Source organism: Caulobacter sp. KR2-114 (assembly GCF_049446115.1).
Taxonomy (GTDB): Bacteria; Pseudomonadota; Alphaproteobacteria; order Caulobacterales; family Caulobacteraceae; genus Acaudatibacter.
The window spans coordinates 493304-713754 of the sequence record NZ_JBMSEC010000002.1; the positions used below are offsets into that span (position 1 = coordinate 493304).

At 70.1% G+C, this 220451-nt stretch carries 201 protein-coding genes, 4 tRNA genes and 1 pseudogene (2 of these 206 running past the window's edge); 77 read left to right on the forward strand and 129 right to left on the reverse strand.

The annotated features are described in order from the left end of the window. A protein-coding gene (locus ACO2Q3_RS08515; protein WP_423306133.1) for a glycosyltransferase crosses the window boundary here: on the forward strand, window positions 1-1135 show its 3' portion. It extends 128 nt beyond the left edge of the window; only the last 1135 of its 1263 coding nucleotides appear in the window; its start codon lies off the left edge, out of view; the stop codon is at window positions 1133-1135. Here the strand turns inward: ACO2Q3_RS08515 and ACO2Q3_RS08520 are convergent. Further along, on the reverse strand, window positions 1125-1859 hold the full coding sequence (locus tag ACO2Q3_RS08520) for an SDR family NAD(P)-dependent oxidoreductase (protein ID WP_423306134.1): 735 nt from the start codon (window positions 1857-1859) through the stop codon (window positions 1125-1127). The two genes, ACO2Q3_RS08515 and ACO2Q3_RS08520, sit on opposite strands and share 11 nt — an antisense overlap. Before the next feature lie 135 nt (window positions 1860-1994). Between ACO2Q3_RS08520 and ACO2Q3_RS08525 the strand changes: the two genes are divergently transcribed. Both ACO2Q3_RS08525 and ACO2Q3_RS08530 read left to right on the forward strand, forming a co-directional pair. Continuing rightward, on the forward strand, window positions 1995-2360 hold the full coding sequence (locus ACO2Q3_RS08525; RefSeq protein ID WP_423306135.1) for an EthD domain-containing protein: 366 nt from the start codon (window positions 1995-1997) through the stop codon (window positions 2358-2360). After that, window positions 2360-3808: an alpha-L-fucosidase gene (locus tag ACO2Q3_RS08530; protein ID WP_423306136.1), complete on the forward strand. Its 1449-nt coding sequence runs from the start codon at window positions 2360-2362 to the stop codon at window positions 3806-3808. Before ACO2Q3_RS08525 ends, ACO2Q3_RS08530 begins: the two co-directional genes overlap by 1 nt. Before the next feature lie 122 nt (window positions 3809-3930). Here the strand turns inward: ACO2Q3_RS08530 and ACO2Q3_RS08535 are convergent, their stop codons facing one another. After that, window positions 3931-5190, reverse strand: a complete 1260-nt coding sequence (locus tag ACO2Q3_RS08535) for a polyhydroxyalkanoate depolymerase (RefSeq protein ID WP_423306137.1) — start codon at window positions 5188-5190, stop codon at window positions 3931-3933. Window positions 5191-5410: 220 nt separating this feature from the next. On the opposite strand from ACO2Q3_RS08535, the gene ACO2Q3_RS08540 reads away from it, so the two are divergent. Next, on the forward strand, window positions 5411-6064 hold the full coding sequence (locus tag ACO2Q3_RS08540; RefSeq protein WP_423306138.1) for a glutathione S-transferase: 654 nt from the start codon (window positions 5411-5413) through the stop codon (window positions 6062-6064). 6 nt (window positions 6065-6070) lie between these two features. On the opposite strand, the gene ACO2Q3_RS08545 is transcribed toward ACO2Q3_RS08540, so the two are convergent. From ACO2Q3_RS08545 to clpX, 11 genes are all read right to left on the reverse strand, one after another. Beyond that, entirely contained in the window at window positions 6071-6586 is a 516-nt protein-coding gene (locus ACO2Q3_RS08545; RefSeq protein WP_423306139.1) for a GFA family protein, read from the reverse strand. An 88-nt stretch (window positions 6587-6674) separates the two neighbouring features. After that, window positions 6675-6836, reverse strand: coding sequence for a hypothetical protein (locus tag ACO2Q3_RS08550; protein ID WP_423306140.1), 162 nt, complete (start codon window positions 6834-6836; stop codon window positions 6675-6677). A gap of 17 nt (window positions 6837-6853) precedes the next feature. Further along, on the reverse strand, window positions 6854-8770 hold the full coding sequence (feoB, locus tag ACO2Q3_RS08555; protein ID WP_423306141.1) for a ferrous iron transport protein B: 1917 nt from the start codon (window positions 8768-8770) through the stop codon (window positions 6854-6856). Continuing rightward, window positions 8767-9093 (reverse strand): FeoA family protein, encoded by a 327-nt coding sequence (locus ACO2Q3_RS08560; RefSeq protein WP_423306142.1) that lies wholly within the window; start codon window positions 9091-9093, stop codon window positions 8767-8769. The genes feoB and ACO2Q3_RS08560 overlap by 4 nt, the downstream gene beginning before the upstream one ends. 78 nt (window positions 9094-9171) lie before the next feature. After that, window positions 9172-9849, reverse strand: a complete 678-nt coding sequence (locus tag ACO2Q3_RS08565) for a Fe2+-dependent dioxygenase (RefSeq protein ID WP_423306143.1) — start codon at window positions 9847-9849, stop codon at window positions 9172-9174. A gap of 9 nt (window positions 9850-9858) precedes the next feature. Beyond that, window positions 9859-12351 carry a TonB-dependent receptor gene (locus ACO2Q3_RS08570; protein ID WP_423306144.1) on the reverse strand — a complete coding sequence of 831 codons (2493 nt, stop codon included), beginning with the start codon at window positions 12349-12351 and terminating at the stop codon, window positions 9859-9861. A gap of 140 nt (window positions 12352-12491) precedes the next feature. Beyond that, a complete protein-coding gene (locus ACO2Q3_RS08575; protein ID WP_423306145.1) occupies window positions 12492-14732 on the reverse strand; it encodes an ATP-binding protein in 2241 nt (746 codons plus the stop codon). A gap of 175 nt (window positions 14733-14907) precedes the next feature. Then, a tRNA-Val gene (locus tag ACO2Q3_RS08580) sits at window positions 14908-14984 on the reverse strand. Window positions 14985-15080: 96 nt separating this feature from the next. Beyond that, window positions 15081-15353, reverse strand: a complete 273-nt coding sequence (locus ACO2Q3_RS08585) for an HU family DNA-binding protein (protein ID WP_423306146.1) — start codon at window positions 15351-15353, stop codon at window positions 15081-15083. 163 nt (window positions 15354-15516) lie between these two features. After that, window positions 15517-17916, reverse strand: a complete 2400-nt coding sequence (lon, locus tag ACO2Q3_RS08590; protein WP_423306147.1) for an endopeptidase La — start codon at window positions 17914-17916, stop codon at window positions 15517-15519. Between the two features lie 395 nt (window positions 17917-18311). After that, on the reverse strand, window positions 18312-19574 hold the full coding sequence (clpX, locus tag ACO2Q3_RS08595) for an ATP-dependent Clp protease ATP-binding subunit ClpX (RefSeq protein WP_423306148.1): 1263 nt from the start codon (window positions 19572-19574) through the stop codon (window positions 18312-18314). A 219-nt stretch (window positions 19575-19793) separates the two neighbouring features. Between clpX and ACO2Q3_RS08600 the strand changes: the two genes are divergently transcribed. The 4 genes from ACO2Q3_RS08600 to ACO2Q3_RS08615 all read left to right on the forward strand — a co-directional run bounded on the left by ACO2Q3_RS08600 (window position 19794) and on the right by ACO2Q3_RS08615 (window position 22179). Then, window positions 19794-20450 (forward strand): HAD-IB family hydrolase, encoded by a 657-nt coding sequence (locus tag ACO2Q3_RS08600; protein ID WP_423306149.1) that lies wholly within the window; start codon window positions 19794-19796, stop codon window positions 20448-20450. 19 nt (window positions 20451-20469) lie between these two features. Next, entirely contained in the window at window positions 20470-20874 is a 405-nt protein-coding gene (locus ACO2Q3_RS08605; protein WP_423306150.1) for a nucleoside triphosphate pyrophosphohydrolase, read from the forward strand. Beyond that, entirely contained in the window at window positions 20871-21122 is a 252-nt protein-coding gene (locus ACO2Q3_RS08610) for a hypothetical protein (RefSeq protein WP_423306151.1), read from the forward strand. Before ACO2Q3_RS08605 ends, ACO2Q3_RS08610 begins: the two co-directional genes overlap by 4 nt. An 83-nt stretch (window positions 21123-21205) precedes the next feature. Beyond that, window positions 21206-22179, forward strand: a protein-coding gene (locus ACO2Q3_RS08615; RefSeq protein ID WP_423306152.1) for an IS630 family transposase whose coding sequence is annotated in 2 segments (ribosomal slippage) — window positions 21206-21541 and window positions 21544-22179 — 972 coding nt in all. Because the reading frame shifts where the segments join, the coding sequence is not laid out codon by codon here. Between the two features lie 246 nt (window positions 22180-22425). Here ACO2Q3_RS08615 and ACO2Q3_RS08620 read toward each other — a convergent pair. Continuing rightward, window positions 22426-23058 carry an ATP-dependent Clp protease proteolytic subunit gene (locus ACO2Q3_RS08620; protein WP_423306153.1) on the reverse strand — a complete coding sequence of 211 codons (633 nt, stop codon included), beginning with the start codon at window positions 23056-23058 and terminating at the stop codon, window positions 22426-22428. 200 nt (window positions 23059-23258) lie between these two features. Further along, a complete protein-coding gene (gene tig / locus ACO2Q3_RS08625) occupies window positions 23259-24866 on the reverse strand; it encodes a trigger factor (RefSeq protein WP_423306154.1) in 1608 nt (535 codons plus the stop codon). 225 nt (window positions 24867-25091) lie between these two features. Here tig and ACO2Q3_RS08630 point away from each other — a divergent pair. Next, window positions 25092-25176, forward strand: a tRNA-Leu gene (locus ACO2Q3_RS08630). A gap of 56 nt (window positions 25177-25232) precedes the next feature. Continuing rightward, window positions 25233-26660: an amino acid permease gene (locus tag ACO2Q3_RS08635; RefSeq protein WP_423306155.1), complete on the forward strand. Its 1428-nt coding sequence runs from the start codon at window positions 25233-25235 to the stop codon at window positions 26658-26660. A gap of 78 nt (window positions 26661-26738) precedes the next feature. Here ACO2Q3_RS08635 and ACO2Q3_RS08640 read toward each other — a convergent pair whose 3' ends face one another. The 3 genes from ACO2Q3_RS08640 to ACO2Q3_RS08650 are packed head-to-tail and all read right to left on the reverse strand — an operon-like array spanning window position 26739 to window position 29239. Continuing rightward, window positions 26739-27143 (reverse strand): hypothetical protein, encoded by a 405-nt coding sequence (locus ACO2Q3_RS08640; protein WP_423306156.1) that lies wholly within the window; start codon window positions 27141-27143, stop codon window positions 26739-26741. A 47-nt stretch (window positions 27144-27190) separates the two neighbouring features. Beyond that, window positions 27191-28645: an NAD(P)H-hydrate dehydratase gene (locus tag ACO2Q3_RS08645; RefSeq protein ID WP_423306157.1), complete on the reverse strand. Its 1455-nt coding sequence runs from the start codon at window positions 28643-28645 to the stop codon at window positions 27191-27193. A 27-nt stretch (window positions 28646-28672) separates the two neighbouring features. Then, window positions 28673-29239 carry a histidine phosphatase family protein gene (locus ACO2Q3_RS08650; RefSeq protein WP_423306158.1) on the reverse strand — a complete coding sequence of 189 codons (567 nt, stop codon included), beginning with the start codon at window positions 29237-29239 and terminating at the stop codon, window positions 28673-28675. A 456-nt stretch (window positions 29240-29695) separates the two neighbouring features. Here ACO2Q3_RS08650 and ACO2Q3_RS08655 point away from each other — a divergent pair, with 456 nt between their 5' ends. Further along, entirely contained in the window at window positions 29696-30028 is a 333-nt protein-coding gene (locus ACO2Q3_RS08655; protein WP_423306159.1) for a P-II family nitrogen regulator, read from the forward strand. Between the two features lie 39 nt (window positions 30029-30067). Further along, window positions 30068-31477 carry a type I glutamate--ammonia ligase gene (gene glnA / locus ACO2Q3_RS08660; protein ID WP_423306160.1) on the forward strand — a complete coding sequence of 470 codons (1410 nt, stop codon included), beginning with the start codon at window positions 30068-30070 and terminating at the stop codon, window positions 31475-31477. 222 nt (window positions 31478-31699) lie between these two features. Here glnA and ACO2Q3_RS08665 read toward each other — a convergent pair whose 3' ends face one another. The 3 genes from ACO2Q3_RS08665 to ACO2Q3_RS08675 all read right to left on the reverse strand — a co-directional run bounded on the left by ACO2Q3_RS08665 (window position 31700) and on the right by ACO2Q3_RS08675 (window position 33814). Then, entirely contained in the window at window positions 31700-32545 is an 846-nt protein-coding gene (locus ACO2Q3_RS08665; protein WP_423306161.1) for a DUF4097 family beta strand repeat-containing protein, read from the reverse strand. Window positions 32546-32571: 26 nt separating this feature from the next. Next, the gene (locus ACO2Q3_RS08670) at window positions 32572-33099 is read right to left on the reverse strand and encodes a toxin-antitoxin system HicB family antitoxin (RefSeq protein ID WP_423306162.1); all 528 of its coding nucleotides are present in this window, start codon (window positions 33097-33099) and stop codon (window positions 32572-32574) included. A 67-nt stretch (window positions 33100-33166) separates the two neighbouring features. Then, the gene (locus ACO2Q3_RS08675) at window positions 33167-33814 is read right to left on the reverse strand and encodes a class I SAM-dependent methyltransferase (protein ID WP_423306163.1); all 648 of its coding nucleotides are present in this window, start codon (window positions 33812-33814) and stop codon (window positions 33167-33169) included. 108 nt (window positions 33815-33922) lie between these two features. Here ACO2Q3_RS08675 and ACO2Q3_RS08680 point away from each other — a divergent pair, with 108 nt between their 5' ends. Beyond that, window positions 33923-34570, forward strand: a complete 648-nt coding sequence (locus tag ACO2Q3_RS08680) for a hypothetical protein (RefSeq protein ID WP_423306164.1) — start codon at window positions 33923-33925, stop codon at window positions 34568-34570. 53 nt (window positions 34571-34623) lie between these two features. Then, window positions 34624-36717: a DNA topoisomerase IV subunit B gene (gene parE, locus ACO2Q3_RS08685; RefSeq protein ID WP_423306165.1), complete on the forward strand. Its 2094-nt coding sequence runs from the start codon at window positions 34624-34626 to the stop codon at window positions 36715-36717. Window positions 36718-36894: 177 nt separating this feature from the next. Here parE and flaF read toward each other — a convergent pair whose 3' ends face one another. Next, window positions 36895-37263, reverse strand: a complete 369-nt coding sequence (gene flaF / locus ACO2Q3_RS08690) for a flagellar biosynthesis regulator FlaF (protein ID WP_423306166.1) — start codon at window positions 37261-37263, stop codon at window positions 36895-36897. After that, entirely contained in the window at window positions 37223-37648 is a 426-nt protein-coding gene (gene flbT, locus ACO2Q3_RS08695; protein WP_423306167.1) for a flagellar biosynthesis repressor FlbT, read from the reverse strand. The genes flaF and flbT overlap by 41 nt, the downstream gene beginning before the upstream one ends. A 278-nt stretch (window positions 37649-37926) precedes the next feature. On the opposite strand from flbT, the gene ACO2Q3_RS08700 reads away from it, so the two are divergent. Then, window positions 37927-39729, forward strand: a complete 1803-nt coding sequence (locus ACO2Q3_RS08700) for a tetratricopeptide repeat protein (RefSeq protein WP_423306168.1) — start codon at window positions 37927-37929, stop codon at window positions 39727-39729. A gap of 173 nt (window positions 39730-39902) precedes the next feature. On the opposite strand, the gene ACO2Q3_RS08705 is transcribed toward ACO2Q3_RS08700, so the two are convergent. The 4 genes from ACO2Q3_RS08705 to ACO2Q3_RS08720 form a co-directional block, all read right to left on the reverse strand. Beyond that, window positions 39903-41168, reverse strand: coding sequence for a D-arabinono-1,4-lactone oxidase (locus ACO2Q3_RS08705; protein ID WP_423306169.1), 1266 nt, complete (start codon window positions 41166-41168; stop codon window positions 39903-39905). 103 nt (window positions 41169-41271) lie between these two features. After that, window positions 41272-41913: a TetR/AcrR family transcriptional regulator gene (locus ACO2Q3_RS08710; RefSeq protein ID WP_423306170.1), complete on the reverse strand. Its 642-nt coding sequence runs from the start codon at window positions 41911-41913 to the stop codon at window positions 41272-41274. A gap of 57 nt (window positions 41914-41970) precedes the next feature. Further along, complete coding sequence (locus tag ACO2Q3_RS08715) at window positions 41971-43170, reverse strand: MFS transporter (RefSeq protein ID WP_423306171.1); 1200 nt, start codon at window positions 43168-43170, stop codon at window positions 41971-41973. Further along, window positions 43167-45437, reverse strand: a complete 2271-nt coding sequence (locus ACO2Q3_RS08720; protein WP_423306172.1) for a TonB-dependent receptor — start codon at window positions 45435-45437, stop codon at window positions 43167-43169. The genes ACO2Q3_RS08715 and ACO2Q3_RS08720 overlap by 4 nt, the downstream gene beginning before the upstream one ends. A 186-nt stretch (window positions 45438-45623) precedes the next feature. Between ACO2Q3_RS08720 and ACO2Q3_RS08725 the strand changes: the two genes are divergently transcribed. The 3 genes from ACO2Q3_RS08725 (at window position 45624) to ACO2Q3_RS08735 (ending at window position 47837) form a co-directional block, all read left to right on the forward strand. Then, window positions 45624-45944 (forward strand): cupin domain-containing protein, encoded by a 321-nt coding sequence (locus ACO2Q3_RS08725; protein ID WP_423306173.1) that lies wholly within the window; start codon window positions 45624-45626, stop codon window positions 45942-45944. Window positions 45945-46115: 171 nt separating this feature from the next. Then, window positions 46116-46988, forward strand: a complete 873-nt coding sequence (locus ACO2Q3_RS08730) for an AAA family ATPase (RefSeq protein ID WP_423306174.1) — start codon at window positions 46116-46118, stop codon at window positions 46986-46988. Between the two features lie 150 nt (window positions 46989-47138). After that, entirely contained in the window at window positions 47139-47837 is a 699-nt protein-coding gene (locus tag ACO2Q3_RS08735; protein WP_423306175.1) for a hypothetical protein, read from the forward strand. A gap of 30 nt (window positions 47838-47867) precedes the next feature. Here the strand turns inward: ACO2Q3_RS08735 and ACO2Q3_RS08740 are convergent, their stop codons facing one another. Further along, entirely contained in the window at window positions 47868-48680 is an 813-nt protein-coding gene (locus tag ACO2Q3_RS08740; RefSeq protein WP_423306176.1) for a universal stress protein, read from the reverse strand. A gap of 110 nt (window positions 48681-48790) precedes the next feature. Between ACO2Q3_RS08740 and ACO2Q3_RS08745 the strand changes: the two genes are divergently transcribed. The 4 genes from ACO2Q3_RS08745 (at window position 48791) to ACO2Q3_RS08760 (ending at window position 52141) form a co-directional block, all read left to right on the forward strand. After that, the gene (locus ACO2Q3_RS08745) at window positions 48791-49444 is read left to right on the forward strand and encodes an HD domain-containing protein (RefSeq protein ID WP_423306177.1); all 654 of its coding nucleotides are present in this window, start codon (window positions 48791-48793) and stop codon (window positions 49442-49444) included. Further along, a complete protein-coding gene (locus ACO2Q3_RS08750; protein WP_423306178.1) occupies window positions 49441-49956 on the forward strand; it encodes a tyrosine phosphatase family protein in 516 nt (171 codons plus the stop codon). Before ACO2Q3_RS08745 ends, ACO2Q3_RS08750 begins: the two co-directional genes overlap by 4 nt. A 41-nt stretch (window positions 49957-49997) precedes the next feature. After that, window positions 49998-50933: an NUDIX hydrolase gene (locus ACO2Q3_RS08755; RefSeq protein ID WP_423306930.1), complete on the forward strand. Its 936-nt coding sequence runs from the start codon at window positions 49998-50000 to the stop codon at window positions 50931-50933. 92 nt (window positions 50934-51025) lie between these two features. Further along, on the forward strand, window positions 51026-52141 hold the full coding sequence (locus ACO2Q3_RS08760; protein ID WP_423306179.1) for a beta-ketoacyl-ACP synthase III: 1116 nt from the start codon (window positions 51026-51028) through the stop codon (window positions 52139-52141). Here the strand turns inward: ACO2Q3_RS08760 and ACO2Q3_RS08765 are convergent. The 8 genes from ACO2Q3_RS08765 to ACO2Q3_RS08800 all read right to left on the reverse strand — a co-directional run bounded on the left by ACO2Q3_RS08765 (window position 52128) and on the right by ACO2Q3_RS08800 (window position 61599). Then, on the reverse strand, window positions 52128-53405 hold the full coding sequence (locus tag ACO2Q3_RS08765) for a TCR/Tet family MFS transporter (RefSeq protein WP_423306180.1): 1278 nt from the start codon (window positions 53403-53405) through the stop codon (window positions 52128-52130). The genes ACO2Q3_RS08760 and ACO2Q3_RS08765 overlap by 14 nt on opposite strands. A gap of 263 nt (window positions 53406-53668) precedes the next feature. Continuing rightward, complete coding sequence (locus ACO2Q3_RS08770) at window positions 53669-53851, reverse strand: DUF3606 domain-containing protein (protein WP_423306181.1); 183 nt, start codon at window positions 53849-53851, stop codon at window positions 53669-53671. Window positions 53852-53898: 47 nt separating this feature from the next. After that, complete coding sequence (locus ACO2Q3_RS08775; RefSeq protein ID WP_423306182.1) at window positions 53899-54468, reverse strand: DUF4337 family protein; 570 nt, start codon at window positions 54466-54468, stop codon at window positions 53899-53901. A 7-nt stretch (window positions 54469-54475) separates the two neighbouring features. Next, window positions 54476-57163 (reverse strand): pyruvate, phosphate dikinase, encoded by a 2688-nt coding sequence (gene ppdK, locus ACO2Q3_RS08780; protein WP_423306183.1) that lies wholly within the window; start codon window positions 57161-57163, stop codon window positions 54476-54478. Between the two features lie 9 nt (window positions 57164-57172). Then, window positions 57173-59449: a glycine--tRNA ligase subunit beta gene (gene glyS, locus ACO2Q3_RS08785; protein ID WP_423306184.1), complete on the reverse strand. Its 2277-nt coding sequence runs from the start codon at window positions 59447-59449 to the stop codon at window positions 57173-57175. 1 nt (window position 59450) lies between these two features. Next, window positions 59451-60368, reverse strand: coding sequence for a glycine--tRNA ligase subunit alpha (locus ACO2Q3_RS08790; RefSeq protein ID WP_423306185.1), 918 nt, complete (start codon window positions 60366-60368; stop codon window positions 59451-59453). A gap of 126 nt (window positions 60369-60494) precedes the next feature. Next, the gene (locus ACO2Q3_RS08795) at window positions 60495-61163 is read right to left on the reverse strand and encodes a fasciclin domain-containing protein (RefSeq protein WP_423306186.1); all 669 of its coding nucleotides are present in this window, start codon (window positions 61161-61163) and stop codon (window positions 60495-60497) included. 70 nt (window positions 61164-61233) lie between these two features. Continuing rightward, window positions 61234-61599 carry a hypothetical protein gene (locus tag ACO2Q3_RS08800; protein WP_423306187.1) on the reverse strand — a complete coding sequence of 122 codons (366 nt, stop codon included), beginning with the start codon at window positions 61597-61599 and terminating at the stop codon, window positions 61234-61236. Between the two features lie 399 nt (window positions 61600-61998). Between ACO2Q3_RS08800 and ACO2Q3_RS08805 the strand changes: the two genes are divergently transcribed. After that, window positions 61999-62337 (forward strand): P-II family nitrogen regulator, encoded by a 339-nt coding sequence (locus tag ACO2Q3_RS08805; protein ID WP_423306188.1) that lies wholly within the window; start codon window positions 61999-62001, stop codon window positions 62335-62337. A 25-nt stretch (window positions 62338-62362) separates the two neighbouring features. Further along, entirely contained in the window at window positions 62363-63799 is a 1437-nt protein-coding gene (locus ACO2Q3_RS08810; protein ID WP_423306189.1) for an ammonium transporter, read from the forward strand. 63 nt (window positions 63800-63862) lie between these two features. Here ACO2Q3_RS08810 and ACO2Q3_RS08815 read toward each other — a convergent pair whose 3' ends face one another. From ACO2Q3_RS08815 to ACO2Q3_RS08825, 3 genes are all read right to left on the reverse strand, one after another. Further along, on the reverse strand, window positions 63863-64759 hold the full coding sequence (locus ACO2Q3_RS08815; RefSeq protein WP_423306190.1) for a 4-(cytidine 5'-diphospho)-2-C-methyl-D-erythritol kinase: 897 nt from the start codon (window positions 64757-64759) through the stop codon (window positions 63863-63865). Between the two features lie 7 nt (window positions 64760-64766). Then, a complete protein-coding gene (locus ACO2Q3_RS08820; RefSeq protein ID WP_423306191.1) occupies window positions 64767-66554 on the reverse strand; it encodes a tetratricopeptide repeat protein in 1788 nt (595 codons plus the stop codon). A gap of 108 nt (window positions 66555-66662) precedes the next feature. After that, window positions 66663-68336 carry an electron transfer flavoprotein-ubiquinone oxidoreductase gene (locus ACO2Q3_RS08825; RefSeq protein WP_423306192.1) on the reverse strand — a complete coding sequence of 558 codons (1674 nt, stop codon included), beginning with the start codon at window positions 68334-68336 and terminating at the stop codon, window positions 66663-66665. Window positions 68337-68471: 135 nt separating this feature from the next. On the opposite strand from ACO2Q3_RS08825, the gene ACO2Q3_RS08830 reads away from it, so the two are divergent. Both ACO2Q3_RS08830 and ACO2Q3_RS08835 read left to right on the forward strand, forming a co-directional pair. Next, complete coding sequence (locus tag ACO2Q3_RS08830; protein ID WP_423306193.1) at window positions 68472-69329, forward strand: uracil-DNA glycosylase; 858 nt, start codon at window positions 68472-68474, stop codon at window positions 69327-69329. A gap of 81 nt (window positions 69330-69410) precedes the next feature. Then, window positions 69411-70997 (forward strand): lytic transglycosylase domain-containing protein, encoded by a 1587-nt coding sequence (locus ACO2Q3_RS08835; RefSeq protein WP_423306194.1) that lies wholly within the window; start codon window positions 69411-69413, stop codon window positions 70995-70997. 173 nt (window positions 70998-71170) lie between these two features. Here the strand turns inward: ACO2Q3_RS08835 and ACO2Q3_RS08840 are convergent, their stop codons facing one another. Further along, on the reverse strand, window positions 71171-71671 hold the full coding sequence (locus ACO2Q3_RS08840; protein WP_423306195.1) for a glycosyltransferase: 501 nt from the start codon (window positions 71669-71671) through the stop codon (window positions 71171-71173). Between the two features lie 83 nt (window positions 71672-71754). On the opposite strand from ACO2Q3_RS08840, the gene ACO2Q3_RS08845 reads away from it, so the two are divergent. After that, window positions 71755-72840, forward strand: a complete 1086-nt coding sequence (locus ACO2Q3_RS08845; protein WP_423306196.1) for a PA0069 family radical SAM protein — start codon at window positions 71755-71757, stop codon at window positions 72838-72840. Between the two features lie 174 nt (window positions 72841-73014). Here ACO2Q3_RS08845 and ACO2Q3_RS08850 read toward each other — a convergent pair whose 3' ends face one another. Then, window positions 73015-74070 (reverse strand): class I SAM-dependent methyltransferase, encoded by a 1056-nt coding sequence (locus ACO2Q3_RS08850; protein WP_423306197.1) that lies wholly within the window; start codon window positions 74068-74070, stop codon window positions 73015-73017. Window positions 74071-74074: 4 nt separating this feature from the next. Then, window positions 74075-75301, reverse strand: a complete 1227-nt coding sequence (locus ACO2Q3_RS08855; RefSeq protein ID WP_423306931.1) for a class I SAM-dependent RNA methyltransferase — start codon at window positions 75299-75301, stop codon at window positions 74075-74077. Window positions 75302-75509: 208 nt separating this feature from the next. Between ACO2Q3_RS08855 and ACO2Q3_RS08860 the strand changes: the two genes are divergently transcribed. After that, window positions 75510-75941 (forward strand): hypothetical protein, encoded by a 432-nt coding sequence (locus ACO2Q3_RS08860; RefSeq protein WP_423306198.1) that lies wholly within the window; start codon window positions 75510-75512, stop codon window positions 75939-75941. Between the two features lie 33 nt (window positions 75942-75974). Beyond that, a complete protein-coding gene (locus tag ACO2Q3_RS08865) occupies window positions 75975-76529 on the forward strand; it encodes a glycine zipper 2TM domain-containing protein (protein WP_423306200.1) in 555 nt (184 codons plus the stop codon). Window positions 76530-76653: 124 nt separating this feature from the next. Here ACO2Q3_RS08865 and ACO2Q3_RS08870 read toward each other — a convergent pair whose 3' ends face one another. Next, window positions 76654-77388, reverse strand: a complete 735-nt coding sequence (locus ACO2Q3_RS08870) for a TlyA family RNA methyltransferase (RefSeq protein WP_423306202.1) — start codon at window positions 77386-77388, stop codon at window positions 76654-76656. A 5-nt stretch (window positions 77389-77393) separates the two neighbouring features. Continuing rightward, complete coding sequence (locus ACO2Q3_RS08875) at window positions 77394-79139, reverse strand: class I adenylate-forming enzyme family protein (RefSeq protein WP_423306932.1); 1746 nt, start codon at window positions 79137-79139, stop codon at window positions 77394-77396. Between the two features lie 183 nt (window positions 79140-79322). On the opposite strand from ACO2Q3_RS08875, the gene ACO2Q3_RS08880 reads away from it, so the two are divergent. Next, window positions 79323-79970 (forward strand): trimeric intracellular cation channel family protein, encoded by a 648-nt coding sequence (locus ACO2Q3_RS08880; RefSeq protein ID WP_423306203.1) that lies wholly within the window; start codon window positions 79323-79325, stop codon window positions 79968-79970. A 207-nt stretch (window positions 79971-80177) separates the two neighbouring features. Here ACO2Q3_RS08880 and ACO2Q3_RS08885 read toward each other — a convergent pair whose 3' ends face one another. From ACO2Q3_RS08885 to ACO2Q3_RS08900, 4 genes are all read right to left on the reverse strand, one after another. Then, complete coding sequence (locus tag ACO2Q3_RS08885; RefSeq protein WP_423306204.1) at window positions 80178-82859, reverse strand: valine--tRNA ligase; 2682 nt, start codon at window positions 82857-82859, stop codon at window positions 80178-80180. Window positions 82860-82994: 135 nt separating this feature from the next. Further along, window positions 82995-83570 (reverse strand): DUF2497 domain-containing protein, encoded by a 576-nt coding sequence (locus tag ACO2Q3_RS08890; protein ID WP_423306205.1) that lies wholly within the window; start codon window positions 83568-83570, stop codon window positions 82995-82997. Between the two features lie 141 nt (window positions 83571-83711). Next, the gene (locus ACO2Q3_RS08895) at window positions 83712-85202 is read right to left on the reverse strand and encodes a TolC family outer membrane protein (protein WP_423306206.1); all 1491 of its coding nucleotides are present in this window, start codon (window positions 85200-85202) and stop codon (window positions 83712-83714) included. A 197-nt stretch (window positions 85203-85399) separates the two neighbouring features. After that, window positions 85400-85969 carry a protein-L-isoaspartate O-methyltransferase family protein gene (locus ACO2Q3_RS08900; RefSeq protein ID WP_423306207.1) on the reverse strand — a complete coding sequence of 190 codons (570 nt, stop codon included), beginning with the start codon at window positions 85967-85969 and terminating at the stop codon, window positions 85400-85402. 132 nt (window positions 85970-86101) lie between these two features. Here ACO2Q3_RS08900 and ACO2Q3_RS08905 point away from each other — a divergent pair. Further along, window positions 86102-86175 (forward strand) — tRNA-Cys (locus tag ACO2Q3_RS08905). 89 nt (window positions 86176-86264) lie between these two features. Here ACO2Q3_RS08905 and ACO2Q3_RS08910 read toward each other — a convergent pair. From ACO2Q3_RS08910 to ACO2Q3_RS08925, 4 genes and pseudogenes are all read right to left on the reverse strand, one after another. Beyond that, entirely contained in the window at window positions 86265-87002 is a 738-nt protein-coding gene (locus tag ACO2Q3_RS08910) for a DUF2971 domain-containing protein (protein WP_423306208.1), read from the reverse strand. Between the two features lie 160 nt (window positions 87003-87162). Further along, the gene (locus ACO2Q3_RS08915) at window positions 87163-88071 is read right to left on the reverse strand and encodes a hypothetical protein (protein WP_423306946.1); all 909 of its coding nucleotides are present in this window, start codon (window positions 88069-88071) and stop codon (window positions 87163-87165) included. Window positions 88072-88203: 132 nt separating this feature from the next. Then, window positions 88204-88371, reverse strand: a pseudogene (locus tag ACO2Q3_RS08920) (SEC-C metal-binding domain-containing protein); the annotation flags it as partial. Between the two features lie 567 nt (window positions 88372-88938). Further along, complete coding sequence (locus tag ACO2Q3_RS08925) at window positions 88939-89394, reverse strand: DUF6130 family protein (RefSeq protein WP_423306209.1); 456 nt, start codon at window positions 89392-89394, stop codon at window positions 88939-88941. A 339-nt stretch (window positions 89395-89733) separates the two neighbouring features. Between ACO2Q3_RS08925 and ACO2Q3_RS08930 the strand changes: the two genes are divergently transcribed. Both ACO2Q3_RS08930 and ACO2Q3_RS08935 read left to right on the forward strand, forming a co-directional pair. Next, window positions 89734-90813 (forward strand): NAD(P)H-dependent flavin oxidoreductase, encoded by a 1080-nt coding sequence (locus tag ACO2Q3_RS08930; protein WP_423306210.1) that lies wholly within the window; start codon window positions 89734-89736, stop codon window positions 90811-90813. A 33-nt stretch (window positions 90814-90846) separates the two neighbouring features. Then, window positions 90847-91797, forward strand: a complete 951-nt coding sequence (locus ACO2Q3_RS08935; RefSeq protein WP_423306211.1) for a LysR family transcriptional regulator — start codon at window positions 90847-90849, stop codon at window positions 91795-91797. 4 nt (window positions 91798-91801) lie between these two features. Here ACO2Q3_RS08935 and ACO2Q3_RS08940 read toward each other — a convergent pair whose 3' ends face one another. Together ACO2Q3_RS08940 and ACO2Q3_RS08945 are read right to left on the reverse strand one after the other, a co-directional pair. Next, window positions 91802-92074 carry a tautomerase family protein gene (locus tag ACO2Q3_RS08940; protein WP_423306212.1) on the reverse strand — a complete coding sequence of 91 codons (273 nt, stop codon included), beginning with the start codon at window positions 92072-92074 and terminating at the stop codon, window positions 91802-91804. Window positions 92075-92094: 20 nt separating this feature from the next. Next, on the reverse strand, window positions 92095-92808 hold the full coding sequence (locus tag ACO2Q3_RS08945) for an SDR family NAD(P)-dependent oxidoreductase (protein ID WP_423306213.1): 714 nt from the start codon (window positions 92806-92808) through the stop codon (window positions 92095-92097). Between the two features lie 257 nt (window positions 92809-93065). Between ACO2Q3_RS08945 and ACO2Q3_RS08950 the strand changes: the two genes are divergently transcribed. Then, complete coding sequence (locus ACO2Q3_RS08950; protein ID WP_423306214.1) at window positions 93066-93824, forward strand: hypothetical protein; 759 nt, start codon at window positions 93066-93068, stop codon at window positions 93822-93824. A gap of 29 nt (window positions 93825-93853) precedes the next feature. On the opposite strand, the gene ACO2Q3_RS08955 is transcribed toward ACO2Q3_RS08950, so the two are convergent. The 5 genes from ACO2Q3_RS08955 to ACO2Q3_RS08975 all read right to left on the reverse strand — a co-directional run bounded on the left by ACO2Q3_RS08955 (window position 93854) and on the right by ACO2Q3_RS08975 (window position 101260). Further along, a complete protein-coding gene (locus ACO2Q3_RS08955; protein ID WP_423306215.1) occupies window positions 93854-94378 on the reverse strand; it encodes a GNAT family N-acetyltransferase in 525 nt (174 codons plus the stop codon). A gap of 74 nt (window positions 94379-94452) precedes the next feature. After that, on the reverse strand, window positions 94453-96519 hold the full coding sequence (locus ACO2Q3_RS08960; protein ID WP_423306216.1) for a M13 family metallopeptidase: 2067 nt from the start codon (window positions 96517-96519) through the stop codon (window positions 94453-94455). Window positions 96520-96663: 144 nt separating this feature from the next. Next, the gene (locus ACO2Q3_RS08965; protein WP_423306217.1) at window positions 96664-99264 is read right to left on the reverse strand and encodes a TonB-dependent receptor domain-containing protein; all 2601 of its coding nucleotides are present in this window, start codon (window positions 99262-99264) and stop codon (window positions 96664-96666) included. Between the two features lie 137 nt (window positions 99265-99401). After that, the gene (locus ACO2Q3_RS08970) at window positions 99402-100358 is read right to left on the reverse strand and encodes a hypothetical protein (protein WP_423306218.1); all 957 of its coding nucleotides are present in this window, start codon (window positions 100356-100358) and stop codon (window positions 99402-99404) included. Next, the gene (locus tag ACO2Q3_RS08975) at window positions 100325-101260 is read right to left on the reverse strand and encodes a tetratricopeptide repeat protein (RefSeq protein ID WP_423306219.1); all 936 of its coding nucleotides are present in this window, start codon (window positions 101258-101260) and stop codon (window positions 100325-100327) included. The genes ACO2Q3_RS08970 and ACO2Q3_RS08975 overlap by 34 nt, the downstream gene beginning before the upstream one ends. 272 nt (window positions 101261-101532) lie before the next feature. On the opposite strand from ACO2Q3_RS08975, the gene ACO2Q3_RS08980 reads away from it, so the two are divergent. Further along, a tRNA-Asn gene (locus ACO2Q3_RS08980) sits at window positions 101533-101608 on the forward strand. A 321-nt stretch (window positions 101609-101929) separates the two neighbouring features. Then, window positions 101930-104002, forward strand: a complete 2073-nt coding sequence (locus ACO2Q3_RS08985; RefSeq protein WP_423306220.1) for a glycoside hydrolase family 65 protein — start codon at window positions 101930-101932, stop codon at window positions 104000-104002. Window positions 104003-104011: 9 nt separating this feature from the next. Here the strand turns inward: ACO2Q3_RS08985 and ACO2Q3_RS08990 are convergent, their stop codons facing one another. Then, window positions 104012-104185: a hypothetical protein gene (locus tag ACO2Q3_RS08990; RefSeq protein ID WP_423306221.1), complete on the reverse strand. Its 174-nt coding sequence runs from the start codon at window positions 104183-104185 to the stop codon at window positions 104012-104014. 194 nt (window positions 104186-104379) lie between these two features. Here ACO2Q3_RS08990 and ACO2Q3_RS08995 point away from each other — a divergent pair, with 194 nt between their 5' ends. From ACO2Q3_RS08995 to ACO2Q3_RS09005, 3 genes are all read left to right on the forward strand, one after another. Continuing rightward, the gene (locus ACO2Q3_RS08995) at window positions 104380-104598 is read left to right on the forward strand and encodes a hypothetical protein (RefSeq protein WP_423306222.1); all 219 of its coding nucleotides are present in this window, start codon (window positions 104380-104382) and stop codon (window positions 104596-104598) included. Window positions 104599-104705: 107 nt separating this feature from the next. After that, window positions 104706-105686 (forward strand): ATP-dependent DNA ligase, encoded by a 981-nt coding sequence (locus ACO2Q3_RS09000; protein ID WP_423306223.1) that lies wholly within the window; start codon window positions 104706-104708, stop codon window positions 105684-105686. Window positions 105687-105743: 57 nt separating this feature from the next. Then, complete coding sequence (locus ACO2Q3_RS09005) at window positions 105744-106241, forward strand: DUF421 domain-containing protein (RefSeq protein ID WP_423306224.1); 498 nt, start codon at window positions 105744-105746, stop codon at window positions 106239-106241. A 16-nt stretch (window positions 106242-106257) separates the two neighbouring features. On the opposite strand, the gene ACO2Q3_RS09010 is transcribed toward ACO2Q3_RS09005, so the two are convergent. After that, window positions 106258-106794 carry a hypothetical protein gene (locus ACO2Q3_RS09010; RefSeq protein ID WP_423306225.1) on the reverse strand — a complete coding sequence of 179 codons (537 nt, stop codon included), beginning with the start codon at window positions 106792-106794 and terminating at the stop codon, window positions 106258-106260. Window positions 106795-106913: 119 nt separating this feature from the next. Here ACO2Q3_RS09010 and ACO2Q3_RS09015 point away from each other — a divergent pair, with 119 nt between their 5' ends. Beyond that, on the forward strand, window positions 106914-107435 hold the full coding sequence (locus ACO2Q3_RS09015; protein ID WP_423306226.1) for a CinA family protein: 522 nt from the start codon (window positions 106914-106916) through the stop codon (window positions 107433-107435). 17 nt (window positions 107436-107452) lie between these two features. Here the strand turns inward: ACO2Q3_RS09015 and ACO2Q3_RS09020 are convergent, their stop codons facing one another. From ACO2Q3_RS09020 to ACO2Q3_RS09035, 4 genes are all read right to left on the reverse strand, one after another. After that, window positions 107453-109237, reverse strand: coding sequence for an ATP-binding protein (locus tag ACO2Q3_RS09020; protein WP_423306227.1), 1785 nt, complete (start codon window positions 109235-109237; stop codon window positions 107453-107455). Next, window positions 109234-109809 carry a YfiR family protein gene (locus ACO2Q3_RS09025; RefSeq protein WP_423306228.1) on the reverse strand — a complete coding sequence of 192 codons (576 nt, stop codon included), beginning with the start codon at window positions 109807-109809 and terminating at the stop codon, window positions 109234-109236. The genes ACO2Q3_RS09020 and ACO2Q3_RS09025 overlap by 4 nt, the downstream gene beginning before the upstream one ends. Beyond that, window positions 109797-111674 carry a TonB-dependent receptor plug domain-containing protein gene (locus tag ACO2Q3_RS09030; RefSeq protein WP_423306229.1) on the reverse strand — a complete coding sequence of 626 codons (1878 nt, stop codon included), beginning with the start codon at window positions 111672-111674 and terminating at the stop codon, window positions 109797-109799. The genes ACO2Q3_RS09025 and ACO2Q3_RS09030 overlap by 13 nt, the downstream gene beginning before the upstream one ends. A 137-nt stretch (window positions 111675-111811) precedes the next feature. Beyond that, window positions 111812-112825 (reverse strand): SDR family oxidoreductase, encoded by a 1014-nt coding sequence (locus ACO2Q3_RS09035; RefSeq protein ID WP_423306230.1) that lies wholly within the window; start codon window positions 112823-112825, stop codon window positions 111812-111814. 366 nt (window positions 112826-113191) lie between these two features. Here ACO2Q3_RS09035 and ACO2Q3_RS09040 point away from each other — a divergent pair, with 366 nt between their 5' ends. The 8 genes from ACO2Q3_RS09040 to ACO2Q3_RS09075 all read left to right on the forward strand — a co-directional run bounded on the left by ACO2Q3_RS09040 (window position 113192) and on the right by ACO2Q3_RS09075 (window position 120987). After that, the gene (locus tag ACO2Q3_RS09040; protein WP_423306231.1) at window positions 113192-113620 is read left to right on the forward strand and encodes a MarR family winged helix-turn-helix transcriptional regulator; all 429 of its coding nucleotides are present in this window, start codon (window positions 113192-113194) and stop codon (window positions 113618-113620) included. A 152-nt stretch (window positions 113621-113772) separates the two neighbouring features. Beyond that, window positions 113773-114609, forward strand: coding sequence for a cytochrome c oxidase assembly protein (locus ACO2Q3_RS09045; protein ID WP_423306232.1), 837 nt, complete (start codon window positions 113773-113775; stop codon window positions 114607-114609). A 10-nt stretch (window positions 114610-114619) separates the two neighbouring features. Next, window positions 114620-116479, forward strand: coding sequence for a PQQ-dependent dehydrogenase, methanol/ethanol family (locus ACO2Q3_RS09050; RefSeq protein ID WP_423306233.1), 1860 nt, complete (start codon window positions 114620-114622; stop codon window positions 116477-116479). Window positions 116480-116520: 41 nt separating this feature from the next. Then, window positions 116521-117057, forward strand: coding sequence for a c-type cytochrome (locus ACO2Q3_RS09055; RefSeq protein ID WP_423306235.1), 537 nt, complete (start codon window positions 116521-116523; stop codon window positions 117055-117057). Then, window positions 117054-118016, forward strand: a complete 963-nt coding sequence (gene coxB, locus ACO2Q3_RS09060) for a cytochrome c oxidase subunit II (RefSeq protein WP_423306236.1) — start codon at window positions 117054-117056, stop codon at window positions 118014-118016. The genes ACO2Q3_RS09055 and coxB overlap by 4 nt, the downstream gene beginning before the upstream one ends. Window positions 118017-118028: 12 nt before the next feature. Further along, window positions 118029-119957, forward strand: a complete 1929-nt coding sequence (gene ctaD / locus ACO2Q3_RS09065) for a cytochrome c oxidase subunit I (RefSeq protein ID WP_423306237.1) — start codon at window positions 118029-118031, stop codon at window positions 119955-119957. After that, entirely contained in the window at window positions 119950-120549 is a 600-nt protein-coding gene (locus ACO2Q3_RS09070) for a cytochrome c oxidase subunit 3 (RefSeq protein ID WP_423306238.1), read from the forward strand. The genes ctaD and ACO2Q3_RS09070 overlap by 8 nt, the downstream gene beginning before the upstream one ends. A gap of 3 nt (window positions 120550-120552) precedes the next feature. Beyond that, window positions 120553-120987 carry a hypothetical protein gene (locus ACO2Q3_RS09075; protein WP_423306239.1) on the forward strand — a complete coding sequence of 145 codons (435 nt, stop codon included), beginning with the start codon at window positions 120553-120555 and terminating at the stop codon, window positions 120985-120987. Window positions 120988-121108: 121 nt separating this feature from the next. Here the strand turns inward: ACO2Q3_RS09075 and ACO2Q3_RS09080 are convergent, their stop codons facing one another. The 3 genes from ACO2Q3_RS09080 to ACO2Q3_RS09090 form a co-directional block, all read right to left on the reverse strand. Further along, on the reverse strand, window positions 121109-121399 hold the full coding sequence (locus ACO2Q3_RS09080; protein ID WP_423306240.1) for a hypothetical protein: 291 nt from the start codon (window positions 121397-121399) through the stop codon (window positions 121109-121111). 78 nt (window positions 121400-121477) lie between these two features. Beyond that, window positions 121478-121651, reverse strand: a complete 174-nt coding sequence (locus ACO2Q3_RS09085; RefSeq protein ID WP_423306241.1) for a DUF1328 domain-containing protein — start codon at window positions 121649-121651, stop codon at window positions 121478-121480. 127 nt (window positions 121652-121778) lie between these two features. Continuing rightward, complete coding sequence (locus ACO2Q3_RS09090; RefSeq protein WP_423306242.1) at window positions 121779-122198, reverse strand: low affinity iron permease family protein; 420 nt, start codon at window positions 122196-122198, stop codon at window positions 121779-121781. 193 nt (window positions 122199-122391) lie between these two features. Here ACO2Q3_RS09090 and ACO2Q3_RS09095 point away from each other — a divergent pair, with 193 nt between their 5' ends. Further along, complete coding sequence (locus ACO2Q3_RS09095) at window positions 122392-122898, forward strand: DUF1003 domain-containing protein (protein ID WP_423306243.1); 507 nt, start codon at window positions 122392-122394, stop codon at window positions 122896-122898. A 40-nt stretch (window positions 122899-122938) separates the two neighbouring features. Here ACO2Q3_RS09095 and ACO2Q3_RS09100 read toward each other — a convergent pair whose 3' ends face one another. Next, window positions 122939-123934, reverse strand: coding sequence for an NAD(P)H-dependent flavin oxidoreductase (locus ACO2Q3_RS09100; protein ID WP_423306244.1), 996 nt, complete (start codon window positions 123932-123934; stop codon window positions 122939-122941). Window positions 123935-124108: 174 nt separating this feature from the next. On the opposite strand from ACO2Q3_RS09100, the gene ACO2Q3_RS09105 reads away from it, so the two are divergent. Next, window positions 124109-124504, forward strand: a complete 396-nt coding sequence (locus ACO2Q3_RS09105; protein WP_423306245.1) for a Spy/CpxP family protein refolding chaperone — start codon at window positions 124109-124111, stop codon at window positions 124502-124504. 55 nt (window positions 124505-124559) lie between these two features. On the opposite strand, the gene ACO2Q3_RS09110 is transcribed toward ACO2Q3_RS09105, so the two are convergent. Continuing rightward, window positions 124560-125135 (reverse strand): hypothetical protein, encoded by a 576-nt coding sequence (locus ACO2Q3_RS09110; RefSeq protein ID WP_423306246.1) that lies wholly within the window; start codon window positions 125133-125135, stop codon window positions 124560-124562. A 279-nt stretch (window positions 125136-125414) separates the two neighbouring features. On the opposite strand from ACO2Q3_RS09110, the gene ACO2Q3_RS09115 reads away from it, so the two are divergent. The 3 genes from ACO2Q3_RS09115 (at window position 125415) to ACO2Q3_RS09125 (ending at window position 129516) form a co-directional block, all read left to right on the forward strand. Next, a complete protein-coding gene (locus ACO2Q3_RS09115) occupies window positions 125415-126158 on the forward strand; it encodes an ABC transporter ATP-binding protein (protein ID WP_423306247.1) in 744 nt (247 codons plus the stop codon). Next, on the forward strand, window positions 126155-127705 hold the full coding sequence (locus ACO2Q3_RS09120; protein WP_423306248.1) for a hypothetical protein: 1551 nt from the start codon (window positions 126155-126157) through the stop codon (window positions 127703-127705). The genes ACO2Q3_RS09115 and ACO2Q3_RS09120 overlap by 4 nt, the downstream gene beginning before the upstream one ends. A 176-nt stretch (window positions 127706-127881) precedes the next feature. Then, entirely contained in the window at window positions 127882-129516 is a 1635-nt protein-coding gene (locus ACO2Q3_RS09125; protein ID WP_423306249.1) for a hypothetical protein, read from the forward strand. 27 nt (window positions 129517-129543) lie between these two features. On the opposite strand, the gene gloA is transcribed toward ACO2Q3_RS09125, so the two are convergent. Beyond that, window positions 129544-129981 (reverse strand): lactoylglutathione lyase, encoded by a 438-nt coding sequence (gene gloA, locus ACO2Q3_RS09130; RefSeq protein ID WP_423306250.1) that lies wholly within the window; start codon window positions 129979-129981, stop codon window positions 129544-129546. A gap of 237 nt (window positions 129982-130218) precedes the next feature. Here gloA and ACO2Q3_RS09135 point away from each other — a divergent pair, with 237 nt between their 5' ends. Next, the gene (locus ACO2Q3_RS09135; RefSeq protein ID WP_423306252.1) at window positions 130219-131289 is read left to right on the forward strand and encodes an efflux RND transporter periplasmic adaptor subunit; all 1071 of its coding nucleotides are present in this window, start codon (window positions 130219-130221) and stop codon (window positions 131287-131289) included. Window positions 131290-131334: 45 nt separating this feature from the next. After that, the gene (locus tag ACO2Q3_RS09140) at window positions 131335-134562 is read left to right on the forward strand and encodes an efflux RND transporter permease subunit (RefSeq protein ID WP_423306253.1); all 3228 of its coding nucleotides are present in this window, start codon (window positions 131335-131337) and stop codon (window positions 134560-134562) included. On the opposite strand, the gene ACO2Q3_RS09145 is transcribed toward ACO2Q3_RS09140, so the two are convergent. Both ACO2Q3_RS09145 and ACO2Q3_RS09150 read right to left on the reverse strand, forming a co-directional pair. Continuing rightward, window positions 134525-136381, reverse strand: a complete 1857-nt coding sequence (locus tag ACO2Q3_RS09145; protein WP_423306933.1) for an ABCB family ABC transporter ATP-binding protein/permease — start codon at window positions 136379-136381, stop codon at window positions 134525-134527. The genes ACO2Q3_RS09140 and ACO2Q3_RS09145 overlap by 38 nt on opposite strands. 17 nt (window positions 136382-136398) lie before the next feature. Next, complete coding sequence (locus tag ACO2Q3_RS09150; protein ID WP_423306254.1) at window positions 136399-137223, reverse strand: hypothetical protein; 825 nt, start codon at window positions 137221-137223, stop codon at window positions 136399-136401. 73 nt (window positions 137224-137296) lie between these two features. Between ACO2Q3_RS09150 and ACO2Q3_RS09155 the strand changes: the two genes are divergently transcribed. After that, window positions 137297-137899, forward strand: coding sequence for a TIGR00730 family Rossman fold protein (locus ACO2Q3_RS09155; protein WP_423306255.1), 603 nt, complete (start codon window positions 137297-137299; stop codon window positions 137897-137899). Between the two features lie 330 nt (window positions 137900-138229). On the opposite strand, the gene dksA is transcribed toward ACO2Q3_RS09155, so the two are convergent. Both dksA and ACO2Q3_RS09165 read right to left on the reverse strand, forming a co-directional pair. After that, window positions 138230-138658, reverse strand: a complete 429-nt coding sequence (dksA, locus tag ACO2Q3_RS09160; protein WP_423306256.1) for an RNA polymerase-binding protein DksA — start codon at window positions 138656-138658, stop codon at window positions 138230-138232. A 213-nt stretch (window positions 138659-138871) separates the two neighbouring features. Further along, the gene (locus ACO2Q3_RS09165; protein ID WP_423306257.1) at window positions 138872-139309 is read right to left on the reverse strand and encodes a flagellar assembly protein FliX; all 438 of its coding nucleotides are present in this window, start codon (window positions 139307-139309) and stop codon (window positions 138872-138874) included. Between the two features lie 194 nt (window positions 139310-139503). Between ACO2Q3_RS09165 and ACO2Q3_RS09170 the strand changes: the two genes are divergently transcribed. From ACO2Q3_RS09170 to ACO2Q3_RS09185, 4 genes are all read left to right on the forward strand, one after another. After that, the gene (locus ACO2Q3_RS09170; RefSeq protein WP_423306258.1) at window positions 139504-140619 is read left to right on the forward strand and encodes a flagellar basal body P-ring protein FlgI; all 1116 of its coding nucleotides are present in this window, start codon (window positions 139504-139506) and stop codon (window positions 140617-140619) included. Further along, complete coding sequence (locus ACO2Q3_RS09175; RefSeq protein ID WP_423306259.1) at window positions 140619-140933, forward strand: rod-binding protein; 315 nt, start codon at window positions 140619-140621, stop codon at window positions 140931-140933. The genes ACO2Q3_RS09170 and ACO2Q3_RS09175 overlap by 1 nt, the downstream gene beginning before the upstream one ends. 1 nt (window position 140934) lies before the next feature. Beyond that, on the forward strand, window positions 140935-141375 hold the full coding sequence (locus tag ACO2Q3_RS09180; RefSeq protein WP_423306260.1) for a flagellar basal body protein: 441 nt from the start codon (window positions 140935-140937) through the stop codon (window positions 141373-141375). A gap of 90 nt (window positions 141376-141465) precedes the next feature. Further along, the gene (locus ACO2Q3_RS09185; RefSeq protein WP_423306261.1) at window positions 141466-141921 is read left to right on the forward strand and encodes a PaaI family thioesterase; all 456 of its coding nucleotides are present in this window, start codon (window positions 141466-141468) and stop codon (window positions 141919-141921) included. A 31-nt stretch (window positions 141922-141952) separates the two neighbouring features. On the opposite strand, the gene ACO2Q3_RS09190 is transcribed toward ACO2Q3_RS09185, so the two are convergent. Both ACO2Q3_RS09190 and ACO2Q3_RS09195 read right to left on the reverse strand, forming a co-directional pair. Beyond that, window positions 141953-143587, reverse strand: coding sequence for an ABC-F family ATP-binding cassette domain-containing protein (locus tag ACO2Q3_RS09190; protein WP_423306262.1), 1635 nt, complete (start codon window positions 143585-143587; stop codon window positions 141953-141955). Window positions 143588-143731: 144 nt separating this feature from the next. Further along, the gene (locus ACO2Q3_RS09195; RefSeq protein WP_423306263.1) at window positions 143732-144664 is read right to left on the reverse strand and encodes a glutathione S-transferase family protein; all 933 of its coding nucleotides are present in this window, start codon (window positions 144662-144664) and stop codon (window positions 143732-143734) included. Window positions 144665-144838: 174 nt separating this feature from the next. On the opposite strand from ACO2Q3_RS09195, the gene ACO2Q3_RS09200 reads away from it, so the two are divergent. The 4 genes from ACO2Q3_RS09200 to ACO2Q3_RS09215 all read left to right on the forward strand — a co-directional run bounded on the left by ACO2Q3_RS09200 (window position 144839) and on the right by ACO2Q3_RS09215 (window position 152716). Next, complete coding sequence (locus tag ACO2Q3_RS09200; RefSeq protein WP_423306264.1) at window positions 144839-145438, forward strand: YdeI/OmpD-associated family protein; 600 nt, start codon at window positions 144839-144841, stop codon at window positions 145436-145438. A gap of 266 nt (window positions 145439-145704) precedes the next feature. Then, entirely contained in the window at window positions 145705-150576 is a 4872-nt protein-coding gene (locus ACO2Q3_RS09205) for a hypothetical protein (protein ID WP_423306265.1), read from the forward strand. After that, a complete protein-coding gene (locus ACO2Q3_RS09210) occupies window positions 150573-151979 on the forward strand; it encodes a hypothetical protein (protein ID WP_423306266.1) in 1407 nt (468 codons plus the stop codon). The genes ACO2Q3_RS09205 and ACO2Q3_RS09210 overlap by 4 nt, the downstream gene beginning before the upstream one ends. A 254-nt stretch (window positions 151980-152233) precedes the next feature. Continuing rightward, on the forward strand, window positions 152234-152716 hold the full coding sequence (locus tag ACO2Q3_RS09215; RefSeq protein ID WP_423306267.1) for a DUF1203 domain-containing protein: 483 nt from the start codon (window positions 152234-152236) through the stop codon (window positions 152714-152716). Between the two features lie 72 nt (window positions 152717-152788). On the opposite strand, the gene ACO2Q3_RS09220 is transcribed toward ACO2Q3_RS09215, so the two are convergent. The 3 genes from ACO2Q3_RS09220 to ACO2Q3_RS09230 all read right to left on the reverse strand — a co-directional run bounded on the left by ACO2Q3_RS09220 (window position 152789) and on the right by ACO2Q3_RS09230 (window position 158193). After that, window positions 152789-154909, reverse strand: a complete 2121-nt coding sequence (locus tag ACO2Q3_RS09220; protein ID WP_423306268.1) for a prolyl oligopeptidase family serine peptidase — start codon at window positions 154907-154909, stop codon at window positions 152789-152791. Window positions 154910-155008: 99 nt separating this feature from the next. Beyond that, entirely contained in the window at window positions 155009-156820 is a 1812-nt protein-coding gene (locus ACO2Q3_RS09225) for an ATP-binding protein (protein ID WP_423306269.1), read from the reverse strand. 104 nt (window positions 156821-156924) lie between these two features. Beyond that, window positions 156925-158193 (reverse strand): MFS transporter, encoded by a 1269-nt coding sequence (locus ACO2Q3_RS09230; protein WP_423306270.1) that lies wholly within the window; start codon window positions 158191-158193, stop codon window positions 156925-156927. Between the two features lie 257 nt (window positions 158194-158450). Here ACO2Q3_RS09230 and uvrA point away from each other — a divergent pair, with 257 nt between their 5' ends. The 3 genes from uvrA to ACO2Q3_RS09245 all read left to right on the forward strand — a co-directional run bounded on the left by uvrA (window position 158451) and on the right by ACO2Q3_RS09245 (window position 163077). Continuing rightward, complete coding sequence (uvrA, locus tag ACO2Q3_RS09235) at window positions 158451-161366, forward strand: excinuclease ABC subunit UvrA (RefSeq protein WP_423306271.1); 2916 nt, start codon at window positions 158451-158453, stop codon at window positions 161364-161366. 211 nt (window positions 161367-161577) lie between these two features. After that, window positions 161578-162390, forward strand: a complete 813-nt coding sequence (locus tag ACO2Q3_RS09240) for a nucleotidyltransferase domain-containing protein (RefSeq protein ID WP_423306272.1) — start codon at window positions 161578-161580, stop codon at window positions 162388-162390. A gap of 72 nt (window positions 162391-162462) precedes the next feature. Next, window positions 162463-163077 carry a glutathione S-transferase family protein gene (locus tag ACO2Q3_RS09245; RefSeq protein WP_423306273.1) on the forward strand — a complete coding sequence of 205 codons (615 nt, stop codon included), beginning with the start codon at window positions 162463-162465 and terminating at the stop codon, window positions 163075-163077. Between the two features lie 7 nt (window positions 163078-163084). Here the strand turns inward: ACO2Q3_RS09245 and ACO2Q3_RS09250 are convergent, their stop codons facing one another. The 4 genes from ACO2Q3_RS09250 to ACO2Q3_RS09265 all read right to left on the reverse strand — a co-directional run bounded on the left by ACO2Q3_RS09250 (window position 163085) and on the right by ACO2Q3_RS09265 (window position 166708). After that, window positions 163085-163924, reverse strand: a complete 840-nt coding sequence (locus tag ACO2Q3_RS09250) for a hypothetical protein (RefSeq protein ID WP_423306274.1) — start codon at window positions 163922-163924, stop codon at window positions 163085-163087. Between the two features lie 81 nt (window positions 163925-164005). Further along, window positions 164006-164764 carry a hypothetical protein gene (locus tag ACO2Q3_RS09255; protein WP_423306275.1) on the reverse strand — a complete coding sequence of 253 codons (759 nt, stop codon included), beginning with the start codon at window positions 164762-164764 and terminating at the stop codon, window positions 164006-164008. A gap of 26 nt (window positions 164765-164790) precedes the next feature. Beyond that, window positions 164791-165723 carry a hypothetical protein gene (locus tag ACO2Q3_RS09260; protein WP_423306276.1) on the reverse strand — a complete coding sequence of 311 codons (933 nt, stop codon included), beginning with the start codon at window positions 165721-165723 and terminating at the stop codon, window positions 164791-164793. Window positions 165724-165742: 19 nt separating this feature from the next. Continuing rightward, complete coding sequence (locus ACO2Q3_RS09265; RefSeq protein ID WP_423306277.1) at window positions 165743-166708, reverse strand: hypothetical protein; 966 nt, start codon at window positions 166706-166708, stop codon at window positions 165743-165745. 121 nt (window positions 166709-166829) lie between these two features. Here ACO2Q3_RS09265 and trmFO point away from each other — a divergent pair, with 121 nt between their 5' ends. After that, a complete protein-coding gene (trmFO, locus tag ACO2Q3_RS09270; protein ID WP_423306278.1) occupies window positions 166830-168263 on the forward strand; it encodes a methylenetetrahydrofolate--tRNA-(uracil(54)-C(5))-methyltransferase (FADH(2)-oxidizing) TrmFO in 1434 nt (477 codons plus the stop codon). On the opposite strand, the gene ACO2Q3_RS09275 is transcribed toward trmFO, so the two are convergent. The 7 genes from ACO2Q3_RS09275 to yajC form a co-directional block, all read right to left on the reverse strand. Next, window positions 168260-169798, reverse strand: coding sequence for a hypothetical protein (locus ACO2Q3_RS09275; protein ID WP_423306279.1), 1539 nt, complete (start codon window positions 169796-169798; stop codon window positions 168260-168262). The genes trmFO and ACO2Q3_RS09275 overlap by 4 nt on opposite strands. Before the next feature lie 129 nt (window positions 169799-169927). Continuing rightward, the gene (locus ACO2Q3_RS09280; protein WP_423306280.1) at window positions 169928-170665 is read right to left on the reverse strand and encodes a squalene/phytoene synthase family protein; all 738 of its coding nucleotides are present in this window, start codon (window positions 170663-170665) and stop codon (window positions 169928-169930) included. Between the two features lie 78 nt (window positions 170666-170743). Then, entirely contained in the window at window positions 170744-171361 is a 618-nt protein-coding gene (locus ACO2Q3_RS09285; protein WP_423306281.1) for a hypothetical protein, read from the reverse strand. 82 nt (window positions 171362-171443) lie between these two features. After that, on the reverse strand, window positions 171444-171800 hold the full coding sequence (locus tag ACO2Q3_RS09290) for an Mth938-like domain-containing protein (RefSeq protein ID WP_423306282.1): 357 nt from the start codon (window positions 171798-171800) through the stop codon (window positions 171444-171446). A 4-nt stretch (window positions 171801-171804) separates the two neighbouring features. Beyond that, the gene (gene secF / locus ACO2Q3_RS09295; RefSeq protein ID WP_423306283.1) at window positions 171805-172752 is read right to left on the reverse strand and encodes a protein translocase subunit SecF; all 948 of its coding nucleotides are present in this window, start codon (window positions 172750-172752) and stop codon (window positions 171805-171807) included. 13 nt (window positions 172753-172765) lie between these two features. Beyond that, window positions 172766-174364, reverse strand: a complete 1599-nt coding sequence (gene secD / locus ACO2Q3_RS09300) for a protein translocase subunit SecD (protein WP_423306284.1) — start codon at window positions 174362-174364, stop codon at window positions 172766-172768. Between the two features lie 21 nt (window positions 174365-174385). Further along, on the reverse strand, window positions 174386-174748 hold the full coding sequence (yajC, locus tag ACO2Q3_RS09305) for a preprotein translocase subunit YajC (protein ID WP_423306285.1): 363 nt from the start codon (window positions 174746-174748) through the stop codon (window positions 174386-174388). A 117-nt stretch (window positions 174749-174865) separates the two neighbouring features. On the opposite strand from yajC, the gene ACO2Q3_RS09310 reads away from it, so the two are divergent. Next, the gene (locus ACO2Q3_RS09310) at window positions 174866-175717 is read left to right on the forward strand and encodes an ATP-binding protein (RefSeq protein WP_423306286.1); all 852 of its coding nucleotides are present in this window, start codon (window positions 174866-174868) and stop codon (window positions 175715-175717) included. A 246-nt stretch (window positions 175718-175963) separates the two neighbouring features. Here ACO2Q3_RS09310 and ACO2Q3_RS09315 read toward each other — a convergent pair whose 3' ends face one another. Continuing rightward, window positions 175964-177928: a methyl-accepting chemotaxis protein gene (locus ACO2Q3_RS09315; protein WP_423306287.1), complete on the reverse strand. Its 1965-nt coding sequence runs from the start codon at window positions 177926-177928 to the stop codon at window positions 175964-175966. 249 nt (window positions 177929-178177) lie between these two features. Between ACO2Q3_RS09315 and ACO2Q3_RS09320 the strand changes: the two genes are divergently transcribed. Next, window positions 178178-178489, forward strand: coding sequence for a hypothetical protein (locus ACO2Q3_RS09320; RefSeq protein WP_423306288.1), 312 nt, complete (start codon window positions 178178-178180; stop codon window positions 178487-178489). Between the two features lie 162 nt (window positions 178490-178651). Here ACO2Q3_RS09320 and ACO2Q3_RS09325 read toward each other — a convergent pair whose 3' ends face one another. From ACO2Q3_RS09325 to ACO2Q3_RS09355, 7 genes are all read right to left on the reverse strand, one after another. After that, entirely contained in the window at window positions 178652-179539 is an 888-nt protein-coding gene (locus ACO2Q3_RS09325) for a hypothetical protein (protein WP_423306289.1), read from the reverse strand. Between the two features lie 143 nt (window positions 179540-179682). Then, window positions 179683-180051, reverse strand: a complete 369-nt coding sequence (locus ACO2Q3_RS09330) for a proteinase inhibitor i78 (protein ID WP_423306290.1) — start codon at window positions 180049-180051, stop codon at window positions 179683-179685. Next, window positions 180033-180494 (reverse strand): DNA polymerase III subunit chi, encoded by a 462-nt coding sequence (locus tag ACO2Q3_RS09335; protein ID WP_423306291.1) that lies wholly within the window; start codon window positions 180492-180494, stop codon window positions 180033-180035. Before ACO2Q3_RS09335 ends, ACO2Q3_RS09330 begins: the two co-directional genes overlap by 19 nt. Next, on the reverse strand, window positions 180491-181177 hold the full coding sequence (locus tag ACO2Q3_RS09340) for an alpha/beta hydrolase (RefSeq protein WP_423306292.1): 687 nt from the start codon (window positions 181175-181177) through the stop codon (window positions 180491-180493). The genes ACO2Q3_RS09335 and ACO2Q3_RS09340 overlap by 4 nt, the downstream gene beginning before the upstream one ends. Before the next feature lie 5 nt (window positions 181178-181182). After that, window positions 181183-182667: a leucyl aminopeptidase gene (locus ACO2Q3_RS09345; protein WP_423306293.1), complete on the reverse strand. Its 1485-nt coding sequence runs from the start codon at window positions 182665-182667 to the stop codon at window positions 181183-181185. A gap of 204 nt (window positions 182668-182871) precedes the next feature. Then, a complete protein-coding gene (locus ACO2Q3_RS09350) occupies window positions 182872-183279 on the reverse strand; it encodes a DUF805 domain-containing protein (protein ID WP_423306294.1) in 408 nt (135 codons plus the stop codon). A gap of 127 nt (window positions 183280-183406) precedes the next feature. After that, window positions 183407-185407 carry an acetyl-CoA carboxylase biotin carboxylase subunit gene (locus ACO2Q3_RS09355; RefSeq protein ID WP_423306295.1) on the reverse strand — a complete coding sequence of 667 codons (2001 nt, stop codon included), beginning with the start codon at window positions 185405-185407 and terminating at the stop codon, window positions 183407-183409. Window positions 185408-185591: 184 nt separating this feature from the next. Here ACO2Q3_RS09355 and msrB point away from each other — a divergent pair, with 184 nt between their 5' ends. Further along, the gene (gene msrB / locus ACO2Q3_RS09360; protein WP_423306296.1) at window positions 185592-186080 is read left to right on the forward strand and encodes a peptide-methionine (R)-S-oxide reductase MsrB; all 489 of its coding nucleotides are present in this window, start codon (window positions 185592-185594) and stop codon (window positions 186078-186080) included. A gap of 281 nt (window positions 186081-186361) precedes the next feature. Here the strand turns inward: msrB and ACO2Q3_RS09365 are convergent, their stop codons facing one another. The 3 genes from ACO2Q3_RS09365 to ACO2Q3_RS09375 all read right to left on the reverse strand — a co-directional run bounded on the left by ACO2Q3_RS09365 (window position 186362) and on the right by ACO2Q3_RS09375 (window position 189043). Beyond that, a complete protein-coding gene (locus ACO2Q3_RS09365; RefSeq protein ID WP_423306297.1) occupies window positions 186362-186529 on the reverse strand; it encodes a hypothetical protein in 168 nt (55 codons plus the stop codon). A gap of 137 nt (window positions 186530-186666) precedes the next feature. Further along, on the reverse strand, window positions 186667-188199 hold the full coding sequence (locus ACO2Q3_RS09370; protein WP_423306298.1) for an acyl-CoA carboxylase subunit beta: 1533 nt from the start codon (window positions 188197-188199) through the stop codon (window positions 186667-186669). A 115-nt stretch (window positions 188200-188314) separates the two neighbouring features. Next, window positions 188315-189043 (reverse strand): ATP12 family chaperone protein, encoded by a 729-nt coding sequence (locus ACO2Q3_RS09375; protein ID WP_423306299.1) that lies wholly within the window; start codon window positions 189041-189043, stop codon window positions 188315-188317. Window positions 189044-189175: 132 nt separating this feature from the next. Here ACO2Q3_RS09375 and ACO2Q3_RS09380 point away from each other — a divergent pair, with 132 nt between their 5' ends. Both ACO2Q3_RS09380 and ACO2Q3_RS09385 read left to right on the forward strand, forming a co-directional pair. Further along, window positions 189176-190567 carry a DUF1800 domain-containing protein gene (locus ACO2Q3_RS09380; protein WP_423306300.1) on the forward strand — a complete coding sequence of 464 codons (1392 nt, stop codon included), beginning with the start codon at window positions 189176-189178 and terminating at the stop codon, window positions 190565-190567. After that, the gene (locus ACO2Q3_RS09385) at window positions 190564-191907 is read left to right on the forward strand and encodes a DUF1501 domain-containing protein (RefSeq protein ID WP_423306301.1); all 1344 of its coding nucleotides are present in this window, start codon (window positions 190564-190566) and stop codon (window positions 191905-191907) included. Before ACO2Q3_RS09380 ends, ACO2Q3_RS09385 begins: the two co-directional genes overlap by 4 nt. Before the next feature lie 118 nt (window positions 191908-192025). Here the strand turns inward: ACO2Q3_RS09385 and ACO2Q3_RS09390 are convergent, their stop codons facing one another. Further along, window positions 192026-192829 carry an APH(3') family aminoglycoside O-phosphotransferase gene (locus tag ACO2Q3_RS09390; RefSeq protein ID WP_423306302.1) on the reverse strand — a complete coding sequence of 268 codons (804 nt, stop codon included), beginning with the start codon at window positions 192827-192829 and terminating at the stop codon, window positions 192026-192028. Then, window positions 192826-193818, reverse strand: coding sequence for an RluA family pseudouridine synthase (locus ACO2Q3_RS09395; protein WP_423306303.1), 993 nt, complete (start codon window positions 193816-193818; stop codon window positions 192826-192828). Before ACO2Q3_RS09395 ends, ACO2Q3_RS09390 begins: the two co-directional genes overlap by 4 nt. 152 nt (window positions 193819-193970) lie before the next feature. On the opposite strand from ACO2Q3_RS09395, the gene ACO2Q3_RS09400 reads away from it, so the two are divergent. Further along, window positions 193971-194696, forward strand: a complete 726-nt coding sequence (locus tag ACO2Q3_RS09400) for a hypothetical protein (RefSeq protein WP_423306304.1) — start codon at window positions 193971-193973, stop codon at window positions 194694-194696. Here the strand turns inward: ACO2Q3_RS09400 and ACO2Q3_RS09405 are convergent. The 4 genes from ACO2Q3_RS09405 to ACO2Q3_RS09420 form a co-directional block, all read right to left on the reverse strand. After that, window positions 194659-195420: an RluA family pseudouridine synthase gene (locus tag ACO2Q3_RS09405; protein WP_423306305.1), complete on the reverse strand. Its 762-nt coding sequence runs from the start codon at window positions 195418-195420 to the stop codon at window positions 194659-194661. The two genes, ACO2Q3_RS09400 and ACO2Q3_RS09405, sit on opposite strands and share 38 nt — an antisense overlap. Next, window positions 195413-196741 (reverse strand): replication-associated recombination protein A, encoded by a 1329-nt coding sequence (locus tag ACO2Q3_RS09410; protein ID WP_423306306.1) that lies wholly within the window; start codon window positions 196739-196741, stop codon window positions 195413-195415. Before ACO2Q3_RS09410 ends, ACO2Q3_RS09405 begins: the two co-directional genes overlap by 8 nt. Before the next feature lie 85 nt (window positions 196742-196826). Continuing rightward, window positions 196827-198242 carry a Do family serine endopeptidase gene (locus ACO2Q3_RS09415; RefSeq protein ID WP_423306307.1) on the reverse strand — a complete coding sequence of 472 codons (1416 nt, stop codon included), beginning with the start codon at window positions 198240-198242 and terminating at the stop codon, window positions 196827-196829. A 178-nt stretch (window positions 198243-198420) separates the two neighbouring features. Next, on the reverse strand, window positions 198421-200220 hold the full coding sequence (locus ACO2Q3_RS09420) for a tetratricopeptide repeat protein (protein ID WP_423306308.1): 1800 nt from the start codon (window positions 200218-200220) through the stop codon (window positions 198421-198423). 148 nt (window positions 200221-200368) lie between these two features. Between ACO2Q3_RS09420 and ACO2Q3_RS09425 the strand changes: the two genes are divergently transcribed. Then, entirely contained in the window at window positions 200369-200734 is a 366-nt protein-coding gene (locus ACO2Q3_RS09425) for a DMT family protein (protein WP_423306309.1), read from the forward strand. Here the strand turns inward: ACO2Q3_RS09425 and ACO2Q3_RS09430 are convergent. Next, complete coding sequence (locus ACO2Q3_RS09430; protein ID WP_423306310.1) at window positions 200731-203637, reverse strand: pyridoxal phosphate-dependent decarboxylase family protein; 2907 nt, start codon at window positions 203635-203637, stop codon at window positions 200731-200733. The genes ACO2Q3_RS09425 and ACO2Q3_RS09430 overlap by 4 nt on opposite strands. A 207-nt stretch (window positions 203638-203844) precedes the next feature. Between ACO2Q3_RS09430 and ACO2Q3_RS09435 the strand changes: the two genes are divergently transcribed. Further along, window positions 203845-204408 carry a helix-turn-helix domain-containing protein gene (locus ACO2Q3_RS09435; protein WP_423306311.1) on the forward strand — a complete coding sequence of 188 codons (564 nt, stop codon included), beginning with the start codon at window positions 203845-203847 and terminating at the stop codon, window positions 204406-204408. 2 nt (window positions 204409-204410) lie between these two features. Here the strand turns inward: ACO2Q3_RS09435 and ACO2Q3_RS09440 are convergent, their stop codons facing one another. The 8 genes from ACO2Q3_RS09440 to ACO2Q3_RS09475 form a co-directional block, all read right to left on the reverse strand. Beyond that, on the reverse strand, window positions 204411-205667 hold the full coding sequence (locus ACO2Q3_RS09440; protein ID WP_423306312.1) for an MFS transporter: 1257 nt from the start codon (window positions 205665-205667) through the stop codon (window positions 204411-204413). Between the two features lie 84 nt (window positions 205668-205751). Further along, entirely contained in the window at window positions 205752-205982 is a 231-nt protein-coding gene (locus ACO2Q3_RS09445) for a hypothetical protein (RefSeq protein WP_423306313.1), read from the reverse strand. A 101-nt stretch (window positions 205983-206083) separates the two neighbouring features. Continuing rightward, the gene (locus ACO2Q3_RS09450) at window positions 206084-207433 is read right to left on the reverse strand and encodes a TCR/Tet family MFS transporter (RefSeq protein WP_423306314.1); all 1350 of its coding nucleotides are present in this window, start codon (window positions 207431-207433) and stop codon (window positions 206084-206086) included. A gap of 5 nt (window positions 207434-207438) precedes the next feature. Further along, complete coding sequence (locus ACO2Q3_RS09455) at window positions 207439-207909, reverse strand: SRPBCC family protein (RefSeq protein WP_423306315.1); 471 nt, start codon at window positions 207907-207909, stop codon at window positions 207439-207441. Then, entirely contained in the window at window positions 207906-208304 is a 399-nt protein-coding gene (locus ACO2Q3_RS09460) for an ArsR/SmtB family transcription factor (RefSeq protein WP_423306316.1), read from the reverse strand. The genes ACO2Q3_RS09455 and ACO2Q3_RS09460 overlap by 4 nt, the downstream gene beginning before the upstream one ends. After that, window positions 208295-208753, reverse strand: a complete 459-nt coding sequence (locus ACO2Q3_RS09465; protein ID WP_423306317.1) for a VOC family protein — start codon at window positions 208751-208753, stop codon at window positions 208295-208297. The genes ACO2Q3_RS09460 and ACO2Q3_RS09465 overlap by 10 nt, the downstream gene beginning before the upstream one ends. A gap of 53 nt (window positions 208754-208806) precedes the next feature. Beyond that, window positions 208807-209226: a VOC family protein gene (locus ACO2Q3_RS09470; RefSeq protein ID WP_423306318.1), complete on the reverse strand. Its 420-nt coding sequence runs from the start codon at window positions 209224-209226 to the stop codon at window positions 208807-208809. Continuing rightward, the gene (locus ACO2Q3_RS09475; protein WP_423306319.1) at window positions 209223-209693 is read right to left on the reverse strand and encodes a VOC family protein; all 471 of its coding nucleotides are present in this window, start codon (window positions 209691-209693) and stop codon (window positions 209223-209225) included. Before ACO2Q3_RS09475 ends, ACO2Q3_RS09470 begins: the two co-directional genes overlap by 4 nt. A 153-nt stretch (window positions 209694-209846) precedes the next feature. On the opposite strand from ACO2Q3_RS09475, the gene ACO2Q3_RS09480 reads away from it, so the two are divergent. Further along, complete coding sequence (locus ACO2Q3_RS09480; protein WP_423306320.1) at window positions 209847-211682, forward strand: putative bifunctional diguanylate cyclase/phosphodiesterase; 1836 nt, start codon at window positions 209847-209849, stop codon at window positions 211680-211682. Window positions 211683-211696: 14 nt separating this feature from the next. Here ACO2Q3_RS09480 and ACO2Q3_RS09485 read toward each other — a convergent pair whose 3' ends face one another. The 12 genes from ACO2Q3_RS09485 to rplR form a co-directional block, all read right to left on the reverse strand. After that, a complete protein-coding gene (locus ACO2Q3_RS09485; RefSeq protein ID WP_423306321.1) occupies window positions 211697-213019 on the reverse strand; it encodes an MFS transporter in 1323 nt (440 codons plus the stop codon). A gap of 56 nt (window positions 213020-213075) precedes the next feature. Further along, window positions 213076-213873 (reverse strand): nucleotidyltransferase domain-containing protein, encoded by a 798-nt coding sequence (locus tag ACO2Q3_RS09490; protein WP_423306322.1) that lies wholly within the window; start codon window positions 213871-213873, stop codon window positions 213076-213078. A gap of 71 nt (window positions 213874-213944) precedes the next feature. Beyond that, window positions 213945-214355: a 50S ribosomal protein L17 gene (gene rplQ / locus ACO2Q3_RS09495; protein WP_423306324.1), complete on the reverse strand. Its 411-nt coding sequence runs from the start codon at window positions 214353-214355 to the stop codon at window positions 213945-213947. Between the two features lie 52 nt (window positions 214356-214407). Further along, the gene (locus tag ACO2Q3_RS09500; protein WP_423306325.1) at window positions 214408-215424 is read right to left on the reverse strand and encodes a DNA-directed RNA polymerase subunit alpha; all 1017 of its coding nucleotides are present in this window, start codon (window positions 215422-215424) and stop codon (window positions 214408-214410) included. 78 nt (window positions 215425-215502) lie between these two features. Beyond that, a complete protein-coding gene (gene rpsK / locus ACO2Q3_RS09505; RefSeq protein ID WP_423306326.1) occupies window positions 215503-215892 on the reverse strand; it encodes a 30S ribosomal protein S11 in 390 nt (129 codons plus the stop codon). Between the two features lie 12 nt (window positions 215893-215904). After that, complete coding sequence (gene rpsM, locus ACO2Q3_RS09510) at window positions 215905-216273, reverse strand: 30S ribosomal protein S13 (protein WP_423306327.1); 369 nt, start codon at window positions 216271-216273, stop codon at window positions 215905-215907. A gap of 251 nt (window positions 216274-216524) precedes the next feature. Next, window positions 216525-217097: an adenylate kinase gene (locus ACO2Q3_RS09515; protein ID WP_423306328.1), complete on the reverse strand. Its 573-nt coding sequence runs from the start codon at window positions 217095-217097 to the stop codon at window positions 216525-216527. A 52-nt stretch (window positions 217098-217149) separates the two neighbouring features. Further along, complete coding sequence (secY, locus tag ACO2Q3_RS09520; RefSeq protein ID WP_423306329.1) at window positions 217150-218505, reverse strand: preprotein translocase subunit SecY; 1356 nt, start codon at window positions 218503-218505, stop codon at window positions 217150-217152. Between the two features lie 121 nt (window positions 218506-218626). Further along, window positions 218627-219115, reverse strand: coding sequence for a 50S ribosomal protein L15 (rplO, locus tag ACO2Q3_RS09525; protein ID WP_423306330.1), 489 nt, complete (start codon window positions 219113-219115; stop codon window positions 218627-218629). Window positions 219116-219327: 212 nt separating this feature from the next. Then, window positions 219328-219504: a 50S ribosomal protein L30 gene (gene rpmD, locus ACO2Q3_RS09530; protein ID WP_423306331.1), complete on the reverse strand. Its 177-nt coding sequence runs from the start codon at window positions 219502-219504 to the stop codon at window positions 219328-219330. A gap of 11 nt (window positions 219505-219515) precedes the next feature. Next, window positions 219516-220106: a 30S ribosomal protein S5 gene (gene rpsE, locus ACO2Q3_RS09535; protein ID WP_423306332.1), complete on the reverse strand. Its 591-nt coding sequence runs from the start codon at window positions 220104-220106 to the stop codon at window positions 219516-219518. Window positions 220107-220116: 10 nt separating this feature from the next. Continuing rightward, window positions 220117-220451, reverse strand: the 3' portion of a protein-coding gene (rplR, locus tag ACO2Q3_RS09540; RefSeq protein WP_423306333.1) for a 50S ribosomal protein L18. 19 nt of this gene lie beyond the right edge of the window; only the last 335 of its 354 coding nucleotides appear in the window; the start codon falls outside the window, past its right edge; its stop codon occupies window positions 220117-220119.

Consider the following 220451-nt stretch of genomic DNA (forward strand, 5'->3'; position numbering starts at 1 on the left):
CGCCGCCGGCGTCGGCGTTCCCTTCCGCCCCTGGCGGACGGCCCCCTCCCGTCCCGACAAGTCGCCGGCCACCGATCCGTTGCGCGACTGGGAGCACAAGAGCCCGATGGAGGTGATCAACGGGCTGAACGAGGCCTTGATCGCCACGCCGGCCGCCGCCTACGCCCGCGACACCCTGGAGGCGATCGACGATTTCAAACCCGACGTGGTGGTCTCGCAGGAACTGCTGATGGGCGTGATGATGGCGGCGGAGTCGCGGGGGCTGCCGCTGGCGCTGCTGACGGCCAACATCTGGCCCTTCCCCACCATGCCCGGCGCCCCGCCGTTCGGCGGCGGCCTGCCGCTGGCGGCGGACGAGGGCGTGGCCGAGCTCTACGTCCGCATCGCCGAGGCCACCCGCGGCGCCTACCAGTCCGGCCTGCCGGCGGTGAACGCCGCGCGCGAGGGGCTTGGCCTGCCGCCCCTGGCCGACATGCTGCACCAGCTCGACGTCGCCCGGCGGATCCTGCTGGCGACCAGCGCCCACTTCGACGCCGTCAGCGACCCGCCCGCCCCGTTCATCCACGTGGGCCCCTATCTGGCCGACCCCACCTGGGCCGAACCCTGGACGGCGCCGTGGACGCCGGATCGCACCGATCCCCTGGTGCTGGTCACCTTTTCCAGCATGTACCAGGGCCAGGACGGCGCGGTGCGCAACGTCATCGCCGCGCTGGGCGGGCTGCCGGTGCGGGGGCTGGTGACCCTGGGGCCGGTGCTGGACGTCGGCGACTTCCCGGCGCCGCCGAACGTGGCGGTGGTCAGGAGCGCACCGCACTCGCAGATCCTGCCGCACTGCGCCGTGGTGGTCAGCCACTGCGGCCACGCCTCCACCCTGCGCCCGCTGATGGCCGGGGTCCCGATCCTGGCCATCCCGATGGGCCGCGACCAGGACGACAACGCTGCGCGCGCCGTGGCCGCCGGGGCGGCCGTCCGCCTGCCCCGCGATGCGACGCCCGAGGCGATCGCCGCCGCCCTGACCAGCCTGATCCAGGAACCGGGCTGGCGCGAGGCGGCGGGGCGGCTGGGCGCCGCGATCCGCGGCGACGTCGAGGCCCGCTCGGCCGAGGCCGAGCTGGAGGCGCTGGTCAGATCCTGAGGGTCATGCCGCCGTCGGCGGCGATCGCCTGGCCGGTGACGAAGCCGGCGTCGTCCGAGGCCAGGAACAGCGCCACCCGCGCCACGTCCACCGGCTCGCCCAGCCGGCGCAGCACCGACTTGCGGGCCCAGATCTCGGCCACCTTGGGGTCTTCGAAGCTGCGTGCGGTCATGCCGGTGCGGATCGCTCCCGGCAGCACCGCATTGGCCGTCACGCCGTGCTTGCCCAGCTCCAGCGCCAGCGACCGGGTCAGGCCCAGCACCCCGGCCTTGGAGGCGCAATAGGCGACCAGACCGTAGTCCGTGCCGTTGGCCATCACGCTGGCCGTGGAGATGATCCGGCCCGCCGGCGAGCCGATCAGGTGCGGGATGGCCTCGCGGCAGGTGCGGAACACCGCCTTGAGGTTCACGTCGTTGACCCGGTCCCATTCCTCGTCGGTCATGCTGGCGGCCAGGGCGTTGATCCCGACGCCGGCGTTGTTGAACAGGATGTCCAGCTGGCCGAACGCCGCCAGGGCTGCGCCCACCACCTGGGCCGGGGCGTCCCGGGTCGCCAGGTCGACGGCCAGCACCTCGATCGCCTCGGCCTCGAACTCCAGGTTCGCCCCCGGACGGTCCACCGCCAGCACCCGGGCGCCCTCCGCCGCGAACAGCTCCGCGCTGGCCCGTCCGATGCCTGACGCCGCCCCGGTGACGATCGCCGCCCTGCCCGCCAGTCGCGCCATGGCCTGTCTCCCTGATGTTTGCCTGGTGTTTGGGCTTAGACTGCTTGCCTGACGCTAGGTGCGTCCAACGCAAACTGCGCCCGGCGAGCGGCCCGAAGCGGCCGCCGTCCTGGGGACGACGGGGAGGACCGAGACATGATCAAGCTGACCTTCTGCCTGGTGCGCCGGCCGGAGTTCACCCGCGAGGCCTTCCAGGCCTACTGGCACGACCACCACGCGCCGCTGGTGGCCAGCGTCCGCGAGCCCCTGCGCATCCGCCGCTACGTGCAGCTGCACAGCCTGCCGGCCGAGGCCTCGGCCGCCCTGCGCGTCGCGCGGCAGGGACCCGAAGGCTTCGACGGGGTCGCGCAGCTGTGGTGGGACAGCTTGCAGGACGTGCTCGGCAACAGCCACCCCGACGCCCAGGAGGCCGGCCGCAAGCTGCTGGAGGACGAGCGCAAGTTCATCGACCTCGAGCGCTCGCCGCTGTGGTGGGGCGAAGAGAAGGTGATCTTCGGCTGATGGCGTCCCCCGAACAGGTCCTGGCCGACCTCAACGCCCGCCCCCTGCCCGCCTGGTACGACGACGCCAAGTTCGGCATCTTCATCCACTGGGGCGCCTGGGCGATCCCCGCCTTCGCCCCGCGCCTGGGCTCGATCGGCGAGGCCTTCGCCAAGGACTACGACCGGGCAGTGGCGATGACGCCCTATACCGAGTGGTACTGGAACGCGATCCGCGTGCCGGGCACGCCCTCCGCGGCCTTCCACAAGGCGCACTACGGCCATGCGCCGTATACGGACTTCAAGGCGGCGTTCGAGCAGGGCCTGCGCGCCTGGGACCCGGCGGCCTGGGCCGAGGCCTTCCGCGACGCCGGCGCGCGCTATGTGGTGCTGGTCACCAAGCACCACGACGGCCTGTGCCTGTGGCCCAGCGACGTCGCCAACCCGCACCAGGCCGACTGGACCACCCGGCGCGACATCGTCGGCGAGCTGGCCGCGGCGGTCCGCGCCGCCGGCCTGCGCTTCGGGGTCTACTATTCCGGGGGCATCGACTGGACCTTCAACAGGCGCCCCCTGCGCACCCTGGCGGACTTCTCCGGCTCCATGCCGGGCGGGCCCTACCGCGCCTACGCCATGCGCCAGGTCCGTGAACTGATCGATCGCTATCAGCCCTCGGTGCTGTGGAACGACATCGCCTGGCCCACCTCGCCGATGCGCCTGCACGAGCTGTTCGCCGACTACTACGCCGCCGTGCCCGAGGGGGTGGTCAACGACCGCTGGGTCACCTCCAACTATCCGAAGAACCGGCTGGCCTCGGCCGCCGCCCGGCGCAAGCTCGACGAGCGGATGAAGGCCTATTACGCGACCGCGCCCGAGGCCTCGCACGGCGTCATCCCGCGGCCGATCCCGCACAGCGACTTCCGCACCCCCGAATACACCGGCTTCTCCACCATCCAGGCCAAGAAGTGGGAGGCCACCCGCGGGATGAGCTTCTCGTTCGGCTTCAACCGCCACGACACCGAGGCCGACTACGCCACGCCGGAGGCCCTGGCCGGCGACTTCATCGATGCGGTATCGCGCAACGGCAACCTGCTGCTCAACGTCGGCCCGCGCGCGGATGCGGTGATCCCTGACGAGCAGCTGTCGCGGCTGCGGCGCTTCGGCGCCTGGCTGCGCGCCAACGGCGAGGCGATCTACGGCTCGCGCCCCTGGACCCGCTCGGACGGCGAGACCGACACCGGCCAGACTGTCCGGTTCACGCGCACCGACGGGCGGCTGAACCTGATCTTCAAGGGGCCGGTCCCGGCAGGACCGGTGGTGGTGCGCGACCTCCGCGTGAGCGGCGCGGCCCGGCGCCTCGCCGATGGCGCGCCGGTGGCGACGGAGCCCCGTGGCGACGACACGGTCCTCACGTTCCCCAACGCATCGACGGATACAATCGGCTCGGCGGTGAGTGTGTCGACACCCTGACGCTCGCTTGGGTCCAAAGGTCGAGCCCCCTCCCCGCCGTCCCCGCCCGGCCGGCCCCGGGTCTGCGCTGCGCGCCGCCCGGGGTGACGAGGGGTGGGATCCCTGAACCGTCCCGGGAAGGGCTAGCTGAGGGCCATGATCATGTTGCGCACCAGCGGGTAGATCTGGTTCGACCATTTGCGCCCGCTGAACACCCCGTAGTGGCCGACGCCGGGCTGCAGGTGGTGGCGCTTGCGATTGGCGAAGATGTTGCTGCACAGGTCGTGCGCCGCCACCGTCTGGCCCACCGAACAGATGTCGTCGCGCTCACCCTCGACGGTGAACAGCGCCGTGCGCCGGATCGCCGCCGGATTGACCTTGCGGTTGCGCCAAACCAGTTCGCCCTTGGGCAGCAGGTGCTCCTGGAACACCCGCCCGACGGTCTCCAGATAGAACTCGGCGGTCAGGTCCAGCACCGCGAAGTACTCGTCGTAGAAGGTCTTGCCGGTGGTCGCCTCGGCGGTGCGTCCGGCGGCGAGGTGCGCATACATGTCGATGTGGCTGTCGACGTGGCGGCCGAGGTTCATCAGCATGAACGCGGTCAGCTGCATGAAGCCGGGATAGACCCGCCGCCCGGCGCCGGGATGGCGCGCCGGCACGGTGGCGATCAGTTCGCTCTCGAACCAGTCGAGCGGATGGTTCTTGGCCAGCTGGTTGACCTGGGTCGGGTTGATCCGGGTGTCCACCGGCCCGGCCATCAGGGTCATGCTCACCGGGGTGGCCGGATTGTCGTCCTCGGCCATCAGCGACACCGCCGCCAGGGCGTGGGCGCAGGGTTGGCAGACGCCGATCAGGTGACCGCCCGGCCCGATCGTCTCCATGAAGGCGATCACGTGCTCGACGTATTCGTCGAAGCCGAACGGGCCGGCGCTGACCGGCGCCTCGCGCGCGTTCTTCCAGTCGGTGATGTAGACGTCGTTGTCGGGCAGCAGGGTCTCGACGGTGCCGCGCAGCAGGGTGGCGAAGTGGCCCGACAGCGGGGCCACCAGCAGGATGCGCGGCTGCTCGGGATCGCCTTCCTTGCGGAAGCGCACGAGGTCGCCGAACGGGGTGGAGGCGACCACCTGTTCGGTCACCGGCCGCGCCTCGCCGGCCACCCTGACGCTGCGAAAGCCGTAGTCCGGCCGCTGGTGGGTCAGGCCGGCGCGGCTCAGCATCTCCCAGCCGGCGGCGACCTGCGCCAGGGGCGGAACCTGGCGCACCCAGGGCGGGCCGAAGCCGAGGCTGGCCTGGGCGGCGCCGGCGGTCAGCCGCAACGGCGCCAACAGGTCGGCCTGGGCCTGGAAGGCCAGGTAGCGCATCCGCGCGCGCATGTCCGCAAGGCTTTCGGGCGCCAGTTCCATGGCCGCGATCACTGCCGCGCCCGACCTGCGGCGCCACCTTGGCTCAGCCCGACGGCGGTCCGGCGGCGACGGATGCGTCGGCCAGGGCGCCGCAGCCCTCGCGGCGCCCAAGTTTGCATCAAACCTGCGAGGAGCCAGCGCCGCCACGCGCCGGCTTGGACGCCTCAGCCCGCCCGGCGCTACGCCTTGGGCCAGACCCTGTTCCGGGCCGGAGACGCCGATGGCCAAGGCCACCCTGACCATCTCGAGCCGCAACTATTCCTCATGGTCGCTGCGCGGCTGGCTGCTGTGCAGGTTCGCCGGCCTGGACTTCGAGACGGTGATGACGCCGATCGATGATGCCGCCGCCCGCGCCGAGCTGCTGCTGCTGTCGCCCTCGTTCCTCACGCCGTGCCTGACCCTGGACGGCGTCAAGGTGTGGGACACCCTCTCGATCGCCGAGTTCCTCAACGAGGAAATGCCGGAGGCTGGCCTGCTGCCGCACGACCGGGCCGAGCGGGCGCTGTGCCGTTCGATCAGCGGGGAGATGCACTCCGGCTTCGCCAACCTGCGCGCCGCCCTGCCGATGAACCTGAAAGCCAGGCACCCCGGCTTCAAGGTCTGGGCCGGGGCCCAGTCCGACGTCGACCGCATCTGCGCCATCTGGCGCGAGGCCCTGGCCGCCTCCGCCGGCCCGTTCCTGTTCGGCGAGCTGACCATGGCCGACGCCATGTACGCCCCGGTCTGCACCCGCTTCGCCACCTATGACGTCAAGTTGGACGACGCCTGCGCCGCCTATCGCGACCGGATCCTGGCCCTGCCGTACATGACCGAGTGGACGGCCGAGGCGCTCAAGGAGCCCGACGAGGTCGAGGAACTCGACGTCGAGTTCTAGAGGCGCTCAGGCCAGGTCCGGCGCCAGCGCCCGCTTCGACCGCCGCGGTCGCTGCCACATCACCCCCGGATAGCCCTTCAGCGGCCCCAGCGCCTCGCCACGCCAGGTCCAGTCGGCCGCCTGCTCCAGGTGCATGTGGTAGCGCGGTTCGCGGCCCGTGCGGGTCTCGAACAGCGGGCGGGGGATGTTGATCATCTTCGGCGAGCGCGCCCGCTCGTAGAACAGCGGCGTTCCGCAACGGGCGCAGAAGCTGCGCGTCGTCCCGGCCTCGACGTCCTCGTAGCGGCCGATGCACGCCTCCCCCTCGAGCAGGCGGAAACGGCTCTTCCAGCTGCCGACGTAGGTGGCGTAGGCGCAGCCCTGGGCGTGGCGGCTGGCCGGCGAGTGGTCATGCCAGGCCCACACCGCGGGCACGTCGATCTCGAAGCGCACCGCGCCGCAGACGCAGCCGCCGCGGGCCTGGGTGTTCGATCGCGGCGCCCTGGGCTGGGCGTCGGATTTCGGCGAGGCGGGCTTGCGCATGCGGGACTCGGGGGCGGCTGTCGTCGGAAGCCGCCAGCCTAGCGCAGGAATGCCCTGGGCATGTCAGTGTGCGCGCGACGCCCTGCCGTCAGTCACCGCAGGCGCAGTCGTCCCCGCAGTTGAGGTCGCGCGCCGCCACCCCCGCCCGCGCAGCCCTCGCCCGCCGGACCATGCCCTTGAGCACCAGGTTCCAGGCCGTCCAGCCGGCGGCGGCGGCGACGATCAGATAGACGACGATCCACTGCGCCATGGGCTCTGGTCTCCGCCTCAGCCGGCCCCGAGGGCGACGGCCACGTGATAGGTGATGAAGGCGGCGACGTAGGCCAGGGTGATCATGTAGCCGAACATGATCGCCGGCCAGCGCCAGCTGTTGGTCTCGCGCCGGACCACGCCCAGGGTCGAGGCGCACTGCGGGGCGAACACGTACCAGGCCAGGAACGCCAGGGCCGAGGCCAGCGACCACTGGTGCGCCAGGTGCGAGCCCAGAACGCCGGCCGCCCCCTCGCCGCCCTGCACCGCATAGACGGTGCCCAGGGCGCCCACGGCCACCTCGCGGGCGGCCATGCCCGGGATCAGGGCCACGGCCATCTGCCAGGAGAAGCCGATCGGGGCCAGCAGCGGCTCGATGGCGTGGCCGATCATGCCGGCGAAGCTGTAGTCGATGGCCGGTCCCTTGGCCCCCGACGGCGGCGACGGAACGGTGGACAGGAACCAGATCAGCACCATCATCGACAGGATGATCGTGCCGGCCCGCTGCAGGAAGATCTGCGCCCGCTGCAGCACGTTGCGCAGCACGTTCAGCGGATCGGGCAGCTTGTAGGCGGGCAGCTCCATCAGGAACGGCTCGGACGCCCCCCGCCAGAAGACCTTGCGCACCACCCAGGCCACCGCCAGGGCGCTGACCATGCCCAGGGCGTAGAGGCCGAAAAACACCAGGCCCTGCAGGCTGAGGCCGTAGACCGTCCGGTGCGGCACGAAGGCGGAGATGATCAGGGTATAGACCGGGATGCGCGCCGAGCAGGTCATCAGCGGCGCCACCAGGATGGTGGTCAGCCGGTCGCGCTTCTGGTCGATCACCCGGGTGGCCATGATCCCGGGGATGGCGCAGGCGAAGCTGGACAGCAGGGGGATGAAGGCGCGCCCGTGCAGCCCCGCCCCGCCCATGATCTTGTCCAGCAGGAAGGCCGCGCGGGCCATGTAGCCGAAGTCTTCGAGGAAGATGATGAAGGCGAACAGGATGACGATCTGGGGCAGGAACACCACGACGCTGCCCACGCCGGCGATGATCCCGTCGCACAGCAGGCTTTTCAGCACGCCGTCCGGCAGCACCGCGCCGACCAGCACGCTCAGGTGATCGAAGCCGGACTGGATCAGGTCCATGATCGGCTGCGCCCAGGTGAACACCGCCTGAAACATCAGGAACAGGATGCCCAGCAGGATCGCCACCCCGGCCACGGGGTGCAGCAGCACGCTGTCCAGCCGCCCGGTCCAGGTGTCCGGACGCTTGGGCGGGGTCACGCAGGCCTTCAGGATCCGCTCGGCGTCCCTGTGCAGGGCGCGGATCTCCGCGGCCGAGGGTTCATGCCAGGTCACGGCCTGGTCGCCGGCCGGCCTTGCCGCAGCCGCGCGCGTTGCGACGGTGCGCACCAGATCGTCGATGCCGCGCTTGCGGGTGGCCACCGTGGTCACCACCGGCATGCCGGTCTCGGCCGCCAGGCGCTCGAGGTCGATCTCCAGGCCCTGGCGCTGGGCGATGTCGAACATGTTCAGCGCCAGCACCGCCGGACGGCCCACCGCCCGCAGCTCCAGGATCAGCCGCAGCACCAGGCGCAGATTGGTGGCGTCGGCCACGCAGACCACCACGTCCGGCGGCGTCTCCCCGGCCAGCCGGCCGAGCACGGCGTCGCGGGTGACCACCTCGTCGGGGCTGCGCGCCCGCAGCGAATAGGTGCCGGGCAGGTCCAGCACCGTGACCTTGCGGCCGTCGGCGGTGGTCAGCTGGCCTTCCTTGCGCTCGACGGTCACGCCGGCATAGTTCGCCACCTTCTGACGCGACCCGGTCAGGGCGTTGAACAGGGCGGTCTTGCCGGAATTGGGGTTGCCCACCAGGGCCACGCGCAGCGGCCCGGCGGCGACGGCCGCCCCCTGGACGGCGGGGGCGATGACCTCGGCGGCGGCGCTCATCCGGCCAGCGGCGGGACGACCCGCACGAACACGCCCCGCGCGTCGCGGCGGCGCAGCGCCACGCGCATGTCGTCCAGCTTCACCGCGATCGGGTCGCCGCCGAACGGCCCCTCGTGCAACACCTCGATGCGAGCGCCTTCGACGAAGCCCATCTCCAGCAGCCGCCGCTCCATCTCCTCGGGGGCCAGGTCGCCGCTTTGCGGCGCCTCGACGCGCGCCACCTGCCCGGCGACGCCCTTGGCCAGCCCGCTCAGGCAGGTCATGGCCTCGCCGCCCTGGGCGTCGGGGTGAGACGGCGGATCGAACTCGGGAAGTCTACGCACGGCGCACTCGGATTTTCCTGTCGAGAACGATTATCAATATCAGACTAACGGACTCTTGCGCAATCGCCTTGATCCAGCTCAAGCCTCGCCAAAACGACGCACGAGATTGTGGTAGATCCCCGCCAGGGCGACGACCTGCGCATCCCCCTGCCCCACCCTGGCCGACAGGTCGCGGATCGCCTGGTCCAGGTCGTGCAGCGTCTGGCGGTCCGGCTCGCTCTTGACCATCGACTGGGCCCAGAAGAACGACGCCCAGCGCGACCCGCGGGACACCGCCTCGACCCGATGCCGGCTGGTGGCGGGATAGAGGATCATGTCGCCGGCCGGCAGCTTCACCGCGTGCTCGCCGTAGGTGTCCTCGATCACCAACTCGCCGCCGTCGTAGTCCTCCGGCTCGGTCAGGAACAGGGTGCAGGAGACGTCGGTGCGATAGCGCACGGGCCCGGCGAAGCGCACCGCGTTGTCGATGTGCGTGCCGAAGGCCATGCCCTCGTCGTAGCGATTGAACAGCGGCGGGAAGACCCGCAGCGGCAGCGCCGCCGAGACGAAGCTCTCGTTGCGGCCCAGCGCCGTCAGGATGCGCTCGCCCAGCGCCCGCGCCTCCGGCGCATCCTCGGGGATCTGCAGGTTGCGCTTGGCCAGCGCCGACTGGGCGCCGGCGGTCACGCGCCCGTCGACCCAGGCCAGCCGTTCCAGCACCGCGCGGAACTCGGCTACCTCGGCCTTCGACAGTATGCCTTCGACGTGGACCAGCATGTCTGTTTCCTAGAAGCTAGCGCCCAGCGAGACGACGAAGGTCCGGCCGGCGGCGGGAACCGCCCGGTTTGCGAACACCTGGGTGTAGTTCAGCCGGTCGGCCAGGTTGTAGACGTTCAGCGCCACCCGATAGCGGCTGAAGCGCCAGGCGACGAAGGCGTCCAGCGTGACGCTCTCGGGTATCTCGGCGATCTTGCTGGCGACCAGGGTGGAGCGGCTCGCATACGAGGCGCTGACCGCGGTGTACGCCGCATAGAGCCGGCTCTGGTAGACGACGTCGCCGCCCACCTCGAGACCCGCCAGCGGCCCCTTGAAGTCGTAGCTGGTGAAGATCGAGGCGGCGTTGCGCGGAACCAGCAGCACCTGGCGGCCCTCGGCGACGGTGTTCTCCACCGGCAGCGCCGCCGTGGCCCCCACAGGGCAGACGACGGTGGTCGGCGTCCCCGCCGTGCTGGTCGGGACCACGCAGTTGACGAACGACTGCCGGACCCGCGCGTCGAGGTAGGTGTAGTTGGCCGACACCGTCCAGCCCGGCGCGAGCTTGCCGGTCAGGCCCAGCTCGACGCCCCTGACCTCCTGTTTCTCGCCGGACTGGGCCAGCAGGAAGCCGGTGGAGGGATCCGTCTGGGTGGCGTTGTTCTTGCGCACGTCGAACAGCGAGCCGGTCAGTGACAGGCGTCCGCCCCAGACGCCGATCTTGGCCCCCACCTCGGTGGCGTTGGCGACCTCGGGCTGCAGGTCCTTGGCGGTGAGCGCCACGGCGGTGGCCGCCCCGACGATGGAAGCCCCCTGCGGCGTCGCCGAGCGCCCCCACGACACATAGACGGTCGACGTGGACGACGGCTCGTAGATCAGGCTGACCCGGGGATCGAACAGGGTCGACTTCACGCTGATCGGCGTCAGCACATTGCCCGGCGCCACGCTGTTGAAGTTCGCCCAGTAGCCGTCCACGCGCACGGAGCCCATCAGCGACAGCTGGCGCGTGAACCAGAAGCGGTCGGTGAGGAAGCCGCCGACGTCCGTGGCGTCCCCCCAGGTGTTGGTCACGGTGCTGGAGGTGGCGCTGGTGCAGACCGCGACCCCGGTCGGGCAGGTCAGGTTGGCCGCGGTCGGCAGGATCGGCGCATAGCCGGGCGGCGGCGTGTTGTTGGGGTTCAGCAGGTTGACCGGGATCTTGGTCCTGGCGACCGCCGAGCCGAGATAGCCCCCGGGGATGGTCGCCGGCAGGCTGTAGACCCAGAACCGCTTCTTGTTCTCCTGGTAGGAGACGTCCACGCCGCCGATCAGCTCGTTGCGGAAGCCGCCGACCGGCGCCTCGATGCGCACCGTCGAGATGTTCTGCGCGCCCCAGGCGTTCATCTGGTACGGGCCCGAGCCGCCGATGGTGCCGATCGGCACGGTGGCCGGATTGTTGTCCAGCAGGGCGTCGGCGCAGGTCTGGTGGGTGACCGGGTCGGTGTAGCAGCCGTCCACGGTGGTGTACTGGAAGTACCGGGAATAGACCCCCACGCGGGTGTCGCTGGTCACCGTCAGCCAGGGACGGACCTGGCTCTTGAACCGGGCGGTCACGATATCCGCCGTGGTGCGGTCGATGTCGGTGTCATAGCCGTCGAAGGTGGAGGCGCGCAGCCCGTATTCGGTCAGCGGCAGGGCGACCAGGCTGCCCGTCGGCTGGCCGATGACGATGCCGTAGTCCGGCAGGCGGGTGTCCTGCTGGTGCACGTAGTTGATCGTGAAGCTGGTCCGCGTCCCCAGGCCGAAGCCGGCCGCCGCCGCCAGCCCCCAGCGGTGGGAATAGACGTCGTCGCGCCCCACCACCCCGGCCCGCGTCCCCATCAGGTTCAGCCGCACGGCGGTGGTGTCGTTGATCACGTGGCTGATGTCGGCCAGCCCGCGGTAGTAGGACCCGCCGCCCACATAGCCGTCGACGTCCGCGAAATCCTTCAGCACCGGCCCCTTGGAGACGGTATTGATCACGCCGCCGGTGGTTCCGCGGCCGAACATGGCGCCCGAGGGGCCCTTGAGCACCTCCACCGCCTCGGCGTCGAAGCTGTCGCGGGTGTAGACCCCGAAGTCGCGCAGCCCGTCCACATAGACGTCGTCCTTGGCGTCGAAGCCGCGGATCTTGAACTGGTCGCCGTTCAGCGTGCCGCCTTCACCGATGGCGATGGTGATGCCGGGGACGTTGCGCAGGGCCTGTTCCAGGCTGGCGACGCCCTGGGCCTTGAGCTGGTCGGCGCCGATCACCTGGATGGCCTGGGGCGTATCCTGCACCGTCGTCGGCAGGGTGGCGATGCCGGTGTCGCCCTGCAACGGGGCGTGGGCGCCGTGCACATCGACGGCGGAGACCTCGTTGGCGACGTCGGCCTCGACCGTCGCGGTCGCGGCGATGGCCGCGCCGGGCGCCAGCGCCACCGCCCCGGCCATCACGGCGCCGCCCATGGGCCTGCGGCGCGCATAGCCGACGATCCCCACCTTCCCGACCCGCGGACCCACACTCATGACCATCCCCTCGAAGCACTTGCGATTGCGTTTGCGAAGCGTTCTTAGGATGGGACTCGGGCCCTGGCAATGCGAATTATTCGCAACTAGCCTTACTTCCCTGGACGGGGTCGCCGGACGGCCGGCGCTTCACGCCGCCCTCAGGCGGCTGCGCGCTCCTCGCACACCGCCACCGACGCCAGGGCCTGGAACAGGGCCTGGGCCGAGAGCGGCTTCGACAGGTGAAGATCCGCGCCGGCCGCCCGCCCGGCCGCCACATGTTCAGGCATCGCATTCGCCGAGACCATGAATACCGGCGTGCGCCCGCCCTGGCGCGAACCTTCCAGGCTGCGGATCTGACAGGTGGCCTCAAGGCCGTCCATCCCCGGCATCTGCATGTCCATCAGCACCACGTCGAAGGGCTCCCGGCGCCAGGCCTCGACGGCCTGGGCCCCATCCTCGACCAGCACGCATTCCGCGCCCAGGTGCGCCAGCAGCAGCTCCAGCAGGCGGCGGTTGTTCGGGTTGTCGTCCGCCACGAGCACCTTCAGCGGGCGTTCCACCCCGGACCATTCGGGCTCGGCGTCGGCCCCCGTCGGCGCCGTCTCGGCCAGCGGCAGGCGGACGAGAAAGCGCGAGCCCTCCCCCACCCGGCTGGACGCCTCGACCTGCCCGCCCATCAGCTCGGCAAGCTCGCGACAGATGGCCAGTCCCAGCCCGCTGCCCCCGTAGCGATGCTGGATCGACCCGTCCGCCTGCTGGAAGCGCTCGAACAGACGGCCGAGCGCCTCGGCGTCCATTCCGCGACCGGTGTCCCTGACCTCGACCTCGAAGGCCCCATCCGGCCCCCGCCGGGCCTGGATGGTCACACTGCCGGCTTCGGTGAACTTAACGGCATTGGCGGCCAGGTTTGTGACGATCTGCTTGACCCGGGTCACGTCGCCGTCGGCCCAGACGTCAGCGGCCGCATCGACGGTGACCTCGAAGTCGAGGCCGGCGTCGGCCGCCCGTTGCGCGCAGAGCACGGCTGCGGCGCGCACCGCCTCGCCGAACAGGAAGGGTTCGGCGGTCAGTTCCAGGGCCCCCGATTCAACCCGCGCCAGGTCGAGGATGTCGCACAGCAGGCGATTGAGGGTGCCGCCGGATGAGCGGATGATCTCGACCAGCTCTGCCTGGGTCGTGCTGAGCGCGGTCAGCGCCAGGGCGTCGGCGACCCCGAGCACGCCGTTCAGCGGCGTGCGGATCTCGTGGCTCATGTTGGCCAGGAAGGCGCTCTTGGCCCGGTTCGCAGCCTCCGCCTCGTCACGGGCGCGCGCCAGATCCTCTGCAGCCTGCTTGAGGGCGGTGATGTCCACCACACTGGTGACGCGCCCGCCATCGGCGGTCGGCGCCTCGATGACCCGGAACCAGCGCCCGTCGGGCGAGCGCTCCTCCCGCGTCGACGAGCCCTGGCGTTCCGCCCGCTTGCGCGCCAGCCAGCCCGGATCGGCCGCGCTGCTGAAGGCGCCCGTCTCCATCGCCGGACGCAGCACGCAGGCTTCGTAGGTTCGGCCGCGCACGGGCGTCAGGCCGAACGGCTGCAGGGACTCCGCATAGCGCCGGTTCCAGACCTGATAGCGATCCTCGGCATCGAAATAGGCCAGGCCGTCGGGCATGGCCTCGAGGATTCCGGCCATGCGGCGGCGCGACCGGCGCTGGCCGCGCGCCTCGAGCGCCACGGTGGCCACGGCGGCCAGCATGATCAGGCCCGCCAGGCATCCCACCGCCAGGGCCATCACCGCGTTCGGCAGCAGGCTGGAGGGGATCTCGGCCTGCCCATCCGGCGTGATGCTGACCGCGGCCATGCCGATGAAGTGCAGGCAGACGATGGCCACCACGAACAGGGCCGCCGCCTCGACGTCACGTCCGAGGCTGCGCCGCGAGGACAGGGCGGCGCGCAGCGCCAGCATTGAGAAGACCACGCCCAGCAGCAGGGCGACGCCCAGGTAGTCCGGCCGCCAGGCCAGGTGGCCCGCGGTGCGGAACGCCGACATGCCGGTGGCGTGCATCGCCGCGATCGACAGCCCCAGCATGGCCCCGCCGCCGACGGCCGCCAGGTTGCGGCGGGCGCGCGCCGCGAACACCAGGGCTGCCGCGACCCCCGCCATGGCGATGACCAACGACAGGGCGGTGCCCGCAGGGGCATAGCCGGTGGGCAGGCCGGGATCGAAGGCGAGCATGCTGATGAAGTGCGTCGCCCAGACCCCTGCGCCGCCTGAGACGCCCGCCGCGATCAGCCAGCCGCGCCCACGGCGGCCGGCCTCGACCCGGGCATGGCCGAACATCCGCATGGTCGTGAACGCCGCGGCCAGGCAGACGAACACCGCCAGCCCGAGCATCCACGGATGGTGCTCACGCACCATGCAATCAAGAGTCCTGAACACCCGGCCGCGATCCTTGGAGACAGGAAGGACGAAGCCTCGTTCCTCGCAGAATAGGACTGACGAAAGCTTTCAGGCCCCGACGACAGAAGGTCGCGGGGCGCCGGGTGGGGGCGCGACGCCCGGCCGGGGACGGGACGGCTCCGGGCCGTGGCCATGGTGGGCGGCGAGGGGTTCGAACCCCCGACCTCCTGGGTGTAAACCAGGCGCTCTAACCAGCTGAGCTAGCCGCCCGCGCGGGCTGCGCTCTTACGGTATGCGGCCGCGAACGAAAAGAGGCGGCCGCCGATGGCGACCGCCTCTGTTCATGTCCGACCTCGGCGGCGCGGCCTAGTTGAGCGCGCCCTTCAGTCCCTCGCCGACGCGGAAACGCGCCGTCTTGGACGCCGGGCGCTTCACCGTCTCGCCGGTGCGCGGATTGCGGGCCTGGCCGGCCGCGCGGTTGACCGGCACGAAGCTGCCGAAGCCGACCAGGCGAACCTCTTGTCCCGCCTTCAGCGAGGCCGTGACGGAGTCGATGAACGCTTCCAGCGCGTCCTTCGCCTGGGTCTTGTTGAGCCCCGCCTTCTCGGCGATCGCATTCACCAGTTCAGCTTTGGTCATGAAGGTCTCCCAACCCTTAAGCGGCGACGCTCTCTCGCTGACGCCGCTTCGCTTGGCAGGGATTATGACGCCTCAGAAACGGCCGTCAAACAAACGCGGCGTGGGAATCCCCACGCCGCGCAAGTTATCGGCATTAAGTTGAGCCTGCGGCCCCGCTTGATGGTTAGTGGGTGATGACCGGGTCGGCCTCCACCTCGTCCGGCGACGGCGGAACGTCGGGCGTGCCGTCCTCGTCGTGCCACTCGATCGGGATCAGCGGTCCGGTGAGGGCGCGCGCCAGGGCCTCGTCCGCGGTGGCGATCGGGATGATCTCCAGCTTGGACTTCACGTTGTCGGGCACCTCGGCCAGGTCCTTCTCGTTCTCCGAGGGGATCAGCACCGTCTTGATGCCCGAGCGCAGCGCCGCCAGCAGCTTCTCCTTCAGGCCGCCGATCGGCAGCACCCGGCCGCGCAGGGTGATCTCGCCGGTCATGGCGAGGTCCTTGCGGATCGGGATGCCGGTGAGCACCGAGGTGATCGCCACCGCCATGGCCACGCCCGCCGACGGACCGTCCTTCGGGATAGCCCCTTCCGGCACGTGCAGGTGCACGTCGGTCTTGTCGAACAGCGTCGGCTTGATGCCGAACTTGGTGGCCCGCGAGCGCACGAAGCTGTTCGCCGCCGAGATCGACTCCTTCATCACGTCCTTGAGGTTGCCGGTGATGGACATGCGTCCCTTGCCCGGCATCCGCACGGCCTCGATAGTCAGGATGTCGCCGCCGAAGTCGGTGTAGGCCAGGCCGGTGACGATGCCGACCTGATCCTCCTCGTCCGTCTCGCCGTAGCGATAGCGCTTCACGCCGGCGTACTTCTCCAGCAGCGCCGCGTCGACGGTGACCTGGACCAGCTTTTCCTTGGCCATGTCCCGCACCGCCTTGCGCGCCAGGTTGCCCAGCTCCCGTTCCAGCGAGCGGACGCCGGCCTCACGCGTGTAGTAGCGGATCAGGTCGCGGATGGTCTCGTCCGGCACCACCCACTCGCCTTCCTTCAGGCCGTGGTCCTTGGCCAGCTTGGGCAGCAGGTGCCGCTTGGCGATCTCCACCTTCTCTTCCTCGGTGTAGCCGGGGATGCGGATGATCTCCATGCGGTCCAGCAGCGGCTGGGGCATGTTCAGGCTGTTGGCCGTGGTCACGAACATCACGTTCGACAGGTCGTAGTCGACCTCCAGATAGTGGTCCGCGAAGGTGGAGTTCTGCGACGGGTCCAGCACCTCCAGCAGCGCCGACGAGGGGTCGCCGCGCCAGTCGGCGCCCATCTTCTCGATCTCGTCCAGCAGGAAGAAGGCGTTGGTGGTCTTGGCCTTCTTCATCGACTGGATGATCTTGCCGGGCATCGAGCCGATGTAGGTCCGGCGGTGGCCGCGGATCTCGGCCTCGTCACGCACCCCGCCCAGCGACAGGCGCACGAACTCGCGGCCGGTGGCCTTGGCGATCGAGCGGCCCAGCGAGGTCTTGCCGACGCCGGGCGGTCCGACCAGGCACAGGATCGGCCCCTTCAGCGAGCCGGTGCGCGCCTGCACCGCCAGGTACTCCAGGATGCGTTCCTTGACCTTGTCCAGGCCGTAGTGGTCCTCGTTGAGGATGTCCTCGGCCTTGACCACGTCGATGGGCTTCTGCTTGGCCTTGCCCCACGGGATCGACAGCAGCCAGTCCAGGTAGTTGCGCACCACGGTGCTTTCCGCGGACATCGGGCTCATGTTGCGCAGCTTCTTCATCTCGGCCTCGGCCTTGGCCCGGGCTTCCTTGGAGAGCTTGGTCTTCTTGATCCGCTTCTCGAGCTCGAGCAGCTCGTCGCGCGCGTCGTCCTGTTCGCCCAGCTCGCGCTGGATCGCCTTCATCTGTTCGTTCAGGTAGTACTCGCGCTGGGTCTTCTCCATCTGGCGCTTCACGCGCGAGCGGATCTTCTTCTCGACCTGCAGCACCGAGATCTCGCCCTCCATCAGGGCGAACACCTTTTCCAGGCGCTTGACGACATTGAAGATCTCCAGCAGCTGCTGGCGATCGCCGATCTTCACCGCCAGGTGGGCGGCGATGTTGTCGGCCAGCTTGCCCGGCTCGGTGATCTGCGGGATCGCGGCCAGGGCTTCCGGCGGGACCTTCTTGTTCAGTTTGACGTAGTTCTCGAACTGCTCGATCACCGCGCGCGACAGCGCCTCGGCCTCGTGCACCTCGCCGCCGTCTTCCTCGATCGCCGAGATAGAGGCTTCGTAGAACTCCTCGCGGGCGGTGAACTTCAGCACGGCCGCGCGGCTCTTGCCTTCCACCAGCACCTTCACGGTGCCGTCCGGCAGCTTCAGCAGCTGCAGCACGGTGGCCAGCACGCCGACGTCGAAGATGTCCTCCGGCGCGGGATCGTCCTCGTCGCGGTCCTTCTGGGTGACCAGCAGGATCTGCTTGTCGGTCTTCATCACCTCTTCGAGGGCCTTCACCGATTTCTCGCGGCCGACGAACAGGGGCACCACCATGTGCGGGAACACCACGATATCCCGCAACGGCAGCACAGGCAGGGTCTTTATCTCGGACATGATGCTTACTCTCCTGGCCGGCGCGGGCAGAGCGTCTGCGCGCCTGGCTTATGTCGGGCCGCGGTCACATCGACGATGCGTCGAGTCGGACGGCCCGGCCGCCTCCACTCCGGGCGGTTTCGGAAGGATTATGTGGATGCTTTCCTGTCACATTCAAGCGACACCGGGAAGCGGCGGCAAGGGGTCGCGCCAGACCGGTCAAGCTCGAAAGCGATTGTCGATCACCCGACGATGGACGCAATCCTCAGCCCCACTCAGCGCAGAGCGAGGCATTTTTCTCCGGCGGGGCGCTGTGGCCGCGCCACCACATGGCGCCCGGGAACAGCATTGCACACAGGAAAACGGGCGCCGGAAGGTCCGGCGCCCGCCACAATTGATCCGTCTGGCGGAACGGGTCAGGCGGAGGCCTGACCGCCCTTCTTCTCGGCGTAGATCAGCAGCGGCTGGCCGCGGCCTTCCACCACTTCCGGATTGACCACCACTTCCTCGACGCCCTGCATGGTGGGCAGGTCGAACATGGTCTCCAGCAGGATGCCTTCCAGGATCGAGCGCAGGCCGCGCGCGCCGGTCTTGCGGGCGATGGCCCGACGGGCCACGGCCTTCAGCGCGTCGTCGGTGAAGGTCAGGCCGACGTTCTCCATGTCGAACAGGCGCTGGTACTGCTTGACCAGGGCGTTCTTCGGCTCGGTCAGGATCTTCACCAGGGCGTCCTCGTCGAGGTCGTCCAGGGTGGCGATCACCGGCAGGCGGCCGATGAATTCCGGAATCAGGCCGAAGCGCTGCAGATCGTCCGGCTCCACCTGGCGCAGGATCTCGCCCGTGCGGCGCTCGTCCGGGTCCGACACCTTGGCCGAGAAGCCGATCGAGGTGCCCTTGCCGCGGCCGGAGATGATCTTCTCCAGGCCGGCGAAGGCGCCGCCGCAGATGAACAGCATGTTGGTGGTGTCGACCTGCAGGAACTCCTGCTGAGGATGCTTGCGCCCGCCCTGCGGCGGCACGGAGGCGACGGTGCCCTCCATGATCTTCAGCAGCGCCTGCTGCACGCCCTCGCCCGAGACGTCGCGGGTGATCGAGGGGTTGTCGGACTTGCGGCTGATCTTGTCGACCTCGTCGATGTAGACGATGCCGCGCTGCGCACGCTCGACGTTGTAGTCGGCCGCCTGCAGCAGCTTGAGGATGATGTTCTCGACGTCCTCGCCGACATAGCCGGCTTCAGTCAGGGTCGTGGCGTCGGCCATCGTGAACGGCACGTCGATGATTCGGGCCAGCGTCTGGGCCAGCAGCGTCTTGCCGACCCCCGTCGGCCCGACCAGCAGGATGTTCGACTTGGCCAGTTCGACGTCGTTGTTCTTCTGGGCGTGGTTCAGGCGCTTGTAGTGGTTGTGCACCGCCACGCTCAGCACCTTCTTCGCGTGGTCCTGCCCGATCACGTAATCGTCCAGGACTTCGCGGATTTCGCGCGGCGTCGGCACGCCGTCCTTGGACTTCACGAACGCGATCTTGTGCTCTTCGCGAATGATATCCATGCACAGTTCCACGCATTCATCACAGATGAACACGGTGGGGCCGGCTATGAGCTTACGCACCTCATGCTGGCTCTTTCCGCAGAAAGAGCAGTACAGGGTGCTCTTGCTGTCGCCGCTGGCGGCTTTGGTCATAGTCGCTTCTCACTCTCCGACGTGGCCCGCGGGAGGCAGCCCTACGTCATTACCCCGGCTACCTGGAACTCGAACCATGCACGATAGGCGCCGCGGGTTGTCTAATTCTTGACATTCCCCGATCCGATTGCGGATCACAAGCCTGTCAGGGGGAATCGAGCGCTTTCGCCGCTGGGGTGTCGCATTTCAGGCGCCCCAAAAAACTGGGGCTGTTCTAAAATGGGAGACGCAGGCCAGGATCGCCAGACGTCGCAGACGCCGCAGGGGGTTTTCCGGCCTATCGTGGCCTTCGACTTCGATGGAACCCTGACCTGGAAGGACAGCTTCATGGCCTTCCTGCGCTGGCGCGTGGGCGCGCGGCGCTATGCCGCTGGCATGGCGCGGCTGGCCCCGGCCGCCTTCGCCTACCTCGGCCACCGCGACCGCGAGCGGCTCAAGGCGCGCGCCGTGCGCCAGTTCCTGCGGGGCGTTTCCCGCGCCGATCTGGAGGCGGACGCCCAGCGGTTCGCCGCCGAGCGGGCCCGCCGGCTGCTGCGTCCGGACGCCACCGAGGTGTGGAAGCGCTGGCAGCGCCAGGGGGCGCGGCTGGTGATCGTCACCGCCAGCCCGGAGAGCATCGTCGCCCCGTTCGCCCGCGGCCTGGGGGCCGAGCGGCTGATCGGCACGCGCCTGGCGTTCGACGACCACGACCGGGTCACCGGCGGCTTCCTCAGCCCCAACTGCCGCGGCCCTGAGAAGGTCGCGCGCCTGAAGCAGGCCTTCGGCGAGGATATGATGCTGGAGGCCGCCTATGGTGACACCGACGGCGACCGCGAGATGCTAGCCATGGCCGACACGCCGGGGATGAGGGTGTTCGCTGGCCGGCCGAAGACCTGACGAGGGAGCTCGCCCGCCCATGCCCCGGACCTTGCGCTTTCGCGTCGGCAAGCTGATCCGGGACCGGCTGCCGGCGATCATGCAGGCCGACGGCCTGACCACCTTCGAACGCGCCCTGCCCCTCCGCGACTTCCAGGCGGCGCTGGCGGCCAAGCTGGTCGAGGAAGCGCGCGAGGCCGCGGCGTCCGGAACCCGTGCAGAGCTGGTGGAGGAACTGGCGGACGTCGCCGAGGTGATCCTGGCGCTGACGGCCGCCCACGGCATCGACGCCGCGGAGATCGAGGCCGCGCGGATCGCCAAGCGCGCGGCGCGCGGCGGCTTCGACGGCCGGGTCTGGAACGACGCCGTGGCGGCGCCGGAAGGCTGCCCCGCGCTCGACTACTACCTTGCCCGCCGCCACGCCTATCCGCAGGAGGGCGAATGAAACACGCCGGTCCCGCCGCCCTCGACGCCCTGGAGCCGCTGCTGGCGCGCATCCGCGCCACAGGGGCGCTGAAGGAGAAGAGCCGCGGCGTCTTCTACCTGAAATCGAAGGCCTTCCTGCACTTCCACGAAGACCCCGCCGGCCTGTTCGCCGACGTCCGCAACCCCGCCGGCACCGACTTCGACCGCTTCAAGGTGGATGAGGACGCGGGGGCGCAGGCGATGATGGAGAGGCTGGCGGACCTCTAGAGCGGGTTCCTTTCTGGCGGAATCGGGGTTCCCAAATCAGCGGAGAGCTGATTCACCCTGGCTGCTGGGGGAGGCCAGCTGGGATGACGGCTCCTTACTCGATGGATCTTCGGGCGCGGGCGATGGCGCGCCGGGCTGCGGGCGAGACGCATCGCGAGATTGCGGCGGCGCTGCAGGTGGCGCCCTCGTGCATATCGAAGTGGGCGCGCCGTGAGCGTGAGACGGGATCGCTGAAGCCGGATGCGATCGGGGGCCGCAAGCCGCGGACGCTGAGCGGCGATCTGGCGAGGTGGCTGGAGGAGCGGATCGCGTCGGGGCCGTTCACGCTACGGGGGCTGACAGCGGAGCTGGCGGAGCGCGGGATCAAGACGACGCCGCGGGCGGTGTGGATCTTCGTGCGCGAGCAGGAGCTGACTTTTAAAAAAAGAGCGCCTTCGCCGAAGAACAGCTCCGACCCGACGTAGCCCGTCGCCGGGCCCGCTGGAGAACGCACCAGAAGAGCGTTGATCCCTCTCGTCTGGTCTTCATCGACGAAACCTGGATCAAGACCAACATGGCTCCCCTGCGGGGCTGGAGCCTGCGGGGCAAGCGCCTGAAGGGCTACGCTCTGCGGGGCAAGCGCCTGAAGGGCTACGCTCCACACGGCAAGTGGAAGACCCTGACCTTCGTCGCGGCTCTGCGCAGCGACCGGATCGACGCGCCCTTCGTGATCGACGGCCCGATCAACGGCGAGCTCTTCCTGCTCTACATCCGCGAGGTTCTCGTTCCGGCGCTCTCGCCCGGCGACGTCGTGGTGATGGACAACCTCGGCAGTCACAAAAGCCGAAAAGCCCGCGCCGCGATCCGCGCCGTCGGCGCTCACCTCATCTTCCTGCCGCCCTACAGCCCCGACCTGAACCCCATCGAGCAGGTCTTCTCCAAGCTCAAACACCTCATGCGAAAGGCGCAGCCCCGCACCGTCGAGGAGACCTGGCGAAGCGCTGGCGCGCTCCTCGACCGCTTCACCGCCAAAGAGTGCAGCAACTACCTCGTTAACGCCGGATACGCTTCCGTGTGAACGAGTCCCGCTCTAGCCCACAATCTCACCCACCGACTCTCTTCCCCCTTTGGGGGAAGTACCGCCGAAGGCGGGGATGGGGGCTGCCGCGCGGAGCCCCCTACCCCCGCTTCGCGGGTACTTCCCCCCAAGGGGGAAGAGAGCAAGAGAGTCCCCAGCTTGGCGCCGACGTTGCGCGGCCAGCCTGGGCCCCGGCCTTCGCCGGGGTGAGCGGGTTAGGGGGGAGCCCGAAGGCTCCCCGATATCCTACTTCTTTTCCGCTTCTTCCGAGGCTTCGCGGCTGGAGTAGATGTGGTCGACGATGCCCCATTCCTTGGCTTCTTCCGCGCTCATGAAATAGTCGCGGTCCAGGGTGCGCTCGACCTCTTCGTAGGTGCGGCCGCAGTGCTTGGCGTAGAGTTCGTTCAGCCGGCGCTTGGTCTTGATGATGTCCTCGGCGTGGCGCTCGATGTCCGAGACCTTGCCGGAGAAGCCGCCGGACGGCTGGTGCACCATGATGCGGGCGTTCGGCAGGGCCACGCGCAGGCCCGGCTCGCCGGCCATCAGCAGGAACGAGCCCATCGAGGCGGCCATGCCCATGCAGGTCGTGGCCACCGGGCTGCGGATGTATTGCATGGTGTCGTAGATCGCCAGGCCGGAGGTGACGATGCCGCCGGGCGAGTTGATGTACATGTCGATCTGCTTCTTGGGGTTCTCGGACTCCAGGTACAGCAGCTGGGCGCAGATCAGCGCCGACATGCCGTCGTCGACAGGACCGTTCAGGAACACCACACGCTCGCGCAGCAGGCGCGAGAAGATGTCGAACGCCCGCTCGCCCCGGCTGGACTGCTCCACGACCATGGGCACGAGGTTCAAGGATGTGGTGAACGTATCGCTCATAAGAAACCCTTCTCGAAGCGGCCGCACGCCCTGCGCCGGCCTTCAGTCCGATATCGCGTGCGGGACGGCCAGTTGCAAGGCGGGATGCGGCCGCAGCGGCCGGCGTTGAGCGCGTCCCGACGGCAGAACGCCGCCCCCGGCCGGCTGGCCAGGGACGGCGCTCGCTGAGATCGGTGCGCGGCCGCCCAGGCGGCCGGGCGCTATTCCTTGGCCTTGGCGGCCTTCTTCGCCGGCTTGGCCTTGGCCTCTTCAGCCGCGGGCTCGGCCTTCTCGGCCTTGGCCTTGGCGGCCTTGGCCGGCTTGGCTTCGGCTTCGGTCTTCTCGGCCTTCGCCTTGGCGGCCTTGGCCGGCTTCTCGGCGGCGGCCTCCTCGGCCGGCGCGGCGTCGGCCTCGGCCTTCTTCGCCGGCGACTTCTTGGCGGCGGCCTTCTTGGCCGGCTTGTCGGCCTTCGCCTCGCCGTAGCCTTCCGGCAGCTCGTCGTCGGCCAGCAGCTCGTCCTTGCTGACTTCGTTGTCCGTAACCTGCGCGCGGCCCAGGATCAGGTCGACCACCTTCTCCTCGTAGATCGGCGCGCGCATCTGGTTGCGGGCGTTGGCGTTGCCGCGCAGCATGTCATAGATCTGCTGCGCCTGGGCCCCGTACCGCATGGCCTCCTGACGCATGGCGTCGTTCAGCTCCTGCTCGGAGACCTGGATGTTGTTGCGCTGGCCGATCTCCGCGAGGATCAGGCCCAGACGCACCCGGCGCTCGGCGATCTTGCGGTATTCGGCCTTCAGCTCGTCTTCCGACTTGCCCTCGTCCTCCGGCGCCACGCCGCCCTGGGCGCGGTCCTGCTCGACCTGCTGCCAGATCACGTCGAACTCGGCGTCCACCATGCGCGGCGGCAGCGGGAAGTCGTGGGCGGCGTCCAGCTTGTCCAGCAGGGCGCGCTTGAGCTTGAAGCGCGAGGTCTCGCCGTACTGCTGCTCCAGGTTCGACTGCAGGGCCGCCTTCAGGGCGTCCAGGTCGCCGAGGCCCAGGCGCTGGGCCAGGGCGTCGTCCGCCTGGCCTTCCTTGGGCTCGCTGACTTCCTTGACCGTGACTTCGAACTCGGCCGGCTTACCGGCCAGGCGCTCGACCTGGTAGGTCTCGGGGAAGCTGACCTTGACGATCCGGGTGTCGCCCGGGGCGGCGCCGACCAGCTGTTCCTCGAAGCCCGGGATGAACTGGCCGGAGCCCAGCACCAGGTTGGCGTCGTTGGCCGTGCCGCCGTCGAACGCCTCGCCGTCGATACGGCCGACGAAATCGATCAGCAGCTGGTCGCCGTCCTTGGCCTTGGGCGACTTGCCGCCGCGCGGCTCATAGGTGCGGTTCTGCTTGGCCAGCTCCTCGACCGCCTCCGTCACCTCGGCGTCGCTCGGCTTGTACACCGGGCGGGTCAGGGCCAGCGTGGTCACGTCGATCGGCTCGAAGTCCGGCATGACCTCGACGTTGAGGTCGTAGTTCAGGTCTTCCTTGCCGGAAAACACCTGCTCCAGGTCGCCCTGCGGCTCCAGGTCCGGCTGGGCGGCGACGCGCAGCTTGTTGTCGTCCAGCACCTTCTGCGAGGTCTCGTTGAGGGTTTCGCCCACGACCTCCCGCATCAGGTCCTTGCCATAGATGCGCTTCACGTGGGCGATCGGCACCTTGCCGGGCCGGAAGCCCTTCAGGTTCATGCGCGGAGCCAGCTCCGCGATCTTGGCGTCGAGCTTGGCGCCCAGCTCCGTGGCCGGCACCGTCACGCCGTAGACGCGGCTCAGACCGCCACCAGACTTTTCAACGACTTGCATGGACATTCCAGGTGTTCTCGCGACGGGCGCCTGCCCGCTCTCCAATGAAGACGCCGCCGCCGGGGTGAAGCATCCCGACCGGCGGCGCGAAACGAACGGGCCATATGCCACGCCGTCCCCCTCGCCTCAAGCGCCCTGCGGCCGCAGCCCGGCGCCGAGGACCCCGGCCGATCGCGAGGGCGCCCCTTGCCGACCTCCCCCACCCCGGTCATAAGCCGCATCCAGGCGGATGTGGCGGAACTGGTAGACGCACTGGATTTAGGTTCCAGCGCCGCAAGGCGTGGAGGTTCGAGTCCTCTCATCCGCACCACTTCCCTCGGAAGGAAATCCGGCGGAGGCTCCCCCCTTGAGTCATCGGGGGCCCGAATGAGCTTCATCACCCGCCGCAAGTCGCTGGACGCCGCGCCCCTTGCGCAGGACCTGACCACCCACAAGCTGCGCCGCACCCTGTCGTGGCCGCACCTGATCGCCCTGGGCGTCGGCGCCATCGTCGGCACCGGCATCTACACCCTGATCGGTATCGGCGCGGGCATGGCCGGCCCGGGCGTGATGCTGTCGTTCGTCATCGCCGGCGCCGTCTGCGCCTTCGCCGCCCTGTGCTACGCCGAGATGGCGACGATGCTGCCGCAGGCGGGCAGCGCCTACACCTATGCCTACCATGGCGTCGGCGAAGGCTTCGCCTGGATGGTCGGCTGGAGCCTGATCCTGGAATACACGGTGGTCGCCGCGGCGGTCAGCGCCGGCTGGTCGGGGCAGGTATCCAGCCTGATCACCCAGTGGGGCTGGCCCATCCCGCACGCCCTGCTGGCGCCCCCCGGCGCCGGCGGCATCGTCAACCTGCCCAGCATCCTGATCGCGGCCGGCGTGACGGCCGTGCTGCTGGCCGGCACGCGGGAGAGCGCGACGGTGAATTTCATCCTGGTGCTTGTGAAGCTGGCCGCCCTGGCCGGGTTCATCGCCCTGACCCTGCCGGTCTTCGACGGCGCCCACTTCCATCCCTTCATGCCGTTCGGCTTCGGCGCGACCGAAGGGGCCGACGGCGCCAAGCACGGGGTGATGGCGGCCGCCGCGCTGATGTTCTTCGCCTTCTACGGCTTCGATGCGATCTCCACCGCCGCCGAGGAGACCCGCAATCCGTCGCGCGACCTGACCATCGGCATCGTCGGCTCGATGCTGCTGTGCACGGCGATCTACATGCTGGTGGCCGCCGCGGCCCTGGGCGCCTCGCCCTACGACGTGTTTTCCAGGGACGGCGCCCCGCTGGCCTTCATCCTGAAGACGCTGAACCATCCGCTCGCCGCCGCCCTGATCGCCGGCGCGGCGGTGGTGGCCCTGCCGACGGTGATCATGGTGTTCATGTTCGGCCAGACGCGGATCTTCTTCGCCATGGCCCGCGACGGCCTGATCCCGCGCGCGCTGGCCGCCGTGGGTCCGCGTGGCGTGCCGACGCTGGTGACCCTGCTGACCGGCGCCTTCGCGGCCCTGATCGCCGGTTTCGTGCCGCTGAAGCAGATCGCCGAGGTGGCCAACGCCGGAACCCTGCTGGCGTTCGTCGCCACGGCCCTGTGCATGCTGATCCTGCGGCGCGTCGCGCCCGCCCGGCCACGCGCCTTCCGCTGTCCGGCGCCCTGGCTCGTGGGTCCGCTGGCGATCCTCGGCTGCCTCTACCTGTTCGCCAGCCTGTCGCGCTTCACCATGATCTTCTTCGTCGGCTGGAACCTGGCGGGGTTCGCCGTCTACCTGGCCTATGGCCGGACGGCGAGCCGTCTCGCCCGCGACGGCGGGGCCGCCTGAACGGGCCGCCCGAACGACAGAGGGCGCAGCCGATGGCCGCGCCCTCCAATCCCCAGAATGCTTCCAGGCTGCGCCGCTCTAGCAGCGCTTCACCCAGTGGTGATGTGTCAGCACCATCCGGCAGCCGCCGCCGCCCGCGACCGCGTGGCCGGCGCCGTGATGACGGCCGTGGTGACGCCCGGTCGTCGCCGCCGCATGGTGGTGGCGGCCGTGATGGCGCGTGGCGTGGGCCGCAGCCGCCTGATGGTGGTGACGATGGTGGCGGCCATGCGCCGCCGCCGCCGGCTTGCCGGCGTGATGACCGCGATGATGGTGGTGACGGCGGCCGTGGTGCGCCGCCGGCTTGGCGGCCGGCTTGGCCGCGCTGGCGGCGGCCGCGTGGTGATGATGATGGTGCGTGCGCGCTTCGGCCGGCGCAGCGGCGAGCGACAGGCTCGCGAGCGCGAACGCCGCGGCGACGGCCGCCTTGATGGTCTTGATCATGAATGTCTCCTGCGCGGCCCCGGCGTGTCCCCCGGCGGACTCGGCGTTCAAACGCCCCGTTCCCATAAGTCCTTCAATACCTCAGGCACCTTGCCCGGCAAGTCCTCACTGATCAGCCCAGGACCAACGGCCGCACCCGCCTGGGCGTGGATCCAGGCGCCGGCGCACGCCGCCTCGAAGCTTTCCATGCCCTGGGCGATCAGCCCGCCGATCAGCCCCGCCAGCACGTCGCCGGAGCCGGCCGTGGCCAGCCAGGGCGTGCCGTTGAGGTTCACCGCCGCCCGGCCGTCCGGCGAGGCCACCACGGTGTCGGGACCTTTCAGCAGCACCGTCGCCTGCGCCCGCCGCGCCGCGCTGCGGGCGGCGCTGATCCGCTCGGGCGCGGCCTTCAGCATCCCCGGGAAGATGCGCTCGAACTCGCCCACGTGCGGGGTCAGCACGTCGTCGCGGTCCAGGGCCGAGAACAGCTCGCCCGGATCGTTGCGGAACACGGTCAGGGCGTCGGCGTCCAGCACCAGGGCGGCGCCGGTGCGGGCGAGCCCCAGCACGTTGCCCAGCGTGGCCTCGTTCACCCCTGCCGCCGGCCCGATCACCACCGCCTCGGCGTCGGACGCCGCCGCCTCCAGCTCCAGCTCGGTCTCGAACGGCTTCAGCATCACCGCCTCCAGGTGGGCGGCGTTGACCCGCAGCGCCTCCGGCGGCGACAGCAGGGTCACCAGGCCCGCCCCGACCCGCAGCCCCGAGCGCGCCGCCAGCCGCGCCGCGCCGGTGCTCCAGGGCTCGCCCGAGACCACGATCATGCGCCCACGGGCGTGCTTGTGCGCGTTCACCGCCGGCCAGGGAAAGCGCGCCAGCCAGAGGTCCGGGGTGTTTTCCCACAGCTGCGCGGGCGTCTCGCCCAGGCCGATGTCGGCGACCGCCACCTCACCGCAATAGCTGAGCCCCGGCTGCAGCACGTGCCCCGGCTTGCGCCGGTGGAAGGTCACCGTCAGGGCGGCGTGGAAGCACTCCTCGCCGACCTTGCGGCCGGTGTCGCCCGACAGGCCGCTGGGCGTGTCGACGGCGACGACCTTGTGCGCCCAGCGCTCCGAGGCCCGGGCCAGGCGCTGGATCTCCGCCGTCAGCGGCCGGTCGAGGCCGGCGCCGAAGATCGCGTCCACCACCAGCTCGGCATTCGCTGCTGCGGCGTTCAGCAGCCCGACCGGGCCGGTCCAGCGCGCCGCGGCGGCGATGGCGTCTGCTGACTTCGGCGGCGCCGCGACCTGCACCGAGACGTCCCAGCCATGCTCGGCCAGCATCCGGGCCACCACATAGCCGTCCCCGCCGTTGTTGCCCGGCCCGCACAGCACCACGGTGCGCCGCGGGCTGAACCGCTCGAGGATCGCCTGCGTGACCGCGCGCCCGGCCCGCTCCATCAGCTGGGTCCCCGGCGTCCCCGCCGCGATCGCCGCCTTGTCCCCGGCGGTCATCTCCGCGACGGTGAGAATTTCTCGCGCAGCCAATGTCGTCCGTGCTCCGACCAAACCCTGCTACAGAACGCCAGTCTGGGCCTCGGGGCCACGCTCCACCAGCCTCAGACCGTCGTCGCCGAGCGCCAGGGTGGTCATCGAGGTGTGGTCCGGGCGGAACACGATCACCCGGTCGTCGCCGGCCAGATGCGAGACCACCGCGTTGATCGCCACGAAGTGGCTGAACACCGCCGTGGACGGCAGCCGCGCCACCGCCGCCGAAACCTCGCGGCGCCAGGCGTCGTAATCCAGGTCGCCCTCGATCGCCGACCAGGTCCCCCCCATCGCCTGGCGCAGCCAGGCCGGCCGCTCGTTGAGGCCCAGCGCCCTGGGCGTGGGGATCTCGCCCACCGACGGCACGATCTCCACCTCGACCCCCAGGGCGTCGGCGAACGGCTGCGCCGTCTCGCGGCAGCGCTTCAGCGGCGAGCTGACCACCCGGGTCGGGCGGCGGTCTTCGGGCAGGGCGAGCAGCACCTCGGCGGCGGCCCTGGCCTGGGCGCGGCCGGTCTCGTCCAGACCCGGATCATCGTCATCACCCCAGCCGGCAGCCGGTTTTCCATGCCTGATCAAATAGATGTTCGTCATAAGTCATCCACTCAATGAAAGGTCGCGGGGCCACCCTAGCCCCGCCATTTGGCGCCTTCACGACAGGCTGGCGACCACACCTCAGCCGCCTCCGGCGCCCGCCATTTCGCCACAAATTCAATCACTCACGCTCCCGCCGCGATCGCGCCGTCGGCCCCTGCGCCGGGGTCAACCGCCCGGTTCGGCGCGCCGGACCGCGTTTCAACCCTGTTACAGCCCCCTTCCGGGCCCCACTCACCGCGATCCTTAGGCCGCCGCGGCGCGTTCTCAAGCGCTTTGCGGCCATGCCCTCATTTCGGGCAACGTCCGCCGCAAAAATAGGCGCCATTGCGGGCCGCCTCCGATTGACGCCTCGCCCCAACGCGTGGCTCTTGTGCCCGCGAACCGCGGCATGCTGGGTCGCGGCGAAGTCAAGACGGCGCCCGAACGGGCCCGAACGGGGTGTCTGGTCAGTCCATGAAGAAGATCGAAGCGGTCATCAAACCCTTCAAGCTGGACGAGGTGAAGGAGGCCCTGCAGGAGCTGGGCGTCCAGGGCATGACCGTTCTCGAAGCCAAGGGCTACGGCCGCCAGAAGGGCCACACCGAGCTCTACCGCGGCGCCGAGTACGTCGTGGACTTCCTGCCCAAGATCGAGGTCATCCTGGCGGACGACCAGCTGGGCCCGGCGCTGGAAGCGATCCAGAGCGCCGCCCGCACCGGCCGCATCGGCGACGGCAAGATCTTCGTCTCCGAAATCACCGACGTCGTGCGTATCCGCACGGGGGAATCCGGCGCCACGGCCATCTGAGGCGGGCGCTCGAAGCGAACTCTAGAAGGGGATCACCACATGCCTACTCCCAAGGACATTCTGAACGAGATCAAGGAGAAGGAGGTCAAGTACGTTGACGTCCGCTTCACCGACATCCGCGGCAAGCTGCAGCACGTCACGTTCGACATCTCCCTGGTCGACGACGACTTCCTGTCCGACGGCACCATGTTCGACGGCTCGTCGATCGCCGGCTGGAAGGCGATCAACGAAAGCGACATGAAGCTGCGGCCGGACCTCAACACGGCCTACATCGACCCCTTCTACCAGCAGACGACGCTCTGCCTGACCTGCGACGTGCTGAACCCGGACACCAACGAGCCGTACAACCGCGACCCGCGGTCGATGGCCAAGAAGGCGCTGGCCTACACCGCCTCCTCCGGCGTGGGCGACACCGTGTTCTTCGGCCCGGAAGCCGAGTTCTTCGTGTTCGACGACGTCAAGTGGTCCACCGCCCCGCACAACACCGGCTACAGCTACGACAGCGTCGAGCTGCCGGTGAACACCAACAAGGACTACCCGGAAGGCAACATGGGCCACCGCCCGGGGCCGAAGGGCGGCTACTTCCCGGTGAACCCGATCGACTCCGGCCAGGACCTGCGCGGCGAAATGCTGGCGGTGATGGCCGAGATGGGCCTGGAAGTGGAAAAGCACCACCACGAAGTGGCGCCGGCCCAGCACGAACTCGGCCTGAAGTTCTCCGACCTGATCACCATGGCCGACCGCCTGCAGCTCTATAAGTACGTGGTGCACAACGTCGCCGCGGCCTACGGCAAGACGGCCACCTTCATGGCCAAGCCGATGTTCGCCGACAACGGCTCGGGCATGCACGTGCACCAGTCGATCTGGAACAAGGGCAAGCCGCTGTTCGCCGGCGACAAGTACGCCGGCCTCTCGCAGATGTGCCTGTGGTACATCGGCGGCATCATCAAGCACGCCAAGGCGATCAACGCCTTCACCAACTCCACCACCAACAGCTACAAGCGCCTGGTGCCGGGCTACGAAGCGCCGGTGAAGCTGGCCTATTCGGCCCGCAACCGCTCCGCCTCGATCCGCATCCCGCACGTGGACAGCCCCAAGGGCAAGCGCATCGAAGTCCGCTTCCCGGACCCGATGGGCAACCCCTACCTCGGCTTCACCGCCATGCTGATGGCCGGCCTCGACGGCATCGAGAACCAGATCGATCCGGGCGGCCCCGCCGACAAGAACCTCTACGACCTGCCGCCCCGCGAGCAGAAGAAGGTTCCGGAAGTCTGCGGCTCGCTGAAGGAAGCCCTCGACAGCCTCGACAAGGACCGCGCCTTCCTGAAGAAGGGCGGCGTGATGGATGACGACTTCATCGACGGCTACATCGAGCTGAAGATGGAAGAGGTCATGCGCCTGCAGCTCCACCCGCACCCGGTGGAATTCGACATGTACTTCAAGTGCTAGTCGCCGACAGCTGATGTCGAACGCGAAGGGCCGGAGAGCGATCTCCGGCCCTTTTGCTTTTCAGCCTGCCCCCTCGACTGTCATCCCGGACGGCGCGAAGCGCCGATCCGGGACCGCCGGAAGCGCTGATGGACGGCTTAGCGGCTGCGCTGGCGCTTGCCGCGGTCCCGGATATCCGCTGCGCGGATTCCGGGATGACAGACGGGTGGGGGTGATCGCCCCCTACGCCCGCTGCACCTCGATGTTGCCGCTGACCGTTTCCAGCCGCAGCTCGACGCTCTTCTCGCCCGGGCCGGGCTCCCCGGCGCTCTCCAGGTCCGAGCGGACCTTGCCGCTGAGGGTGGTCAGGTCCAGCCAGGCGGTGGTGCCGCTGGCGACGCCGACGCTGACGTGGCCGGAGACGGTGCGGGCGCGGACCTTGCCGTGGTCGGCGCGGCGCACGCGCACATGGCCCGAGGCGGCGAAGGCCTCCAGCCGGTCGCCGGCGTCGCCGACCTCGATGTTGCCCGAGCCGGTGGTCACCCTCACCTCCCCGACCGCCGACGCCACCTCGGCATGGCCGGAGCCGGTCGCCACGCGCACGTCGCGGCCCGCCTGGCCGATGACGATGCGCCCGGACCCGGTCTTCACGTCCGCCGTCCCCGTGGCGGCGTCGACGACGATGTCGCCCGAGCCCGAGCGCACGTGAACGTCCGCGCCCGCGGCGATGTGGATGTGCCCCGAGCCGGTTCCGGCGCGCACGTCGCCCAGGGGCCCCTCGGTCTCGATCCGGCCGGACCCGGTGCCGATCGCCGCCGCGCTGCCGGCCGGCGCGAAGATGGTCGCCTCGATGGCGCCGCCCAGGCCGAAGAAGGCCAGGCCGTGCTTGCGCACCAGCACCACCACCTCGTCGCCGCGCTGGGCCACCTCGGCCTCGTCGATCCAGGCCTGGGCCACCGGATCGCCCTTCATGGCGACCAGCTCGACCACGGTCTGCACGGCGGCCGGCGCGGCGATCACCCGCACCCGTCCCTTGGGGATCTCCACCCGCAGGCGGACCGGACTGGCGGTTTCGAAGACTTTGCGCATGGCGTTCTCCTTGAAATCCTTCGGGCTCAGCGCGCCCAGCCCTGGACGCGGCGACCGGGGCCGCGCTGGCGATAGCCGGACGGATCACCGCCGCCCGACGGGCCTGCCGGCCCATCCTGCAGGGCGGCGGCGGTGCGCGCGGCGGCCACCAGCCAGGTGTTCAGCGACTGGCCGCGGCGCGTCGCCAGGGCTTCGGCCCTGACCTTCAGCGCCTCGGGAATGCGCAGGGTGATGCGGGCCAGGTCGCCGGCGTCCTCGCCGGGCTCGGGCTCCAGCTGAGCCGGCGCGGCCGGGACCTCCGGCTCCGCCGTCGGCGGCGCGACCACGGCGAACACCGGTTCACGACCCTCCAGCCGCACGCTGATCGAGACCCCCGGCAGCTCGGCGGCGATCTCGCCGGCGGCCTGCGAGAGCACGTCCAGCAGCGCCAGGCGAAGCGCCGGGTCCAGCGCCAGCAGCAGGCGCTCGGCAGCCTCCTGCACCGCCTCGCCGCCGACATGGGCGGCGCGGGCGAGATCCTGACTGAGGGTGTTGATGGCGGGCGTGATGTCCATGGCGCCCATATGACACCATTTTGGTGTCACCGCAACACCATCGACCGAATCGACGTCGTGCGCCTCGTCAGGCGCGCCCCGTCACCACGATCATCGGGTCGCTGTTCCATCCCCCGGGCCGCAGCCGTTCCGCTGTGATCTCGCCGAATCCGGCCTCGTCGAGATAGAGGCCCACCAGGCGGGCGTGGTCGTCGTCGTCGAGCGACAGCCACAGCTGCACCGCCTTGGTGGGGAAACAGCGGTTGGAGAAGCTGATGGCGACGAGGCCACCGGGCCTGATCACCCGCCTCAGGTCCGCCAGCACCGCCACCGGCGACTGCAGGTACTGGATGCCGACGCAGATCACCGCCGCATCGACGCTGGCGTCGGCCAGCGGCAGCACGGGCTCGCGGTTGAGATCCTGCAGGAACCAGCGGCTGAGCTGGCGGTTGGCGGCCAGCTCCTCGGCGTTCATGCCGTGGCCGATCACCTCGCCATAGGCGACGTCCGGCGGCAGGTGGCTGATCCAGCTGGACATCAGGTCCAGCACCACCCCGCCGGGCGGCAGCGCGCGGCGATAGAAGGCGGTCAGGGCCGCGATCGCCTCGTCGTCGATGTGGGTCTCGAATCGCGGCGCGGCATAGAACGTCGCATCGTCCTCGGGGTCTTCCTTGGCGAAGGCGTTGGGCGGCAGTCCGTCGAGCTGGGGCATGTGGCCAGGGGACAACGGTCGCATCGCAAGCGCAACCCAAACTGAACGGTGTTATGATCATGGCCGGCGGCGCCGCATAGTGGCCTCGCCCGTCCGCCAAGAGACCCATACGCGTAGACCGAGGAACCGACCATGCACCGCCGCCTCTTCCTGGCCGCCCTCTCAGGGGCCGCCGCCGCGCCGAATCTTCTGTGGGCCGCGACCAAGGAGCCGGTGAGCCTCGGCAAGGTCTTCCCCTACTATGACCTCTACCTCAAGCTGCCGCCGACCGAGCGCAACCGGTTCGCCATGGCCTATTATGTGATGCGCGACGGCAAGCCGGCCGCGGGCCTGAAGGCCTGGATCATCGAGGGCGCGACGCGCACGCCGATCGTCTATGGCGCCGACGGCCACGCGCCGATGCTGCCCACCCTGGCTCAGCTGCAGAGCGCCATGATCCAGTTCGACGTTCCGCAGGACGTCAAGCTCAAGCCGACGCCCGAACTGCGCGCAACCCTGGCCTCCTCGACTCAGCTCGATGCGGCCGCCATCGGCGCGGCGATCGTCCAGGCGGACACGGCCGCGCACAAGATGGCGGGCGGCATGGCCTTCATCGTGCCCAAGATCGCCGCCGCCCAGTTCCCGGGCGCCGGGTCCGGCCAGGCCGTCGCGCCCGGCAGGGCGATGCCCCTGGCGGCCGGCAAGTACGGCCCCGTCTACAACCCGGCGAAGGAGCCGGGCGCGAGGACGATCGCCCTGGCCAAGGCGCCCAACCACATCATGCTGACGCCCGCGACCTGATCCGCGCCGCCACGCCCCATCCCGCCGGTCCGAATCCCTGCTAAAACCGGGGCATGTCCGAGGCTCCCGACCAACCCAACTTCTTCGACGACGCTCTCAACCCCGCGCCGGCCGCGCCGCTGGCCCAGTCGCACGAGCCACGCGCGACGCTGGACAAGCCCGCGCCGAAGACGCCTGCGCCCAAGACGCCCCCCGCCGGTACGGCGGCGGGGGCCGACGGCTATTCCGCCAAGGACATCGAGGTCCTGGAGGGCCTGGAGCCGGTGCGCATGCGCCCGGGGATGTACATCGGCGGCACCGACGAGCGGGCGCTGCACCACCTGTTCGCCGAGGTGCTGGACAATTCCATGGACGAGGCCGTCGCCGGCCACGCCAAGCTGATCGAGGTGAGCCTGTCGGCCGACGGCGCCCTGACGGTGAAGGACGACGGCCGCGGCATGCCCGTCGACCCCCACCCGAAGTTCCCCGAGAAGTCGGCGCTGGAGGTGATCATGACCGTCCTGCACTCGGGCGGGAAGTTCTCCGGCAAGGCCTACGAGACCTCCGGCGGCCTGCACGGGGTCGGCGTCTCGGTGGTCAACGCCCTGTCCGAGCGCGTCGAGATCAACGTGCTGAAGGACGGGGCCGAGTGGCGCCAGACCTTCTCCCGCGGCAAGCCGACCTCGCGCCTGGAACAGATCGGCGCCAGCCGCAAGCACGGCACGGCGGTGACCTTCACGCCCGACCCGGTGATCTTCGGCGAGGGCGTGCACTTCAAGCCGGCGCGGCTCTATCGCATGACCCGGTCGAAGGCCTACCTGTTCCGGGGCGTGGAGATCCGTTGGCGCTGCGATCCCAGCCGCATCACCGACGGCACGCCGGCCGAGGCCACCTTCCACTTTCCCAACGGCCTGGCCGACTTCCTGGCCGAGACCACCAAGGGGCTGGAGACGGTCACGCCGGAACCCTTCGCCGGCCGCATCGAGCGCAAGGGCGAGGCCGGCGCGGTGGAATGGGCCGTGGCCTGGACGCCGGCCGGCTTCGGCGAGGCCGACGGCTTCATGCGCTCGTACTGCAACACAGTGCCGACGCCGGAGGGCGGCACGCACGAGGCCGGCCTGCGGGCGGTGCTGACCAAGGGGCTGAAGCAGTACGCCGAACTGACCGGCGACAAGCGCGCCGGCATCATCACCGCCGACGACGTGGTCGCCCAGGCCGGCGCCATGATCAGCGTGTTCATCCGCAATCCCGAGTTCCAGGGCCAGACCAAGGAGCGCCTGTCGTCGTCCGACGCCCAGCGCCTGGTCGAGGCGGCGCTGCGCGACCCGTTCGACCACTGGCTGACCGCCCAGCCGAAGAGCGCCACCGCCCTGCTCTCCTTCGTCGCCGACCGCGCCGAGGAACGGCTGAAGCGGCGCAAGGACAAGGAGGTCGCCCGCGCCTCAGCCACGCGCAAGCTGCGCCTGCCGGGCAAGCTGGCGGACTGCTCCAACCAGTCGGCCGACAATTCCGAGCTGTTCATCGTCGAGGGCGATTCGGCCGGCGGCTCGGCCAAGCAAGGCCGCGACCGCAAGACCCAGGCGATCCTGCCGCTGCGCGGCAAGATCCTGAACGTCGCCTCGGCCAGCCTCGACCAGCTGCGCGGCAACAAGGAGCTCGCCGACCTGACCCTGGCGCTGGGCGTGCAGATGGGGGCGAAGTTCCGCGACGAGGACCTGCGCTACGAGCGGGTGATCATCATGACCGACGCCGACGTCGACGGCGCCCACATCGCCTCGCTGCTGATCACCTATTTCTACCGGACGATGCCGGACCTGATCCGCGACGGGAAGCTCTACCTCGCCCTGCCGCCGCTCTATCGCCTCAGCCACGGCGGCAAGACCGAATACGCCCGCGACGACGCGCACAAGGAGGAGCTGCTGGGCGGAATGTTCAAGGGCAAGAAGCCGGAGATCAGCCGCTTCAAGGGCCTGGGCGAGATGATGCCGGCCCAGCTGAAGGAGACCACCATGGACCCCAAGACCCGCACCCTGGCGCGGGTCAGCCTGCCCCGCGACGAGGGTCAGGTGTCGGACCTGGTGGAGACCCTGATGGGCCGCAAGCCCGAACTGCGCTTCCGCTTCATCCAGGAAAACGCCGAGTTCGCGACCGAGGACCTGGATCTGTAGGGCGCGCGACTCTCCTCCCCCCTTGGGGCAGGGGGACCCCCGAAGGGGGTGGAGGGGGCTCCAGCAGAGAGCCGCCTCAGCAACCTCGAGTGAGCGAATTCGGGGGCCGGCGCCAAGCTGGAGCCCCCATCCCCCGCTGCGCGGGGACTTCCCCCAGTGGGGGAAGAGAAAGTCAGCTCAGGCCGCGGCGGCCTCGGCGCGGCCGGACAGGCCCTGCATGATCATGCGGTTGACGTCGATCAGGGCGTCGAAGGTTTCCTGCTTGCGCATCACCAGGCTGGAATGGCGGTTGACCCACAGCGACAGGGAGATGATCTGCGCCCGCAGCGACGGGTCCAGGGCGTTGTGCTCGTCCGAGCAGTCGGTGGCGAGCGCCGACCACAGGCGCCGGTTCCAGTCCAGCGCCTCGATTCGCGTCTTGAAGTCGTTCTCAGGCGCCGCGGCCGCTTCGACGAGCGCCCGGGTGACCTGGCCGAACAGGCGAAGTTCCGCGTCTCGCGGAGACTCAGACCTCTGAGCCGCCTGCTGGTAAGCCCTTAGCGACATGCCCCAACCTCTCGTCTTCGTACTCGATCAGCTTCCGGCACAGCATCAGGGCCTTGTAGTATTCCCGGGCCATGGCGTGCCGTGAGATGTTCACGCATTCCGCCAGGATCTCAGGGTTGCGAACCGCTCCCATGAATTCCGAAAGCCGCCGGACGAATTCGTCGTAGTACCGTTGGGCGCCCGCCTCATCGAGATACATCATCATCACGGGGAAATAGATCCGTCGCGATGGCGAATTCACCTCGTCTTCCTGCATGATGTCCTTCTCGCGAAGGACAGAAGCCTTGTTCTGCAGGATCAGCGTCCCCCGGCGATCCCCGTTCTGCACCACCGCGCCGTTGAGCACGAACTTCTCGCCGGGTTTCAGCGACAGTTTCAGCGGCATGGAACGGGACTCCGAATAAGGTCCGTCTGGAAAACTACGTCAGCCCTTCCCCTCCGCTGTGCGTGTCCACGACTAGGCTGGGAAGCTTTCCGGACGCTAAAGCCGCATGGTTAACGAGGCCTTGCAAGCTTGGGTGTGCGCGTATGCCGCACCCGGCCGCTGGACGCAAAGCCTTGCAGGCGTTGAGGCTTCCCGGCCGCGGACCGGCGGCTTCACCCCCGATTAACCATACGCGCGCGAAGGAAGGGGCAGCATCCTTCGCATCAGAAAGGCGACTCATGTCGCTGCGCCGCACCGCCCAGAATTCCGCCTCTCCGATCGCCATGGGCTTCGACGAGGCCGGCCCCGAGGCCAGCCGGGCGCGGCCCCAGGCGGGCCTGGCGGGCGACGCGGCCTCCCCCGCCGCCCTGCAGCGCCTCGAGGCGGCGGTGAGCGAGGTCAGGGCCCTGGCGGTGGCGCCGCTGCTGCAGCGCGCGGTGGCCGCCATCGGCGCCGACGACGGCGAGACCGCCACCAAGCTGGCGATCAACGCCCTGGAGATCGACGAGAAAAGCGGCATGGGCTGGTACGTGCTGGCCATCGCCCGCGAGAAGGTCGGCGACTTCGCCTCGTCGCTGAAGGCCTATCAGGCAGCGCTGGAGCTGCTGCCCGAACAGGCGGAGGTGGCCAACGACCTGGGCCGGCTGGCCTACAAGCTGGGCATGATCGACGAGGCGGTGCAGCTGTTCCGGGCCTATCTGGCCCGCTATCCGAAGTCGTACGAGGGGGCCAACAACCTCGCCTGCGCCATCCGCGACCAGCGCCGCTACAGCGAAGCCATCGACATCCTGAAGCCGGCGATCGAAGCCAATCCCGAAAAGCCGATGCTGTGGAACACCCTGGGCACGGTGCTGGCCGAACAGGGCGACCTGGAGACGGCGATCACCTTCTTCTCCGAAGCGCTGCGGCTGGACCCCGGCTTCGCCAAGGCCCGCTACAACCGCGGCAACGCGCGCATGGCCCTGGGCGAGCTCGACACCGCCCTGCAGGACTGCCAGCTGGCCCTGGCCGGAACCACCGCTCCCGACGAGCGGCTGATGATGACCCTGGCCCGCTCGACGCTGAACATCGCCCGCGGCGACATCGGCGCCGGCTGGGACGACTACGAGGCGCGCATCGACCCGATGTTCGCAGACGTCACCCACTTCATGACCGACCGGCCGATGTGGACCCCGGAGGCCGACCTGAACGGCAAGACCCTGATGTTGTTCGGCGAGCAGGGCCTGGGCGACGAAGTGCTGTTCGCCAACATCCTGCCGGACATCGAGCAGGCCCTCGGGCCCGACGGCAAGCTGATCCTGGCCGTGGAAAAGCGCCTCATCCCGCTGTTCAAGCGCTCCTATCCGAACGCCGAGATCGGCCCGCACGCCACCTTCAAGGTCGACGGCAAGACGGTGCGGGGCGCGCCGTTCATCGGCGACTGGTCGCACATCGACCTGTGGGCGCCCCTGGCCTCGCCGCTGCGCCGCTTCCGCCGCTCGGTGGAGGCCTTCCCGGCCCGCGAGCGGTTCCTGACCGCCGATCCGGCGCGGGTGGCTCACTGGAAGGCGGTGCTCGACGAGCAGGCGCCCAAGGGTCCCAAGATCGGCCTGCTGTGGAAGTCGATGAAGACCGACGGCGCCCGCGCCCGTTACTTCTCGCCGTTCGCCCAGTGGGAAGCGGTGATGAGGACGCCGGGCGTCAGCCTGGTGAACATGCAGTATGGCGACTGCGCGGAGGAGCTGGCGCGCGCCCGCGACGACTTCGGCGTGGAGATCTGGAACCCGCCGGGCATCGACCTGAAGGACGACCTGGACGATGTGGCCGCCCTCGCCTGCGCCCTCGACCTGACGCTGGGCTTCGCCAACGCCACCAGCAACATCGCCGCCGCCTGCGGCGCGCCCACCTGGATCATCTCGGTGCCCGGCGCCTGGACCCGGCTCGGCACTGACCGCATGCCCTGGTACCCCCAGGCCCGCATCTTCACCCCCAACGGCTTCGGCCAGTGGGACGTGATCATGGGCGAGGTGGCGCAGGCGTTGGGCGAGGCGTTCCCGGGCTAAGCCAGCCGCGACCTCTCTGCCCTCTGTCATCCCGGAATGGGCGTCAGCCCATATCCGGGACCGCCGGAAACGCTGGAGGTCGCAGGCCGTAGCGGGCGCTGGCGTTTCCGGCGGTCCCGGATATTCGCTTCGCGAATTCCGGGATGACAGAAAGAGGGAGAGCGGGTTTCCCCCTACACCCCGAACAGGCTCGCCAGCGGTCCGTTGATGAACTTGCCATCCGGATCGGTCTGCGCCCGCACCCGCAGATAGTCCTCGGTCTTCGGGTAGAGCCGGCGCACGTCGTCGGGGCCCAGGGTGTGGCGCTTGGCCCAGTGCGGGCGGCCGGCGCCGGCCTGGAACACCGCCTCGATCTCCTTGAAGGCGCCCTGCCAGGGCATCTTCGAATACTGGTGGAACGAGATCGAGGCGCCGGGCCCCTGGTTGAACGGGCTCATCCAGATGTCGTCGCCGGCAGCCAGCCGGAACTCGAACGGGAAGGCGATCGGCAGCCGCTTGCGGCGGATGTAGGCCATCGCCTCCTTCAGGGTCTCGAGGCCGTTGGCCCGGGGGAACTCGTATTCCATCTCCTCGAAGCGGATGGTCCGATCCGACGGGAAGATCCGGTAGGCCGGCCCAACCCGGCGGGTGGCCTTGCCCTGCACCAGCATCATCATCTTCTGCAGGCTGGGGATCAGCACGGGCGCCGACTTGCCGAGGTCGAGGAAGAAGCGGAAGGCCGATTCGTCGATGTCGTTGCCGTCGACGAAGCCCGGCTCCGGCTCGGCCGGATGCAGGGTCTTGAAGATCACGTCGTCGCTGTAGGGGAAGACGAAGAACTCCATGTGCCGGGTGGCGGCGGCCAGTTCGTCGATCCGCTCGGCGACCTCGGCCAGGGGCCGGCGCTCGATGCGCTCTTCCAGGTGGTAGGCCGGCAGGACGTGGATGCGGATCGCCACGGCGACGCCGAACAGGCCCAGCGACAGGCGCTGCGCCTCGTAGAGCTCGGGGAGCAGGTCCGCGCCGCACTCGACGATCTGGCCGTCGGCCATGGCCAGGCGGAAGCCGCAGGCCTGGGTGGCGAGGCTGCCGAGCTCAGCCCCGGTGCCGTGCGTACCGGTGGCCGTGGCCCCCGCCAGCGACTGCGGATTGATGTCCCCCTGGTTGATCAGCGACAGACCCTCGGCCCACAGCGCGGCCGTCAGCCGGTTCAGGCCCCAGCCGGCCGGCGCCCAGACGGTGCGGCGATCCGGAGCGATCTCGACCTGGCCTTCCAGGTCGGCCAGGTGCAGCAGGGTCCCGTCGGTCTCGCACAGCGGCATGAACGAGTGCCCGGCGCCGACCACCCGCACCTTGCGCGCGGCGGCGATCGCCTGGCCGAGCTCGGCCTCCGTCTTCGGCCGCAGGATCTGGTCGGGCCTGGCGTTCACGCTGCCGGACCAGTTGCTCCACTCGCTCATGCGTTCTCCCGCCCCCGATGTCGGGCGGTATGATAGCTTTTGCTACCGTTCTCGCAAGCCGCCCGACGTCAGGCATGGTGCGCCCAGCGCCCCGGGCGTCAAACTATTCGAAGGTTTCGAAATACCGCGCGAACAGCAGGCAGACCTCGCGGTTGATCATGTCCGCGTCGCGGTCCGGCTCCTCCACCACCATCTCGATGGCGCTGTAGGTCAGCTCCACCATCATCCGCATGGCCACGCGCAGGCGGGCCTCGGGCGCGTTCGGGTAGTGGTCGCGCACCGCGGCGTAGAACCGGTCGGCCACCATGTCGCGCGAGTCGAAGCGCAGCCGCTGCAGGGTCGGCACCGCCCGCAGCGCCCGGCCGATCGCCGAGCCGCCGGGAAAGGCGCGGGTGACGGCGACGATCTTCTCGTGGATCGCCAGGCTGGAGGCGAAGCGCTCGTCCACCGTACGGCCGCCGAGCCCGCCGCCGTCCAGCCAGGCGATGACCAGCTGGTCCTGCGCCGCCATCAGCCGGTCGCCCAGTTCCTTGAGGATGGCGTACTTGTTGGGGAAATAGCGGTAGAGCGCCGGCGGCGTCAGGCCGGCGCGCTCGCAGATGGCGTTGGTGGTCAGCTGTTCGAAGCCGGTGTCGCGCAGCATCTCGCCGGCCGTGGCCAGCACCATCTCGAAGGTGTCCTGGCCCCGCGCCTGGGTCGGCTGGAGCTTGGTCTCCAGCGGGATTCCGCGCGGCCCTCCGTCCACGGCCGCGCCGGCGTCCCCTCGCCGCTGTCCTGGTGTCGCCCCTGCCATGCCCCTGGCTTAGCCCGAAACCGCCGGCCTGTGTCGCGACAAATGCAGCCCGCCGATGATCGCCATCGCCACGGCGGCCAGGCCGGCGCCCAGCGCCAGGGCGCCGCGCACATCGGTGTCGCTGACCACCAGCGAGGCCAGGAACGGGCCGGCGCTGCAGCCCAGCAGGGCGGCGCCCGACCCCAGCACCGCCGCGCGGCGCGTCGGGTCGGCCTCGATGGCCAGCGGCGTCAGGAACGGGGCGGCGAACAGCCAGACGAAGCCGAACGCCGCCGAAGCGGCCAGGAACACCGGCGCGGTCGGAAGGGCGGCGAACACCGCCAGCAGGCCCGTCGCCAGCGCGATCGACCCCATCAGCGCCTTGAACCAGGACACGCGCCCCGCCAGCGCCGTCGCCGCCCCGCCGCCCAGCACCTGGGCGCCCAGCGACAGCGAGATCGCCAGGCCCGCGGTCCCTTCCGGATGATGCGACTGGCGCGACAGGGGCTCGACATAGATCCAGGCCGCCAGGATGAAGGCCTGGAAGCAGAACGCCGCGGCCAGGGCCAGCCATCCCCGCCCGCTCGGCAGGCCGCCGGGCCCCTCCCCGCCCTCGGCCAGCGGCGCGAACATCGGCGGGACGAACAGGCCGGCGACCGCGGTGGCCAAGCCCAGGGCGGCCAGGCATATGAAGCCGCCGTCGACGCCGAAGCGGGCCAGCACGAAGGCGCTGACGCCGGCCACGACGCCCAGCTGCGCCAGGGTCTGCAGCGTCAGATAGACGCCCGACCAGCGCTCGGGACGCGGCGCGCGCACGATCATGGCCGTGGTCAGCCAGATCAGCACGCCGCTGGGCAGGCCGTTGACGGCCCGCACCAGGGTCAGCGCGTCCCCCGAGACCCGGGTGGTGGCGTAGTTCAGGCCGGCCATCAGCAGGCCGCAGACAAAGGCGATCAGGCGCAGGCGGCGCACGCCGAACAGCGGCCCGGCCCCGGCGGCCGCGATGCCCATCGCCAGCAGCTCCACCGTGCCGGCCTGGCCGAGCTGGGCGGCGCTGAGCCGGCCGGCAGCCTGCAGCCCGCCCAGCAACAGCGGTCCCACGCCCGCGAACATCACCCCGGCGATGCCGGCGAACAGCACCGCCGCGCGCTGGACGGCGCTGGGCGCGACTCCGATCCAGCCGCGGGGCGCAAGCTCGGCGTCCGTCACCGCCGCTGGGGCGAGGCTCAATACTTGGCCCTCAGATAGAAGCCGTAGGTGCGCGGCTCGCCGATGCTCATGACATCGAACCCGAGGCTGGCGATCGGGGTGATGTCGACGATGTTGGTCTCGCTGAACAGGTTGCGCGCCCACAGGCCCATCTCGTAGCGCCCCTCGCCGAAGCGCAGCCCGAGCTGGGCGTTGACGAAGATCCGCGCCGGGTCGCTCAGCCGCTCGGTGTTGGCGGTGTCGAAATAGACCTTGCTGCGGTAGTTGAAGTCCACCTGGGTGATCACGTCGCCGAACGAGACCGGGTAGGTGTAGCGGGCCGTGCCGTTCAGGCTGGCCTTGGGCGCCGACGGCAGGGTGTTGCCGGAATAGTTCTGCCCCTCGGAATGGAAGTCCTTGTACTCGGCGCTGAGCAGAGAGCCGCTGAGCGAGAGGTCCAGGCCCTGCATCGGCCGCGCCTCCAGCTCGGCCTCGGCGCCGTAGATGCGCGCGCCGGACGCGTTGGTGAACAGCTGCACGGTGATCAGGCCGCGCTGCACCGTCGTGTACACCTGCAGATCCTGGTAGTCGTAGTAGAAGGCGGAGAAGTTGGCCCGCAGGCGGTGGTCGAACCACTCGGTCTTGGCCCCGATCTCGAAGGCGTCGACCTTCTCGTCCTTGTAGGGGCCCAGGTCGGCGGGGTCGGTGGTCTGGCCGCTGAAGAAGCCGCCGCTCTTGGTCCCGCGGTTGTAGGTGAAATAGAGGTTGGCGTCGTCGGCCAGCTTGTACTGAAGCCCGACCCTTCCGGAGACCGAGGAGAAGGTCTTGCGGCCGTCGAACACGAAGATCGGGATCGCCCCGTTCTCCGCCTCGCTGTCGTAGTGGAACACCTTGCGGTCAGCCGAATAGCGCAGGCCGCCAGTCAGGGTCAGGCGCTCGGTCAGGTCGTAGTCCACCTGGCCGAAGACCGCGTAGCTGTCGGTCACCTGCGTCAGCGGCCAGCCGAACAGGCCGATGCTGTTGGCCACATCGGCGCCCGACGGGTTCTCCGGGGTCGGGTCGCGCAGGGCGCGCAGGATGTCGTAGGTCGAGTTGTTGCTCAGGTCGTCGTGCGCGTAATAGACGCCGCCGACGTAGCGCAGCCGGGTCTTGCCGTTGGACTGCACGCGAAATTCCTGGCTGACCGTGGTCTGCTTGGCGATGTAGCTGGCGGTGATGATCGGGATGGGGTTGGCGTCGGTCTCTTCCTGGTCGTTGCGCGCGGCCCGCTGATAGCCGGTGACCGAGACCAGGGTGACGGGTCCGAGGTCATAGTTGATGGTGTTCGCCAGGCCCCACAGCTTGACGATGTCCTTGCCGTCGAACTGGTAGTCGCCGGCATAGAGGTCCTTGCTGGTGTTGGCGTAGCCCAGGATGTTGGTGCAGGCGGCGGTGCCGTAGAAGGACGGCTTGCATGGGGCGTAGCCGACACTGCTGTCGAACGGCAGGGCCGCGTCCGCCGTCTGCGCCACCAGCGGCCGGTTGTAGGCCAGGATCGAGCCGCCGCGGGACTGGTTGTAGCTGACCGTCAGGTCGTCGGTGAGACGCTCGATGGGCTTGAAGCGCAGCATGGCGCGCAGGCCGAAGCGGTCCTGGTTGTTGCCGTACTTCCCGCTGGTGCGATCCAGGGTGTAGCCGTCGTCGCGCACATAGGTGCCGGCGAGGCGGAACAGCAGCTTGTCCGCAACCAGCGGTCCGCCCACCCCGCCCTGCATGTTCAGGCGGTTGAGGTTGCCGTACTCGACATTGAGATCGCCCTCGTAGGTGTTGGTCGGCTTCTTGGTGGTGACGTTGATCGCCCCGCCGGTGGTGTTCCGCCCGTACAGGGTGCCCTGCGGCCCGCGCAGCACCTCCACCTGCTGCAGGTCATAGAACGAGGCCAGCTGCGCCAGGGGCGAGGCGATGTAGACCCCGTCCACATAGATGCCGACGGCGCTGGCCGTGGACGGGTTGAAGTCGTTCACGCCCACGCCGCGGATGAAGATGCGCGGGTTGGCGGCGTTGTCGTCGGTCTTGATCTGCAGCGCCGGGGCCAGGCCGGACAGGCTGAGCAGGTTGGTGACGTGCTTGTCCTCGAGCGCCTGGGCGGTGAGCGCCGTCACCGAGATCGGCACCTGCTGCAGGTTCTCGGCGCGCTTCTGGGCGGTGATCACCACCTCCTGCACCGCCTGGACATCCGATGTCGCCGGCTTGGGCGGCGCGTCGGCCGCCTGGGCCGCGCCGGCCAGCATCACCACGGCGAGCGCCGTGCCCGTCAGAAGCTTGTTCATCGCGCATCCCCTGCCTTGCGACTCCGAGACGATAGCTCGGACTATCGTTGACGATAGCTATCACTATCATTCGCGCAAGTGACACGTTCGGCGGACCGCTGCGGCCGGCGTGCGCGGCATTCGCCCATCCACCGGGCGCCCTTTGCCGGCGGCGCCATCGTGCTAGGCTGCGGCGGAGGTCACGCCATGCCGATCATCGACACCAACGCCATGCCCGCGGTGGAGAAGCGCCCCGGCTGGACCGGACGGATCTTCGCCTCGCCCAGCATGACCTTCGCCCACTGGGCGTTCGCGGCGGGCGCGACCATCCATGAGCACCACCATGTGCAGGAAGAGGTCTGGCACATCCTCGAAGGCGAACTGGAGGTGGCGATCGGCGACGAGCCGCCGGTCCGCGCCGGCCCGGGCGTGGTGGCGGTGATCCCGGCGCAGACGCCGCACCGGGTGCTGGCGCTGACGGACGGGCGGGCCATCGTCGTCGACCATCCGCTCAGAGAGGGCTTCTAGCGGGCCTGCGGCGATCGTCCTGCCCTTGCGGCATGCGCGAATTGGCGCGGCCTTCCGACGATCAATCGCCCTCAATCAGCTTGAACATCGCGCAACGCCCTTTAGGGTGGGCTCGATTTGAACAGATGTTCGAGGGCCGCAAGGCGCGGTTCTCCGGGGAGCCCAAAGGCAATGAGCAAGCGTTTTGAAGGCACGGAAGATTACGTCGCCACAGATGATTTGAAGATTGCGGTCAATGCGTCGATCGCCCTGGAACGCCCCCTGCTGATCAAGGGCGAGCCCGGCACCGGCAAGACGGTGCTGGCCTACGAGATCGCCAAGGCGCTGGATGCGCCGCTGATCACCTGGCACATCAAGTCCACCACCAAGGCCCAGCAGGGCCTCTACGAATACGAGGCGGTGACCCGCCTGCGCGACAGCCAGCTGGGCGACGAGCGCGTCAAGGACGTGAAGAACTACATCAAGCGCGGCAAGCTGTGGGAAGCCTTCGACGCCGAAGCGCGCCCGGTGCTGCTGATCGACGAGATCGACAAGGCCGACATCGAGTTCCCGAACGACCTGCTGCAGGAACTCGACCGGATGGAGTTCTACGTCTACGAGACCGACGAGACCATCAAGGCCAAGATCCGCCCGGTGGTGATCATCACCTCGAACAACGAGAAGGAACTGCCGGACGCCTTCCTGCGCCGGTGCTTCTTCCACTACATCCGCTTCCCGGATGAAGACACGATGCGCGCGATCATCGAGGTGCACTACCCGGGGATCAAGCAGAAGCTGGTGCAGGAAGCGCTGCGCATCTTCTACGACATGCGCAAGGTGCCGGGCCTGAAGAAGAAGCCGTCCACCTCGGAGCTGCTCGACTGGCTGAAGCTGCTGATGGTCGAGGATATCGACGACGCGGCCCTGCGCGAGAAGGATCCCACCAAGCTGATCCCGCCGCTGCACGGCGCCCTGCTGAAGAACGAGCAGGACGTGCACCTGTTCGAGCGCCTCGCGTTCCTGGCCCGCCGCGAGGGCTCCGGCGCCCGCCCCGGCCAGCAGTAGCCGTCTCGGCCTGACCGCTGAACGAGCCCCCGGCGCACCCGCTCCGGGGGTTTTTTCGTGGTCCCTTCGTCGCGCAGGCTTACAGCGAATTCACTGGACCGCCCGGCGCCCTCCCACGACCCTGCGCGCAGGGATTGAGGAGATGGGACAATGTTGCGTTATGCGCTTGGCGTGGCCCTGGCGGGCGTGTCCAGCCTGGCCCTGGCCGCCTGCGGCCAGTCGGGGGCCCACATCAGCGGCGACAGCCATGGCCCGATGAAGGCCGTCTCGCGCCTGGATTGCCCGGACGCCCAGGGCAGCCTCAGCCGCAAGGCGGCCGCCGCCGACGGCCGCTCGTGCGACTACGCCGGCCCTGACGGCGCCGTGGTGGCCCTGACGCTGGCCGACATGACCGGCAAGGACGCCGATGCGGTGCTGGATCCGCTGGGCCGCGACCTGCGCGCCGAGCTGCCGAAGGCCCCGCCCACGCCGGCGACGCCGGACCGGCCCAAGGACAAGGAAAACGAGAAGGTCGATATCGACCTGCCGGGCGTGCACATCCACGCCAATGGCGACCACGCCACCGTCGACGCCGGCCCGGCCGACGGCGGCAAGAACGGCGTGCGGGTCAACGCCAACGACAACGGCGCCGAGGTGCATGTCGACGACCGCTCCGGCTCGGGCGTGCGCAAGCTGATGGTCCTGACCGCGGACAAGCCGGGGCCGCATGGCTACAGCGTGGCCGCCTACGACGCCCGCGGTCCGGCCAGCGGCCCGCTGGTGGTGGCTGCGGTGCGCGCCAAGGATCACGACCACGACGCCCTGATGCATGACGTCGGCGAGCTGGTGCGGCGCAACGTCGGCGGCTGACCTGTCCGGCCGCGCCGCCGGGCGGCCCGGTCAGTGCGACAGGAACAGCGACGGCCCCTGCGCCTGCAGGAAGGTCTTGGTTGTGCCGCCGAAGATGAACTCCTGCAGCCGCGGGTGGCCGAAGGCCCCGGCCACCAGCAGGTTGGCGCCGGCGTCCTGCGCCGCCTTCAGCAGCAGCGGTCCGGCGTCGCCGCCCTCCTTGATGCAGGTGACGGTGCTCTCCACCTGGCGCGCTCCCAGGAAGCGCTGCAGGGCCGCCGGGTCGAACTTGCGAGCCGACGAGGCGGGGGCCGACAGGATCACCACGCTGGACGCCTTTTGCAGCAGCGGCAGGGCCGTGCGCATCGCGCGGCTGGCTTCCTTGCCGCCGTCCCACGCCACCGCGACCACGCCGTCGGCCTTGAGGCCGGGGCGCGCCACCAGGGTGGGACGCTGTTCGTCGGCGACGATCTGCTGGAAAGCCTCGGCCAGAGGGCCCTTGCCGCGCGCGGCGCTGTCGTCGAACACCACCAGGTCGGCCAGGCGGCCTTCCATGGCCAGCGCGGCCCAGACCGGCGACGTCAGGGAGACGAAGCTGGTGCGCGCATAGCCGCAGCCCTGCAGCGCCGCGCGGGCGTACTTCTCGCCCTCCGCCGCCGCCTGGCGGATGGAATCGATCGCGGTGGCCTGCACCCCGCCCATGAAGCCGTCGCCCATCCACGGGATCAGGTCGGCCACGTCGGCCGGGGCGTGCGCCGCCGCCAGTTCGGCGTCGAAGGCGCCGGCGATGATCGCCGCCGCGGCCAGCGTGCGTTTGTCGGCCTCTCCGCCCGAAAGCGGCGCCAGGATCTTAGCCCAGTCCATTATCACCTCCCTGCCGGCCCTACCCGGAGGCGGGGAACTCTCGCCCCACTCATTGATCTTTCGCAATCTATGGGCCACTTGGCCATACTTGACCTTGGAGGAACGGTTCTGTGGCGAAAGGGCTGCAATCCCGAGGCGGCAGGAAGGCCGAGCCCCGGGCCTGGCAACGGATGCTGTCCGGCCGTCGCCTGGACCTGCTCGACCCCTCCCCCATGGATATCGAGATCGAGGACATCGCCCACGGCCTGGCGCGGGTCGCGCGCTGGAACGGCCAGACGATCGGCGACCACTCGTTCTCTGTGGCCCAGCACTCCGTCGTCGTCGAGGAGATCGCCGCGCACATCCAGCCGGGGCTGGAGCCGAAATGGCGGCTGGCGGCCCTGCTACACGACGCCGCCGAGTACGTGATCGGCGACATGATCTCGCCGTTCAAGGCGGCCTTGGGCATCGACTACCGCACCTTCGAGGACCGGCTGGAGACGGCGATCCATGTGCGCTTCGGCCTGCCGGCGCACACCCCGGCGCCGATCAAGAAGCTGATCAAGCAGGCCGACCGCGCCTGCGCCTTCTTCGAGGCCACCCAGCTGGCCGGCTTTACCCACGCCGAGGCGCTGGGATTCTTCGGTGCGCCGCCGGCCGGCTATTCCCTGACCATCGACCCGCTGCCGCCCACCGACGCCCAGGGCCGCTACGTGCAGCGCTTCCACGTCCTGTCGGAGGCGGCCGGGTTTTCCACCGGCGCGGTGGCGTTCGAGACCGAATGATGCCGCTGATCGTCTGCCCGCTCAGCCATGTGCAGGCCCAGGTCGCCGCCCGGGCGCCGTCGCACATCATCACCCTGCTCTCCCCGCCCGAGACCCTGGCGACACCCGCCGGGATCGGTCCGGGGCGGCACCTGCGGCTCAGCGTGCACGACATCGACGCGCCGATGGCCGACATGGTCGCGCCCAACGCCGCCCTGGTGCAGCGCATCCTGGCGTTCGGCGAGAGCTGGGACGAACAGGCGCCGATGCTGATCCACTGCTGGGCCGGGATCAGCCGCTCGACGGCGACCGCCTTCACCCTCGCCTGCGCCCGCAATCCTGACGCCGACGAGATGGCCATCGCCATGCGCCTGCGCGCCGCCTCGCCCACCGCCTATCCCAACCGCCGCATCATCGCCCTGGCCGACGACATCCTGGGCCGGCAGGGCCGCATGCTGGAGGCGGTGGAAGCCATGGGCGGCAACAACTTCGCCGCCGAGGGCGCCCCGTTCGAACTGGCGGCGCGACATTGAGCACGGCGGTCGTCATCGGCCTGTCCGCGGTGATCGTCGCCATGCGCGACGGCGAGGCCTCGGTGCTGACCGTTCGGCCGCACGACAGCCTGACCGACCGCGCCTCGACGCTGGAGGGCCTGCCGTTCGGCCCGTTCGATCCGGACGGGCACCGCACCTTCGAACTGGCGCTGCGCGAGTTCGTGCAGCGCCAGGCGCGCTTCGACCTGGGGTTCGTCGAGCAGCTGTACACCTTCGGCGACAAGGGCCGCGACGCGCCCCTGGCCGACGTGGGCGCCGGCGGGGCGCGGGTGATCTCGGTCGGCTACCTGGCGCTGGCGCCGGCCGCCACCGACACCGACGCCCCGGACGCCGCCTGGTCCTCGTGGTCCCGGTTCTTCCCCTGGGAGGATTGGCGCAGGGGCCGTCCGCCCGCCGTCGACGAGGTGATCGCCCCGGCCCTCGCCCGCTGGGCCGGCGCATCGGACGAGCGCCGCAACCGCGTGCGGCTGCTGTTCGCCCTGGACGGCGCGCCCTGGGCCGAGGAGCGGGTGCTGGAGCGCTATGAGCTGCTGTACGAGGCCGGCCTGGCCCCGGAGGCAGCGCGCGACCGGGCCCGGGCGCAGGGCGGCCGTCCTGCCGAGCCCGCGGCGTTCAGCGTCGCGCTTGGCGAGCCGATGATCTCCGACCACCGCCGGATCCTGGCCACGGGCCTCGGCCGCCTGCGCGGCAAGCTGAAGTATCGGCCGGTGGTGTTCGAGCTGATGGGCGACGCCTTCACCCTCTCGGCGCTGCAGAAGACCGTCGAGGCCATCGCCGGGGTGGCGCTGCACAAGCAGAACTTCCGCCGCGTGGTCGAGCGCACGGATCTGGTCGAGGGGCTTGGCCGGATGGACGTCGAGACCGGTGGCCGGCCGGCCGAGCTGTTCCGCTTCCGCCGCGAGGTGCTGGGCGCCCGGCCCGCCGGGGGCCTGTCCCTGCCGCTGCTGCGCGACTGATCGGCGCCATGACAATGCCGTGACGCCGAGGCGTGGCATGGCCGCGGTTCGTGCTATCAACCGCCCAAGGAAACGCTTCGGAGCATCGGACTTTGCGTCAGGCCGTCATCGCCGCCACGGGCCTCTATGTGCCGCCCAACAGCATCTCGAACGCCGAGCTGGTCGAGGCTTTCAACACCTATGTCGCCAACTTCAACGCGGAACACGCTGCGGCGATCGCCGACGGCAGCGTGACCGCCCTGGCGCCGTCGTCGGTGGAGTTCGTCGAGAAGGCCTCGGGCATCAAGGCGCGCTATGTGGTCGACAAGGCTGGGGTGATCGACCCCAAGGTGATGCGCCCGGCGATCCCCGAGCGCTCCAATGACGAGATCTCGGTGATGGCCGAGATGGCCGTCGCCGCGGCGCGCGAGGCGATCGCCGCCTGGGGCAAGCCGGTGAGCGAGATCGGCGCGGTGATCTGCGCCGCCTCCAACATGCAGCGCGCCTATCCAGCCATGGCCATCGAGGTGCAGCAGGCGCTGGGCATCGAGGGCTTCGCCTTCGACATGAACGTGGCCTGCTCGTCGGCCACCTTCGGCATCAAGACCGCCGCCGACTTCATCGCCTCGGGCTCGGCCGGGGCGGTGCTGATGGTCAACCCCGAGATCTGCTCCGGACACCTGAACTTCCGCGACCGCGACAGCCACTTCATCTTCGGCGACGTGGCGACGGCGGTGATCCTGGAGGACGAGCGCACCGCGACCGGCGGCTGGGAGATTCTCGGGACCCGGCTGAAGACCCAGTTCTCCAACAACATCCGCAACAACTTCGGCTTCCTCAACCGCTGCGATCCGCAGGGCGTCGGCGCGCGCGACAAGCTGTTCGTGCAGGAGGGCCGCAAGGTGTTCCGCGAGGTGGTGCCGATGGTCTCGGAGATGATCGTCGAGCACGCCGCCGAGCTCGGCCTCGATCCCACCAGCCTCAAGCGCCTGTGGCTGCACCAGGCCAACATCAACATGAACGACATGATCGGCCGCAAGGTGCTGGGGCGCGACCCCACGCCGGAAGAGAACGTGATCATCCTCGACGAGTTCGCCAATACCTCGTCGGCCGGCTCGATCATCGCCTTCCACCGGGCCAATGCCGACTTCGCGCCGGGCGAGACCGGGCTGATCTGTTCGTTCGGCGCCGGCTATTCCGCCGGCACGGTGTTCGTCAGGAAGCGGTAGCCGCCCCGTCTGGCGCGGGCGCCGCCCGGCGCGCGGCGACGATGGCGACCACCGCGCAGGTCGCGCAGATCGCCGCGCCCTCCAGCATGCCGATCCCCGGCACGCCAAAGCGCGGGTGCTCGATCGCCCACGAGAACGGCAGCCCGAACAGGCTGGGGCCGATCATCGACGCCAGCCCCGCGAGGCTCTGGTTCGCCCCCTGCAGCTGACCCTGCTCCGAGGGCGACACGCGCTGGGTCATCAGCCCTTGCAGACCGGGGATCATCAGCCCGCCGAAGCAGCTGATCGGGATCCCCAGCAGGTAGATCCACCCCGTCGGCGCCAGGCCATACCAGATGAAGGCCAGGGTCGCGGCCGAGGCGCCGGCCAGCACCGCGCCGCGCTCGCCGAACCGGCGTATCACTGGGCCGACCACGAAGCTCTGCACCCCGACGCCCAGCACGCTGCCGGCCATCATCGCAAAGCCGATGAACCGCGGCGTCCAGCCGTAGCGATAGCCGACGTACAGCACATAGATGCTGGGCCAGATCATCTGGGCGATCTGGTTGAGGAAATAGATGCCGGCCAGCGCCAGCAGCTCGTGATGCGAGCTCAGCAGCCGCAAGGCGCCCACCGGGTTGGCCTTGCGCCAGGCCATGCTGATCGTGCGCCGTTCGGGCGGATGCGATTCCGGCAGCACGAAGAAGCCGTAGAGCGCGTTCAGCAGGGTCAGCGCCGCGCCGGCCATGAACGGCAGGCGCAGGTTGATGTCGCCCAGCAGGCCGCCCAGCGCCGGGCCGACCAGAAAGCCGACGCTGAACGCCGCCCCCATCCAGCCGAACGCCCGCGCTCGTCGCTCCGGCGGCGTCACGTCCGCCACATAGGCGTTGGCCGTCGAGAACACCGCCGAGGTCGCGCCGCTGATCAGCCGGCCGACGAACAGCCAGCCGAGGCTGGGCGCGAAGGCCATGAACAGGAAATCGAGGCCGAGCCCGGACAGCGACACCAGCAGCACCGGCCGACGGCCATAGCGGTCCGACAGCAACCCCAGCACCGGCCCCGCCAGGAAGCTCATCGCCCCGCCGCAGGTGGCGAAGACCACGTTCACCTGCGCCGCCGAGGCGGTGTCGCCGCCGGAGAACTGCTTCAGCAGGTTGGGCAGGATCGGCACCATGATGCCGATCGACAGGGCGCTGGCCACCGCACTGGCAAAGATGAAGCCGAAGGCCGCCTGGCGCGCGCCGGGCGTGGACGAATCGGTGGCGGTGGAAGGGGCGTCGGCCATGGCTCTGTCCTGCAGGGCCGGCGCTTATAGCAGCGGATTTGCGCGAAGGCGTCAGTTTCCGTGAGGCTTTGCGCACCCTTCCCCTCGTCACCTGGGACAAGGGCGCGCGAGCGCCCGCCGATCCGGGGCCGGCGGCGCCGCAACCGAGACGACCTCCAACCAATACTGACCGGCCGGCGGCCATTCCCAATCTTCTCTAGGGCGGCACGGCCGGCCCCGGGTCTACGCTGCGCTGCGCCCGGGGTGACGAGAGAGGGCGTGCATCAGCGCCGCTTGCCGAGCTCGGCGGCGATGTCCTTGACCGCGTGACCAACCTTGCGGGCGGCGGCCACGATCTGGTCCGTCGTCACGCCCCAGCGCTTGGCCCAGAAGGCCAGTTCGTGCCGCTCGCGGATGTCGATGCGGACGTTGTCGCGGAAGTCGCGCTTGCCCTTGGGTTCAGCCATGGTGGGGTTCAGCCATGGTGGGGTTCAGCCATGGGAGCGCTCATCCATCAGAGGAACGCCCAGGCGGCCAGGCCCGAACCGGCGACGGCCAGGGCAAGCGCGGTCCACCACGGCCAGCGGCGGTGCAGGATGATCGCCAGGGTGGCGATGGCGATGGCCATGTGCAGCAGGGTCGAGGCGATGGTCAGGTGGCCATGGCGCAGTTCGTGGCCCTCGGCGGCCTCGGTGGCGGCCTTGCGCTGTTCCTCGAACTTCAGCGCCCTGGGCTTGGCCGCGTCGGCCTTGGCCCCCTCGTCCGCCGCCTTCCTGGCGTAGGACGCCGCCTTGGCCCCGCCGCCGTCGGCGGCCACCAGGTAGAGGTTCTTCTTGATCGAGTCGGACTGGTACTCGCTCCAGGCGTCGGTCGCCTGGTTCTGCGCCAGCACGGCGTCGTTCTTGGCCGAGATCGCCTTGTCGCTCTCGGTGGTCTCCAGGCTGGCGGCCACGGCCGCCACCACCGCCAGCACGGCGATGGTGAAGGTGACCTGCGAGATCAGCGGGTCGTTGGCATGCGCCGCATGCTCGGCGTGCTCGGCGTGCTCATGGTGTTCCAGCTCCTCGAGCGGGGAGTCGGACATGGGCTGCCTAGCCTTTCCGGTTCAGCGCCGCCTGAGCGGCGGCCAGGCGGGCGATCGGCACGCGGTACGGCGAACAGCTGACATAGTCCAGCCCGACGTCCTCGCAGAAGGCGATCGAGGCGGGATCGCCGCCGTGTTCGCCGCAGATGCCCAGCTTGATGTCGGGGCGCACCGCCCTGCCCCGCTCGGTGGCGATGCGGATCAGGTCGCCCACCCCCTCGGTGTCCAGGGAGACGAACGGGTCCTTCTCGAAGATGCCCTTGTCGATATAGGCGTTCAGGAAGCGGCCGGAGTCGTCGCGGCTGATGCCGAAGGTCGTCTGGGTCAGATCATTGGTGCCGAACGAGAAGAACTCGGCGCTCTTGGCCAGGTCGGCGGCGCGCAGGGCCGCGCGGGGCAGCTCCACCATGGCGCCGACGCTGTACTCGATGGTCGCGCCGCGCTCCTCGCAGACCTGCTTGACCGTGCGATCCGTGAGGGCCTTGAGGTAGTTCATCTCCTCGCCCTTGGCGACCAGCGGGTGCATGATCTCAGGGGTCGGCGCCGGACGGCCGGAGGCGGCGACGTCCAGGGCCGCCTCGATGATCGCGCGCACCTGCATCTCGTAGATCTCCGGATAGGAGACCCCCAGGCGGCAACCGCGGTGCCCCAGCATCGGGTTGGTCTCGCGCAGCTCCTTGGCGCGGCGCAGCAGCTTGGCGGCGTCCAGGCCGGTGGCCTCGGCGACGGCGGTGAGGTCCTCCTCGGTGTGCGGCAGGAATTCGTGCAGCGGCGGGTCCAGCAGCCGGATGGTCACCGGCAGGCCTTCCATGATCTCGAACAGCGAGACGAAGTCGCCCTTCTGCATCGGCAGGATCTTGGCCAGGGCCGCGCGGCGGCCAGCCTCGTCGTCGGCCAGGATCATCTCCCGCACCGCGGCGATGCGGGCATCGTCGAAGAACATGTGCTCGGTGCGGCAAAGACCGATGCCCTCGGCGCCGAACTGGCGGGCGGTGCGCGCGTCGGTGGCGGTCTCGGCGTTGGCCCGCACCTTCAGCCGCCGCGCGGCGTCGGCCCAGGCCATCAGGGTGGCGAAGTCGCCGGACAGCTCCGGTTCGACCATCTTCACCGCGCCCGACAGCACGTCGCCCTTGGACCCGTCGATGGTGATGATGTCCCCGGCCTTCAGCGTGCGGCCGCGCGCGCGCATCTCGCCGGCCTTCTCGTCGATCTGCAGGTCGCCGGCGCCGGAGACGCACGGCCGCCCCATGCCGCGGGCGACCACCGCCGCGTGGCTGGTCATGCCGCCGCGGGCGGTGACGATGCCGCGGGCGGCGTCCATGCCGCGGATATCCTCGGGGCTGGTTTCCTCGCGCACCAGGATCACGTCCTCGCCCGCCGCACCCAGGCGCTCGGCTTCCTCGGCGGAAAACACGATCTTGCCGGTGGCCGCGCCGGGCGAGGCCGGCAGGCCGGTGGCCACCACGTCGCGCTCGGCGTCCGGGGCGATGGTGGGGTGCAGCAGCTGGTCCAGCGACGCCGGCTCGACCCGGCGCACAGCCTCGTCCTGGGTTATCAGGCCATCGGCGGCCATCTCCACGGCCACCTTCAGCGCCGCCTTGGCGGTGCGCTTGCCGTTGCGGGTCTGCAGCATGTACAGCCGCCCGCGCTCGACGGTGAACTCGATGTCCTGCATGTCGCGGTAGTGCCGCTCGAGGCGCTCCACGACCGCCTTGAACTGGGTGAACACCTCCGGCATGGCCTCTTCCATGGAGGGGTTCTTGTCGCCCATCTCCTCGCGCGCGGCCTTGGTGATCGGCTGCGGCGTGCGGATGCCGGCCACCACGTCCTCGCCCTGGGCGTTGATCAGGAACTCGCCATACAGCTTGTTCTCGCCCGTCGACGGGTTGCGGGTGAAGGCCACGCCGGTGGCCGAGGTGTCGCCCATGTTGCCGAACACCATCGACTGCACGTTCACGGCCGTGCCCCAGCTCTCGGGGATGTCGTGCATGCGGCGATAGAACTTGGCCCGGTCGTTCATCCAGCTGGCAAACACCGCGCCGATGGCGCCCCACAGCTGCTGCGCAGGGTCCTGCGGGAACGGGTGGCCGAGCTCGGCCTGCACGGCCGCCTTGTAGTCGGCCACCACCGCCTGCCAGTCGTCGGCCGAGAGGCCGGTGTCGACGTAGACGTTCAGGGCGTCCTTCTTGTCGTCCAGGATCTCCTCGAACATGTGGTGGTCCAGGCCCAGGACCACGTTCGAGTACATCTGGATGAAGCGGCGGTAGCTGTCGAAGGCGAAACGGCGATCGCCGGCCAGCCTGGCCAGGCCCTCGACGGTCTCGTCGTTCAGGCCCAGGTTCAGCACCGTGTCCATCATGCCCGGCATCGAGGCGCGGGCGCCCGAGCGCACCGACACCAGCAGCGGATTGGCCGGGTCGCCGAAGCGCTTGCCGGTGGCCGCCTCGACCGCCGCCAGGGCCGTCTGCACCTGGGCCTCCAGCTCGGTCGGATAGGCCTTGCCGTTGGCGTAGTAGTGGTTGCAGGCCGCGGTGGTGATGGTGAAGCCCGGCGGCACCGGCAGCCCCAGCGACGACATCTCCGCCAGGTTGGCGCCCTTGCCGCCCAGCAGATCCTTCATGGAGGCGTCGCCCTCGGCCGATCCGCCGCCGAAGGCATAGACCCACTGCGTCTTGGCGAGCGTGGAAGTGGTCATGGCCGTCCCCTAACCTGTGACTTGGGAGAAGTCCGCGACATGGCCCATGGCGTCGCGCACCTGGATCAGAAGACGCAGGCGGTTGGCCCGTTCCTCCGGGTTGTCCGAATTCACCAGCACCTTGTCGAAGAAGGCGTCGACGGGCGCGCGCAGGCCGGCCAGCGCGCTCATCGCCTGGGCGAAGTCCTCGCCGGCAAGGGCGGCGTCCACCCGCCCGGACACCCCGGCGACAGCCCGCACCAGCGCCAGTTCCTCGGCCGGCGCGCCGGCCCGCTCGCGCGCCTCGCCGGAGGGCAGCGCGCCCTTCTTGGCTTCGGCGTTGAGAATGTTGCTGGCGCGCTTGAAGCCGGCCAGCAGGTTGGCGCCGTCCTCGGTGGCCAGGAAGCTCGACAGCGCCTCGACCCGCGCCACGATGCGCACCAGGTCGTCGTCGCCCAGGGCGAACACCGCATCCACCAGGTCGTGACGGCGGCCCTGGTCGCGCAGCAGCACCTTCAGCCGGTCGGCCAGGAAGCCGCTCACCTCTTCCACCACCGCGTCGTAGCCGCGGAATTCCAGCAGCACCGGCTGTTCCGGGCGCTGGGCCCCGGCGGACGCGCGGTCGAACTCGATGTCGACGTCGCTGTCCATGGCCACCACATAGACCGGCTCGGCCTTCAGCGCCTCGCGGAACTCGCGGAGGTAGGGCTCGAACACCTCCGGCGCGGTGATGCGCTCGGCGCCCAGCCAGGCGGTGACCCGGCCGGCGGAGACATACACGGCGCGGCCCGGCGCGGCGTAGGTGGTCAGGGTGTCGTACCACTGGCCCACCAGCTCGCGCACCGGCGCGCGGATCTCCGACTTCAGCAGGATGCGGATCAGCCCCAGCGCCGCGCGGCGCAGGGCGTAGGGATCGCGCGAGCCCGTGGGCTTCTCGCCGATGGCGAAGAAGCCGGCCAGGGTGTCGACCTTGTCGGCCAGGGCGACGGCCATCGCCACCGGCCGGTCGGGGACCTCGTCGGTCGGCCCGACCGGCTTGTAGTGATCCTCGATGGCCTCGGCGATCAGGGGGCTCATGCCGTCGGCGCGGGCGTAGTAGCCGCCCATCAGCCCCTGCAGCTCGGGGAACTCGCCGACCATGTAGCTGGCCAGGTCCGCCTTCGCCAGGCGCGCGGCCTCGCGGGCGCGGCCAGGATCGGCGCCGACCATCTTCGCCAGCCCCGCGGCCAGCAGTTCCAGGCGCATGACCCGCTCGGCCATGGTGCCCAGGCGGGCGTGGAAGGTGACGCCCTTCAGCTTCTCCAGCCAGACGTTGAAGCCGGCGCGGCGATCCTCGTCCCAGAAGAAGCGGGCGTCGTTCAGGCGCGCGGACAGCACCCGGGCGTTGCCGGCGGCGACCAGCTTGCCGCCGTCGGCGGCCTCGATGTTGGCGACCACCAGGAAGTGCGGCGCCAGCTTGCCGTCGGCCCGGGACTTCACCGCGAAATACTTCTGGTGCGTGCGCATGGAGGTGCGGATCACCTCCGGCGGAAGATCCAGGAAGGCGGGGTCCATGTCGCCCAGGATCGGGGTCGGCCATTCGGCGAGGCCCGACACCTCCGCCAGCAGCCCCTCGTCCTCGACCAGCTCCAGGTCGTGGCGGCGGCAAAGCTCCCGCGCGCGCCTGATGATCGCGTCGGCGCGGTCCTCGGCGGCCAGGATCACATAGTGTTCGGACAGGGCCTTGGCGTAGTGCTCGAAGTCCCGCACCGCGAAGGCGCGGTCGGCGCCCATGAAGCGGTGGCCGTGGGTGACGTTCCCCGCCACGACGCCGTCGATCTCCAGCGGCACGACCTGGCCGTCGAACAGGCAGACGATGCCGCGCAGCGGGCGCACCCAGCGCAGGGTTCCGCGGCCCCAGGTCATCGACTTCGGCCAGGGGAAGTTGCGCACGATCTCGTCGAGCATGCCCGCGACGATCTCGGCGGTAGGCCGGCCGGTGCGCGACAGGGTGGCGAAATAGACGCCGTCGCGCTCGACCAGCGCCTCGCGGGCGATGCCGGCGGAGCGCAGGAAGCCGTCGATGGCGGCATCCGGCGCGCCGACTCGCGGCCCCTTGCGTTCCTCGACCCGGTCGGCCTGGGCGGCGGGCAGGCCCTCGACCACCAGGGTCAGGCGGCGCGGGCCGGCGTAGGCGGCGATGCCTTCGAAGGCGAGGCCGGCGGCGCCCAGCCGCTCGCGCGCCATGCGCTCGAAGTCGCGCGCCGCGGCGCCCTGCATGCGCGCCGGGATTTCCTCGGAGAACAGTTCGACGAGAAGCTGGGGCATCTTAGTGGGCCGCCTCTTCCTGCTCGACCCAGGCCTGGGCGCAGGCTTTGCACAGCTCGCGGATGCGGCCGATGTAGCTCTGGCGCTCGGCGACGGCGATCGCGCCGCGGGCGTCCATGATGTTGAACAGGTGGCTGGCCTTCAGCACGTGGTCGTAGGCCGCCAGCACCAGCTGCTGGCCCTGCCGGCCCCGTTGGCCGAGGATCCGCGGCGCCTCGCGCTCCATGTCCTCGAACTGGCGCTTGAGCACGGCCACGTCGGCGACGTCGTGCTCGAAGGCCGAGAACTGGCGCTCGTTCTCCAGGAACACGTCGCCATAGGTCTGCGGCGCCGGGCCGTCGGGATCGTTGAACGCCAGGTCGTAGACGCTCTCCACCCCCTGGATGTAGAGGGACAGCCGCTCCAGCCCATAGGTCAGCTCGCCCGCCACCGGGAACACGTCCAGGCCGCCGACCTGCTGGAAATAGGTGTACTGGGTCACCTCCATCCCGTCGCACCAGACTTCCCAGCCCAGGCCCCAGGCGCCCACGGTGGGGTTCTCCCAGTCGTCCTCGACGAAGCGGATGTCGTGCAGCGCCGGATCGATGCCCACCGCCTTCAGCGAGCCGAGGTACAGCTCCTGCATGTTGTCCGGATTGGGCTTCAGGATCACCTGGTACTGGTGGTGCTGGTGCAGGCGATTGGGATTGTCGCCGAATCGGCCGTCGGCCGGGCGACGCGACGGCTGCACATAGGCCACGCGCCAGGGCTTGGGCCCCAGGGCCCGCAGCACGGTCGCCGGATGCAGCGTCCCGGCCCCCACCTCCACGTCGTACGGCTGCAGGATCACGCAGCCCTGCTGGCTCCAGTACTCGTGCAGCTTCAGGATCAGGCCCTGGAAGCTGAGTGGCCGGGACGAGGAGACTGGGTTTGCGGTCATGCGCGAAGGAATCTCAGCCGCGCGCAAGGCGCAAAAAAGTCGGCGGACCTATAGGGCCCGCCGACTTCTGCATCAAGCCGAGGCGAGGTCCGACGACGGATCGTCGGGCCCGCGGGGGCGCCTGGATCAGCCGCCCGTGACCGTGGCGGGGGCGACGGAGGCCGCCGCGGCCGGCAGGGTGATGTCCGCGGGGATCAGCACCTTGTCGAGCACGAAGATGGTCACACCGTTAGCCACCTTGACGTCCGGCTGGATGACGTCGGCGTTGTTGACCATCAGCACGTCGCCACCGCCGTCGATGGTGACCTGCTGCGGCGCGTCGACCGTGCCGACGGTGGTCTTGGTGCCCTTCACCTTGGCGGAATCGAGCGGCAGGTTGACCACGTGATAGATCAGCACCTTCTGCAGCTTGGTCGCGTTGGCGGGCGCCAGCAGGAACTGCAGCTGCGCCGGCGGCAGGGCGGCGAACGCCTCGTCGGTGGGCGCGAACACCGTCAGGTTCGGATAGGCCTTCAGCTGATTGGTCAGCTGGGTGGCGTCCAGCGCCTTGATCAGGGTGTTGAAGTGGCCGGACGCCCGGAGGGTCGAGACCCAGTCGCCGTTCGGCTGCACGTTGGGTGACGGCGGAAGCGCCGGCGTCGGTGCGGCCGGCGCGGCGGCGGCCGGGGGAGCCGCAGGCGCGGCAGGCGCGGCCGGGGCCGCGGTCTGCGCCTGGGCCGAGGCGGTGGCGGCGAACGTGGCGCAGGCCACGAGGGCCGCCACCGAGGCGGTGGAGAGCGGGCGAATGAAGCGCATGAATGTCCTCAATTAGGGGAGCCCCCCGGGCGTCCCTTCGCCCTCCCTAAATACGCAGGTCGGGCGTTCGTCAATTGCCCGCGGGCGCGGTCTTTCGCCCCGTCATCGAAAGCGGGCGCCCATAGCGCGCGCGGTTGGCCCTGGTGTCGGGAACGGGGGCATTGGAGACCACGGTGGGGTCACCGGCCTTCAGCGCATAGGCCTGGTCGGCAGGCGTCGGCGAGGACTGGTAGACGATGGCGCCGGTGTTGACGCCGGCCGAGGTCGCGGCGGGGGCTGCGGGAGCCATCGACGGGTCTGAAGTCATCGAGCCCTGGTCGGCGGGGGCGGCCTGGCTCGGGCCGGCCTGATCGCCCGGGGTGGCGGACTGGGCAAAGGCCGGGGCGGCCAGCAACGTCAGGGCGGCCGTGGCGGCCGCAGTGCTGAAGCGGATCATGACATCCTCCTTCGGGGGGACAGAGGCGGTGGACTGGCGACCGGGCGCACCGCCCGATCGTCTCTATTACGCGGAACGCCGCCTCCCGGTTCCGCTTGGGCCGCACGTTGCCCGGAAGATGCCTGCGCCTGAGGCGCCCTTCCGCGCGCTGAAGAGGGCGCTGGCGGGCATAGGCGCCGAAAAATCAGGCGCCGGCGGCGCGGGCTTGCCCACCGATTGGGCGAGCCGCCTTCTTTCTTGACCATTGCTTACCGCGCGCGGGGGTCCGGAGGCCCCTCGCCGATAGCGTCCGGTCGGTCGGCGCGTGGGGCCCTTTTCGAGTACCGCCCGCCGCTTGGGGATAACCATCAAGGAGGCGCGCGTCGGGCGGGATCGGCCGAAAGCGCGGGAGCGAGGCGGATGAAACTCATCATAGCGGTCGTGAAGCCCTTCAAGCTCGACGAAGTCCGCGAGGCCCTTGTGGCCGCGGGGATCGAGGGCCTGACGGTTTCGGAAGTCAAAGGCTACGGCCGGCAGAAGGGCCAGACGGAAATCTACCGGGGGGCGGAGTACCAGGTGAACTTCGTGCCCAAGGTGAAGCTCGAGGCGGTGGTCAACGACGCCGCCGCCGCTGGTGCGGTCGAGGCCATCAAGGCCGCCGCCGCCACCGGCAAGATCGGCGACGGGAAGATCTTCGTCCTGAACGTCGAAGACGCCGTGCGCATCCGGACCGGCGAGACCGGCTCGGCCGCGATCTGATCATCAGGACCAGGGGATAGTGACCATGAAACCACTTGGATTGAACCGGCTGGCGGGGCTTGCCCTTGCCGCCATGATCGTCGGGGCGCCTGTGGCCGCCCTGGCGCAGGCCGCGTCCAGCGCGGCGCCGGCTGCGGCCGCCAGCACCGCCGCGCCGGCCAGCACCGCGGCCACCACCGCCGCCCCCGCCGCCTCAGCGGCGCCCGCCGCGGCCCCGGCCGCCGCTCCGGCTCCGAAGATCGACACCGGCGACACCGCCTGGATGCTGACCTCCTCGGTGCTGGTCCTGATGATGACCATCCCGGGCCTGGCCCTGTTTTACGGCGGCATGGTGCGCAAGAAGAACATCCTGGCCACCCTGGCCCAGAGCTTCGGCGCCACCGCCCTGATCACCGTGCTGTGGATGGTGATCGGTTATTCGATCGCCTTCACCCCGGGCAGCAACAACGCCTTCTTGGGCGGGTTCAAGTATGCCTTCCTGGCGCCGATGGGCTTGAACGCGACCAGCGCGCTGGCGCCGACGATCCCAGAGTCGGTCTACATGTTCTTCCAGATGACCTTCGCGATCATCACCCCGGCGCTGATCGCCGGCGCGCTGGCCGACCGGATGAAGTACTCGGCCTTCCTGCTGTTCATGGGCGCCTGGCTGCTGCTGGTCTACTGCCCGGTGGCGCACTGGGTGTGGGGCGGCGGCTGGCTGGGAACCAAGGGCGCGCTGGACTTCGCCGGCGGCACCGTGGTGCACCTGAACGCCGGTACGGCCGGCCTGGTGGCAGCCCTGATGCTCGGCAAGCGCAAGGGCCTCGGCACCGAGAACTTCGCGCCGCATAACCTGGCCTACAGCGTCATCGGCGCCTCGCTGCTGTGGGTCGGCTGGTTCGGCTTCAACGCCGGTTCGGCCGTGACCTCGAATGTGCAGGCCGGCATGGCTGCCGCCGCGACCCAGATCGCCACCGCCGCCGCCACCCTCGCCTGGATGGCCGCGGAATGGATCATCGCCAAGAAGCCCTCGGTCCTGGGCATGGTCTCCGGCGCCGTCGCCGGCCTGGTGGCCATCACCCCGGCCTCGGGCTACGTCGACGCCATGGGCGCCCTGATCATCGGCCTGCTGGCCGGCGTGGTCTGCTACACCTCGGCCGTGCACGTGAAGAAGATCTTCGGCTACGACGACGCCCTGGACTGCTGGGGCGTGCACGGTGTGGGCGGCGCCCTGGGCGCCATCCTGACGGGCGTCTTCGCCAAGAACTCGATCAACAGTGCTTCCAAGGGCTGGCTGGCCGACGGTAACGTCGCCCAGATGGGCCTGCAGTTCCTGGATGTCGCCGCGACCTTCATCTACTGCGGCGTGGTGACCTTCATCATCCTGGCGGTGCTGAAGTACACGATCGGCATCCGCGTCAGCGAGGAAGTCGAAGTCGAAGGCCTGGACATCAACCTGCACGGCGAAGTCGTGCACGGCTGATCCCAGCCTCATCCATCGATACCGGGAACGGGGGTCCTTCGGGGCCCCCGTTTTCGTTTGAGGCTACCCCAGCGAGCCCTTCAGCCGCGCCGCGCGGACCCACCAGTGCGGATGGGTGGTGGTCAGGCCGCGGGCCATCCGCTCGGCGTCGGCGGCGCTCTCGACGATGGCGAAGCAGGTCGCCCCCGACCCGGACATGCGCACGAACAGGCTTTCCGGCTGGGCGCGGAGGATGTCCAGGCAGTCGCCGATCGCCGGCGTCAGGCCGATGGCCGGCGCCTCCAGGTCGTTGCGGGTGGTCTGCAGGAAGGCAGTCACGGTCGCGGGCGTGGTCAGGTCTCCGGCCCAGGTCGGCGGCTCGGCCCCGCCGGGGGCGCCAAGGTCGTCGTAGGCGCGGTAGACCGCCCCCGTCGGCGACGGAACGCGGGGGTTGGCCAGGACGATGTCCAGGTCGACGAAGCGCGGCGGCTCGCCCAGGTCGTCGCCCCGGCCGGTGGCGAACGTCGGCTGGCCGGCCAGGCACGCCGGCACATCGGACCCCAGGGCGCGGGCGATGGCGTCGAACCTCGCCCCTACCCCGCCCCCCAGGTCCAGCCCCAGGGCGTCGTCCAGCAGGCGCAGGGCCGCGGCCGCGTCGGCCGAGCCGCCGCCGATCCCCGCCGCGATCGGCAGGCGCTTGTCGAGCACGAGCCGGAACGGACGGTGTTCGCCAGGAAAGGCCGCCAGCGCCATGTCTCGCGCCCGGGTGACCAGGTTGTCGGCCTCGGCCGACAGCGCCGCGCCGAACGGGCCGGTGATGGCGAAGCTCATCGCCTCGGCGGGCTCGAGGCGCACGACGTCCCCGACGTCGGCGAACGCCATCAGGCTGGACAGCGGATGATAGCCGTCGGCCGCCAGGGCCCCGACGTGCAGGAACAGGTTCACCTTCGCCGGCGCGAGGCGCTCGAGGACCGCGGACATCGGGGCGCTACTGGCTGGCGACCGCCGCCGGCCCGACGCCGTCGAGGCCCGACTTCAGCTTGGTCTCGACCTCGGCCTTCAACTTGGCCGAGGGCTGCAGGATCAGCACCCGGCGCCACTGATAGTCCGCCTCGGTCTTGCGCCCGACGCGCCAGTAGGCGTCGCCCAGGTGGTTGTTCACGTCCGGGTCGGCCGGCTCCAGCACCACGGCGTCTTCCAGCTTGGCGACGGCGGTCTTGAAGTCGCCCAGGCGGAAATAGGCCCACCCCAGGGAGTCCAGCATGGCGCCCGACTGCGGGTTGGCGTCGACCGCCTTCTGCACCATGCCCAGCGCCTCCTGCAGCCGCTCGCCGCGGTCGATCCAGGAATAGGCCAGGAAGTTCAGCAGCTCCGGCTCGTCGGGGCGCTGCTTGAGCGCCGTCTGCAGGTCGCGCTCGGCGTCCTGCCAGTGGCCGGCTTCCTCCAGCGAGGCGGCCCGGGCGTAGAGCAGGCGCCAGTCGACGTGATCGCCCTGGGCGGCGATCACCTTGTCGAGGATCTTCGCCGAGTCCTCGTACTGTTCGTTGGCGCGCAGCAGGTCGGCCAGGTTCACCGCCGCCTCCTGGTTTTCCGGCGAGGCGGAGAGCGTCTCGCGCGCCAGCTTCAGGGCGCCGGCGTGGTCGTCGCCGTTCTGGTAGGTCCACGCCATCTTGTTGCGCGCGGTGATGTAACGGTCGCTGCCAGGCTTCAGCCGGGCATAGGCCTCGCGCGCGCCGTCGCTGTCGCCCATCGCGTTCAGGCAGTCGCCCGCCAGCATCCAGGCCTCGTCCTGGCCGGGGTTCAGCCGCAGGGCCAGGTGCAGATAGGCCAGGGCGTATTCGCTCTGGTGCTGCACCATCAGCGCGGCGGCCGGCGCGATCAGCGCCTCGGACGCGCCCTCCTTGATCGACAGCATCGGCGGCGGCGATTTGTGCGCCTTGGCGCGGGCCAGGGCGTCCTGCAGGTCGGCGCTGTCGGGGAAGCGGTTGAGGGCCGCCTGGTAGACGGCCACGGCGTCGGCCGCGCGCTTGCGCCGCTCGAGCATGGCCCCGTAGCTCTGGCTGGCCATGGCGCCCGGATCGCCGGCGGCGATCAGCGCCTTGTAGTGGGTTTCCGCCTCGTCATAGCGCTTGGCCCGCTCGAACAGCCGGGCCTGGCTGAGGTTGGCGTAGAACTGGTCGATGGGATCGCCCGGCAGCACCGTGTGGATCACCGAGCCGTCGACGTCGCCGGCCGCCGCCGCCGCCCAGGGGATCACCAGGCTGGCCGCCGCCTTGTGCGGATAGCCCACCTCGGGCCCCTTGAGGATGGCCAGGGCCTGCTTGCCGTTGTCCTCGGCCAGGGCCTCGACCCCGCGCACCAGGGCGCCCAGGCGGGCCTTCTCAGGATCGGCGTTGGCATCGCCGGCGGCCGGCGCCAGGGTGGCCGCCTTGCGCACGTCGCCGGCCATCAGCGCGGCGAAGAACGCCCGCTCGCTGATCAGGCCAGCCCCGCCATCGCCCGGGCCGCCGCCGCCGCTCTGGGCCGCGGCGCCGAAATAGGCCGCGGCGTCGCCTGCCGCGCCCTGGGCCATCGCCTCGCGGCCGGCCAGGAACAGGCCATAGGTGGTCGCCTCGTCCGGGGCCACCGAGGGGCGGCTGGGGGCCGGGGCGGCCGACGCCGTCGGGGTTGGCCTGGTCGTCGGAGAGGTTCCGTCGGTGGCGCAGGCGGCGAGCGCGGCCATGGGCAGCAGCGCGGCAAGCACGCGCAGGGACGGCAGGGATCGTGCGATGGGCATGGTCGACACCCTTGGCCTTCAAATGTGGCGCGGGCAAGGGCGCGCCTTGTCACGCCAGACTAGCCGGCCAGACCTTGCCGAGGTCTGACCAGCCGCCGCCCAGGACGCCTACATATTGGGATAGTTGGGGCCGCCGCCGCCTTCGGGCGTGGTCCAGTTGATGTTCTGCGACGGATCCTTGATGTCGCAGGTTTTGCAGTGGACGCAGTTCTGGGCGTTGATCTGGAACTTCGGGTTCTGTCCGGCATCGTCGTACAGCACCTCGTACACCCCCGCCGGGCAGTAGAGTCGCGCCGGCTCGCCGTACTTCGGCAGGTTCACCGAGATCGGCACCGACGGGTCCTTCAGCTTCAGGTGCGCCGGCTGGTCTTCCTCGTGGTTGGTGGCCGACAGGAAGACGCTGGACAGCTTGTCGAAGCTGAACACCCCGTCCGGCTTGGGATAGACGATCGGCTTATGCTGGCTGGCCGGCTCCAGGTAGGCGTAGTCCGGCTTGCCGTGCTTCAGGGTGCCCAGGAACGAGAAGCCGCCGGTCAGGCTGGCGATGTGCATCTCGACCATGCCGACCACCCCGCCCCAGAAGGTGCCGAGCCTGGACAGCAGCGGCTTGGCGTTGCGGACGATCTTCAGTTCCCTGGCCACCCAGGACTGTTCGAAGGCGGCCGGGTACTCCACCAGTTCGTCCGCCTCACGCCCCGACTGGATCGCGGCGAAGGCGGCCTCGGCGGCCAGCATGCCGGTCTTCATGGCGTTGTGGCTGCCCTTGATGCGCGGCACGTTCACGAAGCCCGCGGAACAGCCGATCAGCACGCCGCCCGGGAAGGTCAGCTTGGGGATCGACTGCCAGCCGCCCTCGGTGATGGCCCGTGCGCCATAGGCGATGCGCTTGCCGCCCTCCAGGTGGGAGCGCACCGACGGGTGCTGCTTGAAGCGCTGGAATTCGTCGAACGGCGACAGCCAGGGGTTCTTGTAGTTCAGGTGCACCACATAGCCGACGGCCACGTAGTTCTCGTCGAAATGGTACATGAACGAGCCGCCGCCCGTCTTGTCGTCCAGCGGCCAGCCGAAGCTGTGCTCCACCAGCCCCTTGTGGAAGTTGGCGTCGGGGACCTGCCAGATCTCCTTGATGCCGATGCCGAACTTCTGCGGCTCCTTGCCCTCGGACAGGTTGAACTTGTTGATCAGCACCTTGGCCAGCGAGCCGCGCACGCCCTCGGCGATGAACACGTACTTGCCGTGCAGCTCCATGCCCGGCTGGTAATCCGGCTTCTGCTCGCCGTCCTTGCCGATGCCGACCACGCCGACGATGACGCCCTTCACCGAGCCGTCCTCGCGCCAGACCAGGTCCGAGGCGGCGAAGCCCGGATAGATCTCCACGCCCAGGGCCTCGGCCTCGGTGGCCAGCCAGCGGCACACGTTGGCCAGCGAGGCGATGTAGTTGCCGTTGTTGTGCATCAGCGCCGGCATGGCGAAGGCCGGCAGCTCCAGCTCGCCCGACGGGCCGAGCATCAGGTACTTGTCCTTTGTCACCTTGGTGGTGATCGGCGCGCCCTTGGCCTGCCAGTCCGGAATCAGCTCGCTGATGGCGATCGGGTCGATCACCGCGCCGGAGAGGATGTGCGCGCCGACTTCCGAGCCCTTTTCCAGCACGGCCACGGAAATCTCGGCGCCGGCCGCCTCGGCCAGCTGCTTCAGCCGGATCGCCGCGGACAGCCCGGCAGGTCCGCCGCCGACGATGACGACGTCGTACTCCATCGCTTCGCGTTCGACGTCTTCGCTCATTGCAGCTGTCCTTGTGCTCCCAGGCCCGATTGCGGTCTTAATCGAAGGCGCCGCCCAGACGGTCAAGGATATTCAGAGTCCGGCCCGTCCGCCCCTACCCTCCCACGTCGCCGTCGGCGGTGCTAGGAAGAGCCCATGAGCCTGGACCTCCGCGCCGTGGAAAGCCTGATGGCCTTTTGGGCCGATGCGGGGGTGGAGGTCGCCTACGCGCCCGAGCCGCAGGACCGCACCGCCCACGCGGCGGCGATTCTGAAGGGCAAGACCGAGCCGGCGAAGACCGCCACGCCCAGCCGCCCCGAACGGATGGCCGCCGCGCCCCTGGCGCCGCCCAGACCGCGGTTCGACTTCACCGCCACCGTCGCCGCCGCCCCGCCCCCCGCCGCCGAGGACGCCCGCCGCCTGGCCGCGGCCGCACCCGACCTGGAGGCGCTGGCCGACGCGATCGCGGCGTTCGACGGCTGCGGCCTGAAGTTCGAGGGCGCGAAACAGGCGGTGTTCAGCCGCGGCGCGCCGGATGCCCCGGTGATGATCATCGGCGAGGGTCCCGGCGCCGACGAGGATCGCCAGGGCCAGCCGTTCGTCGGCCGCGCCGGCCAGCTGCTGGACCGGATGATCGCCGCCGCGGGCCTGGAGGGCCGGGTGTTCATCACCAACACCGTGTTCTGGCGCCCGCCCGGCAACCGCACCCCCTCCCCCGACGAACAGCTGGCCTGCGCCCCGTTCCTGGAGCGGGCCATCGCCCTGGTGAAGCCGAAGGTGCTGCTACTGGCCGGCGGGGCCTCGGCAAAGTCGGTGCTGAAGCAGTCGGCAGGCATCCTGTCGCTGCGGGGGCGCTGGTTCGAATGGCGCTCCGAGGACGGCGCGCTGGAGATTCCGGCCCTGCCGACGCTGCACCCGGCCTTCCTGCTGCGCCAGCCCGGGGCCAAGAAGAAGGCGTGGGAGGACCTATTGACGCTGGCGGAAAGGGTTGATCGCCCCCACCGGCCTGCCTAAGACTAGGCGAATCGAGAACAGGGCCGCGCGGCGGGCCCACCCCCACCAAGTCAAGGGGTCTGGCCGCGCACGAAAAACGGCATGACCAAGATCCGGGCGCTGCTGGCGGTTGGCTTTGCGACTCTCTCACTGGTCGCCTCATCCTCTTCCGCCAGGGCGGCGACCCTGGAAGCCCTGTCGGACTCCGACGCGCGCCTCTACAGCAGCGCCTTCCAGGCGGCCGAGCGCGGCGACTTCGCCACCGCCGACGATAGTCTGGCCCACGTCAGCGACCCCTGCCTGGTCGGCCGGGTGCAGTACCTGAAGCTGACCCACCCGGCGGTGACCAAGAACGTCTCCTACGACCAGCTGGTCGGCTGGCTGAAGTCGTTCAAGGACATGCCGGGCGCCGACAAGATCTACGCCCTGGCCCTGCGCCTGCGGCCGGCCGGCGAGGAGCCGCCGCCGCCAGAGACGGCCCTGGCCTCCGACATAGGCGGCGACCGCCTGCGCACCGCGCCGCAGTACCGCCCCGCGCGCGAGGCCTATTTCAACGGCGACGTCAGCCGCGCCCTGACCCTGGCCAAGCGCTCGGGCGACGCCTGGATCGCCGGCCTCGCCTCCTACCGCCTGGAGGACTTCCAGGGCGCCATGGGCTTCTTCGAGAGCCTGGCCCGCAACGCCAGCGAGAACGACTGGGTGCGCGCCGGCGGCGCCTACTGGGCCGCTCGGTCGGCCGACGCCCTCAGCCAGGGCGACCGCTCGCAGGCTTATCTGCGCATCGCCGCGGGCCTGCCCGACACCTTCTACGGCATGATCGCCAACCGGCGCCTGCAGCTGACCGCCGACCCGATGGGCGGGCTGATCCAGAACGCCCTGGCCAACACCGGCCCCAACGTGCCGATGGCGCCGATCAAGATCAACGCCTCCGGCCTCGACGCCCCCGGAGTGATGCGCCTGGTGCAGACCGACCCGCGCGCGCGGCGCGCCATCGCCCTGATGCAGATCGGCCGCGCGGTGGACGCCGGGCTGGAGCTGCGCAACGGCATGGCGCAGGCCTCCAGCGAGGACGAGCGCTCGGCCTGGGCGACCCTGACCTACGCCCTCAATCCCAACCATCCCGCGGGCGTGGCGGTGCAGGCCATGGCCCCGTCGATCCAGGGCGTGGTCTATCCGACCCCCGCCATCGCCCCCGAGGGCGGCTTCCTGGTCAACAAGGGCCTGGTCTATGCGGTGATCTGGCAGGAGAGCCGGTTCAACCCGATGGCCGTGTCGCCGGTCGGCGCCATGGGCATGATGCAGGTGATGCCCGCCGCGGCGGCCAGCGTCACCGGCGACGACAGCTACAAGCACGACCTGATGCCGCTGTTCGACGGCGCCACCAATGTCCGCATCGGCCAGCAGTACCTGGCCTACCTGACCGCCCACGCCACCGGCGGCGACATCCTGCGCGCAGTGGCCTCGTACAACGGCGGCCCCGGCATGGTGGCCCGCACCGAGACCCTGCTCGGCCCCAACGTGGACAGCCTGCTGTTCATGGAAAGCATGCCCTACTACGAGACCCGGGCCTACGTTCAGAAGGTGATGGCCGCGTACTGGGCCTACCAGCGCCAGTTCGGCGGCAAGACCGTCACCCTCGACGCCGCCGCCTCGAACATGCAGTTCATCGACGCGAAGCTCGACCGGTAGGCGCGCGGGCGGGCCCTTCTACTACTGTCATCCCGGAATCCGCGCAGCGGATATCCGGGACCGCGGGAAGCGCCAGCGCTTGCTACCGCCGGCTCCCAGCGCCGCTTCCGGCGGTCCCGGATAGACCGCTGACGCGGCCTTCCGGGATGACAGAGAGGGTGTATGTCGTTCCCCTACCCGTTCAGCAGGATCGGCAGCCGGCGGGTCGGCTTGCCGGCGCGGCGCAGCAGTTCGGTGACGCCCTTGTCGGTCACCTGGAAGCCGCTGGCGCGGTCGTGGCGCAGGCGGCCGATCAGCAGGGCGTCGATCTTCGGCGCCGGCAGCAGGCCGCGGCGTTCCGGCGCCGGCAGGCCGATGGCGTCGGCGTGGCGCTCGACGTGCAGCGCCACCTGCCGCTCCCAGCCGGGGAACAGCACCGGCCGCGGCGGCAGCACCATCAGCCACTGCCCCTTTGACGCGCCGACCGCCGCCGCCAGCCGCGCGCCCAGCAGACCGCCGGCGCTGACCCGCCGCGCCCCGGCGTCCTCCAGGATGTCCAGGGTCGCGTCGCTGGAGCCGCCGTCCACCGCCACCACCTCGCGCACCAGGCCGTCCACGGCCGCGCGCACGAGGTCGGCCAGGGCGTCGCCCAGGGTCGCCTCGGAGTTGAAGGTGGGCAGGATCACGGAAATCATGCGCCCCATAGACCGGCCGCCCGCGACCGGGTCAAGGCGGCATTTGTTCTTGTTATGTTCTTCTCCGTCGCCGATACTGGCGCATGGCTTCCCCCTCCCCCACGACGGACGCCGCCCGCGGCCGCGGCGCCAGGTCCAACCGCGCCGGCCGCTACGAGTCGCAGGGACGCGAGGACTTCAGCGACGGCTGGACCGACCTCGACGAGGCCCCCGCCGCCCTGCGCACCGAGCTGATCGCCGAGAAGGCCAAGGCGATCATCGCCCGCAACGACAGCCCCGATGTCGGCTTCGACCAGTCGATCAACCCGTACCGAGGCTGCGAGCACGGCTGCATCTACTGCTTCGCCCGCCCCACCCACGCCTACATGGGCCTCTCGCCCGGCCTGGACTTCGAGAGCCGGCTGTTCTTCAAGCCCGAGGCCGCGCGGCTGCTGGAGCGGGAGCTGTCCAAGCCCAGCTATCGCTGCGAGCTGATCCACATGGGGGCCAACACCGACCCCTACCAGCCTCAGGAGCGAAAGCTGCGGCTGACCCGGCAGATCCTTGAGGTGCTGCAGCGGTTCAACCACCCGGTGTCGGTGCTGACCAAGTCGGCGCTGGTGGCGCGCGACATCGACATCCTGGCGCCGATGGCGGCGCAGCGGCTGGCCCGGGCGGCGGTGTCGGTGACCACCCTCGACCGGGCGCTGGCGCGGGCCATGGAGCCGCGCGCGGCCACGCCGGAGCGGCGGCTATGGGCGATCCGCCAGCTGACGGCGGCCGGCATCCCGACCACGGTGATGTTCGCCCCGGTGATCCCCGGGCTCAACGACCACGAGATGGAGGCGGTGCTGCAGCGCGCGGCCGAGGCCGGCGCCACCACCGCCGGCTATGTGATGTTGCGCCTGCCACTGGAAATCAAGGACCTGTTCCGCGAGTGGCTGGAGAGCGCCCGCCCCGACCGCGCGGCGCGGGTGATGTCGCTGGTGCGGCAGATGCGGGGCGGCAAGGACTACGACGCCCAGTGGGGCCAGCGCATGCGCGGCCGGGGCCCGATCGCCGACCTGACCCGCCAGCGCTTCGAGATCGCCAAGCGCCGGTTCGGCTACAACATCGACCGTTTCGAGCTGGAAACCACCCTGTTCAAGGTCCCGCCCAAGGCCGGCGACCAGATGGACCTGTTCGGGTAGGACGCACACGCCACGCCCCCAACACTGTCATCCCGGAATCCGCGCAGCGGATATCCGGGACCGCGGCAAGCGCCAGCGCCCGCTACGACCTGCGAGCTCCAGCGTTTCCGGCGGTCCCGGATATTCGCTCCGCGAATTCCGGGATGACAGAGGGAGGGAGGGACCTGGGCGCGCCTACGCCACCTTCTCGAACAGCATCGCCTTGGTCAGGAAGGCGGTGTCCTGGCCGACCGGCTGCAGGCCGGCGGCGGCGAACAGGGCCGTCAGGTCCTCGTCGCAGTAGGTGCCGTAGAACGGCTCGTGGAAATAGGCCGGGAACGCCTCCAGCAGCCGGCCCAGGCGCGGCTCGTCGACCGGCTGGATGCTGTCGGCGAAGGCGAACAGCCCCCCGGGCCTGAGCACCCGGGCGATCTCGGCGGCGACCACCGGGCGGACCCTCGGCGGCAACTCGTGGAACAGGTAGACGCAGGTCACCGCATCCTGGCTGGCGTCGGCGAACGGCAGGCGTTCGGCGTTGGCCTGGGCCAGGGCCGCGGTCGGGGCGTTGCGCGCGGCCTCGACGAGGTAGGCGGGCGACAGGTCGACCCCCGCCAGGCGCGCCCGCGGGAAGGCCGCCGACAGGTCCTTGAGGAAGGCGCCGGCCCCGCAGGCCAGGTCCAGGATCGCCACACCGCGATGGTCGCGCGCCCGCCAGGCCTGCGCCAGCAGCGCCAGGGCCCGACGCCGCATGGCGCCTGCCGTGCCGGCGAACAGCGCCTCGACCTGGGTCTCGTAGCGCCGCGCGCTGTCTTCGGTGAACCAGCCGCCGGTCTGGAAATGGAAGTTCTGCCGGTAATAGGTCGGATAGACGCCGGCCGGGGCCTCATCGCGGGCCTCGACACCGCCACGACGGCGACGGCGCGCCTCCACCTCGCGGGCGTCGCGCAAGAAGTCGATGGCGCGGCGGACGGCGCGCAGCGGGTCGGCCGGTCCGTCGTCCGGCGGCGGATAGAGGCCGAGGGCCACGTCCCCCGCCTCCTTCTCGAAGGCCTGCATCCAGGCGCGGCGCACCAGGCCGTCAGGGATCGGCTCGGCGGTAGGCTGGAAGTCGGCCGGGGCCTCGCGGGTCGGCCGGGTGATCGCCCGGGCCGCCAGGCCGGCCGCGCCCCACCACACCGCCTTGACCGTGGCGCGCGCCGCCTGGGTCACGCGGTCGGAGGCAAAGGCGGCGGGAGAGGATCTGTCTGACAAGCGGCTACCGGGAAAAGACGCCCACAAGCTCAATATGGGGCGACCACAGGAACTGGTCCACCGGCAGCACGCGCTGGAGAACAAATCCCGCATCCACCAGCGTCCGCGCATCGCGGGCGAAGGTGGCGGGATTGCACGAGACGCCGATCACCCGCGCCACGCCGGAGCGGGCCAGCTGCGCGGTCTGCTCCGCGGCCCCGGCGCGCGGTGGGTCGAACAGCGCCACGTCGACCTTCTTCAGCTCCTCGGCCAGCACCGGCCGGCGATCCAGGTCGCGGGTCTCGGCGGTGATCGGCTTCAGGCCCGGCGCGCCGGCGACGGCGCTGCTCAAGGCCCTGACCGCCGGTCCGGCGGCGTCCGCGGCCAGCACCGGGGCGATCGCCGCCAGGCGGAAGGTGAAGGTGCCGGCGCCGCAATAGAGGTCGGCGATGCCGCGGGCGCCGGCCGCCGCCTCGACCGCGAATCCGGCCATCGCCGCCTCGGCCTCCCGCGTGGCCTGCAGGAAGGCCCCGGCCGGCAGGGCGACGGCCGCCGGCCCCAGGCGGACCACCGGCTGGCGCGCCTGGTAGACGATCTCGCCGGCCAGGGTGACCCGGGCGAAGTCCGCCGCGGCGGCGACCTCGGCGGCGATCATGCGCGCGTCGGCCGACAGCCCGCCGCTGCGCCGCTCCACGCCGGTGATGTCGATGTCGAGGCCGGTATCGGTCAGGGTGACGTGCAGCGTCGGGGCCGACTTCGGGTGCTCCAGGAACGGCGCGGCCAGCCGCGCCAGCGCCGGGAACGCCGCCACCAGGCGGGGATCGGCGACGGTGCAGCTGTCGATCGCCGCCAGCCGCCACGAACGGCGGGCCTTGAAGCCGATCTGCGCCCCCTGCCCGGCCTTGCGCGCATGCAGCGCCAGCCGGCGGCGCGAGCCTGGCGGGGTGGCGAAGGCCGGCAGGATGTCGCTCTCCAGGCCCTCGCGCCCCAGCGCGCGGCGGATCTCCTCGGCCTTCCAGACGAGATAGGGCGCGGTGTCCCAGTGCTGCAGCGCGCAGCCGCCACAGTCGCCGAAATGCGGACAGGGCGGGCTGACGCGCTGCGGGCTCGCGCGCAGCACCGCCGTCAGCTCGCCGCGGTCGCCGCGGACCTCCGCGCCGACCCGCTCGCCGGCCAGCGTCAGGGGCACGAACACCGGCCCTGGCGCCACTCCGTCGCCCTGGGCGCCGACGGCGCCGATCTCCAGCTCCATCGGCCGCGGCGGCGGGCCCTCGCCCCGGGCCGGCCCGGGTCCGCGCGGGCGCGCGGCGTTTCGCCTCATCGTTGCCTTGGCCACCGGATTGCCACGCTCCACGAGCATCAAGAAAGCTGAACGGCGCGCTCAACTCCCGTTCAGGTTCGAGCGTTTAGGGAAATCCGCCAAGCTTGGCGAGGATCGCCGTCCAAAGGGGCTTACCAGTATGAAGACCGTCATCACCCTGCTTGCGGCCGCCTCGATCCTCGCGCCCGCCCTGGCGACGCCGCAGTTCGCCGCCGCCCAGCCGGCCGGCGACTACGGGCGCGACTATGGCCGCGGCGACGTCTGCGGCCGCGAGAAGGCCGAATCGGGCACCCGCGGCGCCTTCCTGGGCGGCATCATCGGCGGCATCTTCGGCAGCGCCGTGGCCGGCCGCGGCAACCGCGCCGCCGGCGCGATCATCGGCGGCACCGCCGGCGCGGCCCTGGGCAACGCCGCCGGCCGCCATTCGGTGGAGTGCGTGCCCTACCCGTCGCGCTACAGCTACCACGACCGCAACTGCCGCTGGGTCCGCGAGGACTACGACAGCGGCCCGCACGACTTCGAAATCTGCCGCGGCCCCGACGGGGTGTGGCGCCCCAGTGGCCGGGCCTGAGCCCAGCGCCGTTTCCTTCGGAGAGTCCAGTACATGCACGCGTTTTCTCACCACGCCCGCGGCCTCGCCGTAGCGGCCCTGATCGGTCTGACGGGCGCGCCCGCCCTGGCGCAGGCGCAATCCGACCCCAATGGCCCGCCGCCGGACAGCCGCTATTCCGACGGCCGCTATGACGCGACCCAGGAGGCCTACCAGGCCCATCAGGCCTGCGAGTCGCAGAAGACCAACCACGCGGTGGCCGGCGCCCTGATCGGCGGGGTGCTGGGCGCGGTGGTCGGCTCGCAGGTGTCGGGCCACGGCGCGCGCACCGAGGGTTCGGTGCTGGGCGGCGGCGGCGGCGCCCTGGCCGGCGCGGCGATCGGCTCCAGCTCCACCCATTGCGACGGCCCGCCGGCCGACGCCGCCTACGCGCCGCCCCCGCCTCCGCCGGCCTACTATGCCCCGCCCCCGCCGCCGGTCTACTACGCGCCGCCGCCGCCGGTCTGCGAATGGGCCCGCGACGTGCTGTACATGCCCGACGGCTCGCAACGGCATCGCCAGGTGCACGTCTGCCAGGACGACCGCGGCCGCTGGCAGGTGGCGCCGTAGGGCGCGTTCGCCCCTGCCGCCGGGGTGCGGCAATCCCGGATTCTACCACCGCGAACCTTCTCCCCTTGCGGGAGAAGGATGCCCCCTGTGCAAGCCGGATGCGCTTTGCAAGCCGGGTCTAGCGCTAGCGCCGCTTCTCCGCCCGCAGCAGCACCTCCTGATTGCCGTCGCCGCCGAGGATCGGACTGTCGGCGACAGCCAGGACATTCCAGCCTTCCGTCTCCAGGAAGGTCTTCACGGCTTCCACGGCCTGGGTCCGCGCGGCCGCGTCGCGCACCACCCCGCCCTTGCCGACCCTGGCCGGGCCGACCTCGAACTGTGGCTTGACCAGCGCCACCAGCGCCGCCCCCGGGCGGGCCAGGGCGAGGGCCGCCGGCAGCGCCTTGGCCAGGCCGATGAAGCTGACGTCGCAGACCACCACGTCCACCGCCTCGGGGATCAGCTCGCGGGTCAGGGTGCGCGCGTCGGTCGCCTCCAGCGACACCACCCGCGGATCGCCCGCCAGGCTCGCGTGCAGCTGGCCGCGGCCGACATCGACCGCCCAGACCCGCGCCGCGCCGGCCGCCAGGCAGACCTCGGTGAAGCCGCCGGTGGAGGCGCCGACGTCGAGCACCGTCGCCCCCTGCATCGCGATGGGCCAGAGCTCCAGCGCCCGCGCCAGCTTCAGCGCCCCGCGGCCGACATAGGGGTGCGCCGGCCGCGCGACGATGGCGGCGTCCTCCGTCACCGGCTCGGACGGGCGGGTGACCACGGCGCCGTCCACCGCCACCTGCCCGGCCTCGATGGCGGCGCGGGCCTTGGCGCGGCTGTCGAACAGGCCGCGCCGGGCCAGCTCCAGGTCCAGCCGGCGCCGGCCCATGATCGTCAGGCGGTCTCTTCGACGAACAGCTTCTTCAGCTCGTTCTTCAGGATCTTGCCGTTGGCGTTGCGCGGCAGGGTCTCGTGCCAGAACAGCACCTTCACCGGCACCTTGAACGCCGCCAGGCGCTCGGCGACGAAGGCGCGCAGCTCCTGTTCGGTGGCCTCGGCGCCCTGTTTCAGGGTGACGACCGCCGCCGGCTCCTCGCCCAGGGTCTTGTGCGGGATGCCGACCAGGGCCGCATCCATCACCGCCGGATGGTCGTAGAGAACGTTCTCGACCTCGATGCAGTAGATGTTCTCGCCGCCGCGGATCAGCATGTCCTTGGCCCGGTCGATGATGTAGCAGAAGCCCTCCTCGTCCAGCCGCGCCAGGTCGCCGGTCTTGACCCAGCCGTCGACGAAGGTCTGGGCCGTGGCCTCGGGCTTGTTCCAGTAGCCCTTCACCACCTGCGGCCCCTTGGCCCACAGTTCGCCCACTTCCCCGATCGGCAGTTCGCGGTCGCCCTCCACCGTCATGATCTTCAGGTCGGAGACCGGCACGGCCGGGCCGCAGCTGTCGGGACGGTTCTCATAGTCCTCGGCGCTGTTGCCGGTGACGCTGGCGGAGGTTTCGGTCATGCCCCAGCCGTTGCCGGGCGCGGACTTGGGGAACACCTCCTTGATCTTGCGCACCAGCTCCGGCGCCGACGGGGCGCCGCCGTAGCCGATGCTCTCCAGCGACGACAGGTCGTAGTTGGCCCGCGCCGGGTGCTCCAGCAGCTGCCAGGCGATGGTCGGCACGCCGCCGGCGGAGGAGATCTTCTCGCGCTCGATCAGCTCGAAGGCGCGGATCGGATCCCACTTGCGCATCATCACCAGCTTGGCCCCGCCGAACAGGCTGGGGTTGAGGATCGCGAAACAGCCGGTGGCGTGGAAGAACGGCACCGAGATCAGGCTGGAGCGCTGCGGCGCGTCCGGATCGGGCGCCGGCGGCCGCTCGCCGCGGCGCAGGAAGCTGCGCGCCCCGCCGATGCCGCCGGCCATGATGTTGGAGTTGATGTTGCGCTGGGTGGCCAGGGCGCCCTTCGGCTTGCCGGTGGTGCCGGAGGTATAGAAGATCGTCGCATCGTCGTCGGGCTGGATGTCGGCCTCCGGCAGCGGCTGGTTCGCCAGCCCCTCCCAGTCGTCCGGCGTCCCCAGCACGGTCTCCAGCTTGGTGACCTTGGGGTGGGCGACTTCCTCGATCTCGCGGCTGACGTAGATCCGTTCCAGGTCGGGGCAGTTGGGCAGGTGCTCGGCCAGCCGCGCCAGGCGCTCGCTGTCGACGATGGCCACCTTGGAGCCGGAATCGGTAAGGCCGTACTCCAGCTCCGGACCGGTCCACCAGGCGTTCAGCGGGGTGACGATCGCGCCGAGGGCGGCGGCGGCGTAGAAGGCCACCGGCCACTCCGGCAGGTTGCGCATGATCACGGCGACGCGGTCGCCCTTCTTCACCCCGTCGGCCTGCAGCTGGCGGGCGAAGGCGGACACGGCGCGGTAGAAGGCCTCGTAGCTGACCCGCTCGTCCTCGTGCACCAGGAAGATCTTGCCGCCGTGGGCGCGGCCGGCCTCGACCACCGAGCGGAGCGACGGCGGCGCGTTCTTCCAGGTCCGGAAGGTGACCCCGCGGATCACCTTCTCCTCCATCTCGAAGGGCATGCCGGGCGCGGTCAGCAGGGCGTGCGCCTGGGCGATGGACATGGCGGGCCAGGGTTTGGCGGCGTCGGACATGGGGGCGTCGGACATGGGGCGTTCCTCGATACTGCGGCGGCGCGCCCCTCCCGAGGGATTCCCGGGGGCGCGTCTTCGTAGGTGAACAAGCATAAGGAACGCGAGGATGCAAACACGCCGCAGACTCGCGCCGGGCCCTGGCCCAGATTGCCGGCAACGTCGTCCCCGCGAGTCCCCAAGGCCATGGCCCAGATCAGCCTACTCACCCTGCCCAATGTGTTCAGCTACGCCGGCGTCGCCCTGTTCGCCGCCACCGGCGCGATGGCCGCGGCGCGGCGCAAGCACGACGTGGTGACCTTCATCTTCTTCGCGGTGATCACCGGCCTGGGCGGCGGCGCCCTGCGCGACCTGCTGCTGGGGCAACCGGTGTTCTGGGTGCGCGACCCGGTCCAATTGGCCGTCGCCGCCTGCACGGGGGCGGTGGTCTGGCTGGTGGGCTTCCGTGAAAAAGACCAGCGCCTGCTCAACTGGCCGGACGCCGTCGGCCTCTCGGCCTTCGCCGTACTGGGCGCGGACAAGGCCCTGGCGCTGCACGTCAGCCCCCTCGTGGCCATTCTCATGGGGGTGCTCACCGCCACCGCCGGCGGCATCATCCGCGACATCACCGCGGGCGAGCCGTCGGTGCTGCTGAACCGCGAGATCTACATCACCGCCGCCCTGGTGAGCGCGGCCGGCTACGTGATCGGCCAGCCCCTGATCGGCGCCGACGCCGCGAGCCTGGTCGGCTTCGCGGCGGGCGCGGGCCTGAGGGTCGCCGCCATGCTGTTCGGCTGGACCCTGCCGTCATACGCGGGAGGCGTGCTGGCCAGTCGGGACCGGTCAGCGCGGTAAGCGGGGAGGTAGAGGGGAAGTCCCCCTCCCCCACCTCATCCCGACGAAAGTCGGGACCCAGGAACAAGTCGCCGCTGGCAGGACCTTGCCGCGCCTAGCTGGGCCATTCCTGGAGGCTGAGACCTTTGCCTGGGTCCCGACTTTCGTCGGGATGAGCTGGGAGGATGAGCGGGGGGGATGAGGGGAATGGGGGGGGCTCTGGAGCCCCTACCCCACCGCCTCCAGCCGCTTCAGCGCCGCTTCCAGACGGGCCTTGGCGTTCTCCGCCTCGGCCAGGCGTTCGCGGTTCTCCTGCACCACCTCTTCCGGCGCCCGCGAGATGAAGTCGGCGTTGCCCAGCTTCTTGGCCGTGCGGTCGATGTCGCTGGCGTGGCCGGCGATCTCCTTGGCCAGGCGCGCGCGCTCGGCGGCCAAGTCGACGAACTCGGCGATCGCCAGGGCGCCGGTGGCCTCGCCGATCACGAACGGCACCGCGCCGGCCGGGGCGGCCTCGGCCTCGGCGACGCTGCCCAGGCGGCCCAGGGTCAGGATCAGTTCCCGGTGGCGGGCTAGCCGCTGTTTCGCCGCCGGCGCCGCGCCGGAGACGGTCAGCGGCGCGCGGGCCGAGGGCGGCACGTTCATCTCGGCGCGAACCTGGCGGATCTCGGTGATCAGCTCGATCAGCCAGCCGATCTCGGCCTCGGCCTCGGCGTCGACCCAGGTGGGCGGCAGGGCCGGCCACCTGGCGGTCATCAGCATGCCGTCGCGGCCATGGCCGAACTGGGCGGTCTTCTCCCACAGCTCCTCGGTGATGAACGGCATCACCGGGTGCAGCAGCTGCAGGATCTGGTCCAGCACCCAGGCCGTGGTGGCGCGGGTCTCGGCCTTGGCGTCCTCGTCGTCGCCGTTGAGGATCGGCTTGGCCAGCTCCAGATGCCAGTCGCAGAACACGTTCCAGATGAAGCGATAGAGCGCGCTGGCGGCGTCGTCGAAGGCGCAGGCGTCCAGCGCCTCGGTGACCGCGGCGGCGGCCTTGACCGTCTCGCCGCGGATCCAGCGGTTCAGGGTCTGGCGCACGGCGGCAGGGTCGAAGTCCGGCTGCGAGACGCACTCGTTCATCTGGCAGAAGCGCGCGGCGTTCCACAGCTTGGTGCCGAAATTGCGATAGCCTTCAACACGTTGCCGCGCCAACCTGACGTCCCGCGCCTGGCCGGACATGGCGGTCATGGTGAAGCGCACCGCATCGCAGCCATAGGCGTCGATCAGCTCAAGCGGGTCGATCACGTTGCCCTTGGTCTTCGACATCTTCTGGCCCTTCTCGTCGCGGATCAGGGCGTTGATGACCACGCGCTTGAAGGGGACCTGGCCCTTGAAGTGGATGCCCATCATCATCATCCGGGCGACCCAGAAGAAGATGATGTCGAAGCCGGTGATCAGGGTGTCGGTCGGGTAGAACCGCGCCAGGTCCTCGGTCTCGCGCGGCCAGCCCAGGGTCGAGAACGGCCACAGCGCCGACGAGAACCAGGTGTCCAGCACGTCCTCGTCCTGGACCAGCGCCGCCTCGTGGCCATAGTGCGCCCGCGCGGCGGTGGCGGCGGCCTCGGCCGTCTCCTCGACGAAGATCTTGCCGTCGGGACCGTACCAGGCCGGGATGCGATGGCCCCACCAGAGCTGGCGGCTGATGCACCAGGGCTCGATGTTGCGCAGCCACTCGAAGTAGGTCTTCTCCCAGTTCTTGGGGACGAAGACCGTCTCGCCCTGCTCGACCGCTTCCATCGCCGGCTTGGCCAGCACCGCGGCGTCGACGTACCACTGGTCGGTCAGGTAGGGCTCGATCACCACCAGCTTCGACTTTTCGTCGAAGGGGATCATCAGGCGGTGGTTGTCGATGCCGTCCAGCAGTCCCTGCGCGTCCAGGTCGGCGACGATGCGCTTGCGCGCCTCGAAGCGGTCGAGCCCGCGATAGGCCTCGGGCGCCACCTCGTTCAGCTTCGCATCGGGGGTGAAGACGTTGATCGCCTCCAGCCCGTGGCGCTTGCCGATCTGGAAGTCGTTGAAGTCGTGCGCCGGCGTGATCTTCACCGCGCCGGTGCCCTTTTCCGGATCGGCGTAGCTGTCGGCGATGATCGGAATCAGCCGGCCGGTGAGCGGCAGGCGGACCTGCTGGCCGATCAGGTCCTGGTAGCGCTCGTCATCGGGGTGCACGGCGACGGCCGTGTCGCCGATCATCGTCTCGGGCCGGGTGGTGGCGACGACGATGTAGCGATCTGACCCCGAAGCGTCCTTCAGCCCCTCGATGGGATAGCGGAAGCGCCACATGTGGCCGTTGACCTCGATGTTCTCGACCTCCAGGTCCGAGATCGCGGTCTGCAGCTCGGGGTGCCAGTTCACCAGCCGCTTGTCGCGGTAGATCAGGCCCTCCTTGTGCAGCTGCACGAACACCTTGCGCACGGCGTCCGACAGCCCCTCATCCAGGGTGAAGCGCTCGCGGCTCCAGTCGCATGAGGCGCCCAGGCGGCGCAGCTGGTTGACGATCGTGCCGCCCGACTGCGCCTTCCACGCCCAGATCTTCTCGACGAAGGCCTCGCGGCCCATGTCGCGGCGGCCGATGTTGCCCTCCGCCGCCAGCTGGCGCTCCACCACCATCTGGGTCGCGATGCCGGCGTGGTCGGTGCCCGGCAGCCACAGCGCCGCACGGCCGCGCATCCGCTGGAAGCGGATCAGCACGTCCTGCAGGGTGTTGTTCAGCGCATGGCCGATGTGCAGCGAGCCGGTGACGTTCGGCGGCGGGATCACCATCGAGAACGGCCGGGCGGCCGGATCGCTGGTCGGCGCAAAGGCCCCGGACGCCTCCCACATCTGGTAGAGGCGCGGCTCGACGGCTTTGGGATCGAAGGTCTTTTCAAGCATGAGCGTTCATTTCGGGGGGTGATCTACAACCCCGCGACGGCCCGGGAAAGCAGGCCTTTACGGAACGCCGGCTTCAGACGGAGGAATTCGCGGGGAACGCCGCCAGATGGCTGGCGGCGTGCGGAATTTCAACCGTCAGCGTACTCGACTGCGCGCGATACGCTCGACTTCCTGGTTGACCGTCGCCTGGACGATGGCCGGCAGGTTGTCGTCCAGCCAGGCCTTCAGCAGCGGCCGCAGCAGTTCGCGGACCACGTCTTCCAGCGTGCGGCCGTCGGCCGGCATGGCGATGTTGGCCGACAGGCGACCAAAGGCCATGGCCGCCGCCTCTGCGGCCGGATCGCCGACCAGATGCTCGTCCGCGCCGACCGACGGCAGCGGGGCCGGCTCCGGCGCGCGGGGCGCGGGGGCGGCGATCACCGGCGGCGGGGCCGGTTCGGGCTCGGGTTCCGGCAACGGCGCGATTTCCAGGTCGCCCAGGGTCTCGGGCTCGCCGCCGCCGACGCGGTCGGTCAGCTCCAGCACGTCGTCCTCGGGCGCCGCGGCATGCGCCGCCGGAGGCGTGGCCGTGGCCAGCGGCTCCAGCTCAGGCAGCTCGGGCGCGGGGGCGGCTTCCTCTTCACCGCCCGGCGCATCGTCTTCAGAGATGATGCGGCGAATGGAGGCGAGGATCTCCTCCATGGTCGGTTCCGGGGCGGACTGGTCAGACATGGTTGGCCCGTAGCTGTTCGGACGAGAGAATCCGTTTCGCCGAACAGGCTACGCGGGATGCGGCGATCCTGCAATTTCCCCATACGGGCGAATTAGCGCAGGCGAAGATCTGCCCAGTGGCCTGGCGGCGCCTGAGCCGGCCTAGGGTTTGGCCGGGGCCCCGAGCGCGGGAACCACCTGGCCCTCCGGCGACGGCGCGGGCCGTTCGATCACCCGCGGCGCGGCGACGTGGTCCAGCGCCTCGACGGCCGGCTCCCACGGGGTCCAGCCGAAGCTGTGGCGCACCTTGTCGAAGTTGGCCTTGGGATCGTAGGTCGCCGCATCGGGGGCGAACACCTTGACGTCCAGCGCCCCCATCGCCGCCAGCACCGCCGCGCCGGAGACGTATTCGTCGTGCCGGGCGGTGACCAGGGCCAGCTCGGCGTTGCGCAGCTCCTGTTCCTGGTTCAGCACGTCCAGCGTCGTGCGCAGGCCGACCGATTCCTCCTGCTTGATGCCCTCGTAGGCCACCCCGGCCGCCCGCACCTGCTCCTCGTTGGACAGCACGTTGGCGCGCGAGCCGAGCAGCTGGTTCCAGGCCTGGGACACGTCCAGCAGCACCTGCCGGCGCGCCGCCTCGATGTTGATCCGGTCGGCGTTGTTGCGCTCGGCCGCCTGGCGGATCTGCGACTGGGTCTGACCGCCGGTGAACAGCGGCATGGTCACCACCGCCGAGCCCTGGATGTTGTGCGAATAGTCGGCGAACGGACTGGCCGTGCCGAAGCCCAGGCCGCCGTAGCCGAAGGTGCCGCGCAGGTCGACGCTGGGCCGGGTCTGCGCCTTGGCCTCGGCCACCCGCGCGGCGCTGCTCTGTTCGGTATAGTCCTGCTGGCGCATCAGCGGGTTGTTGTGCTCGGCGGCGTCGAACGCCTGGTCGACGGTCGGCGGGATCAGGCGCGCGATCGGCGGCTCGGCCGCCAGGTCTCCCGGGTTCTGCCCCACCACCGAGGCATAGCCGGACCGGCTGATCGCCAGCTGCGCCTGCGACGAGGCCAGCGAGGCCTGGGCGGCCGCCAGGCGCGCCTCGGTCTGGGCCACGTCGGTGCGGGTCACCTCGCCGGCGTCGAAGCGGGCCTTGGATTCTTCCAGCTGGCGCACCAGCACGGCGACGTTCTCCTGGCTGATGGCCAACCGCTGCTGGTCGCGGCGCACGTCCAGGTAGGCGCCGACCACGCTCTGCAGCACCTGGATCTCGGCGCGTCGCAGATTCTCGCGCCCGGCCAGCACGTCGGCCTCGGCGGCGCTGACCTGGCTGGACACCCGCCCGCCCGTGTACAGCGGCTGGTCGATGCTCAGGGAGACCCCGGCGGTGCTGTTGTCGAACGAGCCGAATTGGTTGGTCAGCTGGCGGCTGATGGTGGCCTGCACGTTGGCCGTGGGCCGAAAGCCGGTGCGGGCCTGCACATAGGTCTCGTCCAGCGCCCGCTGGGTGGCCCGCTGCGCCTGCAGGGTCGGATTGGTCTGGTAGGCCAGGGCGATGGCGTCGCCCAGGGTCTCCGCCGCCGCCGCCCCGCCGAGCGCCGCCAGCACCAGCGCGCCGACCGCAACGCCTGCAATCCTTGTCAGGCGTCCCTGGCGAGACCTTGCGACCATGATGTCCCCCGACGATCCCCGCGTGCCGTTCCGCTACCGCGTGTCGTCCGCTATAGGGCGCCGCGCCGCCGCCCGGCTAGCCTCGGGGGATTAAGCTTTCGTCACGTCTTCCGCGATGCGCGGCGCCGGCACAGCCTGCGGACGAGCCCGTCATCGGCCCGCGTCCTGCCGGCGAGAATCCCCGCGCGTGCGGGCGCTTAGAAGCTGAAGCCTTCCAGCGCCTCGAAACCGGCCAGCAGCGGCGGCGTGGAATCGAACAGCGCGCGCGAGCCGACGCCTTCGTCCGAACGCAGATAGAGCATCGCCCGGCCGACCGGCCCGCGACGCTCCACCACGCCCAGCCGCCCGCCCATGGCCAGGGCCGCGGTCCAGCTCGCCGGCGCCTGGTCGACCGCGCCCTCGCAGACGATCAGGTCGAACGGGCCGGCGACGGCCTTCAGGTCGCCCTCGTCCAGGCGCGTAACCGTCAGGCCCATCGCCTCCAGCACCGCGGCGGCATAGGGCGCGGCGATCGCCAGGGCGGTCTCGCCGGCGCGCGGGCGCAGCGCCTGCAGCAGCTTGGCCACGTCGCGCGGCTTCAGCATCCAGCGGCCCGGCGCGTACTCAACCTCGCTGTCGGCATAGGCCAGCCAGGCCTTGCCCGGCGGGCACAGCGCCTCGCGCGCCACGTGGCGCATGGCGTCCTGGATCGCCAGATCGGTGACATCCTGGGTGCGGACCTGGCTTTCCACCATGTTGGTCCGCGCGGCCGCGAAATCGGCGCTCATCACTATCCCCGCAAGCCGAAAGAGTCTGGCCGCTTATAGGTCCCGGCTTAACCTCAACGCAATCCGCGCCTGTCATTGATCCGGCCATTGCCCGGACGGCGCGCTTCTGTTAGCCATCGCGCCCTCCAAAGCGGCCTGGTGGCGGAGTGGTGACGCAGCGGACTGCAAATCCGCGCACCCGAGTTCGATTCTCGGCCAGGCCTCCAAACTTTTCAGACAGTTAGAAGAGATTAGCGAAGAGCGACTACGGGTCGTCAGCGTTTCGTCAGTTGCCGCGCAGAATCGAACGGCCGGATCACGCTCGGTAAGGAACCTGCGAGCTTCTCGTTGATGAGCACGCAGCCTGCCGCGAGAGGAACATCGCCATCGAGCGCACCGAGAGATTCATCGTAGGGGTGGGGCCGACGCACAGCTGGGCCATCTCAACTCGGCCGTCTTGGTGCTTCGGCAACCCAAACTCCAGGTAGGGTACGAGCATCGAAGCGCCGGCCCGATACTGGATTGGCGGCAAGACGTAGTTGCTTAGCGGCGGCGAAACGATCCGCCACTCCTGCTCTTCCGAGAAGGCCGGGTTCTTCATCAAGGCTGCGACAGTGAGGATCGCAGGCAAGAACTCCTCGAAGCTGTCGTAGTATGACTGCTTGGCATGCCTTTTGGGCGATGGGCCGGCTTCCCTGGCTGCCGCAATCACTGCATTGGCGGTTTCGTAGGCGATCTCCAGCTGCTCACGGACCGCATAGATGCACCGGCCGAGCAGAAACGACTGTGCCGAGGTGGCCTGAAGGATGCGGCTGGGGTTGAAGCCCAGGCTGACGCCCTGTCCGGGCGGACAATAGCCCCGCCACTGGCTGAGCAAGTCGCCGTTCTCCGTGAAAGAGGCAGCGAATATCAAGTGCCCGTCTTGAAAACGCTGGCTGAGCCAGTTTTCGAGCTGTTTCTCAATCTGCCCTAGTACATCGTCCTTTGATAGTCGGAGACGCACGACGTCGTTGAGAAGTCGGGCGAAATGCATCAACTCAGCAACGTCGTTCATATGGCGCGCCTCGCTCACCCAAAGCACGCCGCTGTTGACGATCCCGAGAAGACCCTGGAGCGAGGTGCAGTGAAACAGCGTGCAGGTAGGCTGTTGCCCGTAGAGCTTCTGAATAAGCGGGTCGAGCGTTGCCAGCGTTGGCCCCTTTCTAAAGTGTCAGCTAGAGCCAATTGGCTGATCGGACACCGGCTTCAATGCGGAACGGTGAGGTTCCAACAGACAGATTACCGGGAGCCGGGTCGGTCTCGAAGCCCCCCATCGCCAGAAGATCACAGATACCGGACTGCGCCTGCGGATCGAAGGCTTCCCACCACCTCGGCTTGAGGTGCGTGTTCTCGATGTAGGCGAACGCGAGAACCGCCGCGGCCGTCGCCTTGTCGGCGTCGGGCAGACCAGCGAAAGATTTCACGAAGGCCTCCGCGTTGCCATCGCCGTCGTCATGCCAGGCGAGGATGGCAAAGCTCTGCTCGCCACTGTAGATCAGCGCGAACGCCACGAAGTCGAGATCAGTTTCGAGAAGATTTTGAAGCGGCCGCCCATCAAATGTGTGGGTTGGGAAGAATGCCCCTGTTGCAACCAGCGGCAATCCACAGTCGAACTCCACGACATACATTCGAACCCCGGAATAGTCGCCACTGAGATAGGCCTTGTCGAGCTTCGCCTTCCATCTTTGGGCGTCTGCCAAGCCCATCTGCAGCCCCGTAAGCCGCGCGCTCACCAGTTGCTGGATCGCTGCCTGTTCTTCGAACGGCCGGCCAGCATCTGCGCCGGCAAGGGCTAGCTGCATCGATGAAATAGCCGCCATCTTGGTGTAGGTTTCATATGAGATTGCCCGGATCGAAAGGAGCAGAGCGGAAGTGGCGTTCAGCGGAACTGTGCCCTGCTCGATCGGCCGGAACAGGCTTCCGTCGTGCGCGTCGCAGAAGCCATTGAAGGTTGAGGCCTTCCGTATCCCCGTCAGTGCGGGAACGAGACGACCGCCCGTCGCGGCGAGGTGGTGAATTCCCTCCCTGCATGAGTACACATGGCCAGCTTCGGCAATTCTCGACAGGACGCCGAGGCGCTGCAATGTGTGGGCGCCGATGACCTTTCCGCATCCTTTCGGCGCCGCTGGGTGAAGGCAGACCTTCTCAGAGAAGGACTTCCTCAAATGGGCAGTGGCCTGGAAATAGTTCAGCCTGGTGTCGTCCTGGCGGCCACGGTGGCAATGCTTCCATTTCCGGCCGGAGCCGCACCAGCAGGGCTCATTCGGTCGCATTTTTTGCTGCGGTCGGAGCGGTGGAGGAAAGTTGACTGCGCGCGCCATATTTCGGCATGTGGTGCGTGGTGCGCGTGCCGTCCAGACCGTTGCCCCGCGCGCATGCTGCATTATCGGCAATTTCTTGAAGTGTTCGCCAAGTCTTTGGAAGGTGAGTTGATCGCCCAGGCCGCCCGTCGGCGCGATGACTGACTAGGCGGCCTCCTGCGAGGCCGGCTAAGGCCCCAGCGGCACACCATTACTTGCTGGCGACAACCGTTGCAGCAGCGTGCACAGCTCCATCAAATCGCTGTCGCTCAGATTGATCACTTTTCAGCCCGCCGCCCTGGCCCGGCGCGTCACCTCGATAAGAGACCTCATTCGTGGGTCCGCCTTGGCGTCCGCTAGGCGCGCGGAGAACCAAGCGTCTAGGTCATCGTCCACCGGGTGTCTGGCCCGCTCCAGGACCTCAATCCTATGTCGGGGGGTCATACAGGTTCCTCGCCTTCTCTAGGGCCGCCAACCGAGCCTCAGACGACCAGCAGCGCCGCGACGAACCGGAGAAGCTGAAGCGATCGGAGCCGGGACATAGCGGCACACCGCTACGCTAGTTTCCCGCATTCTCGCTACAGCGTTGTGCGGTTGATCGCCAATATCCTGAAAGCGCCAAGTCGGCGCCGCATCAGCGCGCCAAGTACCTCAATGCGCGTGAGGCGCGGCCGCGGGCACCACGAAGGTCACGGCCTGTCCCGCGACGACGTGGTGAAGGGGGTCGGCCAACTCGATCAGGATCTTGTGCTGGCCGGGCGGCAGCCCGACCACGATGATCGTATGGCTGTCGCCTGCGTCGGCCCAGTGCCAGGGCAGATCGTCGACGGTGACGTGCAGATGCCCGGCTCGCGGCGTCACGTTCACGGCCGCCGTCCCGAGAACCGGCAGGATGCGGAAGTTTTCCGTGCGGTACTGGATGACGGCGGCGCCCCGGGACAACGGCTCCGCCAGCGGCGGGTCAACAATCAGCCTGGCTGGGGGTTCGTTTTCGACCGGCTCCCATGGCGTGGCCCCGACGACATCCTTGGCGCTCTGGGCTGAGGCCTGGGTAACGAACAGGGCTCCAGCCGCCACGGCGACAAGCATCCGGGTGAGCAGGGTCATGACCGCGTCTCCATTCGGTGAATTCAATTGGCTCTGAACGCCCTGTGGGCGGCGCTCGTCTTGGACGATGCGGTCATGATTACTTTGGAGCGGCTCTTCGCATTTCAGCCACGGCCCCGTTGACGGCGGACAACAGGCGCGCGCCACGGCGGGACTGGCTGAACGAGCGGTGCGGATCGCGCCTGGCCTCAACCGCGACGCCGCCCGACTCTCCAGATGTTCAATCCGCCCGCCGCGTTCGGCCTATGCTGGCCGGTGCGCCGCGGTGTGGCGTGGGAAGGTCTGGAGATTCGCCGCCATGTTCGCGTCCGCCTGCGCCGCCGCCCGTGAGGCTGCACGATGAGCGCCCTGCTGGAGCGGCTGGGGATGTCGCTGCCGATCATCCAGGCGCCCATGGCGGGCACCTCGACGCCGCAGATGGCGGCGGCGGTGACCAACGCCGGGGGGCTGGGCTCGATCGGGGTCGGCGCGGTGAACGCCGCCGGCGCGCGCTCGATGATCGAGGCCACCCGGCAGGCCGCCGCCGGCGCGTTCAACGTCAACGTCTTCTGCCACCGGCCGGCCACCGCCGACGCGGCCCGCGAGGCCGCCTGGCTCGCGGCCCTGGCCCCGGTGTTCCGGCAGTTCGGCGCCGAGCCGCCGGCCGCGCTGCGGGAGATCTACACCAGCTTCCTCGCTGACCCGGACATGCTGGCGGTGTTCGAGGAAGAACGTCCGGCCGTGGTCAGCTTCCACTTCGGCCTGCCGCCGGCCGAGACCATCGCGCGGCTGAAGCGGGCGGGCATCGTGCTGTTCTCCAGCGCCACCAGCCTGGCCGAGGCGCAGGCGGCGCAGGCCGCCGGCATCGACGCCGTCGTCGCCCAGGGCTACGAGGCCGGCGGCCACCGCGGGGTGTTCGATCCCGAGGCGCCGGACGCCCAGCTGGGCGTGCTGGCGCTGACCCGGCTGCTGGTCGCCCGACTGGACCTGCCGGTGATCGCCGCGGGCGGGATCATGGACGGCGCAGGCATCGCCGCGGCGCTGGACCTGGGCGCCATGGCCGCACAGCTGGGCACCGCCTTCATCGCCTGCCCGGAATCCTCGGCCGATAAATATCATCGCGAGGCGCTGATGGGACCGGCGGCGACGGCCACCGAGATGACCGCGCTGATCTCCGGCCGCGCGGCGCGCTGCCTGCCCAACGCCTTCACCCGGCTGAAGGACGAAGCCCTGAAGGGCGTTCCCCTGCCCGACTATCCGATCGTCTACGACGCCGGCAAGGCGCTGGCGACCGCGGCCAAGGCCAAGGGCGACGGCGGCTACGGCGCGCAGTGGGCCGGCCAGGGCGCGCCCCTGGCCCGCAGCCTGCCGGCCGCCGAACTGGTCGCCGTGCTGGCGCGAGAGCTGGCCGCCGCCCGCGCCGGCGGCTCGGCCGACTGAGTCGGCGGCGCATCCGGGCGCGCCGAGGGGCAAATGGACCGCATCGAGGCCATGAAGGTGTTCGTCGCCGCCGTCGACCAGGGCAGCCTGGCCGGCGCCGGCCGCGCCCTGAAACGCTCGCCCGCGGCCGTCAGCCGGGCGATCGCCTTCCTGGAAGGTCACGTCGGCGCGCCGCTGCTGGCGCGCACCACCCGCGCCATGCGCCTGACCGACGCCGGCGAGCGCTACGCCGAGGCCAGCCGGCGCATCCTGGCCGAGCTGGAGGCCGCCGACAGCCTCGCCGCCGGCGCCCAGGCCGCGCCGCAGGGGATCCTCACCCTCAGCGCTCCGCCGGTGGCGGGCGAGACCGTGCTGCAGCCGATCGTCGAGGCGTTCCTGCACGCCTATCCGCAGGTGTCGCTGCGGCTGCTGCTGCTAGACCGGCACGTGGCCCTGGTGGACGAGGGGGTGGACGTCGCCCTGCGCATCGCCGAGCTGCCGGATTCGTCGCTGGTGGCGGTGAAGGTCGGGGCCGAGCTGCGCCGGGTGGTGGTGGCCTCGCCGGCCTATCTTGAGGCCCATCCGCCGATCGCGCGGCCGGCGGACCTGGCCGGGCATCGGATCATCGCCATGGCCAACTTCGGCATCGACCGCTGGGTGTTTCCGCCCGAGCCCGGCTCGACCGCCGCGCGGACCGTGAGCTTCTCGCCCCGGCTGGCGGTGAACACGGTCAGCGCCGCGGCGGCCGCGGCGGCGGCGGGGCTGGGTGTGACCCGGCTCTATTCCTTCCACGTGGCGGACAAGGTCCGCGACGGGGCGCTGCGCATCGTCCTGGCCGGCGACGAGCCGCCGCCGCAGCCGGCGCATCTGGTGGCCCAGCCCGCCAGCCTGACCACCGCCCGCACCCGGGCCTTCATGGACTTCGCCGCCCCCCGGCTGAGGGCGGCGTTCGCCCGGCTGGCGGACGAGGCGCTGCGGCTGCCCGCGCCCGGCCCCGCCGCCTGAGGCGTCAATCCGCGGGCGGCGGACCCGCCTCCCCGGCCGCCTTCGCCGCCGCCTCGGCCCGCTGTCGGCGGAACTCCAGCGCGGGCAGCCCGCCCCAGCCCCAGTTGTCGGGGTCGACCTCCTGGATGGTGACGAAGGTGGCGTCCAGCGGCTTGCCCAGCACCTCCAGCAGCAGCTCGCTGACGCCCTTGATCAACCGGGCCTTCTCCTCGGCGGTGACCGAGGTGCGGCCGGGGCCGGAGCCCTCGCGGGTAGTGATGATGTTGACGATCGGCATGGGGGGATCCTTGCTGCGGGCTACCAGTGGCCGGCCGACTGGCCGCCGTCGACGTGCAGGATCTCGCCGGTCACGAACGGCGCGTTCTCCAGGTAGAGCACCCCGCGCACCACGTCCTCGATCTCGCCCATGCGCCCGACGGGGTGCAGCGGCGCCAGGCTGGCGTGGGTCTCCGCCGGATGCATCGGCGTCTTGATCACCCCCAGCGCCACCGCGTTCACCCGCAGGCCCCGCGCGGCGTACTCGATGGCCAGCGACTTCGTGGCCGCGTTCAGGCCGCCCTTGGTCAGCGAGGCCAGCACCGAGGGCACGCCATTGATCGGCTGGTCGACCAGGCTGGTGCTGATCTGCACCACGTGGCCGGAGCCCTGCGCCTCCATCCGGCGAATCGCCGCCTGGGTGACGTTGAAGAAGCCGGCCAGGTTGACGCCGATGTTGGCCGCCCAGTCCTCGGCGGTGAAGGCGGTGAACGGCTTGGCGGTGAAGATGCCGGCGTTGTTGACCAGGGTGTCGATGCGGCCGAACCGCGCCACGCCCTCGGCGATCACCCGCTCGGCCACCGCCGGATCGGCGACGTCGCCGGCCACCGCCAGCACGTCGGGATCCTCCGACGGCCGGATCGACCGGGAGTTGGCGACCACCCGCCAGCCGGCGGCGCGATAGGCGCTGACCAGCGCCGCGCCGATGCCCTGGGAGGCGCCGGTGATCACGGCGACCTTGATGGGAGTGCTCATCGATTTCCTCGTTTCATCTGTGGCCCGGCGGCCCCGATGGCGCGTCGTGTCGAGGCGGAAGGTGGGGCGCGGCCGCGCCCCCGCGTAGCGCCGTCGCCCGGGCGACAGCCTCTCGCGGATCGCAACAATGGCGAGGCTGAGCCGGCGCCGATTGCACCGGGAAGGCCGATTTTCGCCGGGACCCACCGCAATCGCTTGCCTCGCCGCGGGCTCTCGCCGAATGCTGTTACCTGAAACAGTGCGGGAAAGGTGCGGACATGGCGGAGATCACGGCGGCGGGACGTGGGGCGACCATCGGACGCTGGCGCAACGGGGGCCTGCTGGCCGCCGCAGCCGCGCTGGCGCTGGGCGGCTGCAACTTCCTGCACCGGCCGACGGTGGAGGAACAGGCCGACAAGATCGCCACCATCAAGGTGCTGCACCAGTACTATCCGGAACAGTACCAGCAGGTGATCGCCATGCTGAAGGCGACCCCCGCCCCCAGCGGCGCCACGGCCCAGGCCAGCGTCGAGGATCGCGTGCGGCCGGTGATCACCAGCCTGATGGCGCGCCAGGCCCCCAAGATGAACGACGAGAACACCCTGGCCCTGTTCCAGCTGACCGTGGACGAGGCCCAGACCATGCGCCAGAAGTCGCCGGAACAGTGCGGCAAGAACCTCACCGGCGGCGGCCAGTTCGGCGTCACCGCCGAGAGCGTGATGACCAAGGACGAGATCGAGCGCGACGCCGCCCTCTCGGCCAAGATCCTGGAGCAGACCGCCACCGCCCCCGCGCCGCCGCCCCCGCCGATGGACCAGGCGGCAAGCACGGCGCTGGTGCGCCAGAGCATCTCGCGCCTGCCGCAGGCGACGCAGGACAACCTGATCCCGATGCTGCGCGCCGGCGGCCACCCCTCCGGCGCCCTGCAGGAGGCGGCAATGTGCGACTACACCATCTCGCTGATCCAGCTGATGCTGGCCCAGCCCAAGGATAAGGCCGCACCGATGCTGCGCAACATGGCCGCGATGGGCGGCTAGCGGCGAAGCTCGAGCCTCGGCCGCCCAGGCTAGAGGGTCTTCTCCAGCACCACGAACGCCAGGTCGTCGCGCCGCGGCGCGCCGAAGCGGTGGTCCTCGTACGGGAATGGCCGCGTCTCTCCGGTCAGGGCGTAGCCGCGCCGCTGATACCAGGCGATCAGGGTGTCGCGCACCTGCACCACGGTCATGCGGATGCGCCGGGCCCCCTGCCCCGCGGCGTAGGCCTCAGCGGCCTCCAGCAGTTCGCGGCCCAGGCGGCGGTCCTGCAGGTCCGGGCGGACGGTGAGCATGCCGAGGTACCAGACGCCGGCCTCCGCCGGCTCCAGCCAGACGCAGGCCAGCAGCGGCCCGTCCGCCACCTCGCGATGGATCAGCAGCATGGCCTCGGGATTCGCCGCCAGGTCGGCGCGCAGCGTGGCGGCGTCGGTGCGCTGGCCGGCGATGTAGTCGGCCTCGTGCGTCCAGCCGGCCTTGGCGCCGTCGCCGCGATAGGCGCTGTTGACCAGGGCGGCGACGTCGTCGAGGTCGGACTCGAGGGCGGGAGTCAGGATCATCCCCGCCCTAAAGACACCTCCCCGCTCGCGGGAAAAGCCCTTTTTGCGGGCTCCGCCCCTGCAAGATCAGGGTCCTACCAGATCAGGGCCCGGTCGCCCGGCGCCAGGTACAGCCTCTGGCCCGGCTTGACGTCGAAGGCGGCGTACCAGGCGTCGAGGTTGCGCACCGTCTCGGCCCGGAAGTTGGCCGGGGCGTGGCCGTCGGTCAGCACCTGGCGGCGCAGGGCCGGCTCGCGCGCCTTGTAGCGCCACACCTGGGCGAAGGCGAGGAACAGCCGCTGGTCGCCGGTCAGCCCCTGGATCACCGGCGCCGGCTTGCCGCCCAGCGACACCTGGTAGCCGTCGTAGGTGGCGCACAGCCCGGCCACGTCGGCGATGTTCTCGCTGAGCGTCTGATGGCCGTTGACGTGCAGGCCGGGCAGCGCCTCGTAGCCGTCGAACTCCGCGGCCAGCCGGTCGCCCGACGCCTTGAAGTGGGCGAAGTCGGCCGGCGTCCACCAGTTGGCCAGCCGACCGGTCTCGTCGAACTGGCTGCCCTGGTCGTCGAACGAGTGGCTGATCTCGTGGCCGATGGTCGAGCCGATGCCGCCGTAGTTCAGCGCCGGGTCCGCGGACGCGTCGAAGAACGGCGGCTGCAGGATCGCGGCGGGGAAGTTCAGGGCGTTCTGCAGCGGCAGGTTCACGGCGTTGACGGTCTGCGGCGTCATCCACCACTCGGACTTGTCCACCGGCCGGCCGATCTTGCCGACGGCATAGTGGTAGGTGGCCAGTTCGGCCCGCTCGCGGTTGCCCAGGGCGTCGCCCTTGACCACGTTGAGGTCGCCGTAGCCGCGCCAGTGCTCCGGATAGCCGACGCCGATGTACAGGGTCTTCAGCTTGGCCTGCGCCTTGGCCTTGGTCTGCGGCGACATCCAGGCCAGCCGGTCGATGCGCTTGGAGAAGGCGGCGACGATGTTGGACACCATCGCCTGGGCGTCCGCCTTGGCCTTGGCGGGGAACCACTTGGCCACATAGAGCTTGCCCACCGCGTCGCCGAGGGCGCCGTTGGTGGCGTCCACCGCCTGCTTCCAGCGCGGCCGCGGCTGCGGCGAGCCGTTCAGGGCCTTGCCGTAGAAGGCAAAGCCCTCGTCGCGGAAGGCCTTGGGCAGCACGCTCCAGTTCTCGTCGAGGGCCTGGTAGGTCAGGTAGGCCTTCCAGGCGTCCAGAGGCTGGCTGGCGACCAGGGCCGCCTCGCCCTTCACCGCTCCGGGCTGCCAGCTGACCAGGCTTCCGGCGCCGGAGAGCCCCGCGGCCTGGAAGAACGCCGGCCAGTCGAGTCCCGGCGCGCGGCTGGCGAACTGGCCCACCGGCCAGGGGCCGGCGACCTTGTGCACGTCCTCGGAGTCGCCGCGGCTGGCGTGCGCCCGGGCGATCCGGGTCTCCAGGTCATAGACCTGCGCGGCCTTGGCGTCGGCGTCCGGCACGGCGGCCAGGGTCAGCACCTTGGCGATGTGCGCCCGATAGGCCTGCTGGTAGGCGACCATCTTCGGGTCGGTCGACAGGTAGTATTCGCGGTCCGGCATGCCCAGGCCGCCCTGCATCAGGTAGGCGGCGTTGGTTCCGGCGTCGGCGAAGCCCGGCGAGACCCACAGGCCGAACAGGTTCTCGGTGTGGAAGTTGGTGGCGTTCAGGGCGTCGGTGTCGGCGCGCACCGTGGCGCCCAGGGCCCTGGCCAGGGCCGTGCGGTCGTTGATCGCGGCGATGGCGTCGAGGCGGGGCTTGATCGGCGCCAGGCCCCTGGCGTCGATCGCCGCCTCGTCCAGGTAGCTGTCGTAGTAGTCGCCGATCTTGCGCGACTCCGAGCCCGCCGCCGCGTCCGAGGCGGCCGCCGCCTTGATAATGTCGGCGGTGCGCTGGTCGGTCAGCTCGGCCAGGCTGGCGAACACGCCATAGGTGGAGCGGTCGGGCGGGATCTCGGTGGTCTTCACCCAGGCGCCGTTGGCGTAGGCGAAGAAGTCGTCGCCGGGGGAGACGCTCTTGTCCATGCCGGCCAGGTCCAGGCCATGCGCCTGCGCCTGAGAAGGCTGAGCCTGGTCGTGGCGGCTGCAGCCCGCCAACAGCGCGACGGCGGCGGCGGCCACCGTGATCGTCCTGAACGCCATGCGATTTTCCTCCACTTTGCGCATGGTCGTAGCCGCATTTCCTCCACCTCAGCAACAAGCATGCGGCAGACCGGGCCTGAATGGCAAAAACCCGGCGGAGCGCGAGCTCCGCCGGGTCTGTGGGGCCAAGGCCGCCCCGTTCGGCTAGTAGCGAACCTTCAGCCCCACGAAGCCGAAGCGGCCGATTTCGTCGTACACGCTCGGGCTGACGGTCGGATACGGCGGCGCCGAGTCGGTGATGTTGTTGATCCCGGCGCGGGCCTGGATCCTGGGGGTGATGTCGTACGAGACGTTGAAGTCGTGGGTGTAGTAGTTGCCCACGCTAAGCGGGTAGCGGTTCTCGATGGTGAAGGTGCGGTTGTACAGCGACGACGACAGGTAGTGCATGGTCCACGAACCGTGGAACTTGCCGACCGCGTAGCGTACGTCGAGCTCGTCGTTCCAGCGCGGAATGCCCACCGTGCCCTCGGTGTCCGCCAGGTCCGCCCCGGCGCCCAGCACCGACTCTGCAGGCGGCGGGTCTGGAACATGCGCAGTGTGGCCCCGATGTGGCCCGGCATTCTCCAGCTGCTTGAACAGCGGCACCTGGTTCACGTCGGTTTCATAGTTGATGACCACCGAAACCCCGGCAAACCTGGTGTAGCCCGCGTTGACGAAGCCGGACTGGAACGCTGTGATCTGGCCCTGATTGTCGCGCGTGAAGCGGCTGCAGGCCGGACCACCGGCGGGGCCGTCGTAGCAGGTCTGCAGAATCTGGCTGAGCGTGAAGCTGGAGATCGCCCCGGTCAGATCGATGTGCACATAGTCAGCCGACACGGTCAGGTTCGGGATGAACCGTGGGCTGAGCACGATGCCATAGGTCCAGGAATGGCCGATCTCGTTGCGCAGTTGCGGATTGCCGCCGGTGGTGCCCTGCACCGTCGCCACCTGCACGTTCGACGTCAGCTGGTAGTTCGCCGGCAGGCCAAGCGCCTGGAAGGCGGCCTGACAGTTGGCCGTCCGCGTCGACGGGCTGGGGCCGGAGCTGATGTTGGACTTGTCGCACGGGTCGGTGGCCGTGGAGAACAGGCTGGACGTCGGAAGGAACAATTCGGTGATCGCCGGCGCCCTGAACGTCTGGCTGCGGCTAGCCCGCAGGCTGACACCCTTGTACACCTCGAGGCTGCCGCCGTACGTCCAGGCGACGTCCTTGCCGGTCAGCGAATTGTCCACCCAGCGATAGGACGCGTTCAGCTCGCCGGACCGGAAGCCGTAGGGCAGGCTGAAGCTGCCGCCGAAGACGGGGATGCGGGTCTCCAGATAGACTTCCTTGGTGTCGTACTTGCCGATCACCTTGGCGATCGCAACGGAGCGGCCGACGCCGTTCAGAGCGTTGTCGTTCGGCAGGAACTTGGACTGCTCCCAGCGGTATTCCGCGCCCGCGTTGAACGACCACGGCCCCGCCGGCAGTTTCCACACATCGCCGCCAAAGTTGGCCTCGACGTCGCGCTGCAGCAACACGAGATCGTCGCGGAAATCGGCGAAGATGTAGTCCTTGGCCGCCTGGCTCGAGGCGTTGTAGCCGAACAGATTCAGTGGCTTGCAGCCCTGGGCCAGGGGGTCCGTGGAGTTGGTCAGGGAGACCGCGCAGACGATGTTGCCCGACCCATCCTTCACCGCATTGAACGCGTAGGCGAACTTGGTCTGGTTGATGCTCGGCTGATCGAAGAAGCCCCAGGTGCGGCCCTGGCTGACGGCCACGTTCCAGCGGAAGTTCCGATCCCAGGTGCGGAAGTCGCCCTCCAGGTTCAGCGCCAGATCATAGCTCTTGGTCTGCGAGACCACCGCGTTGCGGCCGACGAGGTCCGTGGAGCCACGCGCGAGGTAGAACGTCTGCTGGCCCGGCGCGGCAGCCTGCAGGGCGGCCACGGTCGCGCTCGGCAGGAACGGGTTGTTGATGTTGAACGCCAGATTGCCCGAGACGCCGCCGAACAGGCCGGAATTGTAGATCGGCTGGTTGGTGGGCTCGGTGGAATCGTAGCCGGTAAAGAAGGCCTGGCCGTGCAGGCGCACGTGCGGCGAGATCTCCCAGCGGCCGATCAGGGTCACCAGCTTGCGATCAAGCGGCGTTTCGAGCGAGGTCAGCGGCGCCAGGCTCAGCCCTTGCCCGCCGGCAGCGACGGACGCCTGATAGAAGGTGCCGGGATCATACGGCGCCAGCAGGCTGCCGGACGTCAGCTGGGCCTTCACCGTCTGTCCGGGATGCGCCGGGTCGGGGATGGTGACCAGCTGGGACAGGCTGATGGAGTTGGACTTATAGATCAGGCCGCCCTGCGTCAGTTCCGGAATGGTGCGCGGGGTGATGACGATCTGGGATGGGATGCCGTCGCTCGAGCTGGTGTTGAGCGGGTTGGCGGCGAAGGTGTACTGAGCGGCCGACCACGGCCGCTGGGTGTAGTCCAGCGCAGCCGTCTTGTTCCACTCGAAGTTCATGGCCAGATTCAGCCGGCCGTCGAAGAAATCGTGGCCGACGGAGAGACGCACCCGGTAGTCCGGATAGTCGTGGCGGCTGGAGTTGCCGTACTGGGCGTCGGCTTCGACGCCCTCGTACTTGTCCTTCAGAATGATGTTGATCACGCCCGAGATGGCGTCCGAGCCATACACGGAGGCGCCGGTCGCCTGCACCACGTCGATCCGGTCGATGAAGGCCGTGGGGATGGCGTTCAGGTCGACCTGCCCGCCCGGCGGTTGCACCAAAACCGTCACGCCTTCACACCCATGATGGGTTTGCGGCAAGTTTGATGCGCGCCCGCCGAGTCGCGAAACGCGCCTTCGTGTCAGCGATTGTTACAGAGCCCCTTGCCGGGGCGACGCGATCCCGGCGGCGTGCGGCGGTCGCGCGGCTACCGAGCCGCCGCGCCCGGCCACGCGCTCGGAGTGTAAAGCGAGCGGGGTTCGTCCGCCCTCAACGCGGCCTGCAACGCCAGGCTGTCCACCAGCCACGCCAGCAATAGTGACCTCGCGTGCGCGGATTCGCCGGACCGAATCCGGTCGTCGGCCAGCTGCAGGTCACGGGCCGAACCGGCGATAGCGCCAGCATCCCCCGCCAGGGCCGCGCCCGGATACCGCTCCGCAATCAGGCCCAGCTGGGCGCGGGCTGCGACGGTCATGACCCGAGCCGTCGCCGGATCATTGCGGCCGAGAGCGGCCAGCGCAGCCCGCACGGCGCGTCGCGCCCCGTCGACGCCGGCCGACGACGTCACCGGCTCCGGCCCCTTCGAGGCGCAGACCGCAGGGTCCATCGCCCGCACATAGTCGGCCAACCCCTGGAGCACCGCCGGCGGCGGCTCCGCCCCGTCGAATTCCTCGGTCACCAGGCCGTGGATGAAGCCCTCCAGCGCCCCGGGCGCGCTCTGGCTGACCTTCAGCGCGGCCTTCGGGCCGCCCAGGTCGGGAATCGGCTTCGGGTTGTCGATGCCATCGCCACGATGCGAGCTGAACAGCGAATCGGTGACGTCGGCCGTCCCCGGCGCCCCGGAAACCCCAGGGAAGTCGAAGTCCGGGTTGGTGCGCCCGTTGCGGTGGCAGGTCTCGCACGCCACCCCGGCCCGCGCCGCCTGGCCGCCCAGCAACAGGGGCGAGCGGAACGCCGCGCGCCCGAGCTCGACGCTGTAGGCCGTGTCCGCGTCGGCCGGCGCCCGCAGGCACTCGGGCGGCTGCCGGGTGAGGATGCGCGCGGCGTCCGCCCCGGGCGCCAGCCAGCGCATGGCGCGCAGCGGCGGCGCCGCAGGCCCGGCGGCGACCAGCAGCAGCCCGGCGGCGCCGATCAGGACGCCGGGTCGCCGCCGTGGTCGATCCACCGCCGCAGGTCCTCCGCCTCGGCGCAGCCGAAGCTGCAGGCCTGATCCAGGGTCGCCAGCATGCGCCGCGCGCCGGCCATGTCGCCCCGCACCACCTTCAGCTCTCCATAGTATTCGGTGGCCCCGCGGTGGCCGGGGGCGATCGCCAGCGCCTCCTGGTAATAGGCCTCCGCCTGGTCCAGCCGCCCGAGCTTGCGCGAGACATAGCCCTTGTAGGTGAGGATGTCGGGGTGCGGACCGAACGCCTTCTGCGCCTCGTCGAGCGAGGCCAGGGCGTCGGCGAACCGGTGCTCGTTGATCAGGCTGACCGCCCGCACATAGGCCGCATCGCCCTGGTCGGTGGTGGCGAAGATAAGGCCGCCCGAAGGCGTCGCCATCGCCGCCGGCGCGCCGCCCGCCAGGGCCGCCTGCACGGCGTCGATGGCGGCCTTCAGGTCGGCCGCCTCCGGACAGGCGTTGTTGCAGGTCGTCGCGCGCGCCTTCAGGGCGTCAAGCTCGGCGCCGGCCTTGGCGCTGTCCTTCAGGCGGGCGTAGGTCAGCGCCAGTTCCTTGTGCGGCGCGACCGGCGCGGGATCCAGCTTGACCGCGCGCTGGTAGGCCTTGCCGGCGCCCTTCACATCGTTCGCGCCCGCCCTGGCCAGGCCCAGCATGTACCAGGCGTTGGCGTCGCGCGGCTGGGCGTCGGTGACGTGCTCGAAAGCGTTGGCGGCGTCACGGTACTTGCCCGCCTGCAGCGCCGCGGTCCCGGTCTGGTATTCCTGCACCGGATCGTACTCCGGGGCCGAGGCGCTGGGCATGCCGCCGCCCCCGCCCCCACCGCCGCCCATCGCGCCGGCCGGCGCGGCCTGCAGCAGCGCCAAGGCGGCCGTCGCGCACGCCGCCATCAACAGCTTCCTGGACATGACCATTGCTCCCTTCACGCCCCTCGCCGGCAGTATGGCCGAGCTGCGCTTGCGTGTCATTCCCTTGCACGCAAGTGATTGGTCGGGCCCGCAATCCGCGCGCCGTTAACCTTCGGCTAACCATACCGCCGCAGCATGATCATCGTCTTCCTTGAAGACACCCCACCATCACCGACTTCTCAAGCCCGGCCTCGCGCCGGGCTTTTTTTCCGAGGCGCTTGCGCTCCCCGCGAAGCCAGCTTACAAGCCGCTTCCTTCCGCGAGCGGCCTGATCCTCGGTAGCTCAGTTGGTAGAGCAGCCGGCTGTTAACCGGCTGGTCGCAGGTTCGAGTCCTGCCCGAGGAGCCACTTTAGGTGGTTAAGGCGTTGAAATTGCTGAAGAAATACACAAATTCCCAAAGACGCCCCTGCATTTACCCTAACAGTTTGGCGCGACGTCGGCAGATATTTTAACACGGCAACGGATCAACTTCCGGGGCGCAGGCCGACGCGATATGCCCCTGACGGCGGGTGATCGTTTCGGTAGCGACGTGCGTGAAGGCATGTCGTCGTCTGCTTGCGACCATCCCAGACAATCAACGGCGTTTTGCCGATTCGGCGACGGAACACCGAATGGCCGGCCGGGTTGCAGGACGAGGGCCGCCTCCGGCCCCGCGCCGAGGATGGTCCATGAGCGGCCCCGTAAGTCCACCTGTTGTCACCGGCGAAGGCGAGCGGGAGCTGCCGGCCTATGTCAGTAACGGCCTGATCGGGCTGCGCGTGCGGTCCGTTCCGCTGACGCCCGGCATGGCCCTGGTCAGCGGCTACGCCGGCGAGCATCCGGAACGCAGAATCGAGGCCGCGGCCATCGCCCCCTATCCGCTTGCCGGAGACATCGCCCTCAATGGCGTCTGGCTCTCCGACGTCCTTCAATCCGTACGCGACCTCCAACAGGGCTACGACTTCGCCTGCGGAGAGTTGACTAGCCGCTTCACCATGCGGGCGGAAGACCGGGAAGCGACATGCGAAGTCCTGACCTTCGCCAGCCGCGAGGACCCGACCCTGGTGTGCCAGGAGGTGTCGCTTCAGGTAAACGGCGCCTGCGACGTCCAGATACGCGCCGGCGTTGACGTGGCCGGCGTCGGCGGCCGCGCATTGCGGCGCATGCGCGAGACGCCCGGCGAACCCGAGCCGGCTTGCGATGGCGCCCTGCTGTGGGAGAGCCCCGGCGGCCTAGGAACCGTCGGCTGCGCCTATGTGACGGAGGTCCTCGGCGGCCGCGCACCGGGCTCCAATCCGGTCCGCCCGGCCCTCGCGGGTGATCGCCTGATCACCACCTACGCCTTTCGCGCCGCCAAGGGGGTGCGATATCGCCTCCGACAGATCACCAGCCTCGTCCCCAGCGCCATGCACAATCAGCCGGACCATCAGGCGGCGCGGATGGCGGCCAAGGCCCGGTTCGACGGCTTCGATGCGATCCGCCAGGAAAGCCGGGCGGCCTGGGCCGAACTCTGGAAGGGTCGCATCCGCCTGGTCGGGGCGGGCCAGCGGTGGCAGGCCCTCGCGGACGCGGCGTTCTTCTATCTGAATGCCTCGGTCCACCCGTCGTCCCCCGCCTCGACCTCGATCTTCGGCTTGGCGACCTGGCACGACTATCACTACTATTATGGCCACGTGATGTGGGACATCGAGGCCTTCGTCACGCCGGTGCTTTCGCTGGTGCAGCCCAAGGCCGCCGAGGCGATCCTCGACTACCGCTTTCGATGCCTGCCCGCCGCCCGGCGGAACGCCCAGTTGATGGGACGGCGCGGCGTACAGTTTCCCTGGGAAAGCGCCCCTTCGAGCGGCGACGAGGTCGCGCCTCTGCCGGCGACGGCGGCCTGGCACGAGGATCATGCCTCGCTGGATGTCGCCCACGCCTTTGCGCTCCACGCCGCCGTGACCGACGACCGCGAGTTCCTGCGCCTGCGCGCCTGGCCGGTGCTGGCCGGGGTCGCCGAATGGATGACGGTGCGGGCGCGCAGGACCGCTGACGGCTACGCCATCGAAGCGTCGATGGGCATCGCCGAGCGCGAGCAACCGGTGGACAACGCCGCCTACACCAACATGGCGGCGGTCGTGGTGCTGGCGGAAGCCGCCCGGACAGGCGACCGTCTGGGCTACGCCGTCGACCCGCTCTGGCGGGAGATCGCCGCGACCATGGCCCTGCCCCGCCGCGGCAAGGTCGTGGTGTCGCACGACGGCTTCCGCATCGACGAGGAGAAGGGCGCGACCCCGGACCCTCTGATGGGGCTTTGGCCGGTCGGCTATCGCCTGGCGCCGGCCGAGGAACAGGCCACGCTCGACTTCTATCTCGCCCATGCCGAGAGCTACATCGGCAGCCCGATGCTGTCGGCGCTATATGGGGTCTGGGCCGCCCGGGCCGGCGACCGGGCCAAAGCCCTGAAGCTGATGGAAGAAGGCTATGCCGCCTTCGCCCACGACCGCTTCACCCAGATCCTGGAATACCGGCGCGACCGGTTTCCCGAACAGCCCGTGGCCGGGCCCTTCTTCGCCAACATGGGCGGCTTCCTGAGCGGCCTGCTGACCGGCTTCGCGCGTCTGCGCATCGACGACGGCGACCCACAGGCGTGGGCCGGGCACGACGTCGTTCTGCCGGAGGGCTGGTCGGCGATCGAGGTCGATCGCGTCTTCGTCCACGGCCGGCCGATGCGCCTGACCGCGCGCCACGGAGAACGCGCGACGCTGACGCCCATCGACTGAGGGCTGGCGTCAGCGGTCGCCGCGATCGCCCTGTCCGGGCTTCGACCGGGTCTTGGCGGCGTGCTTCTGGTCGGCGGCGGACGATTTGCCGACGTCGACGCCGGACTTGAACCGTCCGTGCTCGTCCCGTCGCATGTAGAGCTTGTTGTCGCCGGTATCGATGAGTTCGCGCTTGGCTGTCATGGGGGTCTCCTGCCCCTAGAATCCTCCGAAGCGCCGCCCGGTTCCCGCCCGGTTCTCAACCCTCGTTCGGTCTCCCCGCCGCCGTGAAATCCGCTCCCGACACGCGCCAGCGTCGGCCTCCCGACACCTGGAACAGCTTGTCTTTCCTGGCGTTGCGAGCAGACCGCACCCCCGCGGCGAAGAGGAAAGCAACCATGGGCAACGACGCCAACAACGACCAGAACCGCCAGCCTCCGCAGCAGCCGGACAACACTCAGCGCCAGCAGCCCGGCCAGCAGAACCAGCAGGGCGGCCAGCAGCCGAAAGAAGGCGGCCAGGCGGACCAGCAGGGCCAGCGGATCGACACCGACAACGACGGCCGCACCCGCGACCCCAACGACAAGAGCCCCACCGACAACGGCGGTCGAGGCTGACCCCCCGATCGACGATCCGTCGTCGAACAGCAGAGGCCGGGAGCGATCCCGGCCTTTCGCCGTTGCGCCGCGGCGCATCGGAAAGCGGGTCGGGGCGTTTGCCCGGCATGCTCGGTGCGACGCCCATGGAAGCCAAGTCCCAGCCGGCCCTGCCCGACGGCGAGGGCTGGTGGTTCGAACCCAAGTGGGACGGCTTTCGCTGCCTGGCCTTTCGCCAGGGCGACGAGGTCGTGCTGCAGGCCAAGTCGGGCAAGCCCCTGACGCGCTACTTCCCCGAGGTCGTGGCGCGGCTCCGGACTGTCGACGCGCGCCGCTTCGCCCTGGACGGGGAATTGCTGGTGCGGTCGGGCGAGACCTGGTCCTTCGAGGCGCTCCAGATGCGCCTGCACCCGGCGGAGAGCCGGATACGCCGCCTCGCCGCCGAAACGCCCGCCGTGCTGGCCCTGTTCGACATGCTGCAGTCGCCGCGCGGCGAAGACCTGCGCGCCGCGCCATGGACGCGCCGACACAAGGCGCTGGACGCCTTTTGCGCCAGGCACGGGGACGCGGCGCTGACCCTGACTCCGGGGACCGACGATCGCGCCCTCGCCCAGGCGTGGCTCGACGAAGGCCGTCTCGAGGGCGTGGTGGCCAAGCGCATGGACGGCCCCTACCAGGAGGGCGAGCGGGCGATGATCAAGGTCAAGCTCGCCCGCACAGCCGACTGCGTGGTCGGGGGATTCCGATACGGAACGGGGAGCGACCTGGTCGGGTCGCTGCTGCTCGGTCTCTACGACGACGCCGGGCGCCTCAATCACATCGGCTTCACGGCCGGCATCCCTGCGGCCGACCGACCGGCCCTCACCCAGCGGCTCGAGGCGCTGAAGGGCGGCCCGGGATTCACCGGCGACGCGCCGGGCGGCCCCAGCCGCTGGTCCACCGAGCGCTCCGCGGCCTGGGTTCCGCTTAAGCCGGAGCTGGTGGCGGAGGTGGCCTTCGACCACGTGTCAGGCGGGCGGCTGCGTCATGGCGCCCGGTTCGTCCGCTGGCGGCCGGACAAGGCGCCGGCCCAGTGCCGCCTCGACCAGATCGCCTCATCCCTCGCCTGACGCCGCCGCGGGCTCGGACCGGCCGAACCCGGAGGTCTTCCCCGGCGTTGCGGTCGCATGGAGATGTTCCGCCAGCTGATCGGCCCGGACGATGGCGGCGCCTCGGCGCTGCAGCTGAGCGCCCGGGCCGTCATTCTGCTCATCTACGGCTTGGTCTGCATCCGGGTGGCCGGCCGCAAGACCTTCTCCCAGGCCTCGCCCCTCGACATTGTCGTGGCCGTCGTCGTGGGTTCGAACATCAGCCGCGCCATGACCGGCAAGGCGCCGTTCCTGGCCACCCTCGCCGCCACCCTGGTGTTGGTCTGCCTTCACCGTCTGCTGGCGATGCTGACCCTGCGGTGGACTCCGCTCGCCAGCTTGGCCAAGGCCCGCCCGACCCGGCTGATCGTAGAGGGTGTTCCCGACGAGGCGGCCATGGCGCGCCATGGGGTCAGCCGTGAGGATCTCCTGGAGGCCCTGCGGATGGAGCAGGTCGAACGCCTTGAGGACGTCAGGCTGGCCGTTCTCGAGGGTGGCGGCAAGATCAGCGTGCTTCCGCGAAAGCCTGCCTCGTGACGGACCTGAGTCGCCGTCACGCCTCGCCGCCGGCCTTGCGGTAGCGTCGCTTGGCGTCGGCGACGGCGCGTTCGGCTTTCCGGCGACGTCCGTCATGAGCCTTCGTGGCTGCGTGGATCGTCTCGTCGAGACGCCGGCGCTGGTCCTCAAGGCTTGCCTGCTCGGTCCGCCAGGCCTCTTCGATCGCCTGAAACGCACGCTCCGCGTCGTCGAGTTCGGTGCGGTCCGGCGGCGGGGGCGGCGGGGAAAGGTCGGCGGGGGGCGACTTGGCGCCGCCGGCCGCGCGGCGCGGCGGCGCGGCCGGGACCCGGGGCAAGGCGGTCGGCTCGGCTTCGAAGGGGACCTTGGCGCCGGCCGGCCGGCGCAGCACGACGCCGGGCCGGGCCAGAGCGGCCTCCACTGCCGCCGGATCGAGACTCTCGTGCGCCAACCCCTCGGCGAAGACATCCTGATGCACGCCCCAGGCCTCACGCGCGACGACGCGGCTCGGCGCGGCCACCACCGTCTCATGGAAGCCCAGGCGGGCCTCGAAGACCTTCAGCTTGCGCGCCATGATCCTGTCGACACTTGGATGGGCGGCGGAGCGGGGCGCCCGCGCCAGCCGTGCTTCGCCCTGTCTCGAAACGGCGGCCCCGCCCGCGCGTTCCTCGAATCCCCACCGCGGACGTCGCCATGACCGAGACCCTCTCCCCCGCCCTGCCCCCGGACATCGAAGCCGCCATCCCGCGCGTCCTGCGACGGGCTTTCGACCTGGGCCTCAGTCTCGTCACCGCCGAGAGCTGTACGGGCGGCCTGCTGGCGTCCGTGCTCACCGACGTCGACGGCCTTGGCCGGGTCTTCGAGCGGGGCTTCGTGGTCTATTCGCCCGAGGCCAAGCGCGACATCCTGGGCGTGCCGCAGGCGTTGCTCGACAGCGTCGGCCCGGTCTCCGAGCCTGTGGCCCGGGCCATGGCCGAAGGCGCCCTGGCGCGCAGCGAGGGCCACCTGGCGATCGCAGTGACCGGCTTCGCGGGACCCGCTGGGCCTGACGAGCCGCAGGGCCTGGTGCACTTCGCCCTGGCCACGCGGGGCGGGCCGACCGCCCATCGCCGCGCCCATTTCGGCAAGGTCGACCGCGGCGCCGGCCGCATCGCCTGCCTACGCACCGCGCTCGACTTGATCGAGCAGGTTCTGGCCACGCCGGCTGACCTCTGACGGGCCCCGTCGCGGCGTCAGCCCGGCCCGGACGGGGCCGGGGACTCCTCCGCCAGGGTCGCCTCCAGTTCGGCGGCCAGCTGGGAGACTGTGAACGGCTTGGAGACCAGGTGCGCGCCGACGTCCAGCACGCCGTTGTGAACGATGGCGTTGCGGGTATAGCCGGTCATGAAAACTACCTTGAGGTCGGGACGCCGCTTGAGCGCCGCGTCCGCCAGCTGCCGGCCGTTGACCTCCGGCATGACCACGTCAGAGAGCAGCAGGGCGATATGCGGATTCTGGTCCAGCAGCTCCAGCGCCGCCTGGGCGCGGTCCGCCGACAGGACGTCGTAGCCCAGGGCCGACAGGGCCTCGACCGCGAAGTCGCGCACCCCCGCCTCGTCCTCGACCACCAGCACGGTGACATCGCGCCGCTGGGACGGATCCGAAGGCACAGGGGTCGGGCGCGCCCGCTCGGGCTCGGTGGTGGAGCGCGGCAGATAGAGGCGGATCGTCGTGCCCACCCCCACCTCGGAATAGATGCGGATATGACCGCCCGACTGTTTGATGAAGCCGTGCACCTGGCTGAGGCCCAGGCCCGTTCCGAGGCCCGGCGGCTTGGTGGTGAAGAACGGCTCGAACACCTGCGCCATGATCTCCGGGCTCATCCCCGTTCCGGTGTCGGTGATCGCCAGCATCACATATTGGCCGGGCGTGACCTCGTTCTCGGCGTCGGCATAGGCGCGGTCCAGATAGGCGTTGCCGGTCTCGATGGTCAGTCGCCCGCCGCCGGGCATGGCGTCGCGGGCGTTGATCGCCAGGTTCAGGATCGCCGTCTCCAGCTGCGGCAGGTCGATCTGGGCGCGCCACAGACCGCCGGCCTGGATGGTCTCCACGGCCACCGTCTCGCCCAGGGTCCGGCGCAGCATTTCCCCCATGTCGCTGACCACCTTGGCGATATCGGCCGAGGTCGGCTTGAGGGGCTGAAGCCGCGAGAAGGCCAGCAGCCGCTGCGTCAGGGCCGCGGCCCGCTGGGTGGCGTCTATGGCCTGCTGCACCAGGCGCGCGGTCCGTTCGTCGAGCTGCTGCTTGCGGTTCTGCAGCAGGTCGAGACTGCCCAGGACGATGGCCAGCATGTTGTTGAAGTCGTGTGCGATGCCGCCCGTCAGCCGGCCGATGGCCTCCATCTTCTGCGCCTGGCGCAGCGCCGCCTCGGCCTTTTCGCGCTCGGCGATGTGGGTCTTCAGGTCGGCGTTGGTGCGGCGCAGGGCGCGCGCGTCCAGGGCCATGACCATCAGCATGGCCAGGGCCAGAAGCACCAGCAGCCCCGGCGCCACATAGCGGCTGGCGCGCTGCAGGGTCGGCTCGGCCCGGTCGCGCAGGTAGACCGTCCCCAGCCGCACGCCGCCCTGGACCACCGGGGCGAAGACGATCACCTGGTCCTTCGTCTGATCGGCGGTGCGCACCTGGTCCAGGCGGTCGGCGAGACGCGAGCGGGTGAAGCTGGCCACCAGCCGGCCGTGTTCGTCGAAGACGCCGACGGCGTCCACCTGGCTGTTGGCCCTTAGGGCCCCGACGTACTCCTGAAGCGCCGTCCGGTCGCCGAAGGCCAGGGCGGCGGTGGAAGTGTCGGCCAGGATCCGCGCCTGGACGCGGGTCTCCTGGCTGAGCTGGGCGCGGTACTGGCCCTCGCTGTAGAGGGCGGCCGCCAGGCTGGCGAGGATGAAGGCGATGATGCCCGGCAGCACCCACAGACGGCTCAGCCATTCGCGGCGCGGCGCGACGGCGGGCGTGACCGGGACCGGCGTCGGCGATTCCGTCATGGGTTGGCTCCCGCGCCGCGGGGGCGCACCGACAGCGCCAGGCTGAGCAGTTTCGAACTGATCACCAGGCCGCCCTCCGCCGCCGCCTGGTCATCGATGCGCAGGCGCACCCGCCCGTCCACCACCGCGAAGTCCACGACGCCAGCGGCGCCCGGCCCGTCGGTGACGGTCAGCACCGGCAGGCCCTTGAGCGCCCGCAACGCGTCCTTCACCGGCTGCGCGCGTGACCCGCCCAGGTACATCATCGGACAGGCGGCGGCCGGATCGGCCCGCCCCAGCCGCCGCACCACGATGGGATGCGAGCCCACGGCCTGGCCGGCGACCGCCCGGTCCAGCACGGCGCCGAACGGATCGCTGCCCACCACGCAGATGGCGAAAGGCGCCCCCTCCGCCAGCGCGCCCGACGGCCAGGTCACGAACGGCGCCAGCTTGTAGAGGTAGGTCGCCTTGACGGCGGTCTCCAGCGCGCTCGGCTGGCCGAGGGCGGGCGATCCGAAAGTCGCGGCAAGGCCCAGGGCCAAGGCGGCGGCGCCCCCGCGCTTCCAACCTGTCAGCGCCTTCAGAACCGCCATTGCAGTCCCGCGACGAAACTTCGGGGGATGGCGTCGCCGCCCGGGCGTTCCAGATGTCGCTCGTGCAGCAGGTTGAAGCCCGAGAGGTAGAGCTGCAGGTGATCGGCGACGTCCCATCCCAGGCGGCTGTTCAGCTCCACATAGCCGGGCAGGGCCGGGGCGGGCAGCGGGCCGACATAGCGCAGGGTGGCGTCCAGGCTGACGCGTCCCAGCCGCCAGGACGAACGCACCTGGGCCTGCGCCTCGGGATCGTCACCCAGCTGGGCGACACCCAGTATCCCGCTGGCGCCGGGGGCGAAGCGGAAGCGTTCCTCCAGGATGTTGAAGCCCGCCGTCAGCCGCCACCAGGACGCCACGCGGTAGGCGCCCCAGGCCTCCAGTCCGTAGGAATGACCGCCGAGACGGTTGCCCCAGCGCAGCGGCAGGAAGCTGACCTGGCCTGGCTCGATCGAGCGCAGGTCGTCATAGCGGTTGTAGAAGGCCGAGACGGAGAACGACAGCCTGGGCGAGGGTTGGAAGCGGCCGCCGACCTCATAGGCCGTCACGGTTTCAGGCCTGAAGGCCGCGTCGCCCGTGAGCAGAACCGCGCCGCCCACCTTCTCCACCACGTCAGTGTCGAACGGCGTCGGCGACCGGATCGCCCGCGAGACCGCGCCCCAGATCAGCACCTTGCCGCTCGGGGTCCAGCCCAGGCGCACGCTGGGCAAGGCGACGGCGCCGGAATACGGATCGTCCTCGAGCTTGATCCCAGTGGTCAGGGTGAGGTTGGGCGATATCGCCAGGCTGTCCTGGATGAACACGTCGCCCAGGGTCAGGGTCCGGCTCGGCGGCGTGAAATAGAACGAAGGCGTGCCGTTGATCGTGTAGCGGCTGGCGCGCATGCCGCCACCCCAGACGACCTGGTTGCGGGCGCCGAGCTGGAAGCTGTCCTGGACATCCAGGTCGTATGTGTCGAGGCCGAAGTCCCCACCGCCCTGCTCGGTGGCGCGCCCGGTGTGATCCCAGAACGCCCGCATCTGGAAGGTCTGTCCGCCGGTCCCGGCGTGGGTCCAGTTGAGCAGCAGGCTGTGGCCGTCGATGTCCTCGTCGGCGCCGCCGTCGTGGCTCTCGGTTCCTTGATAGGCGTCGCCTTCGAGGGTGACGTCGTCGCGCGGCGAGGCCGTCCAATCCAGTCGAAAGCCCCCGTGCGGGTTGCTCCACCGGTCGTGGGCCCGCGCCCCCCCGGCGGTGACGCTGTCATAGTCCTTGAAGGCCCCCGCATAGACGCGGAACGCCAGGGCCTGGCCAATGTGGCCGCCGTAGCGAAGGTCCAGGCCCCGGGTCTGGTCGCCGGCGTGGGCGTCCAGGTAGAGGCCCTGGGTGTCCGCCGCCTTGCGGGTGATGATGTTGATCACCCCATTCACGGCGTTGGCGCCCCACAGGGTCGCGCCGGGCCCGCTGATGACTTCGATGCGTTCGACGTCCTCCAGCAGCGTGCTCTGCATGTCCCAGTAGACGCCGGAAAACAGCGGCGAATAGGCCGTCCGCCCGTCCACCATCACCAGCAGCTTGTTGGAGAAGTTCTGGGCGTTGTCGGCGCCGGTCAGTCCTCGGGCGGTGATCACGTAGCGGCTGGCGCTGGCCTGCTCCACCTGCAGGTTGGGCGCCAGGCGCAGCGCCTCGGCGAGGCTCAGGGCCCCGGACCGGACGATGTCGTCGTGGGTGATGACATAGATCGCTGCCGGCGCGCCGCTCAGCGCCTCGGGCGTCTTGCGCACCGACGAGACGTCGATGTCGGCAAGCTGGTCGACGCTGAGGTTGCGCAGATCCTCGACCGCGCTGGTCGGTCCTGGCGCGGTCTGTGCATGCGCGTGCGCGGCGCCCAAGGCCGCCGTCATCGCCCCCAAGCAGAGGCCCGCCCCTCGAAACACTGCCTGACCCCGCGCCGAATCCCCAGGTTGCCGCTAACGCGCAAGCTGTACCTGGGGTTCCAGGCGCCGCCGGCGCGCCGTCCCGTCCGCCCCTAGCCTCCCGCATAGCCGCCGATGATCGGCAGGATCTCACCCGTGATGTAGCTGGAGCACTGTGGCGAGGCGAGGAACACGTAGGCGGGCGCGATCTCCTCGGGCTGCGCGGGCCGGCGCATGGGCGTGTCCGAGCCGAACTTCGCGGCCGCCTCCGCCGGCTTGTCGGCGGGATTGAGCGGCGTCCAGACCGGGCCGGGGGCCACGGCGTTCACGCGAATGCCCTTGTCGATCAGGTGGGTCGCCAGCGAGCGGGTGAAGGCGTGGATGCCGCCCTTGGTCATCGAATAGTCCAGCAGGTCCTTGTTGCCGAGGATGCCCGTCACGGACCCCGTCATGACGATGGCCGAACCCTCCGCCATGTGCGGCACCGCCGCCTTGGCCAGGTGGAAATAGCCGTAGAGATTGGTGCGCAGGGTGCGGTCGAAGTGGTCTTCGGTCAGGTCCTCGAACGCCTGTACATGCTCCTGGAAGGCGGCGTTGTTGACCAGCACGTCCAGCCTGCCGAAGGCCTCCAGCGTGCTGGCGACGGCGTGCTGGGCGAACTTCGGGTCGGCGACGTCGCCGGCCAGCACGATGCAGCGGCGGCCCTCGCCCTCGACGGCGCGGCGCGTCTCCTCGGCGTCCTGCGCCTCATCCAGGTGGGCGATGGCGACATCAGCCCCCTCGCGGGCGAACAGAACGGCCACGGCGCGGCCGATGCCGCTGTCGGCGCCGGTGATCAGGGCCGCCTTGCCTTCCAGCTTGCCCGAACCCTTGTAGAAGGGGGCGTCGTACATCGGCTGCGGGCGCAGCGCCGCCTCCACGCCGGGCTTGTCCTGGTGCTGCTGTGGAAACGGGGGTTCCGGATAGCGTCGGGCGCCGGCCTGCATGGCCCCGCCGCCCTTTTCAGCCTCTCCCTTCTCGGCGAACGAGCGGCTCTCGGCGGCGCGCACCTGCGCCTGGATCCGGCGTTCGGCCTCGGCGACCCGCTTGCCCGCCTCGGCGAAACCTTCGCGTTCGGTCTGGCTCATCTTCGTCTCCCTGGGTTCCAGAGCCAGGAACGGCGGTTGCGCCGAGGTGTTCCGGACTGGACCACAAACGCCGTCCGCCCGGCCAGGAGACCCTCATGCCCATCACCCAGCCCTCCGATCCGCAGCCGGCGCCCCCCGGCCAGGATCCGGCCGTCCCGCCACCGCCGCAGGAACGGCCTGCCGATCCGACGCCTCAGGAGTTCCCGTCCGCCCCGCCGCCCGTCGAGATCCCTGACCGACCCGCCGGCCCGCACCACCGCGTTGGGCCGTTGTCCTGATCGGAGGCTGCGATCAAGATCGATGGAGGCTCGGCGTCGACGAGGCGACCAATCCTGGCCGCCGGTTCACCCGGCGCAGGAGTAGGGCATGGCGAGAGCGATCAAGCTGGGCCCGAGCGAATACCAGCGCCTCGCCGCCTTCCGCCTGGCTTTGCGGGAATTCCTCGCCCGGACGGAGGCGAACGCCCGCAGCGTCGGGCTGACGCCGCAACAGCATCAGGCGCTGCTGTCGATCAAGGGCGGCTATCCGGGCCGCGAAACAATCTCGATCAGCGAGCTGGCGCAACATCTGCTGATCAAGAACCACAGCGCCGTGGAACTGGTGGCCCGCCTCGTGAACGCCGGCCTGGTCGTTCGAGAACCGTCCCGCGAAGACCGGCGCACCGTCTGCGTCAGCATCACGGCCAAGGGCGAAGAGATTCTCGGCGAGTTGTCCAAAGCCGGCTTCGAGGAATTGGCGACTTCGGCTGAAGCCCTTCGAGGCCTTGTGGCCGAGCTGGAACAATTTCGAGACTGACGTCCAGGCGTCTCCAGAAGCGTTGCGAACCCGCCGCCCGCCCTTGCGGCGCACGTTCGCCGCCCAGTGGTGGAACAGACCGAAAGATTGGGAGTTTGAAGAATACCTCGTGACACGAGGTATCACCTGTCTTGGGCGGGAAGGAGCGGGAAATGCTGAGGTTCGCGTCCGCGGCCACGGCCACGGCCTATTGCGGCGCTCCGCCCGCGCCAGGAGCGCTGATGGCGCGATGGAACCTCGATCCCATCCTGATCGCCGCCCTTCTGGCGACCCTCGCGGTCTATATTGTCGGGGCTACGCGGCGCCAGGCGGTGGGTTCAATTCCCAGCTGGCGACGCGCCGCCTTCGCCGGTGGGTGGACGATCGGCGCGGCGGCGCTGGTTTCGCCGCTGTGCGCCCTCTCCGTATCGCTGTTCAGCGCCCGCGTCGGACAGCACATGATCCTGGCCCTGATCGCGGCGCCGTTGGTGATCCTCGGCAGGCCGGGCGCGGCCCTTGCCGCCCTCGGGCCATGGACCTTGGACCGCCTCCCGGGCGGCCGGCCGCTTCAAGCCGCCTGCGGCCCCGCCAGTTCGGCGGCGGCCTTCGCCGTAGCGCTGTGGATTTGGCATGCGCCGGGTCCCTATGACGCCACCTTCGCCAGCCCCGCCGTCTACTGGCTGATGCATCTGACGGTGTTCGCGGCCGCCCTGATGGTCTGGAACATCATGCTCAGGACGGCCCCTGAGAGCGCCACGTCGGCTCTGGCGGTGGGCGCTGCCTCGACCCTTCAGATGACCTTCCTGGGGGCGATCATCACCCTCACGCCCCGCCTGCTCTACGCGCCCCATGCGCTGACCCCCTACGCCTGGGGCCTCACCCAGGCTTCGGATCAACAGCTCGGCGGGCTCATCATGTGGGTCCCGGGGTGCAGCATCTTCCTCGCCGTCACGCTTGCCACCCTCGCCAGGGCCATGAGCGAGCGAGCCCGCCCCAACGCCCTGGCCTGACGGAGCTTCGATGTTGCTCGCATCCCCGCTACATCGGCGCGTCGTGCATGGCATCGCCCTGGTCGCCTTGGCGGCCATGGCCGGCTGCCACAAGCCCCAGGATCCCAACAAGGGCCTCTCCGCGCCTGTGGAACATCTCGCCGGATGGACGGGAGCGACCGCGAACCTGGCGCCCAATCCGCCCCCCGGCGAGTGGCCGAGCGAAGGGCGCGACGACGCCAACACCCGCTACAGTCCCCTCACCCAGGTCAACGCCGCCAACGTCGCTCAGCTCAGGGTCGCCTGGACCTTCTCGGACGGAACGCAGTACGGCCACGAGGGCGCGCCGCTGGTCGTCGACAACACCATGTACGTCGTGACGCCGTTTCCGAACATCGCCTACGCCCTGGACCTCACGAAACCCGGCGCGCCGATCAAGTGGAGCTTCGCGCCCAACCCGTCGCCGATGGCGATCGGCAAGGCCTGCTGCGACGCCGTCCTGCGCGGCTGGGCGCTGGCCGACGGCAAGCTGATCTACAACCTGCTCGACGCCCATACCGTCGCCGTCGACGCCAAGACCGGGAAGGAGGTCTGGCGCACCAAGATGGACAATGTCGAGAACGGGGCGACCATGACGATGGCGGCCACCGTTTATGGCGACAAGGTCTACGTCGGCAACTCGGGCGGCGAAATGGGCGTCCACGGCTGGCTCGCCGCCCTGGACGTCAAGACCGGCAAGGAGCTTTGGCGCGCCTACAACACCGGCCCGGACGACCAGACCAAGGTTGGCGCCGACTACAAGCCCTTCTACCCGTGGCTCAAGGGCAAGGACCTGGGCGAAACGACCTGGCCCAAGGGCATGGCGGTGCATGGAGGCTCAGCCTCCTGGGGCTGGGTCAGCTACGATCCGGAACTCAAGCTCATCTACTATGGCACGGCCAATCCGAGCCCTCGGGTGCCGGCGCAACGCCCGGGGCTGAACCTTTTCAGCGCCACGGTCTGGGCCCGCGATGCCGATACGGGCATGGCCAGATGGGCCTTCCAGTTCACGCCGCATGACCAGTGGGACTATGACGGCGTCAACGAGAACGTGCTGATCGACATCCCCTGGAAGGGCCAGACCCGCAAGGCGATGGTCCAGTTCAATCGCAACGGCTTCGCCTACACCATCGACCGCCAGACGGGCGAAGTGCTGGTCGCCCAGCCGTTCGGCAACCTGAACTGGGCGACCGGCATCGACATGACAACGGGCCAGCCGATCGTCAATCCGGCGATGCAGCCCAAGCCCAACGTCAAGCTCGCCAACGCCTGCCCGACCGACATCGGGGTGAAGGACTGGCAGCCCTCGGCGTTCTCGCCGCGCACCGGCTTGCTCTACACCGGCATGTTCAACGTCTGCATGGACGTGACCGACCATCCGCAGTCCTACATCGCCGGCACGCCCTACGACGGCATGGAGATGACCCGGCACGCCGGCCCCGGCGGCAACTGGGGCGCCTTCATCGCCTGGGATCCGGTCCACGGGAAGAAGGTGTGGGAGATCCCGGAGAATTTCATGGTCATGAGCGGCGCGCTCGCCACCGCCTCGGACCTGGTGTTCTACGGCACGGTCGACGGCTGGTTCCGCGCCGCCGACGCGCGAACCGGCAAGGTTCTGTGGTCCCAAAAGCTGGGCTCGGGGATCATCTCCCAGCCGATGACCTACACCGGGCCTGACGGGCAGCAATACGTCGCGGTCTACACCGGCGTTGGCGGGGCGGCGATGGTGGAGAGCAAGCAGCCCGGCTTTCCGGCCCGCGGCAACACCCTCTACGTCTTCAGCCTGGGCGGCCAGCAAGGTGTCCCCGCCGTGGCCACCGCGTCTCCGGCCGCGAAGCCAGGCCAGCCATGACACACGTCGCCGCCACGCGATGCCTTCTGGCTGTCGCAGCCTTGACCCTCTTCGCCTGCGGTCCGAACGGCGGCCGCCCCGATCAGCCGAAGGCGCCGTACTCCGGCAGCCCGGAAGGTCTCCCTGGCGGCGACCTCGCCGGGGGCGCTCGGTCGACCCTCGGCGCCTCGATCCACAATCCCCTGGAGGGTCAACCCCAGGCGATCGCAGCGGGCAAGCAGCTGTTCGTGCAGATGAATTGCGCTGGGTGCCACGGCTATGACCTGGGCGGCTCCATGGGCCCCAACCTCACGGACAGCTACTGGCGCTACGGCGGCTCGCCCGGCGCGATCTACCGCAGCATCGCCGACGGCCACCCGCAGGGCATGCCCGCCTGGCGGCGCGCGCTTCCCCCGAACCAGATCTGGCAGCTGGTCGCCTACATCCAGTCCTTCGGCGGCGCGACGCCGCCCGACGACTACCAGGGCGCCCTGCAAGGCGACCATGCGGCGAGGGCCACCGGCAAGGGCGCCGGCACAGGCGCCCAGAGCGGAAGCAAGGGCGCGTCGGCGCCGGCTGCGCAATCGCCCAACCCATGACCGGCAGTCCGCTCTCCTACCTGAGTTCGGCCGGGCCGGCGGCGAAGCCGCTGACCCAGCTGGCCTGGGGCCTGGGCGGCATCTCCATCGCGGTGACCGTCATCGTGACCCTCGCCCTGGTCGCGGGCATCTGGCGCCGGCGGCCGCCCGCCCCGGCCGGAGCCTTCGCGCTGGAGCCGGGCGCGAGCCCCAACGCTGGCCTCGCCTGGATCTACGTCGGCCTGGGCCTCTCCGTGCCGGTCCTGGCGGCCTGCACGGTGTGGACCCTGTTTGTCCTCGGCCAGGTGATGCATCCGGCCAGCAAGCCGCAGCTGACGCTGGAGGTCACGGCGCATCAGTGGTGGTGGGAGGTCCGCTACATGGACCCCGTCGCTGGCCGCGTGTTCACCACCGCCAACGAGATCCACATTCCAACCGGGCAACCGGTGCGGGTCGTTCTTTCCTCGCCCGACGTCATCCATTCGTTCTGGGTGCCGAAGCTGGCGGGCAAGATGGACGTCATTCCGGGGGTCACGAACGTGACCTGGATCCAGGCCAGCGCGCCGGGGCGCTACAGGGGACAGTGCGCCGAGTTCTGCGGCCTGCAGCACGCGCGAATGGCCTTCTTCGTCACCGCCGAAAGTCCGGCCGAGTTCAACGCCTGGCGCGACCGGCAACTGGCCCCGCCGGCGGCGCCGACCGACGCGACGGTCGCGCAGGGCTCAGAGCTCTTCGCGGCGCACTGCGCAAGCTGCCACACCGTGAGCGGCACGCCCGCGGGGGCGATCGTCGGTCCTGACCTCAGCCACATCGCCGGCCGCGCGACGCTTGCCGCAGGAACGATCCCCAACGACGCCGCCCACCTCAGCGCCTGGATCTCCGATCCGGACGCGATCAAGCCGGGCGTCCTCATGCCCAAGGCGCCGCTTTCCGCCGCCGACCGCGCCAAGGTGGTGGCCTATCTGCAGTCGCTGACTTGAAGGGCGGGAGACATGGCTGACACCACATTCGATCGTTTTCCGCCGCCCGAGGACACAGGCCTTGCGGCCACCTGGGAGACGCGACCCGGATTCATCGGCTGGCTGTCGAGCGTCGATCATAAGGAGATCGGCAAGCGCTACCTGATCACTGCCTTCGCCTTTCTGGCGATCGGCGGGGTGGAAGCCCTGATCATGCGCGCGCAACTCGCCCGGCCGGACCAGACGCTGCTTACGCCGGTGGAGTACAATCAGCTCTTCACCATGCACGGCGTGACGATGGTGTTCCTCTATGCGCTGCCGATGCTCTCGGGATTCTCCAACTATCTGTGGCCGCTTCTGCTGGGATCGCGGGACATGGCGTTCCCGCGGCTCAACGCCTTTTCCTACTGGGTCTTCCTGGCGTCGGGCGTGTTCATCTATTCGACGTTCCTGATTGGCCAGGCGCCCAACGCCGGCTGGTTCAACTACGTGCCGCTAGCAGGCAAGGAGTACGACCCGGGCCTGAACATCGACGTCTATGCGCTGGGCCTGATCTTCCTGGGCGTCTCGACCACCGTCGGCGCGATAAACTTCATCGTTTCCCTGATGCGGACCCGCGCGCCCGGCATGTCGATCAACCGCATGCCGATCCTGGTCTGGGGGACCTTGACCGCCTCCGTGGCCAACCTCTTCGCGGTGCCCGCCCTCAGCGCGGCCTGCCTGTTGTTGTGGCTCGACCGCACCTTCGGCATGCACTTCTACGATCCTCAGGCCGGCGGCCAGCCGCTGTTGTGGCAGCACCTCTTCTGGGTCTTCGGGCACCCGTGGGTCTACGCCCTGGTTCTGCCGGCCATGGGGATCGTCTCGGACGCCCTGCCGACCTTCTGCCGCCGGCCGCTGGTCGGCTACACAGCCGTCGCCCTGGCCACGGTGACGACGATGGTCGTCGGCTTCGGCGTGTGGGTCCACCACATGTTCGCCACCGGACTGCCCGCCCTGGCGCTGTCCTTCTTCGGCGCCGCCAGCATGATCATCGCCATCCCCAGCGCCGTGTCGGTCTTCGCCTGGCTCGGCACGATCTGGGTCGGCCGGCCTGTGTTCAAGACGCCGTTCCTGTACTTCGCCGGCTTCATCATGCTGTTCGTGATCGGCGGGGTGTCGGGGTTCATGACCGCCGCCGTTCCCCTCGACTGGCAACTGACCGACACCTATTTCGTCGTCGCGCACCTGCACTACGTCCTGCTGGGCATCAACGTCTTCCCGGTGATCGGCGGTCTCTACTACTGGTTCCCCAAGATGACCGGCCGCATGACCAGCGAGCGGCTGGGTCAATGGAGCTTCTGGGTATCCTTCATCGGCTTCAACCTGGCCTTCTTCCCCATGCATCTAAGCGGACTGATGGGGATGCCGCGGCGGATCTACACCTATCCGTCCCACATGGGCTGGGACACCGCCAACCTGGTGACCTCGATCGGGTCAGGTGTCTTCGCAGCCGGCGTGCTCATCACCCTCTACAATCTCGCCATCAGCCGCGCTCGCGGCGCGCCGGCCGGCCCCAATCCCTGGGACGCCGCGACGCTCGAGTGGTCCGTTTCCTCTCCGCCGCCGGCCTACAACTTCCGGCGCATCCCCATCGTCGCCAGCCGCCACCCGCTTTGGGAAGGACGCCTGGAGCACGGCACGGGCCGCTCGGTGCTGGAGACCGACATCGCGCTGGAGCATGGTCGCGAAACCCTGGCGACCACTGTGCTCGATGCGGAAGCCGACGCCATCCTTCGCATGCCCGAGGACAGCCTCGCCCCCCTCCTGCTGGCGGCCGCGCTCTCCGTGGGATTCGCCGGCCTGTTGGTCCATCTCTGGTGGCTCGCCTGCCTCGGCGGCGCCCTGAGCGCCCTGGTCGGCGCGGCATGGCTGGCGCCCAGTCCTCCGCCGATTCCGGAGACGGAGACCGCCCGTGTCTGATGCCCTTGTACCCCCGACGGCGCTGCCGGTGGCCCCGCAGGGCGTGCGCGCCTCCGGCTGGTACGGCCTCGTCTTCCTGATCGCCACGGAGGCGGCGCTCTTCGTCTACCTGCTGTTCAGCTATTTCCTGCTGGCCTCACAGGCGCCGGGCCCCTGGCCACCCTCGGGCGCGCCACCGATCCTGTCGGCCGCGATCAACACCGCCATCCTCCTCGCCTCCAGCCTGACGGCCTGGTGGGGACAGCGGGGGATCGAAAGAGGATCCTCGCCGCGGTTGGTCGCCGGGCTCGTGCTCTCGCTCATCCTCGGGACGGCCTTCGTGGCTGTTCAGGTCCACGACTGGATGCACAAGCCGTTCAGCCCGCGGACGGACGCCTATGGCTCGTTGTTCTACACCATCACCGGTGTCCACATCGCCCACGTGGCCGTGGGCCTGTTCATGCTGGCTTGCCTGACCCTGTGGGCGGCCCTCGGGCGTTTCAGCGCCAAGCGGCATCTCCATGTCACCGTGGGCGTTCTCTATTGGCACTTCGTCGACGCGGTCTGGCTGGTCGTCTTCACGACCTTCTTCCTGACCCCAAGGCTTGGCTGAGACATGACCGCGTTCGACCTCGAAAAGCCCGTCCATCCTTCCCCGCATCGCTCGAAGACCGGTCTGGCCGCCCTTCTTTTTGGGTTGTGCGCGGGGCCGGTGGCGTGGGGCGTGGGAGAAGTGGTCAACGTCACGCTGGCGCAGGAAGCCTGCTTGCCGGGGACCGAACCCCTGGGCCTTCCGACGATCGCGAACGTGCACGGGTTTCAGCTCGGCGTGATGGCCCTCTCGCTCCTGATCAGCGCGAGCGCCGCGATGATCGCCCTTCAGGCCTGGCGAGCGACCAGGGGCGAACATGAAGGCGGGACGCACACGCTCCTGGCGATCGGCGAGGGCCGTTCCCGCTTCATGGCGCTGGCGGGCGTGCTGACCAGCATCGGCTTCGCGGTCGCAACCCTGTTTTCCTTGCCCGCGATCCAGTTCGTCAGCGCCTGTTGAGCCGTCAGGTCTCGAAACCTGTCCAAGCCGTCCGCGTTCGCAGACTTCCCTATCGTCTTCCCAACCTGGCGCGACGTCGGCGGATATTCTGAAACGGCAGCGGATCTCCTTCCCGGACGAACTACGCGGCGCCCGCCTGGCGGTGGGTGAGCGTATCCAGCGCTGCAAGCGCACCGTCCGAAAACCGGTAGACCCCGACCATCCGATACTTCGTCGCCGGCGTCTCGAGCCGTTCGATGATGCCACGCGCCGCCAGCCCGCTGGTCAGACGCCGCACCCGCATCTTCCAGTCGCCCTTCTTTTTGAGGCCCCAGGCGTTCAAGACGGCGTTGCCGATCCAGTTGGGCTTACGCCAAGAAACGTGAGCGGCCAGCCAGAGCTGCCTGCCCGTCACTTTCGACAGCCGGGCCACGCGCCCCAGACAAAGATTCGACGGCGCGGGTGGCGCCAGCAATCACCGTGTACGGCGTCGGGCGCGTCCGCCGCGTCGCTAGACCACCGGTCGGCCACGGATCAGGCGCATGACCAGGGACACCACGAACAGCACCAGGAAGATCAGGAACACCAGCTTGGCGATGGCGATCGAGGCGCCGGCGATCGAGGTGAAGCCGAGGACGCCCGCGATCAGGGCGATGACCAGGAAGACGAGAGCCCATCCGAGCATTTTGCGCACTCCGGCCGCTGCGGCGAGCGGCGTGGCGGGCGGCCCGATGCCGCCCTCCCCCGCCCAACGGCGCTCCGGATGCCGCGTTCCGCCGGCGGCTCGGGGTGAGCGCACGGCCGACGCCGCCCTAGCTGGCCGTCACCGCCGCCACGGACCGGCTGCCCGTAACGCCGGCGCTGGACGGCTCGAGCTCGCCTTCACCGGCCTCCGCCTCGCAGGCCTCCCGCATCTCCAGGATCTCCTGCTCGGGCCGCTTTTCCAAGGCGATGAAGCGGTTCTGCGCCTGGTCGAGGGCCCGGATCAGCTCGTCCAGCTTGGCCTGCAGCGCCTCGCCCTCGCGGTTCTGGCTGTTCTGGATCAGGAACACCATGAGGAAGGTGATGATGGTGGTGCCGGTGTTGATCACCAGCTGCCAAGTGTCCGAGAAGTGGAACATCGGGCCGCTCAGCGCCCAGGCCAGGATCAGCAGCACGCACAGCACGAAGGTCATCGGCCGACCCATGGCGCGGGACGTGCGGTTGGCGAAGGTCTCGAAGAAATTGTTCATCTTGCAGGCGCTCCAGGCGCGAGCCCAACGCCCCGGAGCCTGCCCGCGTTCCGCCCCTGGCCCGCCCCGGCGAACTGAGCGCCGAGCGGGACGTTGGGCACGGATGAACCCGCCGTCCACCGCCCCAGCCGGCCAGGCGACTTCCGCGGCGGCCCCTGAGGCAGCCGACGTCGGCCTCCACCTCGAGGCCTCCGTGGCGGACCTGACCTCTTTCCACGCCGAGCATCACCGGGCGTCCTCCGCCCTGGAGCGCCGCGCCGAGCGGCTGGTGGACGCCCTGGGCCGCCCGGCGGTGGCGCTCGGGTTGACGGTGGCGGTGGTCCTCTGGATCGGCCTGGCGGTGCTTCTGACCGGGCCGGACGCGGTCGCGCGGCCGCCCTTTGCGTGGCTGGAGCTGATCGCCACGGTGACGGCGCTGCTGATCTCCATGCTGATCCTGGCGGCGCAACGCCGGGCCGGCCAGCTGGCGGAGCGCCGCGACAAGCTGACCCTGGAACTGGCGCTGCTGTCCGACCGGCGCAGCGCCAAGATCATCGAGCTGCTGGAGGATCTGCGCCGCGATCTGCCGTCCGTCGGCGAGCGGCACGACCCGGAGGCTGCGGGCATGCGCCGCCCCTCGGATCCCAAGGCGGTGCTGGACGCCATCGATCGCCACGCCCAGGCGGACGAGCCGACGGGGAGCGAGCTGGACGTCGACTAGGACCCGGGCGCCGCAGCCTGCGCCGCACCGTGCGCCATCGTCACGCCACCGCGCCCTGCGCCTCCAGGGCCTGGTCGATCAGGCTGGGCGTGCGGCAGGCGGCGACGTATTCGGCGCGCAGCCGGGCGACCAGGGCGCTGACGCTGGGAATGTCGTCGATCAGGTCGATCCCCTGCCCCGCGCTCCACAGGTTGCGCCAGGGTGTGACGCCCGGCGGCAGGTGGTCGTGGCGCATGCCGCGGCCGAGCGGCGTCGGCAGATTGTCCGGATCGAGACCCACCCGGCGAATGCTCTCGACCATCCAGTTGGCCGGCACGCCGGCGATGTCGCCGGTATAGGCGAGGTCGGTGGAGGTCTGGCTCACCAGCAGTTGCTTGTACTCGTCCGGCGCATCGGCCTCCTGGGTGGCGATGAACCGGGTGCCCAGGTAGGCGAGATCGGCGCCCAGCACCTCGGCGGCGCGGATCACCGCCCCGGTGGAGACCGCGCCGGCCATCACAAGGGTCCCGTCATAGATGGCCCGCAGGCGCGGGATCAGGGCCAGGTGGCTGATCGTGCCCGAGTGGCCGCCGCCGCCCGCGCCGATGCAGTTCAGCCCGTCCGCCCCGGCGGCGATCGCCTTCTCGGCGAAGCGCAGGCTGGTCACGTCGTGGAACACCTTGCCGCCGAAATCGTGCACGCGCTGGATCAGCTCGGTGGGGTCGCCGCCGACGCTGATGATGATCTCGACGCCGTAGCGGGCGCACAGCGCCATGTTGGCGGCCAGCTCGTCGGGCGGCATGCGGGTCGGATAGTTGACCGCGATCGGCGCGATCCGCGCGGCCGGATGCGCCTGCCGGTGCGCGTCCAGCGCCTGGGTGATCTCGGCCAGCCAGGCCTCGAATTCCTCCAGGCTGCGGGCGTTCTGGCGCGGCAGGCCGCCGATCACCCCGGCCTTGCACGCCTCGCGCACCAGGGCCGGCCCCGTGACCAGGAACATCGGCGCGCAGATCGCCGGCAGGGTCAGGCTGGCGCGGATCTTGGGGTCGAGGCTCACGGGTCGGGTCCTTCCAGGCTATCGGCCCGGCAGTTGGCGACGGCTGCCGCGAGGACACGCAATTGGGCGCATCGGGGAACGCGATCCGTGCAAGACATCTTCCGCCAGATGCCGGCCAGGAGGGCCGCCACGTGCGCGCCGCGATGGCGCCCCGGATCGAGAGAGGTTCCCCCCGTGCGTATTGCGATTTCCAGTGTGATCCTTGGCCTGGCGCTCAGCCTCGGCGCCCTGTCCGTCGCCGCCGCCCAGTCGGCCGCGCCGCCGCGCCTGGGCCAGTTGCACGACGCCCTTCGCCTGACCCCGGCCCAGGAGGACGCCTGGCGGGCCTACGAGGCCGCCCTGCGGCCCACGCCGGGCGGGGCCGCTCGCCACCAGCAGACGGAGGCGATGATGCCGCGGCTCACCACGCCGCGACGCATCGCGCTGCTGGACGCCACCATGCAGCAGGACCTCGCCGACCTGCGCCGCCAGGGCCAGGCCGTGATCGCCTTCTACAATGCGCTGACCCCCGGGCAGCAGGCGGTGTTCGACCGCCAGACGCTGCAGAAGGACGACGACCGGGGCCAATAGCCCCGGTCAGGTCAGAGCCGGTGCTTCGGCCGGCCTGCCACGCCCCGCCGGCGCCTCAGCAGCCGACCCAGTTGTACTTGTTCGCGCCGGCGTCCCACACCCATTGGCCACAGGCCTGAGAGCTCTGCCCCTGGGCGTTCGGGGGAGCCGCGTTGACCGGGGGCGGCGCGGCGCGCGATGGCGGCGGGGCTCCGCCCTCGTCGTCGTAGCTGTCGTAACTGTAGTCGCCGTCGGCCGGCTCCACGGTCTCGTAGCTGTATCCGTAGTAGGGCGGATAGCCGTAGTAGGCGGGGTAGTCGTAGTACCAGGGCGAGCCGGCCCAGTAGCCCAGCCCAAGGCCGCCCCAGAAATAGGGATAGCCGCCGCCATAGTAGCCGTGGCCCCAGCCGCCGCCGTGGTCCCAGCCACCGCCATGACCCCAGCCGCCACCGCCATGCCAGTCACCGCCGCCGCCGTGCCAGCCGCCGCCGCCGCCGTGCCAACCGCCGCTGCCGCCACCGCCACCACCGTGCCAGCCACCACCACCGCCGCCCCCGCCACCGTGATGTTGAGCCGCGGCCGGAGTCGGCAGGCTGGCCAGAGGAGCGGCCAGCAGGGTCGCGCTCGCCAGCGCCGCGAAAATCGTCTTCATCAGGACCTCCTTCAGAGGCCGCGGGTCAATCTGGCCGACGGTCACTGCCGCGGCGACGCGCGCCGCATCGCCAACAACATAGGCGCCGGCGCGCCCGGCGAAAGGGCGTCGGCCCCCTCGCCTTACGTCGCGCGGGTTTCGGCCGCATTTCGCGGCGGTTTCCGACAAGGACACGATTGAGGCCGGGCGCCCAGGCGGCCTGCGGTTGAGGCGGGGCGCGGGCTGCCGCATAGTCGCGCCGGTGGCCGCGCCGTCGCGCGGACCGGAGAAAGCTTTCGCGTGACCGACGCCCTGGTTCTGAGGGACCTCACCAAGCTCTACGGCGCCCAGCGCGCGGTCGACGGCCTGGACCTCACCGTGCGGGCCGGCGAACTCTACGCCCTGCTCGGTCCCAATGGCGCGGGCAAGACCACCACCCTGCGCATGGTGGCGGGGCTGCTGAAGCCCGACGGCGGCGCGATCTCGGTGTTCGGCATCGACGCCCTGTCCCAGCCGGCGGCGGCCAAGCAGGTCATCGCCTGGGCGCCGGACGAGCCGATGCTGTACGACCGGCTGACGCCGCTGGAATATCTCGAGTTCGTGGCCGGCCTGTGGGGCGTGGACGGCGCGACCGCCCGGACCCGGGCCGAGGAACTGCTCACCTGGCTGGGGCTGTGGGAGAACCGCAGCCAGCGCTGCGAGGGCTTCTCGCGCGGGATGAAGCAGAAGGCGGCGCTGGCCGGCGCCCTGATCCACGACCCCCGGCTGCTGATCCTCGACGAGCCGCTCACCGGCCTCGACGCCGCCGTGGCGCGCCAGGTGAAGGACCTGCTGCAGGCGCGCGTGGCCGGCGGCGCCACGGTGATCCTGACCACCCACATCCTGGAGGTGGCCGAGCGGATCGCCGACCGCATCGGCATCATCAAGGGCGGCCAACTGCTGGCCGAGGGCACGCTGGAGGAGTTGCGCACCCGCGCCGGCGAGCGCGACGGCACGCTCGAGGACGTGTTCCTGGACCTGATCGGCGAGGCTGAGCCGGCGTGATCGGCCGTCCCGGGTCCACGCTCTGGCTGCTCGCCGCCGAGATGCGGCTGGGCCTGCGCGACAGCCTCGGCCGGATCGGCCGCACCCGCGCCATCGTGCTGACGGTCGCGGCGCTGGTCCTGGTGTTCGCGCTGGGGCTGCCGGCGGGCGTCGCTCTCCGGCGCACCGGCATTCCCGTGGTCCCCCTGTCGATCGTGGTCGGCGACATCATCTGCGCCGTGGTGTTCACCCTGATGCTGTCGCAGACCCTGTCGGCGGCGACGCTGGCGCTCTACGGCCGTGGCGACCTGGACCTGCTGTTTTCGTCGCCGATCGCGCCGCGCAAGGTGCTGGCGGTGCGCTTCGCCGCCATCGCCGCCAACGTCTTCGCCGCCTTCGCGATGCTCGCGGTCCCTCTCATGCTGCCGATCGCCCTGCTGGGTCACTGGCGCTGGCTCGGGGCGCTGCTGGTCCTGGCCGATCTGGCCCTGGCGGCCAGCGCCTGCGGCCTGCTGCTGGCCACGGCCCTGTTCGGCCTGCTGGGCCCGCGGCGCACGCGCACCGTGGCCCAGGTGCTGGCGGCGCTGGTTGGCGCGGCCTTCTTCCTGGCCAGCCAGGCGCACTCCCTGCTGGGCGGGGCGCGGAGCTCGAGCCTGTGGCTGTCCATCGCCCGCGCGGTGGGCGACGGCCGCCTGATCCTGCCTCCGGGCGCATCCTGGCCGCTGCGCGCCATGCTCGGCGAGCCCGGCCCCCTTGCCGGCATGACGGCCGGCGGCGCGGCGCTGTTCCTCGGCGCCAGCCAGTGGCTGGGCGGACGCTTCGCCCGCAACGCCGCGGCGGCGAGCGGCATCGACCTGGCCGGCAAGACGCGCCGCAGCCGTGATCGCGGCCGGCCGTTCGCCCAGGGCGCCCTGGCCGCCACCTTCCGCAAGGAGCTCCGGCTGCTGTGGCGGGACGCGGCCCTGCTGTCGCAGGTGTTTCTGCGGGTGCTCTACCTGCTGCCGCTGGCGTTCCTGCTGCTGCGCCAGGCGCATGGCCAGATGACCTACGCCCTGCCGGCCGGGGCGGCGGCGCTGGCGATGATGACCGGCCAGGTCAGCGGCAGCCTGGCCTGGGTGACGGTGTCGGCCGAGGATGCTCCGGAACTGCTCGCCGCCTCGCCGACCCCGGTCGGCCTGCTGCTGCGGGCCAAGCTCGCCGCCGCGCTGACGCCGGTGGCGGTGATGCTGGCCGCACCGCTGGTGGTCCTGATCGCGCTGTCGCCACAGACCGGCGTGGTCGCCGCGGCAGGATGCGCAGGATGCGCCGTGGCCAGCGCCCTGATCAACGCGTGGTACAACAAGCCCGCCCGTCGCACCGACTTTCGCCGCCGCCGCAGCGGCTCGCTGGTCGCCGGCATCGCCCAGTTGCTCGTTACGGGCATGATCGCCGTGGCCACGGCCATCGCCGCTGCGCCCAGCATCTGGGGCCTGTCGGCGATCGTTCCGGCGCTGGTCGCCCTGGGCGCCCTTTTCGCGCTGCGCCGAACCGACAGCCAGATGGCCGAAGCGCTGCGCTCGCCGGCCTGAAGCGGCGCCAGGGGCAAGGCCGCCGTTTCGGCGGGTGACGGGGCCGTCACCGGACGGCGAAGCCTTGCAATAATTTCGACAACCTTGGCATGGAAGGGGCGTTCCCCGCCGCGGCGCGGCGCGCATCACGCCGCGGCCGTCCCGGGGCGTGTCCGAACTGTGCGAATGGTCCGCCGATGCCCGAGAGCGCCAGAGCGCCCGTCCGCGCCCCCGATGTCGCCCTCCCCGGGGCTTACGACCCGGCGCGGGCCCCGGCCGCCGGCCTGCTGGCCTTCTGGACCCTGGCGGTGCTGACCGTGGCGGCGGCGGGCATGGCGGCGATGGCCTTCACCCTGCCGGTCGACCATGACGAGAGCCAGTATGTGGCCGCGGCCCTCGCCGCGGCCCGTGGCCTTCGGCCCTATGCCGACTTCGTCTACCTGCAGACCCCGCTGCAGCCGGCGCTCACCGCCCCCCTGGCCCGGCTGGCCGGCGCGGACACCCTGCTGGCCATCCGCCTGGCCAACGCCCTGGCCGGCGCCCTTCTGCTGACCCTGGTGTTTCGCCTGCAGGTCCGGCTCGGGGTCGAACGGGCCCGGGCCGCCACCGTCACCGCCCTGCTCGGGGCCTGCTACATCTTCGAGTTCTCGTGCGGCGTGGCGCGCAACGACGCCCTTCCCGCCCTGGCCGCCGGCCTGGGCCTGTGGGCCGCCCTCGCGGCGCTGGATCTCGGCGCGGCGCGCGAAGGCCGCGCCGCCGCGCTCTGGGGTCTGGCCGGCGTGGGGTTCGGGGCCGCCGTCAGCTTCAAGGTGTTCTATCTGCTGCCGCTGGCCGCGGCGGGCCTGTTCCTCGTGGCGGCCGCCTGGCGACGGCAGGTCGGCGTGGGGGGCCTGGCGGCCTTCTGCCTGGGCGCCGTGGGGGGGCTCGCCCCCTGCCTGGCCGCGCTGGCCGCGGCCCCAGGCCCGTACGTCTACGATACACTTCTCTATCACCAGACGGCGCCGGCGGCCTGGTACGCCGCCACCGGACAGGCGCAGCGCCTGAGCGCCCTGGCCAAGCTGCCCGACAGCCTTCTGGCCCTGGCCGTAGGCCCGGCCCTGGAAGTCCTGGCCGGGGTGGGACTGATCAGCGTCGCGCGCTGGCGGGCCGGCGTGCGCGCCTCGCCGCAACGCCGGCTGGTGGAGGTCCTGGCGCTGGCGGGACTGCTGGCCGCCCTGGTCCCCACACCCACCCAGCGCCAGTACTTCCTGCCGCTGCTGCCGGCGCTGTTCGTGCTCTGGGGGATCGGCGAAGAGGGCCTGCCGCGCGCCCTGCCCTGGCGCCGCGCGGTCACCGCCGCCGTGCTGGCCGGGGCGCTGATCGGCGCGGGGCGAGTGATCTACCTGATCGGCGACGCGGTCGTCCGCCTGGCGCGCGGCGACCTGCCGCCGGTGCTGGCGCTGCAGGACGAGGGCCGCTGGGTCGGCGCGCGCCTGCGCGCGGCCGGAGTCGCCGGCGACATCGCCACCGCCGCGCCGCAACTGGCCGCCGCCAGCGGCTACGACCTGGACGCCCGCCTCGCCGCCGGCCCGTTCTTCTACCGCACCGGCGACCAGCTGGGCGACGCCCGGCAGGCCGGGCTGCACGCGGTCAGCCCGCGCACCCTGGCGGCGGCCTTCGACGCCGCGCCGCCGGCCGCCCTGGTGGTGGGCCTGGAGCCGCGCAAGGGGCTGAACGGCCGTTCGGCCGACGACGACTTCCGCGCCTATGCGCAGGCCCGCGGCTGGCGGCGCGAGGTCAGCCCCGACGGGGTGGTCGAGCTCTACATCCGCCCGGGCGCCGGCCGCTCCTGACGACGCGCGCCCGGCGCGGCCCGGCGCCTACCAGGCCCCGACGTTGGGCATCGACACCCAGGGCTCCGCCGGCTCCAGCCGCCCGTTCTGCAGCAATTCGATGGAGATGCCGTCCGGCGAGCGCACGAAGGCCATGTGCCCGTCGCGCGGCGGCCGGTTGATGGTCACGCCCTTGTCGAGCAGCCGCTGGCACAGGGCGTAGATGTCGTCGACCTGATAGGCCAGGTGGCCGAAGTTGCGCCCGCCCTGATAGTCCTCGGTGTCCCAGTTGTAGGTCAGCTCGACCATCGGCGCCCGGTTGGCCTTGGCGGCCTCGGCGTCTTCCGGCGCGCTGAGGAACACCAGGGTGAAGCGGCCGTGCGGGTTCTCGGCCCGGCTGACCTCCACCAGGCCCAGCTTGTCGCAGTAGAAGTCCAGCGCCTGATCGAGGTCCTTCACGCGGACCATGGTGTGCAGATAGCGCATCGCCTTCTCCTCCTGCTGCGGCCTTGGAAATCGGCTCTCCCTTTAGCCAAGGAACGGCGCGCCGTCAGGCCCAGAATTGCCGCCGCATAGGTTGCAGATGGGAAACCTGTCTTCCTTTTCATTTGCGACTTGAAATAGGCGGCCGCAAAACCGCGGTCGTCGAATTCCTCCCGGGGGCGGGTGGGGGCGCGCTTCACCGGCGCGAACCGCAGGCTCTCGCGCCACCAAGAGCCACTCATGCGTATCAAGTCGTCCTATGCCGTGGCCGGAGGGATCGTCCTCGTGGTGGCGGTCTACATCATCGCCAAGCCGCTGCTGTCGCATGACGCCAAGGGCGGCCAGGCCGCGGCGGCGCCGGTGGCCGCCAGCAACGCCCCGCCGCTGGTGAAGATCGCCGACACCCCGGAGGCGGCGCACCCCTATTCCGTCGCCCTGCGCGGCCGCACCGAGGCCACCCGCACCGTCAGCGTCCGCGCCGAGACCTCCGGCGTCGTCGCCCAGACCCCGATCATGCAGGGAACCTTCGTGCGCGGCGGGACGGTGTTGTGCCGGCTGGCGGTGGACGCGCGGCAGGCGTCGCTGGACATGGCCAGGGCCAACCTGAAATCCAAGCAGCTGCAGATGCAGGCCTCGGCCAGCCTGGCGGCCAAGGGCTTCCGCTCGCCGACCCAGGTGCTCGCCGACCAGGCCAACCTCGATTCGGCCTCGGCCTCGGTGCGCCAGGCCGAGGTGGCGCTGAACCAGGTCAACATCCGCGCCCCGTTCGCCGGGGTGTTCGACCACCGCGACGCCGAGGTGGGCGCCTACCTCGGCCCCGGCCAGTCCTGCGGCTCGGTGATCGAGCTCGACCCGCTGCTGGTGGTGGGCGACCTGCCCGAGACCGAGGCCTCGCGCGTGCAGGTGGGCGCCGCGGCGACGGCGAAGCTGGTCTCAGGCGAGGTGATCACGGGCCGGGTGCGCTTCGTCGCCCGCGACGCCGACCCAACCACCCGCACCTATCGGGTCGAGATCGCCGTGCCGAACCCGGGCTCCCGGGTGCGCTCGGGCCTGTCGGCCGACATCCAGATCGCCGCCGGCGTGGGCCCCGCGCACCAGACCATCACCTCGGCCCTGGTGCTGGACAGCGCGGGCCGCCAGGGCGTGCGCACCGTTCTGGCCGACAACACCGTGGCCTTCACCCCGGTCAGCGTGCTGGAGGAGACGCCGCAGGGCATCTGGATCTCCGGCCTGCACGGCCAGGCGCGGATCATCGTCTCCGGACAATCCTATGTGTCCGAAGGCCAGAGGGTCAGGGTCTCGGCGCGCTAGCGCCGGGTCCCGGACGAGCGTGCGCCCCATGATCAGCGTGACTCAATGATCGACGGCCTCATCGACGGCGCGCTGAAGCGGCGCAAGGTGGTCCTGGCGGTGACGCTGGTGATGACCTTCTTCGGCCTGCTGGCCTATTTCCAGGTGCCGCGCGAAGCCCAGCCCGACATCACCATCCCGTTCGTCACCGTCGTGGTCCCCTACCCCGGGGTCAGCCCGGAGGACGCCGAACGGCTGCTGGTGCGGCCGATGGAGCACGAACTGCAGTCGCTGCAGGGCCTCAAGGAGATGAACGCCGAGGCGCGCGAGGGCGTGGCCGTGGTGAGCATGGAATTCGAGGTCAACTTCAACAAGGACAAGGTGCTGGAGGACGTCCGCGCCAAGGTCGACCTGGCCCGCTCCAAGTTCCCGCCTGACGCCCTGCCGCCCGACATCGAGGAATCCAACATCAGCGACGAGCCGGTGCTGGGGGTGGTGCTGTCGGGTCCGGCGCCGGAGCGCACCCTCTACGCCACCGCCCGCTCGCTGCAGGACCGCCTGCTGGGCCTGCCCGGCGTGCTCAGCGCCGACATCGCCGGCGGCCGCGAGGAGGTGCTGGAGGCCACCATCGATCCGGCGCGGATGGAGGCCTACAACGTCACCACCACCGACCTGGCCAACGTGATCGGGCGCAACAACCAGCTGGTCCCGGCCGGCGACGTGCAGACCCGCCAGGGGTCGTTCGCGGTGAAGCTGCCCGGCGTGGTGCAGTCGCCGAAGGACATCCTGCTGCTGCCGATCAAGAAGAACGGCGACAAGATCGTCACCGTCGGCGACATCGGCGAGGTGCACCGCACCTTCAAGGAGCCGACCTCGATCGCGCGCTACAACGGCCAGCGCGCCTTCACCCTGTACGTGGTCAAGCGGCCCGGCTCGAACCTGCTCGACACCATCCAGGCCGTGCGCGACACGGTGAACACCGAGCAGAAGCACTGGCCGCCGACGATCCGCTCGGACTATTCCTTCGACCAGAGCGAGTTCATCGCCCACACCCTGACCATGCTGGAGTCGGGGCTGATCACCGCGACCCTGCTGGTGATGCTGATCGTCATCGCCGCCCTGGGCGTGCGCCAGGGGATCATGGTCGGCGCGGCCATTCCGACCTGCTTCATGATCACCTTCCTGTGCCTGCAGGCGATGCACATCACCCTCAACCAGATGGTGATGTTCGGCCTGGTGCTGGCGGTGGGCATCCTGGTGGACGGCGGCATCGTGGTGGTGGAGTACGCCGACCGGAAGATGGCCGAGGGCCTGGCGCGGGGCGAGGCCTTCGCCGCCGCCGGCAAGCGCATGTTCTGGCCGGTGGTCAACGGCACCCTGACGACGCTGTGCGCCTTCCTGCCGTTCCTGTTCTGGAACTCGATCCCGGGCAAGTTCATGAGCTTCCTGCCCCTGACCCTGTTCTTCGCCCTCAGCGCGTCGATCTTCGTGGCCCTGATCTTCACGCCGGCGCTGGGCTCGCTGGTGGGCCGCAAACAGGGCGTGGACCTGCGGCACCTGGCCGAGATCGAGAAGTCCGAGCACGGCGACCCGAGCCAGATGACCGGCTTCATGGGCTGGTACGCCCGCACCCTCACCGCCGCGGGCCGGCATCCGTTCATCGTCACCGCCGGCGCCCTGGCGGTGATGGCGGCGATCATCGTGCCCTTCGCCATGAACAAGCACGCGGTCGAGTTCTTCCTCAAGCAGGACCCCGACCACGCGACCGTGTTCGTGATGGCGCGCGGCAACCTGTCGGTGGAGGCCGCCAACGACCTGGTGCGGCAGGTCGAGACCCGGCTGATCGGGGTCAAGGGCGTGCGCGCCATCGACGTGCGCGCCGGCAAGCTCGGCGGCGGCGGCCCCAACGCGCCGCCCAACGACACCATCGGCCGCCTGCAGCTGGAATTCGTCGACTTCGACGGCGAGAAGAAGCTGGGCCTGCGCGGCGTCGACATCGTCGACGACATCCGCAAGCGCCTGGGCGAGACGCCGGGGGTGCTGACCGAACTGCGGCTGCCGCAGAGCGGCCCGCCGCAGGGCAAGGACGTGCAGATCCAGCTGCAGAGCCAGGACACCGTGGCGCTGAACAAGGCGGCCGACCTGGTGCGCGCCCACCTGGCCGCCGATCCGCAGATCGTCTCGCTGGAGGACACCCGCACCTCGCCCGGCATCGAGTGGAACTTCGCCGTCGACCGGGTGGCGGCCGGCCGCTACGGCGTGGACGTGCTGTCCGTCGGCCAGGCGATCCAGTTCGTCACCGACGGCATCCTGGTGGGCAAGTTCCGGCCGGACGACGCCGCCGACGAGCTGGACATCCGCGTGCGCTTCCCGCCGGACGCCCGCAACCTCAGCGCCTTCGACAAGCTGAAGATCTCCACCCCGTCAGGCCCGGTGCCGGCCAGCTATTTCGTCAAGATGGCCCCGGCGCAGCAGGTCACGCGGATCGCCCGCCGCGACGCCCAGCGGCTGGTGGTGGTGCAGGCCAACGTCCAGGGCATGGCCCCCAACCAGAAGATCGACCAGCTGCGTCCCTGGCTGAAGGCCGCGGCCATCGACCCCAGCGTGCGCTGGAAGTTCCGCGGCGCCGACGAGGAGGGTCAGAAGGCCGGCGTGTTCTTCGTCACGGCCATGGGCGTGACCCTGTTCCTGATGTTCATGATCCTGCTGTGGCAGTTCAACAGCTTCTACGGCGTGGTGGTGACCCTCTCGGCGGTGGTGCTGACCATCATGGGGGTGCTGCTGGGCGTGGACCTGAACCTGTTCCACACCTTCGACTACATCTCGGTGATCATGATGGGCACCGGCATCGTCGCCCTCGCCGGGGTGGTGGTGGGGCACAACATCGTGCTGGTGGACACCTTCTACCAGCTGCGCCGGGCCGGCTACGAGGCTGACGACGCGGCGGTGCGCGCGGCGACCCAGCGCTTCCGGCCGGTGATGCTGACCACGGTGGTGACGGTGATCGGCCTGTTGCCGATGATGTTCCAGATGCACCCGGACTTCCGCAACGGCGGCTTCGACTACAAGGCCCCCGGCTCGGAATGGTGGGTGCAGCTGTCGGCCACGGTGGTGTGGGGCCTGTCGTTCGCCACCCTGCTGACCCTGTTCCTGACCCCGGCGGCGCTGGCCGCGCCCAAGGCGCTCAGCCGCAGCCTCGGCCTGGCGACGCGGCCGTTCCGCGGCGCCTTCCCGGCGCGCGGCCGGCGGCCCGGGCTTACTCCGCCCCCGCCATTTCCGGAGGCGGCCGAGTAGCCTCGCTGCGGGTCTGCCGCCGCCAGAGGGCGGCGTACTCGCCGCCGTTGGCCAGCAGCGTGGCGTGATCGCCGCGCTCGACCACCCGCCCGCGACGGATCACCAGGATCTGGTCGGCATCGGCGATGGTCGACAGGCGGTGGGCCACCACCAGGGTGGTGCGGCCGGTGCGGACCTTGCGCAGCGTCGCCTGGATCGCCGCCTCGGTGCGCCCGTCGAGCGCGCTGGTGGCCTCGTCGAGGATCAGCAGCCGCGGATCGGCCAGCAGCGCCCGGGCCAGGCCGACGCGCTGGCGCTCGCCGCCGGACAGCTTCAGTCCGCGCTCGCCGACCTTGGTGTCCATCTGCTGGGGCAGGTCGCGGATGAAGGTCGTCAGCTCCGCCGCCTCGGCCGCGGCCCAGACGCGCTCCGGCGACGCCGAGGGGTCGGCGAAGGCAATGTTGGCGTAGAGGGTGTCGTTGAACAGGGCGACGTCCTGGGGCACCAGGGCCACCGCCTTGCGCAGGCTGTCCTGGCGCGCCTGGCGCAGGTCGACGCCGTCGATCAGCACCTGGCCCGACTGCGGGTCCAGCAGCCGCAGCGCCAGCCGCGCGATGGTGGTCTTGCCAGAGCCCGACGGCCCCACCAGGGCGGTGGTGGTCCCCGGCGGGGCCTCGAATGAGACGTCGGTCAGGCCCACCGAGCGGGCGGTATGCTGGAAGGCGACGTTGCGGAACACCAGGTCGGCGCCCTGCCCCGAGGCCGGCGGCAGCGGCCGGGCGTCGGGGGCGTCGACGATCTCCGGCTCGACGGCGCGCAGGTCGAGCATCTGCTCCATGTCGACGAACGCCTGGCGGATCTCGCGATACTGCATGCCCAGGATGTTCAACGGCCCGTAGACCGTCTGCAGGATCAGGATGCAGGCGGTGATGCTGCCGGGCGTCATCTGGTGGTGCAGCACGCTCAGCGCGGCGATCACCACCACCAGGAAGCGGCCGACGCTCAGCACCACCGACTGCACGGTGTTGAGCAGCTGCAGCGAGGTGTTGGCCTTCACCGCGGCCGTGGCGTAGTCGCCCATCGCCTTGGCGTAGCTGGCCACCACACGGCCTTCCGAGCCGAAGGTCTTGATGGTCTCGAAGTTCATCAGCGAGTCCACCACCAGGCCGGCGGCGTCGCTGTCGGTCTGGTTCAGGTCGCGCCGGTGCTTGATGCGCCAGTTCGAGATCGAGAAGGTGAACACCACGTAGATCACGATCACGGCGTTGGCGACGATGGCCAGGCGCCAGTCGTAGCGGGTCGAGAGCACCCACGAGGCCATGATCAGCTCGATCGCCGTCGGCCCCAGGTTCAGCACCACGCTGCGCAACAGGAAGTCGGTGGAGCGCGCGCCGCGGTCGATGATCCGCGACAGCCCCCCGGTCTGCTTGCCCTGGTGGAAGTTCAGCGACAGCGACAGCGAATGGCCGAAGGTCTCCACCGCCGAGCGCGCCAGGGCCGCCTGGGACACCGGCGTGAACACCGAATCGCGGATGAACGGGATCGCCTGCGACAGCAGGTTCAGCAGCACCCAGGCGCCGGCGAAGCCGACGAAGGCGATCAGGATCGCCTCCACCTCGCCCCGCCCATGCCCCAGGTAGTCGATGCCCTTGCCGATCCACAGCGGCGCCACGACGCCGGCCAGCTTGCCGATCAGCACCAGCGCCAGGGCCAGGGCCAGCCGGCGCTTCAGCCCGGTGGCCTGCGAGCGCGCCACCAGACGTCCAAGGTCGGCCATGGAGCTGAAGAAGCTGAACCGGCTCCCCTTGGCCGCGGGGGCGCCGCCGCCGTGGCCGCCCATCGTGTCGTGCGCCAGGCTCAAGCCCCTCCCCCCGGTCGGTCCATGATGATGGTGCTCTGCATGCCGCCTCCGGGCGTAAGCCAGTCGATCCGCCAGCCCAGCGACACCCGCTCGGCGCGATAGGGCCCTCCGCTCAAGGTGGGGGCCGGCGAGACGGGCGCAACCGTGCGGGCCTGATGCTCGCCGTCGGACGCCTCGATCTGGTGCTCGCCGCGCGCCAGGGGTTCGCTCAGGGACACCTCGAAGCGGCCCTCCGCGTCGGTGGTGTTCTGGCCGCGCTGCACGCCATCGACCCGCACGCCGATGGTGGCCCCGGGCGCGGCGACGCCGGCGACCACGGCGCCGCCCTGCCGGTCGTAGTCCAGCGCCAGGATGCGCACGCCGCCGAGCGCCGCGCCGAATACCTGGGCGCCCGCGCCCGCCCGCAGCTGCGCGGCCTGTCCCCCCGGCAGGATCGCCAGATAGCCCTGGGCCTGCACGGTGCGCTTGCCGGCGCGGTCCGACATCGACAGGCCGAACAGCCGCGGCTCGCCCGCCTCGGCGACGTCGATGCGCCACTGGCCGCGTTCGTCGGCAAGCGAGGACTGGGCCTGGCCGGTGGGGCTCGCCAGCCGCACGGTGAGGCCCGGGGTGGCGTCTCCGGTCAGGCTGAGCCGGCTGCCCGGCGACAGGGTGACCCCGCTCAGCGCCGGGGGCGGCAGATAGTCCCCGTCCGCGCCGACGGCGCTGTGCGCCAGCGCGCCGGCGTCGTCGCGCCGTCCGCACCCCGCCAGCAACGCCGCCATGGTCAGCACCAGAGCAAGTCTCGACCGCGCCACGACTTGAATCGTCAGACCTTTCACCCGATTATCCCGTCAGATCGTTGCATAACGAAGCGCGCTGCGGCGCGCTGTTTTTTTCTGGAGACCCCGAACAATGTCCATCCAGTCCAGGCGCCTGGACTCCGTGTGCGTCTATTGCGGTTCGTCGAACGCGGCGCGCCCCGAATATCTTGCCGCCGCCGCCACCCTGGGCCAGCGCATCGCCGAGGACGGCCTGCGCCTCGTCTACGGCGGGGGCGGCGTCGGCCTGATGGGCGCCGCCGCTCGCTCGGCGCACGACGCCGGCGGACGGGTGCTGGGGATCATCCCCGAGTTCCTGACCTCGCACGAGCGGCCGCTGGCCAACGTCGAGACCATCATCGTGCAGTCGATGCACCAGCGGAAGATGATGATGTTCGAGGAGTCCGACGCCTTCGCCATCCTGCCCGGCGGCATCGGCACGCTGGAAGAGGTGATCGAGCTGTTGTCGTGGCGGCGCCTGGCGCTGCACGCCAAGCCGATCGTGTTCTACAACCCGGACAACTTCTATGACGGTCTGTTCGACTTCTTCCAGAAGTTCATCGACGAGCGGCTGATCCCGCCGGAGTTCGCCGAGACCTGGCGCGCCGTCACCGAGATCGAGGAGCTGCTGCCGGCCATCCGCAGCATGCCGACCAACGCCTTCGCCACGCCGCCCGGCATGGAACACGTGACCTGAGCTGGTGGCGCGGTTTCATTGAAACCACGAACCCACACGAACCACACGAACGGCTTCCAGTTGCCCACGTCCGGCTCATCCCGGCGACGACCGGGAACTGAGTCAAGCCAAGCGCTAGGTCAAGACCTGCCGGAGGCGACTTATGCCTGGGTCCCGGCCTTCGCCGGAATGAGTGGAATTGGGGGGAGCCGTTCGTGTGGGTTCGTGGTTCCAGACAGGAGCCGTCGCCGCACCGGCCGTGCATGGCGGGCCGCGGAAAGCCTCTGAATTTCCGGCAGAAAAAGACTGCGCCGCCCGGACCTTGGAGGCCGGACGGCGCCGTTCAGAATTTCAGTCGTCGCGATGGACGCGTTCGCGCCGCTCGTGCCGCTCCTGGGCTTCGAGGCTCAGGGTGGCGATCGGCCGGGCTTCCAGGCGGGCGATGCCGATGGGCTCGCCCGTCTCTTCGCAGTAGCCGTAGTTGCCTTCATCGATTCGGCGCAGGGCCTCATCGATCTTGGAGATCAGCTTGCGTTGCCGATCTCTCGTGCGCAACTCAAGAGCGCGATCGGTTTCGGATGACGCACGGTCAGCCAGATCAGGATGATTTTCCGTCTCTGCCTGTAGATGCGTCACCGTCTCCCGCGACTCTTTCAGGATGTCTTCTTTCCAGTCGAGCAGCTTCTGCTTGAAGTACTCGACCTGGCGCTCATTCATGAAGGGTTCGTCCTCACTTGGACGATACTCGGAGTCTTTCAACAACACGGAAGTTGCGTGCATAAACGCCTCACACCCCCTTAAATCCCCGTCTTGAGTACGGGAGCCGCGCTTATAGCAAAAACGCCGTTACGAGCAACGCGCCGCCGCTTCACGACCCCGCGTTCCAAGCTTCGCTGCGCGCCTTTGCCGCCGATTGCATCAGGAATAGTCAAGTTCGTCCGTCGGTTGGCCGACACAGTTCGTCCGCCGAAGGACGTGCGATTTCGCTGCGGGTCAGGCCGCCAGGCCATTGACCTCGAGCTTGGCCAGCTCGACCTCCGCCCGCATCTCGATCTCGCCGAGGATGGCGTCGAGACCCGGATCATCCGTCATGGCCCGCTGCTCGCGCGCCTCGCGCGCCAGTCGCTCCACGGCGCCCTTGGGCAGGGCGCCGTCCAGCAGGCCGATCTTCAGGTCTTCCAGGGCGTCCAGCAGGCGTCCGCCACGCGCCGTCGCGCGCCGGCGACGTTCCAGCGGCCCGCCGATATCCTGCAGGGCCATCAGCGCCTCGAGCGAGGCCACCGCGCCAACTCCGGCCGCGGCCGAGGTGCGCGCCACGTCCGACGCGCCGCCCCCGCTGACGATCGGCGCAAATCCGCCCGCCGCCGCAGCGGGCTTGGCGCCCCGCGGACCGCTGGCCGAACTGGCGCCGGATGGACCGGAAACCTTCATATCCGAACTCCCATGCCCCCAAAGTGAGCTGAGCCGATTGCGGTATGGTTAATGCCGGGCAAATTCTGCCGACAGCGCCAAGTCGCCGAACCGCGAGGCGACAATTGCCTGTTTTCATTGACGTTTCGTGACCATCCAGGTTGGCGCCGTTCTCGCATGGCCGCGCCCGAACCTGGGGGCGACGGTAAGGTCTCATGCGCAGTAGGATTTTCGGATTGGTTCTGGCGGCGATGGTGGCCTTCGGCCTCGGGGCCGGGCCCGCGTCGGCCGCCTCGCGGATCAAGGACATCGTCGAGTTCGAGGGCGTGCGCGACAACATGCTGGTGGGATACGGCCTGGTGGTCGGCCTCAACGGCACCGGGGACTCCCTGCGCAACGCCGCCTTCACCCAGCAGAGCCTGGTGGCGATGATGGAGCGCCTGGGCGTCAACACCCGCGACGTCTCCGCCACGCTGAACACCAAGAACATCGCCGCGGTGATGGTCACGGCCCGCCTGCCCGCCTTCGCCGCCAACGGCTCGCAGATCGACGCCACCGTCTCGGCCATGGGCGACGCCAAGAGCCTGCTGGGCGGCACCCTGCTGGTCTCCACCCTGCTGGGCGCCGACGGCCAGGCCTATGCGGTGGCCCAGGGCACGGTGCAGACCGGCGCCGTCTCCGCCGGCGGCGCCTCGGGCTCCTCGGTGACCAAGGGCGTGCCCACGGCCGGCCGCATCGCCGCCGGGGCGATCGTGGAGAAGGAAACCGGCTTCCAGCTGGCGAGCATGAGCTCGCTTCGCCTGACGCTGCGCAATCCCGACTTCACGACCTCGCATCGCATCGCCGACGCGATCAACGCCGCCTACCCGGGCACGGCCGTGGAGACCAACCCCACGATCGTCACCATCCGCCCGCCCGAGGGCCAGGACATGGTCAGCTTCGTCACCGCGGTGGAGAACCTGACCGTCACTCCCGATGCGCCGGCCAAGGTGGTGATCGACGAGGTCTCCGGCGTGGTGGTGATGGGCGATGCGGTGCGGGTCTCCACGGTGGCCATCGCCCAGGGCAACCTGACCATCTCGGTGCAGGAGACGCCCAAGGTCAGCCAGCCCGCGCCGTTCAGCCAGGGCCAGACCACGGTCACCCCGCAGTCGGCGATCAAGGTGGACGAGGAGAAGGGCAAGAAGCTGATCACTCTGCGCGACGGCGCCTCGCTGGCCAGCCTGGTGTCGGGGCTGAACGCCCTCGGCGTCACCCCGCGCGACATGATCTCCATCCTGCAGGCCATCAAGGCCGCGGGCGCCCTGCAAGCCGACATCGAGGTGATGTGATGGACGCCGCCGTCTCCGTTCCCGTCGACCTGACCAGCGGCGCCGCCACCGCAGCCAGCGCCGCCGACCTGGCCAAGCGCGGCAAGATCGACAAGACCGCCAAGGACTTCGAGTCCTCGTTCCTGAACATCATGTTCCAGCAGATGTTCAAGGATGTGGGCGCCGACAATCCCTACGGCGGCGGCCAGGGCGAGGAGATGTGGAAGTCGTTCCTGACCGACGCCATGGCCAAGCAGACCGTCAAGCGCGGCGGCATCGGCCTGGCGCAGACGGTCGAGAAGGAAATGTTGAAACTCCAGGGGCTGAGTGCGTGACATGAGCCAGGACAGCAACCCCGCCAACGCCCGGGTCGAGGCGCTGATCGTCCTCACCGACCAGCTCACCTCCGCCCTGGCCCAGCAGTGCAAGGCGTTCGAGGCGCATCGCCCGCAGGACGCCGCCGCCTCGATGGAGGGCGTCGGCAGGATGGCCAACGTCTACCGCCGCGAGTCGGCCGAGGTGCGGCTGCAGCCGGCCCTGGTGTCGTCGGCCTCGCCGGCCCTGCGCCAGCAGCTGGTGCGCTCGACCGAGGCGTTCGAGGCGGTGCTGGCCCGGCACGGGCGCGCGGTGCTGGCTTCCAAGACCGTGACCGAGGGCCTGGTGAAGGCGGTTGCGCACGAGGTGGCCGCCACCCGCCTGACCGGGACCGGCTATGGCCCGGGCGCCAAGGCCTCGCAGGCGCAAGGCACCGCCATCGCCCTCGACCGCCAGGCCTGATCCCTTCATACAATTGTTTCAAACGCACGTTTGACTCTCGCCGATCGCGGACGCTTACTGGCCGCGTCCGCCATCCGCGAGGGACCTGACATGGCCGATCCAGCGCCGCCACCCGGCTTTGAGCCCCACTTCCGCCGCAGCCCCGTCACCGACGCCTGGGCGCCGCTCTACAGCCGGCGCGCCGAGGGCGCCGTAGCGCTCGGCCTGTGGATCGACCGGCCGCATACCAACGGCCGGGGCTTCGCCCACGGCGGGCTGATCAGCGCTCTCGCCGACAACGCCATGGGCCTGACCTGCGCCGAGCAGCTGGCGGACGACGCCAGCCTGGTGACCGTCTCGCTGGCGGTGGACTTCCTCGACTCCGGCCGCATGGGCGAGTGGCTTGAGGTGTCGCCCCGCCTGGTGCGGGCCGGGTCCACCCTGTGCTTCACCGACGCCACGGTCACCGCCGACGGCCGCCCCTGCGCGCGGGCGCACGCCACCTTCCGGGTCGTGGGCCGACGCCTCCCCAGCGAGGCGCCCCCGCTCGCGCCCGCACTCCCCTGACGCCGGCCCGTCCTGCGCGGGTCGCGACTCCCTACCCCTGAGCGCCCGAGGCGCCCTGATCCGGGTCTGGGCCCAGCCACAGCATCTGATCCACGCCGATGGCGTCCAGGAAGTCGGGATCGTGGCTGACCACCAGCAGGGCGCCGTCATAGGCGTCCAGCGCCGCCTCGACCGCCGCCACGGCGTCCAGGTCCAGGTGGTTGGTGGGCTCGTCGAGGATCACCAGCCTTGGCGGCGTCTCACCCATCAGGGCGCAGGCCAGGGCGGCGCGCAGCCGTTCGCCGCCACTCAGGCTCCCCACCCGCTTCTGCGCCGCCGTGTTGCGGAACAGGAACCGCGCCAGCGCCGCGTGGGCGCTGTTCGCCGTTGCCCCCGGATTGAGCCGCAGGAAGGCGTCCAGCACAGTTTCGTCGGGCCGCAGGGCCGCGGCCTGCTGGTCCAGCAGCGCCGCGGGAACGCCGCGCACGATCCGCCCGGCCGTCGGCTCCAGCGCGCCCGTCGCCAGCCGCAGCAGGGTGGACTTGCCGGCGCCGTTGGGGCCGCCGACGGCGATCCGCCGCGGGCCGGTGAGCCGGAACGAGACCCCCTCCAGCACCGCCGCGCCGTCCGGCCAGCGCAAGCCGACGTCCTCGAAGGCCAGCACCAGCTTGCCCTCGGCCAGCCCCGACGGCGGCAGGGTGAAGCCCAGGGCGCGCAGACGCTCGACCCTCGCCTGGGCCGCTTCCAGCACCTCGGCGGCGTCGCTGCGCTGGCGCTCGGCGAGCCGCGCCTGGCGCCCGCCGGTGCGTTCGGCGCGCTCGGCCCGGAAATCCAGCAGCATCTTCGGCGCGTCGGACCGGGCGCGGGCGCGCTGGCCGGCGGCGTCGCGCCGCGCCTGCCGCTCGCGGGCCTGCTGCGCCTCGCGGCCGACCCGGGCGACCGCCCGCTCCGCCTCGTCGAGATCGCGCGCGGCGGCGGCCAGTTCCTCGGCCTTGCGGTCGGCGTAGAGGTCGTAGCCGCCGCCGTAGACCCGCGCGCCCAGGCTCGACAGCTCGACGATCCGGTCCATGCCGCGCAGCAACGCCCGATCGTGGCTGACCACCAGCGCCCCGCCCCGCCAGCCGGCCAGCAGCGCCGCCACCGCCGCCCGCCCCTCGGCGTCGAGATTGTTGGTCGGCTCGTCCATGATCAACAAGTCCGGCTCGGCGATCAGCAGCGCCGCCAGGGCCGCGCGTGTCGCCTGCCCGCCGCTGAGGGCGCTCGCCGGCCGGTCCAGGGGAACGTCCGCCAGTCCCAGACTGTCCAGCGCCTCGGCCAGGCGTGCGGGCAGCAGCCAGTCGGCGGCCTCGAGGTCGTCCTCCCGCGGGTCGCCGCGCTCGATCCGCGCGAGCCGCGCCAGGCCGTCGCCGACCCCGAGCAGGTCTTCCAGCCGCGCACCCGGCGGCGGGGCCAGGGCCTGGCGCAGCACGGCGAGCCGGCCGCTGACCGTCACCGCCCCGGCGGCGGGCTCCAGTTCGCCGAGGATCAGCCGCACCAGGGTGGTCTTGCCCACGCCGTTGCGGCCGACCAGCCCGGTGCGCTCCGCGCCCAGGCTGAGGGTCAGGTTGTCGAAGAGGGCGCGGCCGTCAGGGCTGCGGGCGCAGACGCCGTCCAGGGTGACGAAGGCGCCGGAGAGGGGACTGGGCATGGAGGGCCTTGGCGAAGGAAACGGGCTGGGCGAAGCGGGTTTCGTTCGCGCGTTCCATCGAGGCCTCCCTTGGCGTTGGCCTTGAACCTAGGCGCCGCCGGCGCGGCGCGCAAGCCGGTTCACGGCCCCCAAGCATGCCGCGCCTCAGGGCGTACTGGAGGGGATCACCACATAGCCGGCCCGCGGGAAGTGGGCGTGCAGCCGGCCCAGGCCCGGCTCGTCGCGCGCCAGGGTCAGCCGTTCGTGGCTGGAGGCCACCAGCACGCCGCTGATCGGGTCGCGGGCGTAGTCGTCGGCCATCACCGTCACCGCCGCGCCGGGGGCCAGGCTCAGGGGGTCGCCCTCGTCATGCGCCAGGGCGACGTTGGGCTCGGCGGTGCGGGCGATCTCCAGGGCCTCCTCCGGCGTCATCTCCGTGCGCTGGCCGTGGCCGATGGCCGCCATGCGCGCGCGCCAGGCCTTCACCCGGTCCAGGCCCGCCAGCAGTTGTTCGGCGACCTGCGGCGCGGCCGCGCTCAGCCACCAGACGTTCATGTAGGCCGAGACGTCGGCCACGTTCGGCCCGTCGCCGCCGAGGAAACCGCCGCTGGCCTCCAGCGCCCGCTCGATCCACCCCGCCTGGGCGCGCCACTGGCCGCGCATGGTCTGGGCGGCGGCGCGCATGGCCTTCACGTCGAACGGCCGGCCCGACAGCTTCTCGCGATCCTCGATGAAGGCCTTGGGCACGTTGTCGCCGATCTCGGCGAAGATGATCGGCACGGTCACGCCGAAGAACAGCCGGTCGGCCCACAGGTTGACCGCATAGTCCGGCCCGTGGCCCGACGCCTTCGCTCCCGGCGCGCGCCGTTCCAGCTCGGCCAGGATCACCTGGCTGTCGCAGAAGATGTCGGCGCCGATCTGCAGCACCGGCGCGCGGCGATAGCCGCCGGTCAGCGGCGTCAGCTGCGGCTTGGGCATGATCGTCGGCTGGATCACCGAACGCCAGGCCAGGCCCTTGATCCCCAGCATGATCCGCACCTTCTCGGAAAAAGGTGAGGTGTCGTAGTGGTGCAGGATGATCTCGTCGGCGCCGGCCATTTGGGTCCCCTTCCCTTCCGCTGGCCCCGATTGTGGCGCCCCCGGCGCGGCGGCGATATGGCGCCGTGGGGTCAGGGAGGCTGCGATCCGCCGGCCCCCTTGGCGCCGGTCCGCAAAGAGGGTCAATCAGGGCGTCGGTCCTTCCACCCGCCCAACAGCCCCAGGGAGAGACGGATGCCCAAGGCGGAGCTCCCGCTTCTGACGTTTGCCGATGTCGAGTCGCTGGAGCGGTGGCTGGAGACGCAGGGCGAGGCCTCGGCCGGCGCCTGGCTGCGGTTCGCCCGAAAGGGCGCGCCGGAGACGACGGTGAGCAAGTCGGAGGCGATCGACTGCGCCCTGGCCTTCGGCTGGGTCGACGGCCAGCTGGGCAGCGTGGACGCCCACTTCTTCAAGACCCGCTTCACCCCCCGTCGGCCCCGAAGCGCCTGGTCGCAGATCAATTGCCAGCGGGTCGAGCGGCTGGAGGCGGCCGGCCGCCTGCGCCCGGCGGGGCGCGCCCAGGTCGACCAGGCCAAGGCCGACGGACGCTGGGACGCCGCCTACGCCGCCCAGAGCCAGGCTGCCCCGCCCGCCGACCTCGACGCCGCGCTCGACGCCGCCCCCGCCGCCCGCGCCCTGTTCGACGCCCTCGACGCCGCCAACCGCTTCGCGATCCTCTACCGCGTGCAGCAGGCCAGGACCCCGGAAAGGCGGTCGGCCAAGATCGCCGAGCTGGTCGCCATGCTGGCCCGCGGCGACACGATCCATCCGCGGAGGGCGAAGCGCGGTGGGTAGCGGGCGCGCCGCCCCCGAACGATGAGCCGGCTTAGGGCGGGCGGACAGGGGCCGTGGCGTCCGGGGGGCATAGGTCGGCCGTCATCTATGCCCTCCCCCTTCTGGCGGGGATGCGCCATGAAGAGACATTGAGACCGGCGGGGAAATCCGACATTCAAAGGCGCTGCCCAGCTAGGCCCGGATGACCGATAGCCTTAAGGTTGTGGTTAGCGCGGCGAACGCCGATATCAACAGCCCCCGCTCAAGCTTAGCATTGAAAGCCAACCTTGTCCGATAGGCCGCCCAACAAGCCCCAAACCGACCGCGTCGGCGGAGGTGGGGCCGCAACGAGCGCTGGCATTCGTTTCGAGCAGCAGCTCGGAGCTCTAATCTCGTCATGGATTTTGGCAGGCGACCGGTTCGACGAGAGCTTTCAGCTTGGCGCCGCGACCCCGGAATGGGTGCGTTTCGAGACCGAAGCGCCGATCGATGATCTGCTGGTCAAGACGAGTGATGGCGGGTTCGTTGCCATCCAGGCGAAGACGACGGCGACCCTGAGCGATGACGTCGGCTCGCCGCTCGGCAAGACAGTAGCTCAGTTCGTGCGGCACTGGCTCGTGTCGAACCAGGGTGATGGCTCGATGGGGTGGAACCGCCCCCTCGACCCTGCCCGCGACCGCCTCGTGCTCGCCGTGAGCCCGCAGGCCTCGGCCCAGGTTAGAGATGACCTGCCGGCGGCCCTGCGCCTCGCCTCGCAGCCAGGTGGCGGCGCGCTGAATCAAGCTCAGCAAAGGGCCTATGAGGTGTTCACCACCCTCGTCGAGCGGGCCTGGAGGAGCATCACCAAGGCCCCCCTCGACGACGTACTGCTCGCAGACCTGTCCAAATTGGTGATGGTCTTTGTGTTCGATGGAGCGCGCGGCCCGGCCTTGGCTGGGGGATCGCTGGTCAAGGCTTTCGGAGCAGACTTCGACGCCAGCGCCGCTTTCACCGCGCTGACCGATCTTAGCGGCCGGCTGATGAAGGAGCGTGGAGGTGGTGATCTGGCCACCTGGCGGAATCTCCTGGCAGGCAACGGCATCGCTCTTGGCGCGGCGCCGGAATATCGCGACGACATCGAGGCTCTGAAACGGCACTCCAAACGCATCTCTGACGCGCTCGGCGCTTACGAGAAAATCGAGGTCGGTAGCGGCGCGCCGCTCACCCTCCAACGCGACTGCCAGCCCGCTGTCGAAGCCGCTGTGCGCAGCGGCCCGTTGCTCATCATCGGCGAACCCGGGGCCGGCAAGAGCGGCGTACTGAACGCCTTGGCGAAGACCCTGAGCGCGTCCGGTGCCGACGTGCTGGAACTTGCCGTTGATCGGTACTCGGTCGAGAGCTTGGAAGGTCTTTCGCTTGAGCTGGGACTGAAGCGCCCGCTGTTGGAGGTGCTGGAGGCATGGGACGGCACCGACCCAGCCTACCTCGTCGTGGACGCTCTGGACGCGACCCGAGGCGGTCGCGGGGAAGGTGTGTTTCGATCGCTCATCGAACGGGTCCTGGAGCTGAAGGGGCGTTGGAACGTCGTCGCCTCGATCCGCAACTTTGACCTGCGCATGGGGCAGCAGTTCCGCGCCTTGTTCAAAGGTACGCCGCCGGAGCGTTCGCTGGCCGACCCGACGTTTGCTGGCGTCCGGCACATCCAGGTGCCGCCCTGGTCGGAGGCGGAGTTCGACCAACTCCTCCGTCAGGCGCCTGCGCTAGCCGCCTGTCTCGCGGAAGCGCCTGCCCGCCTGCGCGATCTGGCGATGGTGCCTTTCAACACGCGCCTGCTCAGCGAACTAGTCACCGGCGGCGCCGTTGGCGGCCTCGACCTGGTGTCGTCTCAAGCCGATCTGCTGCGCCTCTATTGGGAACATCGCGTCGGCGGCCACGGGCTGCCGGCCAGGACCAGCCTGACCCGCGTGGTGCAGCTCATGGTTCAGGCGAGAGCGCTTCGCGCCCCGGCGGTGCAAGCGGCGGGCAACGATCCGGCTACGATCGACACTCTCTGCAAGGAGGGTGTCCTTGTCGTCGTTGACGGCGACCGCTGGGTGCAATTCCGCCACCACCTACTCTTCGACTATGCCGCGGCACGCTTGGCGTTCGAGCCAAGCGACGTCGTCAGTGGGGCCTACCGGTTCAGCAAGGCTGAAGCCCTCGGCCTGATGCTCTCGCCAGCGTTGGGGTTTGTGCTGCGGGAGATTTGGGAGACCGAGACTGACCACGCCCGTTTCTGGATCGCGCTCGGCCACCTAATCAATGACGAAGACGGCGACCCGATCATCCGCAGCACGGCCGGCCGGCTTGGCGCCGAGTTTCCGGCTGCTGCTGAGGACTGCCTTTGGCTAGGCGACCTGGCGATCTCCGGCGACGACACCGCCCCAAAGACCCTGTCGCATGTCAGCGGCGCCTTGGTCGTGCGGCTCGAAGACGAGAAGGGCGTTCTCCTCGAACCTTGGGCCTACCTAGCGGCGCGGATGGCTACCAATCCCGGGCCAGTCGCCGGGACGCTCCGCTTCCTGCTGCACAATCTGATCGAACGTATCAAGGACGGGCCCCTCACCCCGATGCTGGGCGAAGCGGCGCGCGCGCTTCTGGCCCACGGCTTGGTTCAACAGGAGGCCGGCTTCACCGTTCGGTCGGCGATCGGCTTTGTGATCGACACCTACGCCACGGACGTTGCGGCTTCCCGGGCGCTCCTTACGCAGCTCTTCACCCGCGAGCGGCTGGACGAGTTCGGCCACGAGGAAGTGCCAACGGTCTGTTACAAGATCGCCGCCGTCGGCGTGGCCGATCCGGAGTTCGTCACCGACATCTACCGTGTTGTCTTCGACTATGAGGTGACCGCGGATCGGCAGACGCGGCTCGGCCAGAGCCAGATTCTCAACCTGACCTCCAACGCGCGCCAGGACTACGGCATGGCGCGGTGGTCCCTCGGCGAGTATCTGCCGCAGTTCCTTGAGCGCCAACCGCGCGCCGCTGTGAAAGCGGTCGTCGCCGCAGTCGAAGGCTACGTTGGCCGCGAGCATCCCGTTAGCGAGGACGCGCTCGACATTCAGCTCGACGTCAACGAACGCGCGATCCGCCTGCGGGAGGATCGCAGCTACATCTGGGCGCATGACCCAGACGATCAGTATGACCGGGATGCGGGAAGCTTGGTGTCGAAGCTTCGGACCCGGCTTCGGGACGCGCCGGAGCCCGACGCCGCCAACCTGACCGATCTCCTGATCGAGGAAGCTGCATCGGCGATCTTCTGGTCCCGAATGTTCCTGTGCGCCGTCGAGCGTGGTGACAGCCTCATTGACCAGCTCTGGCCTTTCGCGGCGAGCGAGCCGTTCCTCGTCCTTCCCGACACCCGAAAGGACGCTGTCGATGTGGTCGCCGCTGGCTTCGGACGCCGGTCCCTAGAGGAACGGGAAGCCTTTGAGCGTGCAGCGCTAGGCTTCGACTTCGAGCGCTTCACCTACCGCGACGACGCTCGCCGGGGCTTCTTGGAGCGCGTCTTCACCGCGATTGGCCGGGACAATTTGGCGACCGGCGACGCTCGCGAGATCGTCGACGCCAAGGCGCAGGATGTAGCCGCCGACAATGAGCGCCTTTTTGTCATCCACTCCAGCGTCGGCGCCGCGGATGACTTCCACTGGATCGAGAACCTCGATCGCACAGCGCCGGAAAACGCTCCGGTCGTCGCCGCGCTCAATGCTGCCAAGACCCAGTTGCGCCTGGAGCCCGGTTCCGACGAAACGCCCACGGCCTCTTTAACGGAGGCGCTCGCCCGTCTTGTCGCCATCCGGACGGCGCTGGCCGCGGATGCGCCCGACGCCGGTTTGCGGCGGCACGCCGAGGCGATCATCGGTCAGGGCTGTCATGTCATCGTGTCGCGCAAGCTGCTCGCTACCAATCCCGCGCCTACCCCGGATCAGGACGCCCTGTTCCTCGAACTGTGGACGATCGCTGCTCAATCCGAAAACCCGGAAATCGACGACACCACGGAGGAGCGGTTCGAGGAGTCCGCCTCCTGGGGCGGCCCAGCAGCACGGGTCGAGGCCGCCGAGGCCGCGTTCGATCTCGTCTATCAGCGCCCTGATCTCTACCCCGTCATCTATCCGTTGGCTGAGCCCCTGCTGACCGACCCACACCCGGCGGTTCGGCTGAACGCCGCCGTGCGGATCGGGCGCATCTGGGACATCGACCGTGAGCACTTCTGGCAGCTCATCACGCAGGTGCTGGCCAACGAGCAAAATCTGACAGTCATCGAGCAAGTGCTCGGCAACCTGGTCTCGCGATTGATCCATTCGGAGCAGCCGCGGACGGTGACCCTGCTGCTGGCGCTGCTGCACCGTGAGCCCGCCGGATCAGACCGGGCGCGTCGCGTACACAAAGCCATCGCCGACAAGCTGAGCGTCCTTTGGGTCACCTATCAGTCGCGGGAAGCCAAAGCGGTCCTTGATGGCTGGCTTGCAGCGCCGTGGGAGCACCCCGACGAAGCGCGGACAATTCTCACGACTTTGCGCAGCGCGGTCGTGGCCGGAATTGGCGACGACGCCGACAAGGACGCGGGTCTTCGACAGAGGTCTCAAGCGCTAGTGTCCGCCATCGTGGATGCTGCGAACGCCCGCCTCGCGGTGCACATGGCCGCGCCCAACCTAGATGACGCCCAGACCAAAGAGGCGCGTGAGTGCGCCCACCTGATCGACATCGCCGGCAACGAAATGTACTTCGCGACCGGCGAAGCGGCCGGCAAGCGGGATAGCCATCCTGAGCACGGCCATGCTGGCCTCGACGTGTTCTTCCGTGAGAACGCCGATCTACTCAAACGGATCGGCACCTACGCGACGCCCCACACCACCTATTACCTGCTGCAACTCGTCGAGCGGCTGGTGGACGTGGACCCCGCCGGCGCCTTCGATCTGGCGGCCAGCTCCCTGCGGGCCGGCCGCAAGTCGGGCTATCAGTACGAGTCACTCGGCGTCGATCTGCTCGTCAAGCTGGTCGGTGTCTTCCTCGCCGACCACAAGGAAATCTTCGAGGATGCCGATCGCCGAGCCGCGCTCGTCGATTGCCTGGAGACTTTTCTGGAAGCGGGATGGCCGGCGGCGCGCCGTCTGCTCTATCGACTGCCCGAACTCATCCAGTGAACCGGGCCACGCTGCTCAACCTGTTCAAACAAGGCCTCGGCGATCTGCTGGAGGCGATCGACCACGCGTTGGCGAAGCCCAACCGCGATCCTTATGCGGAAGCCGATCCCGAGCGACGCCCGCATGAACACGATACGCGCCTGCTCTTCGTCGATGAGCTGTTAGGCCATCTCGGCTGGAAGCGCGGGGCCGGCGGCAACGTGTTGGAGGAGGCTCGTCTCCAAGACGCCACCACGAAGTTCATGGACTACGTCGGCGTCGTCGATATCGCGGGCAAGCCGCTGCTGTTGGTCGAAGCGAAAGCCTGGGACAAACCCTTCGTCTCAGCGCGCGCGGGGGGCGCGTTCGAAAGCGAAGCCGACCTAATCGTGGCTGCTATCCAACATGTGCGGGATGGAAAATCCGAAGACACCTCGCCTGCAATCGCCGAATGGCACAAATATCTTCGCCAGGTCGAAGGCTATGTCCGCACCCTCAAAGAGCAATACGGACACGACCTTCCGAGGGCGATGATCATCAGCGGCGAATGGCTGGTGGTGTTCAAGCGTCCGGGCGAGACCTTTCTCGGCGTGGCGGTTCCCGACGACATCGCCGTCTATCGGCGCGAGGAGTTCACTGCCCAGGCGGGGGAGATATTCAAGCTTCTCCATCGCTCATCGCTGACGCAAGACGCCCCGATCCCCTTGCGCCCCACGCAGCTTCGGCAGTTCGTCGAGCTGGCGGATGTCGCGGGCGCCTTTCGAGGCGTGCATGTTCACTACAATCACAAGGCCGCCAGCAGCCTCTTCGCGCCCCGCCCGCGCATCTCGATTTATCCGGCGACCTTCGTGATCCGCAAGGACGACGTCATCTACACGGTCATCGACAACGACACGCCCGTGGATCTGGACTACGAGCGCGACGACGCGGGGGGTGAAAGCCTTACCGCGCACCTGCACACGATCGATGCAAGAAGCACCGCGCTTCTCGCCGCGTGCGCCCATGAGGTCGGCGGGGCGCTGCCAATCCCGCCTCTGGCGACCTTTCCCGGCTTTCCGAGCGACGCCATGGCGAAGACGTTCGTCGGTGACCTCGCCGCAGCGAACCATTGGCTCGTCGCAACAGGCGACTCTTCCCATTTTCTGCTCGAAGAGCCGCGAGTTGCGGACTGCCGCTTCCACACCTGGGCCGACTGCGGCGCGGATGCGATCGGGCAATCCGCTGTCAGCGTTCGCTCGGTGGAGCTGCGCGCTTTCTTCATCGACACCCAGCGGCACCACTGCGCGCATCAGGTTGTCCAGGACCGCCGGGCGGGCAAATGCCTGATCGATCCGATCGACAGCAGGACCTGCTGTCAGGTTTGCGTCTTCCTCGACCACTGCTGGACGCCAGCAGAGAAGGCGGATTTGCCCTGCGGTCAGTGACTTGTGGCGTGCCGGCGAAGCTTCGCGTGCGGCCGCAAAGCAGACCTTTCCAGTTTCGGGGAAGAGTCAGGTTCCGCCATTGAGCCTTGACCGCATGTTTCGGCCTGGTTCGGGACGCCAAGGGGGCCCGGAAGCAGAAGCTCCCAAGGACCGCAAGGAGCCCACTGCAGACACCCCACCTCCCCGCAAGAACCGGGTGGGCGCGGCGCCGCCGCCGCGCCGATGATGCCCTCATCGGAAATGGAGGTTGCATCATGTCGTATGTGGTTTCGGGGCTGCCGGCGGAGCCGTTTCAGGGGCTGGCCGGGCTCGACGACGCCGCCCTGGCGACGCGGCAGGCGCGGCGGGTGATCGCCGGGGCGGAGGGGCGCTATCCGTGCCGGATCACGCTCGAGGACGCGCCGGCGGGCGAGGCGTTGCTGCTGGTGAACTATCGGCATCAGGACGCCGACACGCCGTACCGGTCGGACTATGCGATCTATGTGCGCGAGGGCGCGCTGGAGCAGGCCGGAACGGTGCGGCGGTTCGCCGGCGAGCTGCCGCCGGTGCTGAAGGACCGGGCGGTGGCGCTGCGCGCCTTCGCACCGGACGGGATGCTGCTGGGGGCCGAGCTGGTGGCCGCCGGCGCGGATCTGGAGGCGGCGATCGAACGGGGCCTCGGGCAGGCCGACGTGGCCTATCTGCATGCACACAATGCGGCCTACGGCTGCTTCGCGGCGCGGATCGACCGCGGCTAGCCAGGCGGCGCGAGCCGAGGGGCGCCGGCAGCGCCCCTCACCTTCCCACGGGACGCGGCGACTTCGGGAGGTTCAGGGCGCTCCGGAGGCGGAATCGGCGCCCGCCGGCGGCGCGTTACCGGTCCAGCGGCCCATCCAGCCGCCCACCACCCGGTACCATTCCACCGAGTTCTGCGGCTTCAGCACCCAGTGGTTCTCGTCCGGGAAGTACAGCAGCTGGCTGGGTACACCCTTGCGCTGGGCGGCGGTGAAGGCGCCCAGGCCCTGGTCGATCGGCACGCGGTAGTCGCGCCCGCCGTGCACCACCAGGATCGGCGTCTTCCACTCGCCGATGCGCGCGGCCGGGTTGAAGGCCTCGTACTGCGCCGCGTGCTCCCAGCCAAAGCCGCCGGTCTCGTGTTCGGCGAAGCCGGGGATGTCGGTGGAATAGGCCATCGAGCGGGTGTCGAACACGCCGTCGTGGTCGACCAGGCATTTCCAGGGGCCGTTCCAGGCGCTGGCGATCCAGGCGATCATGTAGCCGCCGTACGAGCCGCCCAGGGCGCAGGCGTGGTCGCCGTCCAGCCAGGGGTAGCGGCTCAGCGCCGCCGTCCAGCCCTTCTGCAGGTCCTCCAGCGGCCGGTCGCCCCAGTGCTCGACGATGGAGCGGGCGAAGGCCTCGCCGTAGCCGGACGAGCCGTGGAAATCGACCATCACCACCGCATAGCCCATCCCCGCCCACACCTGCGGGTTCCAGCGATAGGACCAGGCGTCGCCGAACGTGCCGTGCGGCCCGCCGTGGATCAGGAAGGCGACCGGGTACTTGCGCCCCTCCTGGAAGCCATAGGGCTTGACCACGTAGCCGTGCACGGCCTCGCCGTTCCAGCCGGGGAAGCTGAACGCCTCGTAGGGCGACATCGGCGTGGCGGCCATCTGGGCGGCGTTGGCGTCGGTCAGCCGGCGCGGCGGCCCGGCCCGGGCCAGGTCGTAGAGCTGGGCGCCCGAGACCAGGCTGTCGCGGCTGAACACCACCCGCGCGCCGGCGACGCTGACCTCGCCCACGTGGCCGACGTCGGTGAGCGCCGTCACCTTGCCCGACGCGGGGTCGATGGAGACCAGACGCTCCAGGCCCGTGTCGCCGACGGTGGCGTACAGGCTGCGGCCGTCCGGGGCCCAGGCCAGGGTGTCGGCCGAGCGGTCGTAGCCGGGATCGGCCTCCTTCACGGCGCCGGACTTCAGGTCCAGCACATAGACCCCGGCGCGCACGTCCTCGCCCCCCTGCCCTTGCTTGCCGATGAAGGCCAGGCGCTGGCCGTCCGGCGACGGGGTGGGATTGGAATAGGAGCCCTTGGCCGCCGGGCTGATCATCACCGGCGCCGCCGAGCCGTCCGCGGGGACCTTGTAAAGGTGCGTCTCCTCGCTGACGCCCCAGGCGTCGCCGGGGGCCAGGGCGGAGAACACCACGCTGCGGCCGCCGTCCACGAACACGAAGTCGGTGTCGTCGCCGAACGGCCGCGTCGGGCTGTCGGCGTCGAAGCCCTTCATCAGCGGAACCGGCGGCGTGGACGCCGCGCCGCTGGCGTCCAGCGCCAGGGCGAACAGGTGCGCCTGGGTTCCCGCCAGCCAGTTGTCCCACACCACGAACGGCAGGTGGGCGTAGGTCGAGCCGGAGACCCCGCCGGCCTTGCGCTCGTCCAGGCGCGCGCGGGTGCAGGCCAGGTCGGCGCAGTCGGGGAACACCTCGGCGGCGACCACCAGGCTCCTGCCGTCGGGGGCGAGGCGGTAGGCGGCGACGTCCAGCGGCAGGCTGGTCACGGCGATCGCCTCGGCGCCGTCGCTGTCGGTGCGCCAGACCTGCTGGCTGCCGGTGCGGCTGGACAGGAAATAGAGGTAGCGGCCGTCGGCCGACCAGCGGGGGCTGGAGGCGCCCTTGGCCGAGACCGCCAGCTTGCGCGGCGCCATGGCCGGCGTGCGGCTGTCCAGGATCCACAGGCTGTGCTCGCCCTTGTTGCCCTTCCAGTCGGTGGCGCGCACGTCCCACACCAGAAAGCGGCCGTCAGGCGACAGGCGCGGATCGGACACCCGGTCCATCATCGCCATGTCCCGGGCGGTGAACCGGCGGGGCGCGGCCGGGGCGGCGGCGGCGAAGCTCGCCGTCGCGGCGGCCAGGCCCGCCGTCAGTGCAAACACCATCGCCAGACTGCGCAAGATCATTCCCCCAACGGACAGTCCGGCGACGATAGCGTCGCCGTGCGGGCGGGGTAAACCGTCGGATGTGTGTCGCCGCGGGCGCCGCCGGCCGCGGACCGCCCGTCAGGCCGCGCGGCTGTCGGCCTGGGCGCCGGCTTCGACCGCGCGGGCGATGGCGGCGAACAGTTGCGCCACCTGGATCGGCTTGGCCACGAAGTCGGTCATCCCGGCCTCGCGATAACCCTGCACCTGGTGGTCCAGGGCGTTGGCGGTCAGGGCGATGATCGGCGCCGGCCGCCGGCCGATCTCGGCCTCGCGCAGGCGGATGCGGCGGGTGGCGGCCAGGCCGTCCATCACCGGCATCTGGACGTCCATCAGGATCAGGTCCCAGGCCTCGGCCTCCCACGCCGCGAGCGCCGCCTGGCCGTCGGCCACCAGCACCGGCTCCAGCCCCGCCTGCGCCAGCAGCGTCTTCAGCACCATCTGGTTCACCGCATTGTCCTCGGCGGCCAGGATGCGCAGCGCCCGGCCTTCGACGGGCTGGCTGTCCCCCGCCGCCGCGCCGGGCGGCTCCAGCCGGCCGCGCGCCAGCGGGAGTTCGACGGTGAAGCGGCTGCCCGCCCCCGGCGCGCTCTCGACCTCGATCCGGCCGCCCATGGCGCGGCAGAGCTGGCGGCAGATCGCCAGGCCCAGCCCGGCGCCGCCAAATCGCCGGGTCATCGAGGAGTCGGCCTGCACGAACTTGTCGAACAGGCGATCGACCTGTTCGGGGCTCATGCCGATGCCGGTGTCGCTGACGGTGATGCGCAGGCCCTCGTCGGTCGGCGCAAGGCGCACGCCGACGCCGCCCGCCGCGGTGAACTTCACCGCGTTGGAGGCCAGGTTGTAGAGGATCTGGCGCACACGCAGCGGGTCGCCGCGCCAGGCCCCGCCGGCCCCAGGCTCGACCACGAGCTCGAAGGCCAGTCCCTTGGCCCCCGCCAGCGGTTCGAACGCGCCCGCCAGGCCCAGGGCCAGGGCGTCCAGATCGAAGTCCAGCATCTCCAGCTCGAGCCGGCCGGCCTCGATCTTCGACAGGTCCAGGATGTCGTTGAGGATCGCCAGCAGCATCTCGCCGGATTCGCCGATCACCTTCAGCTGCGCCTGCTGGCCGCCGGTCAGCGGCTCGGCGCGCAGGGCCTGCACCATGCCCAGCACGCCGTTCAGCGGGGTGCGGATCTCGTGGCTCATGGTCGCCAGGAAGGCGCTCTTGGCCTCGTTCGCCGCGTCGGCCGCCCGCAGCGCCCCCTCGACGGTCTGGCGTCCCACATAGGCCTTGCGGATGTGGAATTCCTGGACATAGCCCGAGAACATCCCGACCCCGGCCGCCATGCACAGGAAGAAGTCGTTGCTGATCAGCAGCGGCCGCGGGATCGGGTTCAGCCACAGCGCCGCCACCTGGTAGCTGGCCACCAGGAACAGGGTGATCAACACCGAATAGTGGAACTTCAGGCGGATCAGGCTGCCGCAGTAGATCACCACCATGATCACGCCGGCATAGTACTGGCTGTTGAACGGGGGCGGCATGATCGCCGTCATCGCCACCACGCCCAGGCCCGACGCCAGCATGGCCGTGGACAGGGCGAGCTGGCCGAAGCGCTGGAACCACGGCAGGAAGGTGGCGACAAATATGCCGAACAGGATCGGGCAGACCACGCCATAGCGGATCGCCAGCATCTCGCCGGTCGCATAGCCGCCGGCGATCACGTCCAGGATGCCGAAGCTGAAGTACAGCACCGCGCCGGCCACCAGGTAGGCTCGGATCGAGGTCAGGAAGTCGGCGAAGGCGCGCCGGGAGAATTCGGCCTCGGTCACGGGATCACGGAACCGCAGCCAGACGCGGTCCAGCGCAAAATCCGGCGTGTCCGCCGAAGTCGCCTGAACGCCCGCCGTCATGCCTCGCCCGCGCCGCGCCTGCGCATCTCGCCCTCCGCACATCAAGACGAAGGCTATGGCCGGTGGCCTATGACCCAATTGCCAACCGGCTCTGCGGCCGTTGGTCACAGCGAAGCTTCGGGCGCTCCCCTCGGCGCCGGCCAGACGACGGGCGCCACGCGCGCCACGCCCAGCCCCCAGCCGATCACCCCCAGCAGGCTGACGGCGCCGGTGATGGCGAAGGGCCAGACGAAGCTTCCCGTGCGGTCGACCACCAGGCCGGTCAGCAGCGGCGCGACGATGCCGGCGATATTGCCGAGGCCGTTCTGCACCCCCATCCACTTGCCGGCCGCGCGCGGCCCGGCCAGCGTCTGGCCGATGGCGAAGATGTTCGGCGTGGTCATGCCGAAGAACAGGCCGGCCGCCAGCAGGCTGGCCAGGGCGCCCGTCGGCCCCGCCACGGCGCAGGCCGCCAGGCTGGCCGCCGCGCCCAGGTGGCCCGTGACCATGAAGGTCTTGCGCACCCGCGTGTCGCTGCCGCCGGCCCTCATCCAGCGGTCGCAGATCCAGCCGCACACCAGACAGCTGGCGGCGTAGACCAGGTAGATCGCGCCGCCGATCCCGGCCATCTGCGCCACCGAGAAGCCCCGCGCCTTGACCAGGTAGGTCGGCAGCCAGCTGATCACGAAATACAGGGTGTAGTTGGCCGCGAAATGCCCCAGCGCGGCGCCCCACAGCGACGGCTGGCGCAGGATCGCCGCGAACGACGGCGCGCGCGCCGACCGCTGCGCCTGCGCCTGCCGGGCCACCCCGCCGGTGACGGCCAGCCAGGGGACCAGCCACAGCAGCGAGACGGCGCCGAAGATGAAGAAGCTGGGCCGCCAGCCGGCGCGGGCGATCAGCAGGCCGCCCAGCAGGGTGCCCACCGCCGGGCCGATCGCCAGGCCCGCGCCGATCAGGCCGTTGGCGTGGCCAAGCCGGTGGCTGGGCAGGAACTCGGCCAGCACCTTGGAGCTGCAGGGAAAGGCCACCGCCTCGCCCAGGCCCAGCAGCAGCCGCAGCGCCAGCAGCACCGCGAACGATCCCGCCAGGCCGCTGCCCAGGGTCGCCAGCGCCCAGAGGCCGAGGCCCAGGCTCAGGGCCCGGTAGGCGGTGATCTTCTCGGCCAGCCAGCCGGCCAGCACCTGGCCCGGCGCATACACCCAGAAGAACGCCGACAGCAGCAGCCCGACCTGGGTGTTGTTGAGTTTCAGCTGGTCCTTGATCAGCGGCGCGGCGGTGGCCAGGTTGCCGCGGTCGACGTAGTTGATGAACACCGCCAGCGCCATCAGCGCGACGATCGCCTGGGTGCGGCCTTCCGATATCGGTCGCCCGGCGACTGCCTGTGCGGTCATCGCCCGTTCCCCCGGCTGATCCCCTGCGCATGAGGCGACGCTGTTCGCCGGGCCGTCAAGCCTGCCTCGGGATCGGGCGCCGCGCGGCCATCGTCGTCCCCCGCCAAGCTGCTGACAGTTTCAGACGCGCAGGCGCGATAGTCTGCCGCTTGCGACGAGATGCGAAGGTTCTATATTCGTTCTCGCTGCGCCACCGACTCTCCGCACTAGATTAGGGGGCTGGTCCGCATCCCTGGGGCCGGTTTCGAGCGAGCAGAATGTCCGACCAATCCCGCTTCATCCGAGTGCGCGGCGCGCGTGAGCACAATCTGAAGGACGTCAGCGTGGATATTCCGCGCGGCGAGCTGGTGGTGCTGACCGGGCTGTCGGGATCGGGCAAGTCGTCCCTCGCCTTCGACACCATCTACGCCGAGGGCCAGCGCCGCTATGTCGAGAGCCTCTCGGCCTATGCGCGCCAGTTCCTGGAGCTGATGAGCAAGCCGGACGTGGACCTGATCGAGGGCCTGTCGCCGGCGATCTCCATCGAACAGAAGACCACCAGCCGCAACCCGCGCTCGACGGTGGGCACGGTGACCGAGATCCACGACTACATGCGCCTCCTGTGGGCGCGGGTGGGGATCCCGTACTCGCCGGCGACCGGCCTGCCGATCGAGAGCCAGACCGTCAGCCAGATGGTCGACAAGCTGACCGCCCTGCCGGAAGGCACGCGCCTCTACCTGCTGGCCCCCGTCGTGCGCCGCCGCAAGGGCGAGTACCGCAAGGAGATCGCCGCCTGGCAGAAGGCCGGCTTCCAGCGGCTGAAGATCGACGGCGAATTCTATCCGATCGAGGACGCCCCGGCGCTGGAGAAGACCTACAACCACGACATCGACGTGGTGGTGGACCGGCTGGTGACCAAGGCCGGGCTGGAGAGCCGCTACGCCGACAGCCTGGAGACCGCGCTGCGCCTGGCCGACGGCATCGCCGTGGCCGAGTGGGCGGAGGCTGCGCCGGGCGAGGCCGAGCCTCGGCGGCTGATCTTCTCCGAGAAGTTCGCCTGCCCGGTCAGCGGCTTCACCATCGCCGAGATCGAGCCGCGGCTGTTCTCGTTCAACAACCCGGCCGGCGCCTGCCCCGCCTGCGACGGCCTGGGCATGAAGCTGAAGTTCTCGGCCGACCTGGTGGTGCCGGACAAGGACAAGAGCCTGCACAAGGGCGCGGTGTCGCCCTGGGCCAAGGGCCCCTCGCCGCTCTACACCCAGACCCTGCAGGCGCTCTCGCGGCACTACGGCTTCTCGATGGACGAGCCGTGGTGGAAGCTGCCGGAGAAGGCCCGCGACGTGGTGCTGAACGGCTCCGGCGCCGACAAGATCAAGTTCGTCTACGACGACAACGCCCGCAAGTACGAGGTCAACAAGACCTTCGAGGGCGTGCTGCCGAACCTTGAGCGCCGCTGGCGCGAGACCGACTCCAGCTGGGTGCGCGAGGAACTGGCCCGCTACCAGTCCGAGACCCCGTGCGACACCTGCGGCGGCGCCCGCCTGAAGCCCGAGGCGCTGGCGGTGAAGATCGCCGGCAAGGACATCTCGCAGGTCTCCACCCTGGCCATCCGTCCGGCGCGCGACTGGTTCGCCGGGCTGGAGGATCAGCTGACCGAAAAGCAGATGGAGATCGCCCGGCGGATCCTGAAGGAGATCAACGACCGGCTGCGCTTCCTGGTGGACGTCGGGCTGGACTACCTGAATCTGTCGCGCGGCTCGGGCACCCTGTCGGGCGGCGAGAGTCAGCGCATCCGCCTCGCCAGCCAGATCGGCTCGGGCCTGACCGGCGTGCTGTACGTGCTCGACGAGCCGTCGATCGGCCTGCACCAGCGCGACAACACCCGCCTGCTGACCAGCCTCAAGGGCCTTCGCGACCTCGGCAACTCCGTGCTGGTGGTGGAGCACGACGAGGAGGCGATCCTCACCGCCGACTATGTGATCGACATGGGCCCGGCCGCTGGCATCCATGGCGGCGAGATCGTCGCCGAGGGCACCCCCGAGGAAGTGATGCGCAATCCGCGCAGCCTGACCGGCCAGTACCTGACCGGCATGCGCGCGATCGCCATCCCCGAGCAACGCCGGCCGATCTCCAAGAAGAAGGTGCTGCGGGTGATCGGCGCCACCGGCAACAACCTGAAGAACGTCACCGGCGAGATTCCGGTGGGCACCTTTACCTGCATCACCGGGGTGTCGGGCGGCGGCAAGTCCACCTTCACCATCGAGACCCTGTACAAGCAGGCCGCCCGGCGGCTGAACAACGCCTCCGACGCCCCCGCCCCGCACGAGCGGATCGAGGGGCTGGAGAACTTCGACAAGGTCATCGACATCGACCAGAGCCCGATCGGCCGCACCCCGCGCTCGAACCCGGCCACCTATACCGGCGCCTTCACCTCGATCCGCGACTGGTTCGCCGGCCTGCCGGAAGCCAAGGCGCGCGGCTACGGCCCCGGCCGGTTCAGCTTCAACGTCAAAGGCGGCCGCTGCGAGGCCTGCCAGGGCGATGGCCTGATCAAGATCGAGATGCACTTCCTGCCGGACGTCTACGTCACCTGCGACGTCTGCAAGGGCCAGCGCTACAACCGTGAGACCCTGGAAATCCTGTTCAAGGGCAAGAGTATAGCCCAGGTTCTTGACATGACGGTCGAGGAAGCGGCCGAGATGTTCAAGGCCGTTCCGCCGATCCGCGACAAGATGGAGACGCTCAAGCGCGTGGGGCTCGGCTATGTGAAGGTCGGGCAGCAGGCCACCACCCTGTCGGGCGGCGAGGCGCAGCGGGTCAAGCTCAGCAAGGAGCTGTCGCGGCGGGCCACAGGGCGCACCCTGTACATCCTCGACGAGCCGACCACCGGCCTGCACTTCGAGGACACCCGCAAGCTGCTGGAGGTGCTGCACGAGCTGGCCGACCAGGGCAACACGGTGGTGGTGATCGAGCACAACCTCGACGTGGTGAAGACCGCCGACTGGATCCTGGACTTCGGACCCGAAGGCGGCGACGGCGGCGGGGAGATCGTCGCCACCGGCAGCCCCGAGCAGATCATGGCCAACGAGGCCAGCTGGACCGGGCGCTACCTGAAGGAGCTGATGGAGCGCCATCCCGCCCACGCCACCGCCAAGCCGAAAGCCGCCAGGTCCAAGAAGCTGGAAAGCGCCTGAGGCTAGTTCCCTCCCCTTCCCTGGCCCTCTCCCCACATCGTGGGGAGAGGGTTGGGTGAGGGGCGGCCCCGCGTGACGGGTTCTTCCTGAAGGGCGCTGCAGGCGGCGCTGCCCCTCACCCAACCCTCTCCCCCTCCGGGGGCGAGGGCTAAGATTGGCCCAAGCGACGAAGGCGCGTACATCGTCGCCAGGAAAACCGAGGGAACCACCGATGGGCGCGGCGACGGAGAGCCAGCGGGCGCTGCTGGCGCGGCTGATCGAGGTGCTGGGCGAGGACGAGCGCATCGAGAGCGCCTGGCTAAGCGGCAGCTTCGGCAAGGGCGCCGGAGACGCCTGGAGCGACGTCGACGTCACTGCGGTGGTGGACGAGGAAGACCTGCCGCACTGCATCCGCGAATATGGCGGGGCGAAGACGCCTGTGGGCGACACCGTGCTGATCCAGACGGTGCACGGCCGGGTCGTCAGCGCGGTGCGCGGCGACTGGGAGCGCTACGACATCGTCTTCGTCACCCCGCAGGAGTTCAGAAGCCAGGACCGCACGAAGCTGCGGCCGCTGACGCTGGAGAGCCTGGACCTGGCGGCTGCCCCCTCCCCCGCCGAACCCCGCCCCTACCAGCCATCGGTCGACGCCCTGGAGGGGGCGATCAGGGAATTCCTCCGGGTGATGGGCCTGTTGCCGGTGGCCATCGGCCGCGAGGAATGGCTGGTCGGGGTCGAAGGCGTCGGCCTGCTGCGCAAGGCGCTGATCGAGATGATGTTCGAGGCCAACGGCATCGGCCGCGGCCAGCGCGGCGGGGCCAAGGCGGTGAACGCCTATCTGACGCCGGCCCAGCGCGCCGCGGTGGAGGCCGCGCCCCTGGGCGGGCCCAGCCGCGAGGCGATGATCGCCGCCAACCAGGCCCTGGCCGGCCTGTTCCTGCCGCTGGCGCGCGAGACCCTGGCCAAGGCCGGCGGGACCTGGCCCCAGGCGCTGGAGGACGCCACCCGCGCCCATCTCAAGCGCGTGCTCGATCTTGAGTTCTGAGGGTTCTGAACGCCGGCGCTTGACCGGCCGCGCCCGGCCGGGGCAACTGCCCTGAAAAAGGGGAGACCGCTCATGAAACTCTATGGCGCGCCGATGCCGGCGCCGAACCCGCGGCGCGTGCGCGTCTTCCTGGCCGAGAAGGGCATCGACCTGGCGGAGACGCCGGTCGACATGATGCAGCGCGAGCACAAGTCGCCCGAGCACCGGGCGCGCAACAGCCTGGGCCAGGTGCCGACCCTGGAGCTGGACGACGGGACCTGCATCTCCGAGACCGTCGCGATCTGCCGCTATTTCGAGGAACTGCACCCCGAGCCGGCGATGTTCGGCCGCACGGCGGTGGAGAAGGCCAACGTCGACATGTGGGTGCGGCGCATCGAGTTCCAGCTGATGATGCCGGTGGGCCAGTTCTGGCGCCACGCCCACCCGCGCACGGCGGCCCTGCTGACCCAGTACAAGGACTTCGGCGAGAGCAACAAGGACGCCTATTCCGGCGCCCAGAAGTGGCTGGACCGCGAACTGTCCGACGGCCGCCCGTTCATCGCCGGCCAGGACTATTCGATGGCCGACATCTGCGCCCTGTCGACGGTGGACTTCGCCCGCTGGATCGGCCTGCCGCTGGACGAGGACAAGCCGCACCTGAAGGCGTGGCACGACCGGGTGACGGCGCGGCCCAGCGCCAAGGCCTGAAGGCCGGTCAGGCGCTGGGGTGGGCGTCCGGATCGGGCGCCCACGACATGCCGTAGACGGTGGGACTGTCGTCGGCCAGGGCGCGGAAGCAATAGGCCTGGCAGGTCCCGATCAGGATCGAGGGCAGCATGAACACCGACCCCGCCAGCACCGCCTCGACTCCCACCATGACGAACAGCAGCAGCCGGCGCAGCAGGTCGAGGCTGCTGGGCAGGCTCTGCACGGCGTTGAACACGCCGAGCACCAGGTAGCCGAGCACCCCCAGCACGACCGTCGCGGCGAACCAGATCAGGAAGATGATCAGGTAGGCGGCGAGCAGCCGCCAGAACCGCCCGCGCGCCAGCGGCCAGTAGGCGCTGAGATGGAAGCGGCGCTCGGCGAAGGTTTCCGCGGCGATCAGCGACAGGCGGGTGCCCAGCCAGACCCCCAGGCAGCCGGTGAGCAGCGATCCGATCACCGCGACATAGCGGGTGACCGGGGTCTGCGTGGCCAGCAGCGGCGTGAACATGAAGAACAGCGCCCCGGCCAGGAAGCCGCCGACCAGGGGCACGAGGATGAAGGCGATGAACGAGAACAGGGCGTTGCGGAACTCGTCGAGCCCCAGGCGCAGGAAGAACCAGTCGTGCTCCTCAGGCCGCAGCACCGAGCGGAACACGGCCGTGGTGGTGACCACCCACACCAGCAGCAGGATGGCGATGAACACCAGGGCGAAGGGCCCGAAGCTCTGCACGATCAGGTTCCAGGTCCAGTCGACCCGGCCGCGGGTGAAGGCGTCGCCGTCGATCCGCGGCTTCAGCACGCTGATCGTCACCAGGGCGGCGGCCCACAGCAGGGTCCAGACGGCCACGGCCCGGGGCTCCCGGCGCATCACCCGGAAGCCTTCCGTGGCGGCGGTGACGGGTGAGAAGCGGGACAAGGGTCGGAGCGCTCAGGTCGTGGTTGTGGACTGCCGATAGAGATAGGTCATGAGTCCGGCCTGCAAGGGAAGCGACACGCCGATCGCCGCCAGCGCGAAGGCGAAGGCGCCCTCCGCCCCGCCCGCCAGGCCCGCGGCGCGCACGCCCCAGGCCACGGCGAGGGTGGGAAGGCTGGCCAGGACCAGCGCCGCCAGCGTGGCCAGCACCCGGCCGCGGGTGGTCGGCCAGGCGCTGAGCACCTGCACCTTCTGGCGTTCGACCGTGGCGGCGGCGGAGAACGCCAGCCGCAGGCGCAGCCAGATGACCCCGGCCAGCCCGACCAGGGCCACCGCCCCGGCGATCGACCGGCCGGTGGGGCCCATCGCCGGCAGCCAGGTGGCGGGCTCGGCGGCCTGGAACCCCTTGCCCGCCGCGGCCACGCCGAAGGCCACGGCGCCGACCACCGTCAGCATCAGCGCCGTGATGATGCCCAGCAGGATCAGCTGCAGCAGCCCCGCCACCAGCAGGCGTGGCACGTCGCGGGTCACCCGCGAGCCGGCCAGGGCCGGAACCGACAGGCCAAGGCCAATCCGATAGCAGACCGCCGCCGCCTGGGCGCACCACAGCACCGCGCCGACGCCGACCAGCCAGTCCAGCGGCTCGCCCCGCAGGATGTGGGCGATGGCCAGCAGCAGCGCCGCGGGCAGCAACGCCCCCCAGCCGCGCCGCCAGCCGGTCGCCAGGACGTCGAGCGCGGATCGGAGGGCGGCGGATACGGAGAGGCCTTGCATCGGCGCCTCGTATCAGGCCGCAGGGCTCAGGCGAAGGCCTCCAGCGCGTCGGAGTGGGTCAGGTCGTTCAGCACCCGCGCCCAGGGCGCCGCCATGAAGGCAATCATGCCGCCCGCGATCGGGACGAACAGCAGGATGCCGAACATCGCCCAGGGGATGATCTGGGCCGGCGAGGGCGCCGTGGGGTGCTGCATGAAGCTGCGGATCCCGTCCAGGCCGAAGGTGACGCCCAGCACGCCGGCCGCCAGCAGCAACAGCACCAGCACCAGCACGATCTCGAAGAACAACACGATCAGCACCTGGCAGGCGGCGATGCCGAACAGGGAGGCGACGTGACCCTTGGTGATCGCCCAGGCGTCCGAGACGTTCAGCGTCTTGTCGCGCACGGTCAGCGGGCCCAGCAGCGAGAACCTCAGCCCGACGTAGATCGCCGCCACGGCGGCGGCGATGCCCACCAGCACACCCACCAGCACGCCGATCCCCGGCTGGTGCGCCACCGAGAAGATGCCGACCACCACGATCACGGGGATCATCACCACGACCAGCGCGATGATGAAGGCGAAATAGGCGACGACGCCGACCACGCCCAGCAGCAGTTCCGCCATCGACAGCCGCATGTAGGCGAAGCGCCGCTGGTCCGGGAACAGCACCGCGCGGAAGGCGGCGCAGTACACCACCACAGTGACCGCCGCGCTGGCCAGGCTCAGCAGCAGGTTGAGGCCCTGCATCTGCATCATCTGCGCCATCATCGCCGGGTCCGGCGCCGCCCCGGCCCCCGCCCCCGCTCCACGGGCGGCGGCCGCGCGCGAGAAGATCGTCGCGTACATCGGCAGGTACAGCATCCAGGCCCCGCCGGAGATGGCGGCCTGCAGCAGGCCCCAGCTGAGCACGCTCAGCGGCTTTCTTCGCATCAGGCTGAAGCCTTCGCCGAGAGCGGCGCCGATGGAAACGCGATTCATGAAGGCCTCGACGGAAGGTTCAGGAGAAGGTGGCCGCCACCTCGGCCGGCGGGCGGAGCTGGCGGTAGATGTGCGCCACGGCCCCCCAGGTCATGGCGTTGCCGATACCGATCAAAGCCACCAGCACCACGGCGAACACGGCGATCATCGGCGTCAGCCGGCTGATCCATCCGGCGGCGGTGAGGCTGGCCAGGGTCTGGGCGTTGGAAAGGTCGCTGTTGGCGAAGACGGTCACCCCCGCGGTCACGCCGACGACCATCCAGGCGATGAAATAGATCAGCATCATCATCAGCCAGACCAGCAGCATGGTCATGAAGATCTGGCCGGCGTGGCCCTTGGTGAGGTTCCAGGATTCGAACAGCCGGAACTCCCGCTCGCGGAAGCTCATCACCGCGCCCATCGAGAAGCGCAGCCACAGCCAGATGGTGACCACGGTGATGATGAGCTGGCCGATCAGGCGCAGCCCCAGCGCCCCCGCCATGGCCCCGGCGAAGGCGCCCGGATCGTGCTGCGCGGCGCTGAGACCCGCGCCGCCGGCCATGCCCATGCCGACGGTGACGATCACCAGCGGAATCGACAGCACCGCCTGCACGACCCACAGCAGGAAGCTGAGCACGAAGTTCACCGCGATCAGCCAGAGCTCCTGTCGTCCGAGCCGGAGAAACGCGAAGGCGGAGCGCTCCGGCTCGAGTTCGGTGCGGAACACCGCGCCCTGGATCATCGCGCCGATGAAGATCAGGCCGATGATCAGCAGGCCGATCGCGCCCAGGGCGCTGCCGATCAGGCCGAAGACCTGCTCGGGCCGCGGATCGGCGCCGGCCTTGACCATCGACATGACGGCGACCGCCACGCCGCCGCCGAACAGCACGAGGATCACGGTGACATAGGCGGAGGCGAGCACCCCCCAGGTCAGGACGGAAAACGGCCTGCGGGCGATCAGCCGCAGCCCGGCAGTCGCCGACTCACCCACCTGGATCTCGGCCATCAACCTGCCCTCGAGCCGCTACCGACGTGTAGCTTAAGCAGGAATCGCAGAACACCGCTACGTCGGGCGGCGCAGGGCCCGGACTTTCCCCCAGCCCGCCCGGGGCGTAGAACGCGCCCCCATGTCACAATCCCATTCCAATGACAGCGCCACGCCCGCCGACGGCGTGATCCATGTGATCGGCGGCGGCCTGGCCGGCTCCGAGGCCGCCTGGCAGGCGGCCCAGGCCGGGGCGCGGGTGGTGCTGCACGAAATGCGGCCGGTGGTCGGCACCCCGGCGCACCAGACCGACAAGCTGGCCGAGCTGGTCTGCTCCAACTCGTTCCGCTCCGACGACTGGGCCTACAACGCCGTGGGCCTGCTGCACGCCGAGATGCGGCGCTGCGACTCGCTGATCCTCGCCTGCGGCGACGCGCACCAGACGCCCGCCGGCGGCGCCCTGGCGGTGGACCGCGAGGGGTTCTCGCAGGCGGTCACCGACCGGCTGTTGGCGCATCCGAACGTCACGCTCGAACGCGGCGAGGTGGCCGGCCTGCCCCCGGCGGACTGGGGCAATGTGGTGGTGGCCACCGGCCCCCTCACCTCCCCGGCCCTCACCCAGGCGATCCTGACCCTGACGGGCGAGGACCAGCTGTCGTTCTTCGACGCCATCGCCCCGATCGTGCACGTCGAGAGCATCGACATGGACGTCGCCTGGCGCCAGTCGCGCTACGACAAGGAAGGGCCCGGCGGCGACGCGGCGGCCTACATCAACTGCCCGATGGACCGCGCGCAGTACGAGGCCTTCGTCGACGCCCTGCTGGCCGGGCCGAAGACCGAGTTCAAGGACTGGGAGAACGTCCCCTATTTCGACGGCTGCCTGCCCATCGAGGTGATGGCCGAGCGGGGCCGCGAGACGTTGCGCTATGGCCCGATGAAGCCGATCGGCCTGACCAACCCGCACAACCCCACGGAGAAGGCCTACGCCATCGTCCAGCTGCGTCAGGACAACGCCCTGGGCACGCTGTGGAACATGGTCGGCTTCCAGACCAAGCTGAAGCATGGCGCCCAGACGGAGATCTTCCGCACCATCCCCGGGTTGGAAAAGGCCGTGTTCGCGCGGCTGGGCGGGCTGCACCGCAACACCTTCCTCAACAGTCCCCGCCTGCTGGACCGTCAACTGCGCCTGAAGGCCGATCCACGCCTGCGCTTCGCCGGCCAGGTGACCGGCGTCGAGGGCTATGTGGAGAGCGCGGCCATCGGCCTGATGGCCGGCCGTTTCGCCGCCGCGCAGGCGCTGGGCGGCGCGCTGGAGACGCCGCCGGAGACGACCGCCCTGGGGGCCTTGATCGAGCACGTCACCGGAGGCCACCTCGACGGCGGCAAGGGCTCCTTCCAGCCGATGAACATCAACTATGGCCTGCTGCCGCCGATGGAGGCGCCCAAGCGAGATCCCGGCGGCAAGCGCTACGCCCGCGGCGAACGCGGCCGGGCGAAGAAGAAGGCGATGAGCGAGCGGGCGCTGGCCGACCTGGCCGCGTGGCTGGGCGAGCCGGAGGCGGTCGAGGCGGCCTAGTCGCGCTGGGCCATGCGCTCCAGCATCGCCTGGAAGGCGTCGATGATCCGCTGCACGGCAGGGTTCTTGTACGCCAGCGGGCCGTCGGGGTCCTCCGGATGCACCAGCATGGTGGCGTTGGCTTCGAACACCAGGATGCGGCCGTCGGCCAGGGGCGCGAAGTCGACGCCGCCATAATGCAGGCCCAGCCGCCGGCCGATCTCGCCGATCGCCGCCCACCCGGTCTCGCCGATCACCGCAGCGGGATCTTCCAGAAAGCGCGCCTCCTCGGCCAGCCTGTCGGCGGCGCCGACCATGCCGGCGCTCTCGTAGTGCACCATCCAGTCGTCCGCGACGGCGAAATGGTACGGGAACGGCCGGCCGTCGACGAAGATCACCCGCCCCTTGCGCCAGCGCCCGTCCGCGGATCGATAGTCGTGGTAGCAGGTCAGGTAGACGTCGCCCTGCAGCGCCGGGATCGACGCCCAGTCCGCCTCGGTCTGCACGCGATGGAGGCCCTTGCCGCCGTGCGAGCCCACCGGGCGCACCAGCAGCGGCAAGGCCAGGCCATGCCGCGCCGCCGCGCCCGCCAAGCCCAGCCGGCCTGCCTCTTCCGCCGGCGCGCGCGCGGCGGCCGGCGCGACAACGCCCGGAATGTCCCCCAGCAGGCGAGGAATCTCGTGGCGGTGGGTGCGCATCACCAGGGCCGGATCGTTCAGCAGTGGCTTCGCGTTGCCGGCCAGGAACGCGCGTACGCTCCCGGCGCTGGGACCGGCCAGGTCGGGATCGCCGATGGTGTTGAACACCAGGTCGAAGTCCCCTGCCCGGGCCAGGTCGCCGGGTTGGGCGTGCTCCATGTACCAGATCAGCCGGCTGTAGTGCTGGGCCGGCATCAGATGGCGATAGGGGATGTTGCCGCTCTCGATCGAGGCCAGCACCAGCACGGTCATCCGGCTTTCCGCCGCCGGCTGGGCGAACAGGCTCTGCCGCGAATAGGCCCGCGCCATCAAAGCCCGCGCGGCGTCGCCCTCGCCGCGCCGTTCCAGCACCACCGCCAGCGTCTGGCTGGCGACGATATGACCGGGTTGCAGCGCCAGGGCCCGAAGGGCGTGGTGTTCGGCGCCGGCCTCGATGTCGACGCTAAGGTATACGGCCGCGAGCCGCGCCTCAGCCGACACCAGCCCCGGGGAGAGGCGCAGCGCCTGTTGCAGACAGCGTTGCGCATCGGCCGGGCGATCGAGGTCGGCGTAGGTCTCTCCCAGTTCCAGTTGCAGGGCCGCGTTGCCAGGATCGAAGGCGGCCGCCCGTTCCAGGGTCCGAAGCCGCAGTTCCACGGCCGCATGCGCGTCCTCGGCGGCGCTGCGCAGGTTCAGGGCGGTGGCGTCGCCCGGCGCCCCGGCCAGGGCGGCCGTCGCCGCCGCCATCGCTTCGGCAGGACGGTCGGCGGCGATCAGCATCCGGGCCAGGGTGTTCCACAGCGCCGTCATCGACGGCTGGGCCTCGCACAGCGCCCGCTGGGTGTCGATCTCGGCGCGGTCGGGCGCGTCAGCCGCCATGTCGTTCAGCCCCCTCCGTCGCGACGGCCACCCGTCGCCGGCGCCGACTCGGCCGTAGTCTGACGGGCTCTTGTTGTCGGCCGATGCGTGAATCGTAGCAATCGCGTCGCAGTCGGCCCGCAGGCCGGATCAGACGCGCCCGCGCAGGGTGGCCCATAGCAGGCGCGCCTGCCGACCGAAGGCGCCGCCCTCGCCCGGCGACCGCGCGGCCAGGGCGGCGTGGGCGGCGGCGGGAAAGCTGGCGGGACTGGCGCGAGGCGCCCTGCGATGCTCGGCGAGGGCCTGGCGCGAGGCGGCCTTCGCCGCGCCGGCCTCGGCGAGGCCGATCCGACCGGCCTGGCCGAGCGCCCAGGCCGCCCCGGCGGCGGCGGCGGCGTCCGACGGTCCGCCCGGGTCCAGCATCCGCGCGCTGAGCCGCGCGACCGCCCCCGCCGTCCCCCGGGCCCAGGCGGCCAGTTCCGCCGGCTCCAGCAGCCGCTTGTCGAGCTCCACATAGCGCGCGTCGATCAGGCCCTCGAGGTCCTCGCGCGCCAGCCGGTGGCGGCGTGCGACCTCCGCCAAAGCCAGGGCCGTGGGATGGCGGCGCACCGGACCCTCGCCGAAGATCTCGTCCAGCGCCTCGCGCCACCAGGTCAGGCGGATCTCGCCGATCAGGGCGTTGGAGGCCCGCCGGGGCGCGCGGGCCAGTTCCAGGTCGAAGGCCAGCAGCGCGATCACGTCGGCGCGCGCCGCGGGGTCGGCGATCAGCCGGCTGGCCAGCCAGCGGTCGGGATCACCGCGGCGGACGATGTCGTCGAGATCGTCGAGGTCGTCGAGCCCTTCCGGCGCCGGCCCATGGTCGTGATCGTGGTGCGCGTGGTCGGCCATGGATGGTGAAATGGGCCCCTGGAACGGCAAAGGGCCCGCCGATCCGGCGGGCCCTCGTCCTCTAGACCGAATTGGCGGCTAGCCGAACAGGGTCTGATACATCGCCATCGAGGTCAGCATCGGCAGCGACAGCAGGGTGTTGGTGCGCGAGGCGAGCATGGCGATGCGGGCCGCCTTGGCCTTGGCGTCAGCGTCGGCCTCCTTGATGCCCAGCGCGATCTTCTGGTTCGGCCAGATCACGCCCCAGACGTTCAGGAACATGATCAGCGCCAGGTAGATGCCGATGCCCATCAGGGTGTAGCCGCGGTCGTCGGGGCCGTAGCCGCCGGCGAAGCCCAGGGTGAACACCTTGGCCCCGTAGCCGTGTCCGCGCGTCGCCGCCAGGCAGATGCCGGCCAGGACGGTGCACAGCGCCGCCCAGCGGAACCAGAACAGCGCCTCCGGGGCCACGTACTTGGAGACCGCCGGCTTCAGCTCGGCGGGGATCGCCGGCATCACGCGGATCTGCACGAAGTTGAAATAGTACAGCAGGCCGATCCACAGGATGCCGAACACCACGTGCATCCAGCGGAACACCGCCTGCCAGAAGGTGATGTCGAGCCCGTGCGGACTCTGCGAATAGGCGAAGATCATGATCAGCGCCAAGATGACGCTGAGGATCATGGTGTTGCGGAAGTTCGAGAGTATGCCGGCCATGCCGCGCCCCCTTAAGCGAGTCCTTGCCCTGGACTTGGCATAGCGCCTTTCCGCAGAGGCGCAAAGCGCACGTGGCGGAAGGTCAGACGGCGATCAGGGCCGTGGCGAAGCGGCGGCCTTCCGAGGCCAGCACATTGTGCATCCTCGCCGCCGCCTCGGTGGACATGAATTCCAGGCCGAGCCTGGCCGCGCGCAAGGCTTCGCGGATCTCCCGGGGCGGCAGGGCCTGGGTCGCGCCGGTGCCCAGCAGCACGAATTCCGAGACCGCCGCGCCGGCCGCGATCACGCCCGCGAAGTGGCCGAGACCCAGCTGCGCCAGCGCCGTCACCGGCCAGTCCTGCGGCGAGTCGTCGAGGATCAGCAGCGAGCCCGGCCGCCAGACGCCGGACACGCGGAAGCCGCCGTCCCCATAGGCGTCGATGGACGGGGGCTGGCGCACCGGCTCAGGGCCGCGTGCGGACCGGCGCGATCGGCGTGGCGTCGCCGTCGTCGCGCTTGGCGCCCCACAGCAGGATCACCGGCAGGGCGACGTAGATCGACGAATAGGTGCCGATGATGATGCCGAAGGCCATGGTGAACACCAGCGAGAACAGCGGGTTGCCCGGGTCGACCAGGGCGCCCGACAGCGCCAGCAATGCCGTGGTGCCGGTGATCAGGGTGCGCGACAGCCGCTCGTTTTCGGACAGGTTGATCACCTCCCGCAGCGGCGTGGTCTTGTACTTGCGCAGGTTCTCGCGCAGCCGGTCGAAACTGATCACCTTCTCGTTCATCGAATAGCCGATCACCGTCAGCAGGGCGGCGATCGAGGTCATGGACACCTCGATCCGCGCCACCGACAGCAGGCCGATGGTCAGCACGATGTCGTGGAACAGGGCCAGGATCGCGCCCAGGCCGAACTGCAGCTGGAAGCGGAACCAGATGTAGCCCAGCATCAGCAGCAGGGCGAGGCCCAGCGCTTCGAGGCCCTTGACCAGCAGCTCGCTCGAGAGCTTGGGGCCAACCGTGCTCTGGCTGGTGACCTTCAGACCGGGGAACTTCTGCTGCAGCTGTTGCTGCACGAAGGCGGCGCCTGCGTTGGCGTCCTTGCCGTTCACCGAGCGAAAGCGAACCTGGAAGGTGTTGGGGCCGCCGAAGCCCTGCACGCCCGGGTCGTGCGCGCCGATCTGGTCCAGCGTGGCGCGGACCTGGGCGAGCGGCGCGGGTCCGGGCGTGGAGACGTCCATCACGGAGCCGCCGGCGAAATCGACGCCGAAGTTCATCCCCTGCACGGCGATCGAGATCCCCGAGCCGACGATCAGGAGCGCCGAGAGGATGGCGGCGAAGGGCGCCAGGCCGACGAAGTTGAAATGGGTGGCGCGCGGGACGAGGCGGATGAGGGGCCAGAATTTCATGACAAGGTCCCTCTCAAGTGATCGGCAGGGCTTTGGGCCGGGCGAGCCGGAACCAGAGGCCGATCAGCAGCTGGGTCACCACGATGGCGGTGAACACCGACGTCACGACCCCGATTGCGAGGTTCGTGGCGAACCCTTTCACCGGGCCGGCCCCCAGCCAGAGCATGATCAACGCCGAAATCATCGTCGTGACGTTGGCGTCGAAGATCGAGACCATGGCGCGCCTGTAGCCCGCATCGGCGGCTGCCATGGGCGCGCGCCCGGCGTTGGCCTCGTCCCGCATCCGTTCATAGATCAGCACGTTGGCGTCCACCGCCACGGCCATGGTCAGGATCAGGCCGGCGATGCCCGGCAGGGTCAGGGTCGCCTGGGTCATCGACAGGGCCCCGATCATCATCAGCACGTTCACCACCAGGGCGATGGCCGCATAGACGCCGAACATGCCGTAGGCGACGATGATGAAGGCGAAGATCGCCGCCGCGCCGATGGCCAGCGAGATCTCGCCGGCGCGCACGGCGTCGGCGCCGAGTTCGGCCCCGACGGTGCGCTGTTCCTCGACCTTCAGCGGCGCCGGCAGGGCGCCGGCCTTCAGCTGGATCGCCAGGGTGGTGGCGCTCTCGGGCGTGAAGCTGCCGGTGATCTGACCGTTGCCGGTCAGGATCGGGGTCTGGATGTTGGGCGCGGAGATGATGCGCTTGTCGAGCACGATCGCGAACGGCTTGCCGACGTTCTCGGCGGTCGCCTTGCCGAAGCGCTTGGCCCCCTCGCTGTTGAACGCGAAGCTGACGGCCGCGCGGCCCGACTGGCTGTCGGTGACGAAGGCGGCGTTGGTCAGCATCTCGCCGGTGACCAGGGCGCGCTTCTTGACCAGGTAGCCAGGGCGATAGCCGTCGTCGGAGGGCAGGTACTCGTCGTCGGCCGGCACCTGGCCCGCCGCGAGGTCCTCGGCCGCCGCGGGATCAACATCCACCATCTGGAAGGTCAGCTTGGCGGTCTTGCCGATCAGGGCCTTGAGCTTCTCCGGGTCGCCCTCGCCGGGCGCCTCGATGACGATCCGGCTGGTCCCCTGCTGCGTGATCGACGGCTCCTTGGTGCCGAGCAGGTCGATCCGGCGGCGGATCTTCTCGATCGACTGGGTCACCGCCTCGCGCGCCGCCTGGTCCGTCGCGCCGGGGGCGAAGGCGGCCTGCAGCACCTGGTCGGGCTGGCGGGTGATGACCGTATCGCGCTGCCCGTTGGGCAGCTTGCCGCCCACCTGCTTGCTCAGCAGGTCGAAGGCGGCGTCCACCTTGGCCGGGTCGGTGACCCGCAGGGACACGAAGTTGGCGGCGGCGACCGGGGCGGTGGTCTCGATCTGCTGCTCGCGCAGCTTGGAGCGCATGTCATCCAGCAGAACGCTCAGCCGCTCCTTGTTCAGGGCGTCGGTGTCGACCTCCATCAGCAGGTACGACCCGCCCTGCAGGTCCAGCCCCAGGTTCAGCCGCTGGTGCGGCAGCCAGCCCGGCATCGCCGCCAGGGTCGAATTCGGCAGCAGGTTGGGCAGGGTGAACAGGACACCGAATATCACCGACAGGGTGACGGCGATGATCTTCCAGGGCGACAGCGAGAGCATGGGTGGGCGCGGTCCGCCGGCTCAGGACTTGGCGTCGTTGGCGGGCGCCGGCTCGCCGCGGGTGCGCACGTCCTGCACCATGTCCTTGATCACCTTGACGGTGACGTTCTGGGCGATCTCGATGCCGAGCTCGACGTCCTCGACCCGCACCACCTTGCCCAGCATGCCATTGTTCAGCACCACGGTGTCGCCGCGCTTGATCGACTTGATCTTGTCGGCGTGTTCGCGGGCCCGGCGCTGCTGCGGGCGCAGCATCATGAAATAGAACAGGGCCACGAGCAGGATCGGAAAGCCGATGGTCGACAGCATGTCCGGTCCCAGCAGGCCTCCAAGGCCCGCGGCGGGGGCGGCGGCGGCCAGGACGATGGCGGTCGTAGCAGTCATGATCTCTCCGGAATCGGTCGTGCGCGGCGCCGTTTCGACGGCCCCGCGCAAAGTCGGCGGAAGCTATGCGCTCGCCTCCCCTTTTGCAATGCGGGCTTCATCGGTACTAGGCGCGGCATGGAACAGGACTTCGCCCCCGATATCCGCCAGGACCTCCGTCGCATCGCCGAGGCCCTGGAACGCCTGGCCCCGCCGCCGCAAGCCGAGCCGGACTTCGGCGGCGCCCGCCTCTTCCGCCACGACGCCACCACCGGCGCCTTCATCGCCGCGCCGGACTACGCCCTGCCCCTGGAGCTGCTGATCGGCGTCGAGCGGCAGAAGAGCCGGCTGGTGGAGAACCTGCGCCGCTTCGCCCAGGGCCTGCCGTCGAACCACGCCCTGCTGTGGGGCGTTCGCGGCGCCGGCAAGAGCTCGCTGGCCAAGGGCGCGTTCATGGATGTGGCCCGCGCCGCGCCGGCCATGCGCATGGTGGAGATCGATCGCGACGAGGTGGCCGCCCTCCCCGTCCTGTTCGAGCGGCTGCGCGGCCGGCCGGAGCGGTTCGTGGTGCTGTGCGACGACCTGTCGTTCGAGGATGGCGCCGCGGCGGCCAAGGCGCTGAAGTCGGCGCTGGAGGGCGGCGTCTCCGGTCCGCCCGAGAACACCCTGTTCGTGGCCACCTCCAACCGCCGCCACCTGATGCCGCGCGACCATGTCGAGCACCGCGGCGCCATCGCCGCCGCCGAGGACGCCGAGGAAGAGGTGTCGGTGTCCGACCGGTTCGGCCTCTGGATCGGCTTCCCGCCCATGGACCAGGCCACCTACCTGGCCGCCATCCACGGCTACGCCGAACGCTTCGGCCTGGACCGCAAGGATCTGGAGCGGCGCGCCCTGCAGTGGGCGCAGCTGCGCGGCAGCCGCTCGGGCCGGGTAGCCTGGCAGTTCATCCGCGACCTGGCCGGCGAGATGGGCAAGACGCTGCCGGTGTAGGGCGCCTCGACCGGCCCCCATCCCTCTGTCATCCCGGAATCTGCGCAGCAGATATCCGGGACCGCCGCAAACACTGATGATGGCCGACAGCAGCGGGCGCCAGCGCTTCCCGCGGTCCCGGATATTCGCTCCGCGAATTCCGGGATGACAGAGGGAGGGTGACGGAGGCGCCCCCCTCCCCAAAGAGAAAGGCCCGGACCGATTGCTCGGCCCGGGCCCCGTTGGGTCTCTTCGCTCTGGCGGGAACTAGAACTCTTCCCAGCCGTCGTCGATGCTGGTCTGCAGGGCGGTGGCCATGGCCTGGCGACCGGCGCCCACCGCCTTGAGCACGCGCTCGCTGCGCGCCGGCGGCGGGGCCTGCGGCGCCGGCGCATGCGCGGCCGGGCGGGCGCGGGCATAGTCCTCGCTGCCCTGGCCGATGTTGAACCGGCCGAGCAGACGGGCCAGCTCGTTGGCTTCCTGCAGCAGGGAGTGGCTGGCGGCGGTGGATTCCTCCACCATGGCCGCGTTCTGCTGGGTCACCTGGTCCATCTGGTTGATGGCGGTGTTCACCTGGCCCAGGCCGTCGGCCTGTTCCTGGGCGGACGCCGCGATCTCGCCGACCACCGTATTGATCTCGTTGATCTGGGTGACGATGCGTTCCAGCGCCTTGCCGGCCTCGCCCACCAGCTTCACGCCCTGGTCGACCTGGCCGCTCGAGGCGGTGATAAGCTTCTTGATCTCCTTGGCGGCTTCGGCCGAGCGCTGGGCCAGAGCCCGCACTTCGGAGGCCACCACGGCGAAGCCGCGGCCCGCCTCGCCGGCGCGGGCGGCTTCCACCCCCGCGTTCAGCGCCAGCAGGTTGGTCTGGAAGGCGATCTCGTCGATCACGCCGATGATCTGGCTGATTTCCTTCGACGAGGTCTCGATCTGGTTCATCGCCGACACCGCGCCGCGCACCACTTCACCGGAGTGGGTGGCGTCGGTCTTGGTGTTGGTCACCACCTCGCGGGCGTGGTTCGAACCGTCGGCGGTGGTCTTCACCGTGGCGGTGATCTGGTCCAGGGCCGCGGCGGTCTGTTCCAGGGCGGCGGCCTGCTGCTCGGTGCGGCGCGACAGGTCGTCGGCGGCCGAGGAGATCTCGTTGGAGCCGCTCTGGATGCCGCCCGTGGCGTGGGAGATCACCCGCAGGGTGTCTTCCAGCTGGCTGATCGCACCGTTGAAGTCGGTGCGCAGCTTGGCGTACTCGCCCGGGAACTCGGCGCTGATGCGGAAGGTCAGGTCGCCCTGCGCCAGCCGCTCCAGACCGCCGGCCAGGTTGGTCACCACCAGGGCCTGCTGGCGCGCGGCCTCGGCGGCGGCGGCTTCCTTGGCCCGGCGCTCTTCCTCGGTCATGTTGCGAGCCGTTTCCTGTTCGGCGCGCAGCTGTTCGAGGTGCAGCTGATTGTCGCGGAACACCATCAGCGACTTCACCACCGCGCCCAGTTCGTCCCGGCGCTCGAGGCTGGCCAGGTCGACGCCGTTGTTGCCCGCGGCCAGGGTCTCGGTGGCCTTGGCGATCTGCATGATCGACTTGCGGGTGGTCAGCACGGTGATCGCCGAGATGGCGCCCACGGCCAGCATGGTGATCAGGCCCGCCAGGATGGTGGCGGTGACCGCCGCATTGGCGTTGTGCTCGGTGTCGTCGGCGCGCTGATCGGTCGCAGCCCGCGCGGCGGTGAGCGCCTTGTTCAGCGTCACGGTCATCTGTTCGTAGCTGTCTTCGAACGGCGAGACGAAGCCGGCGGCGGCCTGGAAGTCGGCCCCCACCATGCCGCCCACCACGTCGACGGCGCTGCGCGTGTCGCTGAGCTGCTTGATCAGCTGGTCGAACACCGGGCGTTGCGACACCGGCTCGACGGCGCGGATCGCCTTCACCTCGGTGGTGATGGCGTCGAATTCCTTCAGCAGCGCCTGCATCTGCCCATCGATCTTGTCCTTGTCGATGTTGGCCGCCGCGTGCGTGAGGATCTTGTAGAGATCGCCGTGCGCGGCGGCGATGCGACGCGAAACGTCCTGCATGCGCATGGCCGCCGGCATGTCCGACTTCACGACACGGTGCAGTTCAGCCGCCTCGTTCTTCTGGACGATGATGCTGCCGCCCGCGAGCACCGCGAACATGGCCAGCGCAATGGCCGGAGCGAACCCGATCTTGATGATCATGGGTACGTCCGAAAGCCTAAACCCCTTCATTATTCCGCCCCAAAGCGAGTCGCCGGCCCAACTCCGGCAGGGCGCATATTCAGGAGACAATGCTAACGGAACCTAACCATGGTTACGATAAAAGGTAACCGGCCGTTCTTCTCATGGTAAACGAAGACTTACTGAAGAGAACGAGGTGCAGATTGAGGTCTGAATGAGTCGAAAAATTGTCGGGGTGGCTTGTTATTAACCTTTGCATGGCATCAAGCGGCACCGTCCAATTTTATCGAGGAGAAGCGGATGAAAAACTCAATCGCGATTGCCGGGGGAATTATCGGCAGCTTTCTTATTGCCGGCACGTCGCTGGCCGACGGCGGGTTCTCCGCCCACGTCAGCCAATGCGTTGAAAAGTTTGCCAACCCGGCCATGGGCGCGAGCGTGATGCTCGAGTGCAACGCCGCCGACGGCAAGCTCGCCGACTGCAAGGTCGTCGAGAACAGCGCGCCGGGCAAGGGTTTCGACAAGGCCGCCACCTGCGTCGCCAGCTTCATCCCGATGGCCGGCAAGACCGGCACCGTGCGGGTGCCCGTCAAGTTCCAGCCCGCGGCCTAACCAGCCGATCGGCCCTGGACGGGGCTGAAGCGCCCCCCGACGCGAGCCGCGTCGGGGGGCGTTTCGCGTTTTGGGACCTTGTTGCGGCAGGTTCGGTCTTTCGTTGCCACCAGGCCAGCGCCGGGTCGCCTCGACACACGGGTCAGATCGGGGATGGCCGGCTCAGGCGGCCTGGGGCCGGGCCTTGGGTCCGATGCGCATGCGCTTTTCGGCCTCGACGATCCGGGCGCACAGCACGTCCAGTTCGGATTCCAGGGAGAAGCTGGCGTAGGCCTTGACCTCGCTCAGCGCCACCTGGGCGCGGGGCATCATCTCGCAATAGCGCTTCCAGGCCACGTGGGCCTCGCGCGCGCTCCACTTGGAATGGGTCAGCGGCTTCCACAGGTCGATGCGCATCAGCTCGTCGCGGCTGTCACGCATCACGGGCAGGCAGGTGTAAAGGAACAGGAAGGCGGGCGTGGCGTGCTGCTGGACTTCCGGCCGCACGGCCAGGCGCCAGGCGCGGAAGGCCATGAAGAAGGTCTCACGCCGCTTCTCGTCCGCGGGCAACCAGATGGCCTTTTGATTGACCATCCTGTCGGCGTTCTTCACCTCGCCGGCGACGGCGTCGGCGGTGGCGCCCTGGTTCATCGCCATCAGGATCGGCTGCAGGGGCGTCTTCAGGGTGTCCGTCAGGCTGGTGACGCTGACGGTGTCGCCGCTCAGGCTGGTCCACTGGCCATAGCCGCCGTTGGCGGCGGTCGGCGGCCGGGCCGGCGCCGGTTTGGGCTTGGTCCCCTTGGGCGCCCAGCGGACCTTGCCAGGCCCGTAGCTGCGCTCGTTCTCATAGATCGGCAGCAGCAGATGGTCCGGGCTCGGACATGGGCCGACATCGATCAGGAACTGCTTGAACGTCTTCCATTCCGAGGACACGCCGACCCCGCGACGCAACATGATGCTGCGGTGGGTGTCGGCTTCGCGGCGATAGCGGACCATGAGGTCGCGCGGATCCATCCGCACGATCTCGCGGCGCCATTCCGGCGTCAGTTTCTCCTGAACGTCATCAGGCAAGACGACAACTCCCCATGACGGGCACAATGTCGCACTTGTCTTAAGCAACCTTTAGGACCGCGCCCTGGCGCGACCGGTAGACGCAAAGTTGCGCGCGACGCCTTGTGGAATAAGGGTTCGCGTAACTATCGCCGTCAGCCAACTCAGCCGCAGGTTATCGAGGTAATCGTCCCAGTGGCAGCATCGAAGCGAATTGTTTGTCTGTTCGGCACGAAGTCCTGGGTGACCGGACAGGTGGTGCAGACCACACGTCTCAGGCGCGGCTCCAACGGAATGGGGATCTCGGTCTTCTGATGGCCGATCAGGCCCTGCAGGCCGGACGCGCCGCACTGGTCGGGCGCCGGCGGCGGCGGCTTCGGCGCGGGCGGCGGCGCGGGTTGGGCGGCAGGCGGCGGCGGGGGCGGCAGAGCCGGCGCCGGCCGCGGCGGCTGGTCCGTGGCGCACGCCGCCAGCCAGACGAAGCCGGCCGCGGCAAGGCCGGCCTTCAGCCGGGTCAGGCCTGCTTTTGCCATCCGCGCGTCTCTCCCTGCCGCCAATAGGACACCGGCGCGCCCGCCGCCTTGAACTGCGACCAGCGTCGCCGCGCCAGTGAGAGCGCCGATTCGTCACGCCCGTCGAACAGCACGATGCAGCGCTCGAAGCCGTCGATCTCGCCCGGCTCGGCGCCGTCGATCAGGAACAACGCCTGAGCGCCGTTTACGTTGTCCAGTCCCTGGGTCAGCAGCACCGGCTGGCGCTCGGCCATCGGCTCGCCGGTGTGGCCGTGCGGCAGGAAGCTGTCGTCGCGGTACGACCACAGCCAGCCGTCCAGATGGTCGATGCGCTCGGCCTGCGGCGTGCGCACCAGCGCGCGCCAGCCCCGCGCCAGGGTCTTTTCCAGCAGTTCCGGCAGCACCTGGTCCAGCGTCGAGCGCTCCAGGTGGTAGAACCACACCTCGCAGCCGCCCTCGCTCACGCCTCCGCCTCCAGCCTGGCCAACGCCTCCAGCATCAGGTCGGCGACCTTATCAGGGTCGGTGAGCATGGCGAGGTGGTGCAGATCGGCGCGCACCACGGTCCAGGCCCCGTCGCGCGCGGCCAGCGCCTCGCGCACATAGCCGCCGGACAGCTGGACGTAGGCCGTGCTCACGGCGGGCGGGAACGGCCAGGCGGGCGCCGGCGCCTGAAGATAGCTCAGCGGCGGCGACGGCAGCTCGGCCAGGAAGGCCGCCTTGACGGCCGGCTCGGCGAGGCTGTTCTCCGGCGCGCCGATGCTGAACCAGCGGTTCCAGGGCGGCAGCCGCCCGTCCTGCGCCAGGCCGCGCAGGCGCTTGACCAGCGCCGGCGGCGCCGTGTCGAACCAGCTGCGCCCGGGATGCGGCAGGATGGCGTCGACGAAGAGCGTGGCCTGGGGCTTCAGCGTGGCCGCCACGCCGGCCAGCAGCCCCCCTGCCCCGCTGTGCCCCACCAGCACGTCCGGCGGGCCGGCCTCCAGGGCCCGCGCCGCGATGCGGTCGGCCAGCTGCTGATAGTCCTCGTCCGGCTGCACCGGCCCGGGATCGACGGCCCGCGCCTGATGCCCGCGCGCCTCAAGGGCGGCCGCGGTCGGACGCCAGCACCCTGGCCCGACCAGCGGGCTGTGGACCAGGGCGAAGCGCAACGGGATCAGCCCTCGTAGAAGTCGGCGACCAGCTTATCCAGCAGCCGCACCCCGAAGCCGGTGGCGCCGTTGGGCGCGATCGGCGAGGTCGAGGACGACTTCCAGACCGGCCCGGCGATGTCCAGGTGCGCCCAGACGGTGTCCTTGACGAACCGCTGGATGAACAGGGCGGCGGTGATCGAGCCACCCGGGCGGCCGCCGGTGTTCTTCACGTCGGCGACATTGCTGTCGATCTGCTTTTCGTAGGCCGGCGGCAGCGGCATGCGCCACAGGGTCTCGTCGGTGGCCTTGGAGGCGGCCAGCAGGTTGTCGGCCAGGGTGTCATCGTTGGCGTAGAGACCGCCGTAGTCCTTGCCCAGGCCGACGATGATCGCCCCGGTGAGGGTCGCCAGATCGATCAGGAACTTCGGCTTGAAGCGCTGCTGGCAGTACCAGACGGCGTCGGCCAGCACGAGGCGGCCCTCCGCGTCGGTGTTGATCACCTCGATGGTCTGGCCGGACATGCTGGTGACCACGTCGCCGGGACGCTGCGCATTGCCGTCCGGCATGTTCTCGACCAGGCCGAGGATGCCCACCGCGTTGACCTTGGCCTTGCGGCTGGCCAGGGCGCGCATCACGCCCGTGACGGCGGCCGCGCCGCCCATGTCGGTGATCATCTCCTCCATGCCGTCCGCAGGCTTGAGGCTGATGCCGCCGGTGTCGAAGCACACGCCCTTGCCGACGAAGGCCACCGGCTGGGCGCTGGCGTCCTTGGCGCCCTTCCACTGGATGATCGCCAGCTGGCTCTCGCGGACGCTGCCCTGGCCAACGCCCAGCAGCGAGCCCATGCCCAGCTTCTTCATCTCCTTCTCGCCGAGAATCTCGACCTCGAGGCCGAGATCGGTCAGCTTCTTCACCCGCCGCGCGAACTCCTCCGGATAGAGGACGTTGGCCGGTTCGGAGACCAGGTCGCGGGCCAGGATGATGGAATCGGCCAGGCCGGACAGCGGCTTGAACGCCTTGGACGCCGGCTTCGGCCCCTCCACCGCGACCAGGACCTTGGCCACGGACGGCTTCTTTTCCGGCTTCTCGGTGGTGCGGTAGCGGTCGAAGCGGTAGGCCGCCAGGGTGACCCCGAAGGCGGCGGCCGCGGCGGCTTCGGCGGCGACGTCGCCCAGGCGGATCACCAGGCTGTCGCAGCCGGAGGTCTTCACCGCGTTGAAGGCGTGCGCGGCGGACAGCTCGGCGTTGCGCTCGCCCCAGGCGTCCTTCTTGCCGGCGCCCACCAGCACCAGACGGGCGGCGTCCAGCCCCTGCACGGCGATCAGGTCGAGGGTCTGCCCCAGCGTGCCCTTGAAGCGGCTGCCGGCGACGGCGCGGCGCAGGACGCCGCCCAGCTGCAGGTCGAGGGCCTCGGCGGCGGAGGAGAACTGGCCATCCTCGAAGGCGACCACGGCCACGGCGGCCGCGGCGCCGACGGGCGCGTCGGCGGCAACGAAATCGATCTTCATCAAGCGCTCCAGAACGGACCGGAAAACGGTTCTGAGGCGTCGTAGTCCAATGCGGCCCTACAGGAAAGCGCGCCGATGGCTGAGCTTTTCACGGACGCGGCGATTCCGGCGCGCGATCGTGCCGGCCTGGCGCCGGAAAGGGCACGATCACCCCCTCCGGCGCCGGCCGGCTTTACGACAGAGCCTGACCGGATCAGGCCCCGGCTAGATCGGATTGAGCTGCGCGCCGCCGAGGCCCTTGGGCGACGGGCCGTACTTGTTCGGCCCCGGGGTGCCGTCCAGGAAGCCGCACTCGATCAGCGTCCAGAGCGCGCCGATCAGCGGAATGAAGGCGATCAGCACCATCCAGCCGGTCTTGTCGCGGTCATGCCAGCGCTTCACCTGCAGCGCCAGCGACGGATAGAGCAGCGCCAGGATCAGGATCCAGCCGACCACCGCCGGTCCGGCGAACATGGCGCTGGGGTTCTGTCCCGAGGCCGCCATGCTGGCGGCGCCGCCAAGCGTGACCGACATGATCACCATCTCGACCACCCAGAGGATGATCGCGCCGATCCAGAAGTGCAGCCGCCGCAGACGGCCATCGAAGCTGAGAAACATGTGCTGGAAGTTCACGGAGACGCCCCTTCTCGGTTTTGTCGTCCAGTGCAGCTAACACCCAATCGCGGCTGATCGACAAGCGTTCACCGATCACCGTTCCGCGTATTGGGCTCCCGCCCGCGGCCGCCTCGCTGCAGATCGCTCAGGCCAGTTCGGCCAGCACGTCGTCGGCGGCGACGCTGTCGCCGGCCTTGGCGCCCACGGTCTTGATCACCCCGTCGCGCTCGGCGCGGATGATGTTCTGCATCTTCATCGCCTCGATGACGCAGACCACCTGGCCTTCCTTGACCTCCTCGCCGACCGCCACGTCCATCGACACCACCAGCCCCGGCATCGGCGAGATCACCAGCCGCGAGGTGTCGGGCGGCGTCTTCGCCGGCAGCCGCTGGTGCAGGTCGGCCGACACCGGCGTCAGCACCAGAACCGGCATCTTCGCCGCGCGGTGGCGGATCACGAAGCCCTCGGCGGCAGGCGAGGCTGTGACGGAAAAGGCCTGGTCGTTGAGACGCGCCTTGAACAGCGCCCGCCCCGGCCGCCAGTCGACCTCGTCCAGGGTCAGGGTGCGCTTCTCGTCGGTCAGGGTGATGGTCAGCACGTCGCCGGACTGGCTCAGGCGCACCGGCCGGCGCGCCTTGCCGGCTACCACGACCCAGTCCTCGCGGCTCAGCGGCGAGGTCAGGCCGTTGCCGATCCTGCGCGCGCGGCGCGCCAGGGTCAGGTGCATCCAGGCCGCCGCGGCGGTGACCAGGTCGCGCTGCCAGTCGCTGGGCTCCAGGCCGTGGAAGCCGTCGGGGAACTCGTCGGCGATATAGTTGGTCGACAGCTGGCCCGAGGCGAAGCGCGGCTGGTCCATCACCGCCGAGAGGAACGGGATGTTGTGGCCCAGGCCCTCGACGTGGAAGTCCTCCAGCGCCCGGGCCATGCCGGCCACCGCCCCGGCGCGATCCGGCGCCCAGGCGCACAGCTTGGCGATCATCGGGTCGTAGAACATCGAGATCTCGTCGCCCTCGCGCACGCCGGTGTCGTTGCGCACGCGATAGCCTTCCGCCTCGCCCTCCGCCGGCGGCTCGTAGCGCACCAGCCGGCCGATCGAAGGCAGGAACTTGCGGTACGGATCCTCGGCATAGATCCGGCTCTCGATCGCCCAGCCCTGGATGGCCAGGTTCTCCTGGCCGAACGTAAGCGGCTCGCCGGCCGCCACGCGCAGCATCTGCTCCACCAGGTCGACCCCGGTGATCAGCTCGGTGACCGGGTGCTCCACCTGCAGGCGGGTGTTCATCTCCAGGAAATAGAACGACTTGTCCTGGCCGGCGACGAACTCCACCGTGCCGGCGCTGTCGTAGCCGACCGCCTGAGCCAGGGCGACGGCCTGGGCGCCCATGGCCATGCGCGTCTCGTGGTCGAGCAGCGGCGAAGGCGCCTCCTCGATGACCTTCTGGTTGCGGCGCTGGATCGAGCACTCGCGCTCGAACAGGTGCACCATGTGGCCGTGCTTGTCGCCCAGCACCTGGATTTCCACGTGCCGCGGGTTCTCGATGAACTTCTCGATGAAGATCCGGTCGTCGCCGAACGCGCCCTTGGCCTCGGCGCGCACGGCGGGGAAGCCCTCCTCCACGTCCCGGCGGTTCCAGGCGACGCGGATGCCCTTGCCGCCGCCGCCGGCGGAGGCCTTGATCATCACCGGATAGCCGATCTCCTCGGAGATCCGGATGGCGTGGTCGACGCCGTCGATCTCGCCGACATGGCCCGGCACCACCGACACCTTGGCCGCGGCGGCGAACTTCTTGCTCTCGATCTTGTCGCCCATCGCCTCGATGGCGTGCGGGTTGGGGCCGATGAAGACGATGCCCGCGTCGGCGCAGGCCCGGGCGAACGAGGCCTTCTCGGACAGGAAGCCGAAGCCGGGGTGCACCGCCTGCGCCCCGGTATCCAGGCACGCCTGGATGATCCTGTCGGCCAGCAGATACGACTGCGCGGCCGGCGGCGGGCCGATGAACACCGACTCGTCGGCCATCTCCACCGCCAGGCTGTCGGCGTCGGCCTCGGAATAGACCACCACCGTCTGCACCCCCAGGCGGCGGCAGGTCTTGATGATCCGCACGGCGATCTCGCCGCGGTTGGCGATCAGGATTTTCGAGAACATGCGCTTCCGTGAGCCCGTTTCGGCATTATGTTCGCGGGGTAGACGTCCGCCGTCCTCCTGACAACAGTGCCGCCGCGTCACGGCCCCGCCCGGATCGCCGCCGCTTGCGAAAAGGCGGCTTTGATTCAAGCGCCGGGGATCGGTCGGACGGCACTGTGCCACCTTCGCCTGCTGGAGACCCGCCATGACCGACACCGCCACCGCCCCCCACCTCTCGGCCTCCGGCTTCGACCTGACCCCGCCGAGCCCGGACGAGCGCAAGGCGCTGGAAGCGGGCCTCAGCCAGGAAGAACGCGACGTTCTCCTGCACCACGGCACCGAGGCGCCGTTCTGCGGCGGCCTCCTGGATAACAAGGAGGACGGGGTCTACTGCTGCCGCCTGTGCGGCCTGCCGCTGTTCCAGGCCAAGACCAAGTTCGAGAGCGGCACGGGCTGGCCCAGCTTCTTCGCCCCGTTCGACGAGGACCACGTGCGCGGCATCCGCGACACCTCCTACGGCATGATCCGCATCGAGACCCGCTGCGCGCGCTGCGACAGCCACCAGGGCCACGTCTTCCCCGACGGCCCCGCCCCCACCCGGCTGCGCTACTGCATCAACTCGGTGTCGCTGGAATTCGTGATGAACGGCCAGCCGCTGAGGGACCCGCTGAAGCGCGGCGATCACATCGCCTAATCCCCTTGGAAGTCCGCCCTCCCCTTCATGGGGAGGGACAGGCGGCGAAGCCGCCAGGGTGGGGAACGCCCGCCGACGCCACGCCACCCAGCGGGGCTTCGGCGCACGCCACCCGACTCCCCCACCCTGATCGCTTCGCGATCTGTCCCTCCCCACGAGGGGGAGGGTGGGCGATCTGTCCCTCCCCACGAGGGGGAGGGCTGAAACGCAAAAACGCCGCCCCATCGCTGGGGCGGCGTCGAAAGCGCACGGCGCCGGGGCGGACCCCGGCGGCCTTCGGCTTACTTGTGCTTCTTGCGCTTATCGCCGTCGGTGATGTCGGCGATGGTGCCCGAGAGCGGTTCGCCGCCGGCGCTGGTGACGATTTCACCGGCGTCCTGCACGCCCTTCTTGGCTTGATGGTATTCCGGGTGCGGCTTCTCTTCCGCGGGCTTGTTCTCGTCGGCCATGATGGCTCTCCCTCAGATTCGCATCTGCAAATTAGACAAACTCTGGGCCGCGCGCCCCTAATGTGTCGCGGCCAGCATGGCATGCCGCCGCGACGATGTCAGCCTTCGCCGAACGCCGGACGCCGAAAGACGGCGCCTCAGAGCGGAATGTTGTCGTGCTTCTTCCAGGGATTGGAGAGCTGCTTGTTCTTCAGGCTCTTGAGCGCCCGCACGATGCGCCGCCGCGTCGAGTGCGGCATGATCACGTCGTCGATATAGCCGCGCGAGGCGGCCACGAACGGGTTGGCGAAGTGGGTCTTGTACTCCTGCTCCCGCTCGGCCAGCCGCTCGGGCGCGTTCATGTCGGCGCGGAAGATGATTTCCACCGCCTGCTTGGGCCCCATCACCGCGATCTCGGCGGTGGGCCAGGCGTAGTTGAAGTCGCCGCGGATGTTCTTGGACGCCATCACGTCGAACGCGCCGCCGTAGGCCTTGCGGGTGATCACCGTCACCTTCGGCACCGTGGCCTCGGCATAGGCGAACAGCAGCTTGGCGCCGTGCTTGATCAGCGCGCCCTGCTCCTGCTTGGTCCCCGGCATGAAGCCCGGCACGTCGACGAAGGTGACGATCGGGATGCCGAAGGCGTCGCAGAAGCGCACGAAACGGGCCGCCTTGCGCGAGGCGTCGATGTCGAGCACCCCGGCCAGCACCTGCGGCTGGTTGGCCACGAAACCCACCGTCTCGCCGTCCATGCGGCCGAAGCCGATCAGGATGTTCTTGGCGTAGTCCGGGCTGATCTCGAAGAAGTCGGCCTCGTCGACCACCTTCAGGATCAGCTCGCGCATGTCGTACGGCTTGTTCGGGTTGGCCGGCACCAGGCTGTCGAGCGACTTCTCGTTGCGGAACGGCTCGTCGAAGCTCTCGCGCACCGGCGGCTTCTCGCGGTTCGACAGGGGCAGGAAGTCCACCAGCCGGCGCACTTGGGTCAGGGCTTCCAGGTCGTTCTCGAACGCGCCGTCGGCGACGCCGGACTTCAGGGCGTGCACGCGGTAGCCGCCCAGCTCCTCGTGGGTGACGTCCTCGTTGATCACCGTGCGCACCACGTCGGGGCCGGTGACGTACATGTACGAGGTGTCCTTCACCATGAAGATGAAGTCGGTCATCGCCGGCGAATAGACGTCGCCGCCGGCGCAGGGCCCCATGATCACGCTGATCTGCGGCACCACGCCGGACGACAGCACGTTCTGCAGGAAGATGTCGGCGTAGCCGGCCAGGCTGTCGACGCCCTCCTGGATGCGCGCGCCGCCGGCGTCGAACAGGCCGATGATCGGCGCGCCGTTGCGCGCGGCCATCTCCTGTACCTTGACGATCTTCTCGGCGTGCGCCTTCGACAGCGACCCGCCGAACACGGTGAAATCCTTGGAGAAGACGTACACCACCCGGCCGTTGATGGTGCCCCAGCCGGTGACCACCCCGTCCCCCGGGATGCGCTGCGATTCCATGCCGAAGTCGTGGCTGCGGTGCTCGACGAACATGTCGAACTCCTCGAACGACTCCTCGTCCAGCAGCAGGTCCAGGCGCTCGCGGGCCGTCAGCTTGCCCTTGGCGTGCTGGCTGTCGATCCGCTTGCCGCCGCCCCCGGCCCTGGCCTGGGCGCGGCGCTTCTCGAGCTCCTCGAGGATGTGCTGCATGGGGCGTATCCCTCCACCGAAACTGGCCGCCAAAATCAAGGCGCCCAGCCCTAGACGCGGCGCCTTCACCTGACAAGCTCACGCCAGGGCGCCCTGGCGACGCCCGCGGATGCGGTCAGCCGGCGCCCAGCGCCCGGAACCAGCGCTCGAGCATGTCGGCCTCGCGGGCCATGGCGGCGGTGCGCTGCGCGGCCTCCTCGTCGAGGCCCCACTGTTCCTCCTGGAACGCCTCGTCCAGGCGCGAGAGGGCGAAGGCGTCCTCGCCGGTCAGGCGGCCGCGGGCCACCGCCAGGGCCAGCACGGTGGAGCCGAACAGCGCCGCGCCGAACGCCAGCCCGGCCAGGGCGAAGTCGTCCGCCTCCAGCGCCAGGGCGCGGGCCCGCTGGAGGCTCTGCGACGGCTGCGCGCGGTGCATGACGCCCTCGACCCGCACCAGGGCCACGCCGAGCTCGGTGTCGGCCCATTCCAGCATCGGCGACCAGGCCGCCTCCTGACGGCTGACCAGGGCCACGGGGGCCTCGGCGAAATAGCAGACAAGGTCGGAGCCGGCGTAGCTGGCGATCGTCTCGGCCGTGGCCTCGCGGGCGCCGGCGACCCCGTCCAGCGCGGTATAGGCCAGGCGGGTCAGCGGCATGGTGGCCAGGTCGATGTGCTCGCCCTGGGCGCGCCACTCGGCGGCGATCGCCTCGGCCAGGGCCTCGGTGGGCGCCTCCAGCCGCCGCCCGCCCGGAGACTTGGGCGCCCGCCCGTCCAGCCGCACCTCGAAGCCCACCGCCACGGGCTCGACCGTCGCCGTCTTGTAGAAGCGGCGCGGCTTTTCCAGGTTCTCGACGGGCTGGTGCAAGGCTTGTCCTCGGGCATTCGGGGGGCGTTCGGGGCCGGCGCCGCGACGGAAGCGGCTGGCCATGGCGTGCAACCATCAAATTCCGCGACGGTTCGCAAGCCGTCGCCTCTCCGGGAGCCCCACCGCGTGCCCATGGACCGGGACCTTCAGGCCGCCATCGCCGTCACCCGCTTCGGCCTGGGCGCAAGGCCCGGCGAGCTGGAGACGGTGAAGGCCGATCCGCAGGGCTGGCTGACCGCTCAGATCCGCCACGACGGCGCCGACCAGCCCCAGGCCAGCCCCGCCACCGCCGCCCAGCGCTACGCCGAGGTGCGCCAGTACGCCCAGCAGCGACGCGAGGAACGCAAGGACGGGACCTTCGACAAGGGGAACAGGGGCGATCCAGTGAAGATGGCCGCCCGGCTGCTGCGCGACGACACCGGCGGCGACTTCCTGGCGCGGGCGCAGCTGGCGGCGACCACCGACGCGGGCTTTCGCGAGCGTTGGACCCTGTTCTGGTGCAACCACTTCACCGTCTCGGCCACCAAGCTGGTGACGGCGACCCTGGTGGGGCCGTTCGAACAGGAGGCGATCCGGCCGCGGGTGTTCGGCCGCTTCGACAACCTGCTGCTGGCCTCGTCCACCCACCCCGCGATGCTGGTCTACCTCGACCAGGCCCAGTCGATCGGCCCGCACAGCCGCGCCGCGGAACGGTTCGGCGGCGGCGACGGCAAGCCGAAGGGGCTGAACGAGAACCTCGCCCGCGAGATCATGGAACTGCACACCGTGGGGGTGGACGCCGGCTATACCCAGGCCGACGTCACCGAGTTCGCCCGGGCGATGACCGGCTATTCCATCACCGGCCCGCGCGACGCGGACCAGCCGGGCCGCTTCGTGTTCCGCCAGAACGCCCACGAGCCCGGCGTTCGCCACGTGATGGGCCGCAGCTACACGCAGGACGACGGCTACCAGGCCTGGGGGGTGATGCAGGACCTGGCCGCCAGCCCGCACACCGCCCGCCACATCGCCACCAAGCTGGCGGTCCACTTCGTCGCCGACGAGCCGCCGCCAGCCCTGGTCGACCGGCTGCAGGCCAGCTTCCTGGAGACGCACGGTGACCTGGGAGTCCTGGCCCGCACCCTGGTGACGGCGCCGGAGGCCTGGGACCCGCAGCCGCGCAAATTCAAGACGCCCTACGAGTTCATGATCTCCAGCTGGCGCGCGGCGGGGACCACCCCGCAGACCCTGCAGGGCCTGGCGCCGGTGCTGAACAGCATGGGCCAGAAGGCGTTCAGCGCCCCCTCCCCCAAGGGCTGGTCCGAGGAGGCGGCGGTCTGGTGCGCGCCCGACGCCATCGTCAAGCGCATGGCCTGGAGCGAGGGCTTCGCCGCCGGCGCCATCGGCGACCGCGACCCGGTCCAGCTGGCGCGTGATGCGCTCGGCGCGCGGCTGACGCCCCTGGTCGCCCAGGCCGTCGCCCGCGCCGAGACCCGCGCGGAGGGCCTCTCCATCCTGTTGATGTCGCCGGAGTTCCAGCGCCGATGAGCCGCCTCCCCCACCCCACCCCCAGCCGCCGGGACGCCCTGCGGGGCGCCGTCGGCCTCGGCATCGCCGTGGAATTCCTGGGCGGCCGCGCCTGGGCGGCGTCGCAGGGCGCGCAGGCCTCGAAGAAGCTGGTGGTGATCATCTGCCGCGGCGGCATGGACGGCCTTTCGGTCTCGCCGCCGGTGGGCGATGCGAACTACCACAGCCTGCGCGGGCCGATCGCCCTGGCCGGGTTCGGCCAGCCCGGCGGCGCCCTGCCGCTCGACGACACCTTCGGCCTGCACCCGGCGCTGGCGGCCACGCACCGCCTGGCCCAGAAGGGCGAGGCCCGCATCGCCCCGGCTGTCGCCACCCCAGACCGCGCCCGCTCGCACTTCGAGGCCCAGGACGTGCTGGAGAGCGGCGGCGCGGTGGTCTACGGGACCAATTCCGGCTGGCTGAACCGCGCGCTGCAGGCGATGGGGCCGGCGGGCAAGGTGCAGGCCATCTCCCTGGGGGCCACCGCCCCGCTGCTGCTGCGCGGCAAGGTCGAGACCGCCGCCTGGGCGCCGGGCGGCGCACCCGAGCGCGACCACCGCCTGCCCGGCATCCTGCAGGACCTCTATGCGAACGACCCGCTGCTGAGCCAGGCCCTGGCCAGCGGCCTCTCCACCGAAGGCATGGCCAAGATCGCCGCCCAGGACGCAAACCAGGCGCTGATGGCGCAGGGGGCCATGGCGCCAGCGCCGGCGGCGGGCCCCCTCCCGGGTCAGGCCGACGCGATGGCTGGCGCCGCCGCCGACCAGCCGCTGGCCGCCGCGCGCGGCCGGCTGAACGGCCAAAACGCCGACCAGGCCCGCCGGCTGGGCGCCACCCTGGCCGGCCTGATGACCCAGCCCGACGGCAAGCAGGTGGCCGGCGTCTCGTTCGACGGCTTCGACACCCACGCCAACCAGGGCGCGGCGCAGGGCCAGCTGGCCAACCGGCTGGGCTACCTGGACGCCTTCGTCGACGGCCTGGCGACCGGGCTGGGCCCCGCCTGGAAGGACACCGTCGTCGTCGTCGCCACCGAGTTCGGCCGCACGGCGCACGTCAACGGCACGAACGGCACCGACCACGGCACCGCCTCCACCGCCCTGGTGCTGGGCGGGGCGCTGAAGCGCGGCGGCCTGATCGGCGACTGGCCGACGCTGCAGCCGGCCCGGCTGTTCGAGAACCGCGACACGGCGCCCACGCTGGACATGCGCGGCCTGTTCAAGGGGGTGCTGAGCGAACACCTGGGCGTGGACCGCCGCGCCCTCGACACCCTGGTCTTTCCGGACAGCGCCGCCCTCGCGCCCGCGAGCGGCATCGCCGTCTGACGCCACAGGACACCGGCGCGTTTCTGCCGGTTCCGGCGCGGCCCCATCCCCCCAGGCGCCGCGCACGGAGCGCCCCTCCCGGCCAGAGGAGGGGCGCGTCCCCCTCAGGCGCCCGGCCTCAGTAGAGCTCGTCGAGCAGGCGGTAGAATTCCAGCCGGTCCTCGTCGAGGGTCTCCAGCGGATAGTGCTCGCGGATCAGCGCCGGCGTGTCGAGATCCGGCGCATTGCGCCGGCCGGAGCGCACGAACAGGGCCAGGTCATGATGCCGGTCCGCAAGCCCCGCGCGGCCGAGGTCGATCAGGCCGACGCGGCCCTGATGGATCAGGAAGTTCGGCCACGAGGCGTCGCCGTGCGTGACCACCAGGTCTTCCGACTCGGGCCGGGTGGCTTCCAGCTGCTCCAGCACCTCGGCGGCGGTGCGGCCGGTATGCCCGGGATCGAAGCCGGCGGCGTCGACTTCGCCCAGTTGCACCCGCAGGCGCACCTCGCGCATCCGCCGCGCCAGGCGCTCGTCGAAGGGGCAGTCGGCCGTCGGCAGGGCGTGCAGCGCCGCCAGGGCGCGGATCGCCACGATCGCTCCGGCCTCGGCGTCGCCGGCCGGCGCCGCGTGCAGGGCCACGCCGTCCAGCGCCTGCATCAGCAGGGCGGGCCGATCCTCGTCCAGCATCCCGCCCCAGATCAGCCGCGGGGCGCCGATGCGCCCGTCAAGCCAGCGCAGCACGTCGATCTCGCGCTGCATCTCCACCCGGCTGATCCTGCGCCCGGGCGCGGCGATCTTGGCGAAGGCGCGCATGGGGGCGTCCAGCCGGAACACCAGGTCGCCGGACATGCCGTGGTCCAGGGCCACGCCCTGCACCGGCCCGGCGTCCAGCCCGGCGGCCGCCAGCAGCCGCGCGACCTCGTGCGCGGCCGTCCCGCTCATGAGCGCTGCCGGCGCACCTTGCGGCCGAACGGCTCCTCGTCCGCCTCGTCCTCCGAGAAACCGAAGCGGGCGAAGCCGGCCTTCAGTTCGGGACTGATCGGCGCGGTGAGATTCAGCGTCCCCCGCGACGGATGCGGGATCACCAGGCGGCGCGCGTGCAGCTGCAGCTTCAGGTCGCCGGAGAGCTCGGCCGAGGCGTCGGTGCGATACTTGGGATCGCCCAGGATCGGATGGCCCATGGCCAGCATGTGCGCGCGCAGCTGGTGGGTGCGGCCGGTGTGGGGGCGCAGCGCCATCCAGGCCGCGCGCGGCCCGGCGCGCGACAGGGTGACAAACTCGGTTTCGGCCGGATCGGCGCGTGGATCCTTGGGGTCGGCCGGGGCCACGATCTCCCGGTCGCCGACGCCCGTCTTCATCAGGTGCAGTTCCATGATGCCATCGGCCGGCTTGGGATTGCCCGCGACGATCGCCCAGTAGGTCTTCTCCGCCCGGCGCCGGGCGAAGGCGCCGGCCAGCCGCGCGGCGGCGTTGGGGGTCTTGCCCAGCACCAGCACGCCGGAGGTGTCGCGGTCCAGGCGGTGGGTCAGGCGCGGCCGGTCCGGCCCCTCGCCCCAGGCCGACAGCAGGCGGTCGATGTGCTTGGTGGTCTTGGTGCCGCCCTGCACGGCCAGGCCCGCCGGCTTGTTCAGCGCCAGCACCTCCTCGTCCTCGTACAGCACCAGGCGCCGGGCGAAGGTGATGTCGCGATCGGACAGGCCTTCGCGCTCGCCCTTGGGCGGGGCGTCCGGAAGCGGCGGCACGCGCACCTGCGCCCCGGCCGCCAGCCGCGTGTCGGCCTTGACCCTGCCGCCGTCGACGCGGATCTGCCCGCTGCGCGCCAGCTTGTGGATCTGGATCTGGCTCAGGTGCGGCCAGCGCCGCTTCAGCCAGCGGTCCAGGCGCGCGCCATCCTCGCCGCCACCGACGGTCAGGATCTTCACCTCGGCCATCAGCGGACCCTCCGGTGGGAGGAAAACAGCACCTCTCGCATCGCCCCCATATGCGCCAACCGGTCGCAGGCGCAAAGGCCCGCTCGCAAGTCGCGGTTAAGCAGCATTCACGAGAATGCCGCCCCAACAGGTTGTGGCCCGAGAGTTCTGCAATGCCCGCGACGGCCAATGTCGTGATGCGTCGCGCCGAGCCGGTCGGCTTCACCGATCGTGGCGGCCGCCGGCTGTGGCTGGACTTCGCCGTCGAGACGGTGGTGAACCTGCGCCTGGGCGCTCCGGCCGCGCGCCGCATCGCCCGCGCGGTGGTGAACGGCCGCACCGGCGCGGCCCTGGCGCCGGCGGACTTCGCGCGCCTGGCCGACGAGGACCACCTTCACGTCGACCTCGAGACCGTCGACGCCGCCCTGGCGGCCCTGAAGGACGGGCAGCCGCCGCCCATCCTGATCGTGCCCCTCTCGTTCCACAGCCTGTCCGGCCGCCGCAGCCGCCGCGACCTGGCCGAGCGTCTGGGCGGGGAGGCCAAGGGCCGGCTGATGATCGAGCTGATGGACGTCGACCGCGGCACGCCGCTCGGCCGTCTGTCCGAGGTGGGCGCGGTGGCCGCAGGCCTGTCGCGCGGCGTGCTGGTGCGGCTCTCGCCCGGCCGCGACCCGGCCGCGCCGGTCAAGGGCTACCGGCCGCATGGCGTGACGGTCGAGGCCTCGGCGTTCGGCGAGACCGACAGCGAACGCGCCGCCGGCCTGCTCGCCTTCGCCGAACAGGTGAAGGGCGCGGCGCCCACGGTGATGACCTTCGGGCTGCCGGACGACGGCTTCTTCGCGGTGGCCGAGGTGGCCGGCGTCAGTCACGCCTCGACGCTTCCGGCGCCGCGGGAATAGGCAGGCCCAGCCGCTCGAGCACCGCCGCGAACGCCGTCGGAACCGGCGCCGACAGGCGCATCGGCTGGCCGTCGGGATGCCGGAACTGGATCTGGAAGGCGTGCAGCATCAGGCGCTCGACGGCCTCGCCCTTGAGCGCCAGGGCGCCGCCATAGCGAACGTCGCCGGCGATCGGCCGGCCTATCGACGCCAGGTGCGCCCGCAGCTGATGCATGCGGCCGGTGTGCGGCGACAGCTCCACCAGCGCCGCCCCGTCCACCACGCCCAGGGTGCGATAGCGGGTCAGCGCGGTCTCGGCGTCCGGATGCTCCGGCTCGGTGGGGCGCATGTAGGATTCGCGGCCGATCTCCACCCGCCGCAGCGGCGTGTCGATGACGCCTTCGCGCGGCTCCGGCGCCCCGGGGGTCACGAGCGCCAGGTAGGTCTTGCGCACGCGCCGGTCCATCAGCGCCTTGCCCAGCGCCGCGGCCGCCGGCTTGGTGCGCGCCGTCAGGATCACGCCGGAGGTATCGCGGTCGAGCCGGTGCACCAGCCGAGGCCGGTTGCCGTTCGACCGGGCGAAGGCCGCCAGCAGGTCGTCCAGGGTGTGAGCCTGGATGCGCCCGCCCTGGCTGGACAGGCCCGACGGCTTGTTCAGCGCGATGATCGCCTCGTCCTCGTGGATCACCATGGCGCGGACCGCCGCGACGTCCGCCGGCGTCAGCTCGACGGGCCCTCTAGCCATCCCCGCCGCTCTCGTCGTTCGCACCCTTGCGCGCGCGCATCTGCGCCCAGCGGTCCAGCCGCTCCCTGACCCGCGCCTCGGCCCCCTCGCCCTTGGGCGCGTAGAAGGTCTGCCGCGGCACGCCGTCGGGGAAATAGTTCTGGCCGGAGAAGCCTTCCTCGGTGTCGGGGTCGTACTGGTAGCCCTTGCCGTAGCCGAGCTGCTTCATCAGCCGCGTGGGGGCGTTGCGGATGTGCGCGGGCGGCGTCAGCGAACCGGTCTCGCGCGCCATGCGACGAGCGGCCCCGAAGGCCTTGTAGACCGCCGTGGACTTCGGCGCGGCGGCCATGTGCACGCACGCCTGCGCCAGGGCCAGCTCGCCCTCCGGACTGCCGAGGAAGTCGTAGGCGTCCTTGGCGGCGGTGGTCAGCAGCAGCGACAGCGGATCGGCCTCGCCGATGTCCTCGACCGCCATGCGCACCAGCCGGCGGGCGATGAACAGCGGGTCCTCCCCGCCCTCCAGCATCCGCGCCAGCCAGTACAGCGCCGCGTCGGGGTCCGAGCCGCGGACCGACTTATGCAGGGCCGAGATCAGGTTGTAGTGCTCCTCCCGGTCCTTGTCGTAGGCGGGGCTGCGCCGCTGCAGCACCTGGCCGAGGCCGGCGGGGTCGAGCGGGGCGGCGACGCCGATGTTGAACAGGGTCTCGGCCAGGGTCAGCAGGTAGCGGCCGTCGCCGTCGGCCATGGCGATCATCGCCTCGCGCGCGGCGGCGTCCAGCGGCAGGCTTCGCTGCTCGTGGGCCTCGGCCTTGGCCAGCAGGCTCTCCAGCGCCGCCTCGTCCAGCCGGCGCAGCACATAGACCTGGCAGCGCGACAGCAGCGCCCCGTTGAGTTCGAACGACGGGTTCTCAGTCGTGGCGCCGACCAGGGTGACGGTCCCCTCCTCCACGAACGGCAGGAAGCCGTCCTGCTGCGCGCGGTTGAAGCGATGGATCTCGTCGACGAACAGCAGGGTCGCGTGGCCGGCGGCACGGCGCATGCGGGCGGCCTCGAACGCTTTCTTGAGGTCGGCGACGCCGGAAAAGACGGCGCTGAGCTGCTGGAACTCGTAGCCGGCCTCGCGCGCCAGCAGGCGGGCGATGGTGGTCTTGCCGGTGCCGGGCGGCCCCCACAGGATCATCGACGACAGCCGGTGCGCCTCGGCCATCCGCCGGATCGGCCCGCCCGGCCCCAGCAGGTGTTCCTGCCCCACCACCTCGTCCAGGGACTGCGGCCGCAGGCGATCGGCCAGGGGCCGCGGCGCCTCCGGGGTCAGGCCCGCGGCTTCGAAGAGATCACTCATGCGGCAAGACTAGCAGGCCGCCCCGGCGGTTGCGAATGCGCTGGTCAGGCGAGCGGCCGACGGCGGTCGGCTGGCGCCCTGAGATTCAGGCCCTCACCTGGGCGGTGATCAGCTGGCCGTTGCGCTGGATGGTGACGGTCCAGGCGTGGCCGCCGGCGGCGATGATCCGCGCCAGGTCGGCGGTGGAGGCCACTTTCTGGCCGTTCACCTCGCGCACGAAGTCGCCCGGCTGCAGCCCCAGCTGCTGGCCGAAACCCTGGTCGATCTTGACGATCACCACGCCCTGGCCGGCGAACGGGTCGAGACCGAGCTCCGACGCCTTGGCCGGCGAGAAGTTGACCACCGTGGCGCCGCCCAGGGGATTGCGCCCCTCGATGGTGCGCTGGTCGGCAGCCGGACTGTCCGGCGGCGCCTCGACCCGGACGGCCAGGTTGCGCGGCTCGGCGGCGCCGCGGCGCACGGCGAAGGTCAGGCTGTCGCCGGCGTGGCGCGTGCCGACCCGGTAGTTCAGGCCGCCCTCGTCGTTCACGGGCTGGCCGTCCACGGAGACGATCACGTCGCCCTGCTGGATGCCGGCCCGCGCGGCCGGGCCGCCGGGCCAGAGGTCGGCCACCAGCACCCCCTGCGGGCTGGGCAGGCCCAGGCTGCGGGCCATCTCGCCGGTCAGGCTCTGGGCCCGCGCGCCGATCCAGGGGCGCACCACCGCATGGCCGCCGCCCAGGGCCGTCTCCACCACCTGGCGGGCCATCACCGCCGGAATGGCGAAGCCGACGCCGGACGAGGTGCCCGAGCGGGACAGGATCGCCGTGTTCACCCCCACCAGGTTGCCGTCCATGTCCACCAGCGGCCCGCCGGAATTGCCCGGGTTGATGGCCGCGTCGGTCTGGATGAAGGACGAGAAGTCGGCGATGCCGACGTCGGAACGCGCCTTGGCGGAGACGATGCCGTTGGTCACCGTCTGGCCGACGCCGAAGGGATCGCCGATCGCTAGCACCAGATCGCCGACCTGCACGTCCTGGCGGTCGTCGATGGCGATGGTGGGCAGGCTCTCGCCCCTGGTGTCGATCTTCAGCACCGCCAGGTCGGCGCGGGCGTCGTCCAGCAGCACCTTGGCCGGCCACTCGCGGCGGTCGGCGGTGACCACCATGATTTCCTGGGCGTTCTCGATCACGTGGTGGTTGGTCAGCACCACCCCGTCGGCGCGGACGATCGAGCCGGAGCCCAGCGACTGCTCCACCCGGTTCTGCGGCACGCCGCCGCCCATGAACATGCCCCAGAAGGGATCCACCATCTGGCGCACCACCCGCCGCGAATAGACGTTCACCACAGCCGGCGCGGCCTTCTTCACCACCGGGGCGAAGGACATCTTCATGGTCACCGCGTCACGCGGAGGCGCGCGCACGGCCTCGGGCAGATTGGCGTTCTGCGCCCGGCCGCAGCCGGCGGGGCCGAGACCGGCGAGGACCAGGATCAGAATGGGGACAAGGCGGCGCGGCGTCATGGGCATTCCGGGCAGTTTCTCTCAAAGGCCCCGCACACGGGACCCGGGGCGGAGCATCGGTCGGTTTGGGGCGCAAACATGGCGCGGCGGCCCGCCAAGGCAAGCGTCAGCATGAATTCGCGGAAAGGTTCGCGTGGTCCGCGTGGCGAGGATGGGTCGTTCCGCCGCCGGTCGCCGCCTAAGGCTTGAACCCCCAGCGAGCGTACACGGCGGCGACGTTGGCGTTCATCGCCCTGGCCGCCGCCAGATCCGCCGCGGCAGCCGCCCGCTGCGACCGGTCGGTTCTGGCCGCCGCCGTGCGGACCAGGCCGCGGACATAGAAGGCTGAAGCGTCGCCGGGCTCGCCCTGCACCCCCGCCTCGGCGTCCGTCTTCGCCCCATCAAGGTCGCCACGGCGCATCCGCGCGAGCGCCCGGAACATGTGCAGCTGTGGGTCGGATGCATCAGCCTGAATGGCGTGGTCACAATCCGCCAGCGCCTGATCCAGCTGCTGGCCCAATCCGGCCAGGATCAGACAACGCTCGCCGAGGAAGACGGCGAGGTCCGGAGCGATCGACAGCGCCTGCGACAGGTCGGCCATGGCCCTGGTCGTGTCCCCCTTGTCGAGCCAGACCGAACCGCGATTGCCCAAGGCGTAGGCGTCGTTGGGCTGGATCGCCAGCGCCTGGTTGAAGTCGGCGATCGCCCCGTCCGTGTCGCCCTTCTCCCGCCGCACCAGCCCCCGGCTGTTGTAGGCCTGGTACACCTGAGGACTGATCTGGATGCCCTTCTCGAGGTCGATCAGGGCGCCGGGGTTGTCCCCCGCCTGGTGCCTGGCCAGGCCTCGGTTGACGTAGGGCTGCGGGGAAGCCGGGTCTGCGGCGATCGCCTTGTCGAAGGCGGCGATGGCGTCCGGGTAGCGCTTGGCGCGCTGCAGGGCGAGACCACGCTGGTTGTAGGCTTCGGACTCCTGAGGCTTGAGGGCCGCCACCCGGTCGAAGGCGGCCAGCGCACCGTCCAGGTCGCCCGCCTTGGAACGGAGCATGCCGTGCGCGAGCAAGGCGCTGACGTTGTCGGGCGCGAGGCTCAGCGCCCGGTCCGCATCCGCCTGGGCGGCGGGAAGCTGGCCCACCGCCATCTCGATCCGGGCGCGGCCCGCAAGGGCGTCCGCCGAGTCGGGCGCAAGCTTCACGGCCGCGTTGAAATCCGCGAGCGAGCCGTTCAGGTCGCCCATCACCTCACGCGCCTGGCCGCGGTTGGTCAGGCCCAGCGCCGTCGGCCCCTCGATGCGAAGCACCGCTTCGAAGTCGGCCAGGGCGCCCGTCGCATCGCCGGCGTCCTGGCGCAGGACCCCGCGCAGGTTCAGCGCCTGTGGCTGTTCCGGGTAGGCGGCCAGCAGGGCGTCGATGGCCTGACGGGCGCCGACGTGGTCGCCTCGGCGATAGCGCACGTCCGCCACATTCACCAGGATGTGCAGGTCCCCTGGCGATTGGCGCAGCGCCCGGTCGAGATCGGCCTGGGCGCCGGCTAGATCGCCCCGCTCCATCAGGATGAGCGCGCGATTGTTGCGCGCCACGGGCAGATCGCCCAGCTCGATGGCGCGCGCGTAGTCTGCAAGCGCCCGGTCTGTCTGCCCCCTGCGCTTGAAGAGGTCCGCGCGGTTGCTGTAGGTCACCGCCCCCGAAGGCTCGAGCCGCAGCGACTGGTCGTAGTCGCTCATGGCGGCGTCCACCTGGCCCAGTTCCTCGCGGGCGATCCCCCGGTTGTTGAAGATCACCGCCCGCTGGTGCGGCGTGCCGAGCCCCAGACCGATGAGATAGCTGCAGGCGTCCACCTTCAGCTGCGCGGAGACGGCGCTGCGGCCGGCGCAGCGATCCACCATCAGGCCGACCTGCGCCGCTCCGCCGGCGGGCCTGGCTGCGGCGGCATCCGCGTAGCCGGCCGAAAGCAACACGATCGCGGCGCCGGCAAGCGCCGGCGCGAAAAGCTTGCGCCGCATGAATCCCCCCAGACCTGGCCCCCGACGGCCGCGACGACGGCACTTGGCGCGATGGCGCGGCGCGGGTCAACCTTGCGATGCAACGGCTTGCACACCCTTGTCCGCGCCGCGCGTTACTGCGCCGTCCAACGTCCGCCTGGAGTGCTGAATGTCCGCCCTCGCCGCCCGCCTGCTGCCCGTCCTTCTGCTGGGCTGTTCCAACGTGTTCATGACCTTCGCCTGGTACGGGCATCTGCGGTTCAAGGACCGGCCCCTGTGGCTAGTGATTCCCATCAGCTGGGGAATCGCCCTGTTCGAGTACTGCCTGGCGGTGCCGGCCAACCGCTGGGGCAGCGCGATCTATTCGGCGGCGGAGCTGAAGGCGATGCAGGAGGTCATCACCCTGGTGGTGTTCGTCGGCTTCTCGGTGTTCTACCTGGGCCAGAAGGTCACCGTGATGCAGGGCGCGGGCTTCGCCCTGATCGCAGGCGGCGCCTTCCTGGTGTTCCGCGGCCAGGCGGCGCTGCCGGCCTAGAGGCCGTCCAGCGTCGTCTCCAGGGCGTCGACGAAGCGGTCGATGTCGGCCAGCGTCGTGCGGTGGTTGAAGATCGCCGCCCGGACCACCCAGCGACCGTCACGCATCGTCGTCGAGGGCGCCGCCAGGCCCGCCTCGTGCAGCGCCATCACCAGGGCGCGGCTGGTGTCGCCGGTTGCGTCGCCGCGCACGCCGAAACAGACGATGTTCAGCCCCACCGGCGCGGCCAGCTCGAACCGCTCCGAGCCCCGCAGCCGCGTCGCCAGGTGCTCGGCCGCCCGGCAGTTGGCCTCCATGGCCGCGCCGAGGGCGTCAGTGCCGACCGCCTGCAGGGTCATCCACACCTTCAGGGCGCGGAACCCGCGCGACAGGTCCGGGCCCAGGTCGCAAGGCCAGGTCTCGCCGGCCGCCAGGCCGCGCGGTTCGCGCGACAGATAGTCGGCGGGGTTGGCGAAGGCGGCGCGGTGGTCGGCGGCGTCACGCACCAGGATGAAGCCGGCGTCGTAGGGGACATGGGCCCACTTGTGGAAGTCGAAGGCGACCGAGTGGGCGCCGTCCAGCCCGGCCAGCCGGCCGCGCAGGCGCGGCGAGAAGGTCGCCAGCGCGCCAAACGCGCCGTCGACGTGGAACCACAGGCCCTCGCGGCGGGCGATCTCGCCGACCGCGGCCAGGTCGTCGAAGCCGCCGATGTTCACCGTGCCGGCCGTGCCCACCACCAGGAAGGGCGCCAGCCCGGCGGCCCGGTCGGCGGCGATGGCCGCCTCGAGCGCGTCGAGGCGCATCGCCCCGCCCGCATCCGCCGCGATGCGCCGCAACTGCGCCGAGCCCAGGCCGGCCAGGTCCATCGCCTTGGCCACGCAGCCGTGCGCCTCGGCCGAGGCATAGGCGGTCAGTCGCCGGGAGCCGTGCAGCCCGTCGCGGCGCACGCCCTGGCCGAGCGCCTTGTCCCGCGCCACCAGCACGCCGATCAGGTTGGCCTGCGAGGCGCCGGTGACCAACAGCCCGGAGGCGTCGGCCGGAAAGCCGAAGGCGCCCGCCATCCAGGCCGTGATCTGGCGTTCCACCATCGGACCGACGTGGTTGCGCCCGCCGCAATTGGCGTTGAGCCCGGCCGCCAGCATCTCGGCCACCATGCCGTAGGGCGTGCCGGCGCCGTGCACCCAGCCCATGAACAGCGGGTGGGTGTTGCCGGGGGTGAAGGGGGCGATCCACCGGTCGACGTCGTCCAGCACCTCGGCGAAGGGCCGAGGGCCGGCGGGGATCGGCGCCTGGAACGCCGCCACGGCTTCGGCTGACGGCGCGCGCCACACCGGCCCCTCGCGCACGCCCCTGATCCGGGCGATGGCGCGGTCGAGGGCGGCGTGGGCGTCGGCGGCGAAGGCGTCCCAGTCGGCCGGGTCGAGGCTGGCGTCGGCAGGGGCCGGACGGTGCGGGCGCAGGGCCTGGTCCAGGCGCGTGAGGGCGTGGTCGAGGTCGGCCTCGACCGGCGCCGTCGCCGCGGCCAGCGGCTCGCCGGCCTGCAGGCGCAGGGCGATGTCGGTGACCAGGGGCATGCTCGCGCAGATCCGCAGCACCGCGCGCTCGCCGACCGCCACCGGCTGGCCGAGATGGCACGCCGGTCCGTCGGCGGCGGGCGATGCCATCGCCCTCCAGGCGTCGGCAAGGGCTGCAGGCGGCGCGTCCAGCGCCAGTACGTGGATCGAGCCGGCGCCGGGCGCCGCGAGGCCAGTGAGGCCCTCGATCCTGGAGGCGCGCGCCGCCACCGCGCGGGCGAAGGCGCCGAGCGCCTCGGCGCGGCGTTCCGGGCACAGGGCCTCATAGGCGCCGATCTCGGCCAGGGCCGCGCTCCAGCGCAGCGCCAGCCCCAGGTTGAACGGCGCCCGCAGGGTCGCGGCCACCGCGCCGCGCCAGCGGGCGGGCCAGTCGAGCCGGGCGGAGGCCGTCGAAAGCCCGGCCGGCAGCGCCGGTGTGGCTCCTAGCTCCGTAACCCAGGCGTCGGGAATCAACAGGGCGCCGCAGAACGCCGGACCGCCGGCGAACTTCGAGCCGGTCACGGCCACGGCGAAGCCATCGGCCAGGTCCGCGCGCAGCTGCGCCGACGCGCAGCGCAGCTGGCAGGCGTCGACCAGCACCCGCACCCTTGCCGGATCCAGGGCGCGGATCCGGCGCGCCGCGGCGCGCGTCACCCCGGCCAGACCGGTCTTGGAGCAGTCGAGCACGTGCAGCAGCACGCTGCGCCCGTCCGCCAGCGCGTGGCGGGCCTGGTCCTCCGCCTCGGCATCGACCGTCGCCGCAGCGCGGGGCGTTCCGTCCGCCTCGCGGATGGCGATGTTCCGCACACGGATATCGGCCGCGGCCAGCCCAGGCAGCCGCTCGCCCAGCGGGACGCAGGGTTCGAGCGCCCCGCTGGACAAAAAGAAACGTCCGTCGGCCGCCAGGGGCACGCCGCTGCCGGCTTCCGTCGGCGCGATGACGATGCTGGTCAGCGCTCCGGGCCTGATCGCCAGCACAAGGCCGAGCGCGAGGCCTTCGACGTCCGTGCCCGACGCGCTGAGCACCACTTCGCCGCCCGGCGCGCCGTACAGCGCCTTGAGGCGGGCGCGGATGGCGTCGACGAGGTCGGCCGGCGTCGCGGTCCCTTCGGCAAGGCTTGCCAGCGCCGCCGCCGCGGCGCTCCGGCCCCGCGGAGAGAGGGCCGAGGCGGTGGAAGAGGAAAACCAGATCTCGTCGCCCGCCATTCCGGCGGGCACGCCGTAGCGGTTTCGCCCGGTCGCCGGATCCCGCCACAGGCGCTCATCGCCCCCGGCGGCGAGCGCAAGGTCCAGCCACGCCTCGGCGGCAGGCGCGGGGATGACGGGCGTGCAGCCCGACGGGGCCGGTTCGGAAGGATGAGGTAACGCCATGCGGCCCGCGACTCGGAGGACAGAGGCCAGGGTTCGCCGACATGGCTAAGGATTGGTTGCCGCCTTCACCAGCGCCGCGGCCGCCCGTCGATTTAACAGGACTTAGCAGAGCTTAGCGCGCCTGGACGGCGGTCCTGCGTCATGTTGTCACTTGCAGACGCCGAGCGGCGCCCCCCGGCCGCCGGCGCAGAATGCAGGAGCCTGACCATGCAAAGCCAAGCCGTTATCCGGGTCGAACCCGCCCACGCTGACGCCGAGCCCTGGCCGAACGCCGTGATCGTCATGCAGCTGCTTGAGCGTGGGCTGCGCGACATGGAGGCCGACGCGGGCGCCGCCCGCGGCGCCCTGGAGCGCGCCCGCTCGCTGCTGGAAGCCGGCCGCGCTCTGAGGGCGGCGCCCGACAACATCGTGCGTCCAGGCTGCCTGGCCCCCTGGCAGGCGCGCCGGGTGAAGGCGCACATCGAGGCCAAGCTCGACGAGACCCTGCCCACCGCCGAGCTGGCGGCGATCACGCGGCTGAGCCCGCACTATTTCGCCCGCGCCTTCAAGCAGACCTTCGGCGCCGCGCCGCACGCCTATGTGCTGTCGCGACGGGTGGAGCGGGCCAAGGAGATGATGCTGACCTCGGACGATGCGCTCAGCCACATCGCCGTGGCCTGCGGTTTCTCGGACCAGGCGCACTTCACGCGGCGCTTCCATCAGGCGGTCGGGGCCACGCCCCATGCCTGGCGCACGCGCATGGCGGGCCCGGCGCTGCGCGCGGCGAGCTAAGCTCAGGCCGCCGCCCCCGGGGCCGCGCGCACCGGCCCCGGCCGCGCCACGAACAGGGCGATGACGAAGGCGGCGACCACGCAGCCGGCGCCCATCAGCAGCGACAGCCCGGGCAGGTGCAGCGGCCGTCCCGGGCCGATCGACCAGGCGAAGATCCGGGTGAAGACGATCGGCCCCAGGAAGCCGGTCAGGCCGATGAAGATGGTCAGCGCCCCCTGCAGCTGGCCCTGTTCGTCGACGCCCACCCGCTTGGACATCAGCGACTGGGTGCTGGCGAACGAGATGCCGCCCAGGATGCACAGGCCGATGCCGGCCCAGAACAGCAGGACGGTAGGCGCGAGCGCCAGGGTGGCGAAGCCGGCGGCGTTCAGCGCCAGGCCGATCAGGATCGAGCGGCGCTCGCCGAGACGCCGGGCGGTCTCGCCGGACAGATAGCTCTGCACCAGCATGCTGCCCCCGCCCAGCACCATCAGCAGCACCCCCACCTGGGGCGGGCCCCAGCCGAAGCGGAAGTGGGTGTAGAACTGGAAGACGCTGTTGAACGCCATGCCGGCGAACTGGGTGAAGAACGGCAGGAAGGCCAGGCCGACCAGTTCCGGCCGCCCCAGCAGGCGAAAGGCGCCCACCGGATTGGCCCGTGTCCAGTGGAACGGCATGCGCCGCTCGCGGCTGAGCGATTCCGGCACCATGAACAGGCCGTAGAGGCCATTGGCGAACGACAGCGCCGAGGCCACCCAGAACGGCGCGCGCGGGTCCAATCCGCCGACCAGGCCGCCCAGGGCGGGCCCCAGGATGATGCCGGCGCTCGCCGCCGCCTGGAACCGGCCGAAGTTGCGGGCGCGGTTCTCCTCGGAGGACACGTCGGCCACATAGGCGCCGGCGGCCGAGGAGCTGGACGAGGTCACCCCGCTGATCAGCCGGCCGACGAACAGCCAGGTGATCGAGGGCGCCAGCGCCATGATCACATAGTCGATGGCCAGGCCGAACATCGACACCAGCAGCACCGGCCGGCGTCCGAAACGGTCCGACAGCGAGCCGAACAGCGGCGCGAACAGGAATTGCATCACCGCCCAGGCCGCGGCGAACAGGCCTGAAATCTTCGCCGCCCCGGCGTCGTCCACGTGCGCCAGCGACTTGATCAGCACCGGCACCGTGGGCGCGGTCACCCCCATCGACACCACGTTCATGAAGATCGCGGCATAGACAAAGCCCAGCGCGGCCTGACGAGGCGCGCGGAGCGGCCTCCCGGCATCCGCCACGGCGATCTCTCCCCTCCCCGCCTTGGGTAGCGGGCCGCCGGACTTAGCAGATCGCGCGCCGCCGGTCGCCGTCGCAATCGGCGGTCAGGCGACTTCGGTGGGCTTGCCGGCCCTCGCCCGGGCCAGCCCCATCACCGGCAGCGACAGGATCGCGGCGGCGGCGTGCAGGCCGGCGGCCAGCAGGAACGCCGCGCCCGGCAGCACCACGCCGTGGCCGCCGACGAACCAGGCGTAGGCGCCGCCGAACAACGCCGCGCCGATGATGCCGGCGGTGGAGTCGATGCCGGCGTTGGCGCCGCGCAACCGTCCCTGCACCGGATGATCACCCCCCGCGCCAGCACGTCCAGCCAGACGTTCACCAGCACGAAGCCGAACGCGGCGCGCCGCCGGGCCTGGGACGGCGCGCTGGCCACGGCCTATTCCGCCGCGGCCTGGGCCACCTCCCCGACATCCACGCGGATGTTCAGGCAGGCGACGATGGCGATCGCCAGCAGGCTGGCGGCGATCAGGATCGGCAGGCCGGGCACGCCCGGCAGGTGGGTCAGGGCGAAGGAGAAGGTCAGCGGGAACACGGTCGGCCCGATGATCGCTGCGATGCCGCCGGTCGACTGGTTGGCGCCCTGCAGCCGGCCCTGTTCCGACGGCGACACCCGCCGGCTCATCATCCCCTGCAGGCCCGGCTGCATCAGCCCCATCAGGGCGAACACCGGCATGCCGATGAAGTACAGCGTCCCGCTGGGGGCCAGGGCGTAGATCAGGAACCCGGTCGCGCCGCAGGCCGCGCCCAGCAGCACCGCGCCGCGCTCGCCCAGCCAGGACACCATCGGGCGCACCACGAAGGCCTGGACGATGATCCCCAACGCCCCGGTGATGAAGAAGGTCACCCCCAGGAACTGCACCGGCCAGTGGTAGCGGAAGGTGGTGTAGAGCACGAACACGTTCGGCAGCACCTGCTGCGCCAGCTGGAACAGGAAGTTGACGCTGGCCAGGGGCAGCAGCTCGCCGTGCGAGGACAGCAGCTCCAGGCTGGCGATGGGATTGGCCCGCCGCCAGTTGAAGGCGCTCATCCGCCGCTCGGGCGGCAGCGATTCCGGCAGCACGAACAGGCCGTACAGCCAGTTGATGGCGCACAGCGCCGCCGCGGCGATGAACGGCACGCGCAGGCCGCTGACGTGCAGCGCCAGGAGGTGCAGGTCCTTGGTGGCCAGGAAGCCGCCGGTGGCCGGGCCCAGCAGAAAGCCGATCGAGAACGCCGAGGCCATCCAGCCGAAGTTCTTGGCCCGGTCCTGGGGCTGGGTGATGTCGGCCACATAGGCGTTGGCGGTGGAGAAGCTGGAGGCCGTGGCCCCGTTCAGGATCCGCCCGATCAACAGCCACGCCAGGGTCGGGGCGAAGGCCATGATCAGGAAGTCCAGCGCCAGGCCGAAGATCGAGATCAGCATCACCGGCCGGCGGCCGAAGCGGTCGGACATCATCCCCAGCACCGGACCGATGACGAACTGCATGGCGCCCCAGGTGACGCCGAAGATGGTCTGCCAGATCGCCGCGTGCGCCGTGGCGTCGGCCGTCGCCGCGCCGAAGAACGAGCGGATCAGGTTCGGCAGGATCGGGATCATGATGCCGAACGACAGGGCGTTCATCACCGCCGTGGCGTAGATGAAGCCGAACGCCGCGGTGCGGCCGGTTTCAGCCACCGTCGGCGGACCATGATGCGGCGGCTCGCCCTGCGGCGCCGGCGCGCCCGATGGCGCGGAATCGTCGGACATGCGTTTCACTCCCCCACCCGCACTTTGAAGGCGGCGAGCAGGCTCTGCCACCATTCTGCATGCCGGCGCAGGAAAATGGCGTCAGGAAACGTATGCTTGGCTACGTGGGTCTGCGGCACGCTGTCCCAGCCGGTATGCTGGACGGTGACCCGGGTCTCCTCGCCCACGGCCTCGAAGGTGACCTCCACCTCGGTGTCCTGCCCCTCGGCGAAGCTGGCCTGCCGCCAGCCGAACACCAGCCGGCGCGGCGGCTCCCAGGCGCGGATGCGGCCGATCTCGAACACCTTGCCGTTGGCCAGGGTCTCGGTCAGCCGTCCGTCCGGCCCGGGCTCGAAGCCCAGCACGCCGGGACTGCGCGGCGTGAACTGGAAGAGGCCGTTCGGCCGCCACCACTGGCCGATCTCGGCGGTGAACGCCTCGAACGTGCGTTCCGGCGTGGCCGGCACGCGCAGGGCCACCAGGATGCGCGAACTCATGCTTCGCGGTCTCCCGCGTCCGGCGTCGCCGGGGAGGACGGCCGATCCTTCAGCAGGTGATCGCGCAGGGCCAGGAGCTGGGCGCTCCACAGCCGCTCGGTCTCTTCCAGCCAGCGCAGCAGCTCGATCATAGGCTCCGGCCTCAGCGCATAGACCCGCACGCGGGCGTCGAACGCGGGGTGCGATTCCTCCACCAGCCCGCTCTGGCGCAGGGTTCGAAGGTGCCGGCTCATGGCCGGAGGGGCGAGGCCGACCGCCCGCGCCAGCTCGCCGGCCGGCCGCGGACGCTCGCGCAGCAGGTTGATCACCTGGCGCCGGTGCGGGTCGGCGAGCGCCGCGAGGGTGCGGTCGAGGGTGAGGTTGGGGCTGAGGTCGGGGGCCGCGCTCACACCCACCCCGTGATCTTCATGCCGCCGCCCACCCGCTGCAGCGCCTCGTCCGCCGTCACCGCTTCCACGGTCTGGCTGACCGACCAGTGGTGGCCCTCCGGGTCCAGGCAGCGATAGCTGCGGTCGCCATAGAACTGGGTCTCCGGCTCGGCGACGATCACCGCCCCGGCCCGGCGCGCCCGCTCGCAATGGGCGTCGACGTCGCTGTCGATCTGGAGGCTGGTCAGCTGGGTGTTCTTGCCGTCCAGCCTGAGCGGACTCTTGAACGCCTCCGACCATTCCTGGCCCACCGAAATCAGGGCGTCGCCATAGCGCATCTGGCAATGGATGAACGCCCCGTCCTCCCCCTCGAGATACAGCGCCAGCTCGAAGCCGAAGGCCGCCTCCAGCCAGCGCATGGCCGCCTTGGGGTCGGCATAGATCACGGACGGCTGGAAGCCGAGGCTCTTGGCCATGGGAACTCCTTTCAGAGGCTCTCGCGGATGTCGTGACCAGTGGCGGCGGCCGTCTACGCCAGGGTCAGGGTCTGCACGGTCTGGCCGAACGACCAGGGATGGCCCTCCGGGTCCAGGCAGGTGAACACCCGGTCGCCGTAGGGCTGGTCCTCGGGCTCGCGCTCGATGCGCGCGCCGGCGGCCCGAGCGCGCTCGCACAGGGCGTCGAGGCCCTCGCGGACCTGCACGTGCACGGAAGCGCTGGTCACGCCGCCCAGGTCCAGGGGGCTGGCGACGCCCGGCCGCGGCGGGCCGACCACCATCAGCACGCCGTCGCCGAACGCCGTCTCCGAATGCATCACCCCGCCCTGGCCGTCGTCGACCAGCAGCCGGGTCTCGAAGCCGAACGCCGCCTCCAGGAAGGCGAGCGCAGCCTTCGGGTCGCGGTACCAGAGCAGGGGCGACAGGGACGGACGCTGCGCCACGCCGGTCATCGCGCCCCCTCCCCGACGGGCTGGACCTTCAGGCCGCTGCGGCGCTCCATTTCGTCGGTGGAGACCTGTTCCACCGGCTGACGGAAGCACCAGACGTGACCTTCGGGGTCGAGCGCACGGTAGGTGCGGTCGCCGTAGAACTGGTCGGACGGCGCCTGGGTGATCCGCGCCCCGGCCGCGGCGGCGCGGGCGTGGTGCGCGTCGAGCGGCTCGCTCAGGCCGATCCAGATGAACTGGGTGCCGGCGCCGCCGATCGACGCCGGGCTCTTCATCTGCGCCCCGCCCAGCAGCTCGCCGCCCCACTCGCCCGCGACGCCGATCGACGCGCCGTCGTGGCTCATCTCCGCGTGCGCGACCCGGCCGGCGTCGTCGGTCAGGAGCACGCTGATCTCGAAGCCGAATGCGCGCTGCAGCCAGTCCAGCGCCGCCTTCGGGTCCTGGTAGAAGACGGTGGGGGTGATGGACATCCGGGCCTCCCGATTTCGGTGCGCACTTCGACAATATTTAACGCATTTCGAAATTATCCCGTCAACCCAAAATGGGGATCGCCCGCCCGACGCCTAAAATTTCGCGGCCGCCGTTAGCGGTTTGTTGCCCGCGCCGTGCGATCAGTCCCGGCGATGACCCGCGACGCCCTGGCCCTTGCAGAGACGCGCCCCGCCGCGCCCGAGCCGGAGCTGGGCGCGGCGCCGTCGCTGTCGGCCGTGCTGGTCAGCCCGCGGCTCGACAACGGCGCAGAGCTCGGGGCGATGCTGCGCGAAGCCCTGCCGGACGAGAACCTGCTGGCCTACGCCAAGGCCTCCGAGGCGATCTCCAGGACGCGGCCGGAACTGACCTACGACCGGCCGGCGGCGATCTGGCTGTTCGACTTCCGGGGCAAGCCGGTGGGCGACCTCGCCGACGAGCTGCGCACCGTCAAGGCGGCCCGGCCCGACGTCGAGCTGATCGTGGTCACCGAGGCCGACGGCGCCGCCGTGGGGCCCTGCCTGCAGGTGACCCAGACCCCCGAACGGCTCACCTTCCTGCTGGCGCCGCTGCACCGCGCCGAGGTGGTGCAGGCCATCCGGCTTGTCGCCGACCGCTATCTGGCCACCCACACGGGCCGCCAGGCGCTGGAGGACAGCCAGCGGCAGATCCGCCGGCTGGAGACCGACCTCGGCGAACTGCACGCCCGTCTCGACATCGCCCTGCACGCCGCCCGGCACGACAGCCTGACCGGGATCATGAACCGCGCCGGCTTCGTCACCGAGCTGCGCGAACGGCTCGACCGCAGCCGCCAGCGCCAGACAGTGCTGATGATCGACCTCGACCGGTTCAAGTCGGTCAACGACACCCTGGGCCACGACGCGGGCGACGACCTGGTGCGCAAGATCTGCACCGCCATGTCGGCGGTGGTCCCGGCCGGCGGCATCCTGGCGCGGCTCGGCGGCGACGAATTCGGCGTGATCCTCGAGGGGGCCACGACCCAGGGCATCGCCGACTTCTGCGGCCTGATTCTGCGCATCTGTTCGCAGAGCCGGCGGGTCGGCGGCTATGAAGTGCAGGTCAGCGCCTCGATCGGCGTCGCCCACCAGGGCGCCAGCGCCAGCGAGGTGACGCTGATGCGCCACGCCGACCTGGCGCTCTATGCCGCCAAGCGCGAGGGGCGCAATCGCTACCGGGTGTACGACACGGTGATCGACGCCCAGGCCAAGCACCGGCTGACCATCGAGAGCGGCCTGGAACGGGCCCTGACCTCGGCCCAGTTCCGCATGGCCTACCAGCCGATCGTCAAGGCCGACAGCGGCGCGATCCAGGGCTTCGAGGCGCTGATCCGCTGGGAGAGCCCGGAGCTGGGCGCGATCTCGCCCGCCGACTTCGTGCCGGTCGCCGAAGAGACCGGCATCATCCAGGAGCTGGGCGACTGGATCACGCGCCAGGCCTTCAAGGACTGCCGCCGCTGGGGCGGGCCGTACGTCTCGGTGAACCTGTCGGCGCGCCAGTTCCTGCGCCACAACATCGCCCAGCAGATCCTGCAGTACGCCGAGGACGCGGACCTGCCGCCGCAGCGCATCCAAATCGAGCTGACCGAGACGGCGATCATCGACGACGTCGAGCGCGCCGACTTCAACCTCAACGTCCTGCGCGCCGCCGGCGTGCGTGTGGCGCTGGACGACTTCGGCACCGGCTATTCCAGCCTCGTCTACCTCAACCAGTTCGCCATCGACTGCATCAAGATCGACAAGTCGTTCGTCGACAACGTCACCCGTGACCGCCAGTCGGCGGTGATCGTCGCCTCGGTGTCGAAGCTGGCCTCGTCGCTGGGCATGGGCGTGGTCGCCGAGGGGGTGGAGACCGAGGCGCAACGCCAGGTGCTGATCGCCGCGGGCTGCGGCTCGCTGCAGGGCTACCATTTCGGCCGGCCGATGGCGGCCAAGGACGTGATCGCCATGCTGGCCGGGCCGACCGCGGGCTGATCGGCCGCCGCCCCCTAGGCCGGCGTCGCGACATGGTCGGGCAAGGTCGCCTCCAGCCGCCGCAGCGCCGGCAGGGCGTAGGCGGCCAGGCTGAGCGCCGCCGTCAGGCCGCCGCCGATCACCAGCAGCAGCCCCATGCCCGCCCCCGCCTGGTCGCCCACCAGCCAGGCCACGACGCGCCAGCCCGGGGAGCGCACCGCGGGCTCGGCGATCCGGTCCGTGAGCGGGCCGGCGACCAGCAGGGCCAGAGGCATGGTCAGGACCGAGATCTGGCTCATCGCGGCGAACACCCGGCCCTGGACGTCGGGCGCCACCTTGGCCTGGAAGATCGAGGTGGAGGCCGTGTTGACGAACGGCAGCATGAACATGAAGGCGAAGAAGCCGGCGGCCAGCTGCGCCGTGTCCCGCGCGACGCCAGCCGCCGCCAGCAGCAGGCCGGCGACGGTCAGCGCGGCCATCACCGTGTGGATGCGCGGGCGCGTGCCGCCCCAGGCGGCCATGGCCGCGGCGCCCAGCGCCGTGCCGATGTCGGCGCAGGCCATGACGATGCCGAACGCCACCGTCGAGTGGGTGCGCGCCAGCGGATAGGGCAGGATCAGCACCCCCAGTCCCGCCATCAGGAACGAGACCAGGCTGACCACCAGGCACAGCCCCAGCAGCGGCGGCCGGCGCCACAGATAGGCCAGGCCGTCGAACGCCTGACGCCAGATCGCCCGCGCCATCGCCGCGCCGTCCGGACTTCGGGCCGGCATCGGAATGCGCACGACCGACAGGACCGCGATCGCCAGGACGAAGGTGGCGATGTCCACCATGATGGCGCCGACGACCCCGACCGCGGCATAGAGCAGTCCCGCCAGGACGGGCGCCAGGGCGTTGCTGGCCGGCCCGACCATCTGACTGATCGCGTTGGCGCGGTCGCGGTGGCCGTCCGGGACGAGCATGGTCACCGAGGCGCGGAAAGCCGGCGCGCTGACCGTGAGGAGGCTCGCGGTGATCAGGCTCAGTGCGTAGAGATGCCAGAAGCGGAAGGCGCCCGAGGCGAAGCTCGCCAGCAGGAGGCCGCTGGTGACCACGAAGCCGATGTTGGCCAGGATCAGCAGGCTGCGGCGGTCATGCCTGTCGGCGATCGCCCCGGCGAAGCCGGCGCCGACGATCCAGGGCAGGATCTGGCACAGCGAGATGATCGCCAGCGGCGTCGCCCTGGACGCCTGGCTGAAGGCGGCGATCCCCACGGCGAAGAAGCTGATCCGGCTGCCCACCTGCGACACGGTCTGGGTGGCCACCAGCAGGTAGTAGGTGGAAAGGCCCCGGCCGGGCGCCTCGGTCCCCGTCAGCATCCGCCCTGCCCCCACGGCGTCTCGTCGGGCTCGGGCGCCCGCGGTCCTGAGACAGCCTAGAGCCGCCCGAGCGCCACGTCGAGGAACAGGGCGTCGGTCGCGGCGATCAGGTCCAGCGCCGGCGGGCCGGGGGTCAGAGCGCCGCTGTCGATCGCCCAGGCCTGCATGGCTTCGCAGAAATGGTCCAGCACGGCCACGCGCGCGCCTTCGCCGACCTCGTGCGTCGCCAGCTTCACCGCCAGCAGCGGCGCCAGCGCCTCCTGGACGTCCGCCGGCACAACGCCGCCTTCCAGCAGTTGCGGCAACGCCATCGGCGCCGGGGCGCCGTGCTCGCGCAGCCACGCCAGCGCCGAGGCCGCCCGCACGGCGTAGAAGTACTTCTTCAGCTTGACCGCCGGTCGGTCGCCGAAGTCGCGGCGCCACTGGCCGTGCAGCAAGCCGAAATAGTGACGGATCGATCCTGGCGTGTCGGCGAAGGTCTCCGCCAGACGCCGCATCGCCGTCACCGGCTCGCCGCCATCGCGGTAGACCAGGGGCGAGCGCAGCCACTCGACGATCACCGCATTGCCCTTGCGCAACAACCGCAGCGCCTTGCTGAGATCCCAGCCGTTGACGTCCCAGAGCCCCTCGATGGGCGCCTCGATCACGTCGCGCGGCGGCGAAAGCGACAGATAGGTCTCGAGCGGCCGCACGTAGACGAACCGCACGTCGTAGTCGCTGTCGGGCGAGGGAAACCCCCAGGCGCGGCTGCCCGACTCCACCGCCAGCAGCAGGCGCACGCCGTTTGCGGCCACGATGGCGTCCAGCCGCCGTTCGGCCTCGGCGCGGGCTTCGGTGGACAGGAAGGCGGACATCAGGCCCCCAAACGCAAGACGGCGGCTGGGAGACCCAGCCGCCGTCTCGACGTCGTTGATGTTCCGAAAGCCTAGGCTTCGAACGCCGCCTGGGTCGGGCCGGAGTCCTGGCCCTTGGCCGAGACGTCGCGATCGATGAACTCGATCACCGCCATGGCCGCGTTGTCGCCGTGACGGAAGCCCGCCTTCAGCACGCGGGTGTAGCCGCCGTTGCGCGCCTTGTAGCGCGGGCCGAGCGTCGAGAAGAGCTTGCCCACCTGGTCGACGTCGCGGACGCGGCTGATGGCGATCCGGCGCGCGTGCAGGTCGCCGCGCTTGGCCAGGGTGACCAGCTTGTCTACGAACGGACGCAGTTCCTTGGCCTTGGGCAGGGTCGTGACGATCTGCTCATGCTTGATGAGCGAGGCGGCCATGTTGGCGAACATGGCCGTCCGGTGGCTCGTCGTGCGGCCCAGTTTGCGGTGCGCAACGCCGTGGCGCATGGAAGTCTCTCCTCAGGGCGGGCCGTCTCACGACGGGCCGCAAAATTAAAGCCTAGATCTGGTCTTCGAACTTCTTGGCCAGGTCTTCGATGTTTTCCGGCGGCCAGTTGGGCACGTCCATGCCCAGATGCAGCCCCATGTTCGCCAGCACTTCCTTGATTTCGTTCAGGGACTTGCGGCCGAAATTGGGGGTGCGGAGCATCTCCGCCTCGGTCTTCTGGATCAGGTCGCCGATGTAGACGATGTTGTCGTTCTTCAGGCAGTTGGCCGAACGGACCGACAGTTCCAGCTCGTCCACCTTCTTCAGCAGGGCCGGGTTGAAGGGCAGTTCCGGCTTGGCTTCGCCGTCCAGCTTCTTCTTCGGCTCGTCGAAGGTGATGAACACCTGCAGCTGGTCCTGGAGGATGCGCGCGGCGTAGGCCACCGCGTCGACCGGGCTGACCGCGCCGTTGGTCTCCACTTCCATGATCAGCTTGTCGTAGTCGAGGCTCTGGCCCTGGCGGGTCGGCTCGACGCGATAGGCGACCTTCTTCACCGGCGAATACAGCGCATCGACCGAGATCAGGCCGATCGGCGCATCTTCCGGGCGGTTGCGCTCGGCCGGGACATAGCCCTTGCCGTTCTGCACGGTGAACTCGATGCGCACCGAGGCGCCCTCGTCGAGGGTCAGCAGCACGTGGTCGCCGTTCAGGATCTCGATGTCCGACGGGGCGTCGATCTGGCTGGCGGTCACCGGCCCGGGGCCCGTGGCCCGCAGGGTCATGCGCTTCGGCCCTTCGGAGTGCATCCGCACGGCCAGCTGCTTGATGTTCAGGACGATGTCGACGACGTCTTCACGCACGCCTTCCAGCGACGAGAACTCATGCACCACGCCATCGATCTGGATGGCGGTGACGGCGGCGCCTTGCAGGGAGGAGAGCAGAACACGACGGAGCGAATTGCCCAGCGTCACGCCGAAGCCGCGCTCGAGGGGTTCGGCGACGATGCGGGCCTTGCGGCTGGCGTCGGCGCCGGACTCGATCTGCGGCTTCTCGGGACGGATGAGCTCGTTCCAGTTTCTTTCGATCACGGGCGATTGTTCCTCGAACGCGGATGCGCCGGCCGTTGGGGGAGACGGCCGGCGGGGAGGATGTGGGTCGTAACGCGCTTAGACGCGCCGGCGCTTAGGCGGCCGGCAGCCATTGTGCGGGATGGGGGTCACGTCTCGGATGGTGGTGATGGTCATGCCGGCGGCCTGCAGGGCGCGCAGGGCCGACTCACGTCCGGAGCCCGGGCCGGAAACGTTGACTTCCAGCGTGCGCACACCGTGCTCGGCGGCCTTCTTGCCGGCGTCTTCCGCCGCCATCTGGGCGGCGTACGGCGTCGACTTGCGCGAGCCCTTGAACCCCATCATGCCGGCGCTCGACCAGGAGATGGTGTTCCCCTGGGCGTCGGTGATGGTGATCATGGTGTTGTTGAACGAGGCGTTCACGTGCGCCACGCCCGAAGTGATGTTCTTGCGCTCGCGCTTCTTTACGCGGGTCGGTTCCTTGGCCATCGGCGGGTCTCTTTACTTCTTCTTGCCGGCGATCGGCTTGGCCGGGCCCTTGCGGGTCCGGGCGTTGGTGTGGGTGCGCTGCCCGCGGACCGGCAGGCCCTTGCGGTGACGCAGGCCGCGGTAGCAGGCCAGGTCCATCAGGCGCTTGATGTTGACCGCGGTCTCGCGACGCAGGTCGCCCTCGACCTGATAGTCGCGGTCGATGGTTTCGCGGATCTGCAGCACTTCCTGGTCGGTCAGCTGGTTGACGCGGCGCGCGTCCTCGATGCCGACCTTGCCGACGATCTCTTTCGCCTTCGCCGGGCCGATGCCATGGATGTACTGAAGCGCGATGACCACGCGCTTGTTGGTGGGAATGTTGACGCCTGCGATACGGGCCACGCAGCAAATCTCCTAGTCACGACAACAAGCGCGAAAAGCACATCCGGCCCTATTCCCCGGGGGGAAGAGCCGACGCGCCATTCGCGCCCTTTCGCGGAAGGGGCTTCATATAAGGAACGTCATGTGCGCGTCAATGCCGGAGACCGCGAAATCGCTCCGGAAAATCGAGGCCTTATGTGGGCGCCCGCGTCACCGGGGAAAGCCCCGCTGACGCCATGACGCGGCCACGCCGGCCTCCGCGCCGTTCCCGGCTAAACCGTCACCCCCGCAAGGGCTTCGTCGATACCCCGCGCCACCTGGTCGATGGCGGCCATGCCGTCCACCTCCACCAGCTTGCCCTGCCCTTTGTAGTAGGGCAGCAGCGGCGCGGTCTGGGTGTTGTAGGCGTCCAGGCGCACCCGGAAGCTCTCCGGATTGTCGTCCGGGCGGCCCGATTCGGCGAATCGTCCGGCCACGCGGTCGACCAGCACGCCGTCGTCCACCTTCAGGCGCACGACCACGTCGATCTTGCTGCCGCGGCGGGCGAGCATGGCGTCGAGCGCCTGGGCCTGGGCCAGGGTGCGGGGGAAGCCGTCGAAGATCGCGCCGCCGGCCGCCTCGGTCTCGGGCAGTCGCTCCTCGATCAGGCCGATGACGATCTCGTCGGTGACCAGCTCGCCGCGCTGCATGATGCCGGCGACCTTCTGGCCCAGCTCGGACCCCGAGGCGATGGCGGCGCGCAGCATGTCGCCGGTGGACAGCTGCACCATGCCGCGCCCGTCGACCAGGCGCTTGGCCTGCGTGCCCTTGCCCGCGGCCGGCGGGCCGAAAAGGATCAGATTCAATCTCCCCTCCCCTATAGCTCTAATCAAAGCCAGCCTGGGGTTCGATAGCCGCCTAGCGTCGTGCGCCGCGCAGCTTCGACTTCTTGATCAGGCCTTCATACTGGTGCGCCAGCAGGTGCGACTGGATCTGCGCCACGGTGTCCATGGTCACCGACACCACGATCAGGATCGAGGTGCCGCCGAACTGGAACGACTGGGCCGTCCCGCCGCTCTGGGCGATGAAGAATTCCGGCAGCAGGCAGACCGAGGCGATGTACACGGCGCCGATCAGCGTCAGCCGGGTGAGCACGTAATCGATGTATTCCGCGGTGCGCTTGCCCGGACGGATGCCCGGCAGGTTGCCGCCGTACTTGCGCAGGTTCTCCGCCGTGTCCTCGGGATTGAACACCACCGAGGTGTAGAAGAAGCAGAAGAACACGATCATCACGCCGTAGGCGACCATGAAGGCCGGCTTGCCGTGGGTGAACTGGGCGACCACGTCCGGCAGCCAGGAGGCCCAGCTGGGCAGGTTGGTCTTGGCCAGGAAGCCCAGGATGGTCGCCGGCAGCAGCAGCAGCGACGAGGCGAAGATGGGCGGGATCACGCCCGAGACGTTGATCTTCAGCGGCAGGAACGAGTTCTCGCCGCCGAACATGCGGTTGCCCACCTGGCGCTTGGGATAGACGATCAGCAGCCGGCGCTGCGAGCGCTCGAAGAAGACGATCGCCAGCACCACGCCCACGGCCAGGCCCAGCAGGCCGATCAGCGCCGGCACGCCCAGCTGCCCCACGCGGGCCTGCTGGAACAGGTCCCACAGGGCCGTCGGCATGCGCGCCACGATGCTGGCGAAGATGATCAGCGAGGTGCCGTTGCCGATGCCGCGGCTGGTGATCTGCTCGCCCAGCCACATCACGAACATCGTGCCGCCGGTCAGGGTGACCATGGTGGACAGCACGAAGATCCAGCCGGGGTTGTCGACCACGCCCTGGCTGTTGCTGAGGCCGATGGCGATGCCGGCGGACTGGAACAGGGCCAGGGCCACCGTCAGATAGCGGGTGTACTGGTTCAGCTGCTTGCGGCCGGCCTCGCCGCCTTCCTTGCGCAGCTTCTCCCACGGCGGATAGACGCTGCCGAGCAGCTGCACGATGATCGAGGCCGAGATGTACGGCGTCACGTTCAGCGCGAACACCGCCATGCGCGAGACCGCGCCGCCCGAGAACATGTCGAACATGCCCAGGATGCCCTTCGACTGGCCCGCGAAGGCGCTGGCGAAGGCGGCGGCGTTGATGCCGGGGATGGGGATGTAGGTTCCGAGCCGGTAGATCACCATCGCCACGACGGTGAACCAGATACGCTTGTGAAGATCGGTCGCCTTCTGGAAGGCGCCGAAGTTCATGTTTGCGGCGAGCTGTTCTGCGGCCGAAGCCATTCAAATCCCCACGACGAATTCGGGATCGCCATCACATAGGACGCTTGTCGCCGATGCTCCAGCCCGCAGGCAAGATCACGCGGCGGCAAGGGGCCGATCGGCCCCCTGCCCTGGGCGCGCCCTAGGCTTCTTCGGCGACGACCTTTTCCTTGCGGGTCACGGTGACCGAGCCGCCCGCCTTCTCGACCGCGGCCTTGGCGCCGGCGGTGGCGGCGTAGACGGTGATGTCGATCTTCGACGTCAGTTCGCCCTTGCCCAGCAGCTTCACGCCATCCTTCTGGCGGCGCAGCACGCCGGCGGCCACCAGGGCGGCGCCGTCGATGGCCTTCTTGGCGTCGAGCTTGCCGGCGGCGATCGCCTGCTCGATGCGCCACAGGTTCACTTCCGCGAAGTCCAGGGCGAAGGGATTGTTGAAGCCGCGCTTGGGCATGCGCATGTGCAGCGGCATCTGGCCGCCTTCGAAACCGTTGATGGCGACGCCGGAGCGCGCCTTCTGCCCCTTCACGCCGCGGCCGCCGGTCTTGCCCTTGCCCGAGCCCGGGCCGCGGCCGACGCGCATGCGGCCCTTGGTGGAGCCTTCGCGCGGGGCGAGTTCGTTCAGCTTGGTCATGTGCCTTCTCCTTGGAGGTCATGCGCCGGCGCGAAGGCGCCGACTCGGCTTTTCAATCCTGGCTTCCCTTCCCTCCTGGGGAGGGTGTCTCGCAACGCGAGACGGGTGGGGAAGTGAGCTACCACACAGACGGCGGGGACTTCACGCCTGTTCCCCACCCTGCCCGCGCTTGGCGCGGTCTGTCCCTCCCCACAAGGGGGAGGGAGAACACGCTACTCGACGATCTCGACCAGGTGGCGGACCTTGGCGATCATGCCGCGGATCGACGAGTTGTCGTCGTGGGTCGCGGTGCGGCCGATGCGGTTGAGGCCCAGGCCCACCAGGGTGGCGCGCTGGTCGCTCTTGCGTCGGATGGGGCTCGCCGTCTGGCGAACGGTGACCTTGGCCATCATCGGTTTCCTTAGGCTTCGGCGGCTTCGCTGGCGCCGTCGGTGCGGCGGCCAACGATGTCGCTCACCTTCTTGCCGCGCTTGGAGGCCACCTGGCGCGGAGACGCCTGGACCTTGAGCGCTTCGAAGGTGGCGCGCACCATGTTGTACGGGTTGGACGAGCCCATGGACTTGGCGACCACGTCCTGCACGCCCAGGGTTTCGAGCACGGCGCGCATCGGGCCGCCGGCGATGATGCCGGTGCCGGCCGGAGCCGAGCGCATCATGATCTTGCCCGCGCCCCAACGGCCAGCGCCGTCGTGGTGCAGCGTGCGGCTTTCGCGCAGCGGCACGCGGATCATGGACTTCTTGGCTTCTTCCGTCGCCTTGCGGATCGCTTCCGGCACTTCACGGGCCTTGCCGTGACCGAAGCCGACGCGGCCCTTCTGGTCGCCGACCACCATCAGGGCGGCGAACGAGAACCGCCGGCCACCCTTCACGGTCGCCGCGACGCGGTTGATGTGCACCAGCTTCTCGACGATTTCGGAATCGACGCGCTCTTCGGGGGCGTTGCGGTCGCGCCGGTCACGCCGGTCGCCGCGTTGTTGTTCGCCACGGGCCATGGATATCCCCTTAGAAGTTCAGGCCGGCTTCGCGGGCAGCATCCGCGAGCGCCTTGATACGGCCGTGATAGATGTAGCCGCCGCGGTCGAACACGACGTCCTTGACGCCCTTGGCGATCGCACGCTCGGCGACGAGGGCGCCCACCTTGGCGGCGGCTTCCTTGTCGGACCCACGCTTGGAGCCGCCTTCCAGCGAGGAGGCGGCGGCCAGGGTGACGCCCTGGGCGTCATCGATGACCTGGGCGTAGATGTTCTTGTCCGAGCGGAACACGGACAGGCGCGGCCGGCCATTGCCGACCTCGCGCAGGCGAGTGCGGTTGCGCTGGGCGCGACGCTTGGAGGTGT

Excerpts from the sequence above, each read along its gene's own strand:
- ACO2Q3_RS08520 (WP_423306134.1), bottom strand. The coding sequence starts at position 1,859 with ATGGCGCGACTGGCGGGCAGGGCGGCGATCGTCACCGGGGCGGCGTCA.
- ACO2Q3_RS08525 (WP_423306135.1), top strand. The coding sequence starts at position 1,995 with ATGATCAAGCTGACCTTCTGCCTGGTGCGCCGGCCGGAGTTCACCCGC.
- ACO2Q3_RS08530 (WP_423306136.1), top strand. The coding sequence starts at position 2,360 with ATGGCGTCCCCCGAACAGGTCCTGGCCGACCTCAACGCCCGCCCCCTG.
- ACO2Q3_RS08535 (WP_423306137.1), bottom strand. The coding sequence starts at position 5,190 with ATGGAACTGGCGCCCGAAAGCCTTGCGGACATGCGCGCGCGGATGCGC.
- ACO2Q3_RS08540 (WP_423306138.1), top strand. The coding sequence starts at position 5,411 with ATGGCCAAGGCCACCCTGACCATCTCGAGCCGCAACTATTCCTCATGG.
- ACO2Q3_RS08545 (WP_423306139.1), bottom strand. The coding sequence starts at position 6,586 with ATGCGCAAGCCCGCCTCGCCGAAATCCGACGCCCAGCCCAGGGCGCCG.
- ACO2Q3_RS08550 (WP_423306140.1), bottom strand. The coding sequence starts at position 6,836 with ATGGCGCAGTGGATCGTCGTCTATCTGATCGTCGCCGCCGCCGCCGGC.
- feoB (WP_423306141.1), bottom strand. The coding sequence starts at position 8,770 with ATGAGCGCCGCCGCCGAGGTCATCGCCCCCGCCGTCCAGGGGGCGGCC.
- ACO2Q3_RS08565 (WP_423306143.1), bottom strand. The coding sequence starts at position 9,849 with ATGCTGGTCCACGTCGAAGGCATACTGTCGAAGGCCGAGGTAGCCGAG.
- ACO2Q3_RS08570 (WP_423306144.1), bottom strand. The coding sequence starts at position 12,351 with ATGAGTGTGGGTCCGCGGGTCGGGAAGGTGGGGATCGTCGGCTATGCG.
- ACO2Q3_RS08575 (WP_423306145.1), bottom strand. The coding sequence starts at position 14,732 with ATGGTGCGTGAGCACCATCCGTGGATGCTCGGGCTGGCGGTGTTCGTC.
- ACO2Q3_RS08585 (WP_423306146.1), bottom strand. The coding sequence starts at position 15,353 with ATGACCAAAGCTGAACTGGTGAATGCGATCGCCGAGAAGGCGGGGCTC.
- lon (WP_423306147.1), bottom strand. The coding sequence starts at position 17,916 with ATGTCCGAGATAAAGACCCTGCCTGTGCTGCCGTTGCGGGATATCGTG.
- clpX (WP_423306148.1), bottom strand. The coding sequence starts at position 19,574 with ATGACCAAAGCCGCCAGCGGCGACAGCAAGAGCACCCTGTACTGCTCT.
- ACO2Q3_RS08600 (WP_423306149.1), top strand. The coding sequence starts at position 19,794 with ATGGGAGACGCAGGCCAGGATCGCCAGACGTCGCAGACGCCGCAGGGG.
- ACO2Q3_RS08605 (WP_423306150.1), top strand. The coding sequence starts at position 20,470 with ATGCCCCGGACCTTGCGCTTTCGCGTCGGCAAGCTGATCCGGGACCGG.
- ACO2Q3_RS08610 (WP_423306151.1), top strand. The coding sequence starts at position 20,871 with ATGAAACACGCCGGTCCCGCCGCCCTCGACGCCCTGGAGCCGCTGCTG.
- ACO2Q3_RS08620 (WP_423306153.1), bottom strand. The coding sequence starts at position 23,058 with ATGAGCGATACGTTCACCACATCCTTGAACCTCGTGCCCATGGTCGTG.
- tig (WP_423306154.1), bottom strand. The coding sequence starts at position 24,866 with ATGCAAGTCGTTGAAAAGTCTGGTGGCGGTCTGAGCCGCGTCTACGGC.
- ACO2Q3_RS08635 (WP_423306155.1), top strand. The coding sequence starts at position 25,233 with ATGAGCTTCATCACCCGCCGCAAGTCGCTGGACGCCGCGCCCCTTGCG.
- ACO2Q3_RS08640 (WP_423306156.1), bottom strand. The coding sequence starts at position 27,143 with ATGATCAAGACCATCAAGGCGGCCGTCGCCGCGGCGTTCGCGCTCGCG.
- ACO2Q3_RS08650 (WP_423306158.1), bottom strand. The coding sequence starts at position 29,239 with ATGACGAACATCTATTTGATCAGGCATGGAAAACCGGCTGCCGGCTGG.
- ACO2Q3_RS08655 (WP_423306159.1), top strand. The coding sequence starts at position 29,696 with ATGAAGAAGATCGAAGCGGTCATCAAACCCTTCAAGCTGGACGAGGTG.
- glnA (WP_423306160.1), top strand. The coding sequence starts at position 30,068 with ATGCCTACTCCCAAGGACATTCTGAACGAGATCAAGGAGAAGGAGGTC.
- ACO2Q3_RS08665 (WP_423306161.1), bottom strand. The coding sequence starts at position 32,545 with ATGCGCAAAGTCTTCGAAACCGCCAGTCCGGTCCGCCTGCGGGTGGAG.
- ACO2Q3_RS08670 (WP_423306162.1), bottom strand. The coding sequence starts at position 33,099 with ATGGACATCACGCCCGCCATCAACACCCTCAGTCAGGATCTCGCCCGC.
- ACO2Q3_RS08675 (WP_423306163.1), bottom strand. The coding sequence starts at position 33,814 with ATGCGACCGTTGTCCCCTGGCCACATGCCCCAGCTCGACGGACTGCCG.
- ACO2Q3_RS08680 (WP_423306164.1), top strand. The coding sequence starts at position 33,923 with ATGCACCGCCGCCTCTTCCTGGCCGCCCTCTCAGGGGCCGCCGCCGCG.
- parE (WP_423306165.1), top strand. The coding sequence starts at position 34,624 with ATGTCCGAGGCTCCCGACCAACCCAACTTCTTCGACGACGCTCTCAAC.
- flaF (WP_423306166.1), bottom strand. The coding sequence starts at position 37,263 with ATGTCGCTAAGGGCTTACCAGCAGGCGGCTCAGAGGTCTGAGTCTCCG.
- flbT (WP_423306167.1), bottom strand. The coding sequence starts at position 37,648 with ATGCCGCTGAAACTGTCGCTGAAACCCGGCGAGAAGTTCGTGCTCAAC.
- ACO2Q3_RS08700 (WP_423306168.1), top strand. The coding sequence starts at position 37,927 with ATGTCGCTGCGCCGCACCGCCCAGAATTCCGCCTCTCCGATCGCCATG.
- ACO2Q3_RS08705 (WP_423306169.1), bottom strand. The coding sequence starts at position 41,168 with ATGAGCGAGTGGAGCAACTGGTCCGGCAGCGTGAACGCCAGGCCCGAC.
- ACO2Q3_RS08720 (WP_423306172.1), bottom strand. The coding sequence starts at position 45,437 with ATGAACAAGCTTCTGACGGGCACGGCGCTCGCCGTGGTGATGCTGGCC.
- ACO2Q3_RS08725 (WP_423306173.1), top strand. The coding sequence starts at position 45,624 with ATGCCGATCATCGACACCAACGCCATGCCCGCGGTGGAGAAGCGCCCC.
- ACO2Q3_RS08730 (WP_423306174.1), top strand. The coding sequence starts at position 46,116 with ATGAGCAAGCGTTTTGAAGGCACGGAAGATTACGTCGCCACAGATGAT.
- ACO2Q3_RS08735 (WP_423306175.1), top strand. The coding sequence starts at position 47,139 with ATGTTGCGTTATGCGCTTGGCGTGGCCCTGGCGGGCGTGTCCAGCCTG.
- ACO2Q3_RS08740 (WP_423306176.1), bottom strand. The coding sequence starts at position 48,680 with ATGGACTGGGCTAAGATCCTGGCGCCGCTTTCGGGCGGAGAGGCCGAC.
- ACO2Q3_RS08750 (WP_423306178.1), top strand. The coding sequence starts at position 49,441 with ATGATGCCGCTGATCGTCTGCCCGCTCAGCCATGTGCAGGCCCAGGTC.
- ACO2Q3_RS08755 (WP_423306930.1), top strand. The coding sequence starts at position 49,998 with ATGCGCGACGGCGAGGCCTCGGTGCTGACCGTTCGGCCGCACGACAGC.
- ACO2Q3_RS08765 (WP_423306180.1), bottom strand. The coding sequence starts at position 53,405 with ATGGCCGACGCCCCTTCCACCGCCACCGATTCGTCCACGCCCGGCGCG.
- ACO2Q3_RS08770 (WP_423306181.1), bottom strand. The coding sequence starts at position 53,851 with ATGGCTGAACCCAAGGGCAAGCGCGACTTCCGCGACAACGTCCGCATC.
- ACO2Q3_RS08775 (WP_423306182.1), bottom strand. The coding sequence starts at position 54,468 with ATGTCCGACTCCCCGCTCGAGGAGCTGGAACACCATGAGCACGCCGAG.
- ppdK (WP_423306183.1), bottom strand. The coding sequence starts at position 57,163 with ATGACCACTTCCACGCTCGCCAAGACGCAGTGGGTCTATGCCTTCGGC.
- glyS (WP_423306184.1), bottom strand. The coding sequence starts at position 59,449 with ATGCCCCAGCTTCTCGTCGAACTGTTCTCCGAGGAAATCCCGGCGCGC.
- ACO2Q3_RS08790 (WP_423306185.1), bottom strand. The coding sequence starts at position 60,368 with ATGACCGCAAACCCAGTCTCCTCGTCCCGGCCACTCAGCTTCCAGGGC.
- ACO2Q3_RS08795 (WP_423306186.1), bottom strand. The coding sequence starts at position 61,163 with ATGCGCTTCATTCGCCCGCTCTCCACCGCCTCGGTGGCGGCCCTCGTG.
- ACO2Q3_RS08800 (WP_423306187.1), bottom strand. The coding sequence starts at position 61,599 with ATGATCCGCTTCAGCACTGCGGCCGCCACGGCCGCCCTGACGTTGCTG.
- ACO2Q3_RS08805 (WP_423306188.1), top strand. The coding sequence starts at position 61,999 with ATGAAACTCATCATAGCGGTCGTGAAGCCCTTCAAGCTCGACGAAGTC.
- ACO2Q3_RS08810 (WP_423306189.1), top strand. The coding sequence starts at position 62,363 with ATGAAACCACTTGGATTGAACCGGCTGGCGGGGCTTGCCCTTGCCGCC.
- ACO2Q3_RS08815 (WP_423306190.1), bottom strand. The coding sequence starts at position 64,759 with ATGTCCGCGGTCCTCGAGCGCCTCGCGCCGGCGAAGGTGAACCTGTTC.
- ACO2Q3_RS08820 (WP_423306191.1), bottom strand. The coding sequence starts at position 66,554 with ATGCCCATCGCACGATCCCTGCCGTCCCTGCGCGTGCTTGCCGCGCTG.
- ACO2Q3_RS08825 (WP_423306192.1), bottom strand. The coding sequence starts at position 68,336 with ATGAGCGAAGACGTCGAACGCGAAGCGATGGAGTACGACGTCGTCATC.
- ACO2Q3_RS08830 (WP_423306193.1), top strand. The coding sequence starts at position 68,472 with ATGAGCCTGGACCTCCGCGCCGTGGAAAGCCTGATGGCCTTTTGGGCC.
- ACO2Q3_RS08835 (WP_423306194.1), top strand. The coding sequence starts at position 69,411 with ATGACCAAGATCCGGGCGCTGCTGGCGGTTGGCTTTGCGACTCTCTCA.
- ACO2Q3_RS08840 (WP_423306195.1), bottom strand. The coding sequence starts at position 71,671 with ATGATTTCCGTGATCCTGCCCACCTTCAACTCCGAGGCGACCCTGGGC.
- ACO2Q3_RS08845 (WP_423306196.1), top strand. The coding sequence starts at position 71,755 with ATGGCTTCCCCCTCCCCCACGACGGACGCCGCCCGCGGCCGCGGCGCC.
- ACO2Q3_RS08855 (WP_423306931.1), bottom strand. The coding sequence starts at position 75,301 with ATGGAGCTGGAGATCGGCGCCGTCGGCGCCCAGGGCGACGGAGTGGCG.
- ACO2Q3_RS08860 (WP_423306198.1), top strand. The coding sequence starts at position 75,510 with ATGAAGACCGTCATCACCCTGCTTGCGGCCGCCTCGATCCTCGCGCCC.
- ACO2Q3_RS08865 (WP_423306200.1), top strand. The coding sequence starts at position 75,975 with ATGCACGCGTTTTCTCACCACGCCCGCGGCCTCGCCGTAGCGGCCCTG.
- ACO2Q3_RS08870 (WP_423306202.1), bottom strand. The coding sequence starts at position 77,388 with ATGGGCCGGCGCCGGCTGGACCTGGAGCTGGCCCGGCGCGGCCTGTTC.
- ACO2Q3_RS08875 (WP_423306932.1), bottom strand. The coding sequence starts at position 79,139 with ATGTCCGACGCCGCCAAACCCTGGCCCGCCATGTCCATCGCCCAGGCG.
- ACO2Q3_RS08880 (WP_423306203.1), top strand. The coding sequence starts at position 79,323 with ATGGCCCAGATCAGCCTACTCACCCTGCCCAATGTGTTCAGCTACGCC.
- ACO2Q3_RS08885 (WP_423306204.1), bottom strand. The coding sequence starts at position 82,859 with ATGCTTGAAAAGACCTTCGATCCCAAAGCCGTCGAGCCGCGCCTCTAC.
- ACO2Q3_RS08890 (WP_423306205.1), bottom strand. The coding sequence starts at position 83,570 with ATGTCTGACCAGTCCGCCCCGGAACCGACCATGGAGGAGATCCTCGCC.
- ACO2Q3_RS08895 (WP_423306206.1), bottom strand. The coding sequence starts at position 85,202 with ATGGTCGCAAGGTCTCGCCAGGGACGCCTGACAAGGATTGCAGGCGTT.
- ACO2Q3_RS08900 (WP_423306207.1), bottom strand. The coding sequence starts at position 85,969 with ATGAGCGCCGATTTCGCGGCCGCGCGGACCAACATGGTGGAAAGCCAG.
- ACO2Q3_RS08910 (WP_423306208.1), bottom strand. The coding sequence starts at position 87,002 with ATGAACGACGTTGCTGAGTTGATGCATTTCGCCCGACTTCTCAACGAC.
- ACO2Q3_RS08925 (WP_423306209.1), bottom strand. The coding sequence starts at position 89,394 with ATGACCCTGCTCACCCGGATGCTTGTCGCCGTGGCGGCTGGAGCCCTG.
- ACO2Q3_RS08930 (WP_423306210.1), top strand. The coding sequence starts at position 89,734 with ATGAGCGCCCTGCTGGAGCGGCTGGGGATGTCGCTGCCGATCATCCAG.
- ACO2Q3_RS08935 (WP_423306211.1), top strand. The coding sequence starts at position 90,847 with ATGGACCGCATCGAGGCCATGAAGGTGTTCGTCGCCGCCGTCGACCAG.
- ACO2Q3_RS08940 (WP_423306212.1), bottom strand. The coding sequence starts at position 92,074 with ATGCCGATCGTCAACATCATCACTACCCGCGAGGGCTCCGGCCCCGGC.
- ACO2Q3_RS08945 (WP_423306213.1), bottom strand. The coding sequence starts at position 92,808 with ATGAGCACTCCCATCAAGGTCGCCGTGATCACCGGCGCCTCCCAGGGC.
- ACO2Q3_RS08950 (WP_423306214.1), top strand. The coding sequence starts at position 93,066 with ATGGCGGAGATCACGGCGGCGGGACGTGGGGCGACCATCGGACGCTGG.
- ACO2Q3_RS08955 (WP_423306215.1), bottom strand. The coding sequence starts at position 94,378 with ATGATCCTGACTCCCGCCCTCGAGTCCGACCTCGACGACGTCGCCGCC.
- ACO2Q3_RS08960 (WP_423306216.1), bottom strand. The coding sequence starts at position 96,519 with ATGGCGTTCAGGACGATCACGGTGGCCGCCGCCGCCGTCGCGCTGTTG.
- ACO2Q3_RS08975 (WP_423306219.1), bottom strand. The coding sequence starts at position 101,260 with ATGTCCAGGAAGCTGTTGATGGCGGCGTGCGCGACGGCCGCCTTGGCG.
- ACO2Q3_RS08985 (WP_423306220.1), top strand. The coding sequence starts at position 101,930 with ATGAGCGGCCCCGTAAGTCCACCTGTTGTCACCGGCGAAGGCGAGCGG.
- ACO2Q3_RS08990 (WP_423306221.1), bottom strand. The coding sequence starts at position 104,185 with ATGACAGCCAAGCGCGAACTCATCGATACCGGCGACAACAAGCTCTAC.
- ACO2Q3_RS08995 (WP_423306222.1), top strand. The coding sequence starts at position 104,380 with ATGGGCAACGACGCCAACAACGACCAGAACCGCCAGCCTCCGCAGCAG.
- ACO2Q3_RS09000 (WP_423306223.1), top strand. The coding sequence starts at position 104,706 with ATGCTCGGTGCGACGCCCATGGAAGCCAAGTCCCAGCCGGCCCTGCCC.
- ACO2Q3_RS09005 (WP_423306224.1), top strand. The coding sequence starts at position 105,744 with ATGGAGATGTTCCGCCAGCTGATCGGCCCGGACGATGGCGGCGCCTCG.
- ACO2Q3_RS09010 (WP_423306225.1), bottom strand. The coding sequence starts at position 106,794 with ATGGCGCGCAAGCTGAAGGTCTTCGAGGCCCGCCTGGGCTTCCATGAG.
- ACO2Q3_RS09015 (WP_423306226.1), top strand. The coding sequence starts at position 106,914 with ATGACCGAGACCCTCTCCCCCGCCCTGCCCCCGGACATCGAAGCCGCC.
- ACO2Q3_RS09020 (WP_423306227.1), bottom strand. The coding sequence starts at position 109,237 with ATGACGGAATCGCCGACGCCGGTCCCGGTCACGCCCGCCGTCGCGCCG.
- ACO2Q3_RS09025 (WP_423306228.1), bottom strand. The coding sequence starts at position 109,809 with ATGGCGGTTCTGAAGGCGCTGACAGGTTGGAAGCGCGGGGGCGCCGCC.
- ACO2Q3_RS09035 (WP_423306230.1), bottom strand. The coding sequence starts at position 112,825 with ATGAGCCAGACCGAACGCGAAGGTTTCGCCGAGGCGGGCAAGCGGGTC.
- ACO2Q3_RS09040 (WP_423306231.1), top strand. The coding sequence starts at position 113,192 with ATGGCGAGAGCGATCAAGCTGGGCCCGAGCGAATACCAGCGCCTCGCC.
- ACO2Q3_RS09045 (WP_423306232.1), top strand. The coding sequence starts at position 113,773 with ATGCTGAGGTTCGCGTCCGCGGCCACGGCCACGGCCTATTGCGGCGCT.
- ACO2Q3_RS09050 (WP_423306233.1), top strand. The coding sequence starts at position 114,620 with ATGTTGCTCGCATCCCCGCTACATCGGCGCGTCGTGCATGGCATCGCC.
- coxB (WP_423306236.1), top strand. The coding sequence starts at position 117,054 with ATGACCGGCAGTCCGCTCTCCTACCTGAGTTCGGCCGGGCCGGCGGCG.
- ctaD (WP_423306237.1), top strand. The coding sequence starts at position 118,029 with ATGGCTGACACCACATTCGATCGTTTTCCGCCGCCCGAGGACACAGGC.
- ACO2Q3_RS09075 (WP_423306239.1), top strand. The coding sequence starts at position 120,553 with ATGACCGCGTTCGACCTCGAAAAGCCCGTCCATCCTTCCCCGCATCGC.
- ACO2Q3_RS09085 (WP_423306241.1), bottom strand. The coding sequence starts at position 121,651 with ATGCTCGGATGGGCTCTCGTCTTCCTGGTCATCGCCCTGATCGCGGGC.
- ACO2Q3_RS09090 (WP_423306242.1), bottom strand. The coding sequence starts at position 122,198 with ATGAACAATTTCTTCGAGACCTTCGCCAACCGCACGTCCCGCGCCATG.
- ACO2Q3_RS09110 (WP_423306246.1), bottom strand. The coding sequence starts at position 125,135 with ATGAAGACGATTTTCGCGGCGCTGGCGAGCGCGACCCTGCTGGCCGCT.
- ACO2Q3_RS09125 (WP_423306249.1), top strand. The coding sequence starts at position 127,882 with ATGCCCGAGAGCGCCAGAGCGCCCGTCCGCGCCCCCGATGTCGCCCTC.
- gloA (WP_423306250.1), bottom strand. The coding sequence starts at position 129,981 with ATGCGCTATCTGCACACCATGGTCCGCGTGAAGGACCTCGATCAGGCG.
- ACO2Q3_RS09135 (WP_423306252.1), top strand. The coding sequence starts at position 130,219 with ATGCGTATCAAGTCGTCCTATGCCGTGGCCGGAGGGATCGTCCTCGTG.
- ACO2Q3_RS09140 (WP_423306253.1), top strand. The coding sequence starts at position 131,335 with ATGATCGACGGCCTCATCGACGGCGCGCTGAAGCGGCGCAAGGTGGTC.
- ACO2Q3_RS09145 (WP_423306933.1), bottom strand. The coding sequence starts at position 136,381 with ATGGGCGGCCACGGCGGCGGCGCCCCCGCGGCCAAGGGGAGCCGGTTC.
- ACO2Q3_RS09155 (WP_423306255.1), top strand. The coding sequence starts at position 137,297 with ATGTCCATCCAGTCCAGGCGCCTGGACTCCGTGTGCGTCTATTGCGGT.
- dksA (WP_423306256.1), bottom strand. The coding sequence starts at position 138,658 with ATGCACGCAACTTCCGTGTTGTTGAAAGACTCCGAGTATCGTCCAAGT.
- ACO2Q3_RS09165 (WP_423306257.1), bottom strand. The coding sequence starts at position 139,309 with ATGAAGGTTTCCGGTCCATCCGGCGCCAGTTCGGCCAGCGGTCCGCGG.
- ACO2Q3_RS09170 (WP_423306258.1), top strand. The coding sequence starts at position 139,504 with ATGCGCAGTAGGATTTTCGGATTGGTTCTGGCGGCGATGGTGGCCTTC.
- ACO2Q3_RS09175 (WP_423306259.1), top strand. The coding sequence starts at position 140,619 with ATGGACGCCGCCGTCTCCGTTCCCGTCGACCTGACCAGCGGCGCCGCC.
- ACO2Q3_RS09180 (WP_423306260.1), top strand. The coding sequence starts at position 140,935 with ATGAGCCAGGACAGCAACCCCGCCAACGCCCGGGTCGAGGCGCTGATC.
- ACO2Q3_RS09185 (WP_423306261.1), top strand. The coding sequence starts at position 141,466 with ATGGCCGATCCAGCGCCGCCACCCGGCTTTGAGCCCCACTTCCGCCGC.
- ACO2Q3_RS09190 (WP_423306262.1), bottom strand. The coding sequence starts at position 143,587 with ATGCCCAGTCCCCTCTCCGGCGCCTTCGTCACCCTGGACGGCGTCTGC.
- ACO2Q3_RS09195 (WP_423306263.1), bottom strand. The coding sequence starts at position 144,664 with ATGGCCGGCGCCGACGAGATCATCCTGCACCACTACGACACCTCACCT.
- ACO2Q3_RS09200 (WP_423306264.1), top strand. The coding sequence starts at position 144,839 with ATGCCCAAGGCGGAGCTCCCGCTTCTGACGTTTGCCGATGTCGAGTCG.
- ACO2Q3_RS09215 (WP_423306267.1), top strand. The coding sequence starts at position 152,234 with ATGTCGTATGTGGTTTCGGGGCTGCCGGCGGAGCCGTTTCAGGGGCTG.
- ACO2Q3_RS09220 (WP_423306268.1), bottom strand. The coding sequence starts at position 154,909 with ATGATCTTGCGCAGTCTGGCGATGGTGTTTGCACTGACGGCGGGCCTG.
- ACO2Q3_RS09225 (WP_423306269.1), bottom strand. The coding sequence starts at position 156,820 with ATGACGGCGGGCGTTCAGGCGACTTCGGCGGACACGCCGGATTTTGCG.
- ACO2Q3_RS09230 (WP_423306270.1), bottom strand. The coding sequence starts at position 158,193 with ATGACCGCACAGGCAGTCGCCGGGCGACCGATATCGGAAGGCCGCACC.
- uvrA (WP_423306271.1), top strand. The coding sequence starts at position 158,451 with ATGTCCGACCAATCCCGCTTCATCCGAGTGCGCGGCGCGCGTGAGCAC.
- ACO2Q3_RS09240 (WP_423306272.1), top strand. The coding sequence starts at position 161,578 with ATGGGCGCGGCGACGGAGAGCCAGCGGGCGCTGCTGGCGCGGCTGATC.
- ACO2Q3_RS09245 (WP_423306273.1), top strand. The coding sequence starts at position 162,463 with ATGAAACTCTATGGCGCGCCGATGCCGGCGCCGAACCCGCGGCGCGTG.
- ACO2Q3_RS09255 (WP_423306275.1), bottom strand. The coding sequence starts at position 164,764 with ATGCAAGGCCTCTCCGTATCCGCCGCCCTCCGATCCGCGCTCGACGTC.
- ACO2Q3_RS09260 (WP_423306276.1), bottom strand. The coding sequence starts at position 165,723 with ATGAATCGCGTTTCCATCGGCGCCGCTCTCGGCGAAGGCTTCAGCCTG.
- ACO2Q3_RS09265 (WP_423306277.1), bottom strand. The coding sequence starts at position 166,708 with ATGGCCGAGATCCAGGTGGGTGAGTCGGCGACTGCCGGGCTGCGGCTG.
- trmFO (WP_423306278.1), top strand. The coding sequence starts at position 166,830 with ATGTCACAATCCCATTCCAATGACAGCGCCACGCCCGCCGACGGCGTG.
- ACO2Q3_RS09275 (WP_423306279.1), bottom strand. The coding sequence starts at position 169,798 with ATGGCGGCTGACGCGCCCGACCGCGCCGAGATCGACACCCAGCGGGCG.
- ACO2Q3_RS09280 (WP_423306280.1), bottom strand. The coding sequence starts at position 170,665 with ATGGCCGACCACGCGCACCACGATCACGACCATGGGCCGGCGCCGGAA.
- ACO2Q3_RS09285 (WP_423306281.1), bottom strand. The coding sequence starts at position 171,361 with ATGGCCGGCATACTCTCGAACTTCCGCAACACCATGATCCTCAGCGTC.
- secF (WP_423306283.1), bottom strand. The coding sequence starts at position 172,752 with ATGAAATTCTGGCCCCTCATCCGCCTCGTCCCGCGCGCCACCCATTTC.
- secD (WP_423306284.1), bottom strand. The coding sequence starts at position 174,364 with ATGCTCTCGCTGTCGCCCTGGAAGATCATCGCCGTCACCCTGTCGGTG.
- yajC (WP_423306285.1), bottom strand. The coding sequence starts at position 174,748 with ATGACTGCTACGACCGCCATCGTCCTGGCCGCCGCCGCCCCCGCCGCG.
- ACO2Q3_RS09310 (WP_423306286.1), top strand. The coding sequence starts at position 174,866 with ATGGAACAGGACTTCGCCCCCGATATCCGCCAGGACCTCCGTCGCATC.
- ACO2Q3_RS09315 (WP_423306287.1), bottom strand. The coding sequence starts at position 177,928 with ATGAAGGGGTTTAGGCTTTCGGACGTACCCATGATCATCAAGATCGGG.
- ACO2Q3_RS09320 (WP_423306288.1), top strand. The coding sequence starts at position 178,178 with ATGAAAAACTCAATCGCGATTGCCGGGGGAATTATCGGCAGCTTTCTT.
- ACO2Q3_RS09330 (WP_423306290.1), bottom strand. The coding sequence starts at position 180,051 with ATGGCAAAAGCAGGCCTGACCCGGCTGAAGGCCGGCCTTGCCGCGGCC.
- ACO2Q3_RS09345 (WP_423306293.1), bottom strand. The coding sequence starts at position 182,667 with ATGAAGATCGATTTCGTTGCCGCCGACGCGCCCGTCGGCGCCGCGGCC.
- ACO2Q3_RS09355 (WP_423306295.1), bottom strand. The coding sequence starts at position 185,407 with ATGTTCTCGAAAATCCTGATCGCCAACCGCGGCGAGATCGCCGTGCGG.
- msrB (WP_423306296.1), top strand. The coding sequence starts at position 185,592 with ATGACCGACACCGCCACCGCCCCCCACCTCTCGGCCTCCGGCTTCGAC.
- ACO2Q3_RS09365 (WP_423306297.1), bottom strand. The coding sequence starts at position 186,529 with ATGGCCGACGAGAACAAGCCCGCGGAAGAGAAGCCGCACCCGGAATAC.
- ACO2Q3_RS09370 (WP_423306298.1), bottom strand. The coding sequence starts at position 188,199 with ATGCAGCACATCCTCGAGGAGCTCGAGAAGCGCCGCGCCCAGGCCAGG.
- ACO2Q3_RS09380 (WP_423306300.1), top strand. The coding sequence starts at position 189,176 with ATGGACCGGGACCTTCAGGCCGCCATCGCCGTCACCCGCTTCGGCCTG.
- ACO2Q3_RS09385 (WP_423306301.1), top strand. The coding sequence starts at position 190,564 with ATGAGCCGCCTCCCCCACCCCACCCCCAGCCGCCGGGACGCCCTGCGG.
- ACO2Q3_RS09390 (WP_423306302.1), bottom strand. The coding sequence starts at position 192,829 with ATGAGCGGGACGGCCGCGCACGAGGTCGCGCGGCTGCTGGCGGCCGCC.
- ACO2Q3_RS09395 (WP_423306303.1), bottom strand. The coding sequence starts at position 193,818 with ATGGCCGAGGTGAAGATCCTGACCGTCGGTGGCGGCGAGGATGGCGCG.
- ACO2Q3_RS09400 (WP_423306304.1), top strand. The coding sequence starts at position 193,971 with ATGCCCGCGACGGCCAATGTCGTGATGCGTCGCGCCGAGCCGGTCGGC.
- ACO2Q3_RS09405 (WP_423306305.1), bottom strand. The coding sequence starts at position 195,420 with ATGGCTAGAGGGCCCGTCGAGCTGACGCCGGCGGACGTCGCGGCGGTC.
- ACO2Q3_RS09410 (WP_423306306.1), bottom strand. The coding sequence starts at position 196,741 with ATGAGTGATCTCTTCGAAGCCGCGGGCCTGACCCCGGAGGCGCCGCGG.
- ACO2Q3_RS09415 (WP_423306307.1), bottom strand. The coding sequence starts at position 198,242 with ATGACGCCGCGCCGCCTTGTCCCCATTCTGATCCTGGTCCTCGCCGGT.
- ACO2Q3_RS09420 (WP_423306308.1), bottom strand. The coding sequence starts at position 200,220 with ATGCGGCGCAAGCTTTTCGCGCCGGCGCTTGCCGGCGCCGCGATCGTG.
- ACO2Q3_RS09425 (WP_423306309.1), top strand. The coding sequence starts at position 200,369 with ATGTCCGCCCTCGCCGCCCGCCTGCTGCCCGTCCTTCTGCTGGGCTGT.
- ACO2Q3_RS09430 (WP_423306310.1), bottom strand. The coding sequence starts at position 203,637 with ATGGCGTTACCTCATCCTTCCGAACCGGCCCCGTCGGGCTGCACGCCC.
- ACO2Q3_RS09435 (WP_423306311.1), top strand. The coding sequence starts at position 203,845 with ATGCAAAGCCAAGCCGTTATCCGGGTCGAACCCGCCCACGCTGACGCC.
- ACO2Q3_RS09450 (WP_423306314.1), bottom strand. The coding sequence starts at position 207,433 with ATGTCCGACGATTCCGCGCCATCGGGCGCGCCGGCGCCGCAGGGCGAG.
- ACO2Q3_RS09455 (WP_423306315.1), bottom strand. The coding sequence starts at position 207,909 with ATGAGTTCGCGCATCCTGGTGGCCCTGCGCGTGCCGGCCACGCCGGAA.
- ACO2Q3_RS09465 (WP_423306317.1), bottom strand. The coding sequence starts at position 208,753 with ATGGCCAAGAGCCTCGGCTTCCAGCCGTCCGTGATCTATGCCGACCCC.
- ACO2Q3_RS09470 (WP_423306318.1), bottom strand. The coding sequence starts at position 209,226 with ATGACCGGCGTGGCGCAGCGTCCGTCCCTGTCGCCCCTGCTCTGGTAC.
- ACO2Q3_RS09475 (WP_423306319.1), bottom strand. The coding sequence starts at position 209,693 with ATGTCCATCACCCCCACCGTCTTCTACCAGGACCCGAAGGCGGCGCTG.
- ACO2Q3_RS09480 (WP_423306320.1), top strand. The coding sequence starts at position 209,847 with ATGACCCGCGACGCCCTGGCCCTTGCAGAGACGCGCCCCGCCGCGCCC.
- ACO2Q3_RS09485 (WP_423306321.1), bottom strand. The coding sequence starts at position 213,019 with ATGCTGACGGGGACCGAGGCGCCCGGCCGGGGCCTTTCCACCTACTAC.
- ACO2Q3_RS09490 (WP_423306322.1), bottom strand. The coding sequence starts at position 213,873 with ATGTCCGCCTTCCTGTCCACCGAAGCCCGCGCCGAGGCCGAACGGCGG.
- rplQ (WP_423306324.1), bottom strand. The coding sequence starts at position 214,355 with ATGCGCCACGGCGTTGCGCACCGCAAACTGGGCCGCACGACGAGCCAC.
- rpsK (WP_423306326.1), bottom strand. The coding sequence starts at position 215,892 with ATGGCCAAGGAACCGACCCGCGTAAAGAAGCGCGAGCGCAAGAACATC.
- secY (WP_423306329.1), bottom strand. The coding sequence starts at position 218,505 with ATGGCTTCGGCCGCAGAACAGCTCGCCGCAAACATGAACTTCGGCGCC.
- rplO (WP_423306330.1), bottom strand. The coding sequence starts at position 219,115 with ATGACCAAGCTGAACGAACTCGCCCCGCGCGAAGGCTCCACCAAGGGC.
- rpmD (WP_423306331.1), bottom strand. The coding sequence starts at position 219,504 with ATGGCCAAGGTCACCGTTCGCCAGACGGCGAGCCCCATCCGACGCAAG.
- rpsE (WP_423306332.1), bottom strand. The coding sequence starts at position 220,106 with ATGGCCCGTGGCGAACAACAACGCGGCGACCGGCGTGACCGGCGCGAC.